The 226848-nt window shown below is 63.6% G+C and carries 194 protein-coding genes and 3 tRNA genes; 101 read left to right on the top strand and 96 right to left on the bottom strand.

All coding sequences use genetic code 11. From position 1 onward, the window contains the following. The first annotated feature begins 302 nt into the window (after positions 1 to 302). The 5 genes from GYK42_RS19145 (at position 303) to GYK42_RS19125 (ending at position 4819) form a co-directional block, all read left to right on the top strand. Positions 303 to 1553, top strand: coding sequence for an Hsp70 family protein (locus GYK42_RS19145; protein WP_166448794.1), 1251 nt, complete (start codon positions 303 to 305; stop codon positions 1551 to 1553). Between the two features lie 39 nt (positions 1554 to 1592). Beyond that, positions 1593 to 2222, top strand: a complete 630-nt coding sequence (locus GYK42_RS19140) for a 3'-5' exonuclease (protein WP_170846245.1) — start codon at positions 1593 to 1595, stop codon at positions 2220 to 2222. A gap of 177 nt (positions 2223 to 2399) precedes the next feature. Next, positions 2400 to 3788, top strand: coding sequence for a tetratricopeptide repeat protein (locus GYK42_RS29585; RefSeq protein ID WP_166448793.1), 1389 nt, complete (start codon positions 2400 to 2402; stop codon positions 3786 to 3788). 114 nt (positions 3789 to 3902) lie between these two features. After that, positions 3903 to 4379, top strand: a complete 477-nt coding sequence (locus GYK42_RS19130) for a DUF4262 domain-containing protein (RefSeq protein ID WP_166448792.1) — start codon at positions 3903 to 3905, stop codon at positions 4377 to 4379. Positions 4380 to 4402: 23 nt separating this feature from the next. After that, entirely contained in the window at positions 4403 to 4819 is a 417-nt protein-coding gene (locus tag GYK42_RS19125; RefSeq protein WP_166448791.1) for a DUF6386 family protein, read from the top strand. Positions 4820 to 4844: 25 nt separating this feature from the next. Here GYK42_RS19125 and GYK42_RS19120 read toward each other — a convergent pair whose 3' ends face one another. Next, the gene (locus GYK42_RS19120; protein WP_166448809.1) at positions 4845 to 6632 is read right to left on the bottom strand and encodes a GGDEF domain-containing protein; all 1788 of its coding nucleotides are present in this window, start codon (positions 6630 to 6632) and stop codon (positions 4845 to 4847) included. 412 nt (positions 6633 to 7044) lie between these two features. Here GYK42_RS19120 and GYK42_RS19115 point away from each other — a divergent pair, with 412 nt between their 5' ends. Then, the gene (locus tag GYK42_RS19115) at positions 7045 to 9240 is read left to right on the top strand and encodes a prolyl oligopeptidase family serine peptidase (RefSeq protein WP_205711460.1); all 2196 of its coding nucleotides are present in this window, start codon (positions 7045 to 7047) and stop codon (positions 9238 to 9240) included. A gap of 93 nt (positions 9241 to 9333) precedes the next feature. Here GYK42_RS19115 and GYK42_RS19110 read toward each other — a convergent pair whose 3' ends face one another. The 6 genes from GYK42_RS19110 to GYK42_RS19085 all read right to left on the bottom strand — a co-directional run bounded on the left by GYK42_RS19110 (position 9334) and on the right by GYK42_RS19085 (position 15114). Next, positions 9334 to 10233: an STM4011 family radical SAM protein gene (locus GYK42_RS19110; RefSeq protein ID WP_346768118.1), complete on the bottom strand. Its 900-nt coding sequence runs from the start codon at positions 10231 to 10233 to the stop codon at positions 9334 to 9336. Then, on the bottom strand, positions 10227 to 11606 hold the full coding sequence (locus GYK42_RS19105) for an STM4012 family radical SAM protein (protein ID WP_166448790.1): 1380 nt from the start codon (positions 11604 to 11606) through the stop codon (positions 10227 to 10229). Before GYK42_RS19105 ends, GYK42_RS19110 begins: the two co-directional genes overlap by 7 nt. Next, positions 11603 to 12445: an STM4013/SEN3800 family hydrolase gene (locus GYK42_RS19100; protein WP_046685110.1), complete on the bottom strand. Its 843-nt coding sequence runs from the start codon at positions 12443 to 12445 to the stop codon at positions 11603 to 11605. Before GYK42_RS19100 ends, GYK42_RS19105 begins: the two co-directional genes overlap by 4 nt. Then, entirely contained in the window at positions 12438 to 13514 is a 1077-nt protein-coding gene (locus GYK42_RS19095) for an STM4014 family protein (RefSeq protein ID WP_166448789.1), read from the bottom strand. The genes GYK42_RS19100 and GYK42_RS19095 overlap by 8 nt, the downstream gene beginning before the upstream one ends. 6 nt (positions 13515 to 13520) lie before the next feature. Next, the gene (locus tag GYK42_RS19090) at positions 13521 to 14447 is read right to left on the bottom strand and encodes an STM4015 family protein (protein ID WP_166448788.1); all 927 of its coding nucleotides are present in this window, start codon (positions 14445 to 14447) and stop codon (positions 13521 to 13523) included. 91 nt (positions 14448 to 14538) lie between these two features. Continuing rightward, positions 14539 to 15114, bottom strand: a complete 576-nt coding sequence (locus GYK42_RS19085; RefSeq protein ID WP_034751403.1) for a helix-turn-helix domain-containing protein — start codon at positions 15112 to 15114, stop codon at positions 14539 to 14541. Positions 15115 to 15332: 218 nt separating this feature from the next. Here GYK42_RS19085 and kbl point away from each other — a divergent pair, with 218 nt between their 5' ends. Genes kbl through GYK42_RS19070 form a run of 3 tightly spaced genes read left to right on the top strand, consistent with a single transcriptional unit; the run spans position 15333 to position 18989 of the window. Next, the gene (gene kbl / locus GYK42_RS19080; protein ID WP_166448787.1) at positions 15333 to 16556 is read left to right on the top strand and encodes a glycine C-acetyltransferase; all 1224 of its coding nucleotides are present in this window, start codon (positions 15333 to 15335) and stop codon (positions 16554 to 16556) included. A 20-nt stretch (positions 16557 to 16576) separates the two neighbouring features. Then, positions 16577 to 17542 carry an NAD-dependent epimerase/dehydratase family protein gene (locus GYK42_RS19075; RefSeq protein WP_166448786.1) on the top strand — a complete coding sequence of 322 codons (966 nt, stop codon included), beginning with the start codon at positions 16577 to 16579 and terminating at the stop codon, positions 17540 to 17542. Between the two features lie 46 nt (positions 17543 to 17588). Next, positions 17589 to 18989, top strand: coding sequence for an L-serine ammonia-lyase (locus GYK42_RS19070; protein WP_166448785.1), 1401 nt, complete (start codon positions 17589 to 17591; stop codon positions 18987 to 18989). Between the two features lie 219 nt (positions 18990 to 19208). On the opposite strand, the gene GYK42_RS19065 is transcribed toward GYK42_RS19070, so the two are convergent. Then, entirely contained in the window at positions 19209 to 19949 is a 741-nt protein-coding gene (locus GYK42_RS19065; RefSeq protein WP_166448784.1) for an AAA family ATPase, read from the bottom strand. Positions 19950 to 20218: 269 nt separating this feature from the next. Between GYK42_RS19065 and thrC the strand changes: the two genes are divergently transcribed. The 3 genes from thrC to moaD are packed head-to-tail and all read left to right on the top strand — an operon-like array spanning position 20219 to position 23191. Beyond that, a complete protein-coding gene (gene thrC, locus GYK42_RS19060; protein WP_166448783.1) occupies positions 20219 to 21700 on the top strand; it encodes a threonine synthase in 1482 nt (493 codons plus the stop codon). Further along, entirely contained in the window at positions 21700 to 22926 is a 1227-nt protein-coding gene (locus GYK42_RS19055) for a molybdopterin molybdotransferase MoeA (RefSeq protein WP_166448782.1), read from the top strand. The genes thrC and GYK42_RS19055 overlap by 1 nt, the downstream gene beginning before the upstream one ends. Positions 22927 to 22936: 10 nt before the next feature. After that, positions 22937 to 23191, top strand: coding sequence for a molybdopterin converting factor subunit 1 (gene moaD, locus GYK42_RS19050; RefSeq protein WP_166448781.1), 255 nt, complete (start codon positions 22937 to 22939; stop codon positions 23189 to 23191). 42 nt (positions 23192 to 23233) lie between these two features. Here the strand turns inward: moaD and GYK42_RS19045 are convergent, their stop codons facing one another. Then, a complete protein-coding gene (locus GYK42_RS19045) occupies positions 23234 to 23467 on the bottom strand; it encodes a hypothetical protein (protein WP_166448780.1) in 234 nt (77 codons plus the stop codon). Between the two features lie 153 nt (positions 23468 to 23620). On the opposite strand from GYK42_RS19045, the gene GYK42_RS19040 reads away from it, so the two are divergent. After that, the gene (locus tag GYK42_RS19040; RefSeq protein WP_166448779.1) at positions 23621 to 24871 is read left to right on the top strand and encodes a TIGR03862 family flavoprotein; all 1251 of its coding nucleotides are present in this window, start codon (positions 23621 to 23623) and stop codon (positions 24869 to 24871) included. On the opposite strand, the gene GYK42_RS19035 is transcribed toward GYK42_RS19040, so the two are convergent. From GYK42_RS19035 to hpnC, 6 genes are all read right to left on the bottom strand, one after another. Continuing rightward, positions 24858 to 25664, bottom strand: coding sequence for a head GIN domain-containing protein (locus GYK42_RS19035; RefSeq protein ID WP_166448778.1), 807 nt, complete (start codon positions 25662 to 25664; stop codon positions 24858 to 24860). The genes GYK42_RS19040 and GYK42_RS19035 overlap by 14 nt on opposite strands. Before the next feature lie 10 nt (positions 25665 to 25674). Next, positions 25675 to 26463, bottom strand: coding sequence for a DUF1700 domain-containing protein (locus GYK42_RS19030; protein WP_240943665.1), 789 nt, complete (start codon positions 26461 to 26463; stop codon positions 25675 to 25677). A 28-nt stretch (positions 26464 to 26491) separates the two neighbouring features. Then, complete coding sequence (locus tag GYK42_RS19025; RefSeq protein WP_166448777.1) at positions 26492 to 26647, bottom strand: hypothetical protein; 156 nt, start codon at positions 26645 to 26647, stop codon at positions 26492 to 26494. Positions 26648 to 26777: 130 nt separating this feature from the next. Next, on the bottom strand, positions 26778 to 28157 hold the full coding sequence (gene hpnE, locus GYK42_RS19020; protein WP_166448776.1) for a hydroxysqualene dehydroxylase HpnE: 1380 nt from the start codon (positions 28155 to 28157) through the stop codon (positions 26778 to 26780). Then, positions 28150 to 28983, bottom strand: coding sequence for a presqualene diphosphate synthase HpnD (gene hpnD / locus GYK42_RS19015; RefSeq protein ID WP_139092815.1), 834 nt, complete (start codon positions 28981 to 28983; stop codon positions 28150 to 28152). The genes hpnE and hpnD overlap by 8 nt, the downstream gene beginning before the upstream one ends. Positions 28984 to 29029: 46 nt before the next feature. Continuing rightward, positions 29030 to 29911, bottom strand: coding sequence for a squalene synthase HpnC (gene hpnC, locus GYK42_RS19010; RefSeq protein ID WP_166448775.1), 882 nt, complete (start codon positions 29909 to 29911; stop codon positions 29030 to 29032). 290 nt (positions 29912 to 30201) lie between these two features. On the opposite strand from hpnC, the gene GYK42_RS19005 reads away from it, so the two are divergent. The 3 genes from GYK42_RS19005 to GYK42_RS18995 all read left to right on the top strand — a co-directional run bounded on the left by GYK42_RS19005 (position 30202) and on the right by GYK42_RS18995 (position 34720). Then, on the top strand, positions 30202 to 31365 hold the full coding sequence (locus GYK42_RS19005; protein WP_166448774.1) for an efflux RND transporter periplasmic adaptor subunit: 1164 nt from the start codon (positions 30202 to 30204) through the stop codon (positions 31363 to 31365). Continuing rightward, positions 31362 to 34460, top strand: a complete 3099-nt coding sequence (locus GYK42_RS19000) for an efflux RND transporter permease subunit (RefSeq protein ID WP_166448773.1) — start codon at positions 31362 to 31364, stop codon at positions 34458 to 34460. The genes GYK42_RS19005 and GYK42_RS19000 overlap by 4 nt, the downstream gene beginning before the upstream one ends. A 177-nt stretch (positions 34461 to 34637) precedes the next feature. Further along, a tRNA-Leu gene (locus GYK42_RS18995) sits at positions 34638 to 34720 on the top strand. A gap of 60 nt (positions 34721 to 34780) precedes the next feature. Here GYK42_RS18995 and GYK42_RS18990 read toward each other — a convergent pair. Together GYK42_RS18990 and GYK42_RS18985 are read right to left on the bottom strand one after the other, a co-directional pair. After that, entirely contained in the window at positions 34781 to 36310 is a 1530-nt protein-coding gene (locus GYK42_RS18990) for a hypothetical protein (protein WP_166448772.1), read from the bottom strand. Between the two features lie 22 nt (positions 36311 to 36332). After that, entirely contained in the window at positions 36333 to 36515 is a 183-nt protein-coding gene (locus GYK42_RS18985) for a hypothetical protein (RefSeq protein ID WP_070218671.1), read from the bottom strand. Positions 36516 to 37115: 600 nt separating this feature from the next. On the opposite strand from GYK42_RS18985, the gene tig reads away from it, so the two are divergent. The 8 genes from tig (at position 37116) to GYK42_RS18945 (ending at position 46424) form a co-directional block, all read left to right on the top strand. Further along, the gene (tig, locus tag GYK42_RS18980; RefSeq protein ID WP_046685568.1) at positions 37116 to 38456 is read left to right on the top strand and encodes a trigger factor; all 1341 of its coding nucleotides are present in this window, start codon (positions 37116 to 37118) and stop codon (positions 38454 to 38456) included. An 85-nt stretch (positions 38457 to 38541) separates the two neighbouring features. Next, on the top strand, positions 38542 to 39159 hold the full coding sequence (gene clpP, locus GYK42_RS18975; protein ID WP_374106865.1) for an ATP-dependent Clp endopeptidase proteolytic subunit ClpP: 618 nt from the start codon (positions 38542 to 38544) through the stop codon (positions 39157 to 39159). 199 nt (positions 39160 to 39358) lie between these two features. Then, entirely contained in the window at positions 39359 to 40627 is a 1269-nt protein-coding gene (gene clpX / locus GYK42_RS18970) for an ATP-dependent Clp protease ATP-binding subunit ClpX (RefSeq protein WP_010398446.1), read from the top strand. Positions 40628 to 40903: 276 nt separating this feature from the next. Continuing rightward, the gene (gene lon, locus GYK42_RS18965) at positions 40904 to 43315 is read left to right on the top strand and encodes an endopeptidase La (protein ID WP_034751007.1); all 2412 of its coding nucleotides are present in this window, start codon (positions 40904 to 40906) and stop codon (positions 43313 to 43315) included. Positions 43316 to 43519: 204 nt separating this feature from the next. Then, complete coding sequence (locus GYK42_RS18960) at positions 43520 to 43792, top strand: HU family DNA-binding protein (protein WP_010398442.1); 273 nt, start codon at positions 43520 to 43522, stop codon at positions 43790 to 43792. Between the two features lie 125 nt (positions 43793 to 43917). Beyond that, positions 43918 to 43994 (top strand) — tRNA-Asp (locus GYK42_RS18955). A gap of 17 nt (positions 43995 to 44011) precedes the next feature. Further along, a tRNA-Asp gene (locus tag GYK42_RS18950) sits at positions 44012 to 44088 on the top strand. A 410-nt stretch (positions 44089 to 44498) separates the two neighbouring features. Further along, positions 44499 to 46424: a SurA N-terminal domain-containing protein gene (locus GYK42_RS18945; RefSeq protein ID WP_166448771.1), complete on the top strand. Its 1926-nt coding sequence runs from the start codon at positions 44499 to 44501 to the stop codon at positions 46422 to 46424. Positions 46425 to 46490: 66 nt separating this feature from the next. On the opposite strand, the gene GYK42_RS18940 is transcribed toward GYK42_RS18945, so the two are convergent. Next, on the bottom strand, positions 46491 to 47180 hold the full coding sequence (locus GYK42_RS18940) for an arylesterase (protein WP_166448770.1): 690 nt from the start codon (positions 47178 to 47180) through the stop codon (positions 46491 to 46493). Between GYK42_RS18940 and GYK42_RS18935 the strand changes: the two genes are divergently transcribed. Continuing rightward, positions 47179 to 47931: an ABC transporter ATP-binding protein gene (locus GYK42_RS18935; protein ID WP_166448769.1), complete on the top strand. Its 753-nt coding sequence runs from the start codon at positions 47179 to 47181 to the stop codon at positions 47929 to 47931. The two genes, GYK42_RS18940 and GYK42_RS18935, sit on opposite strands and share 2 nt — an antisense overlap. Before the next feature lie 120 nt (positions 47932 to 48051). On the opposite strand, the gene GYK42_RS18930 is transcribed toward GYK42_RS18935, so the two are convergent. Beyond that, the gene (locus GYK42_RS18930; RefSeq protein ID WP_166448768.1) at positions 48052 to 49596 is read right to left on the bottom strand and encodes an NAD(P)H-hydrate dehydratase; all 1545 of its coding nucleotides are present in this window, start codon (positions 49594 to 49596) and stop codon (positions 48052 to 48054) included. Positions 49597 to 49729: 133 nt separating this feature from the next. Here GYK42_RS18930 and GYK42_RS18925 point away from each other — a divergent pair, with 133 nt between their 5' ends. Beyond that, entirely contained in the window at positions 49730 to 53302 is a 3573-nt protein-coding gene (locus GYK42_RS18925) for a hydantoinase B/oxoprolinase family protein (RefSeq protein WP_166448767.1), read from the top strand. Here GYK42_RS18925 and GYK42_RS18920 read toward each other — a convergent pair. Continuing rightward, positions 53284 to 54231, bottom strand: coding sequence for an AraC family transcriptional regulator (locus GYK42_RS18920; RefSeq protein WP_166448766.1), 948 nt, complete (start codon positions 54229 to 54231; stop codon positions 53284 to 53286). The genes GYK42_RS18925 and GYK42_RS18920 overlap by 19 nt on opposite strands. Before the next feature lie 176 nt (positions 54232 to 54407). Here GYK42_RS18920 and GYK42_RS18915 point away from each other — a divergent pair, with 176 nt between their 5' ends. From GYK42_RS18915 to GYK42_RS18905, 3 genes are all read left to right on the top strand, one after another. Next, positions 54408 to 55454: an NAD(P)-dependent alcohol dehydrogenase gene (locus tag GYK42_RS18915; RefSeq protein WP_166448765.1), complete on the top strand. Its 1047-nt coding sequence runs from the start codon at positions 54408 to 54410 to the stop codon at positions 55452 to 55454. Between the two features lie 411 nt (positions 55455 to 55865). Next, entirely contained in the window at positions 55866 to 58289 is a 2424-nt protein-coding gene (locus tag GYK42_RS18910) for a membrane-bound PQQ-dependent dehydrogenase, glucose/quinate/shikimate family (protein ID WP_166448764.1), read from the top strand. A gap of 11 nt (positions 58290 to 58300) precedes the next feature. After that, positions 58301 to 58942 (top strand): TetR/AcrR family transcriptional regulator, encoded by a 642-nt coding sequence (locus GYK42_RS18905; protein ID WP_166448763.1) that lies wholly within the window; start codon positions 58301 to 58303, stop codon positions 58940 to 58942. Between the two features lie 177 nt (positions 58943 to 59119). Here GYK42_RS18905 and GYK42_RS18900 read toward each other — a convergent pair whose 3' ends face one another. After that, entirely contained in the window at positions 59120 to 59548 is a 429-nt protein-coding gene (locus tag GYK42_RS18900) for a DUF4279 domain-containing protein (protein ID WP_166448762.1), read from the bottom strand. A gap of 311 nt (positions 59549 to 59859) precedes the next feature. Here GYK42_RS18900 and GYK42_RS18895 point away from each other — a divergent pair, with 311 nt between their 5' ends. From GYK42_RS18895 to GYK42_RS18885, 3 genes are all read left to right on the top strand, one after another. Then, positions 59860 to 60162, top strand: coding sequence for a hypothetical protein (locus GYK42_RS18895; RefSeq protein ID WP_034748565.1), 303 nt, complete (start codon positions 59860 to 59862; stop codon positions 60160 to 60162). Between the two features lie 213 nt (positions 60163 to 60375). Beyond that, a complete protein-coding gene (locus GYK42_RS18890) occupies positions 60376 to 60870 on the top strand; it encodes a MarR family winged helix-turn-helix transcriptional regulator (protein ID WP_166448761.1) in 495 nt (164 codons plus the stop codon). Between the two features lie 18 nt (positions 60871 to 60888). After that, complete coding sequence (locus GYK42_RS18885) at positions 60889 to 61983, top strand: S41 family peptidase (protein WP_166448760.1); 1095 nt, start codon at positions 60889 to 60891, stop codon at positions 61981 to 61983. Positions 61984 to 62119: 136 nt separating this feature from the next. Here GYK42_RS18885 and GYK42_RS18880 read toward each other — a convergent pair whose 3' ends face one another. Continuing rightward, complete coding sequence (locus GYK42_RS18880) at positions 62120 to 63745, bottom strand: tetratricopeptide repeat-containing response regulator (protein WP_166448759.1); 1626 nt, start codon at positions 63743 to 63745, stop codon at positions 62120 to 62122. Between the two features lie 350 nt (positions 63746 to 64095). Here GYK42_RS18880 and GYK42_RS18875 point away from each other — a divergent pair, with 350 nt between their 5' ends. Both GYK42_RS18875 and purL read left to right on the top strand, forming a co-directional pair. Further along, positions 64096 to 65160, top strand: a complete 1065-nt coding sequence (locus GYK42_RS18875; protein WP_166448758.1) for a GGDEF domain-containing protein — start codon at positions 64096 to 64098, stop codon at positions 65158 to 65160. A 193-nt stretch (positions 65161 to 65353) separates the two neighbouring features. Next, entirely contained in the window at positions 65354 to 69391 is a 4038-nt protein-coding gene (gene purL, locus GYK42_RS18870) for a phosphoribosylformylglycinamidine synthase (RefSeq protein WP_166448757.1), read from the top strand. A 118-nt stretch (positions 69392 to 69509) separates the two neighbouring features. On the opposite strand, the gene GYK42_RS18865 is transcribed toward purL, so the two are convergent. Continuing rightward, the gene (locus tag GYK42_RS18865) at positions 69510 to 71147 is read right to left on the bottom strand and encodes a P-loop ATPase, Sll1717 family (RefSeq protein WP_166448756.1); all 1638 of its coding nucleotides are present in this window, start codon (positions 71145 to 71147) and stop codon (positions 69510 to 69512) included. A gap of 181 nt (positions 71148 to 71328) precedes the next feature. After that, positions 71329 to 71823, bottom strand: coding sequence for a lipid II flippase family protein (locus GYK42_RS18860; protein WP_277346637.1), 495 nt, complete (start codon positions 71821 to 71823; stop codon positions 71329 to 71331). 279 nt (positions 71824 to 72102) lie between these two features. Between GYK42_RS18860 and GYK42_RS18855 the strand changes: the two genes are divergently transcribed. Beyond that, entirely contained in the window at positions 72103 to 72558 is a 456-nt protein-coding gene (locus GYK42_RS18855; protein WP_166448755.1) for a tellurite resistance TerB family protein, read from the top strand. A 30-nt stretch (positions 72559 to 72588) separates the two neighbouring features. Here GYK42_RS18855 and GYK42_RS18850 read toward each other — a convergent pair whose 3' ends face one another. The 5 genes from GYK42_RS18850 to GYK42_RS18830 all read right to left on the bottom strand — a co-directional run bounded on the left by GYK42_RS18850 (position 72589) and on the right by GYK42_RS18830 (position 75580). Next, positions 72589 to 73113, bottom strand: coding sequence for a hypothetical protein (locus GYK42_RS18850; protein ID WP_166448754.1), 525 nt, complete (start codon positions 73111 to 73113; stop codon positions 72589 to 72591). 97 nt (positions 73114 to 73210) lie between these two features. After that, positions 73211 to 73654, bottom strand: coding sequence for a hypothetical protein (locus tag GYK42_RS18845; RefSeq protein WP_166448753.1), 444 nt, complete (start codon positions 73652 to 73654; stop codon positions 73211 to 73213). A gap of 135 nt (positions 73655 to 73789) precedes the next feature. After that, positions 73790 to 74182 carry a hypothetical protein gene (locus GYK42_RS18840; RefSeq protein ID WP_166448752.1) on the bottom strand — a complete coding sequence of 131 codons (393 nt, stop codon included), beginning with the start codon at positions 74180 to 74182 and terminating at the stop codon, positions 73790 to 73792. Between the two features lie 33 nt (positions 74183 to 74215). Then, positions 74216 to 74665: a hypothetical protein gene (locus GYK42_RS18835; protein WP_166448751.1), complete on the bottom strand. Its 450-nt coding sequence runs from the start codon at positions 74663 to 74665 to the stop codon at positions 74216 to 74218. Positions 74666 to 74845: 180 nt separating this feature from the next. Beyond that, on the bottom strand, positions 74846 to 75580 hold the full coding sequence (locus tag GYK42_RS18830; RefSeq protein ID WP_166448750.1) for a helix-turn-helix transcriptional regulator: 735 nt from the start codon (positions 75578 to 75580) through the stop codon (positions 74846 to 74848). A gap of 277 nt (positions 75581 to 75857) precedes the next feature. On the opposite strand from GYK42_RS18830, the gene GYK42_RS18825 reads away from it, so the two are divergent. The 5 genes from GYK42_RS18825 to GYK42_RS18805 are packed head-to-tail and all read left to right on the top strand — an operon-like array spanning position 75858 to position 82369. Next, the gene (locus tag GYK42_RS18825) at positions 75858 to 76541 is read left to right on the top strand and encodes a vWA domain-containing protein (protein ID WP_166448749.1); all 684 of its coding nucleotides are present in this window, start codon (positions 75858 to 75860) and stop codon (positions 76539 to 76541) included. 1 nt (position 76542) lies between these two features. Further along, a complete protein-coding gene (locus GYK42_RS18820) occupies positions 76543 to 77301 on the top strand; it encodes a PP2C family serine/threonine-protein phosphatase (protein ID WP_166448748.1) in 759 nt (252 codons plus the stop codon). Further along, on the top strand, positions 77298 to 79643 hold the full coding sequence (locus tag GYK42_RS18815) for an energy transducer TonB (RefSeq protein ID WP_166448747.1): 2346 nt from the start codon (positions 77298 to 77300) through the stop codon (positions 79641 to 79643). Before GYK42_RS18820 ends, GYK42_RS18815 begins: the two co-directional genes overlap by 4 nt. A gap of 9 nt (positions 79644 to 79652) precedes the next feature. Next, entirely contained in the window at positions 79653 to 81011 is a 1359-nt protein-coding gene (locus GYK42_RS18810; protein WP_166448746.1) for a toxin-antitoxin system YwqK family antitoxin, read from the top strand. After that, a complete protein-coding gene (locus GYK42_RS18805) occupies positions 80996 to 82369 on the top strand; it encodes a toxin-antitoxin system YwqK family antitoxin (RefSeq protein ID WP_166448745.1) in 1374 nt (457 codons plus the stop codon). The genes GYK42_RS18810 and GYK42_RS18805 overlap by 16 nt, the downstream gene beginning before the upstream one ends. Before the next feature lie 84 nt (positions 82370 to 82453). Here the strand turns inward: GYK42_RS18805 and nadB are convergent, their stop codons facing one another. After that, positions 82454 to 84067: an L-aspartate oxidase gene (nadB, locus tag GYK42_RS18800; RefSeq protein WP_166448744.1), complete on the bottom strand. Its 1614-nt coding sequence runs from the start codon at positions 84065 to 84067 to the stop codon at positions 82454 to 82456. Between the two features lie 205 nt (positions 84068 to 84272). Here nadB and GYK42_RS18795 point away from each other — a divergent pair, with 205 nt between their 5' ends. The 6 genes from GYK42_RS18795 to GYK42_RS18770 all read left to right on the top strand — a co-directional run bounded on the left by GYK42_RS18795 (position 84273) and on the right by GYK42_RS18770 (position 91391). Beyond that, on the top strand, positions 84273 to 85661 hold the full coding sequence (locus tag GYK42_RS18795; protein WP_166448743.1) for a TIGR03013 family XrtA/PEP-CTERM system glycosyltransferase: 1389 nt from the start codon (positions 84273 to 84275) through the stop codon (positions 85659 to 85661). Next, positions 85661 to 87709, top strand: a complete 2049-nt coding sequence (gene prsK, locus GYK42_RS18790) for an XrtA/PEP-CTERM system histidine kinase PrsK (protein WP_166448742.1) — start codon at positions 85661 to 85663, stop codon at positions 87707 to 87709. The genes GYK42_RS18795 and prsK overlap by 1 nt, the downstream gene beginning before the upstream one ends. A 12-nt stretch (positions 87710 to 87721) precedes the next feature. After that, the gene (prsR, locus tag GYK42_RS18785) at positions 87722 to 89092 is read left to right on the top strand and encodes a PEP-CTERM-box response regulator transcription factor (RefSeq protein ID WP_166448741.1); all 1371 of its coding nucleotides are present in this window, start codon (positions 87722 to 87724) and stop codon (positions 89090 to 89092) included. Positions 89093 to 89182: 90 nt separating this feature from the next. Further along, positions 89183 to 89626, top strand: coding sequence for a hemerythrin domain-containing protein (locus tag GYK42_RS18780; RefSeq protein WP_166448740.1), 444 nt, complete (start codon positions 89183 to 89185; stop codon positions 89624 to 89626). 36 nt (positions 89627 to 89662) lie between these two features. Then, positions 89663 to 90607, top strand: a complete 945-nt coding sequence (locus tag GYK42_RS18775; RefSeq protein WP_166448739.1) for a hypothetical protein — start codon at positions 89663 to 89665, stop codon at positions 90605 to 90607. Positions 90608 to 90821: 214 nt separating this feature from the next. Beyond that, complete coding sequence (locus tag GYK42_RS18770) at positions 90822 to 91391, top strand: DUF1439 domain-containing protein (RefSeq protein WP_166448738.1); 570 nt, start codon at positions 90822 to 90824, stop codon at positions 91389 to 91391. 7 nt (positions 91392 to 91398) lie between these two features. Here GYK42_RS18770 and GYK42_RS18765 read toward each other — a convergent pair whose 3' ends face one another. After that, positions 91399 to 91629 (bottom strand): DUF7661 family protein, encoded by a 231-nt coding sequence (locus GYK42_RS18765; RefSeq protein WP_166448737.1) that lies wholly within the window; start codon positions 91627 to 91629, stop codon positions 91399 to 91401. Positions 91630 to 91868: 239 nt separating this feature from the next. Here GYK42_RS18765 and GYK42_RS18760 point away from each other — a divergent pair, with 239 nt between their 5' ends. Then, on the top strand, positions 91869 to 93917 hold the full coding sequence (locus GYK42_RS18760) for a M13-type metalloendopeptidase (protein ID WP_166448736.1): 2049 nt from the start codon (positions 91869 to 91871) through the stop codon (positions 93915 to 93917). 45 nt (positions 93918 to 93962) lie between these two features. Here GYK42_RS18760 and fdx read toward each other — a convergent pair whose 3' ends face one another. From fdx to lpxO, 5 genes are all read right to left on the bottom strand, one after another. Beyond that, positions 93963 to 94295 carry an ISC system 2Fe-2S type ferredoxin gene (gene fdx, locus GYK42_RS18755; protein WP_166448735.1) on the bottom strand — a complete coding sequence of 111 codons (333 nt, stop codon included), beginning with the start codon at positions 94293 to 94295 and terminating at the stop codon, positions 93963 to 93965. Positions 94296 to 94356: 61 nt separating this feature from the next. Further along, the gene (locus GYK42_RS18750; RefSeq protein ID WP_166448734.1) at positions 94357 to 94755 is read right to left on the bottom strand and encodes a DUF6331 family protein; all 399 of its coding nucleotides are present in this window, start codon (positions 94753 to 94755) and stop codon (positions 94357 to 94359) included. Between the two features lie 86 nt (positions 94756 to 94841). After that, complete coding sequence (locus GYK42_RS18745) at positions 94842 to 97223, bottom strand: glucose/quinate/shikimate family membrane-bound PQQ-dependent dehydrogenase (RefSeq protein ID WP_346768123.1); 2382 nt, start codon at positions 97221 to 97223, stop codon at positions 94842 to 94844. Between the two features lie 127 nt (positions 97224 to 97350). Further along, positions 97351 to 97770, bottom strand: coding sequence for a MarR family winged helix-turn-helix transcriptional regulator (locus GYK42_RS29320; RefSeq protein ID WP_166448733.1), 420 nt, complete (start codon positions 97768 to 97770; stop codon positions 97351 to 97353). Between the two features lie 168 nt (positions 97771 to 97938). Next, complete coding sequence (gene lpxO / locus GYK42_RS18735; protein ID WP_166448732.1) at positions 97939 to 98838, bottom strand: lipid A hydroxylase LpxO; 900 nt, start codon at positions 98836 to 98838, stop codon at positions 97939 to 97941. A 144-nt stretch (positions 98839 to 98982) separates the two neighbouring features. Here lpxO and GYK42_RS18730 point away from each other — a divergent pair, with 144 nt between their 5' ends. The 3 genes from GYK42_RS18730 (at position 98983) to GYK42_RS18720 (ending at position 101891) form a co-directional block, all read left to right on the top strand. Then, a complete protein-coding gene (locus tag GYK42_RS18730) occupies positions 98983 to 99417 on the top strand; it encodes a hotdog fold thioesterase (RefSeq protein WP_166448731.1) in 435 nt (144 codons plus the stop codon). A 267-nt stretch (positions 99418 to 99684) separates the two neighbouring features. Next, positions 99685 to 101265 carry a methyl-accepting chemotaxis protein gene (locus GYK42_RS18725; protein WP_166448730.1) on the top strand — a complete coding sequence of 527 codons (1581 nt, stop codon included), beginning with the start codon at positions 99685 to 99687 and terminating at the stop codon, positions 101263 to 101265. A gap of 89 nt (positions 101266 to 101354) precedes the next feature. Continuing rightward, complete coding sequence (locus GYK42_RS18720; RefSeq protein WP_046685163.1) at positions 101355 to 101891, top strand: CPBP family intramembrane metalloprotease; 537 nt, start codon at positions 101355 to 101357, stop codon at positions 101889 to 101891. Here GYK42_RS18720 and GYK42_RS18715 read toward each other — a convergent pair. Next, positions 101873 to 103372, bottom strand: a complete 1500-nt coding sequence (locus GYK42_RS18715) for an MFS transporter (protein WP_166448729.1) — start codon at positions 103370 to 103372, stop codon at positions 101873 to 101875. The genes GYK42_RS18720 and GYK42_RS18715 overlap by 19 nt on opposite strands. Positions 103373 to 103481: 109 nt before the next feature. On the opposite strand from GYK42_RS18715, the gene GYK42_RS18710 reads away from it, so the two are divergent. Together GYK42_RS18710 and GYK42_RS18705 are read left to right on the top strand one after the other, a co-directional pair. Continuing rightward, complete coding sequence (locus GYK42_RS18710) at positions 103482 to 104369, top strand: LysR family transcriptional regulator (protein ID WP_166448728.1); 888 nt, start codon at positions 103482 to 103484, stop codon at positions 104367 to 104369. A gap of 2 nt (positions 104370 to 104371) precedes the next feature. After that, positions 104372 to 105016: a DUF6000 family protein gene (locus GYK42_RS18705; RefSeq protein ID WP_166448727.1), complete on the top strand. Its 645-nt coding sequence runs from the start codon at positions 104372 to 104374 to the stop codon at positions 105014 to 105016. A 43-nt stretch (positions 105017 to 105059) separates the two neighbouring features. On the opposite strand, the gene GYK42_RS18700 is transcribed toward GYK42_RS18705, so the two are convergent. After that, the gene (locus GYK42_RS18700; protein ID WP_205711456.1) at positions 105060 to 106202 is read right to left on the bottom strand and encodes a serine hydrolase domain-containing protein; all 1143 of its coding nucleotides are present in this window, start codon (positions 106200 to 106202) and stop codon (positions 105060 to 105062) included. A gap of 319 nt (positions 106203 to 106521) precedes the next feature. Between GYK42_RS18700 and GYK42_RS18695 the strand changes: the two genes are divergently transcribed. From GYK42_RS18695 to GYK42_RS18660, 8 genes are all read left to right on the top strand, one after another. Further along, positions 106522 to 109542: a calcium-binding protein gene (locus GYK42_RS18695; protein ID WP_166448726.1), complete on the top strand. Its 3021-nt coding sequence runs from the start codon at positions 106522 to 106524 to the stop codon at positions 109540 to 109542. A 90-nt stretch (positions 109543 to 109632) separates the two neighbouring features. Next, a complete protein-coding gene (locus tag GYK42_RS18690) occupies positions 109633 to 111819 on the top strand; it encodes a type I secretion system permease/ATPase (protein WP_166448725.1) in 2187 nt (728 codons plus the stop codon). Further along, the gene (locus GYK42_RS18685) at positions 111816 to 113159 is read left to right on the top strand and encodes an HlyD family type I secretion periplasmic adaptor subunit (RefSeq protein WP_166448724.1); all 1344 of its coding nucleotides are present in this window, start codon (positions 111816 to 111818) and stop codon (positions 113157 to 113159) included. The genes GYK42_RS18690 and GYK42_RS18685 overlap by 4 nt, the downstream gene beginning before the upstream one ends. Continuing rightward, entirely contained in the window at positions 113149 to 114513 is a 1365-nt protein-coding gene (locus tag GYK42_RS18680; protein ID WP_240943663.1) for a TolC family protein, read from the top strand. Before GYK42_RS18685 ends, GYK42_RS18680 begins: the two co-directional genes overlap by 11 nt. A gap of 92 nt (positions 114514 to 114605) precedes the next feature. Beyond that, a complete protein-coding gene (locus GYK42_RS18675; RefSeq protein ID WP_166448723.1) occupies positions 114606 to 115103 on the top strand; it encodes a VOC family protein in 498 nt (165 codons plus the stop codon). 92 nt (positions 115104 to 115195) lie between these two features. Then, positions 115196 to 116425 carry a formate-dependent phosphoribosylglycinamide formyltransferase gene (gene purT, locus GYK42_RS18670; RefSeq protein WP_166448722.1) on the top strand — a complete coding sequence of 410 codons (1230 nt, stop codon included), beginning with the start codon at positions 115196 to 115198 and terminating at the stop codon, positions 116423 to 116425. After that, positions 116425 to 116862 (top strand): DUF6678 family protein, encoded by a 438-nt coding sequence (locus GYK42_RS18665; protein ID WP_166448721.1) that lies wholly within the window; start codon positions 116425 to 116427, stop codon positions 116860 to 116862. The genes purT and GYK42_RS18665 overlap by 1 nt, the downstream gene beginning before the upstream one ends. A 17-nt stretch (positions 116863 to 116879) precedes the next feature. Further along, on the top strand, positions 116880 to 117617 hold the full coding sequence (locus tag GYK42_RS18660; protein ID WP_166448720.1) for a hypothetical protein: 738 nt from the start codon (positions 116880 to 116882) through the stop codon (positions 117615 to 117617). On the opposite strand, the gene GYK42_RS18655 is transcribed toward GYK42_RS18660, so the two are convergent. Genes GYK42_RS18655 through GYK42_RS18630 form a run of 6 tightly spaced genes read right to left on the bottom strand, consistent with a single transcriptional unit; the run spans position 117604 to position 122311 of the window. Further along, complete coding sequence (locus tag GYK42_RS18655; protein WP_205711455.1) at positions 117604 to 118305, bottom strand: ABC transporter permease; 702 nt, start codon at positions 118303 to 118305, stop codon at positions 117604 to 117606. The genes GYK42_RS18660 and GYK42_RS18655 overlap by 14 nt on opposite strands. Continuing rightward, entirely contained in the window at positions 118302 to 119576 is a 1275-nt protein-coding gene (locus GYK42_RS18650) for a glycosyltransferase (RefSeq protein ID WP_240943662.1), read from the bottom strand. Before GYK42_RS18650 ends, GYK42_RS18655 begins: the two co-directional genes overlap by 4 nt. Next, on the bottom strand, positions 119564 to 120472 hold the full coding sequence (locus GYK42_RS18645; protein WP_166448719.1) for a hydrolase 1, exosortase A system-associated: 909 nt from the start codon (positions 120470 to 120472) through the stop codon (positions 119564 to 119566). Before GYK42_RS18645 ends, GYK42_RS18650 begins: the two co-directional genes overlap by 13 nt. Further along, the gene (locus GYK42_RS18640) at positions 120469 to 121326 is read right to left on the bottom strand and encodes a hydrolase 2, exosortase A system-associated (RefSeq protein ID WP_166448718.1); all 858 of its coding nucleotides are present in this window, start codon (positions 121324 to 121326) and stop codon (positions 120469 to 120471) included. The genes GYK42_RS18645 and GYK42_RS18640 overlap by 4 nt, the downstream gene beginning before the upstream one ends. Continuing rightward, positions 121323 to 121568: an acyl carrier protein gene (locus GYK42_RS18635; protein WP_166448717.1), complete on the bottom strand. Its 246-nt coding sequence runs from the start codon at positions 121566 to 121568 to the stop codon at positions 121323 to 121325. Before GYK42_RS18635 ends, GYK42_RS18640 begins: the two co-directional genes overlap by 4 nt. Beyond that, complete coding sequence (locus GYK42_RS18630; RefSeq protein ID WP_166448716.1) at positions 121547 to 122311, bottom strand: GNAT family N-acetyltransferase; 765 nt, start codon at positions 122309 to 122311, stop codon at positions 121547 to 121549. Before GYK42_RS18630 ends, GYK42_RS18635 begins: the two co-directional genes overlap by 22 nt. A gap of 208 nt (positions 122312 to 122519) precedes the next feature. On the opposite strand from GYK42_RS18630, the gene GYK42_RS18625 reads away from it, so the two are divergent. From GYK42_RS18625 to GYK42_RS18615, 3 genes are read left to right on the top strand one after another with little or no spacing between them, the layout of a single operon-like run. Continuing rightward, a complete protein-coding gene (locus GYK42_RS18625) occupies positions 122520 to 124118 on the top strand; it encodes an acyl-CoA ligase (AMP-forming), exosortase A system-associated (RefSeq protein WP_166448715.1) in 1599 nt (532 codons plus the stop codon). After that, entirely contained in the window at positions 124115 to 125374 is a 1260-nt protein-coding gene (locus GYK42_RS18620; RefSeq protein ID WP_166448714.1) for a pyridoxal-dependent decarboxylase, exosortase A system-associated, read from the top strand. The genes GYK42_RS18625 and GYK42_RS18620 overlap by 4 nt, the downstream gene beginning before the upstream one ends. Continuing rightward, a complete protein-coding gene (locus GYK42_RS18615; protein WP_166448713.1) occupies positions 125371 to 127311 on the top strand; it encodes an asparagine synthetase B family protein in 1941 nt (646 codons plus the stop codon). The genes GYK42_RS18620 and GYK42_RS18615 overlap by 4 nt, the downstream gene beginning before the upstream one ends. Here the strand turns inward: GYK42_RS18615 and GYK42_RS18610 are convergent. Both GYK42_RS18610 and GYK42_RS18605 read right to left on the bottom strand, forming a co-directional pair. Then, the gene (locus tag GYK42_RS18610) at positions 127220 to 128155 is read right to left on the bottom strand and encodes a polysaccharide deacetylase family protein (protein ID WP_166448712.1); all 936 of its coding nucleotides are present in this window, start codon (positions 128153 to 128155) and stop codon (positions 127220 to 127222) included. The genes GYK42_RS18615 and GYK42_RS18610 overlap by 92 nt on opposite strands. After that, on the bottom strand, positions 128152 to 129444 hold the full coding sequence (locus GYK42_RS18605) for a putative O-glycosylation ligase, exosortase A system-associated (protein ID WP_166448711.1): 1293 nt from the start codon (positions 129442 to 129444) through the stop codon (positions 128152 to 128154). The genes GYK42_RS18610 and GYK42_RS18605 overlap by 4 nt, the downstream gene beginning before the upstream one ends. Before the next feature lie 134 nt (positions 129445 to 129578). On the opposite strand from GYK42_RS18605, the gene GYK42_RS18600 reads away from it, so the two are divergent. The 7 genes from GYK42_RS18600 to GYK42_RS18570 all read left to right on the top strand — a co-directional run bounded on the left by GYK42_RS18600 (position 129579) and on the right by GYK42_RS18570 (position 139310). Continuing rightward, positions 129579 to 131663 (top strand): glycosyltransferase, encoded by a 2085-nt coding sequence (locus tag GYK42_RS18600; protein WP_240943661.1) that lies wholly within the window; start codon positions 129579 to 129581, stop codon positions 131661 to 131663. Between the two features lie 15 nt (positions 131664 to 131678). Continuing rightward, complete coding sequence (locus tag GYK42_RS18595; protein ID WP_166448710.1) at positions 131679 to 133160, top strand: oligosaccharide flippase family protein; 1482 nt, start codon at positions 131679 to 131681, stop codon at positions 133158 to 133160. A 2-nt stretch (positions 133161 to 133162) separates the two neighbouring features. After that, positions 133163 to 134236, top strand: a complete 1074-nt coding sequence (locus tag GYK42_RS18590) for a glycosyltransferase family 4 protein (RefSeq protein WP_240943660.1) — start codon at positions 133163 to 133165, stop codon at positions 134234 to 134236. Continuing rightward, positions 134226 to 135788, top strand: a complete 1563-nt coding sequence (locus GYK42_RS18585) for an MBOAT family O-acyltransferase (RefSeq protein ID WP_166448709.1) — start codon at positions 134226 to 134228, stop codon at positions 135786 to 135788. The genes GYK42_RS18590 and GYK42_RS18585 overlap by 11 nt, the downstream gene beginning before the upstream one ends. Positions 135789 to 135790: 2 nt before the next feature. Continuing rightward, positions 135791 to 136981 carry a hypothetical protein gene (locus GYK42_RS18580; RefSeq protein WP_166448708.1) on the top strand — a complete coding sequence of 397 codons (1191 nt, stop codon included), beginning with the start codon at positions 135791 to 135793 and terminating at the stop codon, positions 136979 to 136981. Between the two features lie 44 nt (positions 136982 to 137025). Continuing rightward, a complete protein-coding gene (locus tag GYK42_RS18575; protein ID WP_166448707.1) occupies positions 137026 to 138219 on the top strand; it encodes a hypothetical protein in 1194 nt (397 codons plus the stop codon). 86 nt (positions 138220 to 138305) lie between these two features. Beyond that, a complete protein-coding gene (locus GYK42_RS18570) occupies positions 138306 to 139310 on the top strand; it encodes a 2-hydroxyacid dehydrogenase (RefSeq protein WP_166448706.1) in 1005 nt (334 codons plus the stop codon). Here the strand turns inward: GYK42_RS18570 and GYK42_RS18565 are convergent. Further along, positions 139299 to 139661 carry a TfoX/Sxy family protein gene (locus GYK42_RS18565; RefSeq protein ID WP_166448705.1) on the bottom strand — a complete coding sequence of 121 codons (363 nt, stop codon included), beginning with the start codon at positions 139659 to 139661 and terminating at the stop codon, positions 139299 to 139301. The genes GYK42_RS18570 and GYK42_RS18565 overlap by 12 nt on opposite strands. Before the next feature lie 97 nt (positions 139662 to 139758). Between GYK42_RS18565 and GYK42_RS18560 the strand changes: the two genes are divergently transcribed. The 7 genes from GYK42_RS18560 to GYK42_RS18530 all read left to right on the top strand — a co-directional run bounded on the left by GYK42_RS18560 (position 139759) and on the right by GYK42_RS18530 (position 145111). Beyond that, on the top strand, positions 139759 to 139992 hold the full coding sequence (locus GYK42_RS18560; RefSeq protein ID WP_099408574.1) for a hypothetical protein: 234 nt from the start codon (positions 139759 to 139761) through the stop codon (positions 139990 to 139992). After that, on the top strand, positions 139989 to 140456 hold the full coding sequence (locus GYK42_RS18555; RefSeq protein WP_166448704.1) for a MepB family protein: 468 nt from the start codon (positions 139989 to 139991) through the stop codon (positions 140454 to 140456). Before GYK42_RS18560 ends, GYK42_RS18555 begins: the two co-directional genes overlap by 4 nt. Before the next feature lie 369 nt (positions 140457 to 140825). Beyond that, positions 140826 to 141236, top strand: a complete 411-nt coding sequence (locus tag GYK42_RS18550; protein ID WP_166448703.1) for a hypothetical protein — start codon at positions 140826 to 140828, stop codon at positions 141234 to 141236. An 86-nt stretch (positions 141237 to 141322) separates the two neighbouring features. Then, complete coding sequence (locus GYK42_RS18545; RefSeq protein WP_166448702.1) at positions 141323 to 141484, top strand: hypothetical protein; 162 nt, start codon at positions 141323 to 141325, stop codon at positions 141482 to 141484. 730 nt (positions 141485 to 142214) lie between these two features. Then, a complete protein-coding gene (locus GYK42_RS18540) occupies positions 142215 to 142709 on the top strand; it encodes a demethoxyubiquinone hydroxylase family protein (RefSeq protein WP_166448701.1) in 495 nt (164 codons plus the stop codon). A gap of 211 nt (positions 142710 to 142920) precedes the next feature. Beyond that, positions 142921 to 143964 (top strand): S41 family peptidase, encoded by a 1044-nt coding sequence (locus GYK42_RS18535; RefSeq protein WP_166448700.1) that lies wholly within the window; start codon positions 142921 to 142923, stop codon positions 143962 to 143964. A 721-nt stretch (positions 143965 to 144685) separates the two neighbouring features. Continuing rightward, entirely contained in the window at positions 144686 to 145111 is a 426-nt protein-coding gene (locus GYK42_RS18530) for an SUKH-3 domain-containing protein (RefSeq protein WP_166448699.1), read from the top strand. A 142-nt stretch (positions 145112 to 145253) separates the two neighbouring features. Here GYK42_RS18530 and GYK42_RS18525 read toward each other — a convergent pair whose 3' ends face one another. From GYK42_RS18525 to GYK42_RS18470, 12 genes are read right to left on the bottom strand one after another with little or no spacing between them, the layout of a single operon-like run. Then, a complete protein-coding gene (locus GYK42_RS18525; RefSeq protein ID WP_166448698.1) occupies positions 145254 to 147689 on the bottom strand; it encodes a glycosyltransferase in 2436 nt (811 codons plus the stop codon). Further along, positions 147686 to 148909 carry a TIGR04063 family PEP-CTERM/XrtA system glycosyltransferase gene (locus tag GYK42_RS18520; RefSeq protein WP_166448697.1) on the bottom strand — a complete coding sequence of 408 codons (1224 nt, stop codon included), beginning with the start codon at positions 148907 to 148909 and terminating at the stop codon, positions 147686 to 147688. The genes GYK42_RS18525 and GYK42_RS18520 overlap by 4 nt, the downstream gene beginning before the upstream one ends. A 4-nt stretch (positions 148910 to 148913) precedes the next feature. Next, positions 148914 to 150866 (bottom strand): XrtA/PEP-CTERM system amidotransferase, encoded by a 1953-nt coding sequence (locus GYK42_RS18515; protein ID WP_166448696.1) that lies wholly within the window; start codon positions 150864 to 150866, stop codon positions 148914 to 148916. Positions 150867 to 150876: 10 nt separating this feature from the next. After that, a complete protein-coding gene (locus GYK42_RS18510; RefSeq protein ID WP_205711453.1) occupies positions 150877 to 152091 on the bottom strand; it encodes a TIGR03088 family PEP-CTERM/XrtA system glycosyltransferase in 1215 nt (404 codons plus the stop codon). Next, positions 152081 to 153664: an exosortase A gene (xrtA, locus tag GYK42_RS18505; RefSeq protein WP_166448695.1), complete on the bottom strand. Its 1584-nt coding sequence runs from the start codon at positions 153662 to 153664 to the stop codon at positions 152081 to 152083. The genes GYK42_RS18510 and xrtA overlap by 11 nt, the downstream gene beginning before the upstream one ends. Next, positions 153661 to 154950, bottom strand: coding sequence for a TIGR03087 family PEP-CTERM/XrtA system glycosyltransferase (locus GYK42_RS18500; protein ID WP_166448694.1), 1290 nt, complete (start codon positions 154948 to 154950; stop codon positions 153661 to 153663). The genes xrtA and GYK42_RS18500 overlap by 4 nt, the downstream gene beginning before the upstream one ends. A gap of 15 nt (positions 154951 to 154965) precedes the next feature. Next, positions 154966 to 156057 carry a FemAB family XrtA/PEP-CTERM system-associated protein gene (locus tag GYK42_RS18495; protein ID WP_166448799.1) on the bottom strand — a complete coding sequence of 364 codons (1092 nt, stop codon included), beginning with the start codon at positions 156055 to 156057 and terminating at the stop codon, positions 154966 to 154968. Next, complete coding sequence (locus GYK42_RS18490; protein WP_166448693.1) at positions 156057 to 156908, bottom strand: XrtA system polysaccharide deacetylase; 852 nt, start codon at positions 156906 to 156908, stop codon at positions 156057 to 156059. The genes GYK42_RS18495 and GYK42_RS18490 overlap by 1 nt, the downstream gene beginning before the upstream one ends. Continuing rightward, positions 156905 to 158065 carry a non-hydrolyzing UDP-N-acetylglucosamine 2-epimerase gene (gene wecB / locus GYK42_RS18485; protein ID WP_166448692.1) on the bottom strand — a complete coding sequence of 387 codons (1161 nt, stop codon included), beginning with the start codon at positions 158063 to 158065 and terminating at the stop codon, positions 156905 to 156907. The genes GYK42_RS18490 and wecB overlap by 4 nt, the downstream gene beginning before the upstream one ends. 10 nt (positions 158066 to 158075) lie before the next feature. Continuing rightward, complete coding sequence (locus tag GYK42_RS18480; RefSeq protein WP_166448691.1) at positions 158076 to 159599, bottom strand: TIGR03016 family PEP-CTERM system-associated outer membrane protein; 1524 nt, start codon at positions 159597 to 159599, stop codon at positions 158076 to 158078. Beyond that, the gene (locus GYK42_RS18475) at positions 159583 to 160416 is read right to left on the bottom strand and encodes an XrtA-associated tyrosine autokinase (protein ID WP_240943659.1); all 834 of its coding nucleotides are present in this window, start codon (positions 160414 to 160416) and stop codon (positions 159583 to 159585) included. Before GYK42_RS18475 ends, GYK42_RS18480 begins: the two co-directional genes overlap by 17 nt. A gap of 18 nt (positions 160417 to 160434) precedes the next feature. Then, positions 160435 to 161964, bottom strand: a complete 1530-nt coding sequence (locus GYK42_RS18470) for an XrtA system polysaccharide chain length determinant (protein WP_166448690.1) — start codon at positions 161962 to 161964, stop codon at positions 160435 to 160437. A 254-nt stretch (positions 161965 to 162218) separates the two neighbouring features. On the opposite strand from GYK42_RS18470, the gene GYK42_RS18465 reads away from it, so the two are divergent. Together GYK42_RS18465 and GYK42_RS18460 are read left to right on the top strand one after the other, a co-directional pair. Continuing rightward, positions 162219 to 162842, top strand: coding sequence for an XrtA/PEP-CTERM system exopolysaccharide export protein (locus GYK42_RS18465; RefSeq protein ID WP_099408419.1), 624 nt, complete (start codon positions 162219 to 162221; stop codon positions 162840 to 162842). Positions 162843 to 163042: 200 nt separating this feature from the next. Further along, the gene (locus tag GYK42_RS18460) at positions 163043 to 163789 is read left to right on the top strand and encodes an N-acyl amino acid synthase FeeM domain-containing protein (protein ID WP_166448689.1); all 747 of its coding nucleotides are present in this window, start codon (positions 163043 to 163045) and stop codon (positions 163787 to 163789) included. A 4-nt stretch (positions 163790 to 163793) separates the two neighbouring features. On the opposite strand, the gene GYK42_RS18455 is transcribed toward GYK42_RS18460, so the two are convergent. From GYK42_RS18455 to prsT, 3 genes are read right to left on the bottom strand one after another with little or no spacing between them, the layout of a single operon-like run. Beyond that, on the bottom strand, positions 163794 to 164570 hold the full coding sequence (locus tag GYK42_RS18455; protein ID WP_166448688.1) for a S1 family peptidase: 777 nt from the start codon (positions 164568 to 164570) through the stop codon (positions 163794 to 163796). Then, a complete protein-coding gene (locus GYK42_RS18450) occupies positions 164567 to 167029 on the bottom strand; it encodes a hypothetical protein (RefSeq protein WP_166448687.1) in 2463 nt (820 codons plus the stop codon). The genes GYK42_RS18455 and GYK42_RS18450 overlap by 4 nt, the downstream gene beginning before the upstream one ends. Positions 167030 to 167032: 3 nt before the next feature. Next, entirely contained in the window at positions 167033 to 169816 is a 2784-nt protein-coding gene (gene prsT / locus GYK42_RS18445) for an XrtA/PEP-CTERM system TPR-repeat protein PrsT (RefSeq protein ID WP_166448686.1), read from the bottom strand. 253 nt (positions 169817 to 170069) lie between these two features. On the opposite strand from prsT, the gene GYK42_RS18440 reads away from it, so the two are divergent. Together GYK42_RS18440 and GYK42_RS18435 are read left to right on the top strand one after the other, a co-directional pair. Next, on the top strand, positions 170070 to 171362 hold the full coding sequence (locus GYK42_RS18440; RefSeq protein ID WP_240943658.1) for a nucleotide sugar dehydrogenase: 1293 nt from the start codon (positions 170070 to 170072) through the stop codon (positions 171360 to 171362). Continuing rightward, complete coding sequence (locus GYK42_RS18435; RefSeq protein WP_166448684.1) at positions 171362 to 172582, top strand: SDR family oxidoreductase; 1221 nt, start codon at positions 171362 to 171364, stop codon at positions 172580 to 172582. Before GYK42_RS18440 ends, GYK42_RS18435 begins: the two co-directional genes overlap by 1 nt. Before the next feature lie 70 nt (positions 172583 to 172652). On the opposite strand, the gene GYK42_RS18430 is transcribed toward GYK42_RS18435, so the two are convergent. Genes GYK42_RS18430 through GYK42_RS18420 form a run of 3 tightly spaced genes read right to left on the bottom strand, consistent with a single transcriptional unit; the run spans position 172653 to position 177345 of the window. Then, positions 172653 to 174161, bottom strand: a complete 1509-nt coding sequence (locus GYK42_RS18430; RefSeq protein WP_166448683.1) for a SpoVR family protein — start codon at positions 174159 to 174161, stop codon at positions 172653 to 172655. Beyond that, positions 174158 to 175375 (bottom strand): DUF444 family protein, encoded by a 1218-nt coding sequence (locus GYK42_RS18425; protein WP_166448682.1) that lies wholly within the window; start codon positions 175373 to 175375, stop codon positions 174158 to 174160. Before GYK42_RS18425 ends, GYK42_RS18430 begins: the two co-directional genes overlap by 4 nt. 2 nt (positions 175376 to 175377) lie before the next feature. After that, the gene (locus tag GYK42_RS18420; protein WP_166448681.1) at positions 175378 to 177345 is read right to left on the bottom strand and encodes a serine protein kinase; all 1968 of its coding nucleotides are present in this window, start codon (positions 177343 to 177345) and stop codon (positions 175378 to 175380) included. Between the two features lie 256 nt (positions 177346 to 177601). Here GYK42_RS18420 and GYK42_RS18415 point away from each other — a divergent pair, with 256 nt between their 5' ends. Together GYK42_RS18415 and GYK42_RS18410 are read left to right on the top strand one after the other, a co-directional pair. Further along, positions 177602 to 178780, top strand: a complete 1179-nt coding sequence (locus GYK42_RS18415) for a hypothetical protein (protein ID WP_166448680.1) — start codon at positions 177602 to 177604, stop codon at positions 178778 to 178780. 149 nt (positions 178781 to 178929) lie between these two features. Beyond that, positions 178930 to 179262 (top strand): hypothetical protein, encoded by a 333-nt coding sequence (locus tag GYK42_RS18410; RefSeq protein WP_139143634.1) that lies wholly within the window; start codon positions 178930 to 178932, stop codon positions 179260 to 179262. Between the two features lie 82 nt (positions 179263 to 179344). Here GYK42_RS18410 and GYK42_RS18405 read toward each other — a convergent pair whose 3' ends face one another. From GYK42_RS18405 to GYK42_RS18375, 7 genes are all read right to left on the bottom strand, one after another. Next, on the bottom strand, positions 179345 to 180781 hold the full coding sequence (locus tag GYK42_RS18405; RefSeq protein ID WP_166448679.1) for a catalase: 1437 nt from the start codon (positions 180779 to 180781) through the stop codon (positions 179345 to 179347). A gap of 276 nt (positions 180782 to 181057) precedes the next feature. After that, positions 181058 to 181750 (bottom strand): tetratricopeptide repeat protein, encoded by a 693-nt coding sequence (locus GYK42_RS18400; protein ID WP_166448678.1) that lies wholly within the window; start codon positions 181748 to 181750, stop codon positions 181058 to 181060. Between the two features lie 56 nt (positions 181751 to 181806). Beyond that, on the bottom strand, positions 181807 to 183903 hold the full coding sequence (locus GYK42_RS18395; protein WP_166448677.1) for a bifunctional 2',3'-cyclic-nucleotide 2'-phosphodiesterase/3'-nucleotidase: 2097 nt from the start codon (positions 183901 to 183903) through the stop codon (positions 181807 to 181809). An 89-nt stretch (positions 183904 to 183992) separates the two neighbouring features. Beyond that, positions 183993 to 184442, bottom strand: a complete 450-nt coding sequence (locus GYK42_RS18390) for a TlpA family protein disulfide reductase (RefSeq protein WP_166448676.1) — start codon at positions 184440 to 184442, stop codon at positions 183993 to 183995. After that, positions 184439 to 184906, bottom strand: a complete 468-nt coding sequence (locus GYK42_RS18385; protein WP_166448675.1) for a DUF3299 domain-containing protein — start codon at positions 184904 to 184906, stop codon at positions 184439 to 184441. Before GYK42_RS18385 ends, GYK42_RS18390 begins: the two co-directional genes overlap by 4 nt. Positions 184907 to 184918: 12 nt before the next feature. After that, a complete protein-coding gene (locus GYK42_RS18380; protein WP_166448674.1) occupies positions 184919 to 186097 on the bottom strand; it encodes an ABC transporter permease in 1179 nt (392 codons plus the stop codon). Continuing rightward, positions 186094 to 186750: an ABC transporter ATP-binding protein gene (locus GYK42_RS18375; RefSeq protein WP_166448673.1), complete on the bottom strand. Its 657-nt coding sequence runs from the start codon at positions 186748 to 186750 to the stop codon at positions 186094 to 186096. The genes GYK42_RS18380 and GYK42_RS18375 overlap by 4 nt, the downstream gene beginning before the upstream one ends. A 147-nt stretch (positions 186751 to 186897) precedes the next feature. On the opposite strand from GYK42_RS18375, the gene zigA reads away from it, so the two are divergent. From zigA to GYK42_RS18355, 4 genes are read left to right on the top strand one after another with little or no spacing between them, the layout of a single operon-like run. Next, on the top strand, positions 186898 to 188124 hold the full coding sequence (zigA, locus tag GYK42_RS18370; RefSeq protein WP_166448672.1) for a zinc metallochaperone GTPase ZigA: 1227 nt from the start codon (positions 186898 to 186900) through the stop codon (positions 188122 to 188124). Between the two features lie 18 nt (positions 188125 to 188142). Further along, on the top strand, positions 188143 to 189171 hold the full coding sequence (locus GYK42_RS18365) for a CobW family GTP-binding protein (RefSeq protein ID WP_166448671.1): 1029 nt from the start codon (positions 188143 to 188145) through the stop codon (positions 189169 to 189171). Next, a complete protein-coding gene (locus tag GYK42_RS18360) occupies positions 189168 to 189956 on the top strand; it encodes a hypothetical protein (protein ID WP_166448670.1) in 789 nt (262 codons plus the stop codon). Before GYK42_RS18365 ends, GYK42_RS18360 begins: the two co-directional genes overlap by 4 nt. A 43-nt stretch (positions 189957 to 189999) precedes the next feature. Further along, positions 190000 to 190518, top strand: a complete 519-nt coding sequence (locus tag GYK42_RS18355; RefSeq protein ID WP_166448669.1) for a GNAT family N-acetyltransferase — start codon at positions 190000 to 190002, stop codon at positions 190516 to 190518. Positions 190519 to 190531: 13 nt separating this feature from the next. Here GYK42_RS18355 and GYK42_RS18350 read toward each other — a convergent pair whose 3' ends face one another. The 9 genes from GYK42_RS18350 to GYK42_RS18310 all read right to left on the bottom strand — a co-directional run bounded on the left by GYK42_RS18350 (position 190532) and on the right by GYK42_RS18310 (position 201281). Beyond that, the gene (locus GYK42_RS18350) at positions 190532 to 190957 is read right to left on the bottom strand and encodes a Fur family transcriptional regulator (protein ID WP_070218730.1); all 426 of its coding nucleotides are present in this window, start codon (positions 190955 to 190957) and stop codon (positions 190532 to 190534) included. 101 nt (positions 190958 to 191058) lie between these two features. Beyond that, positions 191059 to 192417, bottom strand: coding sequence for an alpha/beta hydrolase (locus GYK42_RS18345; protein ID WP_166448668.1), 1359 nt, complete (start codon positions 192415 to 192417; stop codon positions 191059 to 191061). A 108-nt stretch (positions 192418 to 192525) separates the two neighbouring features. Beyond that, positions 192526 to 193404 (bottom strand): peptidase, encoded by an 879-nt coding sequence (locus GYK42_RS18340; protein ID WP_166448667.1) that lies wholly within the window; start codon positions 193402 to 193404, stop codon positions 192526 to 192528. A gap of 91 nt (positions 193405 to 193495) precedes the next feature. After that, positions 193496 to 194305: a transglutaminase family protein gene (locus tag GYK42_RS18335; protein ID WP_166448666.1), complete on the bottom strand. Its 810-nt coding sequence runs from the start codon at positions 194303 to 194305 to the stop codon at positions 193496 to 193498. Then, complete coding sequence (locus tag GYK42_RS18330) at positions 194305 to 195249, bottom strand: alpha-E domain-containing protein (RefSeq protein ID WP_166448665.1); 945 nt, start codon at positions 195247 to 195249, stop codon at positions 194305 to 194307. The genes GYK42_RS18335 and GYK42_RS18330 overlap by 1 nt, the downstream gene beginning before the upstream one ends. After that, positions 195243 to 196712, bottom strand: a complete 1470-nt coding sequence (locus tag GYK42_RS18325) for a circularly permuted type 2 ATP-grasp protein (protein ID WP_166448664.1) — start codon at positions 196710 to 196712, stop codon at positions 195243 to 195245. Before GYK42_RS18325 ends, GYK42_RS18330 begins: the two co-directional genes overlap by 7 nt. A 175-nt stretch (positions 196713 to 196887) precedes the next feature. Then, positions 196888 to 198015 carry a sensor histidine kinase gene (locus GYK42_RS18320; protein ID WP_166448663.1) on the bottom strand — a complete coding sequence of 376 codons (1128 nt, stop codon included), beginning with the start codon at positions 198013 to 198015 and terminating at the stop codon, positions 196888 to 196890. An 83-nt stretch (positions 198016 to 198098) separates the two neighbouring features. Next, a complete protein-coding gene (locus GYK42_RS18315) occupies positions 198099 to 198974 on the bottom strand; it encodes a hypothetical protein (protein ID WP_166448662.1) in 876 nt (291 codons plus the stop codon). A gap of 99 nt (positions 198975 to 199073) precedes the next feature. Continuing rightward, positions 199074 to 201281, bottom strand: coding sequence for a TonB-dependent receptor (locus GYK42_RS18310; protein WP_166448661.1), 2208 nt, complete (start codon positions 201279 to 201281; stop codon positions 199074 to 199076). 232 nt (positions 201282 to 201513) lie between these two features. Between GYK42_RS18310 and GYK42_RS18305 the strand changes: the two genes are divergently transcribed. The 3 genes from GYK42_RS18305 (at position 201514) to GYK42_RS18295 (ending at position 204489) form a co-directional block, all read left to right on the top strand. Next, positions 201514 to 202185: a hypothetical protein gene (locus GYK42_RS18305; protein WP_166448660.1), complete on the top strand. Its 672-nt coding sequence runs from the start codon at positions 201514 to 201516 to the stop codon at positions 202183 to 202185. 114 nt (positions 202186 to 202299) lie between these two features. Next, on the top strand, positions 202300 to 203253 hold the full coding sequence (locus GYK42_RS18300) for a 2-hydroxyacid dehydrogenase (protein WP_166448659.1): 954 nt from the start codon (positions 202300 to 202302) through the stop codon (positions 203251 to 203253). Positions 203254 to 203298: 45 nt separating this feature from the next. Then, on the top strand, positions 203299 to 204489 hold the full coding sequence (locus GYK42_RS18295) for a low temperature requirement protein A (protein ID WP_166448658.1): 1191 nt from the start codon (positions 203299 to 203301) through the stop codon (positions 204487 to 204489). 13 nt (positions 204490 to 204502) lie between these two features. On the opposite strand, the gene GYK42_RS18290 is transcribed toward GYK42_RS18295, so the two are convergent. Next, a complete protein-coding gene (locus GYK42_RS18290) occupies positions 204503 to 205033 on the bottom strand; it encodes a GNAT family N-acetyltransferase (RefSeq protein WP_166448657.1) in 531 nt (176 codons plus the stop codon). A 103-nt stretch (positions 205034 to 205136) separates the two neighbouring features. On the opposite strand from GYK42_RS18290, the gene GYK42_RS18285 reads away from it, so the two are divergent. Continuing rightward, on the top strand, positions 205137 to 205703 hold the full coding sequence (locus GYK42_RS18285) for a helix-turn-helix domain-containing protein (RefSeq protein ID WP_166448656.1): 567 nt from the start codon (positions 205137 to 205139) through the stop codon (positions 205701 to 205703). A gap of 21 nt (positions 205704 to 205724) precedes the next feature. Here GYK42_RS18285 and GYK42_RS18280 read toward each other — a convergent pair whose 3' ends face one another. Beyond that, positions 205725 to 206618: a LysR family transcriptional regulator gene (locus tag GYK42_RS18280; protein WP_240943657.1), complete on the bottom strand. Its 894-nt coding sequence runs from the start codon at positions 206616 to 206618 to the stop codon at positions 205725 to 205727. A gap of 63 nt (positions 206619 to 206681) precedes the next feature. Between GYK42_RS18280 and GYK42_RS18275 the strand changes: the two genes are divergently transcribed. From GYK42_RS18275 to GYK42_RS18265, 3 genes are all read left to right on the top strand, one after another. Beyond that, the gene (locus tag GYK42_RS18275; RefSeq protein WP_166448655.1) at positions 206682 to 208178 is read left to right on the top strand and encodes an MFS transporter; all 1497 of its coding nucleotides are present in this window, start codon (positions 206682 to 206684) and stop codon (positions 208176 to 208178) included. Positions 208179 to 208270: 92 nt separating this feature from the next. Further along, on the top strand, positions 208271 to 209839 hold the full coding sequence (locus GYK42_RS18270; RefSeq protein WP_166448654.1) for an EAL domain-containing protein: 1569 nt from the start codon (positions 208271 to 208273) through the stop codon (positions 209837 to 209839). Beyond that, complete coding sequence (locus GYK42_RS18265; RefSeq protein WP_166448653.1) at positions 209836 to 210189, top strand: hypothetical protein; 354 nt, start codon at positions 209836 to 209838, stop codon at positions 210187 to 210189. Before GYK42_RS18270 ends, GYK42_RS18265 begins: the two co-directional genes overlap by 4 nt. A 3-nt stretch (positions 210190 to 210192) precedes the next feature. Here the strand turns inward: GYK42_RS18265 and GYK42_RS18260 are convergent, their stop codons facing one another. Both GYK42_RS18260 and GYK42_RS18255 read right to left on the bottom strand, forming a co-directional pair. Continuing rightward, complete coding sequence (locus tag GYK42_RS18260) at positions 210193 to 211545, bottom strand: serine hydrolase (protein WP_166448652.1); 1353 nt, start codon at positions 211543 to 211545, stop codon at positions 210193 to 210195. Between the two features lie 133 nt (positions 211546 to 211678). Further along, entirely contained in the window at positions 211679 to 212590 is a 912-nt protein-coding gene (locus tag GYK42_RS18255; RefSeq protein WP_166448651.1) for a VirK/YbjX family protein, read from the bottom strand. Positions 212591 to 212781: 191 nt separating this feature from the next. Between GYK42_RS18255 and GYK42_RS18250 the strand changes: the two genes are divergently transcribed. Genes GYK42_RS18250 through GYK42_RS18240 form a run of 3 tightly spaced genes read left to right on the top strand, consistent with a single transcriptional unit; the run spans position 212782 to position 214401 of the window. After that, entirely contained in the window at positions 212782 to 213390 is a 609-nt protein-coding gene (locus GYK42_RS18250) for a hypothetical protein (RefSeq protein ID WP_166448650.1), read from the top strand. A 28-nt stretch (positions 213391 to 213418) separates the two neighbouring features. Continuing rightward, positions 213419 to 213853 (top strand): DUF1801 domain-containing protein, encoded by a 435-nt coding sequence (locus GYK42_RS18245; protein WP_166448649.1) that lies wholly within the window; start codon positions 213419 to 213421, stop codon positions 213851 to 213853. Then, on the top strand, positions 213850 to 214401 hold the full coding sequence (locus GYK42_RS18240) for a hypothetical protein (RefSeq protein ID WP_166448648.1): 552 nt from the start codon (positions 213850 to 213852) through the stop codon (positions 214399 to 214401). Before GYK42_RS18245 ends, GYK42_RS18240 begins: the two co-directional genes overlap by 4 nt. A gap of 10 nt (positions 214402 to 214411) precedes the next feature. Here the strand turns inward: GYK42_RS18240 and GYK42_RS18235 are convergent, their stop codons facing one another. Together GYK42_RS18235 and GYK42_RS18230 are read right to left on the bottom strand one after the other, a co-directional pair. Then, positions 214412 to 214555 (bottom strand): hypothetical protein, encoded by a 144-nt coding sequence (locus tag GYK42_RS18235; protein ID WP_166448647.1) that lies wholly within the window; start codon positions 214553 to 214555, stop codon positions 214412 to 214414. Between the two features lie 124 nt (positions 214556 to 214679). Then, entirely contained in the window at positions 214680 to 215696 is a 1017-nt protein-coding gene (locus GYK42_RS18230) for a DNA-binding protein (protein WP_166448646.1), read from the bottom strand. Positions 215697 to 215919: 223 nt separating this feature from the next. Here GYK42_RS18230 and GYK42_RS18225 point away from each other — a divergent pair, with 223 nt between their 5' ends. After that, positions 215920 to 216939: a tyrosine-type recombinase/integrase gene (locus GYK42_RS18225; protein WP_166448645.1), complete on the top strand. Its 1020-nt coding sequence runs from the start codon at positions 215920 to 215922 to the stop codon at positions 216937 to 216939. A gap of 254 nt (positions 216940 to 217193) precedes the next feature. Here GYK42_RS18225 and GYK42_RS18220 read toward each other — a convergent pair whose 3' ends face one another. Next, entirely contained in the window at positions 217194 to 218420 is a 1227-nt protein-coding gene (locus GYK42_RS18220) for an FAD-dependent monooxygenase (protein ID WP_166448644.1), read from the bottom strand. A 137-nt stretch (positions 218421 to 218557) separates the two neighbouring features. Between GYK42_RS18220 and GYK42_RS18215 the strand changes: the two genes are divergently transcribed. Continuing rightward, complete coding sequence (locus tag GYK42_RS18215) at positions 218558 to 219499, top strand: LysR family transcriptional regulator (RefSeq protein ID WP_166448643.1); 942 nt, start codon at positions 218558 to 218560, stop codon at positions 219497 to 219499. Between the two features lie 282 nt (positions 219500 to 219781). On the opposite strand, the gene GYK42_RS18210 is transcribed toward GYK42_RS18215, so the two are convergent. Both GYK42_RS18210 and GYK42_RS18205 read right to left on the bottom strand, forming a co-directional pair. After that, a complete protein-coding gene (locus GYK42_RS18210) occupies positions 219782 to 220873 on the bottom strand; it encodes an agmatine deiminase family protein (RefSeq protein WP_166448642.1) in 1092 nt (363 codons plus the stop codon). Positions 220874 to 220885: 12 nt separating this feature from the next. Beyond that, positions 220886 to 222061: an agmatine deiminase family protein gene (locus GYK42_RS18205; protein WP_240943656.1), complete on the bottom strand. Its 1176-nt coding sequence runs from the start codon at positions 222059 to 222061 to the stop codon at positions 220886 to 220888. Between the two features lie 130 nt (positions 222062 to 222191). Here GYK42_RS18205 and GYK42_RS18200 point away from each other — a divergent pair, with 130 nt between their 5' ends. Beyond that, on the top strand, positions 222192 to 223115 hold the full coding sequence (locus tag GYK42_RS18200) for a LysR family transcriptional regulator (RefSeq protein ID WP_166448641.1): 924 nt from the start codon (positions 222192 to 222194) through the stop codon (positions 223113 to 223115). A 134-nt stretch (positions 223116 to 223249) separates the two neighbouring features. Here GYK42_RS18200 and GYK42_RS18195 read toward each other — a convergent pair whose 3' ends face one another. The 6 genes from GYK42_RS18195 to GYK42_RS18170 all read right to left on the bottom strand — a co-directional run bounded on the left by GYK42_RS18195 (position 223250) and on the right by GYK42_RS18170 (position 225864). Then, a complete protein-coding gene (locus tag GYK42_RS18195) occupies positions 223250 to 223663 on the bottom strand; it encodes a GFA family protein (protein WP_166448640.1) in 414 nt (137 codons plus the stop codon). Between the two features lie 192 nt (positions 223664 to 223855). Further along, on the bottom strand, positions 223856 to 224254 hold the full coding sequence (locus GYK42_RS18190; protein WP_166448639.1) for a hypothetical protein: 399 nt from the start codon (positions 224252 to 224254) through the stop codon (positions 223856 to 223858). Between the two features lie 125 nt (positions 224255 to 224379). After that, positions 224380 to 224622 carry a hypothetical protein gene (locus tag GYK42_RS18185; protein ID WP_166448638.1) on the bottom strand — a complete coding sequence of 81 codons (243 nt, stop codon included), beginning with the start codon at positions 224620 to 224622 and terminating at the stop codon, positions 224380 to 224382. A 44-nt stretch (positions 224623 to 224666) separates the two neighbouring features. Continuing rightward, positions 224667 to 225221 (bottom strand): hypothetical protein, encoded by a 555-nt coding sequence (locus GYK42_RS18180; protein ID WP_166448637.1) that lies wholly within the window; start codon positions 225219 to 225221, stop codon positions 224667 to 224669. A gap of 3 nt (positions 225222 to 225224) precedes the next feature. Beyond that, a complete protein-coding gene (locus GYK42_RS18175) occupies positions 225225 to 225551 on the bottom strand; it encodes a DUF6984 family protein (RefSeq protein ID WP_166448636.1) in 327 nt (108 codons plus the stop codon). Positions 225552 to 225600: 49 nt separating this feature from the next. Then, a complete protein-coding gene (locus GYK42_RS18170; protein ID WP_166448635.1) occupies positions 225601 to 225864 on the bottom strand; it encodes a hypothetical protein in 264 nt (87 codons plus the stop codon). Positions 225865 to 226050: 186 nt separating this feature from the next. Here GYK42_RS18170 and GYK42_RS18165 point away from each other — a divergent pair, with 186 nt between their 5' ends. Further along, positions 226051 to 226677, top strand: coding sequence for a tyrosine-type recombinase/integrase (locus tag GYK42_RS18165; protein ID WP_166448634.1), 627 nt, complete (start codon positions 226051 to 226053; stop codon positions 226675 to 226677). Positions 226678 to 226848: the final 171 nt, after the last annotated feature.

Here is a 226848-nt window from a genome sequence, read left to right as displayed (position 1 = left end):
GCCGTGCAAGCTGCAACCGGCGCCGGCCTGGCTATCGGCCGAACCGCCGCCGCAGCCGGCCAGGGAAACGAGGAAAGCCGCCAGCAAGGCAGCGGACAGGGGGCGCAGGGGAGCATGGGGCACGATGGGTCTCCGGGAGCTGGCCGAGTTGCTCGGCATTAATTTCCTAAGAGTATCTTTTGCGTGCGGCCGGCACTTGATGCAAAGCAAGCTTGTTATGTTGACCGGGCTGAACGGGTTTTGCTGGTGCAAAGCCCTGCCTTCTGATATCATAGCGCCCCTTTATTCAGGGAAGGGTCGACATGGCCAATGCTTGCGGCGTCGATTTCGGCACGTCAAATTCCACGGTAGGCTGGGCGCGTCCCGGGCAGAGCACCATGCTCGGCCTGGAAGATGGCAAGACGACCTTACCGTCCGTCGTCTTCTTCAATGCGGAAGACGAGGAAGTCAGTTTTGGCCGCGCGGCGCTGGCCGGCTATCTGGCCGGTTACGAGGGGCGCTTGATGCGCTCGCTTAAAAGCTTGCTGGGCACGAGCCTCATCGATGGCCAGACGGAAGTCGGTGGCCGCGCGCTGCCGTTCCGTATGTTGCTGGCACAATTCATTGGTGAAGTGAAACGTCGCGCCGAGCAGTCCGCCGGCCGCGAATTCTCGTCCGCCGTGTTCGGCCGTCCCGTCTTCTTTATCGACGACAACGCGCAAGCGGACCAGCTGGCGCAGGACACCCTGGCCGAAGTGGCGCGCTCCGTCGGCTTCAAGGATGTCGCCTTCCAGTTCGAGCCGATTGCCGCCGCCTTCGATTACGAGTCGCAGATAGCCAAGGAAGAGCTGGTGCTGATCGCCGACATCGGCGGCGGTACGTCCGACTTTTCGCTGGTGCGCTTGTCGCCGGAGCGGGCGAAAAAGGCCGAGCGCCGTGATGACATCCTCGCCACGGGCGGCGTGCACATCGGTGGCACGGACTTCGATAAATACCTGAGCCTGTCTTCCGTCATGCCTTTGCTCGGCTATGGCAGCCGCCTGCATAACAATAGCGAAGTGCCGTCCAGCTATTATTTCAACCTGGCGACGTGGCACACGATCAACCTGGCGTACACGAAGAAAATCTGGGTGCAACTGGCCGACGTGTGCCGCGATGCGCGCGAGCAAGACAAGATGGGGCGCCTGCAAAAACTGATCGACGAGCGCGCCGGCCACTGGCTGGCCATGAAAGTGGAAGAGGGCAAGATCGCCCTGTCCGACGCGGCCGAAGTGCAGCTGGAACTGGACCGATTGTCGCCCGCGCAAAGCCTGTTGCTCAAACGTACGCAGTTCGACGAAGCCATCGGCCACCTGTGCGGTTCCGTGGAAGAAACCGTGCTGCGTTTGCTGCGCGACGCTGGTGTGGCGCCGGAAGCCGTCGACACCGTCTTCTTTACGGGTGGTTCGAGCGGCGTGCGCCTGCTGCGCGAAAAGATCGCCGCCCTGGTGCCGGCCGCGCGCAAGGTCGAAGGTGACTTGTTCGGCAGCATTGGCGCAGGTCTCGCGCTGGACGCCGTACGTAAATTTGGTTGATAATCGTCACCCATTGCCGCACCCACGAAAGAGCGCCCCATGAATGTGTTTGACAAACCGATCGTCATGATCGACTTCGAGACGACCGGATTGTCGCCCGACATGGGCGACCGCATCACGGAAGTGGCGGCGCTGCGCATCGAGGGCGGGCGGATCACGGACCGTTACGTGACCCTGATCAACTGCAATGCGCGCATTCCCTCGTTCATCACGGGCTTGACGGGCATTACGCAGGCGATGGTGGACAAGGCGCCGCCCGTGGCCGAGGTGGTGCCACAATTGCTGGATTTTATTGGCAGCGATGCCTTGTCGGCCCACAATGCCAGTTTCGATGAAAAATTCCTGCGCGCGGAAAGCGCCAGGCTGAACCTGACACCGGCGCACCAGTCGCTCGTATGTTCATTAAAACTGTCGCGCCGCGTGTTTCCCGGCATGGCCAGCTACAAGCTGGGCTTGCTGTCGAGCCAGCTGGGCATCGCCTTCAAGAGCGCCGCCCACAGGGCCGAATCCGATGCGGAAGTGGCGGCGCAAGTGCTGATCCATATCGGCCGCCATTTGCGCAGCAGCTACGGCATCGCCGACGTCGACGCGGACTTGCTCGTATCGCTGAACAAGCTGGCCGCCGCCAAGGTGCCGCAATTCCTGCAAAAGCATCCATCGCGCCGCTGAGTGCCGATTCCTCTCTAAGCGGGCTCATCAAAACGATATGATTTTGTTATTTCGTTTGAGCCCGCTCAAGTCCTTCCCCCGCATCGAATTTAAAATTTAAGCAACACACGATTTCGCCGCCCTGGGCCGCCGTTTTGCGCGTGTCGCCGGCAAGCGCGATGTGGATGGGGGGCGCACATGGACAAGCACCATACTGCCAGAGATAGCCACCAGGCGTATATCTGGTTCCGCACGGCTGCCGAGCAGGGCAATGCCTACGCCCAGTTCAACCTGGGATTGATGTACAAAAAGGGCGAAGGCGTGGCGCAGGACGATGCGCGCGCCTTTGTCTGGCTGCGCCTGGCCGCGCTGCAAGGGCTGGCGTTCGCGCAGAACCACCTGGGCGCCCTGTATTACCATGGCCGTGGCGTGGCGCAGAGCGACGCCGACTCTGTGCTATGGTTTCGCCGCGCGGCCGCCCAAGGCGATGCGTCGGCCCAGCAAAACCTGGGGCAGATGTACCGCAAGGGACGCGGTGTGCTGCAGAGCGACGAGCTGGCCCTGGCGTGGTTTTACCGCGCGTCCGAACAGGGCGTGGCCAGCGCGCAATCCTTGCTCGGCGAAGCGTATGCCCAGGGACTGGGCGCGAAAAAGAACGATGCGCTGGCCCTGGCCTGGTTCCGCAAGGCAGCCTTGCAGGGCGATGCGCAAGCGCAGCTGAACCTGGGTCTCGTCTACAAGCGTGGCCAGGGCGTGGTGCAGAGCGATGCGCAGGCACTGGCCTGGTTCCGCCAAGCCGCCGCCCAGGGCTTGGCCGTGGCGCAGCGGCAACTCGGCGTGGCCTATGCGGAAGGCTCGGGCGTGGCGCCCGACCAGCTGCGCGCCTATGCCTGGCTGCAACGGGCGGCCGAACAGGATGACGCCGACGCCCAGTTCAACCTGGGCCTGATGCTGGCGCGCGGCCAGGGCGTCGACAAGGACGAGGCGCGCGCCGTCGCATGGTACCGGCGCGCCGCCCTGCAAGGCCATTGCATGGCGCAATACAATCTGGGTGGCATGTTTGCGGGCGGGCGCGGCGTCACCCGCGACTTGCGTCAGGCGCTCGACTGGTATGCGAGGGCGGCGGCCCAGGGTGCGTCGAATGCGCAGTTCAACCTGGGCGTGATGTATGCCAATGGCCAGGGCGTGGAGCGCGACGAAGTGTGCGCCGTGCGCTGGTACCGCACGGCTGCCGACCAAGGCGACGCCAGCGCGCAAAATAACCTGGGCGTCATGTATGCGAACGGCCATGGCGTGCCGCAAGACGATGGTCTGGCCGTGCAATGGTATGCGCGCGCGGCCGGCCAGGGCCATGCTCTGGCCCAGTACAACCTGGGCGGCATGTACAACAGCGGGCGCGGCGTGGAGAGGGACCCCGTCTGCGGCTATATGTGGCTGGCACTGGCGGCCGAGGGGGGCGACAGCGGGGCGGCCAGGGCCAGGGAGGCGGTTGCCACCAGGCTGGAGCCGGCACAGCTGCAAGAAGCGCAGCAGCGCATGCGGCAGTGGCGCCAGGTGCGCTTTCCGCCGCTACCGCAACGCGACTGAGGCGCGGGCGCAGTGTGCGCGTGGCGGCGCGACGCATGCGATAATTGCTTGCGAGCATGTCGCGCATCCTGTCGTGCATGCGGCGCGTTTTCTGGGCACAGTGAAAGGTTGAGCATGGTAAGGCAGGCAGGCGAGGATGCATCCGAACAAAAGGTGATCGACGACATCGCCACGCATGGCTGGCATTGCGTGCATATTTCCGCCGACGACGTGGGTCCCGGCTATTCGTTTACGATAGGCGCCAGCCACAGTTTCGGCCAGCCAGAGTTTCTCATCCTGGGCTTGCCGAGCGCGACGGCCCACCAGATACTCGACGTGGCGCTCGATGCCGTGCGCAGCGGCGCCATTGCGGATTTCACGGCCACCACGGGCGCCTTGCTGAAAGACCATCAGTGCGCCTTCGTGCGCGTGCCGCCAGAACAGTACCGCGATTACGTCGGCTATGCCCGCTGGTATTACCAGGGCGATGACTTTACCTTGTACCAGATCGTCTGGCCGTCGCGCGATGGCCATTTTCCATGGCAGGCGCAAGCGAGCGCGCAATATGTGGAGAGCCAGCCCCTGCTGGGACCGGTGCCGCTGGCCGCATGATGCCAAGCACGTGCGTCAAAATTGTGACCGGGACGGCTACCTTGTGCGTGTTCGACCCGGCCCTCTTGCGCCACAAGCTGGAAGATGACTGCGACTGGTGGAGCATCCCCAGCGCGGAACTGGCGGCCGTGAACGCAGGGCAGGTGGCGTTTTTCAACGTGGGTGATGACGGCGCGTATGAACTCGCCTTGCACGCCGAACTTGCCGAGCCGCAGGTAGTCGTGCATCTTGCCGTCGTCTCGGGTCGCGTCTTCATCGGCGCCGGAGAAGACGTCACGGGCGGCGGTCTGGAACCGGACACGGCCTATGGCGGCCTGTTCGTGGATGTCCCCGTTGGCAGCTACCGCGTGCAGGCGCGCCGCGATGGCACGCACATCAGCCTGGCATTCGTGCCCGATGCGCGCAGCGGCAATGCGTTTGTCGATCTCGTGCGTATTTGACCGCGCGTAGGCGAATTGCCCCAGGCTAGGCATCCATGCGCGCCACAGCCGCGCCTTGTCGCCGGTCCAGGAACAGGCTGTTGCCGTGGATTTTCTTTGCCTGCTTCTTCGCTTCGGCCGCCTGCGTGGCGATCTGATGGTGCGTGTAGTACTGGTGCGCCTCGACCTTGATGACGCCCAGCGACAGGCTGATCAAGGAATAAAACACTTTCTTGCCTTGTCGGTCTTCGCTGATGTAGCCGCCCCGTTCGCAGTCGCCCGTGCTGTAGTAGGCGAGGATGGCGGCCGCGAAGTTGTCCAGCATGGCCTGGCAACGCGTTTCCCAGTCTTCGCTCTGGAACAGGATCATGAAATCGTCGCCGCCGATGTGGCCGATGAAGTCGCGGTTCGGGTCGCAATGGCTGCTGAGGATTTCTCCCGTCAGCTGGATCACGTCGTCGCCCTTGCGGTAGCCGTACACATCGTTGAAGGGCTTGAAGTGGTCGAGGTCGCAGTAGCAGACCCAGAAGCGGCTGCCGCTGTGCAATAAACGGTCGATATGCTCGTTGATGGGCACGTTGCCGGGCAGTTGCGTCAGCGGGTTGGCGTAGCGGGCCGCATTGATCTGCATCTGCGTGATTTCGCGCATCAGGTCGTGGCCCGTACCCATGCCCAGGTAGCGGCCGTGTTCGGTAATGATGAAACCGTTGAACAGGTGGTGGGCGTCGGACTGCACCATGGTGTAGCTGAGTTCCTGCAAGCTTGTCTCGTGGTCCGCGATCAGGGGCGTGGCATCCATGAACAGGCTGCATGATTTCTTGCCATACAGTTCGCGCTGGTAGGGGCGGGCGAAGTGGTCGATCATTTCGAAGCGGCTGATCAGGCCCAGCGGCACGCCGTCGTCGACGACGGGAATGATCATCAGCTTCGGCTCCTTCAGGAAGATGTCGTACACCTCGTTATTGTTGAGCTGCGGCGACACGGCCGCCACCTTGTGCAGCAGCTTGCGGATACTGGCGCCATTCTTTTCCAGACTGCTGCGCTGCGGATACACGGCCACGCCATTGCGTCCCAGCGCCTGCACCACCTCAGCCGGCAGGGCCCGCGCCGGCACCGCATTGGGCCGCCCCAGGTGGTAGCCCTGGCCGAACGCCACGCCCAGGTCGCGCAAGACCAGCAATTCCGTCTGTGCCTCGATGCCTTCGGCGATCACCAGGGTGCCCGATTTCTCCGCGATTTCCTGGATCGAGCGCACGAACTGCAGTTTCACGGGATCGTTGTTGATGCCCTGGATGAAATGCATGTCGATCTTCACGTATTCCGGGCGCAGTTCCGACCACAGGCGCAGGCTGGAAAAGCCTTCACCCAGGTCGTCGATGGCGATCTGGAAACCCATGTTGCGATAGTGCAGCACGGCCTCGCGCATCAGCTCGTAGTCATACGTGGGCTGGTTTTCCGTCAGCTCGATGATGACACGGTCCGGATTGATGCCGATGTGCTCGATATATTCGAGGGTTTCGCCATGGCGGGCATTGCGCAGCAGCAGGCATTCGGGGCTGACGTTGAGAAACAGTTTTCCTGGTAGCTGCAGTTCGGCGAAGCGTTCGAGCACCACTTGCCGGCACAGGTGTTCCACTTCCAGGGTCAGGTCGTGCGCGCGCGCCACCTTGAACAGATTCATCGGCGCGTGCAGAGGGCTGTCGGACGGCCCCCGTATCAAGCCTTCGTAGCCGATGATGTCGCCGCTGTGCATGTGGATGATGGGCTGGAACAGTGCGCTGAGCTTGCGGCCCGCCAGTATGTCGTGCAAAGCATCCGTTCCTTCGATGGTCATGGGAAGCGATGGCGGTTTCAGGTAAGCCACGTTCGATGGCGTCGCGCCGGGCGGCATGGCGGTGGCGGAAGGGAGGGCGAGAGTGTGCATAGGAGGTTGTGGCGGCACGGCCTCTGGACGGGCCATGAACATGTTGCCGATAGTAAAGAAGATTTATGACAACTTGATGAAACGACTTTGCTTTTGATAATGTTTCTTGCATGAACGTCAGTTTGCCGTTTTCGCCGAAAGCGAGATTTATCATGGCAATTCATGTTAATTTGCCAAACAAAAGACGGCAAATCCACCGGATAACTGTGCTTTAAAAGTGGCAATCCGCGCTATGATTTCTCTTGGCGAAAGTCAACATGGGCAGCCGCGGCGTGTGTGTGCGGCCTGCTTTCCTCGACATCCAACAATGAGACAACAACCCATGCAATTACGTAGTGCAACCCTCATATTCAGCTTGATGGCCGCTTTCGGTGGCAATGCCCTGGCGCAAACCGCCGCGACGCCATCGTGCCCGGCCGGCGACGGCGCTGCCGTGACGTATCCGGTCAGCAAAAAAGTCGACCAGCAAGACAGCTATTTCGGCACCACCATCGCCGATCCGTACCGCTGGCTGGAAGACGCCAACAGCGCGGAAACGGGCGACTGGGTCACGGCGCAAAACAAGCTGACGCAGTCGTACCTGGGCACCATCCCCGAGCGCGCCGCGATCAAGCAGCGCCTGACCAAGCTGTGGAACTATGAGCGTTTCTCTACGCCAACGAAGCAGGGCGGCCGTTACTTCTACAGCCGCAATGACGGCTTGCAGAACCAGGCTGTGCTGTACACGGTGAAAAAACTGACGGACGAACCGCGCCTGCTGCTGGACCCGAACACCCTGTCGACCGATGGCACGGTGGCGCTGGCTGGCACCTCGATCAGCCCGAACGGCAAGTATCTGGCGTATGCCACGTCCGCCTCCGGTTCCGACTGGAACGAGTGGAAAGTGCGCGACATCGAATCGGGCAAGGATTTGACGGACCACATCAAGTGGGCCAAGTTCTCCGGTGCTTCGTGGACCAAGGACAACACCGGTTTCTTCTACAGCCGCTATGACGCGCCGAACGAAGCCACCAAGCTGGCCGATATCAATTACTTTCAGAAATTGTACTTCCACAAGATCGGCACGCCGCAAAGCGACGACGTGCTCGTCTTCGACCGTCCCGACCAGAAGGAATGGGCGTTTGGCGGCAGCACCGTCAGCGACGACGGCAATTACCTGATCATCACGGCCACGCAAGGCACGGAACGCAAGAACCGCATCTTTTACAAGGACTTGCGCCAGAAGAATGCCAAGGTCGTGGGCTTGCTGGAAGAGTTCGACGCTTCGTACTCGTTCATCGACAATGATGGCCCCGTGTTCTTCTTCAAGACCGACAACAAGGCGCCGAAATCGCGCGTGATCGCCATCGATACGCGCAAATCTGCACCTGCCGACTGGAAGGAAATCGTGCCGGAAGCGGCGGAAACCCTCGTCGCCGTCAACCTGATCAACAACCAGCTGGTGCTCGACTACTTGAAAGATGCGCAAACGCAAATCAAGATCGTCGGCCTGAACGGCAAGCTGGTGCGCGAGGTGGCCTTGCCGGGCATCGGTTCGGCCGGCGGCTTTGCGGGCAAGCGTGGCGATACGGAAACGTTCTATTCGTTTACCAGCTTCACGACGCCAGCGACCATCTACCGCTACGACATGAAATCGGGCAAGAGCACGGTGTACCGCCAGCCGAAGGTCGATTTCGACCCGAACGCCTTTGAAACGCGCCAGCAATTCTTCACCAGCCGCGACGGCACCAAGGTACCGATGTTCATCGTCTCGAAAAAAGGCATGAAGCTCGACGGTTCCAATCCGACCTACCTGTACGGCTATGGCGGCTTCAATATTTCGCTCACGCCGAGCTTCTCCGTGGCCAATCTTGCCTGGGTGGAAATGGGCGGCGTCTACGTGATGGCCAACCTGCGCGGCGGCGGAGAATACGGCGAAGCCTGGCACCAGGCTGGTACCAAGCTGAACAAGCAAAACGTGTTCGACGATTTCATCGGCGCGGCGCAGTGGCTGGTGGACAACAAGGTCACCTCGCCATCGAAACTGGCGATCGGCGGCGGCAGCAATGGCGGCCTGCTGGTGGGCGCGGCCATGACGCAGCGTCCGGATCTGTTCGCGGCGGCCATCCCGCAAGTGGGCGTGCTCGACATGTTGCGCTTCCACAAGTTCACCGTGGGCTGGGGCTGGGTGCCTGACTATGGTTCGTCTGACGACGCCGAGCAGTTCAAGGCGCTGGTGAAGTACTCGCCGCTGCACAACCTGAAGGCGGGCGGTTGCTATCCGGCCACCATGATCACGACGGCCGACCACGACGACCGCGTCGTGCCAGCCCACAGCTTCAAGTTCGCTGCGGCTGCCCAGGCAGCGCAAGGCGGCGCGGCGCCCGTGCTGATCCGCATCGACAGCAAGGCGGGCCATGGCGCCGGCAAGCCGACCACCAAGCAGATCGAAGAAGTGGCCGATCGCTGGGGCTTCCTCAGCCGTTCGTTGAAGATGACGCCAGTAGTGGCGGAGCCAGCCAAGGTGGCAGCGCAGTAAAACACGGTAGGTCGGATTAGCGCGGCATCGCCGTGCGTAATCCGACACCACCCGTCATGCCAACAATGTGTCGGATTACGCGGCGTGCCGCCGCTAATCCGACCTACGCTGGCGTGCGTGCACGATCCTCGCCAATACTCCCTCCCCAAACACCGTTTGAAACGGCAAATCCTTACGCTGTGCATAGCCGATATAGCAATCGCACTTGAAGCGCGGGCAGCGGCGCTCCTGCAGCATGTCTTCCAGTGTATCCACGTACAGATTCCCTAGTCGCTCCGGCACGAAATGGCAGCGTGTGAGTTCGCCATCGCCATCGACGGACAGCGACGCTTCGCCCGCCAGGCACGGTTTGCCGCGCGAGGGAGACGGGCGGCGGTTCTGTGCGAACCACGGGTCGATGGCGTCGAGCCAGGCCAGGTCTTGTTCGCTGTAGTAGCCGGGACCGCGCCGGTCGTAGGCATTGAGCCACAGGTAGACGTGGGCTGGCAGGGCGGCGCGCAGGGCGCGGATGGCGTCCAGGTGCTCGTTCATGGCGACGACGCCGACGGAATAGCGCACCCCCATGGCGTCCAGACGCGCGCAGCGTTCGAGAAAACGGGCCAGTGTCGTCTGGTCCGGGTGGTAGGTGCACCACAGTCCGATTTTTTCCAGTCCGTCCAATCCCTGCAGCCAGTTCAGGGGGCCGGACAGATTCGTCTGCAGCGCCACCTGGCGCACGTGGGGCAGAGCAGCCAGCGTCTGCATGGCCGCGCGGTAGTGGCGCCGCACCAGCGCTTCGCCCCAGGGCGTGAACAGAACGCTGATGTCTCGCTTTTGTGCCGCTACCCAGCTGGTAAAACGTGCCACTTCGCGCGCATCGCGGGCCAGGGTGGTTCGGCTGTCGCGCTTCTTGGCGAACGGGCAGTAGCCGCAGGCGTAATTGCAGCTCGCCAAGGTGCCCCGGTACAGCAGGGACAAGGTGCCGGGCTCCGTTGTCAGCGCAGTTGTCAGCACGCCTGGCCGCCTTCGGCCATCAGCGCGCGCACCGTATCGGATGCCAGCCACGGGCCGATGGTGTCGGCGTAGCTGTAGCCGCGGTCATTCAGGCGCAGCAGCGGGCCGTTTTCTTCCACCAGTTCCAAGGCGTGCAGCTCGGCCAGCTGCGGCAGATCAAGCTCGCAGCGGCTGCCGAAGCGCGCCGTGTAGGCGTCGCGGTCCAGGCCCGGTTCGGTCAGCAGCGACTGGATCACGTAGCGGCGGCGCTGTTCTTCCCCATCCAGCACATGGCCGTGTTCCGCCTGCCCGAAGCGTTCCTCGTCCAGCGCCAGATACTGTTCGATGATGCCGATGGTCTGCGTGCGCGCCACCGCGTACTCGCTCGAATAATGGAGGTTGGCCGTGTAGGATCGGGCGCCCGCGCCCAGGCCCACCATGCCATCGTTCTGGCAGCAGTACGAGGGACCGTTTTGTTCCGGCGCATGGGGGGCGCGGAACATGCGCATCGAGACCTGTTCATAGCCCTGGGCGCGCAAATGGTCGCGCGCGGCCGCGTACAGGGCCAGACGGCTGTCGCCGTCGCGGGCCAGCATGATGGGGTTGAGCGTTTCGGCGCCCTGGCGGCGCGCCACTTTGCCAAGACCTGTCTGTTCGCGCACGTAGAGCGGATACAGATAGATTTCCTCGGGCCGGAAGGCCAATGCGCTGTCGATGGACGCGAGCAGGCTGGCCACGGTTTGCCCGGCGATGCCGTAGATCAGGTCCAGGTTCAGGGTGGGGAAACTGGCCGCGCGTATCAGGCCGATGGCGTGATGCACGGTGGCGTTTTGCTGGGGACGGGCCAGCGCGCGCATCTCGCCGGCGGCAAAGCTCTGGATGCCCAGGCTGACCCGGTCGATGCCGTGCGCGCGGCACACGGCAAGCCGCTCGGCCGTGATGGTTTCGGGCGAGGCTTCGATGCCGGCCGGCGTCGCTTGCAGGTCGATGCCGAGGATGTCGCGCGCGCCGCACAGCAGGGTGTCCAGCTGCGCGGGAGACAGATAGGTGGGCGTGCCGCCACCGAGCGCGAAGCGGGCAAAGCGCCGTTCGCCGAGCGCCCCATTGAGGGCGCGCATCTGCACCAGCACTTGCTGCACGTAACGCTCGACCATGTCGGCGCTGGGGCGCGCCATGGCGAACAGGTTGCAAAAGCCGCAGCGCATCTCGCAAAACGGGATGTGGATGTAGGCGAAGAGGGCGGAGCGGTCCTGCCGCGCCCACAGGGGCGCCAGCTGCGCCGCCTGCGGCAAGGCGCGGTAGGCCGCCTTGTGCGGATACGAGTACGAATACGCCTGGTAGGGCGTGTGGCGCATGCGTTGCGCCAGGGTGCCCGGCTGTTCGGATGGGTTCATGATGGGGACTCCTGGGAAATGGTATCTGGCGTGAGGAAGAAGTGCGCATACGGCACCTGCCACACGCTGTCGTGGGCGACCCGGTGGCCACGGTAGCCGTCTTCGCCATAGGCGCTGCCGTGATCCGAGCAGACGATGGCAAACGTGGGCGCGCGTGCGGCGCAGGCGGCAAACAGGGGCGCCAGTGCGCCATCCACATAGCGCAGGGCCGCCGCATGGCTGTCCAGGTTGTCGGCGCGGCAGCCGGGCAGGTAGGCGCGGTTCGGCGTGTGCAGGGCGGCCACGTTGATGAATAAAAAGGTGCGCTGGTCGTTTTGCGCCAGCAGCCGGGTCGCCAGCGCTACCTGCTTTTGCGTGGAATGGCGGCTGGCCACGCCCATGCCAGCGCTCCAGTGGCTTTCCTGGAACAGCGACGGCAGCACGGTGCCCAGCGCCGTCTGTTTATTGAAGAAGCCCACGCCGCCGATGCAGATGGTGCGGTAGCCGCGCGCGGCCAGCGCGGCGGGAAGGTCCGCTTCCTCGAAGGCAAACGTGTGCGGCGAGGTGGTTTCGCTGCCCGCAAAAGCGCTGGCGAACAGGCGCGGATGGCGGCCCGGCGCGGCCGGCGTGGGCAAAAAGCCGGCGAAGAACGCCTGATGCGCGGCATACGTGAACGTGGCGGGCGAGTGGCGCTTGTCCCAGCCGCCTGGTGGCAGAAAACGTCCCAGCACGGGCAGTTCGCCCGCTTCATACAAGGCTTGCGCCACGTCATAGCGCAGGGTGTCGAGCGTGATGAAGACGATGTCGTGGCTGCCCACGACGGCGTGCATGTCGGGGATGGCTGGTGGGTCTTTAAACATGGGTCAGTTGCGCTGCGTAGGTGTCCGCGCCTTGCCACAGCAGGCCTGGCAGCAGGTCGCCGAAGGCGTTTGCTTCCAGTACGTGCCCCTGGCCTTGGCGCACGACGAGGTCGTAGCCCGTCACGTGGCTGTTCGGGAAGGCGCGCGCGGCCTGGGTGGCGGTCGCTTCCAGCGCCGCCAGGTCGGCTGCGTTCAAGAGGCCGGCCGCGTCGCCACGCCGGTTGTCGAGGTGGAGATTGGTCATCATCTGGTCGCCGATGCGCGCCACCCGGTGCGCGGGCTGGCCGGCCACGGTCACGACTCGCAGGTCGTAGTGGCTGTCGCCGCAGCGCGGCTTGTTCAGCCATGCTTCCGCATACAGCTGTTGCGCGGCCAGCGCGTCGACGAGGGCGGCGATGTCGTGTTGCGTCTCGTAGCGGGCCATCCGCTTGACGTTGAACAGACGCGCCACGCCATCGCCATGCTGCAAGGCCGCCGAGGTGGTGGCTTGCTGGCGCCCGGCCTTGTTTCTGCGGTAGGCGACGACGCCGGACGCGGACGAGCCGTAGCGCGGTTTCAGATACACGCGGTCGAGATCATGCTCGTGCAGCAGCGACTGCAGATGCTCGTAGCTGTGCACGCGGTCGAGCAGGGTGGGAATGGCGATGCCGTGCGCGGCCAGGTGGCGCTGGCAGGCCAGCTTGTCCGTCATGAGACAGATTTCGGCTGGAGCATTGAAGACGCGTATTTGCGGCATGGCCGCCAGTTGCCTCGCCAGGCCTTGCATGGCATTGGAAAAACCGGCAAACCACGCATCCATGGCCAGCAGCTCTCCATGCGCTGGCGCATCGACCGGCGGACGGTCCAGCAACCGGCAGCCGGCCTGCAGCAACAGTCGGTGGGCGGCGGGATCGTCGCCGGGTGGCTCGATCTTCAACAGGCCGGGCTGGCGCAAGGCGTCTTCCAGCCGCGCCGGCTGCGCCAGCCAGTCGCGCCACTCGAGTACTTGCGCGGGCGGCAGGCGCAGGTGCGTGCGCGCCGCCTGCATCAGGCGCACGCGCTTGCTGTCGCTGGTAGCCAGCAAAAGCATCAGGTTTTATTCGCCGACGGCGACATAACGATAGCTTTCGCCATCGTCTTCATCGGCTTCCTGCGGGTCGTCCAGCACCACGTCGAAGGGCAGCGCCTTCAGTTTGGCCTGGTTTTCTTCCGAGATGTAATGGTGCGACAGGTCCAGGCGTTTCAGTTTGCCCAGCTGCGTATGATTGAGCACGGCCACGGCGCCCAGGTCGCCGATGGTGCCCAGCGACAGGTCGAGGGTGTCGAGCTGCGCCACCAGCGGTTCTTCCGCCAGCCAGACGGCCAGATCGTCGGCGATTTCCGCGTCGCGCAAGCCCAGGTAGCGCAAGGTCGGCACGCTCAGCTGCGCCAGCACCTTGCGGTACAAGTCGACGTCGCCCGAAAAGCCATAGTCGTCCGTGCCCAGCCACAGTTCCAGGTGTTCCAGCTGGGGCATGCTCGATTGCGCCAGCGCTTCGGCGATCTTTTGATCGAGGCCGCCCGCTTCGATGGTGAAGCGGCGCAGGTGCTGGTGGGCGAACGGCTCGATGACGAGCTCATTACCGCCGCGGATGCGCAATTCTTCCAGTAGCGGGAAGGCGTCCAGCAGCGGCTTGTAGCTGCCTTGCACGATCCACGAGATTTCGCATTCCTCGTACGTCATGTCGCCGATGAACAGGGCGCGCAAGTTCGGCAACTGCGGCGCGTAAGCGATCAGCGCGGCCATCACTTCGTCGGCGCCCGATTCGTACGGGTCGCCCCACATGCCGATGATCAGCGCTTCCAGTGCGTTCTTGTCGGCTTTGGCGAGGAAGCCGGCGATCAGCTCGTCCATCTTGCGCTTGTCGTCGTACTCGAGCGACAGGCGGTAGACGATATCCTGCCCGGATTGCAGCGCAATATCAGGATCGTACTCGACGACCTTTTTTTTGTGGAAGAGGGTGGTGCTTTCGGAAATCGTCATTGCTAAGGCTCCATGAAAGACAGTGAAAATCTTGTCTAATCCAAAATCTTAGCATGGGCGAAAGAGCCTATTGCACACTGCTGAAAAGCAACTATCTATGGATCACTACCAATAATGCCTTGCCTTCCGTCTTGCCCAGGTTGCGTATCGTATGCGGCTGGTCCGCCGGATAGCGCGCAGTGCCGCCATTCTTGACCTTTTTCTTCGCCGTCCCCACTTCCAGCTCCAAGTTGCCGTGGATGACCGTCAAATGCTCGGTCGTGCCAGGGTCGTGCGGCTGCGACGCCAGTTCGCCGCCTGGCGCCAGGGTCACTTCATACCATTCGTATTTGCCCGCCAGTTCCATCGGCCCCAGGATGCGCAGCACATAGCCCGCATGGTCGCCGGGCAGGGTAGGGGTTTCGTGGGCGTCCGTGATGCGGATGGTTTCCACGGCTTTTTCCGCGCTCGACAGCAATTCGCCGATCTGCACGCCCAGGGCGTTGGCCAGGCGCCACGTGATGGCGATGGTGGGATTGGCTTTTTCGCGCTCGATTTGCGACAGCATGGACTTCGAGACGCCGGCGATGCGCGACAAATCCTCCAGTGTCAGGCCGCGCGCCAGGCGCAGCCGTTGCAGGGTGGCGCCCACTTCGGGCGGAGAATTGGTCGAAACGCTGGTTTTCATCGGCAGGTGGCTTGCAAAGTTCAAAAGGCTTGGGTAATATCCACTATATTGAATTTCAGTTCGAAATAGTGGATTTTGAGGAAAAACACGGAAACGTGTAGACTTCAAACAGCGCTTCACGGTACAGCATTGTGCGCGCACCGGTCAAGCGGCCGCTTTTCCCTATGGCGGCTGAGGTCACACGGATACCACAAACGCAGGGACACACAAGGATCATCATGAGCGAGCAAGCGAAGAACACCTTTTTCAGCGGTCTGCAACAGAATCTCGATCAACTGCGCCAGCAGGGCTTGTACAAGCCCGAGCGCGTGATCGCCTCGCGCCAGGGCGCCGAAGTGGTGTGCGACGATGGCCGTACCCTGATCAATATGTGTGCGAACAACTACCTGGGCCTGTCCGGCGACCTGCAGACGCAGGAAGCATCCATTGCCGCTACGCAAAAGTACGGCTACGGCCTGTCGTCCGTGCGTTTTATCTGTGGCACGCAAACCGTGCACAAGGAACTGGAACAGGCGATTTCCGCTTTTCTGGGCACCGAAGACACGATCCTGTACGCGGCGGCATTCGACGCCAACGGCGGCGTGTTCGAGCCCCTGTTCGATGAAAACGACGCCATCATCTCCGATGCGCTGAACCACGCTTCCATCATCGACGGCATCCGCCTGTGCAAGGCTGGCCGCTATCGCTACGCCCACAACGACATGGCCGACCTGGAAGTGCAGCTGAAAGCGGCGATTGCCGCCGGCAAGCGCCACAAGGTCATCGTCACGGACGGCGTGTTCTCGATGGACGGCACGATTGCGCAACTGGACAAGATCTGCGACCTGGCCGACCAATACGGCGCGCTGGTGATGATCGACGAATGCCACGCGTCCGGCTTCATGGGCGCGACGGGCCGCGGCACGCACGAACACCACAATGTGATGGGCCGCATCGACATCATCACGGGCACCCTGGGCAAGGCCCTGGGCGGCGCCATGGGCGGCTTTACGTCCGCGCGCAAGGAAGTCATCGACACCCTGCGCCAGAAATCGCGTCCTTATCTGTTCTCGAACACCCTGGCGCCATCGATTGCCGGCGCCTCGTTGTCGGTGCTCGAGCGTCTGGCCAAGTCGACGGAACTGCGTGACCGCCTGCATGCCAACACGGCCTTCTTCCGCAGCGAGATCGAGCGTATCGGCTTCACCATCAAGCCGGGCACGCATCCGGTCGTGCCTGTGATGCTGTTCGACGCTCCCGTGGCGCAGAAATTCGCCGCCCGCCTGTACGAACTGGGCGTGCTGGTGACGGGCTTCTTCTACCCGGTCGTGCCGATGGGCCAGGCCAGGGTCCGCGTGCAGCTGTCGGCCGCCCACACGCGCGAACAGCTGGTGCAAGTGCTGGCCGCCTTCGAGCAGGCTGGCAAGGAACTCGGTTTGCTGACCACTACCACTACCAATTAACAAGAATTCAGGAAAATAGCATGGAACGCATCTTAGTCATTGGCGCAAACGGCCAAATCGGTAGTGAGTTGGTGGGCGCGCTGGCGCAGCAGCACGGCGCGGACAACGTTATCGCCAGCGACATCGGCACGAATAATCTGTACCAGGCCAAGCGCTACGCGCAGCTCAATGTACTGGACAAGGACGGCCTGGCGAGCATCATCGCCGACGAGAACATCACCCAGGTGTACCAGCTGGCGGCCATGTTGTCGGCCACGGGCGAAGCGGCGCCGTTGAAGGCGTGGAGCCTGAACATGGATGGCTTGCTCAATATCCTGGAACTGGCGCGCGAGCGCGGCGAAGCGGGCAAACCCTTGCGCATCTTCTGGCCATCGTCGATCGCCGCCTTCGGCCCGAACACGCCGCAAGTGAACACGCCGCAAATGACGGTGATGGACCCGACGTCGATGTACGGCATCAGCAAGCTGGCCGGCGAGCGCCTGTGCGAATACTACTTCAACAAGTATGGCGTGGACGTGCGCAGCATCCGCTACCCGGGCATCATCAGCTACAAATCGCCTCCGGGCGGCGGCACCACCGATTACGCCATCGCCATCTTCCACGCGGCCTTGCGCGGCGAACGCTATGACTGTTTCCTCGATGCGGGCACCACTCTGCCGATGATCTACATGCCCGACGCTATCCGCGCCACCATCGAACTGATGGACGCGCCAGCGGCACAGATCAAGATCCGTTCCTCGTACAACGTGGCCGGCGTGTCGTTCAACCCCGAGCAGCTGGCGAAAGCCATCGTGCGCATGGTGCCGGACTTCAAGATCAGCTACAAGCCGGACAGCCGCCAGGCTATCGCCGACAGCTGGCCGCAAAGCCTGGACGACAGCAAGGCCAGCGCGGACTGGGGCTGGAAGGCGCAGATCGGCGTCGAGCAGATGGTCACGGACATGCTGGCCAATGTCGACGTGGGCCATGCCGCCAAGGCAGCCTGAGTTTTACAGCAGTACTAAAAAAACATACTAAATAAAGAGACACTACATGGACATGAGCGTATTTGACCTGTTTAAAATCGGCATCGGGCCGTCGAGTTCCCACACGGTGGGGCCGATGGTGGCGGCGCGGCGTTTTCTGGTCGAATACGGTCCGCTGGACCAGGTAGTGGGCGTCGAGGCGGCCCTGTATGGCTCGCTGGCGCTGACGGGCGTGGGCCACGCGACGGACAAGGCCGTCATTCTTGGCCTGATGGGAGAAACGCCGCAAGACGTGGCGCCCGATGAAGTCGACAGCAAGCTGGCCGCCATCGAGGCGGCCGGCGAGATCGCCTTGCTGGGCACGCACGTCGTGCCGTTCACGGCCGCTACGGGGCTGGTCTGGCACAAGAGCGAATCCCTGCCCGAACACCCGAACGGCATGCGCTTTACCTTGAAACTGGCGGACGGCAGCCGTGTCGACAAGGTGTATTACTCGATCGGCGGCGGCTTTATCCGCGAGGCTGGCGAGGCGCAAGCGGAAGCGGCCGTGGAGTCGGCCGCTGCTGCCCGCGTCGTCTTCCCCTTTGACACCATGGAGCAGCTGCTGGCGCATGGCGTGGAAAGCGGCCTGTCGATCCCGGAAATGCTGCGCGCGAACGAATGCGTCAAGCGCAGCGACGAGGAATTGAACGCGGGCCTGGACCGTATCTGGCACGTCATGCGCGACTGCATCGCGCACGGCCTGGAAACGACGGGCAACCTGCCGGGCGGCTTGAACGTGAAGCGCCGCGCGGCGAAATTGTGGCGATTGGCGCAGGAGGCGAAGGCGTCCGACAACCGTGCCAACGACTTGCCGCACGACGCCGTGCACCTGGTCAGCCTGTACGCGATGGCCGTCAATGAGGAAAACGCGGCCGGCGGCAGGGTCGTGACGGCCCCGACCAACGGCGCCGCCGGCATCATCCCGGCCGTGCTGCGCTACTACGCACAGGATTGCCGCCCCAGCGACCCGGTAGGCGGCGTGCGCCGCTTCATGCTGACGGCAGCGGCCATCGGCATGCTATGCAAGCGCAATGCGTCGATTTCGGGAGCCGAAGTCGGTTGCCAGGGCGAAGTGGGCGTCGCCTGCGCCATGGCGGCGGCCGGGCTGGTGGCGGCCTTGGGCGGCACGAATGAACAGATCGAAAACGCGGCCGAAATCGGCATCGAACACCACCTGGGCATGACCTGCGACCCGATTGGCGGCCTGGTGCAGATCCCGTGCATCGAGCGTAACGGCATGGGCGCCGTGAAAGCCATCACGGCCGCCTCGCTGGCGTTGAAGGGCGACGGCACGCACTTCGTCAGCCTCGACGAAGTCATCGAAACCATGCGCCAGACGGGCGCGGACATGCAGGACAAGTACAAGGAAACGTCCTTGGGCGGCCTGGCCATCCACGTCATCACGGTGAACCACGCCGCCTGTTGAGGGTGACGCGATAAACCTACTGCGCAGCCCACTTTCGCGTCGGCGTTGCTCGCCGTACCTTCGTACGGCTGTGCTACTCAACGCGACATTGGGCTTGCTCGCTACGGTTTCTCGCGCCGCCGCGACGTTCCGTGCGACTCATTAAAATCGTGTCGTCGGCGTAGGTCGGCTTAGCCCGCAGGGCGTAAGCCGACATCACCAAAGCAGCAAACCACCAGCTCACTCCTCCTCAAACAACTGCTCCAGCCTGCGCGGATAGTTATTCAAAAAATCGCGCGTGACCGCATAGTGTTCCGTGTCTTCATACGCCACCTCATGGATGCCGCCGCCTGTAAACATCAGGATTTTCGCGTTCGGGTAGGCGAGCAGAATCGGCGAGTGGGTGGCGATGATCAGCTGCGAGTCGTCCTGCACCAGCTGGTGGATCACGGACAATGCCGCCATCTGGCGGCTCGGTGACAGGGCCGCCTCGGGTTCGTCCAGCAGATACAAGCCTTTTCCCCGCAGCTTGTTGATCAATGTCGCCATGAACGCTTCGCCGTGCGATTGCGCATGCAGCGACTTGCCGCCATAGCTGGCCAGGTATTCGGGCATCTCGTCCATATAGGTGGCTACATTGAAAAAGCTTTCGGCGCGCAGGAAATAGCTGTCTTCCGGTTTCTTGTAGCTCTTGCTCAGGCGCAAGTGCGCGTGCAAGCCCGATTCCTCGTCCGACGGCAGGGCGATGCGCACGTTGCGCGTGCCGCCATCCTTGCCGAAGCCCAGCGCCACGGCCAGCGCTTCGAGCATGGTCGACTTGCCGCTGCCGTTCTCGCCCACGAAAAACGTCACGTCGCGGTGGAAGTCCATGTGCACGAAGTCGCGGATGGCGGGGATGGTGAACGGATAGTGGTCCAGGTCGACGACGGCGTCGGAGCGCAGCGCGGCGCTTTGCAGATACGGTTTTTTACTCAGCGACATGGCCGGTTCTCGACTCCAATAATGGTCATAGCAAGGGATACTCAGCACAGTGTGGCGCAAATCGGCGGCGCGCGCCAGTGTGTACGCCAGCCATGTTCGCCTGGCTTGATCTGATGCATTATGGCTGGTTTGATAACACTCAGGCTATCCAATTGTCACATTCAGACCTGGCTGGCGCCACGCGATTCGCCTTGGACGGCGGCTGGCACTATAATATCCGCTGCCATTCATGATCAACCGCACTCAGCTCAACTGGACTCTTCAAATTTATGCATTACGTGTCTACCCGCGCTGATAAAGCGCCATCGAATCTGCAGCAATTCTCCGACATCCTCCTGGGAGGCCTGGCCCCCGATGGCGGACTGTATCTCCCTGAACACTACCCGCAAGTCACTGGTGCCGAGCTCAACGCCTGGCGCACATTGTCGTATGCCGACCTGGCATTCGAAATCCTGAAGAAGTTCGCCACCGATATCCCGGCCGCGGACCTGAAGGCACTGACGGCGAAAACCTATACCAAGGCAGTCTACAAGAACGCCCGCGCCGGCGAAAACGCGGCCGACATCACGCCGCTGCGCGTGCTGGAAGAAAACATCGTCAAGGGCGGATCGACCACCCTGATGCTGCAGGCGCTGTCGAACGGCCCGACCCTGGCCTTCAAGGACATGGCCATGCAGTTGCTGGGCAACCTGTTCGAATACACCTTGGCCAAGCACGACGCGGAACTCAATATCTTCGGCGCCACGTCGGGCGACACGGGCAGCGCGGCCGAATACGCGATGCGCGGCAAGAAGGGCATCCGCGTCTTCATGCTGTCGCCGCACAAGAAAATGAGCGCCTTCCAGACGGCGCAGATGTTCAGCCTGCAAGACCCGAACATCTGCAACATCGCCGTCGAAGGCGTGTTCGACGACTGCCAGGATATGGTGAAAGCCGTATCGAACGACTTGCCGTTCAAGGCAAAACAGAAGATCGGCACCGTCAACTCCATCAACTGGGCGCGTGTCGTGGCGCAAGTCGTCTATTACTTCCGCGGCTACCTGGCGGCCACCACCAGTAACGAGCAAAAAGTGTCGTTTACGGTGCCATCGGGCAACTTCGGCAATATCTGCGCCGGCCATATCGCCCGCATGATGGGCTTGCCGATCTCGAAACTGGTGGCGGCGACAAATGAAAACGACGTGCTCGACGAATTTTTCCGCACGGGCGTCTACCGCGTGCGCAAGTCCGCCGAGACGTACCACACCAGCAGCCCGTCGATGGATATCTCGAAAGCATCGAACTTCGAGCGCTTCGTCTACGACCTCGTGGGCCGCGACAGCGACCGCGTGCGCGCCTTGTTCACGAAAGTGGAAACCCATGGCGGCTTCGACTTGTCGGGCAAGCCTGGCAGCGATGGCGATGAATTCAAACTGGTGGCCAAGTATGGCTTCAAGTCGGGCAAGTCGACGCATCAGGACCGCCTCGACACCATCCGCGACGTGGCCGACGACTATGGCATCACCATCGACACGCACACGGCCGACGGCATCAAGGTGGCGCGCGAGCACCTGGAACCCAATGTGCCGATGATCGTGCTGGAAACGGCGCTGGCGGCCAAGTTCAACGAAACCATACTCGAAGCGCTGGGCGTGGACGCGGAACGGCCAAAGGGCTTCGAGAACATCGAAGACTTGCCGCAAAAGTTTGTTGTGATGGATGCGGACGTGGAAAAAATGAAGGCGTACATCGCCGCAAATACGGGCTTGTGATGAACGATCCGACCGCAGAACGCAAAGCCATGCTGTCGGTGGCCGAGGCGCAAGCCTTCATGCTGGGCGCGGCGCGCCCGGTGACCGAGGTGGAACTGGTCGACACCATGCGCGCCAACGGCCGCGTGCTGGCGGCCGCGCAAACTTCGACACTGAACGTGCCCGAGCGCGACAACACGCAGATGGATGGTTACGCCGTGCGCGCCGGTGACTGCGCCAGTGGCGCGGCCAGCTTGCCTGTGTCGCAGCGCATCGCGGCCGGCCACGTGGGCCAGCCCTTGCAGCCGGGGACGGCGGCGCGCATCTTCACGGGCGCCCTGATCCCGGACGGCGCCGACTGCGTCGTCATGCAGGAACAGTGCACCTTGCTTGATGGCGTGGTGACGGTCAATCACGTGCCGAAAGCCGGGGAATGGGTGCGCCGCCAGGGCGAGGATATCCGAGCCGGCGGCGAAATCCTCGGCGCGGGCCGGCGTCTGCGCAGCCAGGAAATGGGCCTGGCCGCCTCGGTGGGCCTGGCGCAAGTCCCCGTGCTGCGCAAGCTGCGCGTGGCCGTGTTTTTTACTGGCGACGAGCTGGCCATGCCCGGCGAGCCGCTAGCGCCGGGCGCCGTCTACAATTCGAACCGTTTTACCTTGCGCGGCTTGCTGGAAAACCTGGGCTGCGAGATCACGGACCTGGGCATCGTGCCCGACAGCCTGGAAGCGACGCGCGCCGTTCTGCGCCAGGCAGCCCAGGGCAATGACCTGATCATCACTTCGGGCGGCGTGTCCGTCGGCGAGGAAGACCATATCAAGCCGGCCGTGGAAGCGGAGGGACGCTTGAACATGTGGCAGATCGCCGTCAAGCCGGGCAAACCGCTGGCGTTTGGCGAAGTGCGGGATGCGTTCTTTGTCGGCTTGCCCGGCAATCCCGTCTCCAGCTTTGTCACGTTTTTGCTGTTCGTGCGCCCGTTCATTTTGCGCCTGCAAGGCGTGGCGGGGAACCTGGCGCCGCGCAGCTACAAGCTGCCGGCCGCCTTCGAGCGCCTGAAGGCGGACAAGCGCAACGAGTTCTTGCGCGCCAAGGTCAATGAGGACGGCGAGCTGGAACTGTTCGCCAACCAGAGTTCGGGCGTGCTGACGTCCACCGTGTGGGGCGACGGCTTGATCGATTGCCCGCCGGGGCTGTCGATTGCGTGCGGCGACATGCTGCGTTTTATCCCGTTTAACGAATTGCTGTACTGAGGAAGTATCGATGAAGATCAATCTGCGATTTTTTGCCAGCGTGCGCGAGCTGGTGGGCACCGGCCATGAAGTGCTGGAAGTAGTCGGGCCGCTGACGGTGGGCGCAGTGAGAGCGCTGCTGATTGCCCGCGGCGGCAACTGGGAATACGCGCTGGCGCAGGGCCGCGCGCTGCGCATGGCGCACAATCAGGTGATGTGCGATGCCGATACCGTGATCGGCGAAGGCGACGAGGTGGCGTTCTTCCCGCCCGTGACGGGCGGTTAAGAATGCCGCCTCAAGAAAATGGCCGCTGATGCGGCCATTTTTTTATCGCGACTTGGCTTTTGGCTTGTCCCCGCTGCACGTGGCACAGGCGACGGCTTTCCGGTAGCGCCAGTATTTCGAGCCGATGAAGATGGCCGACGCCACCAGCGACCACGCCAGCGCGCTGAGGATATCGGCCTGGCTGGCGCTGCCCTTGCTGTACTCGACCACCGTCAGGATGATGAATAAAATCGAGCTGGCCAGCAGATAGCGGGAAATCCAGAATCCTGCGCCCATGTGTTTCTCCTCTTGTCGTCGCGTTGTTTCGTGATTCAAAGTGCTGATCGTTGCAGCATCTCAGCGCAGTATGCATCATTTTTCGGCATTATTGCCATCTCCTGGCCCTATCTCGACTAAAATGCCGGGGTTTTCACCGTCTTCCAGCTTGCCATGACCAACTCCAGCTCCCCTCCGTTCCACATCGCCGTCATCGGCGGCGGCCCTGCCGGCCTGATGGCCGCCCAGGAGGCGGCAGGCCAGGGCGCGACGGTGGAACTGTTCGACGCCATGCCATCCGTCGGCCGCAAATTCCTGCTGGCGGGGCGCGGCGGCATGAATATCACCCATGCGGAAGACTACTGTTCCTTCATCTCGCGCTACGGCCGGCCGGCACGCTGGATCAAGCCGGCGTTGGACCAGTTCGGTCCGCAAAAAGTGCGCGACTGGGTGCACGGCCTGGGCGTGGATACCTTCGTCGGTTCCTCGAACCGCGTCTTCCCCACGGACATGAAGGCGGCCCCTTTGCTGCGCGCTTGGCTGCACCGCTTGCGCGAAGCGGGCGTGCAATTTCACATGCGCCACCGCTGGACGGGCTGGCGCGACGGCCAGCTGGTATTCGCCACGCCGGACGGCGAACGCCTGCGCGCCTTCGACGCCGTGATCCTGGCCCTGGGCGGCGGCAGCTGGGCGCGGCTGGGTTCGGACGGCGCCTGGGTGCCGCTGCTACAAGCGCAGGGCGTGGCCGTGGAACCTTTGGTACCGGCCAATTGCGGCTTCGACGTCGACTGGAGCGAGCATTTCAGCAGCCGCCATGCGGGCGAGCCGCTGACGACGGTGGCCATTTCGGCGCGCAACATCCATGACTGCATGATCAAGCGCCAGGGCCAGTTCGTCATCACGGCGGGCGGCGTGGAAGGCAGCCTGATTTATGCGCTGTCGGCCGCGCTGCGCGAGCAGATCGCCGCCGAGGGCAGCACCACCATCTGGCTCGACCTGGCGCCCGACTACACGCATGAACGCGTGTTCGAAGAAGTGACGCGCCCGCGCGGTTCCCGCTCCATGTCCAGCCATTTGAATAGCCGGTTGGGCATCAAGGGCGTGAAATCGGGCTTGCTGCGCGAATGCCTGAGTGCGGCCGACTTTGCCGACGAAGCCAGGCTGGCGGACGCCATCAAGCTGTTGCCCGTCACACTCGTACGCCCGCGTCCCATCGATGAAGCCATCAGCAGCGCCGGCGGCGTGGACTTCGACGGTGTTGACGGCAGCATGCTGCGCGCCATGCCGGGCGTGTTCGTGGCGGGGGAAATGCTGGACTGGGAAGCGCCGACGGGCGGCTATCTGCTGACGGCCTGCCTGGCCCAAGGCAAGGCTGCCGGCGAGCAGGCGGTCAGCTGGCTGGAAGAGAAGGTCAATGCCAGATGATATCGCCTGAACCGCTCTTTTGCGCATCGCGCTGGCGCGGGTTGCCGTGGACGTGAATGTCGCCGCTGCCGCGCAAGGTGAGGTTGGCGGCGTCGCGCACGAAGACCGTGCTCTGGCCGGAGCCTTGCAGGCTGACGCTGGCCTTGTCGGCAGCCAGGTGCTCGGCATCGATGTCGCCTGATCCGCTCAGGTCGGCACGGAGGAATTTCGTGTTGCCGCTGGCGGCGATGCGCCCGGAGCCCACCATTTCCAGCACCACGCTGTCGCTGTTGCCTGCGTTGATATCGAGGTCGCCGCTGCCGTTGACTGTCGCTTGTACCTGCTTGTAGCGTCCCGTGAAGCTGACGTCGCCCGAACCCGTCAATTCCAGGATAAAACTGTCGCCGGAAAATCCCGTGATCTTGCTGTCGCCATTGCCGTGCACTTCCACGCGCACGAGGGCTGGTAGCACCAGTTCCACCTGCAGCGGCTGGCGATGGTGGAACAGCATGCCTTTCGGGCCGATATGCAGGGTCGTGCCATCGGCCGTCGTATCGACGTTCGACAGCAAGCGCTGCTCGCCGCTCACTTTCAGCGATGGCGTGGCGCCGCGGCGCAGCACCAGGTCGATGGGGCCGGCCAGGTCGATGCTGTTGATATTGACGGCAATCGGGCGCGTTTCGCTGCGCACGGCGCGGCCGGCAGCGCTGCTGGGATTGCTGATCCCCTTGGCGCGCAGCGCCGCATACGACATGGCGATCAGGACCATGGCCAGCAAGAGCATGGACAGGCCAACTTTGAGCAAGCGTTTCATGGCAGCCTTTCTAGTGACCTTTGAGCAGGGAGACATTCATGGCGACATAGCGTTTGATACCGATCAAGGTATAGCGCGTGACGACCAGACTGAGCAGGAAGATGGCGATGCCGCCGAGTAGCATGCCCACGCCGAAGACGGTTTGCGTGGTGCGCGCGTCGCGGTCCATGTCGGTGGAGATGCGGATGCCGCCGCCGGCCAGCGCTTCGGCCCGCTCCATCACGCGCGATGTGGCGCCCGGCGCCTGGGGCTCGGACTCCGCTTTGACGGGGCCGGGCAGGTGGTCCACTTCGATGCCTTTGTCGCCGATGGTGATGCGCGTTTCGCGCCGTTCGCCGCCTTCGCCGCCGTCATCGTCATGGATGAAGACGTGGCGCAGCGGGCCATCGAGCACCAGTTCGTTGGCGCCGGACAAGCCGCTGGCCGTGATGGCGATGCCGGCCAGGTAAAAGCTCAGGCCGACGGCATACAGTGCGGCCAGCAGGGCCGCGTAGACGGCGGCGGGCACGACCATGAACAAGTTGAAGATGGTCAAGCCGACGAGCGAGACGAGCAGGCGCAGCAGGTTGACGGGCGTTTTCTTTTGCTCGAACGCCTGGCGGTGGGTGCTGCTGCGCAAGGTGAGGGCGATCTTTTTCGGGTCGCCCAGGTCGTCGGCGATTTCGTGCTCGCTGCGGCCGGCCGCCGCGCCTTCGATGAAGGTCTGTTCGTAATAATCGAGGGTCTTGGCCACCAGGTCCGGTGGCAAGCCTTCCAGCGCGCGCCGCAGTGCGTCGAGATAATCTTGCTTGTTCATCATATTCTTCCTGTCAGTCCGCTTTGCCGCTTCAGCCCATGGCCGGCAGCAGCATGCTTGCCTGGCTCAGCAGCAATGGCGCATGGGGCGCCTGCTGTCCGTTGATGACAATCAAGGTGGCCAGCGCCACACAAGCGAGCAGCGCCACGGCTTTCAAGCTATTTTTCAAGTGCAAGGTGGTGTGCATGGTATTCCCCGTGGCATGGCCGTTGTCGATGATCAGACTGTACCCAAGCGCACGCGGGCGCACCAGTGCGGTGCGACAGAATGCAATTTCGCGGGGGCGAGCGACACCAGGGGAGGATGCACCGTCAAGCCTACTTTGCCGTCTTGCCCGTGATGACGGCTTTGGCCGCCGCCACGCCGCTGCGCACGGCCGCCTCGATGGTGGCCGGATAATCTTGTGTGCGGTCATCATTCGTCGTGTAGTCGCCGGCCAGCAGCAAGCCCGGCACGCCGCTGGCGTTGCCAGGGCGGGCCAGGTCCGGCGTGCAGGCAAAGGTGGCGCGCTTTTCCGTGATCAGTTGGGTCCAGGCAGGTTGCGCCAGTTCCGGGCGTTGCAGCACCTGCGCCAGTTGCGCCGCGATGGCTTGCGCAAGCGGGCCATGGCCTTGCTCGGCGGCATTGCCCGAGGCGCTGATGACGACGGCCAGCAAGCCCGCCTGCTTGCTGTCGAGCTGGCCCCGGTCAAAGACGAACTGGCCCCAGTGCTGTTGCCCCGGCGTATCGACGAGGGCGTAGAACGGCAAGTCCAGGCGCACCGCGGCGTCGTATTGCAGGTAGCAGGTGCTGATGGCTTCCGGCGTGAAGGCTTGCATGCAGTCAATAGCATCTTTGAGGCGTGCATCGTGCAAGCCTTGCAGCAGGCTGGCCGCCTGCACGGACGAGGTGGCGATGATGACGCCGTCGTAAGTGCCGGACTCATCGACGCTGTCATCGAGCCGCCAGCGGCCATCGGCCAGCGCCTGCAATGCATCGACCTTGGCGCCCGGGCGCACTGTACCGCCATGCCGTTCCACATAGCGGGCGGCCGCGTCCGGCAACAAGGTACTCAAATCCGCCTTCGGTATCAGCATGTCGGACGCGCGGCGGCGGGATGCGCCCAGGCTGTCGCGCAGCACGTTGATGAAGACGCGGGCCGAGGCCCGCTCGGGCGGAGTATTCAATGCGGCCAGGCACAGCGGATGCCACATCAGCCGGTTCAGGCGATCGGTCTGGTCGAAGCGCTGCAGCAGTTCGCTGACCGTGCAATCGTTATACAGCTGCCAGCCCATCCAGCGCATGGCGGTGGAAAAACGCATCAGGGCCAGCTTGTCGGCTCGCAATAATCCCTTGGCGCGCAGCAATGCCCACGCCAGGTGCAGCGGCGCGGGCAGGCGCGGCGCGATGAAATTCATGCCGCCCGAGTCCGCCGGATAGCGCATCTGCAGGGGCACGGTGAGGATCAGTTCGCCAGGGTCTTGCCCCGCGAGCTTAATCAGGCGCAAGGTTTCCGTGTACGCGCCCAACAGGATGTGCTGGCCATTGTCGAGCGTTGTATTTTCTCTCTCGACGCGGCGTGCGCGGCCGCCCAGGGTGCGCGCCGCCTCGAACACGGTCACCGAGTGGCCGGCGCGCGTCAGCTCCATGGCCGCCGCGCAGCCAGCCCAGCCGGCGCCGATGACGGCGTAGCGTTGCTTCACGGCCTGATCAGCCACGAACCCAGGTTTTCCAGGCCAGCCACAGTTTGCGGATCGGCGTGAGCGAAATGCGCTGTTTCAGCACGTGGTAGCCGTCGCGCTCGACTTCATTGAGCAGGGTCCGGTAGATGGCGGCCATGATCAGGCCCGGGCGCTGGGCGCGGCGGTCTTCCGCCGGCAGCAGGGCGAATGCTTCGTCATACGCCTTCTGCGCACGTGCTACCTGGAAACGCATGAGGTTTTCAAAGTTTTCGCTGTGGCGCGCGTTCAGCAGGTCGGCCGCCGTCACATTGAATTGCTGCAATTCGCTGATCGGCAAGTAGATGCGCCCCTTGCGCGCATCTTCGCCCACGTCGCGGATGATGTTGGTCAGCTGGAAGGCGTGGCCCAGTTTTTCCGCGTACAGCAGGGTTTCCGGGCGGGTCGCGCCGAAGATGCTGGCCGACAAGATACCGACGACGCTGGCCACGTGCCAGCAGTAACGGCTCATGGCCTGGTAATCGAGGTAGCGGGTCTGGTTCAAGTCCATTTCCATGCCGTCGATGATGGCCTGCAGATGCTTTTCTTCCAGTTTATAAATGTCCAGGTGCGGCTGCAGCGCCCGCATCACGGGATGCGTGGGGTTGCCCTCGTACATGGCCTTGACTTCCTTGCGCCACCAGACCAGCTTGGTGCGTGCCACGGCTTCGTCCGTGCATTCATCGACCGTATCGTCGACTTCGCGGCAGAAGGCGTACAGGGCCGTGATGGCCTTGCGGCGCTCGGCCGGCAGGAACAGGAAGCTGTAGTAGAAGCTGGAGCCGCTCTGGGCGGCCTTTTGTTGGCAGTATTCGTCGGGAGACATAGTCAAAAGAGCAAGGGTTGCAGATCGAAGCCGCTATTCTATCGTCTTACAGAGTGGGCGACGGGGGAAAAGCCGTTTTTACTTGTGTCTCTTGATGCAGGCTTTTGCGCGACATGCGCAGGGCGCGCCAGAAAATGATCAGCCAGTCGCGTTTCTCCAGGTTGGGACGGCGTCGGAACACGTCGTAATTGACGGCTTCGATGCACTCGAGAATGCGCAAGCCCCCTTGCACCACCAGGCGCAGTTCCCAGCCGATGCGCCCGCGCAAGCGCAGGGCCAGCGGCGCGCCGGACAGCATCAGGGCGCGGGCGCGGGCCACTTCGAAGCGCATCAGGGCACTCCACTTTCCGTGCGCCTCGGGCCGCTCGAAGGCGGCGGCGGAGACGGCAAAGCGGCTCAGGTCTTCCATCGGCAGGTAGATGCGCTCTTTTTGCTGGTCGATGGCGACGTCTTGCAAGAAATTAATTAGTTGCAAAGCTGAACATATCGCATCGGAATCGCGTACATTCTGTTCATCGGCCGCACCATACAGGTGCAGCATCAGCAGTCCCACGGGGTTGGCCGAGCGGGCGCAGTAATCGAGCAGATCCTCGTAGCTGGCGTAGCGCGTCGTTTCCACATCCTGCTTGAAGGCGGACAACAAATCGTGGAATGGCTTCAGCGGCAGCTGATGTTTGGCGATGACGCCAGCCAGGCGTTCGAACATGGCGGCGTTCTCGCCGGCATGGCCTTCCTGGCGGGCGATGCGGCCCAGCGCCTCTTCGTAGGCGTGCAGGGCGACCAGGCGCGCGGCCGGCGTGGCGTCGCCTTCATCGGCCAGGTCGTCGGCGCTGCGGGCGAAGGCATAGATGGCTTCGACGGCGGGCACCAGGCGGCGCGGCAGTAAAAATGATGCAACAGGAAAATTTTCGTAATGGTCTACAGGCATGAACACACTTCTCTAGTCTTGCGTTTGTCCGGCACCGCTCAAACGGTGGAATGGGGCCGGGCGTTGTACGTCTCAAGATTAATGACGCAAAAGTCACTAAAAACTTTTACGCACGATTATAATTAATAACCAGAAAGTCATTAGCGGTAAATCACTCGCCGCCATGACCAAGCTGATATTGTCACAAATTTAAGGATATCGCGTGCGAAAAAGTTTGGCTTAACCCAAAGGGCAAGCAAAAAGTTTCTCCGCATAAAAATATTGCAGTCCGCATAGTAAAGGAAAATACCTTGTTTGCCCTGAAAACCCTGCGCCGCGAGACCGGCGCATCCGCAATTCCTGCCTTGCGGCTGATTGCCGCCGCGGCCCTTGCGACTACCCTGGCGGCCTGTTCCAAGCCTGCCGTCAAAGTGGAAGACGTGCGTCCCGTGCGTGCCATCGTGTTGTCTAGTAGTAATGTTGACGTGAGTGCCGAGCTGTCGGGCGAAGTCGTGCCACGCGTCGTGTCGCAGCTGGGTTTCCGCGTGGGCGGCAAGATCGTCGCGCGCAAGGTCGACGTGGGCGCCAGCGTCAAGAAGGGGCAAGTGCTGATGCAACTCGATCCTGTCGACTTGCAGTTGTCGCAGGCGCAGGCCAAGGCCTCGCTGGTGAGCGCGGAAACGAACCGCGACCTGGCGCGCGCGGAATTGAAGCGCTACCAGGACTTGCGCGAGAAAAATTTCGTCAGTCAGGCCGTGCTCGATGGCAAGGATGCCACCTACAAGGCGGCGCAGGCCAACGTGGAAGCGGCGCAAGCCCTGTACCGGGGCCAGGCGAACCAGTCCGGCTACGCCAGCCTGCTGGCCGATGCGGACGGCGTCGTCACGCGCATCGATGCGGAAGTAGGGCAGGTGGTGGCGCCTGGCGCGCCCGTCGTGGTGGTGGCCAAGAGCGGCGAGAAGGAAGTCGTGATCGGCATTCCTGAAGACAAGGTGGAAACCTTGCGCAGTGTCAAGGATGTGGTCGTGCGTCTTTGGGCCGACCCGAAGCAGGCGCTGCCGGGCAAGATCCGCGAAGTGTCGCCCGTGGCCGATGCGGCCACGCGCACCTATACTGCCAAGGTCAGCATCCCTGACGCGCCGCAAGTGCGCCTGGGCATGACGGCCGTGGTGCAGTTCGCTTCGCAGACGGCCACGCCGCAGATCAAGGTGCCGCTGACGGCCCTGTTCAATGAAAAGTCGCAAAGCTCCGTCTGGGTAGTGGAAAACGGCGCCGTGAAGCTCGTGCCGGTGATGGTGGGCGGCGTGGCGGGCAATGAATTGCTGCTGACCTCGGGCGTCAAGGCAGGGCAGACGGTGGTCACGGCCGGCGTCAACCTGCTCAAGCCTGGCCAGAAAGTAACCATCCTCGGCGCCGAACTGGCCAGCAAGCCCGATGCCGCCGCTGCCGCCGTCAGCGTGGGGGCGGCCAAATGAAGGGCGGCTTCAATCTGTCGCGCTGGGCCCTCGAACACATTCCGCTGACGCGCTACCTGATGGCCGTGCTGCTGATCGGCGGCATGCTCAGCTATGCCAACCTGGGCCAGGATGAAGATCCCCCGTTCACTTTCCGCGCCATGGTCTTGCAGGCCTACTGGCCCGGCGCCACGGCCCTGCAGATGGCCGAGCAGGTGACGGACAAGCTGGAAAAGAAATTGCAGGAAACGCCGTACATCGACGAGATCACCAGCTATTCGAAGCCGGGCGAAACCCTGATCCTGCTGCAGCTGCGCGAATCGGCGCCGCCCAAGGAAACGGCGGCCGCCTGGTATCAGGTGCGCAAGAAGATCGGAGACATCAAGGGCACCTTGCCGTCCGGCGTCGTGGGACCGTTCTTCAACGACGAGTTCGGCGACACCTACGGTTCCATCTTCGCCCTGTCCGCCGACGGTTTTACATACGCGGAAATGAAGGATTATGCGGACAAGGTGCGCCAGGAATTGCTGGCCGTGGAGCAGGTATCGAAGGTGGAACTGTTCGGCGTGCAGGATGAAAAGATCAATATCATCTTTTCGCACAAGAAATTTGCCCAGCTGGGCATTCCATTCGACGCCATCGTGCAGCAATTGTCCGAGCAAAACAGCATCAACGCCACGGGCGTGCTGGTGACGCCAACCGATAATCTGCAAGTGCGGGTGACGGGCGCCATGGTGACCGTGAAGGACCTGGAAAACCTGGAACTGCGCGCCAACGGCACCACCTTCCGCCTCGGTGACTTTGCCACCGTGAAACGCGAATTCATCGATCCGCCGAAGGACAAGATGCGTTTCAACGGCAAGGAAGTGATCGGCCTGGGCGTGTCGATGGAAAAGGGCGGCAATATCATCGACATGGGCAAGGCCTTGCAGGCCACCGTCACGCGCATGAAGCGCGAATTGCCGGTCGGCATAGAATTGCAACGCGTGTCGAACCAGCCGGAAGCCGTTTCCGCTTCCGTGGGCGAGTTCGTGCATACCCTGATCGAAGCCATTCTGATCGTGCTGGCCGTCAGCTTCGTCGCGCTGGGCTTGCATACGAAGCCGCTGCGCATCGACGTGCGCCCGGGCCTGGTGGTGGCGCTGACCATTCCATTGGTGCTGGCCGTCACCTTCCTGTTCATGCGCCTGCTCGACATCGACTTGCACAAGATTTCCCTGGGCGCCCTGATCATCGCGCTGGGCTTGCTCGTCGACGACGCCATCATTGCCGTCGAGATGATGGTGCGCAAGATGGAAGAGGGCATGTCCCGTTTCGACGCGGCCACGTTCGCCTACACCTCGACGGCCATGCCCATGCTGACGGGCACCCTGATCACGGTGGCGGGCTTTTTACCGATCGGCCTGGCCAAGTCGGCTGCAGGCGAATACACGTTCTCCTTGTTCTCCGTGAATGCGCTGGCCCTGATCATTTCGTGGGTGGTGGCCGTGGTGTTTACGCCATACATCGGCTACATCTTGCTGAAAGTGAAACCGCACGCGCATAACGACCATGAATTGTTCGACACGCCGAACTTCCGCCGCTTCCGCCGCGCCGTCACCTGGTGCGTGGAATGGCGCAAGACGACCATTGCCGCCACCCTGGCCATCTTTGCGCTGGGGATTTACGGCTTTAACTTTATCGAAAAGCAATTCTTCCCCGATTCCAGCCGTCCGGAACTGATGGTGGAACTGTGGTCGCCCGAAGGCACGACGTTTGCCGCGAATGAAAAGCAGGTCAAGAAATTCGAAGCGTTTGTGAACAAGCTCGATGGCGTGGAAAGCGTCACCAGCTACGTCGGTACGGGCAGCCCCCGTTTCTACTTGCCGCTGGACCAGATCTTCCCGCAGACCAATGTGTCGCAAGTGGTGATCCTGCCGAAGAGTCTGGCTGAACGTGAACGCTTGCGCCAGCAAATCGTCGACGTCTTCAAGAAGGATTTTCCGGAAGTGCGGGGCCGGGTCAAACTGTTGCCGAATGGACCGCCGGTGCCGTATCCCGTGCAATTTCGCGTGATGGGACCGGAAGTGGCCGGTGTGCGGGCCATTGCCGACCAGGTCAAGGACATCATGCGCGCCAATCCGAACACCCTGGGCGTCAACGACAACTGGAATGAATCGGTGAAAGTGCTGCGCTTGGACTTGGACCAGGACAAGATGCGCGCGCTGGGCGTCACGTCGAAAACGGTGATGCAGGCGGCCAATACGATTTTGTCGGGCACGGTCATCGGCCAGTTCCGCGAAGATAACAAGCTGATCGACATCCAGGTGCGCCAGCCTCTGGAGGAGCGGGCGACGATTTCCGTGTTGAATGACACGAATATCCCGACGGCAACGGGCAAGTCCGTCCCCATTTCGCAGCTGGCCCGCGCGCATTTCGTGTGGGAACCAGGCGTGGTGTGGCGCGACAAGCGCGAATGGGCCATCACCGTGCAGTCGGACGTGATCGACGGCATCCAGGGCGCCACCGTGTCGACGCAGTTGGCGCCGCAGCTCGCCGCCTTGCGCGCCAAGTTGCCGGCCGGCTATCGCATCGTCGTGAAAGGCGTGGCAGCCGACAGCGGCAAGGCGGAAGCGTCGATCTCGGCGAACTTGCCGCTGGCCATTTTCATCATCTTCACCTTGCTGATGCTGCAGCTGCACAGTTTCTCGCGTTCCCTGCTGGTTTTCCTGACGGGGCCGCTGGGCGTGGCGGGTGCCGCGTTTGCCTTGCTGGCGCTGGGCCGGCCACTTGGTTTCGTGGCCAACCTGGGCATCATCGCGCTGTTCGGCATGATCATCCGCAACTCGGTGATCCTTGTCGACCAGATCGAGCAAGACATCAATGACGGTTCAACGCCATGGGACGCCATCATCGACTCGGCCGTGCGCCGCTGCCGTCCCATCGTGCTGACGGCCGCCGCCGCGGCGCTGGCCATGATCCCGCTGTCGCGCTCTGTGTTCTGGGGACCGATGGCGGTCGCCATCATGGGGGGATTGATCCTGGCGACGGCCTTGACCCTGCTGTTCCTGCCGGCTCTGTATGCGGCCTGGTTCCGGGTCAAGAAGCCGGAGCATGTGACCGCAAAAGAGGGCTAGAAATCGGCATCAAGGTGTCGGCATAAAAAAGGCGGCATTCCTCTGGGAAATCCAGTAGAATGCCGCCTTTGCTTTACCGCAAGCTTGTCCTGCAAGTCCAAGGTAGCCAGATCGCTCCCGAGTTGTTAAAATCAGGGGCGTCAGCAAAGTGGTATGTACAAGCTGCGTGCAAAAGATGCGGATGTGGTGGAATTGGTAGACACGCTGGTCTTAGAAGCCAGTGCTTCGGCTTGGGAGTTCGAGTCTCCCCATCCGCACCAATCCGGGTTGTTCCAGCCCGGAAGTGCAGCACCATCAAAATTTTCCCTGAACTAATTTCATCAGCCCAGTGCGCCGAGTGCGCCCAGTTGCCGGCTCGACTGTTGCACCATCTGCGCAATCAGTGCCTGTGCCTGCGGGTAGCCGCTTCTTTCCATTAATTTATCATCTTCAGTCAGCGGCCAAAGTGTCTGCAAGACGCGCTGCCGTGCCTGCGGCCAGTTGTACTCCTGCGCATGGGTTGACTGCTGCGCTTCCTTATCCAGCAGGTACAGCGCCTCGCGCGTCATCGCCACCTCTTGCTGCGCCTGGGTGGCCAGCGTGTCGCTGCGGGGCGGCGGCTGCCGCGCGAGGAAAGTGTCGAGCTTGCGGCTCTGGCGTTCGTACAGGTCGAGCAGCAGGTGCAGGGTGGCGCCGCTGGGCCGCCGTTGCGTGTCGAGCGCGTCGAGCACGTCCAGCAGCCAGTGCGTCATCTGTCGCCCGGCCAATCCCAGTTCCGGCCAGGTGGTGCTGTGCAATTGTTCGCCCAGGTAGCGGGCGCGGTCGATGGCGCGCCGGCTGCCGCTCATGTGCTGGCCGATGGGGCCGTACTGTGGCGCCAGCGCCGCTTCCTGGCGCTCGGCCAGCAGGCACAGCAATGCCAGGTGGACATACACATGAAAGGCGGCCAGGGTGCGGTGGGCATCCCAATAGTGATTGCCATCGTCATCGGGCGCATTCCACAGCGAACAGACCTTGGCGCCGTCGTCGCGCGCATAGTCGGGCGCCAGCAGGCTGTGTCCGTGGCGGAAGTCGTACAGTTTCTGGTGCAGCGACTCGTGCAGCAAGTGCTCGGCCAGCCACCAGGGGTTGCCAATCAATTCCTGATTCAGGAACACGCTCCCATTGACGCGAAATTGCGAGCTGGACGCCTTGCCGCGCCACGTGCCCAGCTTGGGAAACAGGGCGATCAATTGCACATGAGAAAGCGTGCTGGCCGTCAGGCGGGGCAGCAGGGTTTCCAGCAAGCCGAGCCCGCGGCGCAGAAGAATCCGTTCCTGTGGTGTAGGGGTGGCCAGCGGCGCGCCGTAGTTATCATCCATCACGGCAAGGAAAGCGCGCGCATACGGCGTGCCTCCCTGCCAGGCGTGCCATATGCAGGTGTCACATTCGGTGTCCGCTTCTTCCATGATGCGCCCCTCGTGCAAGCGTGCCATGGGCGGCAGATGGGTCACCAGCGGGCCGCCGGGCAGGCCCGCGTCCAAGTGCTCGCTGGCCGCCTGGAATAGCGCCGCGCATTGCTGCAGGGGCAGTCCGTACTCGTCACCCAAGTGCAGCTGGCGCATGGCGTGCTGGACGGCGCAGCGCAGCACCGTGTCGCCCAGCAACTGGCGTTGGCGAGCGGGCGGCGCCGTATCGAGCGCGCCAGCCAACCGTTCGGCCTCGGGCAGGGTGCCGCCCAGCTTGTGCAGGCGCCGCCGGTAGGCGACGGCCAGCTGGTCGCGGATGTAGCCGCTGTCGCCAAAAGCACGGTGGGTCACCAGCGCCGTTTCCACGGCGGTCAGCACGTCCGCATCCGGTGGCGTGGCGCGAAAGGTTGGCACAGGTTGCACGGGTTGCACGGGCGGGACCGGGTCAGGCGACGGTGGGGTGGTCGTGGTCGTGGTGGCCGTCTCCCTTCATGCGCAACTCCATTTCATCGACTTCCGTCTGGATTTTTTGCAGATCGTCGTCCGTGACGCCGTCGAGCAGGCGGCTGAGGACCATTTGCAGCTTGGCTTTGGCATTGCTGGAGTTGCTGGATGTGCTATCGCTCATGATGTTTTCTCCTTTAAATTCACTTGGAGAGGGGGCGCGCGGCTTAGGTTTGCCTGAAAAATGGCCAAATTGAGGTAAATCAAAGGTTTTTTGGCGGAAATCTTCGCCAGGAGCGCATTTCTTTGTTTCGGACGGGGCGCCAGTTCGCATATACTAATGAACGAAGCAGGCTGGAAAGCCTGTTTCTGGCGAAATAAAGAATGCCGGGGCAAGAGTAAAGACAGGGCCATCCAGGCTGTAGCGATTCGTTCGCTGCCGCTGGTATCCTCTGTGGCCGGGCTGCAAAGCCAGCCACTTTCCCGAAGTCCTTTGTTATAATGCCACGCTTTACCGAATGATGGCCGGCCCTGCATTTACTGAGAAGCAGGGTTGGACGCTCGGAGCCCTGTCGCAGTACTGGAAGCGGCGGATTGTTTGGTGCCTGGTGCGGGTTTTTCCCTCCGCCGGGTAGACCAGGTCCATCGTCCTGTTTTCAGTGCTTTTACAGATGAATATGCGAGCGAGTGAAGCTGGACCCATGTCTTGCCGCCAGTGATGGCGCAGGGGGTCGGGTCTTCTTTTCTCGCACCAACAGTGTTTATTTTTTGGACGATTTTTTACATGGCAACTGCAGTCGAAACCTTGGGCAAACTCGAACGTCGTATCACGATCTCCTTCCCGCTGACGGACGTCCGCACGGAAGTTGAGAAGCGCCTGAAAGTGCAAGCCCGTACGGCTAAGGCACCGGGCTTCCGTCCGGGCAAAGTGCCGTTGAAAATGGTCGCAGCACAATACGGCTACCAAATTGAATCCGAAGTGCTGAATGACAAAGTCGGCCGCGCGTTCAACGACGCCGCCAACGAAAACAACCTGCGCGTGGCCGGTTTCCCGAACATCGTGCCGAAAGAAGAAGCAGCCGAAGGCCAACTGGCTTTCGACGCCACGTTCGAGGTGTATCCGGAAGTCGCCATCGGCGACCTGACGGCCGTTGAAATCGAAACCGTGCAAGCCGACGTGTCGGAAGCCGAAATCGACAAGACCATCGACATCCTGCGCAAGCAGCGCGTGCACTTCCACACCAAGGGCGAAGCTGGCGAACACGGCGACGGCGGCGAGGCTATCGCTGCGAACGGCGACCGCGTGACCGTCGACTTCGTCGGCTCGATCGACGGCGTTGAATTCCCAGGCGGCAAAGCTGAAGGCTACGCTTTCGTGCTGGGCGAAGGCCGCATGCTGCCAGAATTCGAGGCAGCGACCCTGGGCCTGAAAGTGGGCGAGTCCAAGACTTTCCCATTGTCGTTCCCAGAGGACTACCATGGTAAAGACGTTGCCGGCAAAACCGCATCGTTCACCATCACCTTGCAAAAGCTGGAATGGGCGCACCTGCCGGAAGTCGATGCTGAATTCGCCAAGTCGCTGGGTGTTGCCGACGGCGACCTGGCCAAAATGCGCGAAGACATCAAAGTCAACCTGCAACGCGAAGTTGCTGGCCGCGTGAAAGCACGCAACAAGGAAGCCGTCATGGACGCGCTGATCAAAGTTGCTGAGCTGGAAGTGCCAAAAACGCTGATCGCTCAAGATTCCGAACGCCTGGCCGAAATGACCCGTCAAGACATGGCGCAGCGCGGCATGAACGTCAAGGACGTGCCTTTCCCAGCAGAACTGTTCGCAGAAAAAGCCGAGCGTCGCGTACGCCTGGGCCTGATCCTGTCGCAACTGGTGGGCGACAACAACCTGCAGGCAACGCCTGAGCAAGTCAAGGCGCAAATCGAAGATTTCGCCCAAAGCTACGAAGATCCGCGCGAAGTGCTGAAGTACTACTACAGCGACCGTCGTCGTCTGGGTGAGATCGAAGCCCTTGTATTGGAAGAAAACGTCGTCACTTACGTGTTGGGCCTGTCGAAAGTCACGACGAAAGCAGTTGCTTTCGACGAACTGATGGGAAGCAACGCACAAGCGTAAACCAGTTGGTATTGGGATGCTTGCTCTTGCCGAAAGGCGAGGGCGGTATCCCCTAACTGCTTCACAAGGAAATGAAATGACAGGTATGAACCGTAATCCGGCGCTGGACACAGAGATGCTCGGCCTGGTGCCGATGGTGGTGGAACAAAGCGGTCGCGGCGAGCGCTCGTATGATATTTACTCGCGCCTGCTGAAGGAACGCTTGATTTTCATGGTCGGCCCGGTCAATGACCAGATGGCCAACCTGGTTGTCGCCCAGCTGCTGTTCCTGGAAAGCGAAAATCCGGAAAAGGAAATCTCGCTCTACATCAACTCGCCAGGTGGTTCGGTCTCGGCCGGCATGGCCATCTACGACACCATGCAGTTCATCAAGCCGGACGTCTCCACCCTGTGCACGGGCATGGCTGCTTCGATGGGCGCTTTCCTGCTGGCCGCTGGCGCCAAGGGCAAGCGTTTCTCGCTGCCGAACTCGCGCATCATGATTCACCAGCCGTCCGGTGGTTCGCAAGGCATGGCATCCGACATCGAGATCCAGGCGAAGGAAATCCTTTACCTGCGCACCCGCTTGAACGGCATCATGGCCGAGCGCACGGGCCAGTCGATCGAACAGATCGCCAAGGACACCGATCGCGACCGTTTCATGTCCGCCGACGAGGCCGTTGAGTATGGTTTGATCGACAAAGTGTTGACCAGCCGCGCTTGATGAGCCCCTACCGGTATTGCTAAGCAAGTAAGTAAACGCCCGGGCGATCAAACGTTCGGGCGTTTCGCTTTTATTTCGGGTAGCATGGAGCTTGTGCACGTTGTTGACTTGCGCCATGGGTAGCTGCCTTTCCGGCAACTACCGCACTCCGGCTTGCGATTTTGCAATATTGTTAATGCAGTTCCAACCAAAATGCCTTATGTCAGACAAAAAATCCTCTAGCGGCGAAAAATTACTGTATTGCTCGTTCTGCGGCAAAAGCCAGCACGAGGTGAAGAAACTCATCGCCGGCCCGTCCGTGTTCATTTGCGACGAGTGCATCGACCTGTGCAACGACATCATCCGTGATGAAACGTCGAGCATCGAGACGGTGACCGGTACCAAATCCGACCTGCCGACGCCGCAAGAAATTGCCGCCTTGCTCGATCAGTACGTGATCGGCCAGCAGACTGCCAAGCGCATCCTGTCGGTGGCGGTGTACAACCATTACAAGCGCCTCAAACACCTAGGCAAGAAAGACGACATCGAACTGGCCAAGAGCAACATCTTGCTGGTCGGTCCTACCGGCTCGGGCAAGACCCTGCTGGCACAGACCCTGGCGCGCATGCTCAACGTGCCGTTCGTGATCGCCGACGCCACCACCCTGACCGAAGCCGGTTATGTAGGCGAGGACGTGGAAAACATCATCCAGAAGCTGCTGCAAAGCTGCAACTATGACGTCGAGAAAGCCCAGCGCGGCATCGTCTACATCGATGAAATCGACAAGATTTCGCGCAAGTCCGACAATCCGTCCATCACGCGCGACGTGTCGGGCGAGGGCGTGCAGCAAGCCTTGCTCAAACTCATCGAGGGCACGATGGCTTCCGTGCCGCCACAAGGCGGCCGCAAGCATCCGAACCAGGATTTCGTGCAGATCGACACGACCAACATCATGTTCATCTGCGGCGGCGCCTTTGACGGCCTGTCGAAAGTGATCGCCAACCGTTCCGAAAAGAGCGGCATCGGCTTCTCGGCCACGGTGCGCAGCAAGTCGCAAAGCTCGGCCAGCGAACTGATGTTGCAAGCGGAGCCGGAAGATCTGGTCAAGTTCGGCCTGATCCCGGAACTGGTCGGCCGTCTGCCCGTCATCGCCACCCTGGCGGAATTGACGGAAGAGGCGCTGATCCAGATCCTCGTCGAGCCGAAGAATGCACTGATCAAGCAGTATTCGAAGTTGCTCGAGATGGAAGGCGCGGAACTGGAGATTCGTCCGGCCGCCCTGCATGCGATCGCCAAGAAGGCGCTGGCGCGCAAGACCGGCGCCCGTGGCCTGCGTTCCATCCTGGAACATGCTTTGCTGGACGTCATGTACGAACTGCCGAGCGAACAAAATGTGGTGAAGGTCGTCATCGACGAAAATACCATCACCAGTGGCGCCAAACCTTTGTTGATTTATCAAGAGACTGCCAAGGCCTCCGGAGAAAATTGATTACTGCTGAGACAAATGCATAAAAAGGGTTTTGATTCCTTAATGCATGGCAGTACAATTTAAATCAATGAGTGCAGGCTTCAATCGGAAAGCCACTCGCGGCGCTTAGCTGCGCGTGGCTTTTTTACTGTGAAAACTGCACTTATTACCGTCATGCGGGTGTGTTTTGCGAAATAGACAGAAAAATGTTTGTTTCACAGAATTATTTATTCTCGCCGGTCTTGTGTTTTGGCAGCGAGCGCCAACATCGTAAACACGCTTTCTATAAGGTACGCCATGACAACTTCCAAATTAACTGAGCAAACTCAACTGCCGTTATTGCCGTTGCGGGATGTCGTCGTTTTCCCGCATATGGTGATACCGCTGTTCGTTGGCCGTCCAAAGTCGATCAAGGCGCTGGAAGCTGCGATGGAGCAGGGCAAGAGCATCATGCTTGCCGCTCAAAAAGCAGCCGCGAAGGACGAGCCATCGCCTTCGGACATCTATGAAATTGGCTGCGTTGCCAATATTCTGCAAATGCTGAAGCTGCCCGATGGCACCGTCAAGGTGCTGGTCGAAGGCGCGCAGCGTGCCCGTATCAACCACATCAGCGATGCGCCGACGCACTTCATCGCCGACCTGACGCCGCTCGAGTCCGAGCCGGGCGACGAGTCGGAAGTCGAAGCCATGCGCCGCGCGATCGTGCAGCAGTTCGACCAGTACGTCAAACTGAACAAAAAGATCCCACCGGAAATCCTCGCTTCGTTGTCCGGTATCGACGATGCCGGCCGTCTGGCCGACACGGTGGCCGCGCATCTGCCCCTGAAACTGGAGCAAAAACAAGTCATCCTGGAAATTTTCAGCGTGGCCAAGCGCCTCGAGCACCTGCTGGGCCAGCTCGAAGGCGAGCTCGACATCCTGCAGGTGGAAAAGCGCATCCGCGGCCGCGTCAAGCGCCAGATGGAAAAGTCGCAGCGCGAGTACTACCTGAACGAGCAAGTCAAGGCGATCCAGAAAGAACTGGGCGAGGGCGAAGATGGCGCCGACCTCGACGAGCTGGAGAAAAAAGTCGCTTCGGCCAAAATGCCGAAGGAAGCGCTCGACAAGGCCACCAACGAGCTGAAAAAGCTCAAGCTGATGTCGCCGATGTCGGCCGAAGCCACCGTTGTGCGCAACTACATCGACACCCTCGTCAACTTGCCTTGGAAAAAGAAATCCAAGGTCAATAACGACTTGTCGAATGCGGAAAAAGTGCTCGAGGGCGACCACTACGGCCTCGACAAGGTCAAGGAACGCATCCTGGAATATCTCGCGGTGCAACAGCGCGTCGACAAGCTCAAAGCGCCTATCCTGTGCTTCGTCGGTCCTCCTGGCGTGGGCAAGACCTCGCTGGGCCAGTCCATCGCCCGCGCGACGAACCGCAAGTTCGTGCGCATGGCCCTGGGCGGCGTGCGCGACGAAGCCGAGATCCGCGGCCACCGCCGCACCTACATCGGCTCGATGCCGGGCAAGATCTTGCAATCGCTGTCGAAAGTCGGCGTGCGCAATCCTTTGTTCCTGCTCGATGAAGTCGACAAGATGGGTGCCGATTTCCGCGGCGATCCTTCGTCGGCCCTGCTGGAAGTGTTGGACCCGGAACAGAACCACACGTTCTCCGACCATTACATTGAAGTCGATTTCGACCTCTCCGACGTGATGTTCGTGGCCACGTCGAACTCGTACAACATTCCGCCAGCCTTGCTTGACCGCATGGAAGTGATCCGTCTGTCCGGTTACACGGAAGATGAAAAGACCAGCATCGCGCAGCGCTACCTGCTGCCGAAGCAGATCAAGAACAATGGCTTGAAGGAAGAGGAAATCTCGGTGGCCGAGTCGGCCTTGCGCGACATCATCCGCTATTACACGCGGGAAGCCGGTGTGCGTTCGCTCGAGCGTGAAGTGTCGAAGATCTGCCGCAAGGTGGTCAAGATGCTGCTGCTGAAGAAATCCGACAAGAAAGTCATCGTCAATTCGAAGAACCTGGATAAATTCCTCGGCGTGCGCCGCTACGATTTTGGCGTCGCGGAGAAAGAAAACCAGGTGGGCCAGGTGGTCGGTCTGGCATGGACGGAAGTGGGCGGCGATCTGCTGACCATCGAAGCCGTGTCGATGCCGGGCAAGGGCGGCATCATCCGCACGGGTACCCTGGGCGACGTCATGAAAGAGTCGATCGAGGCAGCACGCACGGTGGTGCGCAGCCGGGCACAGCGCCTGGGCATCAAGGCGGACGTGTTCGAGAAGAGCGACATCCACATCCACGTGCCGGAAGGCGCGACACCGAAGGATGGTCCTTCGGCTGGCGCGGCCATGACGGTGGCGATGGTCTCGGTCTTCACGGGCATTCCTGTGCGCGCCGACGTGGCGATGACGGGCGAGATCACCTTGCGTGGCGAAGTGTTGCCGATCGGCGGCCTGAAAGAAAAGCTGCTGGCGGCCCATCGCGGCGGCATCAAGACGGTCTTGATTCCAGAGCAAAACGTGAAAGACCTGGCCGACATTCCGGACAACGTCAAGAACAAGCTGGAGATTGTGCCGGTGCGCTGGATCGACAAAGTGCTGGAAATCGCCCTCGAACGCATGCCTGAAGCGTTGGCGGACGTCGCTGCGGTGGAGGCTGTCACGGCCGCCGCGGCCAAGCCTGACGCGGCCGGCGAGGTAGTAAAACACTAACGTTTTACCTCTGTTTTCCCCAAACAAGCGCTTTTAGAGCGCTTGTTTTATATTGAAACGTGAATTGCGCCCCCAAAGCGCTTGACACATATACAGTGTGGCTTGTTTAATACGCCTGCACATTTTTTTCGCCGGACAGCTGTGGTGCCAAAAGTGCCGCAACGATACGGTAAACGTTTTATACCTTTGTAATTGGGGATGCTAGTGAACAAGACTGAATTGATCGACCACATTGCTGAAAAAGCTGACATTTCCAAAGCCGCCGCTGCGCGCGCACTCGACGCTGTTATCGGCGGCGTGACGGAAACTTTGAAAAACAACGACAGCGTAACGCTGGTTGGTTTTGGCACTTTCTCGGTCAGCGAACGCGCTGAACGTACCGGCCGCAATCCGCGTACCAAAGAAGCGATCACGATCGAAGCAGCAAAAGTTCCAAAATTTAAAGCTGGTAAAGCTTTGAAGGATGCTGTAAACTAACGGACTTCGGTGAGGTGACAATCACCGGAAACATTTGGCGGCGCCTTCGGGTGCCGCGATTTCAAGGTTGAAGTTCTGCGAATCGCAGCCTTGGATGCAAATGCAAGCAGTACTGTGTATTTTTCGGAGTGGTAGTTCAGTTGGTTAGAATGCCGGCCTGTCACGTCGGAGGTCGCGGGTTCGAGTCCCGTCCGCTCCGCCAAAAAAATACGCTCTTAAGGAGTGGTAGTTCAGTTGGTTAGAATACCGGCCTGTCACGTCGGGGGTCGCGGGTTCGAGTCCCGTCCGCTCCGCCAGAATATAGAAGCCCGCGCTGCTGAATAAGTAGCGCGGGTTTTTCTTTTCCAGCGCCAGATTATCTCGGTGCGCCGTCTTTTAAAATCCCGTCCTGCCGTTTTGAATAAAACGCACCTCGATTTATATCCGCTTTAAGTTGCGCCCGGTTTAATGCCTGGGCTGGCGCCTTGCCGTTCAGGCGGCGCCAGGGCAGGGCGCGCGCCCTGATTTACCCTTGCTATAGCGCTATGGGCATTGTAGAATCAGGAGATAATGGCTTGGGCGTCAGAATCCTGCTTTAGTTCCAGCGCCAAGTTGTTGAATCTAAAGGGGAAGTGGACATCTGTCCCGTCCATTCCGCCGAAGAAATCAAGGCGAACGCATGTTCGCCTTTTTTTATAGTGATCCACTCATCCCGAATTGGCTGACCATGTTTGAATTTATTCGTACCCATCGACGCTTGATGCAGTTTCTCCTGATGCTGGTCATCGTCCCGTCTTTTGCACTGGTCGGTATCAGCGGCTACCAAAGCTTCGGCGATGGCGCGAACACCATCGCCAAGGTCGGCGACCAGGTCGTTACGCAGCAGCAATATGAAGAAGCGCAACGCCAGCAGATCGACCGCTACCGCCAGATGATGGGCGAGCAGTTCGACCAGAAAATGTTTGATACGCCGGAAGCCCGCAAGAGCATCCTCGACAACCTGATCGCCGAGCGCGCCGTGGCCGCCGAAGTGGGCCGTAGCCACCTGGTCATCAGCGATGCCGTGCTGCAAAAGGAAGTGCTGGAAATCCCAGGCTTGACCTTGCCGGACGGTAAATTCGACCTGGAACGCTACAAGGCCATGCTGGCCGCCCAAGGCATGTCCCCACAGCAATACGATGCACGCCGCCGCAGCGACCTGGCCCTGCAGCAACTGGCCGGCGCCGTCCAAGGCACGGCCTTCGCCCCGAACACCGTGTCCAAGCGCCTGTCCGACATCACCTCGGAAGAGCGCGAAGTGCAGGAACTGCTGTTGCCGATCGCCCAGTACGTGCCGGAAGTCAAAGTGACGGAGGCCATGATCAAGGCCTTCTATGACAAGAACAGCAAGTTCTTCGAAATCCCGGAACAAGCCAAGATCGAATACGTCGTGCTCGACGACAGTGCTGCGGGCGAGCAAGTCGACGTCAGCGACGCCGACGTGACCGCCTACTACGCGAAGAACCAGAAAGCCTACACGACGCCGGAAGCGCGTCAGGCCAGCCACATCCTGGTCGCCGTCAAGAAAGATGCATCGGCTGCCGACAAGGCCGCCGCCAAGGCCAAGGCCGAAGCGATCCTGGCGGAAGTACGCAAGACGCCTGCCAGCTTCGCCGCCGTGGCCAAGGCCAAGTCGGAAGACCCGGCTTCCGCGGAGCAGGGCGGCGACCTGGGCGTGATCGGCAAGGATGGTTTGCCGGCACCGCTGCTGAGCGCTGTCGCGAAACTCAAGCAAGGCGAAATCAGCGATGTCGTCGCTTCCGATTTCGGCTACCACATCCTGACCGTCACCTCGCTCAAGCCACAGCACGTGCGTGCGCTCGATGAAGTACGCGGCGAAATCACGGCCGACCTGCGTAAGCAATTTGCTGCCAAGAAATACTCGGAAATGGCGGAAACGTTCACCAACACGGTCTACGAGCAATCGGACAGCCTGAAGCCGGTGGCCGACAAGCTGAAGCTGAAAGTGGAAACCGCCGCCAACCTGTCGCGCACGCCGTCGCCGGCACTGGGCAAGGCGCCGTTCAACAACGCCAAGTTCCTCACTGCCATCTTCTCGAACAACTCGCTGAAAGACAAGCGCAACACGGAAGCCGTGACCGTTGCACCGAACGTGCTGATCGCCGGCCGCGTGGTGGAATTCAAGCCCGCTTCGAAGCGTCCGCTGGCCGAAGTCGAAGCGATGATCCGTCAACGCGTGACCATGGAAGAAGCGGAGAAGCTGGCCAAGAAAGCGGGCGAGACCAAGCTGGCCGCCTTGAAAGCCTCGGGCGACGCCACCGGTTTCGGCGCAGCGCAATGGGTGTCGCGCAACAAGCTGGACGGCATCAACCGCGCCGCCATCGCGCAAGTCATGAAAGCGGACACGAGCAAGCTGCCAGCCTATGTGGGCGTGGACTTGCCAGCCCTGGGCTACGGCATCTACCGCATCGCCAAGGTGCAGCAGCCGGCGCAAGTGGATGCGGCGCGCCGCCAGCAAGAGAAAGACCAGATCAGCGGCATCCTGGCACAACAGGAAATGTTCGACTACGTCGAATACCTGAAAGCCAAGGCCAAGGTGAAGATCGTCAAACCGGTCACCGCACCGGTAGCAGCAGCGCCGGAAGCTCCGTAATCAGTTTTAGCCCATAAAAATAGCCGCTTTTGAGCGGCTATTTTTTTGTCTGTGGAATGTGCTGCTTTACTTCGCGTTCAGCAAAGGCGCCAGTTGCGGCCAGATATTTTTCAAAATCGTCGGATGCGCTTGCGCATTCGGGTGCATGCGGTCGGCCTGGAACAGCTGCGGCTGGTCGGCGATACCCTCGAACATGAAGGGCACCAGCGGCGCCTTCCATTCCTTGGCCAGCTTGCCGTACACGCCATAAAACTGCTCGCCGTAAGCGCGGCCATAGTTGGGCGGCATGCGCATGCCCACCAGCACCACCTGCGCGCCCGATTTTTTTGCCGCTTCGCCCATGGCGCGCAGGTTCGCTTCGGCTGCCGCCACGGGCAAGCCGCGCAAGCCGTCGTTCGCGCCCAGTTCGATCAGCACGACGTCGGGCTGGTGCTTGGCCAGCAGCGTGGGCAGGCGGGCGCGGCCGCCGCTGGTGGTCTCGCCGCTGATGCTGGCGTTGACGATGCGCGTGTCGTTCTTTTGCGCTTGCAGCCGCTGTTCCAGCAGCGCCACCCAGCCAGTACCGCGTGCCAGCCCATACTCGGCCGAGAGACTGTCGCCGAGCACCAGCAGCGTTTTTGGTGCAGAATAGGCGTTCGTCATGCCTGACGCCAGGAGCAGGGCTGCCGCAGGAAGCAAGGACAGGGTGCGCCGCCGCAGGCGGTTGCCGCCCTTGACACTTATTTGTTCACGAAATTTTTTAAGATAGATCAGCATGCCCGAATTCCCTAAAGCGACTTCCACCAGTTTTCTCCCATCAGAAGCAGCAGCCCCGCGGGCTGCGGCACCCAACAGCCAAAATGCCCGGCCGGCCATCGAAGTGGTCCAGCTGGCCAAGCGCGTACCCGATGCCGATGGTGAGCTGACCATCCTGCATCAAGTTGATTTTACCGTGCAAACGGCGGAGACGCTGGCCATCGTCGGCGCCTCCGGTTCCGGCAAGTCCACCTTGCTCGGTTTGCTGGCCGGCCTGGACACGCCCAGCGACGGCAAGGTCATGCTCGACGGTACCGATATCTTCGCCCTTGACGAAGACGGCCGCGCCGGTTTTCGCAAGGAAAAGCTCGGTTTCGTGTTCCAGTCGTTCCAGTTGCTGGCCCACCTGACGGCGCTGGAAAACGTCATGCTGCCGCTGGAATTGCGTGGCGACCCCGATGCGAAGGAAAAGGCGCAGGCCATGCTGGGCAGGGTCAACTTGGGTAGCCGCCTGAAACACTATCCGAAATACCTGTCCGGCGGCGAGCAGCAGCGCGTGGCGCTGGCGCGCGCATTTGTGACGGAACCTCCGCTGCTGTTTGCCGACGAACCGACGGGCAGCCTGGACGCCGCCACGGGCGAAGCCGTGATCCAGCTGATGTTCGAGCTGAACCGTGAACGGGGTTCGACCCTGGTGCTCGTCACGCACGACAGTTCAATCGCGGCCCGTTGCGGCCGCACCATTACGATAGCGGCGGGCAGGCTGGTGTGATCGCTGCACGTGTTTGTCGGATTACGCGCTTGCGTGCTAATCCGACCTACCCGACGTCCGATATTCTCAAGCCGTAGGTTGGATTAGCGCAGCGTAATCCAACACCACCGTACCGCATACCTATGCCGACAAGGCATTGATTAACCTGCGTATCGCCGGGATCAATTCCCCCGCCGTCAAGCCGATGGGACCGCTGCCTGCCGCCACCAGCGCATCGGCCGCCGCGCCGTGCAGCCAGACGGCGCCAATCGCCGCTTCCCATTCCGGCCAGCCCTGCGCCAGCAGGCTGCCGCACAGGCCGGACAGCACGTCGCCCGTGCCGGCCGTCGCCAGCGCGGGGCCGCCCGTGTTGTTGACGACGGCGCCGCCATCGGGCGCGGCGATCACCGTGCCCGACCCTTTCAATACGACGATCACGCCCAGTTGCGCCGCCAGCTGGCGCGCCGCGCCCAGGCGGTCGGCCTGCACCTCGGCTACCGTCATGTCGAGCAGCCGCGCCGCTTCCAGCGGATGCGGCGTCAAAATCGTCGCCCCCGCGCCCGTGCGCACGGCCAGCGCCGACTGCAGCTCCGGCTCGGCCGCCATCAGGTTCAGCGCGTCGGCGTCGAGCAGCAGCGGGCTGTCGCTCTCGAATGTGCGCTGCAGCAGTTCCACCGTATCGGCGTCGTCGCCCAGGCCCGGCCCCGCCACCAGCGCGGCAAAGTGCAGGCCCGAGAAATCCATGTCCTGGGCGCGGCGGCACATCAGCTCCGGCTGGCCGCTGTCAAACGCCGGCGGTGCATCGGGAAACGCGATATACACTCTTCCCGCACCCGCATGCAGGGCCGTGCGGGCCGCCAGGATGGGCGCGCCCGCCATGCCTTGCGCGCCCCCGATGATGGCCACGTTGCCGTAGCTGCCTTTGTGCGTATTTTGCCGGCGCGGCTGCAACTGGCGCGCGAACAGGTGCAGGCCGCCCAGCTGGGCCCTGGCTTCGGGCAGCAGGGACGGATCGACGGCCAGCGCCGCCACTTCCACTTCGCCCGCATAGTCGCGGCCGTTCGCCGTGTGCAGACCCGGCTTGTCGCCGATGAAGGTGAGCGTATGCGTGGCGCGGATGGCGATGCCGTCGATGGCGCCCGTGTCCGCGTGCAGGCCGCTGGGCACGTCGAGCGCCAGCACGGGACAATCGAGCTTGTTGACCAGCTGCGCCATGTCGCGGCATTCGCCGTCCAGGGGGCGCGACGCGCCGATGCCGAACAGGCCATCGATGACCAGGTGCCATGGCGCGGCGCCCACGGCGGCCGAGGCCATGGACGTTGCCGCATCCATGCAGCGCGCGGCGCTGTTGCGCGCGCGGCTCAGGGCCTGTTCGCGTTCGGGCGACGTGGCTTGCGCCTCGGGCGCCAGCCAGACGAGTACCTCGGTGCCGCTGCCGGCCAGGTGCGCGGCGGCTTCCAGCGCGTCGCCGCCGTTGTCGCCGGGGCCGGCCAGCACCAGGACGCGCCGGTGGCCAGCGTCTTCGCCATCGTCTTGGGCATGCAGCAGCTTCAGGGCGGCGCTGGCGGCGGCCTGGCCCGCGCGCTGCATCAGCAGCCCTTGCGGCAGGTCGCGCATGGCCGCCTGTTCGATGGCGCGCAGTTCGGCGATGGAATACAAGGGGGCGGCAGAGTCGATCAGGTTCATGGAGCGTGTTCCGTTAGTCAGCATATCTTCAACATAAGGCCGAAGCGGGCGAAAGGCAAGCCGCGCACGCCTGCGGTGTGCCGTAAATTGTGCGGCTACAATAGCCATCTCACATAAGTGCGGAGGCAAGGCGATGGACTGGCAATTCTGGATCGACCGGGGCGGCACCTTTACGGACATCGTGGCGCGCCGTCCTGACGGCAGCCTGGCCACGCATAAACTGCTATCGGAGAACCCGGGCCAGTACCGCGACGCGGCGCTGGCCGGCATGCGCCAGCTGATGGACCTTGCGCCCGGCGCGCCGCTGCCCGTCGAACTGGTGGGCGCCATCAAGATGGGCACGACGGTGGCCACCAATGCGCTGCTCGAACGCAAGGGCGAGCCCACCGTGCTGGCCATTACGCGCGGTTTTCGCGACGCCTTGCGCATCGCCTACCAGAACCGCCCGCAGCTGTTCGCGCGCCAGATCATCCTGCCGGAACTGCTGTACGGCGACGTGATCGAGGTCGATGAACGTGTGGGCGCGCATGGCGAGGTGGTGACGCCGCTCGACGAGACGGCCGCGCGTGCCGCGCTGGAACAGGCTTATGCGCGCGGCGTGCGCGCCATCGCGGTCGTGCTGATGCACGGCTACCGCTACCACGCGCACGAGGCGCGGGTGGCGCAGCTGGCGCGCGAGGCCGGCTTTACGCAGGTGTCCGTGTCGCACGAGGTCAGCCCCATGATGAAACTGGTGGCGCGCGGCGACACCACCGTCGTCGACGCCTACCTGTCGCCGATTTTGCGCCGCTACGTCGACCAGCTGGCGATGGAGCTGCCCGGCGTGCACCTGCAATTCATGCAGTCGAACGGCGGCTTGACGGATGCGCGCGCCTTCCAGGGCAAGGACAGCATTTTGTCCGGCCCCGCCGGCGGCATCGTCGGCATGGTGCGCGCCAGCGCGCTGGCCGGTTTCGACAAGGTCATCGGCTTCGACATGGGCGGCACCTCCACCGACGTATCGCATTACGCGGGCGAGTTCGAGCGCGTGTTCGAGACGCAGATCGCCGGCGTGCGCATGCGTGCGCCCATGATGAGTATCCAAACGGTGGCGGCGGGCGGCGGCTCCATCCTGCATTTCGACGGCGCCCGCTACAAGGTGGGACCGGACAGCGCGGGCGCCAATCCCGGCCCTGCCAGCTACCGCCGCGGCGGCCCGCTGGCCGTCACCGACTGCAACGTCATGCTGGGCAAGCTGCAGCCCGTCTTCTTCCCCCGCGTCTTCGGCCCCGACGCCAATGAAGCGCTGGATGCGGCCACGGTGCGCGCCCAGTTCGAAGCGCTGGCGCGTACGGTGAATTCGACGCCGGAGCAGGTGGCCGAAGGCTACGTCGCCATCGCCGTGGGCAATATGGCCAACGCCATCAAGCAGATTTCCGTGCAGCGCGGCCACGACGTCACCGAATATACGCTTACCAGCTTTGGCGGCGCGGGCGGCCAGCACGCCTGCCTGGTGGCCGACGCGCTGGGCATGCGCACGGTCTTCATTCACAGCCTGGCGGGCGTGATGTCGGCCTACGGCATGGGCCTGGCCGACCAGAGCGCCATGCGGGAACAGGCCATCGAGGCGGCCTTGGGCGTGGACTTGGCGCGCTATTTCGAGACATTGGGCGCGCAGGCGCTCGACGACTTGCTGCGCCAGGGCGTGGAAGGGGAGCGCATCGCGCTCGTGCAACGCGTGCACTTGCGCTACGAAGGCACGGATACGGCCCTCGTCGTGCTGTTCGACACAGCTGCCGGCATGCAGGCGCAATTCGAAGCGGCCTACAAAAAACGCTTTTCCTTTTTGATGCCGGCGCGCGCCCTGATCGTCGAAGCCCTTTCCGTGGAAGCCATCGGCGCCTCCGATGCGCCGGAACCGGCCGCGCCCGCATATGCGCCCCGTGAAGGCGCTCTGGCGCCCGTGCAGACGGTGGCCATGTACTGCGCCGGCGCCTGGCGCGACAGCGGCCTGTATGGGGCGGACAGCCTGCGTCCCGGTGACGCCATCGACGGCCCGGCCATCGTCAGCGACGCCAATGCGACCACCGTCATCGAACCTGGCTGGCGCGCCGAAGTGACGGCGCACGGCCATTTGATCTTGCGCAGAGGCGTCGCTGTGCCCGAACGGCGCGCCATCGGGACCAATGCCGACCCCGTGATGCTGGAAATTTTCAATAACCTGTTCATGTCGATCGCCGAGCAGATGGGCCTGCGCCTGCAGAACACGGCCCATTCCGTCAACATCAAGGAGCGACTCGATTTCAGCTGCGCCATCTTCGACGCCCAAGGCCATTTGATCGCCAATGCGCCGCACATGCCCGTGCACCTCGGTTCCATGGGCGAGAGCATCCGCATCGTCATGACGCGCAATGCGGGCGCCATGCGGCCCGGCGACGTCTTCATGCTGAACGACCCGTACCAGGGCGGCACGCATCTGCCCGACGTGACGGTGATCTCGCCCGTCTTCGATGAAAACGGCGGGGCCATCCTGTTCTATGTCGGTTCGCGCGGCCACCATGCCGATATCGGCGGCACCACGCCCGGCTCCATGCCGCCCGATTCCACGCGCATCGAGGAAGAGGGCGTGTTGATCGACAATTTCAAGCTGGTCGACGGCGCCACCGGTTTGCTGCGCGAAGCGGAAACCCTGGCCCTGCTGGCGGGGGGCAGCTGGCCTGCCCGCAATCCCCGGCAAAACCTGGCCGACCTGCGCGCCCAGGTGGCGGCCAACCAGAAGGGGGCCGAGGAACTGCATAACATGGTCGCGCATTTCGGTTTGCCTGTCGTGCAAGCTTACATGGGCCACGTGCAGGACAACGCCGAGGAAGCCGTGCGCAGGGTCATCACCACCCTGAAGGATGGCAGCTATGCGCTGGACCTGGACAACGGCGCGCGCATCCAGGTGGCGATCAAGGTGGACGTGACGCGGCGCAGCGCCGTCATCGACTTCACGGGCACGTCCGCCCAGCTGCCGAACAATTTCAATGCGCCGTCGGCCGTCTGCATGGCGGCCGTGCTGTACGTGTTCCGTACCCTGGTCGATGACGAGATTCCTCTCAATGCGGGCTGCCTGAAGCCTTTGACCGTGATCATCCCGACCGGCTCCATGCTCAATCCGCAGTACCCGGCCTCCGTCGTCTCGGGCAACGTGGAAACCTCGACCTGCATCACCAACGCCCTGTACGGCGCGCTGGGCGCCATGGCCGCCTCGCAAGGCACGATGAACAATTTCACGTTCGGCAGCGAGAAATACCAGTATTACGAGACGATATCGGGCGGCTCGGGCGCCGGTCCCGGTTTCGACGGCACGGACGTGGTGCAGACGAACATGACCAATTCGCGCCTGACAGACCCGGAAATCCTCGAGTGGCGCTTTCCCGTGCGGCTGGACAGCTACAGCATCCGCGCAGGTTCGGGCGGGGCGGGGCGCTGGCACGGCGGCAATGGCGGCGTGCGCCGGGTGCGCTTTTTGGAACCGATGACGGCGGCGATCCTGTCGAACAACCGCATCCATCCGCCTTTCGGCATGGATGGGGGCGCGGCGGGCGCGCTGGGGCGAAATTACGTCGAGCGCGCGGACGGCACGCTGGAGCAGCTGGCGCATATCGGCAAGACCGCCATGCAGACTGGCGACGTGTTCGTCATCGAGACGCCGGGCGGCGGCGCTTACGGCAAGACGGAATAGGCCGCGCCGGTACTTGCTCCGCTCAGCTGCGCGCGCACCTGGCCCACGTCGCGCATGGGTGCGCGGCCGAACTGGCGGCTGTATTCGCGGCTGAACTGCGATTCGCTGGCGTAGCCGACCCGGTAGCCGGCCGTGCCCGCGTCGATCTGCTCGACCAGCATCAATCGCCGCGCTTCCTGCAGGCGCAGCAGCTTCTGGTACTGCATCGGCGTCATGGCCGTAATCGCCTTGAAGTGGTGGTGCAGCGACGACATGCTCATGTTCGCCATGCCGGCCAGGTGCTCGATGCGCAGCGGCTCGCAATAATTGTGCTTGATCCAGTCGATGGCTTGCCCCACCTGGTGCGACTGGCTGCTGGCCAGCGCCATGTGGCGCAGGCGCGCGCCGACGGGGCCATTGAGCAGGCGGTAAGTCAGCTCGCGGCGGATCAATGGCGCCAAGGTGGCGATTTCCCCCGGTTTGTCGAGCAGGCGCACGAGGCGCAGCATGGCGTCGAGCAGCTCGGCCGACACGTCGCTGACGGAAATGCCGCGCGTGGCGGGCAGGAGTTTCTGCTGCGCGGTGCCGCTTCCGTCGCTTTCGCTGTCGAGCAGCGCGGCCACGTCGGCGATGTCGATGCCCAGCACCACGCACAGGTGCGGCTTGTCCACGCTCGCTTCCACCACGCGCACCTGCACCGGCAGGTCGACGGACGTCAGCAGATACTGCATGCGGCTGTAATGGAAGGTTTCGCTGCCCAGGGTGACGTCCTTCGCGCCTTGCGCGATGATGGCCACGCTGGGACGCGCCGCATGGAACAGCGATTCCGTGACGGACGACTGGCGGTGAAACGTCAGGTTGCCGATGGCCGTCGTGAAGTCGCCCGTGCGCGGCGCGTGGCGGATGATCAGGGCGGCGATTTCATCTTGCGGAGTAAGTGGCGTGGGCATGGAGGTCAGTATGCGTGAGGCGAGGGAGGGCAGGGGCTGATCTTACGCAGATTTGGAGGATCGTGCAAAGGTCTTGCAGGATCGCGGTAACGGCAGCCGGGCATCTCGGGCACACTTGGGCAATCGCCTGCACAGCACGCGCCTCTCTCGTTCGTCACACTACCCAAGGAGTTTTCATGACCACCATCGCCAAAGGCTACGCCGCACTGGGCCCGACTTCCGCACTGCAACCGTTCACGTTCGAGCGCCGCGCCCCGCGCGAAGACGACGTGGCCATCTCGATCAAATACTGCGGCGTGTGCCATTCCGACATCCACCAGGCGCGCGACGAATGGGGCGGCGCCGCCTTCCCCATGGTGCCCGGCCATGAAATCGCCGGCGTCGTCACGGCCGTCGGCGCCAATGTGAGCAAGTTCAAGGTGGGCGACCACGTGGGCGTGGGCTGTTTCGTCGATTCGTGCACCACCTGCAAGACGCGCAACGTGGACCTGGAACAGTACATGCCAGGCCTGATCCAGACCTATAACGGTCTGGAAGCGGACGGCAAGACGGCCACGCAGGGCGGCTACTCGGACAGTATCGTCGTCAAGGAAGGCTATGTGCTGTCGATTCCCGACAACCTGCCGCTGGACGCGGCCGCGCCGCTGCTGTGCGCCGGCATCACGCTGTATTCGCCGCTGAACCACTGGAAGGCCGGCCCTGGCAAGCAGGTCGCCATCCTGGGCATGGGCGGTCTGGGCCATATGGGCGTCAAGATCGCCCACGCCATGGGCGCCGAAGTGACGGTGCTGAGCCAGACCCTGTCGAAGCGCGAAGACGGCCTGCGCCTGGGCGCCAACCACTACTACGCCACCAACGACGCGGAAACGTTCAGCAAGCTGGCGGGCACGTTCGATCTGATCATTTGCACCGTGGGTGCGGCCATCGACTGGAACCAGTACATCAACCTGCTGAAAGTCGATGGCAACATGGTCATCGTCGGCATCCCGGACGGCGCCGTGCCGCCCGTGAACGCCTTTGGCCTGGTGGGCGCGCGCCGCAGCCTGTCCGGCTCCATGATCGGGTCGATCAAGGAAACCCAGGAAATGCTGGATTTCTGCGGCAAGCACAATATCGTGTCCGACATCGAGATCATCCGCATCCAGGATATCAATGAGGCGTTTGAGCGCGTGGTCAAAAGCGATGTGCGCTATCGCTTCGTGATCGACATGGCATCTTTGTAACGCTCGAGAAAAAGCCCAGGGCGTTGTTACCGCGTCTCGCCGTACTATTCGTACTGTCTTCGACGCGGCGCCTAGCCCTGGGCATTTTTCGGGCGTTCCAACCGGTATGCTTTAAAGCAAAACCGGCTGTTATCTGGTTGACCTGTGTTTGTTGGATTACGCGCTTTGCGCTAATCCAACCTACGCATATCCAGCAGTCCGGTAGGTCGGATTAGCTCGCAGAGCGTAATCCGACAATCCCCGGAACAACCCTATCTCCGCCAAAAATCAAGCTCCCGCGTCAATTTTTCTTTCCTTGCGTCAAAAATCGGCATAAAATGAAACCGTACAGTACAGTTTCACTACGTAGATTTAAAAAACCAGCCATCCCCGGCGTGCTTGCCTGGGCAGGGGAGGCGTCATGGATAAAAAATGGACACTTCAGTAAATAAAGGCGCGCCGGCGATCCCGGCGGTCTTCAGGGGCAAGCGGCTTGCCTTGACGGTTTTTGGCATTTTCCTCGGCTTTTCCGGCCTGGCCCTGGCGGCGGGCGGCATCGAACTCATCACCCTTGGCGGTTCCTGGTATTACCTGCCGGCCGGCCTGGGCCTCATCCTCGCCGGCGTGCTGTATTTGCGCCGCAAACCGCTGGCCAGTGCCGTCGTCGCCGCGCTGGTCGTCGTCACCCTGATCTGGGCCGTGTGGGAAATCGGCTTTGCCTTCTGGCCCATGGTGCCGCGCCTGGCGCCGTTCATTGTCATCGGCCTGGTGGCTGCCTTGCTGCATCCGTGGCTGGCCGGGCGTGCTCACAGTGGCCAGTCGCGCGGTTTCACGGCGCTGTTCGCCGTCGTGCTGGCGGCCGGTTTCGCCTCGATGTTCAAGCCGCATGGCGTGACGGAGGCGAATGCGCAGCCGCAGCAGGATGCCGTGGCGGCCATCAATGGCGGCAGCGCCAACTGGGCGCATTACGGCTATGGACCGTCGGGCACGCGCTTCGCGCCGTACACGCAGATCGACAAGGCCAACGTCGACCAGCTGCAGGTAGCGTGGACCTACCGCTCGGGCGAGCTGGCCGAAGGGGCATCCGAATCGCAAAACACGCCGCTGCAGATCGGCGACACCATTTATACTTGCACGCCGACGAGCAAGGTCATCGCGCTCGACGCGGACACGGGCAAGGAACGCTGGACCTTCGATCCGAAGCCTGCGAATACCAAGACGTGGAACCGTTGCCGCGGCGTCGGCTACTACGAGCCGGCCAAGGTGAAAAAACCGTTCCAGTTCGAGGGCATGCAGGCGGCCAGCGTGCCGGTGGCGGGCTGCGCGAAGCGCATCGTGCAGGTGACCATGGATGCGCGCCTGATCGAGATCGACGCGCAGACGGGCAAGCAGTGCGAGGGCTTCGGCGACAAGGGTTCGGTCGACCTGACGGTCGGCCTGGGCAAGGTGAAGATGAACGTGCCGTACTACGCCTACACGTCCGCGCCCACCGTGGCGCGCAACCTGATCATCCTCGGCGGCTGGGTCTTCGATGGCCGCTCGACCGATGAACCGTCGGGCGTCGTGCGCGCCTACAGCGCCGACACGGGGGAACTGGTGTGGGCCTGGGACCTCGGTAATCCGGCCATCACGAAGCTGCCGCCGGAAGGGCAGAGCTACACGCGCAGCACGCCGAACATGTGGTCGGCGCCCGCGTTCGATGATGCGCTGGGCCTGGTCTACCTGCCGACGGGGAACGAGCAGCCCGACTTCTGGGGCGGCAAGCGTCCGCCGCTGACAGAGAAGTATTCTTCGGCCATCGTCGCCCTCGACATGGCCACGGGCCGCGAGCGCTGGACGTATCAAACTGTTCACCACGATATCTGGGATTACGACGTGGCCGCGCAGCCCGCCCTGTACGACGTCCCGGACGGCAAGGGTGGAAAAATACCCGCGCTGGTGCAGCTGACCAAGCGAGGCCAGATCTTCATGCTGGACCGCCGTACGGGCAAGCCGATTGCGGAGGTGGAGGAAAAGCCCGTGCCGCAGGAGCATGCGGCCGGCGACTGGGTATCCAAAACGCAGCCATATTCGACTGGCATGCCGGCCCTCGGTGCGGAAACGCTCACGGAACGCGACATGTGGGGCGCCACCTTCTTCGACCAGCTGGCTTGCCGCATCAGCTTCCGCAAGCTCAATTATCAGGGCGAATTCACGGCGCCAAGTACCAGGGAAACCTTGATCTACCCGGGCTACTACGGTGGCTTCAACTGGGGCGGGGCGGCTGTCGATGAAAGCAATGGCTATATGTTCGTCAACGATATCCGCATGCCGCAGGTGGTCAGGCTGGTGCCGCGCGAGACGGTGGACGTGGCCAAGCTGACGTCCGGCCATGGCGTGGGCAGCACCTATCCGATGGATGGCACGCCTTTCGTCATCGACCACAAGGCCTTCAACTCGCCGCTGGGCATACCGTGCCAAAGCCCGCCGTGGGGCGTGTTTGCCGCGATCGACCTCAAGACGAAGAAAAAAGTGTGGGAGCGTCCGGCCGGTACGGTGCAGGATGCCGTCGTCAACGGTGTCAAGGCGAGGCTGCCCATCCCGCTGGGCATGCCGACCCTGGGCGGCGGCATGAGCACGGCGTCCGGCCTCGTGTTTTATGCGGGCACGCAGGATTACTATTTGCGCGCCATGGACATCGCCACCGGTCATGAAGTGTGGAAGGCGCGCATGCCGGTCGGTTCGCAAGGCACGCCGATGACCTATGTGTCGCCCAAGTCGGGCCGCCAGTACGTCGTGGTCGTCGCGGGCGGCGCGCGCCAGAGTCCGGACCGTGGGGATTACGTGATAGCATACGCGCTTCCCAAGACACAGTAAGAGTTTGCTTCATGCCCCAGTTGCGCACCGTTCCCGCTTCCCCGAGTACCCGAAGCGAGGAGCGGCGGCGCAAGCTGCTGGTGGCGGCATCCAGGCTCTTTCTTGACTCCGGCTACGACGGCGTCAGCATGGACGCCATCGTGGCCGAGGCGGGCGGTTCGAAAGCCACCGCCTACCGCTACTTCGGCAGCAAGCAGGAATTGCTGGTGGCCGTGGTCGAATACCTGTGCGCCGACTTCATCATCGCGCTGCGCCAGCTCGATACGTCGCAAGCGGGCCTGGAACAGGGCTTGCAACTGATCCTCGATGAACTGGTGGCCGTCGTCACCAGCCCTCGCCACGTGGATTTCTACCGCCTCGTCGTCACGGGCGCCGCCGCCGTGCCGGCCGTAGGCCAGACCTGGTACGAGCACGGCCCGCAAGTGTGGCACGCATTGATCTTGCGCCTGCTGGAGCAGCAGCGCACCCGTGGCCGCATCGCGCCCGGCACCTCGTTTTCCAACCTGCCGCAAATCCTGTTCGACGCCGTCTTTTCGCACCTGACCACGCGCACCGTCATGCTGGGGCAGGGCGGCGATGCGGCCACCTTCAGGCCCCTTATCGCGGAGCTGATCGAACTGGTGGTGGCGCGGGTGGAGCGTAGAGCGGATTAGGTCTGGCAGGGCCGTAATTCGACAGCATTGTTGACGCCACCATGTCGGATCGCTCTTGCGCATCCCGGCTGCCCTGCTAATTTGACCTACGCGGCTGGACTGTTGTCGTGTACGCCTGCTTACGCCCCAAAGCAGCCGTTTACAGATTGACTTCTCAAGTTCAAAGTCGCTGTTCAGCTAAACGTCGCCATCGTTATCGTCGTCAGGACCGTAGATGTCCAGATCGAACTCGATTCCGCGTGAACCAAGAGCAAGCATGGTTTCCGGACTGATCGAGAGGCCGTCGTTCGTACTCTGCATGAACGCGCCACAAAACATATCCACATCATAGGAAGACGTCAGGGCCTGCCAGACCATAAGATCATCAGTCATTTTGGCCATCAACCATTTGATCTGACCATCAAGGTCTTCCGGCTCCGTGCGCTTAGCCGTAAGGAGCCAACTCCCGCAGGTAATTGTTCGCTCCCTTCCAGATGGATACTTGATCACTTCTCCTTTTACTCTTGCTTGGGTTGGCTCGCATTTCAACATGAGCGAGATTTCCGCCGGCTGGAGTTCGTCACCGAAAATTCTTAGGCTTGCTGCTGATCGACGGATTAGTCCCATACTTAGTGTGATCGTTCGTTATCCCGAGTTAAAAGGTCGGTTTCGGTTAATGCTTCAGAGTCCGCTCATGGCCTGCTGCTGCCATTAACAATTCAGCATCCGCAAGATGCAACACTCTACCCTAAATCGTCCCCCCCCAAGGCTAGGGCTCACTATAAATAGAAGCCAAGCGGCCAGCGCAGGCTTCTGCTTTGGGCAGACGCCATGTCGGGCCGATCATGAGTTGTATGCGATTGACTCGCCCCCCTGGTCGCATTGCCCCAAGGGCGAATGTTATAGTGGCGAAAATTTATTGAAAGAAAGAAACTGCCATGAAAAACGACGCAACCACTCGCCCGCAAGCAAACCAGGCACCTGTCAGGCTCAGCAAAGGGGACTTTGTCACCGTACTGCGCAAGCTGCTGCAAGAAGAAGCAAAGGCTGGCAAGTCCAGCGTGGACGTGCGCGCCGCGAACCTGCACACCGAGGTTGGCGTTTATCCGGCGCGCGGCCACTCGATGCCGACTTGTTGCACGGTGATGTATGAAGAAATGCAGCCGGGTGACGAGATACTGCTGACGCCACCCGGCGGCAAGGGAGCTACGTTGCTGGTGCGGTATAAACTCCCGCGCTGATGCAGGCGCCGCAGTGGCGGCGAACCCATTGCCAAGAAAATCACGTCCTCTGATACGTCAATGCGCCGCGCGCAATCACGCACCCATCGTCGGTAACTTATAGCGCGCAGAGGCTCGCGCTTCGCTGAGGCTGCCTTGCTTGGATGGCGGCCCGGTTCAAGAGCCTATAAATATTTATATAAGCTCTTATATAAAAAGTGCTAGCATGGTTGCATGAAACCTGGATTAGGCACGCAATTACGACATCTCATCGAACTGCTTGACGGCGCGGTCGAGCAGGCCTACGTGGAAGCGGGGCTCGATTACCGGCCGCGCTACACGCCGGTGATGCGGGTGCTGGCCGAGCAGCCGAGCGCGACCATCGGAGAGCTGGCGGCCGTCGCCGGCCTCACTCAGCCCGCCGCGACCCAGACAGTGGCCTTGATGGTGAAGAAGGGCCTGCTGACGGTGGCCGCCGGCGGCGAAGACGGCAGGCAGCGCGTGGTGCTTCTCAGCGCCGGTGGCGCAGCGCTGCTGCCGCGCCTGCGGGTGTGCTGGCAGGCGACCAAATCCGCGGCCGACAGCCTTGATGCGGAACTGGCGTTTCCCTTGTCCGACTGCCTCGCACAGGCGATCGCCGTACTCGAGACGCGCTCCTTCGGCGCGCGCATCCGCGATGGCAGGCTGCGCCTCGATGCCGGCTCTGACGCAGGCACAAACGCTTCGTAGTCCAACTTGGAGGAATGTATGTCAGGTAAAAAGAAGTTTGTCGCAGGCGTCGTATTGGGCACGCTGTTGTCGTTGCACGCCTTCGCGGCGGAGGACACCGCCTTGAACGCGGCCGATCGCACGGCGATCGTGCAGACACTGGCAGTGAAAATGAACGCGAATTACATCGAACCAGCGGTGGCCGAACGGGTCGGCAGTGCGATCGCCAGGAAGAATGCCGAAGGCGGCTATGCGACCGCCGCCAGCGTGAAGGCCTTCAGTGCGGCACTGGCGAAGGACTTGCGGGAACTGAGCGGTGACTTGCATTTCGGCGCCGCGTTTTACGAAGGTCTTCGTGAGCGCAGCGGTACCGATGAACTGCCCAGCCGCGCCAAGATTGAGGAATGGCGCGACCAGACCGCGCGGCGCGGCTATGACATCGAGAAGATCGAACGCCTTCCCGGCAACGTTGGCTATATCGAGCTGCGCGGCTTCGGCGGCCCGGAATTCGTCGCCGCGGCGTACACGGCGGCGATGTCGCTCATGGCGGGGACGGATGCGCTGATCCTCGACCTGCGCCGCAACGGCGGCGGCAGCCCGGCCAGCGTGGCTTACCTGATGAGTCATTTCTTCCCGTTCGGCGACGAGCGTCACCTGATCGACATGTACGATCGCCCGACCAATACGACGCGTCAGTTCTGGACCGTGAAGACGGTCGCACAGCGTTACGACAAGCCCGTGTACGTGCTGACCTCGGCCCGCACGTTTTCCGGCGGCGAGGATTTCTCCTATGGCATCCAGGCGCAGAAACGGGGAACGGTGGTCGGAGAAACCACCGGCGGCGGTTCCAATCCCGTGAGCTGGTACAACGTGGGGCAGGACATCATAGTCGCGATCCCGACCGCGCGCACGACCAATGTCGTCACCAAAACCAACTGGGAGCACGTCGGCGTGAAACCGGACATCGCCGTGCCGGCGGCGCAGGCGCTGCAGACGGCGCATGTCGCCATCCTGCGCAACCTGGTGTCATCGGCCAAGGAGGGTGACGAGCGCAAGGAGCTGCAGCGCGTGCTGGCGATGGCGGAGAAAGGGGAGTCCGAGAAGCCGGTCTATACGCTCAGGGGCGGGCGTTAATCGAGCCGTGCGCATGCGGGGGGGCGCTTGCCTCCGCGCCGGAAATGATCGGAAATGGGCTGTGCGTTTTTGACGCCAACGCACGCCGCGACGCCTCTGAAAACCGTAGCCGCAGGCTTGCAGTGCGTCCCTCACATCATGTCGCAATACCATACTTGTGCTGCGTAGCCGCATACTGCTGCTTGAGCGACTCCAGCTTCGGATGCTTGGGATCGATCTTGCGGATCACTTGCATCTGGTGCTGCGCCTGTTCAGCGAGCGGGGCTTCCCAGCCCAGCATGTTGAGCTGGCGCAGGATGGCGTCGACGGAGGCGAACAGCACGGGCAGGTTGCCCGGCGTCTTGCGCAGGGCCTGGCGCAGCACGAAGACGGCGCCCTTGAGCTCTCCGCTTTCCGACTTGCTGGCCGCATCCTGCATCAGTTCCTGCACCTGGTTCGTGATCTGCTGGCCCATGCCTTGCGCCAGGTCATGGCGGCCCGCTTTTTCAAACACGTCGACGGCCGCTTCCATCGTCACGTCGCTGTCGGCTTCGTTGACGAGTTTCATCATGACGTCGGACGCCGCCTGTTCCAGGTTGTTCTTCAGGCAGCTCTGCACCAGGCCCACTTTCAGCTGCGTCGACAGGCCCCGCGCCGTGTCCAGCGCGGCGGCGGCCAGTTGCAGTTCGGTGGCGGCGGCGATGTCGTTGCCCGACAATTCATGCAGCATGGCGGCCGAGATGGCGCGGCACGCTTCCACGTTGGCGCCGCCCCGCAAGGAACGCTCCATGTCGCGCAGCACGCCGCTCGCCTGCGGCGCGTCGCCCTTTTTCACCAGCGTTTTTACCAGGTTGACGTGGTCTTCCGGGTCGCGGAATTCGGAGTACTTGGCTTTCGTCACGACCTGCTTGTAGGCCCGTTCGGCCGCGCCGATGTCGCCCGTGTCGAAGGCGATGCCGCCCAGGTGGCGCAGGCGACGCACCATGTGCGGCGAGATGGCCACGGCGTCCTCAAGGATTTTCTTGGCTTGCAGCTGCTGGCCCATGGCTTCATGGTTTTGCGCCAGCAAGTCGTAGGCGGCCATGAAGCGGGGATAGGTCTCCACCAGTTCCAGCAGCGCGTCCTGCGCCTCTTCGTGGCGCTGCTGTTCGAACAGGGTGCGCGCCAGTCCCAGGTGCGCCCAGGCCATGGGCCGCGTGGCCAGCATGTCGGCGTAGAGCTGTTCCGCTTCCTTCCATTCGTCCAGGCTGATGTGCAGTTCGGCGCGCAGGCGGGCGAAATCGGCCGTCAGGCGAGGGTGCTGCAGTTCGGCCGCGCGGCAGCTTTTCACGGCTTCGCGCAGGTCGCCCTTGTCGATCAGCTGATACGTGGGCAGGAAAACGGCGCGCCGATCGATGGCGCGCGCGATGCGTCCGCTCAGCACGTCGACGGTGAACGGTTTTAATATGTAGTCGGACGGAGTCAGCTCGGCTGCGCTGATCACCTTGCTGTGGATGGCCTCCGAGGTCAGCATGATGAAGATCGTCCACAGGCCGATCAGCTTATGGTGGCGCAAGTCTTCCAGTAATTGCTGGCCATCCTGACCGTCCGTGCCGCTGCCAAGGTCGTATTCGCACAGGATGATGTCGAACGGTTTCTTCGTCAGCAAGCGGATGGCCGTGCCGGCATTGACGGCATATTCCACCTTGGTGATGGCGGCCTGGTTCAGCATATTGTGCAGATTGCCCCGCATGCTGGGGTTCGGGTCGACGATCAGGACAGATAAGTCGCTAGTTTCTGGCATGGTTCAGCTCTCGTTCATCTGTTCGGTCATTTGCGGGAACTCTTCTTATATATGTCTCTGCCTGGCAGTATTACTTTTTATCAGCATACTGCAAAGCTGCCCGGCACTGCCAGCAAAATGCGTGCAAACGGGCGCGGGGCAGGGTGCATGGCGCATCCGGTGGCGCGCAGCGTTGTATTTCATGGCGCCGTTGTGCTGTGCGCCAGTGTCGGCGCCGCAAATTCCAACACATAGTTGACTAGCATGATAGTATCCTAATTACAACTAATGTTGGATGCCGCACAATCTTGCGGCCAGGCATGCGCAAGGCTGTACCGGGCGCTTTTCTTCTTTCTGGTGTCGATACCCGTATGCGTGTTCCTGATCTTTCTTCCCTGCGGCGTGTTGCCGTTCCCCTCGCATTTGGCGGCAACAGCGAACAGCAGCATACCTATTTTGCGGAATTGCACCGGGTCGGCATGGTCACGCAAGTGCTGGGCATCATCGCCTTCAGCCTGACGTGGCTGCTGATGCCGCCCACCTACCATCCGAACCTCACGCATGCCGTGCTGGCGCTGCTGGGCATGCTGATCAGCCTCATCGTGCGCTACCGCTGCACCACCTTGCCCGTGCTGACCGTTACGGGCGCCTGCGCCGTGCTGGCGCTGACCTTCGGCTTGCGCACCATGGCTGACGCCGTGCAGCACGCCAGCTTCTGGGTCTTGCCGGTCGGCGTCTTCATGACCCTGGCCATCGCCTCCATCTTCAATGGCGGCCTCAGCTACCTGGCCGTGGTGGCCGGCGTGTGGTGGAACGTGGGCCACGGCCTGTATCCCGTCAACGCGGGCTTGCCCGACCAACCCTGGGCGCCCTTGATGATCGCCGTCAGCGTGCTGTTCGGGCTGGCGCTCAATGTCAGCTTCAGTTTATTGCGCTTGCGCAACTATCACTCCAAGGTGGAATTGACGCGGCTGGCCTTCCAGGACAGCCTGACTGGCCTGAACAACCGCCGCATGTTCACGCAGCGCGCCCAGCAGATGCATGGCGCAAGCCATGGCGGCATGCTGCATGTCCTGATGATCGACATCGACAATTTCAAGATCATCAACGACCAGCAGGGCCACGATGCGGGCGACGCGGTGCTCGTGCGCACGGCCGCCGTCATTGCGGACAAGGCGCGGGGCCATTTGTGCGGCCGCCTGGGCGGCGAGGAATTCGGCATCGTCTACGCGGGCGACCGAGACGATGCGCGCGCCTTTGCCGGCGCCCTTGTCGAGGCCGTCAGCGAGGCTTTCCTGGCCGCCCAGTTCGTGTCGATCAGCGTGGGCGTGGCCGAGCTGGACCGGAGCAAGGAGCTGGGCCACAGCTACCGGCTGGCCGACGAGGCGCTGTACCTGGCCAAGCGGCAAGGCAAGAACCGCTATGTGATCGCCTGATGACCGGCTGAGGGTGTTGTTGCCGTGTCAAAAACTGCCGCTGTGCGGGGCAAAACGGTGGCAAAGGGCCAAGTTCCGGTCATAAGGCAGGGGTAAAACGGGTATAATGCGCGCAAAGGAAATTTGCCGTACGAAAGATATTGTCATACCTACCTTTAACCCGCAGCCACGCTGCATCAACCACCTTCCAATCATGTTGATACTGCCGGGTTCCAATGCCCTGTCCCATTTCCGTAGCCACCGTCTGTTAAGCCAACTGCAAGCCGTCTCGCCTGCGATCGTTGCCGTACAAGCACGCTATGTCCATTTCATCGATGCCAGCGCGCCTCTCACCGACGACGACAGCACGCGCCTTGGCGCCTTGCTGACGTACGGCGAGCCGGCCCAGGCTGACAATACGGAAGGCGCTGCCGAAGAATTCTTCGTCATCCCCCGTTTCGGCACGATTTCGCCGTGGGCCTCGAAAGCCACCGACATCGCGCACAACTGCGGCATGGCGCACATCAAGCGCGTCGAACGCGGCATCGCTTTCCGCATCAACCTGAAATCGGGCATCCTGGGCAGCGCCATTGGCGCCGGCAAATTGACGGACGAGCAGGTACAAGCCGTGGCCGACCTGCTGCACGACCGCATGACGGAATCCGTGCTGCGCAGCGCCGACGACGCCAAGGACCTGTTCCGCACGCTGGAAGCACGCCCGCTCGAATCGATCGACTTGCTGGGGCAGGGCAAGCGCGCGCTGGAAACGGCGAACACGGAACTGGGCCTGGCGATGTCGGAAGACGAAATCGACTACCTGGACGCCGCCTTCACCAAGGCCGGCCGCAATCCGACGGACGTGGAACTGATGATGTTCGCGCAGGCGAACAGCGAGCATTGCCGCCACAAGATCTTCAACGCCGACTGGACCATTGACGGCGTGGCGCAGCCGAAATCGCTGTTCGGCATGATCAAGAACACGCACGAACTGCAGCCGAAAGGCACCGTTGTCGCCTACAGCGACAACTCGTCCATCATGGAAGGCGCGACGGTCTCGCGCTTCTACCCGCGCGGCGACAAGCACGAATACGCGGCATCGACCGAATTGACGCACACCCTGATGAAGGTGGAAACGCATAACCACCCGACGGCGATTTCTCCGTTCCCCGGCGCCTCCACGGGCGCGGGCGGCGAGATCCGCGACGAAGGCGCGACGGGCCGCGGCGCCAAGCCAAAAGCCGGCCTGACAGGCTTCACGGTATCGAATTTGTCATTGCCAGACGCCGTGCGCAGCTGGGAAACGGCCGCTTCCGTGACGGCGCCATTGGCTGGCCGCACGGATGCGGATCAATACGGCAAGCCGGAGCGCATCGCTTCGCCGCTGCGGATCATGATCGAAGGGCCGCTGGGCGGCGCCGCGTTCTCGAACGAATTCGGCCGTCCCGTATTGGGCGGCTACTTCCGCACGTATGAGCAGAACGTCGGTGCGGATAAAGATGCCGTGTTCGGCTACCACAAGCCGATCATGATCGCTGGCGGCATCGGCAATATCTCGGCGCAGCACACGCACAAGAACGACATCCCCGTCGGCAGCCTGCTGGTGCAGCTGGGCGGCCCCGGCATGCGCATCGGCATGGGCGGCAGCGCCGCTTCGTCGATGACCACCGGCAGCAACACGGCCGACCTGGACTTTGACTCCGTCCAGCGCGGCAATCCGGAAATGGAACGCCGCGCCCAGGAAGTCATCAACGCCTGCTGGCAAATGGGTGCGGACAATCCGATCATCTCCATCCACGACGTGGGTGCGGGCGGCTTGTCGAACGCTTTCCCGGAAATCACCAACGACGCCAAGCGCGGCGCGATTTTCGACCTGCGCAAAGTGCCGCTGGAAGAGTCGGGCATGGCACCGAAGGAAATCTGGAGCAATGAGTCGCAGGAACGCTACGTTCTGGCCATCGCGCCGGAAAGCCTGCCACTGTTCAAAGCCATGTGCGAACGCGAACGCTGCTTGTTCGCCGCCGTGGGCGTGGCCACCGAAGAACGCCAGCTCAAACTGATCGATCCGGAACTGGGCAACGAGCCGGTCGACATGCCGATGGACGTCTTGCTGGGCAAGCCGCCAAAAATGCAGCGCGACGTGGTCCACGTGGCCAACGATTTCCCGGCCATCGATCTGACGGGCATGGACCTGGCGGACGTGGCGCAAAAAGTGCTGCTGCTGCCCACCGTGGCCGACAAATCCTTCCTGATCACCATCGGCGACCGCAGCGTAGGCGGCATGACCGTGCGCGACCAGATGGTGGGACCATGGCAAGTGCCGGTGGCCGATTGCGCCGTCACCACCATGAGCTTTGAAGGTTATCTGGGCGAAGCGATGGCCATGGGCGAACGCACGCCGCTGGCCGTCATCGACGCGGCGGCTTCCGGCCGCATGGCCGTGGGCGAAGCCGTCACCAACATCGCCGCCGCAGCGATTGCCGACATTTCCGATATCAAGCTGTCCGCCAACTGGATGGCCGCCTGCGGCCAGCCTGGCCAGGACGCGGCCCTGTACGACACCGTCAAGGCTGTCGGCATGGACCTGTGCCCGGCGCTGGGCATCAGCATCCCCGTCGGCAAGGATTCGCTGTCGATGCGCACGACGTGGAAAGACGAGAACACGGGCGCGGCGAAATCCGTCACGTCGCCAGTGTCGCTGATCGTTTCCTCGTTCGCGCCAGTGACGGACGTGCGCAAGTCGCTCACGCCGCAGCTGAAAAGGGACCAGGGCGACACGTCATTGATCTTGATCGACCTGGGGCGCGGCAAGAACCGCCTCGGTGCATCCGCCCTGGCGCAAGTTATGGGCCAGCTGGGCAACGCGACGCCGGACGTGGACAGCGCGGAAGACTTGAAAGGCTTCTTCGCCGCCATCCAGAAATTGAACAGCGACGACAAGCTGCTGGCCTACCATGACCGTTCGGACGGCGGCCTGTACGCCACCCTGACGGAAATGGCCTTCGCCGGCCACACGGGCATGTCCGTCAACCTGGACATGCTGACCATGGAAGGCGAGCATTCCAGCGACTGGGGCGATGCCAAGAACTGGGCCGGCCAGGTAGCGGAACGCCGCAACGAACTAACGTTGCGCGCCTTGTTCAGCGAAGAACTGGGTGCCGTCATCCAGGTGCGCGCGGAAGAAAAATCGTTGGTGATGGACGTGCTGCGCACCTTCAATCTGGGCGCCTGCAGCCATATCATCGGCAAATTGAACGACCGCGACGTGATCGAATTCACGCGCGACGCCAAGCTGATTTACACCCAGCCGCGCGCCGAGCTGCACCGCCTGTGGAGCGAAACGAGCTGGCGCATCGCCCGCCTGCGCGACAATCCCGCTTGCGCCGACGCCGAATACGACCGCCTGCTGGACCTGCAAGATCCGGGCATGACGCCGATCGTCACCTTCGACCAGAACGACAACATCGCCGCGCCCTTCATCGCCACCGGCGTGCGTCCGCGTGTCGCCATCCTGCGCGAGCAGGGCGTCAACTCGCACATCGAGACGGCCTACGTGATGCACCAGGCAGGCTTCACGGCTGTCGACGTGCACATGAGCGACCTGATTGCTGGCCGCGTCAAGCTGGACGACTTCCAGGGCGTCATCGCCGTGGGCGGTTTCTCGTACGGCGACGTGCTGGGCGCGGGCGAAGGCTGGGCGAAAACCATCCTGTTCAACGCCAGCCTGGCGGAACAGTTCGCGCGCTTCTTCAACCGCACGGACAGCTTCGGCCTGGGCATCTGCAACGGCTGCCAGATGATGAGCAATTTGAAATCCATCATCCCCGGCGCCCACGCCTGGCCCAAGTTCACGCGCAACAAGTCGGAGAAATTCGAAGGCCGCTTTGCCATGGTCGAAGTGATGGATTCCCCATCGATCTTCTTCAACGGCATGGCCGGCACCCAGGCCGGCATCGCCATCGCGCACGGCGAAGGCTACGCCGACTTCTCGCAAACGGGCGACATCACCCAGGTCACCAAAGCCATGCGCTTCGTCGACAACAAGGGCGCAGCCACCGAAGCCTACCCGTACAACCCGAACGGCTCGCCGGAAGGCATCACCTCCGTCACCACGCCAGACGGCCGCTTCACCGTGCTGATGCCGCACGCGGAGCGCGTGTTCCGGTCAGTCCAACAGTCGTATCACCCTGAAGCATGGGGCGAGGACTCGCCGTGGATGCGCATGTTCAGGAATGCGCGGAAGTTTGTGGGGTAATTAGTTCTCTTGCAGGGCAGCGCTGGAGTTCAAGGCGCTGCTGCTGGGGTAGGTATGAGAAAGCCGCTGTCGGGAGATAGCGGCTTTTTTTGTATTATTTTAGCGCACGACGAGTGTCCTAATTCTCAGTGTATTTAATACCTAGAGTCCTCCAGAATGTCGGGTGTACACTAGCAACCGAATTTGGTTTTATTGATCCACTACTAGGTCCATCATTGGAGTGAAAAGACCATAATGTTGTGCTTGTCGAATCTGGTTTTATTCCAATGATTCCTACGATGTAGAATACATTAAATAGTGTTTGAATGACAAAGTGAAGTGTTCCTTTTTCATTCATGAAAAAATCCACAGCTGCAGCTATGACTATATCATTACTTTCCAGATCGCTTGAAAATTCATTGTACAGTAGTTCTTCCATCGTATCTTTTGATACGGTGCTTAATTTAAAGGAAATCGGTCGATTAAATAATATCTTCGTATAGGTCGTTAAGTGTGGGTATGTTGCTCCCCACTCTTCTTGTAGAGAGTTTAGCCTTCTTTTCGAGTATTCATTTTCCGCATCTGAAACGCATCTCGCTGAAACCAAATTTCTATCTTCGGCATGCTCTAAACAATTATTTACAAAAAGTATAGCATCCCTTGGGCGGTAAAATGTTCGTTGAGTTAGGTATTCTAAAAAATCAATCTTGCCCATTTTCAATGGGAATAATTCTGTTAGTTTTACTGCTCTTGAGGTATATCTTTGGCGAACCAACTTTCCGATTCTTTTGTCTAAAAGTTCTTCAATTTGAGTTTTTGACCATTTTAATTTTAAATAAAGAGATTCATATTTCTCTTCTTGGAATCCGGAGTCTCTTGTGGCAGATATAACTCTCCCTAGTAAGTCAACTCTTATTGCGATGATTACTTTTACATATTTTATTTTCTGAAAGGCCCGAACAGTTTCGATAAGTGCTCTAATGAGTTTGTAGCGTAATGACTCTTCAACCCAATGCTCATCAAGGCCATCAATTGTGATAAAGTATTTTCGTTGAGGGTCGTTAAAGATATCTTCAGAAAGAACTCGTATGACATCAGATAATTCCTTAATTTGAATCTGATTCACAACTTTCTTGCCTCTTTGTATCACTTCCTGCTTCTGTTCTTCTGTGAGTTTTCGGCCGCCAGAGAGATCGAATTTAAACCCTTGAAGTTCACTTCCTAACGATGATTTAAGGTCGCTTTCTATTTTTGTTGTTAATTCCTTTACTCTATATTCGGTTTCATCCCAAAACTTCTCTCCCCACTCCCTTAAGTAATTTATCGCTTTTTCCTTGGATTTATCCCGCTTTATAAGGCCGAATAGGGTTGGCAAAAACCCTTTTTTTTGATCATCATCTTTTAAGTCGAATTTGTATTTTAGCAATTCAACGGCGAGTACATGCTTCCATAGTAGTTGATAAAATAAGTCTAGGTTGACGCCAGCTGCTTCAAAGAAATTTAATATATCAGAATTTGCTATGTAAGAAAGTGATAAATTTTGAGGGGGGAGTTCTATTACATTTTCCTCCACCTCGCGTAATCTTCTGATTAATGCACTTTTCCCTGCTCCAGTGCGCCCAACTATTATTCTTTTTGAATTATTTATATCTTGAAGCGCATTGAGATCTCCGGTTTCGATGAAGCAATCGGAAATGTAATTGTCATCTGATTCTGCATCCGCTGTTCCTACAGTATCATTTCTTTTGAATCGAAATTCAATTCCAGAGCTCGTCATTAAAATGCCTCCTTAGAGATACTGGTTTTTTACAACCTTCCAGCCGCCCCCACAATCACCACCGCCGATGGCACCAGAAAAAACTGCGCAATCAGCGTCCCCGCCAATCTGCTCCCCACCAATCACATCACCGCCCGCCGGAACTGCGATTCTTCGATCTTGCCCTCGATGACGTCATCCGTCATGCCCGACACCACGTGCCGATGAAGACGGCCATCATGATGGTGGCGCCGCCGTTGATGATCGATGAAAGCGTGCTGGAGGTGACGCGCACGCTCGGGTCGAGCACGCCTGCGTACAGGGCCGCGAAGACTCCGACCGTCCACAGAGCCGTGGCGATGACGTTCATTGCTGTCATGGAGATGGAGCCTCCCGATTGTTGGCGCAGGCTCGTGACGTTGGCGGGCTTGGGCAGGTTGGCGGAGGTCTTGAGGTAGGACAGGCCGCCCTTGAACACGGCGTGCAGCAGCTTGGGCGCCGACCGGTGGACCTGGAAGTGCTCGACGGCGCGGCAGAAGGCGCGCTGGATGGGTTTCAAGTGGCGCGACAGCAGCATCAGAATGCTGAATGGGGCCAGCCGCCGCGGCGGATACCGGCGATGCGCATGGGATGCGAGGGTGCCGATCATGTGGATGATTAACGTCAATGCGCAAATCAACAGCAATTGCTTGTCCATCACAACCTTGCAGTGAAGAAAATGTAATTCCATGCTGCCATGAAATTATTAATTTTTCAACTGCAAATTATGTAACTTTGCGCCTTGCTCAATTGGCTTCGGTTTGTCGTTGTTTTTGAGGGAAACGCAGGCGATGGGCACGGGCGGCGGCCCACTTGCTTGTCCGATTTTGCTTTTCCTTTGCATATCTCTTGCTTGTATTTCAAGCTTGCACCCTCAACTACCGAGCATGGCGGCGTGTCTTGCCGCACTGATGAACGACCAACCCGGAGGTACACCATGAGTTTCGATTCCTTTCTGTCCAAGCTGAAGTCCAAGGCAAGTGAACTGAAAACCGAGGCACTGAAGTACAAGAACAAGGATTTCCTGAATGCCGCGATGGCGGGGTCGGCCCTGATCGCCATGGCCGACGGCAGTGTCAGCGCGGAAGAGAAGCAGAAGATGGTGAAGTTTATTGAAAGCAATGACGCGCTGTCGGTGTTTACCACCAGCGATGTTATCAAGGCTTTCCAGGAATATGTCGGCCAGCTGGAATTCGACAAGGATATCGGCGAAGCCAAGGCGTATCAGGCGCTGGGCAAGATGAAGTCGAATGTGGAGGCGTCGCGCCTGCTGGTGCGCATGATTATCGCCGTCGCCTCGTCGGACGGCAATTTCGACGCCAACGAGCAGCGCGTGGCCAGCAAGATCGCGCGCGAGCTGGGTTTGAATCCCGGCGAGTTCGAGTTGCAGTAAAGCCGGGCCAGCCGGCCCCGGCTGGCTAGCTTAACTTTTGTCCCACCACGGCGGCGTTCCCGACGACCAGGGGCACGCCATTTCCACTTCGCTGATCCTGTAGCGGATCTCGATCACCTGGCCGGGGCTGAAGGGGCCGCGTTTCCAGTCGCCGGAATCAAAGACGTAGCCTTTGCCCTTGATGCAAAGACTGGTCGGATTGTTGCCTATGGGGCCGGTCGAATGCAGGGTGACGCGCACTTCGCCGTTGGCGTCCAGCGGGGCGTCGCCGCCCATGAACAGTGGATCCGAGCCGACGTCGCAGACAGTGGTGCTGCCTATCTTGCTGCAGCGTTTGATATACGTTTGCTGGCGCGCATTGGCCAGGTAATCGTCATGCCGCATCGGCTTGCCATCGTCATAGGTAAAGCGCAGGGTGACTTGCGTCGGGGCGCTGGGAGGATGACGCTCGGTGCTGGTGCAGGCGGCGCTGATCAGGGCCAGCAAGGGCCAGGCCAGCAGGCGCAGGCCGCGCCGCAGCACGGTGAATATCAGGTTACTGGCAGGTTTCTGCATTGCGCTCCATGGGCCGTTGCCATTCGTTTAAGGAATTGGCGGCGATCATAGCACGCAATGTTTCCTGTTCACGCACGCTGGCAAAATGTACGCCACCTCAGCGCGACGCCAGGCCCATGGTTTGCACTTGCGAGGGCACGCTGGCGCCGTCCGACAGGTTCTGCGACGGCACCACCATCACCAGTTCGCCATCCACGCTGCCGTCATCGTGGTGGTCGATGCGCACCTTCAACTGGCGGTCCAGCGCGACGAAGGCGTTGCGGTCGGTGGCGATGATGCGGTGCTCTTCCTGCTTGCCGATACGCGCATACTTGGCAGCGCCAGCGAGGCGCAGTTCCAGGGTGTCGCCATTCGACAGCTCATAGGTGCCGACGAATTTCTTGAAATCCTGGCGCATCATGTAGCGCGGGTGTTCGGGCACATCGATGCGCAGCGCGTTGCCGGGCACGGTGACAGTGTGCTCCGGCGGCAGGGTTTGCGCGGTGGCTGCCGTGCTGGCGGCGGCGAGGCACAGGAGCGTGCCCAGGATGATGGTTTTCATGGCGTTGTCCTTGTCGGTTGATGGCCCCTGGCGCATGCCGCGCGCGGGCATGGGGCAGCAACCAGTCTAGGCGCGGGTATGGCGTGGCACATCGTTCATTCGGTGGAGATCGGTACGGATAGTTTGCGTGGCGGGCTAGCGCGCCGCGTGATTCATTTCTTGCAGAACCTCCTGGCACAGCACGCCATAAGCCACGCCCGTACCGCGCCTGTGTTCGGCACGCAGATAGGCTGCGCTGATGTCGTGCCACTGCACGCTGCCGGGCAAAGGACGCAAGTCGTCGTCCAGATCCATCTCGGAATGGATGAAGTGCCCCTCGGCGCTCAGCAGCCTGCCGTACACGGCGGGCATGCCAGGAAAGGCCAGCCGCAGGTCAAGCATCAGGGCCGCGCCCAGCGCCACGCCATGGCTGGCCGCGCAATCGCGCAGGGCGTCGGGCAAGGGCCGCGCGCGCCACCAGGCCGCCGTCTGTTTGATGGCGGCCAGGGTCAGCGCGTTTTGCTGTTGCACAGAATATTGCTTGCTCATGGCTGTCACCCATGCGGAAGGCGGCTTGCCGCATCAACGCGATGCCAGGCCCATGCTTTGCACATGGGCGGGCACGATGTCGCCGCTGGCCAGTTTTTCAGCCGGCACCCGCATCAGCACTTCGCCGCCCACGCTGCCATCGTCGCGCAAGTCGATGCGCATGGCCAGCTGCCGGTCCAGCGCCACGAAGCTGTTGCTGCCGCTGGCGACGATGCGGTGTTCTTCCTGGTCATCGATGCGCGCATACATCATGGCGCCAACGCTGCCAATATTGCGCAGGTGGAGTACCTGGCCGTTCGACAGCTCATAGCCGCCGCGGAACGGAGAAAAATCTTGCGCACTCATGAAGTGCCGTTGGGCCGGCAGTTCGATCGTCTGCAGGCGTCCGCCTGGAATGACGACGGTCTGGCTGTCGGGGAGCGATTGCGCATTTGCCAGCAGGGCGCAGGCGCCCAGGGTGCCGGCGAGGATCCACGTTTTCATTTTTCTACCCATCCTTGTAGTTGATGCCGGCCGCTGCCGGCGCGGCGATTGTCGATGCCAGGGAAATCGCGCCGGGTGGCCCGTGTGCGCCGTGGTGACCTTGGCAAGGCGCGGGCGCCCGGTCCTGCCAGTGTAGGCAGGCAAGATGCCGCGCACATCATCCGATCGGATGACATGGCCTCATGCATCCAACACGGTCAGGTGCGCCGTGGCGCCGTGGATCAGCGCGATCAGCTCGCCCTGGCGGCGCGTGTCGGTCTTCAAATAGGTGTGGTGCAGATGCGTCTTGACGGTATTGACGCTGATGCCGCCGCGCGCGGCGATTTCCTCGATAGTCGCCCCTTGCGCCAGTGCCTTGCCCACTTGCGCTTCGGCTTGCGTCAAGTCGAACAGCTGCCGCAAGGCAGTGACAGACGTGCTCGCTTGGGTGGGATCGCGCGCGATCAGCAGCGCGCATGGGGGCTGGCAATCGGCAAGCAGGGTGACTGTCAGGGCCAGGGGGCCTTGCTGTTTGCGCGCCAGGCGCAGCGACTGGCATTGCGCTGCGCCGCCCCTGCTGGCGACGAGCATGCGCACGGCGCGCGCCAGGTCGGGCGGCGCGGCGTGCGCCAGGTGCGCCGCATGCAAGGCATAGCCGGCGGGCGTGGCGAAACGTAGTCCGAGGTTGGCGTCGAGCACCAGCACGACGGCGCCCATGGCGTCGAGCGCCGCCAGCGCGCAGTGGCTGGCCAGTTGCGCTTCGCGCAGGCGCTGCTGCAGGCACAGGGCGCGTTGCAGATGCGGCAAGAGTTCCTGCCATTGCTGACCGCTCAGGTCAGCGCTGTCGAGCTGTGGCCAGTCGCCCGTGCCGCAGGCCGAGTCGTACATGGCGGCGATCAGTTTCCCCACATCCGCCGTTACTGTACCTGTGTCCATGTTTGCCCCCATTTCCTGACTACATCAGTGTGCCGCAGGCGCGCAGGTGCGGAACTGGGTAAGGGCGGTGTTGCGCAGCGATTCGCCTCACCTTTGTGAGGAAGGTCTGTTCGCTGCCTTCTGTCCTGGGCAACTATCAAGATAGTACAAAGATATCGGTGCTGCAATGGTTCGCGCCTGTCCTTCTGGATAGTGTTCTGCAGGAAACTCGCGCGAGTAAATCACGGCCATGATGTAAGATTCGCACTATGTCCGATTTTACATTTACCGAATGCCCATGAGTTCAATAATGATTCCCGACGTCGCCCTGGTCGACAATACCGAACAACGTACACCGCTGGTGCTCGTGCTGGACTGCTCCGGCAGCATGGATGGCGCCCCTGTCTCCTTGCTCAACGAAGGCCTGGCCTTGCTGGAACAGGAACTCAAGTCCGATGTCATCGCCGCCAAGCGCGTGCGCATCCTGGTGATTCAATACGGCGCCCACGATGAAGCCGTGGTGGCCAGCAACTGGTGCGACGCCATGGATTTCACGGCGCCCCGTCTGGAAGCGAACGGCACCACGCCGACCGGCGCGGCCGTCGAGCTGGCCCTGGCCGAGATCGAGCAGGAAAAGCAGCGCTTCCGCGCGGCGGGCGTGGCGTATACGCGGCCATGGCTGTTCTTGATGTCGGACGGCGAGCCGACGGACCGCTGGCAGCATGGCGCCGAGCAGGCGCGCGCGGCCGAGCAGGCGAATAAAGTGGCGATCTTCCCCATCGCCGTGGGCGACAACGCGAATATCGATACCCTGGGCGAATTTTCCAGCCGGGGCGAGCGGGGCGTGAAGCAACTGAAAGGCTTGCAGTTCCGCGAACTGTTCCTGTGGCTGAGCGCCAGCATGCAAGTGGTGTCGCAATCGCGTCCCGGCGCGCAGGCGCAGCTGGCCTCGACGGACGGCTGGTCTGTCGTCAGTACCTGAGATGGCGGCATCGCATCACAGCTGGCGCGTCTTCGGCGCCTCCGTCACGGGCAAGGCGCATCTGGATAAAGACATCCCTTGCCAGGATGCGCACGCGCACGCCGTCGTGAACGACGTGCTGGTGGCCATCGTCTGCGATGGCGCCGGTTCTGCCAGGCTCAGCGAGCAGGGCGCGCAATTTGTTGCCGCGCAAACCGTGCAGGCGCTGGCCGGGCGGCTGGAGCAGGGCGCCACCGTGCAGGATCTGCATGACGGCGCGCTGGCGGGCACCCTGGCGCAGATCCGCGCCGCGCTCGACGACATCGCCCGCGCCGCCAACGCCACCCTCGATGACTACGCTGCCACCGTCGTCGGCGTGGTCATGGGGCAAGATACCGGCTTCTTCTTCCACCTGGGCGATGGCCTGGGCGTGGCGCAGCTGATTGACGGTGGCGAACTGATCTCGCTGCCCGCGAACGGCGAATACGCCAATGAAACATATTTCATCAGCGGCGAGCGCTGGCGCGAGCAGCTGCGCCTGCTGGCGATTCCGCAAGCCGTGCGCGGCGTGGTGCTGATGTCGGACGGCTGCATGCCCTTTGCCATGAGCAAGAACAATGGGGCGCTGTACGCGCCGTTCATGGATGCCGTGCAAGGCTATCTGCGCACCGTCGACAGCATCGAGCTGGGCAACGCAGCGCTGGCGTCCACCCTGGCCGACCCGCGCACGCACCAGATCACGGGCGACGACAAGACCTTGCTGCTGGCCTTGCGCGCATGAGCCGGAAGCAGGGTGTGACACCGGGCCTGAGTCCGGGCGGCAAGATATGGCTGGATAAAGTCCGCAGCCTGGTACTGGGCAAACTCGTCAAGAGCGGCGGCGCGGGCAGCGTGTACCTGCTGCCCGGCGCGCCCGCGCAGGTGGCCAAGCTGTACCACCCGCACCTGGACCGGGCCGCCAACCGGCGCAAGCTCGAAGCGATGCTGGAACTGTCGCCCGAGCTGCCCGATCAATTGGAAAACGGCAAGCGCTACGTGCAGATCGCCTGGCCGCAATCGGCCGTGTTCGACGGCCAGGGCGGCTTTGCCGGTTTCGTCATGCCCTTGCTGGACATGGCGCAAACGGCCGAGCTGGAACAGATCATGCAGGAGCGGCAAGCGCGCGCTGCGGGCCTGCCCACGGGACTCGGGCCCAAGCTGACGCTTGCCGCCAACCTGGCCGCCGTCCTCGACGCGCTGCACCAGCAGCAGCATTACGTGGTCGACTTAAAACCCGTAAACCTGCGCTTTTACCGCGATTCGCTGTACATCGCCATGCTCGACTGCGACGGTTTCAGCATCCAGGGCCATGCGGAGCGTTTTCCTGCCGAGCAATTCACGGCCGACTATCTGGCGCCGGAATTCCAGCGCAAAGGCATGCCGGCCGGCACGGAAATGGCGCAAGACCGCTTTGCCCTGGCCGTCGTCATCTTCCAGTTGCTCAACTTTGGCATCCACCCGTACAGCGGGCGGCCGAATAGTGCGCAAGTGGCGACCGATATTCCCGGGCGCATCCGCGATGGCTGCTATGCGTATGGCCTCAAACGTCACAAGCAGCTGGCGCCCAACGTCACCAGCGGCCACGCACTGATGCCGCCGGAACTGCGCGCCATGTTCGACCGTGCGTTTTCGCCGTCGCCGAAACCGCAGCGGCCCTCGGCGGCCGACTGGGCGCAGTTGCTGCGCGGCTATGCGCAGCGCAGCGGCGGCAAACTGGTTGTTTGTAGCACCAATCCCGAACACCAGCATTTTGCTGGCCTGGGTTGTGCCGCCTGCGCGCGCGACAAGGTGATCGGCGCTGCCGCGCAAGCCTCGGTGCAGGCGCAGCAGATGCAGCTGCAACAACCATCGTTGCCGCAGCAGCGCAGCGTACGCCGCACCGCGCCGGGCCAGGCGCCGGTACGCTTGCCGGCAACTGCCGGTGCGCAAGCCAATGCGGTCGGCATCTCAGGCAAGGGCTGGGCCGTGGTGGTGCTGCTGATCGTGCTGTTCCTGTTCGGCTTCACGGCCTGGATCTCGTCGCCCGGCGAAGTGGAAAACAAGGCCGCGCTGCGGGCGCAGGCCGAACAGGTGGCTGGCCGCGAACGCTTGTCGTGGCGTCCCCGCAAGAACGCCGGCTACCAGCCGTCGGACGCGCGCAAGGCCGTGCGCAGCCTGTCGCAAGCGATCAGCAAGGGCGACGATGGCGCCGTCTCGCGCGGCTTGCAGCTGCTGTACCGGGCCGGCGAGGGAAAGTCGCCCGCCTATGAGGCCGACAAGGTACGCGCCCAGCTGCGCACCACCCTGATGGAAGGCATGGGCGCCATGCCCGGCTATTCTCCCGCCCTGGCCGATACCTATCTCGATCAGTTGCAAGCCGATCCGCGCGACCATTTGGCGGCCGCTGCCATGGGACGCATGCACCTGAGCCTGAATGAACCGCAGACGGCGCGCCAGTATTTCGAGCAGGCGGTCTGGGCGCGGCCTACCGATGGCGTGGCCTGGCTTGGCATGGCAGCGACGGCGCTGCTGCGCGGTGGCGATGAGCAGGATGCCGTCAACCTGGTGGCGCTGGCGCAGCTGACGGCTTACCGCTACGCGGTGCAGAACGCCATGCCGACAGAACCGGGCGAGCCGGCCGACAATGGCGTCGAACGCACCGCGAAGCGCATGGATCGCGCGGCCAAGGTGTTGCGCCTGGCGCAGCCGGGCGCCTACCAGAAACGCTGGGACAAGGCGCTGGCTGACGGCGCGTTGCTGACAACCCGGCTCAAGTCCTTGCCGCCGTTACCGGACCAGCACGCCAGCGTGCGGCGCGACACGATGATGACTGCCAGCTACGGCGTGCTCGATGAAAAGAATGCAACGGGTGAATACCGCTTGACCCTGAGCATCGCCGCAGACGGCAGCCTGTCGCAAGTGGTGGCAGAGCTGCCGCAGGAGCCGATGCTCAACAAGGCGGTATTGGATAGCGTCAAGGGCTGGACCTTCGAGCCTGCCGTAAAGCACGGACAGCTGCAGGACGCCAAGATTGATGTGATGGTGCGCTACCGCGATGGCAGGGTCAGCTTCGTGCCGGACCCTGCGGCGCGCGCCGAAAATTAAAGGAAAAACATGAAAAACAGATTCATAGGCGCGCTGCTGGGCGCCACCATGCTGTGGCCGGCACTGGGACAGGCCGAGATCGTGCAGCGCCAGGTGATCACGGCTATCGCGGCCGAGCCCGATAGCGAGGGCGCCGATGGGTTCACTGTCGCGGGCACGACGGCATGCGGCGGCAAGCGGCTGCGCATGGATGAGCGCTCCGTCAATCTGGACGAAGCCGCGTACGCAGCGCTGAAAGTCGAGCTGGCCCGGCGCATCCGCGACAAAGCGCCCTTGCTCATTACCATCGATAAATGCCCGGTCGATACGCAGGGCGGTGCCGGCGTGCCCATCGTGCGCAAGATCGCCGCCTGCCCAGCGGACTCTTGCGCCGATGGCCGCGCGCGGCTGTACTTGCACGAACGCTTCTACCCCATCGAGCAGGACAAGGCGGCTAACGTGCTGTTGTTGCCCTTGCCGAAAGGCAAGCTGCCCGGCACCTGGCAAGTGAAAATCCATAGCGTCGCCGGTAATAAACTGCGCCTGTCCGGCCAGGTCAACCGCGCCGATTACACGCAGGGCGAGCTGGTGGGTGGCTATGTCACGTATTACCCGAATGGCAAGATCGAGAAACAGGTGGCACAAGATGGGCAGGGGCGCCAGGACGGCATGACCAGCGAGTATTTTGCGGATGGCACCCTGGAAAAGCGCGGCAACTGGCGACACGGCTTGCCTGAAGGCGAACACCAGTTGTATCACGCCACGGGCAAGCTGCGTGAAACGAGCACCTATCGCGATGGCAAGCAGCTAGACGGCCCCAAGCAGATCTCGGCTGAAAATGGCAAGCCGAGCACGAGTTATGTACTGCGCGGCGGCAAGATCGAAGGCGAGATGCTCACGTATTTCCCTGATGGAAGCATTTCCAGCCGTTCCGCAATGAAGGAGGGCAAATACAACGGTTTGACGACAAACTATTACCCTGATGGTGCCGTGCGCGCCACCATGACCTTGCGCAACGATCAGCCCACGGGCGTGGCCCAGGAGTTCTATCCGGACGGCAAAGTGCAAAGCCGCCAGCAATATGACGACGCTGGCGCGCTGCTCAGCCTGCAGCGCTACAGCCCCCAGGGCGTGCTGGTGCTGGAAAGACGCTGGGATGCGAAATTGCGCGAGCAGGGCACGTCGCGCTCGTGGTACGAAAGCGGCAAACCCGAGCAGGCCATCGAGTACGTGAACGACCGGCGCGATGGCTGGAGCCGCAGTTGGCACGAAGATGGCAGTGTGAAGAGCGAGTGCCAGTATGTGGCTGGCAAGGCCCAGGGCGAGTGCGGTGATGCGCCAGCATCGCCGGAGATCGAGCGCAAGGAGCAAGCATGGCGCGCGCTGTGAAACACTTGCTTGGCGCCATGCTGTTGTTGCCGGCGCTGGCCCACGCCGAGATTGAGCAGCGGCAAGTAGTCGCCGCGATCAAGGCGACGCCCGACGGCGATGTGCTGACCCTTGCCAGCGACAGCGGCTGCGACGGGCGGCACGTGCGCATGGATGCCGTGTCCGTCGGCCTGGACGCGCAGCAGTACGCCGCCATGAAGCAGCAATTGGCCAAGCTGATACGCGACAGGACGCCCTTGTTGATGCGTATCAGATCTTGTCCGGCGCCAGGCAAGGTGGGAGGCGAAGCGGGAGCGCTCGCCATGCCCGATGTCGGCAAGCTGGGCGACTGCGAGCCGCAAGCCTGTGCCGATGGCAAGGCACGCCTGTACCTGAACCATAATTTGTCGGGTGGCGAGGTCAAGGAACATGCGCGCTATGCGCTGGTCGTCCCGCTGCCGCCTGGCAAGACGCCCGGGACCTGGCAGGTTGACGTCTTCCACGTGCGCGAAGGCGAGCCGAAGCGCCTGTCTGGCCAGGTCGATGCGCCCGATTACCTGCACGGCAAGCTGGTGGGAAACTACGCCATGTATTACCCGCATGGTCAGCTGGAAATGCAGGTGGAGCAGGACGGGCGCGGCGTCAAGGAGGGGGTGTTAAGCCGATACTACCCGGATGGCCAGCTGTCCATGCGCGGTACGTGGCGCAATGGGGCGCAGGAAGGCGAACAGAAAACCTATCACCAGAGTGGCAAGCTGATCGAGTCGGTGACGTACCGGAATGGCGCAAGCGCCGATCGCCAGGTGGACACCTTCGATGAAAACGGCACGCTGCGCACGCGCATGACGCAAGTGAAGGGCCAGACGGACGGTGAGCTGCTGACGTTCTATCCGGACGGCACTGTGGAAAGCCGCAGCCAGTATGTGAACGGCATCCAGACGGGGCCCAGCACCAGCTATTTCCCGGATGGAAAGGTGCATCGCACGGGCAACTATGTCGACGACAAGCCTGTGGGCGAGAGCGTCGAATATTACCCGGACGGCAAGGTGGCCAGCAAGCGCACGCACAGCGGCCAGTACGTGCTGCGCAGCGAACAGCGCTTCAGTCGCACCGGCGTCTTGCTCGTGTACAAATCATGGAACGAGGGCGGACGCGAGGAGGGCGCATTGCGTTCCTGGTATGCCGATGGCAAGCCGAGGCAGCTGATTGAATATGTCGATGGCGAACGCCAGGGCTGGACGCGGCACTGGCACGCGGATGGCAGTGTGGAAAGCGAATGCCGCTATGTGGCGGATGTGGTGCAGGGGGAGTGTAGTGGGGACTCGGCCAGGTTTTCTTATACGGAAGACGGCATCGAGTTTGAGATGCCGGAACATTAACCTAAAGCAAGAACCGGGGTCGTACCCTCAGGGTACGACCCCGGCACTTTGCCTGTGGGTTTTACTGATGCTACCGGAGCAACATTACCGATGCGGCGGCGTCAGCACGCTGGCGATGGCTTTCGGCAAGGTTTCCGGATAGTCTCTGCTGAAGTGCAAGCCGCGGCTTTCGCGGCGGGACAGGGCGCTGTTGACGATCATCGAGGCCACGTCGACAAGATTGCGCAGTTCCAGTAAGTCGTGCGTGATGCGGAAGTTGCGGTAGTATTCGTCGATCTCTTCCTTCAGCAGGGCGATGCGGTGCTGAGCTCGCTCCAGACGCTTGGTGGTGCGCACGATGCCCACGTAATTCCACATGAAGCGGCGCAGCTCGTCCCAGTTGTGGGAAATCACCACTTCTTCATCCGCATCCGTGACCCGGCTTTCATCCCAGTCGGGCAGATACGGCGTGCCCAGCTTTTCCTTGCTTTCGATATCCTGCGCGCAGGCGCGGCCGATGACGATGCATTCGAGCAAAGAGTTCGACGCCAGGCGGTTCGCGCCATGCAGGCCCGTGCAAGCCGTCTCGCCGACCGCATACAGGCCCGGCAAGTCGGCGCGGCCGGCCAGGTCCGTCACGACGCCGCCGCACGTGTAGTGGGCGGCGGGCACGATGGGGATCGGCTGTTTGGTGATGTCGATGCCCAGTTCCAGACAGCGCGCGTAAATCGTCGGGAAATGTTCGATGAGGAAGTCGGCCGGCTTGTGGCTGATGTCCAGGTGCACGTAATCGAGGCCCCGTTTCTTGATTTCGAAGTCGATGGCGCGTGCCACCACGTCGCGCGGCGCCAGTTCGGCCCGCTCATCGTGCGCCAGCATGAAGCGCTGGCCGGCCGCCGCGCCCGCTTCGGGCGGCAATTTCAACAAGCCGCCTTCTCCACGGATGGCTTCGGTGATCAGGAACGATTTCGCATACGGGTGATACAGGCAAGTCGGGTGGAACTGGATGAATTCCATGTTCGACACGCGGCAGCCGGCGCGCCAGGCCATGGCGATGCCGTCGCCGCTGGCCGTGTCCGGGTTGGTGGTATATAAATATACCTTGCCGGCGCCGCCCGTGGCCAGCACGGTGTGCTCGGCGGCAAACGTCAGTACTTTACCCGTTTGCTCATCCTGCACGTACAAGCCGTGGCAATGCGGTTGCGCGTTGCGCTGGGTCGGCTTCATGCCCAGCTTGTCGGAGGTGATCAGGTCGATGGCGCAATGGTGTTCGAACAGGCTGATGTTCGGGTGAGCGCGTACCTTTTCTTCCAGGGTCACTTGCACGGCGTGGCCGGTGGCGTCGGCCGCGTGGATGATGCGGCGCTGGCTGTGTCCGCCTTCGCGGGTCAGGTGGAAGCCCAGCTCGGCCGTGGCGTCGCGCGTAAACGGCACGCCTTGTTCGATCAGCCATTCGATGGCTTCGCGGCCGTGCTCGACGATGTAGCGCGTGGCGCTCTCGTCGCACAGGCCGCCGCCGGCGATCAGGGTGTCTTCGATGTGCTGCTGGTGGCTGTCGCCCGAGTCCAGCACGGCCGCGATGCCGCCCTGCGCCCAGTTGCTGGCGCCATCGAGCAGCGCGCGTTTGGAAATGATCGCGACGGTGCGCGTCTCAGCTAAATGCAGTGCAACCGATAAACCCGCCAGGCCACTGCCGACAATCGCTACATCAAATTTCATGACATTTATCTTTTTTTAGGGGAAGCATACTATATGCCATTTCCCCTCATTCGGTAATGTATTGAGATAAATTCTGCCGGCGAAAGATAGCCGGGGCCGTAGCTTGTGGCGCATCAATGTCTTCTTGGAACAGTTCGCCATGATGGCAAGACCAGCAGCAGGCCGCCTTGCGCGTGGCCTGATGCTTTTTGCCGCAGGGGGAACCATGATCCGCATCTTCAGCCATTACGTCTCGAAAACAGCGTTTATCTTGCTGTTGCTGGAAATCCTGATCCTGCTGCTGTCGGCCACCTTGACGTCCTTGCTGTGGCTAGCCGATGGCAGCCGCCTGGTACGGGCGAGCGAGGTCTACCTGTCGTCCTCGATCTTTGCACTGGTCATCGTTTTGAGCATGAGCGCGCTGGGCATGTACCAGCATCGCTCGCGCGAAGACATCCGCAACACTTTATTACGCATCCTGCCCTCGTTCGCGCTGGGTTTTGCCGTGCTCAGCGTCTTGATCCGGTTTATTCCTACCTTGCATTTCGGACGCGGCAGCGTGCTGATCTTCGGCCTGGGCGCCATCGGCGTGCTGCTGGCGCGCCTGGTGGTATTCAAATCCTCGCAATCGGCGCTGATGAAAGGCCGGCTGATCCTGGTAGGCGGCGGGGTGCTGGCGCGCGAATGCATGGATTTAGCGGCCAGCAAGATCGGATTCCACCAGTTTACGGTTGTCGGCTGCATCGATGTGGCGGGCGAGCAATGCTGCGTGCCGGCCTCGGCCTTGCTGCCGGCCGGACCGTCCCTGCTGGCCACGGCCCAGCGCCATGCCGCGCATGAGATCGTCGTGTCCGTGAGCGACCGGCGCAATGGCGCATTTCCTGCCAAACAACTGTTGGAATGCGCGCTGGGCGGCGTGAAGGTGATCGACGCGGCCACGTTTTTCGAGCGCGAAGCGTGTCAGATCCGCATCGATTCATTGCAACCGAGCTATCTGATCTATGGCGGCGGCTTCGACCAGAGTTTTTTCCGTGCCGCGTCGAAGCGTTTGTTCGACCTGGCGGCCAGCGCAGTCATCTGCCTGGCGGCGCTGCCCGTGATGCTGGTGACGGCACTGTGCATCCGCCTGGAAGACGGCGGCCCCGTGTTTTATCAGCAAGAAAGGGTGGGGCGCGACGGCCAGCCTTTCAAGGTGCTGAAATTTCGCAGCATGCGCTGCGACGCCGAGCGCGACGGCACGCCCATCTGGGCGCTGGCCAACGATACGCGCATCACGCGCGTGGGCAATCTGATCCGCAAGCTGCGCATCGACGAGCTGCCGCAGATGCTCAATGTGTTTCGCGGCGAGATGAGTTTCGTGGGACCGCGCCCCGAGCGCGCCTATTTTGTCGAGCAATTGAAGGAACAAGTGCCGTACTACAACACTCGTCACAGCATCAAGCCTGGCATCACGGGACTGGCGCAGGTGCGCTATCAGTATGGCGCCTCCGTCGACGATGCCGTCAAGAAGCTGCAATACGATTTGTATTATGTGAAAAACAATAGCCTGTTCCTCGACTTGCTGATTCTGCTCGACACGGTGCAGGTGGTGCTGTTTGGCAAGGGCAGCCGGTGATGCGGGACCAGTCGGACTGGCTGGCGGCGCCCGACGCGGCGGCCCTGAGCCATGGTCTGGCATCGCTGGCCTTCTTCGTGCTGGCGCTGCTTTTGATCAGCAACTGGCGCGCGCGGCAGAATGTGCGCGCCTTGCTGGTGGCGTGCCTGGCGACGGGCGGCTGGGCCACGGGCACGGTGGTGCTGGTGCTGCTGGGGCAGCGCATCGCGCTTGCCGGCGACGCGCTTGAATTGCTGCGCACCCTGGCCTGGCTGGTGTTTTTGCTGCTGCTGATCGAACCGTCGCGGCCCCGCTTGCGTCTCGTGCTGGTGGGCATCGTCCTTACGGCGCTGGCGCCGTGGCTGCTCTCCATGGCTTCCTCCTGGCTGGCGCTGCCTTTGCCGGCGCGCATCATCGCCAGTGTCTGCCGGCTGCTGCTGGCCGTGCTGGGTATGTTGCTGGTGGAACAGTGGTACCGCAACACGCCGCCCTTGAAACGCTGGGGCATCAAGTTTGCGTGCCTGGGCGTGGGCGGCCTGTTCGCCTACGATTTCTATCTGTACAGCGACGCCTTGCTGTTTCGCGCCGTCAATGACGACATCTGGGCCGCGCGCGGCATCGTCGACGCCCTGTGCGCACCGTTGCTGGCCGTCTCGGCGGCGCGCAATCCGGGCTGGGCGCTGGGCTTGTCCGTCTCGCGCCAGATGCTGTACCGCTCGGCCGCCTTGCTGGGCTCGGCCATCTACCTGCTGGCGATGGCGGCCAGCGCCTATTATTTGCGTTACTTCGGCGGTACCTGGGGTTCCCTGATGCAGATGGCTTACCTGGGCGGCGCGGCTTTGCTGCTGGCGGGCGTGCTGTTTTCCGGCAGCCTGCGCGCCAAGCTCAAGGTGACTATCAATAAACATTTTTACAATGCCATCTTCGATTACCGCGAGGAATGGCTCAGATTTACGCGCGCACTGTCGGAAGACGGGCCCGCGCTGGGCGAGCGCACGATACAGGCCATGGCGCAGCTGGTGGAAAGCCGCGCCGGCGCGCTGTGGATCTTGCGCGAACAGGGCCAGTTTGCCCCGGCCGCCAGCTGGAACTGGCCGCCGAGCACGTGGAGCGAGCCGGCGCTTGGTCCCCTGTGCCAGTTCTTGGAAGCAAGGCTATGGGTGATCGACGTGCCGGACTGCCAGCACAACCCGCGCGCGTATGGCGGCTTGCGCTTGCCGCCGGCGCTGCTGGCGCTGCCCGGCGTGTGGCTGCTGGTGCCCTTGATGCTGCATGGCCAGCTGTTCGCCTTTGTCGCGCTGGCGCGGCCCCGCACGCACATCAGTTTGAATTGGGAAATCCGCGACGTGCTGAAAATTGCCGGCAGCCAGGCCGCCAGCTACCTGGCCCACCGCGAATCGCTCGATACCCTGACGGTGGCGCGCCAGTTCGATTCGTTCAACCGCATGTCCACCTTCATCGTGCACGACCTCAAAAACCTCGTGTTTCAATTGTCCCTGTTACTGAGCAATGCGGAAAAGCACCGCGCCAATCCCGCTTTCCAGGAAGACATGCTGGGCACCCTCGACCATTCCGTGCAGAAAATGAAGACCTTGCTGCAGAAACTGGCGCGCGGCGAAGCGCCGGAAGCGCCCGCGCCGCTGCTGCTCGACGGCTTGCTGCGCCAGGCCGTGGCCGCCAAGGCGAGCCTGGCGCCGGCGCCCCGGCTGGAAATCGTCGATGGCGAGCTGACGGTGCTGGCCAACCGCGCGCGGCTGGAACGTGTGCTGGGCCACTTGATCCAGAACGCGATCGAGGCGACGGCCAGCGATGGCAAGGTGGCCGTGCGGCTGCGGCGTGAACAGCACACGGCCGTCGTCGAGCTCGATGATACGGGGCAGGGCATGAGCGAACAATTCATCCGCGAACGCCTGTTCAAGCCGTTCGACACGACCAAGACGGCGGGCATGGGCATCGGCGTATTCGAAAGCCGCGAATACCTGCGCGAAGTGGGCGGCAGCCTGGAAGTGCGCAGCGAGCCGCAGGTGGGCACGACGTTTCGCGTGGTCCTGCCGCTGCATGCGGCATAGCAAAGGAGTGCCATGGGCAAACAAAAACTGCTGGTCATCGAAGACGATCCAGGCCTGCAAAAGCAGTTGCACTGGAGTTTCGACGGCTACGAAGTCTTGCTGGCGGGCGAGCGCGAGGCGGCGCTGGCGCTCGTGCGGCGCCACCAGCCTGCCGTGGTGACGATGGACCTGGGCTTGCCGCCCGATCCGGACGGCGCCACGGAAGGCCTGGCCACCCTGCGGCAAATCCTCGCGCTGGCGCCGGACACGAAAGTCATCATCCTGTCGGGCAACCAGGAACGGGCGCATGCCTTGAAAGCCATCGCGCTTGGCGCCTACGATTTTCACCAGAAGCCGTTCGAGGCCGACATGCTGGCCCTGGTCATCGCCCGCGCGTTCTATCTGCACGCGATGCAGCAGGAAAACCGCCGCATGCTGCAGACGCAGGCGGACTCGCCGCTGGCCGGCATCGTCAGCCGCGATCCGGGCATGCTGAAATTGTGCCGTAGCGTGGAAAAAGTGGCGCCCTCATCGGCCAGCGTGATGCTGCTGGGCGACTCGGGCAGCGGCAAGGAACTGATTGCGCGGGGCCTGCATGCGCTGTCGAGCCGCCATGCGCAACGCTTTGTCGCCATCAATTGCGCGGCCATTCCTGAAAACCTGCTGGAAAGCGAGCTGTTCGGCTATGAGCGGGGGGCGTTTACGGGCGCCGCACGGCAAACCCTGGGCAAGATCGAACTGGCCCACGGCGGCACTTTCTTTCTCGATGAAATCGGCGACATGCCGATGGCGCTGCAGGCGAAGCTGCTGCGCTTCCTGCAGGAGCGGATCATCGAGCGCGTCGGCGGGCGCGCCGAGATCGCCGTCGACGTACGCATCGTCTGCGCCACCCACCAGGATTTAAAGGTGCTGGCGCAACAGGGACGTTTCCGCGAAGACCTGTTTTACCGCCTCAGCGAAATCGTGCTGCGCATTCCGCCGCTGCGCGAGCGGGCCGGCGATGCGGCCTTGCTGGCCCACCATTTCAAGAACAAGTTCTGCGCCAGCGAAGGGCGCAGCAATCTCCATTTCAGCACCGGCGCGCTGCAGTTGATCGAAAGCTATGGCTGGCCCGGCAATGTGCGCGAAGTGGAAAATTGCATCAAGCGGGCCGTCATCATGAGCGACGGGCCGCAGATCGCCGCCGATGACCTGGGCCTGCCCGCCAGCGCCCAGGCGGCGCCCCAGGATGAACCGCTGAACCTGCGCCAGGCCCGCGACGGGGCCGAATACAAGGTGATGGTGCGCGCGCTGGCGCGGGCCGACGGCAATATCGCCAAGGCGGCCGAGCTGCTTGGCGTGAGCCGGCCCACCTTGTACGACCTGATGGGGCATCACGGCATCAAGTCGCAGGTTAATAGCTGAGTGTATTAAAAATCAAGATTGTGTAAGGCGTCGCACATACGCTGGCGCCGCCATGGCGCATCCTTGCCTCATCCACAACAAGGAGGCGCCATGAACGCGATCACATTATTGATGCAGGACCACAAGGCCGTCAAAGCCCTGTTTGCCCAATATGAAGGCTTGAGCGACCGCTCATTTGCCAGCAAGAAAAAACTGGCCGACCAGATCTGCCAGGAACTCACCGTGCACACGCAGCTGGAAGAAGAAATCTTCTACCCGGCCGTGCGCCGTCCCATCCACGACGGCGACCTGATGGATGAGGCTCTCGTCGAGCACGCGAGCGCCAAGGAGCTCATCGCGCAAATTGCCGCGATGGACCCGGCCGACGACCTGTACGACGCCAAGGTCAAGGTGCTGTCCGAGCAGATCGAGCACCACGTCAAGGAAGAGGAGGGCGACATGTTTCCCAAAGTGCGCGAGACGGCCGTCGACCTCGACGCGCTGGGCCAGGAAATGGCCGCGCGCAAGGAGCAGCTGACGGGCGTGGCCGCCTGAACGGCTTAAAAAAATCAACAACCAAGGGAGTATTCCATGCAAGCTACACAATTGTCCGCGTCGGACCTGAACAACCCGGGCGTCTCCTGGGGCGCCGTGCTGGCGGGCGCTGCGGCGGCGGCCGCCTTGTCCTTCATCCTGCTGATCCTCGGCGTGGGCCTGGGCCTGTCGTCCGTGTCGCCGTGGTCGTTCAACGCGACGGCCATCGGCGTGTCGACCATTGCCTGGCTGGCCTTCATGCAACTGGCCGCCTCCGGCATCGGCGGCTACATGGCGGGCCGGCTGCGCGTGAAATGGAGTTCCATCCACACGGATGAGGTGCATTTCCGCGATACGGCGCACGGCTTGCTGGCCTGGGCCGTGGCCACCCTGATCACCGTGGCCGTGCTGGCCGGCGGTACGCGCGCCGTGCTCAGCGGCGCCATCGACGCGGGCAGCGGCGTGGCGGCTGCCGTTGCACCCGCAGCGGCAGCGGGCGCAGGTGCTGCTGGCGCTGCCGGCGCCAATGCAGGCGAGGGCGGCGGCGCCAATCCGCTCGACTATTTCTCGGACATGCTGCTGCGCGCCGCACCGGCTGCACCTGCCGCCACCACCGGCGCCCTGGCAGCGCCCTCGGCCAATGCCAGCACGGCCGAACAGCGCGTGGAAATCGGCAAGATTTTCGCAACAAGCCTGTCCACGGGCAGCCTGGCCGCCGACGACCGCGCCTACCTGGGCCAGGTCGTGGCCAGCCGCACGGGCTTGACGCAGGCCGAAGCGGAAGCACGTGTCGACGCCGTCTACGGCCGTGCCGCCAAGGCCGCCGCCGATGCCAAGGCGCGTGCCCAGCAAGCGGCCGACACGGCCCGCAAGGCTGGCGCCCACACGGCATTGTGGATGTTCGTCGCCTTGCTGCTGGGCGCTTTCGTTGCCAGCCTGGCGGCAACGTTTGGCGGCCGCCAACGCGACCATGAGCGCGTGCTGCGCCACGTCACCATCTGAACCCCTATATCTATATATAAATCAAGGAGTCTGCCATGCGTTCCATCCTCTTGCTGCTGCTGGGCATTCCATTGCCCATCGTCATACTGATCGCCCTGTTCGTACGCTGACCAGGCCAACACAAGAACCGGCGTCCGCTGTAAGGCGGGCGCCGGTTTTTGCGTGAAAGCGGGCGCATGTGTAAGATGGCGCCATCTTCCCACCGAGACTATCCATGACCTTGACTGCCCTGCGTCCCTTGCTGAAAACCGCCGCCATCGCCGCCTTTGCCTGCACGGTGCTGGCCTCGTGTTCCACCCTGATCGGCCCGCGCGACGTGAATGTGTCGCTGAGCAAGATGCAGCAAGGCCTGGAGCGCCGCTTTCCCATCGACAAGCGCGTGCTGTCCGTGCTGGACGTCAAGCTGACCCACCCGCAACTGTCCTTGCAACCCGAGCGCGAAAGAGTCGCCCTCAGCGTGGACGCCAGCGTCTTGCCGCCGTTCATACGCCAGAGCTGGCGCGGCAGCCTGGCCATGTCGGGCCGTTTGGTGCTGGACGCCCAGCGCAACGCCGTCTACCTGAGCGAAGCGAGCGTGGACAAGGTGACCATCGACGGCATGGATGAAGCCCAGCAGCGCCAGTTTGCCAAGGTGGCCAGCCTGGTGGCCGACCAGCTCATGCATGAAACGCCGATCTACACGTTCAAGCCCGACGAACTGCGCTATGCGGGCGTGCAATTCGTGCCGACGCAGCTCAGGACCACCAGCAATGGATTGACGGTGACGTTCGAGCCGGTGAAGTAGGCTGGGCTTAGAATACCGGCGAGCCGATTTGCGTTGCCGTGTTGTTGCGCGGCGTCGCTTCTTCGTGGAACAGGTCAGCCAGGTATTCGCACAGCGCATCTGCTTGAATATCGTCTGGAATAATGAAATCGGCGGGCCGGCGCTTGCCTTCCGCGCCGAGATAGTATGCGCGCCATGCCCCCGGCTTCCCCCGGACGGCAATCAGCGTGCCGAAAATATTGAATCTGCATTCCTGCATCAACCTTCTCCCGTCAAAGTGCCAGGCAAAGCGATATGCTCGCGGCGAGTATGGCTATTGCTAAATGGTAACATTTGCGGATCATCGGCGGTCTTGAGGCGTGCTGCAGCACCTGTCGGATCACTGAACTTGTTTAACGGACATTGTTTCCCCGCAAGCAGGCGGACTATAATCCTGCCTCCCATGCCTGGACACAGCATGTTCCCCAACATGAAGTTAAAACAATTAAAGGAATCTTCGTGAAACGCTCACTCATCAGCGCAGCTTGCTGCGCCTTGCTCGCCTTATCCTCGCCCTCGCTGTACGCCCAGCAAGGCGCTACCGCCGCCGCGCCCGTCTCCGGCATCGACCTGAAAACCCTGGACCCGGCCGTCAGCCCGAAGGATGACTTCTACGGCTACGTCAACGGCGTGTGGACCCGCAATACGGAAATCCCGGCCGACAAATCCGTCTGGGGCACGTATATCGAATTGCGCGAAATCGCCCAGGGCCAGTTGCGCGGCCTGATCGACGCCACCGTGAAAAACCCCGGCAAGCCGGGCAGCGAAGCGCACAAGATCGCCGACCTGTACACGAGCTTCATGAACGAGAAGGCGCGCAATGCGGCCGGCTTCAAGCCCCTGCACGCCGAGCTGGCGCGCGTCGCTGCCGTCAAGGACAAGAAAGACTTGCCGGCGCTGCTGGCCTATCTGCAAGGCAATGGCGTGGCGACGCCGTTTTCCGCCTATGTGGCGCCCGATGCGCAAGACCCCGAGCAGTACACGGTCAACATCAGCCAGTCCGGCCTGGGCTTGCCTGACCGCGATTACTACCTGAAGGACGACGACGCCAAGCTGCAAGCCGTGCGCGCCAAATACCTCAAGCATATCGAGACCATGCTGGCCATGAGCGGCGACCAGGCCGCTGCCGAACACGCGGCGCAGATCCTCGACATCGAAACGCGCCTGGCGGCGGTGCAGTGGACGCGCGTGCAGATGCGCGACCCCGTGAAATCGTACAACCGCGTCGATTTCGACAAATTCGCGGCACTGGCGCCGGCCTTCGACTGGAACGCCTACTTTACGGCCGCCGGCCTGGCGCCCAAGGCCTCGTCGGCCGTGGTGCGCCAGCCCAGCTTCATGACAGGCTTTTCCGAGACCGTGGCCGCCGTGCCGCTGGCATCGTGGAAGAGCTACCTGAACTGGCGCATCATCGAAAGCTACGCTTCCTACCTGGACAGCGCGACCGTCAAGGAACGTTTCGCCTTCGACGGCACGGTGCTGCGCGGCGTGCCGCAAAGCGAACCGCAGTGGCAGCTGGCGCTGCGCTTCACGGATAACGCCATCAGCGACGCCGTCGGCAAGCGCTACGTGCAAATGTATCTGCCGCCGGAAACCCGGCCCCGCGTGATGGCCATGTTCGACAATTTCGTCGCTTCGTTCAAGGATGGCATCGAACAGCTCGACTGGATGGGTCCGGAAACCAAGAAGGAAGCCCAGCTCAAGCTGGCAGCCTTGAAGCCGAAGATCGCCTACCCGGATACCTGGCGCGACTACAGCAGCATGAAGACGCAGCCGAATGACCTGATCGCCAACGTGCGCGCCTCGCGCGTGTGGAGCCGCCAGCAGAACCTGGCCAAGCTGGGCAAACCGGTGGACCGCGACGAATGGTCGATGACGCCGCAAACCGTCAACGCCAGCTACAGCCCGGCCCTGAACGCCATCACGATCCCGGCCGCCATCCTGCAGCCGCCATTCTTCAACGTGAAGGCGGAAGACGCCGTCAATTACGGCTTGCTGGGCATCACCTTCGGCCATGAAATCAGCCATGCCTTCGACGATTCCGGCAGCCAATATGACGCCAAGGGCCGTCTGCGCAACTGGTGGACGGCGCAAGACCGCACGGCCTTCAAGGCGCTGGCCGCCGGCCTCGTCAAGCAATACGGCGCCTACAGCCCCGTGCCGGGCTACCACATCAATGGCGAGCTGACCCTGGGTGAAAACATCGGCGACAATTCCGGCCTGTCGATCACCTACAAGGCCTATCAGCGTTCGCTGGGTGGCAAGCCGTCGCCCGTCATCGATGGCTTGACGGGCGAACAGCGCCTGTACATCGGCTTTGCGCAGAAATGGCGCGCGAAACTGCGTCCCGAAGCGGCCATCGCCCAGATCAAGAGCGACCCGCATTCGCCTGGCGAATTCCGCGCCAAGGGCACGGTGAAAAACCAGCCCGGCTTCTACGAAGCGTTCGGCATCAAGCCGGGCGACCCGATGTATCTGCCGCCCGAGCAGCGCGTGATCATGTGGTAAATCATGTGGTAAACCCGTAGGGCAGTCGCACAACCGCGCCGGGGACTATTCCTTGGCGTGGTTGAGCGTGTACCTGGGCAGCTCCACCGTCAGGTCTTCCTGCGCCAGGCGCGCCTGGCAGGACAGGCGCGAGTGGGGCTGCAAGCCCCAGGCCTGGTCGAGCATGTCTTCTTCATTGTCGCCCAGTTCGTTGAGTGTATCGAAACCCTGCGCCACGATCACGTGGCAGGTGGAACAGGCGCCCACCTGGCCGCAGGCGTGTTCGATGTCTATTTTGTTAAGCAACAAGGCGTCGCAAATGCTCATGTTTTCCGGCGCGTCGATGACGGCGCCGTCGGGGGCCAGCTCCGGATGGGGCAGGACGGTAATCTTTGGCATGCGGGATTCTCCTCGGTTATCCTTCAATGCCGTCACTGTGGACCTTCCCGCCTTGGCAAGGTCAAGCCCCTGCGGCATCCTGCGCGACGATGCACTCGTCCAGATGATCGAGCAATTGCAGGAACACGCGTTTATCCGCGTAGTGATTCATCGTGTTACTCAGCAATACATCGCTGGCGGCGGCCGCCACGGCTTCCTTGGCCTGCGCGCAGGCGGCATGCAGTTGCGCGCGATCGAGTTCCAGCAGCGCCGTAGCTATGGCTTCCCGTGTGAAATCATAGGCATCCATGCCGCAACAGTCGGCGACACAATGGGTTTCCAGCAGGCAGATCAGCGGCCATAGTTCTCCCAGCAGGGCGTCGATGTCTACGGCCTGGTTATAGCGGCCGTCAAGATCGATGAATTCGATCCAGGCGTCGTCGCCGATCTGGATATCGTATTGGCGGTCGCGTTCAGTCATTTTCAACATTCTCCTGGTCAGTGGTATCGCATTATAAAAAAAACCGCCCGAAGGCGGTTTTCTTGTGCGGGAGATGGCGCTGCCGTTTACTTCTTGTCGGGCAGGGCGTAAGCGAGCACGTAGTCGCCGCGGTCCGGCGACTGGCGCGCGCCGCCGGCACTGACGACGATGTATTGCTTGCCCGTTTTCGGCGAGACATACGTCATCGGGCCGGACTGGCTGCCCACGGGCAGGCGCTGTTTCCAGATTTCCTTGCCGGTGGCGCTGTCGAAGGCGCGCAGGTAGAAATCCTGCGTGCCGGCGAAGAACAGCAAGCCTGATTGCGTCGACATCGACGCGCCCAGGGTCGGCATGCCGATGGGAATCGGCATTTTCATGCGGATGCCCATCGGACCCGTATCCTGCACCGTGCCGACCGGTACCTGCCACACGAGCTTGCGCGTCTTCAGGTCGATGGCCGACATGGTGCCGAAAGGCGGTTTCTGGCAGGGAATGCCCGCTTTCGACAGGAAGCGTTCGCGCATGGCGCCGAACGGCGTGCCTTCCTGCGGCACGACTCCCATCTCGATGCCGCTGGCACCCTTTGAAATGGCGGCGCGCGGGATCATGTAGTTGGCCAGGCCCAGACGCATGTCGTTGACGAACATGTAATTGGTGCTGGGGTCGACGGAAACGCTGCCCCAGTTCATGCCGCCCAGCGAGCCAGGGAACTGCAGAGAACGGTCGAGGCCTGGCGGCGTGTAGACGCCTTCGTGGCGCATGCCCTTGAATTCGATGCGGCACAGCAGCTGGTCAAACACGGTGCCGCCCCACATGTCGGACTCGTGCAAGGTGGCGTTGCCGATCGACGGCATGCCGACGGAGAACGGCTGCGTGGGCGAATAGCGCTCGCCGGGTACCTTGCCTTGCGGGACAGCGCGTTCTTCGACTTGCGCGATGGGCTGGCCCGTGACGCGGTTGAGGAGGAAGATTTCGCCTTGTTTCGTCACCTGCGCCAGCGCGGGCAGGGTGCCGCCTTTGCCGTCGGGAATGTCGTACAGCAGCGGCTGGGCCGGCAAGTCGAAGTCCCACAGGTCGTGGTGGGTGGTCTGGAAGGTCCAGCGTACTTGCCCCGTTTTCGCGTTGACGGCAACGATGGACGAGCTGTATTTGTCGTCCATGGCCGTGCGCGTGCCGCCGAAGAAGTCGGGCGTGGCATTGCCGGTCGGCAGGTAGATGGTTTCCAGCTGGGCATCATACGACATGGCCGACCAGACGTTCGGCGTGCCGCGCGTGTAGGTCTGGTCTTCCGGCGGCAGCTTCGTGATGGCTGGGTTGCCCGGATCCCAGGCCCACACCAGTTCGCCGCTGCGCACGTTGAATGCGCGCACCACGCCCGGCGGCTCGCCGATGGAGAAATTGTCGGCCACGCGGCCGCCGACGACGACCAGGTCGCCCGCGATCAGCGGCGTCGACGTTTGCTGGTAGTAGCCGGGCTTGACTTCGCCCATGCCCACCTTTAAGTCCACGATGCCACGCTCGCCAAAATCGGCGCAAGGCTGGCCCGTGGCTGCGTCGAGCGCGATCAGGCGCGCATCGATGGTCGGCAGCAGGATGCGTTTGCGGCAGGCGGCCGGGGCGGCGTTGCTGGCGGCGGTGGCAGGCAGCGATTGCGCGGCCGGTTCTTCATGGTAGCCCAGGCCACGGCAGCGCTGCCAGTTCGGCGCGGAACCTTTAGGATCGTACTTCCACCGTTCGGCGCCCGTGTCGGCGTCCAGCGCCACGACCTTGCCGTAGGCCGTGCAGACGTACAGGGTGTCGCCCACCTGCAGCGGCGTGTTCTGGTCTTCCGCGCCGGAACCGGTGCTTTGGGGAACGTCGCCCGTGTGCGCCGTCCAGGCCAGCTGCAGCTGGCTGACGTTGCCCTTGTCGATCTGGTCCAGCGCGGCAAAGCGGTTGCCGGCCGTGGTGTTACCCCAGTGCAGCCAGTTCTTCTGCTGCGCGCCAGGCGCGACGGGTGTCACGCCCGCCACGACATCGGCTTCGATGACGGACTTGGGCAGGAAGAAGTTGGCGCCCGTGATGGCCAGGCAGACGGCGATCAGGCCCGCCAGCACGAAGGCGGCTTTGCCGGCCGGCACACCGGCGGCGCGGCGCAAGCCCGGATAGGCGAGGGCGACGAACAGGGCCAGCACGCCGAAGACGAACAGGCGCGACACGAGGGGCCAGAAGTTCCAGCCCGCGTCGATGGGTGCCCAGATCAGGGCAACGATGAAGGCGGCACCGAACAGCAGGGCGCCGGCCGGCTTGCTGCGCCAGACGAGCACGCCAGAGGCGAATGTGGCGATGCCCATCGGCAGGTAAAACCAGCTGCCGCCCAGGTACACGAGGCAGGCTCCGCCGATGGCGAGGAAGAGGCCGGACAAGACGAGCAGCAGGGCCGGAAGATAGCGCAGCGGCGACGCCGTTTGACTCTGTGCTGTGGATATGGATGAACTGGAAGGGTTCACAGGAATTCCTTTTATTGTAGACCGGGCGGCCAGGCGCCGTCCGGTAATGCGGAATGACCAAGACCTGGTTTCCCCGTTGGACGAGGGGTAAACGCAGGCCGGGTGCTCAGTCCGGGTTTGGCGTGGTGGTCTTGCTGTCGAGATTGGCGATGATGCGGCTGAGCATGTCCAGCAAGGCGAGTTCTTCGTCGGCACTGAAACCGGCGAGGGCTTCGCGGTTGCCGGCATGAATCGCTTCCTTGATCAGGGGCGACTGCTGTAACGCGGCCTGGGTAAGGCCGAACAGGCTGCTGCGTCCATCGCTGGGGTCGGGTTGGCGGCTGACCAGACCGTCACGCTCCATGCGCGCCAGGGTGGCCGCCATGGTCGGCTGCTCGACGGCAGCGGCGACGGTCAGTGCTTTCTGCGTCAACTGCGCGCCATTCGCCAGTTCGTAAAACACGGGCAACTGGCCCGGCGCCATGCCCACCAGCTTGAGCTTGCGCTCGATGACCCTGGCGAACAGGCGCGCAGCCCGGCTGGTCATGTGGCCTGCGGACTGCTCTTTCTGGAAGTCGATCACGAATGTCCCCGGTGAAAACAATATAGCATGCTATCATAATTTCGATAAATATAGTAGGCTATGTATTTTTCCAGTCATCCAGAAATGCAAAAACCGCCCGAAGGCGGTTTTTTTACGCGGCAAGGCCTACGTTTAAATGAAATAGATCAGTGCGATGATAGCCACGACCAGCGCCACGCGGGTGACCTGGTAGGCCGTCTTGTTCCACGCCTTGAAGCGGCGGCGGTACTGGCCCATGGTCCAGGAAATCTGGAACAGTTTGCTTACGCCGCCCACCTGGTCGCCCAGTTCGTTGGGCGAGGCGGCGGCCGTCATCAAGGTGCGGCCGAGCCAGCGGTTCAAGCCTTGCGTCCAGCGGTAGCGCATCGGGCGTTCGATGTCGCAGAACAGGATGATGCGGTCGCTGTCGGCATCGTTGCGGGCCCAGTGGATATACGTTTCATCGAACATCACGGCCTGGCCGTCGCGCCAGCTGTGGCGCTCGCCATCGACGTCGATGAAGCAGCGGTCGTCGTTCGGCGTTTGCAAGCCCAGGTGGTAGCGCAGGGAGCCGGCGAACGGATCGCGGTGCGGGTTGAGCTTGCCGCCTTGCGGCAGTTCCGCGAACATGGCGGCCTTGATCGACGGAATCGATTGCAGCAGCGCATAGGTTTGTGGGCACATCTGCTGCGCCGACGGGTGGTTCGCGTCATACCATTTCAGGTAGAAACGCTTCCAGCCATACTTGAAGAAGGAGTTGAAGCCCACGTCATTGTTCTTTTCAGCGGCCTTGATCTTTTTCATTTCCTGCATGCGCAGCGCTTCATCGCGGATGATTTGCCAGTTCTGCTGCAGCGGCGCCAATTCCGGAAACTGCTCGACGGAAAGATAGGGCGTGGCCGGCACCTTGGAAAAGGTGTGCATGAACAGGTTCAGCGGCGCCATGAACGAGGAGTGATCGAAAATCTGGCGGCGGAACGGCAGGCGCACCTTGCCCCGAAAATGAATATGTAAAACAGAAAACACAAAAATGCCCAGCAAGGCCCACTTCATACACAACCTCGTTTTTTAAGAATGGGGCAATTATAACCAGTTAATGCCATCGCCACCCCGTGCCTCGGTGAAGGAAAGATGAAGCGGCGCACATGGGCGAGCTGCCCTACAATGGCCTTTTCTACACACTTCTCCGAGGTAACAATGGAAATCTGGCACGCACCGCTCGACCTGGCCATCCTCAACGCCGCCAGCGAGGGCACGGCCATGCGCCACCTGGGTATTGAATTTACGGCCTTCGGCCCCGACTGGATCGAGGCGACCATGCCCGTCGACCACCGCACCATGCAGCCATTCAAGCTGCTGCATGGCGGCGCCTCGGTCCTGCTGGCCGAAACCCTGGGCAGCATGGCCGCGAATGCCTGCCTCGATTCCAGCCGGCAAGTGAGCGTGGGCCAGGAAATCAACGCCAACCACTTGCGCGGCGTGCGCGGCGGCCACGTGACGGGACGCGCCACGCCGATCCACCGGGGCCGCAGCAGCCAGGTCTGGGAAATCCGCATTACGGACGACGACGGCAAACTGTGCTGCATCTCGCGCATCACGATGGCCGTCATCGATGCGCCGGGCGCGGGCTGATACATCCCCGCTTGACTTGCATCAAGGCATTAAAAGCGAGCGCGTGAAATCATAAAAAACGCTGTTCGCATATAATTCAGTGTGCTGTTGTATGGCGTAGAGGAAAGTCCCGCGCGCCTGCATTGCCCGAAATTAGAAGCTGACTGCCCAAAAAATGCCAGTTAGAGACCCATCCCGCGCCATGCGGGAAAGGCATCACGACGGCGAGCAGATCGCTGGTTCTAGCGGAACCAGCAACAATCAACTTTATACAGGGCAATAACAACAATGATGTCATTCAATCGTTTGACGATAGGCGCGCGCCTGAGCGCAGGCTTCGGGCTGCTGGTGCTACTCATGCTGGTGCTGGCCGCCTTCGCGCTGCTGCGCATCGGCGCCATCTCCGGCGCCATGGACGCGCAAGACAAAGTCCAGCTGGAAAAACTTGAGCCGCTGTACGTGGCGCGCGAAGCGCTCGACCAGACTGGCCTGGCCGCCCGCAACGCCTATATCTTCCATGACCAGGCCGCCGCCGAGAAAGAGCTGGCCATCCTAGACAGCCAGAAGGCGCTGTACCTGGACGCGCTAGCCCGGCTGGCGCCGCAGTTCGTTGGCGATGCGCAGTTCGAGAAAGTCAGCACGGGCTTGACCGCCATGGCGCAGGAATTGCAGCGTCCGCGGCAGTTTCGCGCCGCGGGGCAGATGGAACAGTACGGCACCTTTCTCGTCGAGGAATGCAGCCCTTTGCGGCGCCAGATCGTGTCCGACATCGATACCGTGCTGAAAAGCGTGCAGCGCGAATCGGAGCAGGCCAGCGTAGCCGCGCGCGCCATCTACGGCCAGTCGCTGCGCTGGATCGGCGTGCTGGCCGCGCTCAGCGTGCTTATTTGCATTGCGGTCGCCACCGTCATCACGCGCGGCCTGCTGCGCCAGCTGGGCGGCGAACCGGCGTATGCGGCCGCGATTGCGGAGCGCATCGCGCTGGGGGAGCTGGCCATCGACGTGCACACGCGCCACGGCGACGACAGCAGCCTGCTGTTTGCGATCAAGACCATGCGCGACAACCTGGCCGCCATCGTCGGCAAGGTGCGCCACGGAACGGAAAGCATCGCCACGGCATCGACCGAGATCGCCACGGGCAACCGCGATTTGTCGCAGCGCACGGAGCAGCAGGCCGGCTCGCTGGAAGAAGTGGCGTCATCGATGGAAGAACTGATTTCCACCGTGCGCCAGAATGCGGACAACGCCCAGCAGGCGAACCACCTGGCGCGTGTAGCGTCGCAGGTGTCGGAGCAGGGCGGCAAGGCGGTGGCCGAAGTGGTGCATACCATGGGCCTGATCAATGCCTCGTCGAACAAGATCGTCGACATCATCGGCGTGATCGACAGCATCGCCTTCCAGACGAATATCCTCGCCTTGAACGCGGCCGTGGAAGCGGCGCGGGCCGGTGAACAGGGGCGCGGCTTCGCCGTCGTCGCCACCGAGGTGCGCAGCCTGGCGCAGCGCTCCAGCGCCGCCGCGCGCGAAATCAAGGCCCTGATCGACGATTCCGTCAGCAAGGTGGGCACGGGCACGGTGCTCGTCGAGCAGGCGGGCGCCACCATGCATGACGTGGTGGCCGGCATCGGCAGGGTGACGGGCATCATGGCCGAGATCAGTCACGCCACGCAGGAGCAGGGCGCCGGCATCGAACAAGTCAACCGCGCCATCGTCGACATGGACCGGGTGACCCAGCAAAACGCGGCCCTGGTCGAGCAGGCGGCGGCCGCCGCGCACGAACTGCAGCAGCAGGCGGCGCAGCTGGAACAGGAAGTGGGCATCTTCAAGCTGGCCCCGCCGGCCAACGGACCGCTGCGCCTGGCGGCTTGAGTCGACTGGCGCTTTAGCGCGCCAACAGCCGTGCGCCAATAGTCATATTCCGCGCTACAATGAGCGCTGGATCACCGCCAGGACGACTCATGCAAGTGCGCAGCAGCCATGATCTATCCAGCCCGGACGACGACAAACCGGCGCCGCCCGTGCTGCAGCTGGCCCTTGCCGGTCTCGGCTGGGGCTTGCTCACCTGCATGCTGTGCTTTGCCATCCTGTTCCTCACCAAATGGCTGCTGCCGCCCGAATACTGGGGCGCGCACACGGGCCTGTCCAAGTTCAAGCGCGAAATGTCGCTGCCCCTGCTGGTGTTCTGGGTCGTCATCTATTCCCCCATCCTGGAAACCTTCCTCGGCCAGCTGCTGCCGCTGGAAATCCTCCGGCGCCTGGGCGCCAGCCGGCAGCTGAGCGTTTTTATCGGCGCCATCCTGTGGGCCATCGTGCATTTCATCAGCGGCGGCTTGCTGCACGCCATCGTCGCGCTGGGGTCGGGCGCCATGTTCAGCTTTGTCTACCTGCGCTACCGCGGCCCCAGCGTGGCCGTTGCCTACGCGACAACGGCGTTTGCGCGCGCCTGCAACAATATCGCCATCCTCATTGCGGTGTTCTACGGCCTCGACACCTGAGTCGCACCATTCCGAAGCAAATACGGCACGAGCGCCGCCAGCGCCACGGCCAGCGCCGCCAGACCGACCAGCAACTGGCGGAAGGCGGCGTCATAGCTGGCGCGCAGCAGCGCTTCCTGGCCGCCCAGCAGCTGTGTCGCCTGCCCGATATCGCCGAGTGCGGCGCGGCTGGCGGCGGCCAGCACCGGTAAATCGGCCGGCAGTTGCCGCGCCAGGCCTGCGCCGATCAGGCTGGCCAACAAGGAGCCCGCCAGGGCCAGCGCCACCCCGTCGGCGCTGACGCGCACGGTATTGAAGATGCCCGTCGCCATGCCGGCCCGCGCCGTTTCCACCACGCTCAGGGCCATGCCATCCATCAAGCCCCACGGCAAGCCGATGCCCACGCCGATCATCAGCAGGGGGCCGGCCAGCGCCGCGGTGCCGCCATGGCCCAGCACTTGCGCCAGCCAGGCCAGGCCTGCCGCGGCCAGCAGCAGCCCCGCCGCACACAGGGCATCGACGCCGATCCGGCGCGACAGCAGCGCCGCCAGCATGGGCACGAGCAGCAGCGGCGCGGCCAGGGCGATCATTAAACGGCCCGCCGCCAGCGCGGACATGTTGTCGATGCCGATGAAGCGCCCCGGCAGCATGACGATGAGCACGATGAACAGGAAGGCGGGCGAGGCGGCCAGCACCTGCACGGCGACAAAGCGGCGCTGGCGGAACAGCGACAAATCCAGCATGGGCCGTGCCGTCCTGCGCTCGATCGCGACAAAGGCGAGGAACAGCAGCACGGATGCCGCAACGGACAGTAGCACGGCGCCGTTGCGCCAGCCGTGTTCGGGCGCCAGCAGCATGCCCAGGGTCAGCAGGCCCAGCGCGGCGCTGAAGCTGATGGCGCCAGGCCAGTCCAGCCGGCCCTGGCCGCGCGCCGGATCGGCCGGCACGCTGACCCATACCAGCAGCATGCCAATGGCGCCCAGCACGGCCGTGGCATAAAAGATGGCGGGCCAGCGGGCCAGCGCCAGCATGGTGCCGGCCGCCAGCGGACCGAAGGCCAGGCCCAGGCCGAACGTCGTGCCCAGCACGCTCATCACGCGGCTGCGCGCCGCGCCGTGGAACAATGGCGCCAGCGAGGACATGGCGGCGGCGAACGCGGCCGCGCCGCCCAGGCCCTGCACGAAGCGCAGGGCGGCGATCCATGCCACCGATGGCGCGTGGGCGATGGACAGGGTCGCCACGCAGAACAGCGCCAGCCCCGCCAGCCAGACGCGGCGCCGTCCCAGCACGTCCGTCAGGCTGCCGGCCACCATCATGGCACTGCCATAGCTGAGGATATACGCATTGATGACCCAGTTCAGTGCGGCGGCGCTGCCGTGCAATTCGGCGCCGAGGGCGGGCAGGGCCACGGCCGGGCCCGTGAAGCACAGGGGAATGAGCAAGCCCGTCAGGCAAGCGGCCAGCACTTGCAGCGGGAGTGAAAGACGTGAGGAAGAGGACATGGGTGTCGGATATAAAAGAAAGAGGGGCGAGTATGGCGCGCCCATCATTGAAGAAAAATGGGCTAAACTGATCAACATATCGGACATGAATGTCTTTAATGGAGTTCGCATGGATAGCTTGGGTGGCATCGCCATGTTCGTGCAGGTGGCTGACAGCGGCAGTTTTTCGGCCACGGGCCGGCTGCTGGGCCTGTCATCGTCGGCCGTGGGCAAGAGCGTGGCCCGCATGGAAGCGCGGCTCGGCGCGCGCCTGTTCCAGCGCAGCACGCGGCACCTGGCGCTGACGGCGGAAGGGGAAAAATTCCTGCAGCGCTGCAAGCGCATCCTGGCGGAAGTGGAAGCGGCCGAGCGTGAGCTGGGCGAATCGGGTGGCGCGCCCAGCGGCCGCCTGCGCATCAGCCTGCCACGCTACAGCGGCCTGTTCGAAGCGACCATCGGCGCGTTCATGCAAGCCTATCCCGCCATCGAACTCGACCTCGATTTTTCCGACGCCATGGTCAACATCGTCAGCGACGGCTTTGACGCGGCCGTGCGCACGGGCGAGCTGGCCGATTCAAGCTTGATGCGGCGCAAACTGTGCACCTTCCGCCGCCTGCTGGTGGCGTCGCCCGCCTACTTGGCGCGCCACGGCCAGCCCGCCGATGGGGCCGAACTGATGCGGCACGCGCGCCTCGATTACCGCTTTCCCGCCACGGGCCGTTTGGAACAGTGGCCGCTGATGGACGAGGCTGCCCAGCCGGCGCCCGGCATGGTGTGCAACAGCGTGGAAATGCGCATCTACCTGGCCGTGCAGGGGCAGGGCATCGCCTACCTGCCTGCATTTGCCGTGCAGCGCGAGCTGGCGGCTGGGCATCTGGTCTCGCTGCTGGACGAGCATACGCAGGCGCGCACGGCATTCTGGCTGCTGTGGCCAGCCAGCCGCCACCTGCCGCCGCGCTTGCGCGTATTCATCGATTTCCTCGTGGAGCAGTTGCAGGATCAAACTTTTGGAGCTTGACCATGACGCAGGACGCTTCCCTGACATTTATTCAGTTGCATGTGGCTGGCGCCACCGTGCGCCACGACCACCCGTTTGCCGTGCCCACGGTAACATGGCAGGAACCGCTGACGGCGGCCTTGCGCGATGAATGGGTGCGTCCCCTGTACATGGGCTTGCACCAGCCCCAGGCGCAGGCGTGCGTGGCCCGGCTGGTGCTGGCCGACGCCACCGTCATCGCCCGCCTGCTGGGGCAATTCGACTGGCGCAGCCGCACGGCGGGCGCCTACCTGGCCGCATTGACCGGGCAGTCCGCGTTCACGGACCAGTTGGGCGGCCTGCTGCTGGCCAGCGAGGTCTGCTACGCGGGCAGCGCGTATTGTTTGGCGCTGGCCGCTTTCGACACGCCAGCCAGCCGCGACTACCTGCACCGCTATCTTGAATATTACTTGTGCCAGCCGAAGCTGCACTTTGATCAGGAGCAAGCGATGGCGGCCATTGCCTATCTCGATGGCCAGCATGGCAGGAATGAGGCGGCGCGCCACGCGCCAGCCTGGGCCGGTTTCGCCGCCAGTCGGCCGGGCCTGGCGCTGGACGACGCGCTCGCACGATTTTCCTCACGCATGGCCGCCTTGCGCGCCTTGCAGGGCGCGGCGCCCGGCAAATAAGCACCATCTCCCAAACTCTGGCGCTATTTGCATGGTTGACGGCCTATTTCGCGCTTTCCATGGATTCCACTGTGTCGAAAATATGCGCCAGCGCGCTTTCCATGGCGCCGGCGGTCGCGTTGCCGCTCTGGTTGGTGATGATGAAGACCCCAAGCTGAAATTGAGGAACGACGTAAGCGTAGCTTTGCGCACGCGGCACGCCGCCATGGTGTACATAATGCGTGCCCAACTGGCGATTGCTGCCGATGTTCCAGAAATAGCCAATGCTGAAGTCATCCTGAAAGCGCACCAGCGGCTTGTGCGATTCGGCGACCGCGGGATGGGCGCTCAATTGCAGCCGCAGGTACTTCGCCATATCGGGCATGGTCGACTTCAGGTTGCCGGCCGCCCCCCAGGGCAGTTGCGGCATCGGTGTCGTGATGACGGGATTGTCGCTGTGGTAGCCGGGAGCCAGCCGGCTGGCATCCCCGGCTGCGATTCTCAGCCGGGTATCGTGCATGCCGGCTTCGCGCGCGAGGAATTGCGTGAGCAGGACTTCATACGGCATGGCGTAGATTGTTTCCAACGTGTGCGCAATGAGTTCGGTACCGGCGCTGGAATAGGCGTAGTCCTTGCCTAGCGGACCCTTGATGTTGACTTTATGCAAGTCCTGCCAGAATTGCTGTTGTCCGTAGTTGGCGTAGGCCGCATTGAGCTTTGCCGGCGTGGCGTGTGCCGTGAAATCCTGCAATATGGTGTTCACCTGCAATGGTAGCATGCCCGGCATGGTGCTGGTGTGCGTGATCAAATGGCGCAAGCGCACTGGCTGCCCCTGCGACTGCAGGTTCGGGTAGGCGTCCGCCAGGTAGGTTTGTATGGGATCGTCGAGCGCCGCCTTTCCATCAAGCACGGCGTTCGCCAGTAGCAGGCCGGCAAAAGTTTTGCTGACTGAGCCGATTTCATACAGGGTTGTATCGTTCGGCGGATTGGCTTTGCCGGTCTCCAGCTCGCCTTGATGCAGAATGAATTCCTTGCCGCGATAAACGACGGCAATCGAGGTCGCGTGCAGTAACTTCGACTGCAGCAGCGTGGTTGCGGTCTGGCGCATTGCCGCAGGAATGTCGTGCGCAGGTGCCGTGGCTGCAGGCTTGCAAGCTGCCAGCAGCAGTGTCATTACAGTGATGCTTGCGGCGAGTTTGGTCATCATGCGCACCATCCAGGGGGGAGGGGCATTCTCGCACAATGGTTCAACGGTGACAGAAAAAACTTGGCAAAAATCTCCTCTTCTTTCTTCCATACAGTGTGACATTTGCATGACAAATAACAGTGCCTGTCCCGATTGCGCGTCATTAAGGCGTGCATGCGAGACGGCGCTCAAACGCGCGCCGTCCATGCGCCGAAAGTGCCGGACCGTTGAAGGTGCACCTTGGACTGCAGGTGGAGGCGGCCGGGACTTTTGCCTTGCATGCCGGCTTGCGCCGGCATATTCGATCTTGGTTTTAAGTTTAAGGACAGGAAACTGCAACATGACTGAAAACAATGCATCTGGCTCCAGCGTCTCCGCCATCGACGCTTACCTGAACAGTTCCGCCGCCGCCCAGCGCTTCGTGGGCACGCCGAACGCCGATGTGCTCACCGGCACCACGGGCGCCGACGTGCTCGAAGGCCTGGCCGGCGACGATACCTATCATGTCAATCACGGCGGCGACGTGATCGTCGAGCTGGCCAACGGCGGCACCGATACCGTCTACACCAGCGTCGATTACACCTTGTCCGACAACGTCGAGAACGTGCACCTGACCGCTGCCGGCCTGACGGTGACGGGCGGCGCGAATACCAATAATGTGTTCTTCGTCGACATGGCCGGCGGCAACCGGCTCGATGGCGGCGGCGCGGGCAACACGGTCACCTATATCGGTTCCGGCACCGGCGTGACGGCGGTGGCATTGGCAGGCCCGAACGCCCCTCAAACGGCGCCTCCCGGCAGCGACGTGCTGCTCAATATCGCCAACATCGTCGGCAGCAAATTCGACGATGTTCTGACGGGTAATGACCTGAAGAACGTCCTTGTCGGCAGCTACGGCAACGATATCTTGCGTGGCGGCAAGGGCGATGACACGCTGTCCGGCATGCAGGGCGACGACACGTATATTTTTGCCCGTGGCGACGGCGCCGACCTCATCGTCGAGACGGAAGAGGCGGGCAGCCGCAACGTCGTGTCCTTCCTCGCCGGCGTCAGCGCCGACCAGCTGTGGTTCCGCCAGGTCGGCGCCACCCTGGAAGTGAGCACCATCGGCACGGCCGACAAGATCACCATCAATGGCTGGTTTTCCGGCACGGTGCCGCGCATCCAGGAATTCCGCACGGCCGATGGCCGCGTATTGCTGGGCAGCGACGTGCAAAAACTGGTGCAGGCGATGGCGGGCCTGTCGCTGCCGCCGCTTGGCCAGCTGACCCTGCCAGCGGCGACCGCCGCCGCCCTGGCGCCAGTGCTGGCGCAGAACTGGCGCACGGAAGGACCGTCTCAGCCAGGCAATGGCGTCTTCACCGGCACGGCGAATCCGGACATCATCCAGGGCACGGCGGGCGCCGACGTGATGGCGGGCCTGGCTGGCGACGACACGTATTACGTCAACCACAGCGGCGACGTGGTGATCGAGCAGGCAGGCGGCGGACGCGACACCGTGTATGCCACGGTCGATTACACCCTGGCCGCCAACGTCGAAGAGATGCATGTGGCCGCCGCCGGCCTGACGGTGACGGGCAACGGCAATGACAACGTGTTCCACGTCGATGTCGGCGGCGGCAACGTGCTGCGCGGCACCGGCACCAACAGCACGGCCACCTATGCGGGTTCCAAGGCGGGCGCGACGGCCAGCATCGTCTCCATCAACGAATCCCACGCGGCCCGCCCGGGCAGCGACGTGCTGGTGAATATTTCCGGCGTCACGGGCAGCGGCTATGACGACGTGCTGTCCGGTAACGAACTGGCCAACACCATGATGGGCGGCCTCGGCAACGACACCTTGCAAGGCGGCAAGGGCGACGATGTGCTGACGGGCGGCCTGGGCGACGATACCTATATCTTTGCCCGTGGCGACGGCGCCGACGTCATCGCCGAGCTGTCCGCCGATGCCAATTACGACACCATCGCCTTCCTGGCCGGCGTCAACATCGACCAGCTGTGGTTCCGCAAGGTGGGCGCCGACCTGGAGGTGAGCACCATCGGAACCACGGACAAGATCACCATCCGCGCCTGGAATGCGGCCGTGCCGAACATCGAGGAATTCCGCACGGCCGCCGGCCACGTCATGCGCGGCGCCGACGTGCAGCTGCTGGTGCAGGCGATGGCGAACCTGACGCCGCCGCCGCTGGGCCAACTGACCCTGCCGGCCGGCACGGCCGCCGTCCTGGCGCCCGCGCTGGCCCAGGCCTGGCACTTCAACGGCCCCACGCAGCCTACCGGCCAAACCTTTACCGGCACGGCGGGCGCCGACATCCTCACCGGCACGGCTGGCGCCGACCTGATGGAAGGGCTGGGCGGCAATGACACGTATTACGTCAACCACGGCGGCGACTTCATCGCCGAATCGGGCAATGGCGGCAGCGATACCGTGTACACCAGCGTCAACTACACGGTGGCCGACAATGTCGAGATCGTGCACTTGGCCGCCGCCGGCCTGACGGTGACGGGCAGCGCCTACACCGGCAACGCCTTTCATGTCACCACGCCGGGCGGCAATGTGCTCGACGGCGGTGGACCAGGCAACCTGCTCACTTACGCCAATGCCACTTCTGGCGTGACGGCGGCCTTCGCCCCCATTGGCAGTGCGCTGGTGGCGCGCGCCGGCGTCGACGTGCTGGCCAACTTCAACGCGGTCATCGGCAGCAAGTTCGATGATGTGCTCACCGGCAATGAGCTCAGGAACATCCTCGCCGGCGGCCTGGGCAACGATATCTTGCAAGGGGGTAAGGGCGATGATGCGCTGTCCGGTGCGCTGGGCAACGATACCTATCTCTTTGCCCGCGGCGACGGCGCCGACACCATTTCCGAGGCGGACGAGGCGGGCAGCCGCGATATCGTCTCTTTCCTGGCCGGCGTCAGCGCCGAGCAGCTGTGGTTCCGCCAGGCGGGCACGGCGCTGGAAGTGAGCACCATCGGCACCGGCGACAAGGTCACCGTCACGGGCTGGTATGAGAGCGCGGGGCGGCGCATCGAGGAATTCCGCATGGCCGATGGCCGCGTCTTGCTGGGCAGCGATGTACAAAAGCTCGTGCAGGCGATGGCGGGCCTGACGCCGCCACCGGCCGGCCAGCTGACCTTGCCTGCAGGCACGGCCGCCATCCTGGCGCCGGTGCTGGCGCAGAACTGGCGCGCTGCGCAACAAGCGCTTGCCGTCAGCCAGGGCGGCTTCGGCGGCTGGCAGGCCGATTCCGCGCAGCTGGTGCAAGCGCTGGCCGGCTTTGCCGTGCCGGCGGCCGCGTCGGCGCCATGGTCAGGCCAAGGCAATCCGTCGATGCAGCTCCAGCTGGCGGCGGCGCATTAAACCGTTGAGTAACTAGATCCACCCTCACGCAGCCGGACCGGGGCGACCAGCGCCGGCCTGGCTGCGCCATTGAATCTCTGATATTGCCCGATGACAGTCCTCTCCCACCTCAACGATCCGCCGTCCTTGGAAAAAACCGCGCCCGACACGGGCTTGCTGTCGCTGCTGCTGATGGCCAGCCTGCATGGCATCGCCGCCGACGGCGCCCAGCTCAAGCATGCTTTCGGCCAGGCCGTGTTCACGCGGCAAACCGTGCTGCTGGCCGCCCGGCAACTTGGCTTGACGGCCAAGCTGGTGCGCCAGGCGCCCGAACGGCTGGCGCTGGCGCCGCTGCCCGCCATCGCCCTCGATACGGACGGCCGCTTCTTTATCCTAGGCAAGGTCGAGACGGACGCTGACGGCGTGAGCAAGGTGCTCGTCCAGCATCCGGGCCAGCCGCCGCAGATCCTCGGCCGTGACGCGTTCCTCGCCGCCTGGTCGGGCGAACTGATCTTTTTTACCAGCAAGGCCAGCTATGCGGGCGAGACGGCCCGTTTCGACTTCAGCTGGTTCATCCCCGCCATCGTCAAATACCGCAGGCTGCTGGGCGAAGTATTGCTCATTTCCTTCGTGCTGCAGCTGATCGGCCTGGCCACGCCCCTGTTTTTCCAGGTGGTGATGGACAAGGTGCTGGTCAACCACGCGATGAAAACCCTGCACGTGGTGGCCATCGGCCTGGTGTGCGCCATCGTCTTCGAGGCCGTGCTTGGCCTCATCCGCACCCATGTTTTCGCGCGCACCAGCAGCAAGATCGACGTGGAGTTGGGCGCGCGCCTGTTCCGCCACTTGCTGGCCTTGCCGATCGCCTATTTCCAGGCGCGCCGCGTGGGCGATTCCGTGGCCCGCATCCATGAACTGGAAAACATCCGGTCTTTTCTCACCGGCAACGCCATGACCCTGGTGCTGGACCTGCTGTTTTCCTTCATCTTCATTGCCGCCATGCTGTGGTACAGCGCGGCGCTCAGCGTCGTCGTGCTGGCCTCGATTCCCGTCTATGCAGCCCTGTCGATGCTGCTCACGCCCGTGCTGCGGGGCCGCTTGAACGACAAATTCAACCGCAGCGCGGAAAACCAGTCTTTCCTGGTCGAAACCATCAGCGGCGTCGATACGCTCAAGGCCATGGCCGTCGAACCGCGCTGGCAGCAGCAGTGGGAAAAGCAGCTGGCCGGCTATGTGTCGGCCGGCTTGTCGGCAAACAACATCGGCATGCTGGCCAGCGGCGGCGTTACGCTCGTGAGCAAGCTGGTGACGGCGGCCATCATGTGGTGGGGCGCCACCCTGGTCATCGACGGCAAGATGACGGTGGGCGAACTGGTCGCCTTCAACATGCTGGCGGGGCAGGTGGCCTCGCCCATCCTGCGCCTGGCGCAGCTGTGGAACGATTTCCAGCAAGTGGGCATCTCGATGAGCCGGCTCGGCGACATCCTCAACGCGCGCGTGGAAGCGGGCAGTCAGAAGGCACGCCTGCCGCGCATCGCCGGCGCCATCGAGTTCCAGCAAGTGGGTTTCCGTTACCGGCCCGATGCGGCCGAGGTGCTGCGCAATGTGTCGATTGCCATCGCGCCCGGCGAAGTGATCGGCATCGTCGGGCGTTCCGGTTCCGGCAAGAGCACCCTGACGCGGCTGGCGCAGCGCCTCTACATTCCCGAGCGGGGCAAGGTACTGATCGACGGCCAGGATATCGCCGTCATCGACACGGCCTCGCTGCGGCGCCAGATCGGCGTGGTGCTGCAGGAAAATATCCTGTTCAACCGCTCCGTGCGCGACAACATCGCCCTGAGCGACCCGGCGCTGTCCATCGATGCCGTCATCGCCGTGGCGAAACTGGCGGGCGCCCACGATTTCATCTGCGAGCTGCCCGAAGGCTACGACACCATGGTGGGCGAGCACGGCACGGGCCTGTCCGGCGGCCAGCGCCAGCGCATCGCCATCGCCCGCGCCCTGATCGGCAATCCGCGCATCCTGATTTTCGACGAGGCGACGAGCGCGCTCGATTATGAATCGGAAAAAATCATCCAGGATAATATGCGCGGCATTTGCGCGGGGCGTACCGTACTGATCATCGCCCACCGCCTGTCGGCCGTGCGCGAAGCGCACCGCATTGTTGTCATGGAGCGGGGGCAGGTGGCCGAACTGGGCACGCATGACGCGCTGCTGGCGAACCCGGGCGGCATCTACGCCCATCTGTACAGCCTGCAGCAGGGCACGAGCGGGAGCGCAACAGGGGACGCAACATGAGCGCCGGCCACCGTCTGGCCGCGTATGGCGAGCTGTTGCAACGTTACGCCCAGGTGCTGCGGCACAGCTGGCGTAACCGCGCGGCCTTGAGCGGCCCCGTACTCAGCGAAGACGAGGCGGCTTTCCTGCCAGCCGCGCTGGCGCTGCAGGAGCGGCCCGTGTCGCCCTCGCTGCGCCTGACGGCCCGGGTGCTGATGCTGCTGGCCGGCTGTGTCGTGCTGTGGGCGGTCTTCGGCCAGGTCGACATCATCGTCAATGCGGCCGGCAAGATCATTCCGTCCGGTAACACCAAGACCATCGCCTCCGTCGACGTGGCGGCCGTCAGTGCCTTGCACGTGCGCGAGGGGCAGGCAGTGAAGGCGGGCCAGCTTCTCGTGGAACTCGACAGCCGCGGCCCGGACGCCGAGCGCGACAAGGCGGCCGGCGACGCCGTGGCGGCCGCGCTGCAAATGGCCCGCTCGCGCGCGCTGATCGCCGCCATCGACAGCTTGACGCTGCCCAAGCTGGCGGCGCCCGACGGTGCGTCTGTCGCCCAGCGCGAGGAAGCGCAGGGCCATCTCGATGGCCAGTACGCGAATTTCCGCGCCAGGCTCGCGCATCTCGATGGCGAGATCGCCCGCTATGCCCAGGCGCTGCCGCTGGCGGCCCAGCGGGCCGGCGATTACCGGGCGCTGCTGGCCACGCGCGACGTGGCCGAACATGCGTGGCTGGAAAAGGAACAGGCGCGCATCGACCTGGCCGGCCAGCTGGCGTCGGCCCGCAGCGAGCGTGCGGCCCTGGTGGCGCAGACGCGCAAGGACGCCTACGATGCGCTGACGGAAGGGGCAAGGGTGGCGGCGGCCAGCGGCCAGGATGCGCGCCGCGCCGGCGCCCGCGGCAGCCTGCTGCGCCTGACGGCGCCCGTCGACGGCACGGTGCAGCAGCTGACGCTGCACACGGTGGGCGGCGTCGTGCCGGCCGCGCAGGCGCTGATGCAGATCGTGCCGCGCCAGGGCAAGCTGGAAATCGACGCCGTGCTGGAAAACCGCGACGTCGGCTTCGTGCAGCCGGGCCAGGCGGTGGCCATCAAGGTCGACGCCTTCGATTACACCAAGTATGGCACCGTGCCGGCCGTCGTCAGCAGCGTCTCGCGCGACGCCGTCGAGGATGAAAAGAAGGGCCTTGTGTATGCCGTGAAAATCACGCTGCGGCAGCCGTCCATCGTCATCGATGGCAGATTGGTGCCGCTGTCGGCCGGCATGGCCGTGCGCGCGGAAATCCGCACGGGGACGCGCAGGGTGATCGAATACGTGCTCTCGCCGCTGGTGCGGCACCAGAAGGAGGCGCTGCATGAACGCTAGAGGCCGCGCCATGGCCACCATCGCCATCGCAGCCAGCTTGCTGCTGGCCAGTGTTGTGGCGCAGGCGGGCGAGCTTGAGGCCGCGCCATGCCCGTCCGCGTACGAGGCGAGCGTGCCATTGACCCTGCCGGCGGCCGTCGACCTGGCCCTGTGCCGCAACGCGCAGGTACACGGCGCCTGGGCCGGCATACGGTTGCAGGCGGCCGGGGTGGGCGAGGCCAGGGCCGCCTTTTTGCCGACCCTGAATGCGGGCCTGAGCCGGGTGCACGACCGCACGGCCTATCCGGGCGCGAGCACGCCGTCCGGCAGCCTGGCCAGCAATACGGGTTCGCTGAATCTGTCCTGGCGCCTGTTCGATTTCGGCGGGCGCGCGGCGGGCCGGCGTTCGGCGCAAGCGATGCTGGACTCGGCCCTGGCCAACCGCGACGCCGTGCTGCAAAAGACCCTGGCGGCCACCGTCAGCGCGTATTTCGACGCGCAGACGGCGCGCGCCAGCGTGCGGATGCGCGAGGAATACCAGGCGCTGGCCAATGAAACGGTGCAGGCCACGCAGCGCCGCGCGCAGCGGGGCCTCGGCTCGCACAGCGACACCCTGCAGGCGACGAGCGCGCTGGCCAAGGCGGCCCTGGGCGCCAGCCGCGCCGATGGCGAATTCCGGAAGGCCCGCGCCGTGCTCGTCTATACGCTGGGTTTGCCGGCTGAGGCGGGTGTGGTGCTGGATGACGATGCGGATGCCCCGGTGGCTGGCCTGCGTGAAGATTTGCACACTTGGCTGGCGCTGGCCCAGGCGCGGCACCCGGCCATTGTGGCCGCGCAGGCGCAACTGGCGGCCGCACGCGAACGGGTGGCCGTGACCGAGTCGGAAGGCCGCCCCAGCATCGACCTGACGGCCAATATCTACCAGAACGGCCGCCCCAACCAGGGCTTGTCCGCCGCGTCCACGCGCGAAACCCTGGTGGGCATCTCATTGAACATTCCCCTGTTCGACGGTTTTGCGCGCCACTACAAGGTGCGCGGCGCGCTGGCGCAGGCCGGGCAAAGGGAAGCGGAAGCCGAAGAAGTGCAGCAGCAGACCCTGATGGAGCTGGTGAAAACGCATGCGGAAGCAAGCACGGCGCTGGCCAACCTGGCCGCGTCGCAAGCGTGGCTGGACGCGGCACGCGATGCCCTGGCCAGCGTGCAGCGCAAGTTCGGTCTGGGCGCGGCCGATATCCTGGAAATGCTGAACACGCAGTCGGCGCTGCTCGAGGCGCAGCAGGAGCGTATCCGTTGCCAGGCGGAATGGCGTTCGGCCCGGCTGCGGCTGCTGGCCAGCGCTGGCGTGCTGGGGCGGGAGGCTATTACTGAACGGTAGCCGGCTCAAAACAGGCGCAATCCGCGCGCCATGCCGACGCAATAGTGATTATATTAGCGAAGCTAATCCACACACCGGCCAAGGGAGACATCATGCACAGCATACAAAAGATTACCCCGTGTTTATGGTTCAACGGCCACGCCGAGGCGGCGGCCCTGTTTTATACGGGGATTTTCCCCAATTCGAAGATCGGCCAGATCCTGCGCTATGGCGAGGAAGGCAAGGAAATCCACGGCCAGGAGCCGGGCAGCGTGCTGACGGTGGCGTTCGAGCTGGACGGCCAGACGTTTACGGGCTTGAACGGCGGTCCCTTGTTCCAGTTTTCCGAGGCGATCTCGTTCCAGGTCAATTGCGAAACCCAGGACGAAGTCGACCACTACTGGAACCAGCTGTCCGAAGGCGGGCCGCCGGAAGCGCAGCAATGCGGCTGGCTCAAGGACCAGTTCGGGGTATCGTGGCAAATTGTGCCCACCCTCATGGTCAAGCTGCTGGGCGACCCCGATCCCGTCAAGGCTCAGCGCGTGATGAAAGCCATGATGGGCATGAAAAAAATCGACATCGAGCAGATCAAGCGGGCGTATGCGGGCTAGCCTGGCCCGTCAGGCAGCGGTGCGCCCTGTCCAAGATGGCCGGCATTTGCTATAGTTCCGGCCATCTTTCCATTGCCAGATTGACCCTGCCCATGACTATCAGCACCAGCAACACCATCGCGCCCCGCACCTTCGGCACGCCCCTGTCTTCCACCGCCATCAAGGTCATGCTGCTGGGCTCGGGTGAACTGGGCAAGGAAGTGATCATGTCGCTGCAGCGCCTGGGCGTGGAAGTGATCGCCGTCGACCGCTATCCGAACGCGCCGGGTCACCCGGTGGCGCACCGCTCGCACGTGATCGACATGAGCGACGGCGTGGCCCTGGCGGCCCTGATCGACCTGGAAAAACCCGATTTGATCGTGCCCGAAATCGAAGCCATCGCCACCGACACCCTGGCGGCGTTGGAAGCTGCCGGGCAAATCACGTGCATCCCGAACGCGCGCGCGGCCGTGCTGACGATGAACCGCGAAGGCATCCGCACCCTGGCCGCCGAAACCCTGGGCGTGGCCACGTCGCCATACCGCTTCGCCAGCAGCCTGCAGGAGTTGCAGCTTGCCTGCCAGGAAATCGGTTTTCCGTGCGTGGTGAAACCCGTGATGTCGTCGTCGGGCAAGGGCCAGTCCAAGCTCGATAGCGCGCAAGACGTGGACGCGGCATGGGCGTATGCGGCCAGCGGCAGCCGTGTCGATACGGGCCGCGTCATCGTCGAGGGTTTCATCGACTTCGACTACGAAATCACCCTGCTGACGGTGCGTGCCGTCGGCGCCTCGGGACAGATCGAGACGCAGTTTTGCGAGCCGATCGGACACTTGCAGGTGCATGGCGACTACGTGGAATCGTGGCAGCCGGCCCGCATGGCGCCGCTGGCCCTGGAACGCTCGCGCGAGATCGCGCGCAAGGTGACGGACAACCTCGGCGGCCTGGGCCTGTTCGGCGTGGAGCTGTTCGTCAAGGACGACATGGTGTGGTTCTCGGAAGTGAGCCCCCGTCCGCACGACACGGGCATGGTCACCATGGCCAGCCAGGTGCAGAGCGAATTCGAGCTGCACGCGAAAGCCATCCTCGGCCTGCCCGTCAACGTGGCGCTGCGTTCGCCCGGCGCCTCGGCCGTCATCTACGGCCAGCTGGAAGCGAAAGGCATCGCCTTCGAAGGCGTGGCCGAGGCCTTGATGGTGCCGGGCGCGGACTTGCGCCTGTTCGGCAAGCCGGAGTCGTTCGCCCGCCGCCGCATGGGCGTGGCGCTGGCCACAGCCGAAGATATCGATACGGCCCGCCAGCGCGCCGTGCTGGCCGCGTCGAAAGTGAAACCGGTGGCCCGCTGATGGCAGAGGCCAGCCTGCCGCTGGCCGACGCCGGCGGCGACGATATCAAGCGCAAGCTGCGCGGCCACATCGCGCGGCGCAACCTGGCCGGCGCCGCCAACGACTGCAAGTGGAACGAACTGCTGGCCTTCATGCGCGGGCGGACCGACTGGGCGCCATCGTACCGCTACGGTTCCGTGTCCGGCTACGTGTCGCGCTGGGACACGGAGTGGGATTACCACCCGCCGTTCCCGTTCCTGGGCGTGGAATGGTTCGACATCAGCCTGTACTCGGAAGAACACGTGGCCATGCTGCTGCCGAAAAAAATCATCGACCACGGCGTGTGGATCGTGCCCGAACTCCAACGCATCGGTTTCGATTTCGAGGTGCGGGACCGGGTGGCGCGCATCTGGGGTTATCTGCCCCGTAATTATCACGACTTTCCTCCTGCTGATTAATATTCAAGAGTACCCCCATGACTGAAAATACTTTCCCGCCAGTGCCGCAGCCGGACGACGCCGTCGTCGGCAAGGAAGCGGGCGCGCAGATGCTGGCTACGGCCTGCGCCGCGCGCGACGCATTTTATGCCACCTTGGGCGCCATCGACGCCGACGTGCTGGCGCCGCTGCTCAATCCCGCCTTCGTGAATGGCCCGCGCTGGCCATCGCTGCGCCAGGCCTGGCGCGTGATCCGCCGCGCCGATTCACTGATCCTTGCCAGCGATGGCCTGAGCGACCCGTTCGAAGATGACGACGACGTGTTTGTCCCGCGCGGCCACCTGCTGGAAGTGTGCATCGAAGCGCCGCTGTCCGCCTTCGACGGCAAGGACGTAGCGCAGTCCTGGCTGTTCGACCTGATCTACGAGGTCAGCCAGAACGTGGCCGACCACGGCTCCATTGATTTGCTGGTGCAGCGCCACGGCAGCGTGTCGATGGTGCTGGACTTGCAGCAGGCGCCAGAGGGACTGGAAGACGAAAACGGACAGGTGGGGGTGCTGCTGGCTCAGGGGGCAAGCAGCATTCCCCCATCGTTCGACACGTCATATGGCGAAGTGATGCTGCTGACTGTCACGGTGCTGCAGCCGGCCGAACTGGCGTACATCAGCGAGGCTGACGACAAGGCGCAGTCGCGGCGCGACCTGACCGCCGCGCTGGCCGCTTCGCCGACGGGGCATCTGAGCATGGCGCGGCGGCCGGCCGTCATTCCCCGCTAGGCTCTTCGACCGGTGGTACGGCCGCTTCTTCCGTTTTCGGTGCCTCCTTCGCTGCCACGACGGCGGGCGCTGGCGGCGGTTCTTTCCACTTGCCCGCCGCCTTCAGCTTGTTTTTCAGGCCCGGCAGGGGAAAGCCCAGCGCATAGGCTTTTTGCGCGTGCGCGCTGGCCTTCTCGTACTCCTTCTTTTTGACATACATCAGGCCCAGGTTGTACTGGATGGTGGCCTGTTCGGGTGCCAGGCGGCTGGCCGCGTCCAGCTGTTCCAGCGCGGCCGCGTCCTTGGCCGTGGCCAGCAGGTAGCTGGCGTACACCATGCGCGCCGTCACGTCGTGCGGCGCAAAGGCGATCGCGCGTTCAAAGTAGCAGTTCACCGTGTAGCGGGCGCCCACCGGCTGCGCGCTTTTCAGGCGCAGGCCGAGCTTTGCCATCGAGGCCAGCGCCCGGTGGTGATTCGGGAAGTGTTCGAGCGTGTAGCCGATATCGGCGCCCAGGCTGCCCGTCATGCCTTGCGTGAGCGTTTCCACGGCGCGCGAAAAATGGAATTTCTCGACCACGGACAGACCGTCTCGGTCTTCCGCGCTCGTGTAGTCGCCGCCCGGCGTATGCTTGACGTAGGGCGGGCAGACGGCGGCGCCAGCGCTGGCGCAGCAGGCGGCGAGGGCGCAGGCAAACAAGGGATGCTTCATGGGAGACTCCTGTGGCTGACCTGGTCGAGCAAATCGGCCAGGGCGTTGCAGCGGGCTTGCCGCGATTGCAGGGCGATGGCGGTGGCACTGGCCAGCGGTGCGCGGCCCTGGCGCGCCAGTTCCAGGAAGCGCAGCAGCGCGCGCGCGCAGTCGCCGCTCGACGCCAGCTGGCCGATGGTGTCGATGCCGCAGTGGCGCAGCTTGGCCGCGCTGTCGCCGGCCAGGTCGGTCAGCGCCAGGATGGGGCGGCGGCAACGCAGGTATTCATACAGCTTGGCGGGAATCTGCGCGTTGCAGTTAGCCGCCTGCAGCAGCAGCAAGCCGTCGGCGGCCAGCATTTCCTGCAGCGCCGCGCCGTGCGGCTGCAACGGTTCCAGGCTCACCAGGTCCCCGATGCCGTATTTCACCAGCAGGCCCGCCAGCCACGCATCGTGGCCCGTGGCGCGCAGCACCAGCTGGAAATTGCGCGCATGCAGCACGCCGTCGTGGCGCAGCCGGGCCAGGGCCTCGAACAGCGCTTGCGGGTCGCGCTCGGACGGGTAGATCACGCCGCTGTGCAGCAGCAAAAAGCGGCTGCGGTGGCCGTGCGGCCCCTGCTGCAGCGCGCTGCCCGCGTCATCATCATGGCCATTTTCGATCAGGTGGAAGTGCTCGCGCGTCACCTGCGCCAGGCGCCGCCGGTGCGCATCGACAGCGCCCGGCGTGGTGCAGACGATGGCCGCGCTGCGCGCCGCGATGCGCTGTTCGATCCACGCATGCATGCGGTGCAGGCGCGGTTCGGGCGGATACGGCGCCAGCGGGTCGCTGTCATCGAGCATGGGGTCGCGCTGGTCGGCGATCCACGGCAGGCCGCTGAGTTTTTGCAAGGTCATCGCGATCAGGTGCGCCGTGGCGATCGGGTACGTCGACCAGATGGCGTCGGGGCGGTATTCGCGGATCATGCGCAGGCCGGCCGGCACGGCGCTGAGCCACCAAGAACTCCAGCGGTCGGGCAGGGCCAGGCAGCGCGGATAGCGCCCGGCGATGGCCAAATGGCGCGCCGCGTCCAGCGCCAGGGTGCGCCGCACGGTGGCTTGCGCGCTGATGTGGGCCAGTTGCGAGTCGCCCTGCTGCGCGTACGCGCCAGCACTGGGGCTGAGCACCAGCGGCTGCCAGCCGCAGTCCGGCAAATGGCGCGCAAAACCCAGGGTGCGCAGGATGCCGCTGCCGCCAGCAAGCGGCGGAAAATGGTAGGCTACCATCAGTACCCGTTTGGGCGTCAGTCCCGGCATGATAGCAGCCAATGCGCGCATAGTTGTTCGACTTCGCCGCGCCAGACGGCGCTGGCAAAGGTGTGGTTGGCGCCAGCGACCTGCGCCTGCGTCCATTGCGCGCGCGCGGCCAGGCTGCGCCACGCCGCATCGCCATCGAGCAGGGCCTGCCACTCGCGCGCACCGAGGTCGTCGCCACTGAGAATGAGCAGCACCCGGCCCTGGAACTGCGTCAGCGCCTGCAGCAGGGCTGGCGCCGGCGCATCGTCTTCCTGCCCGGGCATCTGCCGCGTGGCCGCCGCCATCTTCCGCAGCGAGGCCAGGCTGGCGGCCAGCTGCAGTCCGCCGCCGGCCAGCTTGCGCCAGAACGCGCCTTGCAGCAGGCGCGGCAAATAATAGTGGCGCAAGGTGGCGCGCGCCAGGCCGGCGCTGCTGCGCACCCAGGGGTTGAGCAGCACCAGGGTTTTGACGCGCGCGTCGCGCGGCGCATGGCAGGCGGCCGCCGTGGCGCCGTCGCACAAGCCCCACAGCGCCACTTCGCGCAAGGACGGCACGGCATCGAAGAATTGCGCCAGCGCCCCGGCGATGTCGGGACCGGCGGCGCGGTAGTCCCGCGCGCTGCCCTCGCTGTCGCCCATGCCGCGCAGGTCGAAACGCAGCACGGGCCAGCCTTGCGCGGCCAGGGCGCGGGCCAGCAGGACAAACTGGCGGTGGCTGCCGACCCGGTACTGCGGCCCGCCCGTGACGATCAAGACGCCGCGCGGGCCGGGCGCGGCGGGCAGACTGAGGATGCCGACCATGCGCGCCTGCGCCTCCTCCTCACCGAGACCGGGAACGGCTGCCGCGCTGCGAAAGCGCAGCGCCAGCTCGCGCACGCTGTGCTCTGCGAGGTGCTGCTGGCTGCTGTCGCGCTTCATGGCGGCTTCCTTTCCTCGTCGAGCCAGTCGCGGCACAGCACCCGCGTGGCGTGCAGCAGTTGCGGGCACGCCAGCAGCTCCCCGCTGTGCCAGAAGGACCCGTCGCCGAAGCCGGCCACGTGCACGGCGGCGCCCTGTTCGCGCCATTCGCGCGCCAGCGGCGGCAAGGGCGCGGCTGCCTGTTCCGGCGCCCGGTAATCGAGCCAGTAGACCGGCACCGCCGGGAGCAGGGCGCAAGCGCTGACACCATCGATGGCGTGCGCCAGTTCTGGCGCCAGCAGGTAGCCCGCCACTTCCACAGGCTCGCCATTCGCCAGTGCGGCGCGCGCATGTCCGGGCGCTTCCCGCGCGCCGCCGGCCAGCATGCCCGACGCCAGGCGCAGGCGCAGGAAGCGGTCGATGACGCGCCGTCCATCGAGTTCCGCTTGCCACAGCAGCAGACGGGCCAGCGGCAGCGGCGCGCGGCTGGCGAAATCGAGGGCCAGCAGGGCGCCCAGGCGCAAGCCCCAGACGGTCAATGGGCCGTCGACGCGCTGCGCCAGCCACGCGCATGCCAGGTGCAGGTCGTTGTGCCAGATGTCCCAGCGCGCTTCGCCAAAGTCGCCGCTGCTGTCGCCGCAGCCGAACAGATCGATCTGCAGCACGCTGTAGCCGGCGGCGGCAAAGGCGCGCGCCTGCGCGGCGGCCACGTGGCGGCTCTTATTGAGTTCTTCCGCAAATGGATGCACGTAGACGATGCCGCCGCGTGCTGTGCGGCCCGGCGGCGGCAGGTGCAGCAGGCAGTAGCGCTGGCCGCCGCTGGCGGGCAGGAAGAAGGGCAGCAGCGGCAGGGCGTCGATGGCGGCGCTGTTCATGGTCGCAGCTTTGCAAACACGAAATCGTGCAGGGTGCCGACGGTGGCGAAGTGGCGCGCGTGGATGTCGTCGTCGGCGACGATGATGCCGAAATGGTCTTCCAGCGCGGCGATCACGCCGATCACGGCCATCGAATCGAGTTCCGGTACGCTGCCCAGCAGCGGCGTGTGGTCTTCCAGCGCGCGCCCGTTCAAGCCCAGGGTGGTGTCGAGGATGCGTTTTACTGCTTCAAGATGCGGCATGTCAGCTCCAGGGAAGGGTAGTGCGGCAGGGACGAGGTATCGAAGGCCAGGCAGGGGATGTCGTCGGGGCGGCGTGACAGGTGGATATACGGCGGCAGGCTGGCGGCCATCCATTGCCAGCGCCCGCAGCGGATAAAGGTGGCCATACCCAGCGCGTGCGTGCCCAGGCGCGCATGGGCGCCCAGCGAGGCGCGGTTGAAGCGCGAGATGCGGCTGCACGACCAGCGCACGCCCTGCGCGTACAGCACGGCGTTGGCTTCTTCCCACAGGCGCGCGAAGACCAGGCCGCCGCGCTGGTCGGGATGCACCCACACGTCCAGGTCCCACGACGATTGCTGCGACGCCAGCGCATAGCGGGCACGCACCTCGTCTTCCTGGCAGCCGTGGCGCAGCAGCCAGATCCAGCCAACCATGCCGGACTTGTCTCGCGCCACCAGGCATTGCGCGCCTTGCCGATAGCGTTCGCGCAGCGCGCCGGGGCGGCGTGCGGGGCCGGGCGGCAAGTCCGCTTCCGCCAGGCAAGGCGTGACGGCGATCGATCGGCCGCGTCCGCGGCACAGCGAGCCGGGCGCCACTGCCTGCGCCACGAATTGATAGCGGTACAGCGCGCAGCGCCCGCCCGGCACGCTTTCCAGCAGGCGCGCCACGGCCAGCCACGCGCTGTCGCGCCAGCCCAGCTGGCGCAGGCTGGCGGCAAGTCCTTGCAAGCGGGAAAAATGGAGGAAATGGGCGAGGCTGGCCATGGCGATCAACGATGGGGCGGCTATGCAGCCAACGCTGTCCATTAGAGCGCAGCGGCCAGTGATCGATGTTGCGCGGCCTCAAGCATTGCGCAAGATAGGCCGCCACCGGTCGGGAGAGGTGCTTACTTGATAAAAATCAACACTGCCGCCCCCGTTTGTCCCAATCATAGGGGAATGCATGGCAATCATGACAACCCGGGATGAGACGATGGCGACACTGATACACGATCTGATCTTCGAAACGGCGCAGCGCATGCCCCACGCGCCGGCCCTGTCGTGGCAGGGCGAGCAATTGAGCTATGGCGCGCTGGCGCAGTCCGTGCGCGATGGCGCAAGCACCTTGCTGACCCTGGGCTTGCAGCGCGGTGCGCGCGTGGCCGTGTACCTGGAAAAGCGCCCGGAAAACGTCAGCGCCATGTTTGGCGCGGCGGCGGCCGGCGGCGTGTTCGTGCCCGTCAACCCGCTGCTCAAGCCGGATCAGGTGGCGTATATCCTGGCCGACTGCAACGTGGCCATCCTCGTCACCTCGCGCGAACGCCTGGCGCAGCTGAGTCCCGCGCTGGCCGCCTGCCCGGACTTGCAAACGGTGCTGCTGACGGGCGAAGGGGCGGCGGAATCGATGCTGGGCAAGCTGCGCGTGCTGCCGTGGCACGCGGTAGCCGCCGCCAGCGCGCCCCCGCTCATGCCGCACGCGGCGATCGACATGGACATGGCCGCCATTCTTTATACCTCGGGCAGCACGGGGCGGCCGAAAGGCGTGGTGCTGTCGCACCGCAATATGCTGGCGGGTGCGCTCAGCGTGTCGGGCTATCTGCGCAATACGCCGCAAGACCGCATCCTGTGCGTCTTGCCGCTCAGTTTTGATTACGGCCTGAGCCAGCTGACGACGGCGTTTGCCAGCGGCGCCTGCGCCGTGCTGATGAATTATCTGCTGCTGCGAGATATCGTCGAAGCCGTCGAGCAGGAAGCCATCACGGGCCTGGCTGCCGTGCCGCCCCTGTGGGTGCACCTTTCGCAGCTGAGCTGGCCCCTGTCCACGCCCTTGCGCTACATCACCAATTCGGGCGGCGTGATGCAGCGTTCCACGCTCGACCGGCTGCGCCAGTCGTTGCCGCGCACGCAGGTCTACCTGATGTATGGCTTGACGGAAGCGTTCCGCTCCACCTATCTGGCGCCGGAACAGCTGGAGCGGCGCCCAGATTCCATCGGACAAGCAATTCCCAACGCGGAAGTACTGGTGCTGCGGCCGGACGGTAGCGTCTGCGACGCCGACGAACCGGGCGAACTTGTGCACCGGGGCGCGCTGGTGGCGCTCGGCTACTGGAACGATGCGGCGCGCACGGCCGAGCGCTTCAAGCCGCTGCCGCCGCAGGCCAGCGGCCTGGTGCTGCCGGAACTGGCCGTCTGGTCGGGCGACACCGTGCGCCGCGATGCGGATGGCTTTCTGTATTTCGTGGGTCGCAGCGACGACATGATCAAGACGTCCGGCTACCGGGTCAGCCCGGCCGAGGTCGAGGAAGTCGTGTATGCGAGCGGCCTGGTGGGCGAGGCCGCCGCGCTGGGCTTGCCCCATGCCGTGCTGGGCCAGGCTATCGCGCTGCTGGTCACGCCCGCGCCCGGCGTCGAATTGCTGCGCGACAGCGTGCTGGCCGCCTGCCGCGCCCGCCTGCCCAGTTATATGGTGCCGCTGTGGGTGGAAATCCGCGACGGCGTGCTGCCGCGCAATCCGAACGGCAAGATCGACCGTCCCTTGCTGGCCAGGGAACTGGCGCAGGCGTATGCGGTCCAATCAGGAGACGCGGCATGAAGGACTTGATTCGCTCGAACAGTACGGAATTACCGTTGCACTCGGCCCTGGGCCAGCAGTTCGCCGTGGAAAACGACATGCTGCAGTTCGGCGGCGTGCCCTTGCGCCGGCTGGCCCAGCGGGTGGGCAGCACGCCGTTCTACGTTTATGAACGCGCGCACATCACGCGCCGCGTGGCCGAGTTGCGCGCCGCCTTGCCCGCCGGCGTGCATGTGCATTACGCGATGAAGGCCAATCCCATGCCGGCCGTGGTGCAGTGGCTGGCGGGCCTGGTCGATGGCATTGACGTGGCCTCGGGCGGCGAACTGGCCACCGCGCTCGATACGCCCATGGCGCCGGCGCGCATCAGCTTTGCCGGGCCGGGCAAGAGCGAAGGCGAGCTGGCGCGGGCCGTGGCAGCGGGCGTGCTGATCAACGTGGAGTCGGGGCCGCAGCTGGAAAAGGTGGCGCTGTCCAGCGAACGGCTGGGCCTGGCAGCGCGGGTGGCCGTGCGCGTGAATCCCGATTTCGCCTTGCGCCGCACGGGCATGCGCATGGGCGGCGGTGCGCAGCCGTTTGGCGTCGATGCGGCCCTGGTGCCGGCGCTGCTGGGGCGCATCGGCCAGCTGGGGCTCGATTTCCACGGCTTTCACCTGTATGCGGGCTCGCAAAGCCTGTCGGCCACCGCCCTGGCCGACGCGCAGGCCATGAGCGTGCAGCTGGGCCTGCAGCTGGCCGACAGCGCGCCGTCGCCCTTGCGGACCCTGAATATCGGCGGCGGCTTCGGCGTGCCGTATTTTCCCGGCGACCAGGCGCTGGACCTGGCGCCCGTGGCGGACGGTTTGCAGCGGCAGCTCGACATCCTGGGCCAGGCGGCGCCCGGCGTGCGCCTGAACCTGGAACTGGGCCGCTATCTGGTGGCCGAGGCGGGCGTGTATGTGTGCAAGGTGCTTGAACGTAAGGTGTCGCATGGCCAGGTCTTTCTCGTCACGGACGGCGGCTTGCACCATCACTTGGCCGCTTCCGGCAATTTTGGCCAGCTGATCCGCAAGAATTACCCGGTCGCCATCGGCAACCGCCTTCACGGCGGAATGCGCGAAGTGGCGTCCGTCGTGGGACCTTTGTGCACGCCGCTGGATTTGCTGGCGGACCAGCTGGAGATGGCGCGCGCCGAGGAGGGCGACCTGGTGGTCGTGTTTCAGTCGGGCGCGTATGGCCTGACAGCCAGCCCGACGGCTTTCCTCGGCCATCCGCTGCCGGCCGAGGTGCTCGTATGAGCGGCCTGTGCGGCTGGCTAGCGGCGGGCGGCGCTGCGGGCCCGGCCACCGCCGATGCCGATGGCGCCGCGTCCACCGCGCTGGCCGGCATGGCCGCGCCCCTGTCGCGTTTCGATAGCGCGCCGCAAGCCGCCAGCCTCAGCGAAGTGGGCGGCGTGGCCGTGGCCGCCATCGACGGCAGCCGCCACGTGTATCAGCAGGACGGCTTGCAGGTCGCCATTTGGGGCCGGCCCATGCTCGACGGTTCGACCGACGATGTGGCGTGCCGCCTCGCGTCCCTGTGGCTGAGCCGCAGCGTGGCGGCCTGCGCCAGCCTGTCGGGGCCATTTTCCCTGGCCATAATCGACGCCTTTTCCGGTTCGGCCCTGCTGGCCGTGGACCGTGCCGGCATGCATCCGCTCAGCTATGCCAGCAATGCGCAGGGCCTGTTCTTTGCTTCCTCGCTCGATGCCTTGCTGGCCCATCCTTCCGTGCGGGGCGCGCTCGATCCGCAAGCGCTGTATCACTATTTGTACTTCCACATGGTGCCCGGCCCGGCCACGGCCTATCTTGGCCAGCAGCGCTTGCTGCCCGGCGAATACCTGCATGTACGGGGCGGCAAGCAATGCAAGGGCAGCTACTGGCAACTGGCCTTCCACGAGCCGGCAGCACGCACGCGGGCGACCTTTGCCAGCAACAAGCAGGAATTCCTGCGCCTGCTGCGCGTGGCCGTGGAAAGCAGCCTGGGCGCGGACGGGGCGGACACGGGCGCGTTTCTCAGCGGCGGCACGGACAGTTCCACCCTGGCCGCCATCATGGGGCAGGTGACGGGCCGGCCCGCGCGCACGTATTCCATCGGTTTCGACGCGCCCGGCTACGACGAAATGGCGTATGCGCGCCTGGCCGCCAGCCATGCGGGCAGTATCCACCACGAACGCTACGTGACGCCAGCCGACGTGCTGGCCGCGATTCCCGCCATGGCGGCCATCTTCGACCAGCCTTTCGGCAATGCCTCGGCCATTCCCGCCTACTATTGTGCGCAGATGGCGCGCGAAGATGGCGTGACGCGTTTGCTGGGAGGCGACGGCGGCGATGAATTGTTCGGCGGCAATGAGCGCTATGCATACCAGGCCTTGCTGTCGCGGTACGAGCGCCTGCCCGTCATGTTGCGCCAGGCCATCATCGAGCCGCTGTTGTTCCGTGAACGGACAAGTCTGCCGTGGCGGCTGGGCGACAAGGCGCGCCGCTACATAGAACAGGCGAGCCTGCCGCTGCCGGCCAGGCTCGATGGCTACAACCTGCTGCTGCGCCATGGCTACCGCACGGTACTGGAAGCGGGCTTCATCGACACCGTCGACCCGGGCATGGCGCCCGGCTGCGTGAATGGCGCGTATTGGGAGCGGCAAGGCCAGAGCTTGAGCCAGATCAATGAGCTGCTGGCCCTGGACATGCGCTTTACGCTGGCCGACAACGACCTGTTCAAGGTGCGCAAGGCGTGCGAGCTGGCCGGCGTGGAAGCGGCGTTTCCCTTCCTGCACGATGCGATGGTGGCGTTCGCGTCGCGCCTGGCGCCGCGCGACAAGCTCGACGGCATGCGGCTGCGGCCTTTCTTCAAGCGGGCGCTGGCGGAAATCCTGCCGCCGGCCATCGTGCGCAAGCAAAAGCACGGCTTCGGCTTGCCTTTCGGCCTGTGGCTGCACAGCCACGCGCCGCTGCGCGAGTTTGCGTTCGACAACCTCACGCAGCTGCGCGGGCGCGGCATCGTGCGGCCCGCCTTCATCGACGATTTACAGGGGCGCTTGCTGGCGGAACACCCGGCCTATCACGGCACCATGGTGTGGCTGCTGCTGATGCTGGAACAGTGGCTCAGCCAGCATCCGGGCGCGCTGGGTGCGCTTGCCGGCGGTTTTGCCGCAAACGCCACAGAAACGCCAGGCGTCCTCGATCCCACGGCGTAAAGCGGGGCAGCTGCAGCAAGTCAAGATTCGCGCCGGGGCGCGCCACGCCCCAGTCCGTCGCCACGGCCGCCTGGAAACCCAGCTTTTGCACCATCGCCACGTGCGGCGCGCCATAGTCGCGCCCGGCCTTGCCGTTCGGATACGCAAACAGGGTGACGGGCGCCTGGATCACGCTTTCCAGCTGGCGCTTGCCGTCGGCGATGTCGCGCTGCGCGACGTGGTCCGGCAAGGTGGACAGAATCGGGTGGCTGGCCGTGTGCGCGCCCAGCCCCATGCCGGCAGCCTGTAGTTGGCGCAGCTGCGCCGTGCTCAGCATGGCTGGTGGCCCGGCCGTGGCGCCCGCTTGGCGGCGGATCTGCAGGGCCAACTGCTGGCGCCGGTCGAACGGCAGGTATTTGAGCTGGCCCAGCAAGGCGGCGATGGCCGCTTGCCGCTGCGCCAGGCTGGCGACGGACAGGCAGTCCAGGCCGAGTTCCCGCAAGTCCAGCTGGGGGGCGACCGCCTGGCGCACGGCCTCGATCACCGTGTCGTTCCACATCTGCCCGCCATCGAGGTAGTCCGTGGCGATAAAAAACGTGGCATGCAAGCCGTGGTGCTGCAGCAGGGGCAGGGCCACTTGCGCATTGTCCGCATAGCCGTCGTCGAAGGTGATACAGGCGGCGCGCGGCGGCAGGCTGCCATCCTGCAGGCGTTGCACGGCCTGGGCCAGGGGCAGCGGCGCATAAAACCGCTTTAACAGGCGCAGCTGGCGCTCGAACAGCGCTGCATCGACCTCGCCGGGAAACAGCGGGTCGGGCCGCGCCAGCACGCGGTGGTAGATCAGGATGGACAGGGTGGCCGTCATGGCTGCTCCGCGATGGCGGACGGGGTCTTGACCTTGGCCTGGCGCGATGTCGTGGCCGGCGCTTGCTGCTCGACGACGATGCGCGTGGCGATCAGGGCGGCCATCAGGTAGTACGGCATGTCGAAATACAGCAGGCTGAGGAAGGCCCCGCCCACGGCAAAGCCGATCAGGCTGGCCTGGCTCATGGTGGCCAGGCCATGCGCCCAGCGCAATTCCGGCTGGCCCCGCGTGCGGCGGATGATGACGGCCGCCGTGCGCCAGGTGGCGACGCCCAGCGCCAGATAAATGAGCAGGCCGACGAAGCCGTGTTCGCCCAGTGCCTGGAAATAGATGCTGTGCGCCGCATGCACGTCCATGGGATTCGGTGCATAGCGGGCAAAGACGGATGCATCGGAGACGTCGAAGCCGCCGCCGGGAAAGCGGTCGCGCGCCAGGTTCCAGGCCATGCGCCAGGCATTCAGGCGGCCCATGGCGGACACATCATCCTGGTAGGTATTGATGGTGTCCATGCGTTCGGCCCAGCGCTCGGGCATGAAGGCCAGCAGCAGCGGCGTGACCGCACCGAGCAGCGCGCCCAGGACCAGCTTGCGATCGCTTTTCAGCCACATGAACAGGCCCATGGCGGCAATGGCCAGCAAGCCGCCGCGCGAATACGAGCCCAGCGCGGCCAGGGCCGACAGCAGCATGGCCGCCGTCAGTCCATGGCGCACCCAGCGCTTGTCCGTGCTTTGCTGCAAGTAATACATGAGGGGAATGATAATGATCAGAGCCAGGGCCAACGCGTTGTTATCGCCAATAAACGTTTCTTCCGGCCCCCAGACCCGCTCCGTGCCGCCGCTGCGGATGGTGAAGATGCCGCCTTTTACGCCATAAAAGCCGATCGAGCCCACCAGCACCCAGACCAGGCGCACGATGTCGCGCCGCGTGCGTATCACCATCATGATCACAAAGCTCATCAGCATGATCTTCATGACCTTGTTCCACTGCACCCACGATGATTCCGGCAGCAGGGCAAACGGCGCCGTAACGTTCATCCACGCGACGAACAGCAGCAGCAGCACGCTGACGGGCGTGAGCGGCAGGTTTTTCGGCTCGCGCGTCATCGCAAGGCTGATCAGGGTGGCGATGGCGATGATGAAGGCGAACGGCATGTGGGTGGCAAAGCCCCAGCCCTGCGTGTGCGGGTTCATCACGCTGACCCACACCCACATCAGCCCGCCGATGGCCGGCGACTTCAGGATGAAGGGCAGGGAACCCAGAATGATGATGGTGATCAAGATGTCGCGCATGAAGGAAAGGCTCCTGGTTTTGCCCGGCTTGGCTTGGTATTGATGCCTGTCAACGGCTTGACGGACAGGCTCAGTACACTGGGTCAACAGTTCAGCATATAGTTTTGTCATGGTAAGACCAAGGAGGCATGTCCTTGTTGACCGTTCTCATGGCGACCTACAATGGCGCCGGCACCTTGCCCCAGGTATTGCACGCCTACATGGGCTTGCGACCGCCCGTGGGCGGCTGGCGCCTCGTCATCGCCGACAATGGCAGCACGGACGCCACGGCCCAGGTGATCGCAGCCTTCCGCGGCCGCTTGCCCTTGACTTCCATCTACGTAGCGCGGCGCGGCCGCAGTCCCGCCCTGAACGGCGCCGTCGAACACGCCTTGCGTTCAAGCGGCGATGGCGGCGAGCTGTTCGTCTTTGGCGACGATGACGCCATGCCCGCGCACGACTGGCTGTGCCGCTTGCAGGACTGCGCGCGCGCCCACCCCGGCTACGCCCTGTTCGGCGGCGCCATCGTGCCCGCCTGGCGCGAGCAGCCGGCGGACTGGCTGCTGCGCCTGACCCCGGTCGGTTTGACCTGGGGCATCACCAGCCCCGATTTGCGCGACGCCCCCATCTATCCGGGCCTCGTGTGGGGCGCCAACATGGCGATACGCCGCCGCATCTTCGAGGCGGGCGCCCGTTATGACGAAAGCATCGGCCCGCAGGGTGCGAATTACGCCATGGGCAGCGAAACCCGTCTCAACCTAGAGATGCATGCGGCCGGCAATCCGTCCTGGTTCTGTCCGCTGGCGCGGGTGGCGCACATCATCCGCGCCCCGCAAGTGCAGCGCGCCTGGATACTGCGCCGCGCCATGCTGTTCGGCCGGGGCCAGTGCCGGCTGGCGACCTTTGCGCCCAGCGTGGAATTGCTGGGCGTGCCCCGCTGGATGCTGGGCAGATACGTGCGCGATACGCTCGGCGCCGTGCGGGCCTGGCTGCGGCGCGACCACGCCGACCTGTTCCTGCGCCAGTGGGAGCGGGCCTGGCTGCGCGGTTTCTTCCATGAAGCGTGGCGGGGAAGGCGCAAACGCCTGCCGCGCATCGTCATCAGCAGTTATTCGGGCGAGCTGGGCGGCATGGAGCTGCGCATGGCGCAAGAGGCGAGCATGCTGGCCGCGAACGGCTATGACAGCGTGCTGGCGCTGCGGCGCTTTCCCGGTTTTACTGCCTGGGTGCAAGGCTTGCGTGCGCAGCATCTGCAGGTGCGCGTGTATGAACCGCCCCTGTTTCTCGAACACTGGGCCTGGCGCCGCTGGAATTGGCTGCGCGCCAGGGTCACGGGCGCGTGGCGGCTGCGGCGGCTGCGGCCGGACCTGGTGCACGTGGCATTCTGCTGGACCAGTTACGGCGCTTCCATTCTGTGGCTGGCGCGGCAATGCCGGCTGCCGGCCGTGATCAGCGTGCACAATGCGTTTCCTTTGGAAGCCTTCAGCGCCTGGCAGCGGCCCCGGCTGCAGGAAGCATTCCGCACCGTCAAAGGCGTATATGCCGTATCGCCGTCGGCCATGCGGCATTTCCTCGACCTGTACCGCGACATGCTGAGCCCGGAAACGCGGCTGGCCGTCATTCCCAACGGCGTCGATACGGACACGTTCACCGTCTCGCCCGAACGGAAAATACTGGCGCGCAAGCAGCTGGGGCTGCCGCCGGACGCGCTTGTGCTCGGCTGCGTGGCGCGATTGTCCGCGCAAAAGCGTCCGCAAGCGCTACTGGCCCTGTTCGCCAGGCTGGCCGCGCAATTTCCCAACGTATATTTAGTGCTGGTCGGCACCGGGCCGCTGGAAGCCATGCTGCGACTGCAGGTGCAGCAATCGGGCTTGCAGGACAGAGTCGTGTTTGCCGGTTTTCAGCAGCGCGTCGAGCTGCTGATGCCGGCCTTCGACCTGCATGTACTGCTGAGTAAGAACGAAGGCTTCGGCATCGCCACCATCGAGGCCATGGCCTGCGGCGTGCCGGCCGTGGGGACGGACGTGCCGGGCACGCACGATATCCTGCACGATAGCGCCGGCGGACTATTGCTGCCGCTTGAAGACGAGCACGCCGCCTGTGCTGCCGTGGCGCAGCTGCTGATGGACGCGCCCCGGCGCGCCCGCATGGGGCGGCTGGCGCGCGAGGAAACCGTGCAGCGCTATTCGATGCCGCGGCTGGAACGCCAGCTGCGCGCATTTTACGCCGGCCTGGTGTAGGCGCGGGCGGCCCGCATGAGCGCCACCCGCCATTCGTTTTTCTTTTCGTTTGCCGAAAAATACACGGTGCTGCTGCTGGGCATTATCGCCACCATGGTGCTGTCGCGCCTGCTGACTCCGGCCGAGGTCGGTGTGTATTCGCTGGGGGCCGTGCTGGTGGCCTTGGCGCAAGTGGTGCGAGACTTTGGCGTGGGGCAATACCTGATCCAGGAAAAGCAGCTCGATGCCGTGAAACTGCGGGCCGCGCTGGCCACCAGCCTGCTCGTCGCCTGGCTGCTGGCGGCCCTGGTGCTGCTGGCCAGCGCGCCGCTCGCGCATTTCTATGACGAACCACGGCTGACCCTCGTGCTGCGTCTGCTGTCGGTCAATTTCCTGTTGATTCCGTTCAGCGCCTTGACCTTGCCGATGCTGCGCCGGCAACTGCGCTTTCGCGCCATTTACGGCATCAATGCGGCCAACAGCGTCGTCAACCTGCTGGTGGCCGTGCTGCTGGCGCTGCAGGGATATAGTTATATGAGCATGGTGTGGGCGGCGCTGGCGGGGTCCTGCGCTTCGCTGCTGGTGAGCCTGCTGGTGCGGCCCCGCGAACTGCCGTGGCTGCCGGGACGGCGCGGCATGGGCGATATCGCCCGCTTTGGCGTGTATGCGACGGGGGGCGGCCTCGTCGACGAGGCGGGCGTGGCGGCGCCGGACCTCATCATCGGCAAGCTGATCGGCATTGAAAGCCTGGCCCTGTTCGGCAAGGCGCAAAGCGTGCTCAATATCTTTAACCAGGCCATCACCAGCGCGATTTCTCCCGTCGTGTTTCCCCTGTTCGCGGCGCGCGCGCGGGAAGGGGGCGGCCAAGGCGGGCAGGGCGGAGCGGAGCGCGTGTATTTGCGCACGATCAGCTACATGACGGCGCTGGCGTGGCCGTTTTTTCTCTTTCTCGCCTGCATGGCTTTGCCCTTGGTCAAGGTGTTGTACGGCACGCAATGGATCGGATGTGTGCCCTTGATCCGCATCATGTGCCTGTCCTCGGCCGTGTATAGCATGTTCAGCATGGCCCGCTACCTGTTCGTGGCGACGGGCCAGCTGCATGCGCAGGTGCGGCTCGATGCCTGGGCTGGCGCCATCAAAGTGGCGCTGCTGCTGTCGGCGGCACCGTTCGGCCTGGTAGCGGTGGCCTGGGCCGTGGTGCTGAGCAACGTGCTGCGCAGCTGGCTCAATTACGGCTGCCTGCGGCGCTTGAGCGCACTCGATTGGCGCATCCTGGCGCGGGCCTTGCGCAAGAGCCTGCTGCTCTGCGGCTGTAGCGCCGTCGCGCCCGTCGCTTCGCTGCTGTGGCTGCCTGCCGATACGCCGGCGTTGCTGGCGCTGGCAGGCACGGCGCTGGTCACCTTGCTGTGCTGGCTGGCCGGTCTGTTCCTGTTGAAGCATGAGCTCGCTGGCGAATTTCTGTTATTGCAACGCAAGCTGGCCGGCCGATGGCTGGCCGTCAAATGCACGAAAGGATGACCATGCGTGTCGGTATCTTGTCCTACCCGATGCTGTTCCAGCGCGACGGCGGCTTGCAGATTCAGGTACGCGAAACCATTGCCGCGCTGAACCGGTTGCCCAAGCAGCCGGCGCGGCCCCTGGAGGTGCAGCTGGTGGACGCCAACCATGAGCGGCTGGCCGATTTCGACGTGTTGCACGTGTTTTCGGCGAGCAATGGCACTTACCGCATCATGGAAATGGCCAGTGAGCAAGGCGTGCCCGTGGTGCTGTCGCCCTTGCTGTCGCCTGGCTGGGGCCGTGCCAGCGCCTGGCGCGCGCGGCTGGCCGACCGGCTGGCCGGGCGTTTGACGGAATGGATGGTGCAAACGAGCTATGCGCAAACGCGGCGCGCCTTGCAGCTGGCCGATGTGGTGATCGCCTTGGGCCAGGCCGAGCGCGACGCTATCGTGCAAGGCTTTGGCTTGGGGGGCGACGCCATCCACGTCTTGCCGAACGGGATTAACCCGCATTTCTTCACGGCCAATGGCGACCTGTTCCTGCGCGAGACGGGCATCGCCGGGCCATTCGTGCTGATGGTGGGCAGCATTTCGCCATATAAAAACCAGCTGGGCCTGGCCCAGGCGCTGGCCGGGGCCGGCTTGCCCCTGGTGCTGATCGGCGCCGCGCCGCGCGAACAGCAGGCGTATCTGCAGCATTTGCTGGACTTGCCGCACGTCAGCTGGCTCGGTGCGCTCGACCACGCCGACCCGCTGCTGGCCAGCGCCTACCATGCGGCGGCCGTGGCGGCCTTGCCCAGCCAGGGCGAGGTGTTTCCCTTGAGCGTGCTCGAAGCGCTGGCGGCGGGCACGCCCGTCGTCATGACGGCGCAAAGCGCGCTGGACTTGCCCGATTCCGCGTTTGCGCTGCGCAAGGTGCGCTGGGACGACGGCGCCGCGCAGCGCCAGGCCATCCTCGAACTGCTGGCGCAGCCGCCAGAGTGCGCGCGCGTGCAGGCGCTGGTGGAACGCTTTACGTGGGAACGGGTGGCGGCGCAGATCGTCGATTGTTACTACCAGGCGCAGTCGCTGCCTGCCAGGAGGCAACATGCTGTTTAACTCCTTCTCCTTTCTGTTCGGCTATTTGCCCATCGTGCTGGCCGGCTATTTTTTGCTGGACCGCTGGGCGCCTGCCGCCAACGCATCCGCCAGCTGGCGCCGTCTGGCGCCCGCAACTTGGCTGGCGCTGGCCTCGCTGTTCTTCTATGCCTGGTGGGACGTGCGCTATCTGCCGCTGCTGCTGGCATCGATCTGTGTCAATTACGGCGCGGGGCGGCTGATCGGCGCGCGCGCGGGCGCGGCCCGCAAGCGCGTACTGGTGGCGGCGCTGGCACTGAACCTGGGGCTGCTCGCGTACTACAAATATGCGAATTTCTTCATCGACAGCATCAATGCCGTCGCCGTGGCCACAGGTGCCGACGCTGCCAGCCTGCCGTGGCATGGTCTCGACATCATCCTGCCGATCGGCATCTCGTTCTTTACCTTCACGCAGATCGCCTTTCTCGTCGATTGCTACCGGGGCGAGGTGCGCGAATACCGCTTCATCCATTACGTGTTGTTCGTCAGCTATTTCCCCCATCTGATCGCCGGACCCGTGCTGCATCACCGCGATATGATGCCGCAGTTCGCCGACCCGGCCAATGCCCATCCGCGCGCCGCCAATTTCGCCGTCGGCCTGTCGATTTTCACGATTGGCCTGGCAAAGAAGGTGCTGATCGCCGACAACCTGTCGCCGCTGGCCATCCCCGTCTTCGCGGCCGGCGCCGAACCAACCCTGATCGAAGCGTGGATCGGCGTGCTGGCCTACACCTTCCAGCTGTATTTCGACTTTTCCGGCTATTCGGATATGGCCATCGGCCTGTCGCGCCTGTTCGGCGTGAAATTGCCGCTGAACTTCAATTCGCCGTACAAGGCGGCCAATATCGCCGACTTCTGGCGCCGCTGGCACATGACCTTGTCGCGTTTCCTGCGCGACTATTTATACATTCCCCTGGGTGGCAGCCGGCGCGGCGAAGTCATGCGCTACCGCAACCTGATGCTGACCATGCTGCTGGGCGGCCTGTGGCATGGCGCCGGCTGGACCTTCGTCATCTGGGGCGGCTTGCACGGCCTGTACCTGGTGCTGCAGCAGGCGTGGCAGCGCGCGTTCGGCGCGGTCCGGGCGCGCTGGTGGCCCGGCGTCCTGACCTTTTTTGCCGTCATGCTGGCCTGGATCTTCTTCCGCGCGCCCGACGTGGCCACGGCCTGGGACATCGCGGGCGCGCTGGTGGGCGCGAATGGCGTGAGCCTGCCGCGCGGCCTGGCCAGCCACGCGTCCAGCCTGGCGCAATGGGGCTGGCAGCCCGCGTTCGACGGCATCCGCTGGATCGAACTGGCCGGTCCCGGCTTGCCCGTATTGCTGGCGGCGATGCTGCTGGCTTTCAAGGCGCCGAACACGCAAGAAATATTCTTTCTCTATGAGCCTGCCATTGAAAGAATCTTTCAGCCTGCGCGGCGCTGGGCGTTCAGCTGGCGGCCCACGTCCCGCTGGAGCGTGGGCTTGGCCGCGCTGTTCGTCGCCTGCATCTTCGGCATGAACCGCGTCACCGAATTTCTCTACTTCCAGTTCTGAGCATGGACACCGCCGCCCGCCGCTACGTCATCGGTTTCTTCGCCTGCGTCTTCCTGGTGCTCGGCGCCGTCTCGCTCCTGAACTACCAGGTCGACCCCTACCTGCTGCACCAGTGGGACAGTCCCTTGGTGCAGCGCCCGCGCCAGCTGAACGAAAAGCTCGGCGCCTGGGCCAAGACCTATGCCGTGGCGCGCTACCGGCCGGCCATCATCTACATCGGCAATTCGCGCACGGAGCTGGGCTTGCCGACGGGCGTGCGTGCCCTGTTCGACGGCAAGAGCATCTTCAACAGCGCGGTGTCCGGCGCCTCGATCGGCGACGCCATCCGTCTAGCCGAGCATGCGGCCAGGGTCAGCCGCGTCGAGACCATGGTGTGGGGCATCGACGCGCCCACGTTTTCCCTGGACATGGGAGCGGCGCGCGTGGAGGACAGCCTGACGGGCGCCCGGCACGGCTTTTTCGCCCAGCGCGCCCTCGTCAACCTGAAGCGCGGCCTGACCCTGGACATGACGGAGGACAGCGTGCGCATCCTCACCGGCAATGCCGGCGATGTCTGCCGCTCGAACCTGGCCTTGTATGGGCAGCGCGACGAGACCTGCACCATCAAGGGGATAAGGCATTGGCTGGGAACAGCGGAAGCCATTCCCGTGCGGCTGCAGGAATTTGGCGATGGCCAGGGGCCGACGCCGCCATCGACACCGGCGTTTGATGCCAGCATGGCCAAGCTGTGTAGTAGCGGCGTGCGCCTGCGCATGTACATCAACCCCACGCACGCATTGACCTTGTACGCGCTGTACTGGCGAGGCAAGTGGGATGCCATGCAGGCCTGGCAGCGCGGCCTGGTGCGGATCGTCGAGCGCCACCGCCAGCACGGCTGCGACGTGCGCCTGTATGATTTTTCCGGCTTTAACAGCATCACGACCGAAGCGACCCCGCTCGTCAGCGGCAAGCCCGACATGCATTATTACTGGGAAGTGTCGCATTACCGGGACAATGTGGGCCGCTTGATACTGGCGCGCCTGTTCGGCGGCGGCACGCCGGCGCCCGCCGATTTCGGCGTGGAACTGACGCCAGCCAACGTCGACGCGCACCAGGCGGCCACACGCGCCGCGCGCGAGCGCTATCGCGTCGAACACGCGCGCGAAGCGGCGTATACGCAGCATGTGTTGGACGGACCGCTGATCCGGCGTTGATGCAATGCCCCGCATACGCCATTTCTCTACTCTCAAAGCCGACCATGGATACCAACGCCCGCCGCTATCTCGCCATCTTCTTTGCCTGCGCGCTGGCCGCGCTGGCCCTCGTTTCCGCCGTCAATTACCACGTCGATCCCTACTTGCTGCACCAGTGGGACAGTCCGCTGCTGCAGCGATTGCGGCCGACGACCGAAAAACTCAGCGTGTGGAGCAAGACGTATGCCGTGGCGCGCTACCGGCCAGCCATAGTCTACATCGGCAATTCGCGCACGGAAATGGGCTTGCCGGCGAGCAGCATGCGTACTTTGTTCGATGGCAAGAGCGTGTTCAACAGCGCCGTCTCGGGCGCCTCCATCGGCGAGGCCATCCGCCTGGCCGAGCATGCGGCCAGGGTCAGCCAGGTCGACACCATGGTATGGGGCATCGACGCGCCTTCTTTTTCCCTGGAACTGGGCTCGGCCGGCGTGGAGCCGGGCTTGACGGACGGCGGCCCCGCGTTTTTCGCGCGGCGTGCCTTGCTCAACATCAAGCGCGGCCTGACTGTGGACATGACCCAGGACACTTGGCGCATCCTCAGCGGCACCTATGACGGCGTGTGCCTGTCCAGCCTGGCCTTGCTGGGCCAGCGCGACGAATCCTGCCTCACCAGCCGCAACCGTACCTGGACCGGCACGGCGCGCGCTTTCACGCCGCGTCTGCAGGAATTCGGCGACGGCCTGGGGCCCACGGCACCCGCGCTGCAAGCCTTCGATGTCAGCGTCGGCAAGCTGTGCCATGGCGGCACGCGCTTGCGCCTGTACATCAATCCCACGCACGCGCTTACGCTCGACGCGTTGTATTGGCGCGGCAAGTGGGAGGCCATGGAAGCATGGCAGCGCGACCTGGCACAGATGGCCGGACGCTACCGGCGCCAGGGCTGCGACGTGCGCCTGGTTGATTTTTCCGGCTTCAACAGCATCACCAGCGAGGCTATCCCGCAGGTGACGGGCGCGCGCGAGATGCGCTATTACTGGGAAGCATCGCACTACCGCGACAATGTGGGCCGCTTCATCCTGGCGCGCCTGTTTGGCGGCGAGTTGCCGCCGCCGGCGGACTTCGGCGTCGAGTTGACGGAAAGCGGCATCGCGGCCCATCAGGCGGCCACGCGCGCTGCGCGCGAGCGCTATCATGCGCAGCACCCCGAGGAAACCGCCTACCTGCGCCACGTGCTGACCTTGCCCCGCGAACCCAAATAGGCGGCCAAGGAGCCAGGCGTACGCCGCGTGGCAGGGCGCTTGCGCTATGATGATGTTTTGCCATCCAGCAAGTTCCAGGACACGCCATGAAAATCGCCTTCTTTGCCAGCCAGCCCTACGACCGCCGCTTCTTCGATGAAGCATTGCCGTCCCAGCCCGACGCGGACGGCATCGAACTGGTCTACCACAGCGCCTTGCTGAGCCAAGAAACCGCGATCCTGGCGCAGGGCGCTGACGCCGTCTGCGTCTTCGTCAACGACGTGCTCGACGCGCCAGTGCTGGAAGCCTTGCACGGCTACGGCGTGCGCGCCATCCTGCTGCGCTGCGCCGGCTACAACAATCTCGACCTGGAAGCGGCCCGGCGCCTGGGCCTGTTTGTTGCCCGCGTGCCTGCCTACTCGCCGGAAGCCGTGGCAGAATACACCTTGGCCCTGGTGCAGACGCTGAACCGCCATACGCACCGCGCCTACGCCCGCGTGCGCGAAGGCAATTTCTCGCTCGATGGCTTGTTGGGTGCCACTTTGCACGGCAAGACCGTGGGCATCGTCGGCACGGGCAAGATCGGCCTGGCCACGGCGCGCATTTTCACGGGCTTCGGCTGCACGGTGCTGGGCCACGACCCATATCCGGCGTCCGCGTTTGGAGAGCTGGGCACGATGGTGGAATTGCCGCGGTTGCTGGCCGAGTCCGACATCGTCTCGCTGCATTGCCCCTTGATGGAGAGCACGCGCCACCTGATCAGCGAAGCAACCTTGCCGCTGATGAAGAAGGGCGCCATGCTGGTGAATACCTCGCGCGGCGGCCTGATCGACACGGGCGCCGTCATCGAGGCCCTCAAATCGCGCCAGCTGGGCTCCCTGGCCATCGACGTGTATGAACAGGAAAGCAATCTGTTCTTCCAGGACCGCTCGTCCGACATCATTGACGACGACGTCTTCCAGCGCCTGATGACCTTCCCGAACGTGCTGGTGACAGGGCACCAGGGCTTCTTCACCATCGAGGCGCTGCGCGAAATCGCCGCCATCACCTACCACAACCTGGCATGCTTCCGCCAGGGCAAGGCGTGCGAGAACAGCGTATTAGCTGCTTGATGCCGGTTTTTTGGGCTTGGGCGGCGGCTTGGGTTTCGGCTGCGGCAAGGCATCGGCCGTGCGCCGCGCCAGCTGGGACAACCAGTCGCGCTCATCCCACAGCCCGCCATCGATGAGGAAATACGGCTTGGCTTGCGGGTAGGGCGGCGCTTCCTGCAGCGTGCCCATGGTACTGATCCAGGCGCGGCCCGCGTCCGTCGGCTTGATGAAGAGCTGGTCGTCGGCGACGATGGCGAACATCTTGCCGTCGCAATACAGGCCGTACTCGCCAAACATTTTTTTCGCGCTGATACCGCCCGCGCCCGCCATCTGGTCGAGCAAAAAATCCACCGTGCCTTGCTGTGATGCCATGTTTTCCTCCGTATGAAGGAATAGTGTAGCGCACTGGTCAGGACAGGGTGGTGCGGCTACACTACGGCCATTGATTTTTTTATATGACGTACTCCCCATGACACCCCACCATATTATTCATCGTGGCATCACCATCGCCACCCTGACGGCTGACCAGGCCGTAGAAACCCATTGCGCACCGGGCCATACGGCCATCCGTGAGCAGGCTGACGGGTGGTGGCTGTATTTTGTCGACGAGGACGGCAACGTCGACGGCTACGACAGCCCGTTCGCCAGCCACGCCGAAGCGCTGTGGGCGGCCAAGGCAGCAGCCGAGTTCAGCGCGCAATGAAGGGCAGTCCCTGGGCCTTCCTGGGCTTGCCGCAAGCGCCCGTGCCGGAAGCGGAGAGCGCGGAATACGGCGCTTGCCGCACCAAACTGCGCGGCAAGCGCCTGGTCTTGCGCGTGGCCAAAACCACGCCGACGAAAACCGGCCAGTTCGTCACAGTCTGGAAGCGCCCCCATCCCGACGCCGACATCGCCCCGCTGGATGAAGCGGACCCCGTCGATGTCGTCGTCATCGCCGTCGACGACGATGGCGCGAGGCACGGTTTTTTCATCTTCCCGCGCAGCGTGATGCTCGAACGGGGACTGATGTCGCGCGCCAGCACCGGCGGCAAGCGCGCGCTGCGCGTGTACCCGCCGTGGTGCGCCCCCGAGTCCGCACAGGCGCAGCGCACGCAGCGCTGGCAAACTGCGTGCTTTGTGCCTGCTGGCGATCAGTCTCGGCTGACACGGCTGCTGGACACCGGCTGAGGTTGCCGTTCAAAGGGCAGGTGCACATATTGAAGCGGATTAAAATGCGGGAAGGAAGTTTTTTGATGGAAAAGTTCGCTGACGCTATGGCCGATCTGCGAGATATTCGTTCTTTCCCGGCCCGGCGCAATGGCGCGGCCATGACTCTAGAGGAAAATCATGGCAGGGAAATTTTTGAGCCGAGGAGCGCTAGTCCAGTTTATCAAGAGTCAGGAACGAACTAATGCTATTCAGAAGCGCGATGGTGGTTTTGGTCGAAACTGGTCTGTCGTAGGGCGTGCTAGATTTTCCATCCGACAACCTGCTATGCTGGTCCGAACGGCCGGGTTCGGCCAGCATAGCAGACTTACCCAGTGTGCAGACTGATTTGTGTATTTACTGGTGGCAACAACGGAGCGACAGGCAAGCCACCGCAGCGGGTTTCCGCTTCGCCTCCACGGCATGAAGGCCGAGGTGCTGCGCAAAAAATCGACGATGAAATTGAATCAATGCATTTCCATTTTAATAACATTTGTTGGCAGTTTTATCGCATTTGCCTTCGTTTATTACCTGCTGGACCTTTCTTCAGGATTTCTTGTGCTAGGTCCTAACGGGAATAAGGAACCATTTTTCTTCAGGATAATGGATTTTCTTGATCGCGTTGGCGGCTTTTTTACCGGAGTTCCATTTCACAAAAGAAATGTCGGACGGGCAATCTTATTTTACGCAACAATATTTGCATTGTGGATAACCTTCCTGGATCACAAGAGAATGCAAAACCAAAAAAAGGACCGTAAATAATGGCTTTATTGCACAAATAAACTGAGAGTGTAATACCCCCTTACCCCCGATGGAATTAGGCCATAGCCACCGTCATCGGCGTACCGATGAATATTCTCATCAAGCCGGGCACCGATTCTTACACCAAACTGGACACCCAATGGCATTTGAATCCGGACACCATTTCTCTTAACCGACAGTCACTGGAGGTCGCCGTTGCTGACGACCATGATGTAGATGTTCTTGCCGCCGCCCCGCAAGGCATATGAAATGCTACGTATTTTCCAGATTGGCAACATGTTATCATTAGGCGCTACTGCAGAGTTCGGCCAAATGCGGACAGTCACGTAGCAGCTATGACTCATATGCAAAATGTTGTCCAGTTGCGAAAAAATATCTAAGGAGGTGGATAGAGTGCTTAACCAACGGGGGAAATACTGGTACGGACATAGTCAGGAAGACATTCGCGGAGAAGTTCTGCGCTATAGCAAGCGCAACGGATACTCTGCTCAATATTTTGCAGATGCTATATGCAGTTGTGGCAATCGTGAGTTTCAACTATCGTTGGACGACAACGAAGGCGCCGCTGTTCGTCGTTGCTCAAAATGTGGCATTCAGCACGCAATTGCAGACAGTGGCGATTATCTTGATGATGCGAAACTCGAAGAATGCGGCTGTCCATGCGAGAACGATAATTTGGAAATTACGGTTGGCGTTTCGCTATACGCGAATTCCGAAGACGTTCGGTGGTTGTACTTAGGATGCCGGTGCCCTCAGTGTGGCCTGACAGCTGTCTATGGGGACTGGAAATGTGAGTTTGTAGGTTACGATTTACTACTTCAAAAGGTCTGAGAGAATTCCGATCAGCGTACCTGCTCGGAAGCGGCGGCAGCCGGCCAGAAGCGGTCATTCAATTTATCGCCGTTCCGTATTGATAGAAAGCTCACGATGCTATCCAACGCGAGCAGTGCATGGGACCTAGACGAACTAGCTGCCCGCATGCTGAAAGTCGACCACGCCGGCGAGAACGGCGCGGTTCACATCTATGCAGGACAGATTTTCCTGGCCCGGCTCACGGCGCCGGGTTTAGTCGCTGAGCTTGCCGGCTACAAGGCTGATGAGGAACGACACCGCTCCGTATTCTGGGCCGAACTACAGCGCCGTGGACGGCCTCAATGCAAGAGCTATTGGCTATGCGGGATAGGCGGCTTTGCTCTCGGACTCGTCACGGGCGCCTTTGGCCGCCGAGCCATCGCTGCGACAACTGTCGCGGTCGAGCGCGTTGTGCTCGGTCATCTCCGGCGGCAGATAGATGCGCTGCGTGAAAAGGACGACGAAGCGGCGAGGACTATTGAATCGATCGTCCTTGACGAGCAGCAACATCATGATGACTCGGCTGCCCATGTGACCGATGACTCGTTATGGTCGCGGGTCTTGTCACCCGTCGTCCAAAGCGCCACCGAGGTAGTCATTTGGATCGGCATGCGTGCATAGCCCTAAGCGGCGCTTTGTTGTGCGGCGCAACTGTCCTAGTCGTTATCAGCAGCGTACTGTCGAGTACAATCGGCAGGGATCGGCCAATAGCGGCCGTTCAAGTTTGCGTAAGTGATAGCGCCGGTGTGGCGGTAGCCGTCAGATCAAACTGTCCTCAATGGAGCATAGTTTTCAATTCAAGCGATGTACTAATATATTCGAGGAAAAATCGATGGCACGGTTCCACGCTGCAGCGGCTTCTTTGCTCGCTATTTGTTCTTTACAGGTGGCCGCTCATGCAGAAGCTCTCTCCATCGATGCCACTGTACGCCAGAGTGTCATCGACGTGCTGCTCAAGCAGTTGAATGACTATTACGTGTTTCCAGAAGTGGCGGCAAGAATCGGTACGACTTTGCGTGCCAAGCAAAAGCGCGGCGGCTACGACAGCATCACTGATGCGGAAGTATTTGCCAACTTGCTTACCGCCGACCTCCGTGAGGCTGGTCACGATAAGCACCTGAGTGTGAAGGCCAGTGAAACACCGCGTTCTATCACAAGTTCGCCGGCGCCGGAACAGCGGGAAGAAATGCTCAAGCAGATGGTTGCTCGTGGCTATGGCATCGCGAAGATTGAGATTCTCGCAGGTAACGTAGGCTATCTCGACGTACACGGCTTTGACCGCATTAGTGAGGCTGCGCCGGCGATCACCGCAGCAATGATGCAGCTGGCAGACTGCGACGCTCTCATCGTCGATGTACGCAACAATGGCGGTGGGGACCCGGCTGGCGTCGCCTTTCTGAGTAGCTACCTGTTCGACCAGCGCACCCATCTTAATGATCTGTATTGGCGCGATGGCGACCGCATTGCTGAGTTCTGGACAGATATTAGCGTTCCTGGAAAGCACTACGGTCAACAAAATGCGGTCTACGTGCTGATCGGTCCGCGTACCTTCTCTGCCGGAGAGGAGTTCAGCTACAATCTCCAGCAACTGAAGCGTGCGACGCTGGTGGGTGAGGTGACTGGCGGAGGTGCCAATCCGGGGCGAATGCGAGAACTGAGTCCATACTTCGCCGCATTCATCCCCAATGGGCGCGCCATCAATCCCATTACGAAGACTAACTGGGAAGGCGTTGGCGTCACGCCCGATATCAGCGTGCCAAGTAGCCAAACACTCGTGACGGCACACAAATTGGCGCTTGAAAAATTAGCAGCGGCGAGCACCGATCCGGTGTACGCTGCGCGCTTGCGGGCAAAGTCGAGCGAGTTGACGCCATAGGAGCGGCTGCCGTACTACGTGTAGCTGTAGTAAGCAGCGGTTTATGCATCCGAAGCGTTGCTATGGTGGCGGCCTGAGACAAGTGGTGGATTCTTGGCGCCAAGTACCAATGGCACCGGCCGTACGACCGCGTAAAATCGGCCAGAAGCAGCCGTTCTCCCTATGACTGCAACCGGCCAAGAGCCGACATCCATTCGCAAAAATGTTTTCCCGATGCGGGAGGATTTTCTAGAGGCCCTGCGCATGACGCTTCCAAAAAAACATAGTCGCCCATTGGTAGTTGATGGCGAGCATTTCCGCTACATCATTTCGAACTCACGCACTCGCAGTGAGGGACTGTTCCGCCTAAATCTGACCGTTCAAATTGCCGCCGGGCGGGGCCAGGTGTTAAAAGCGACAGGTTGGTTGACACGGGATTTTTGGGTCGATTTCCCTGTGATAGAATCGCCAGGTAGTTACGTAGCTATACGCCCAGTACACGTCGCTTCTATAGTTAGGAGTGCCCTTGATTCTGGTTGGCGCCCCGGGAATGCAAACACGCCCTTTCTATTTTCGATCAATTCAGATGAGCTAGACCTTTAACAGTAGAGGTCTCGTCCGGGCCTACGCCGGCAGACGTCGAGCTGTAACGGCATTGTCCGCTTTGGGGCGCAAGCGGACGCTGCACCTGGCCATTAGTCGCCCCTCGTCGAATTGTAAATTAGTAAGGAATAATGACAGGATGTTCGCTTTATCAGAAAAGATACGCCCAATTTTTGAACAGGCGGGATGGGTTCCTCATGATCGTTATTGTGGTCCGCAAAAGTCGCCCAGGCAGGTGGCGCTTGCGATTTTGAGCGACTTCGGTGGTTTGAACGTGGGGAGCACTGGTGCCGGTATCGAGATGGCGAAAGGCGATATCAGTTTTTTTAACGGCCTCAAGCCCGAGGCGAATGCTGTACTGCGCCGTTGGCGGAATCAGACTGGGGACGTGGAAGCGGTGGCGAATGCCCATCACGACCACATCATCGTTTTTGTCGGTGTCCATGGCTTTTATGCCTTTACGGATCCCGACGACCAGCTGTACCACCTTGGTCCGGATTTTTCCGTCGCCATGGAAAAATTGCTTCTCGGTGTAAGCTTGGGGAAACCCCTGGCGGGGTATTAGGCGGCAGCGGCCTGCTGCCGCTGGCCTTTCCTGGCGGGTTAGCGATTTTGGACAATTAATGCCGGAACTTAGGCCGGCGGGAATGCATATCGGCTACCTTGCATGCACGCGCCTAGCCGGCCGCAGGCCGCCTTGCCGCTTGCTACTCGACCTTGCTCACCACATAACGGTACTTGCCCGACGCCTCCGCCGCGATCTCGTCGACCTCCTCAATATTGACATCCACTCGCGCGCCCAGCCTGGCCCGGAAGCCGCTGACGATGGCGCTGCGCGTGGCGTCGTCCAGGCGCGGCAGGCAGACGAGCAGCACGCGCGTGCGCAGCAGGGTTTCTTGGATGATCTTGAAACTGCGCACCTGCGGCAGTTCGCGCACGATGTAGACGAGGGCCAGGCCGTGCATGACGGTACCGTCGGCGGCCGTGAGGAAATCCGTGCTGCGCCCTTCGATCTTCTGCAGCAGGGGCAGGCCGCGGCCGCAGGCGCAGGGCTGCGTGCCCAGCGCGCCCACGTCGCCGGTGGCGTAGCGGATGAAGGGGTAGTCCTGCGTGGCCAGGTGGGTCACGACGATGTCGCCGGTGGCCCCTGGGGGCAGCGGCTGGCCTTGGCCATCAACAATTTCCACGATGATGTCTTCGGCCGTGATGTGCATGCCGCCGTCCGGGCATTCGTGGGCGATGAAGCCCGCGTCGCGCCCGCCGTAGCCGTTGGCGACGGGGCAGCCGAAGGCGGCGGCGATCTGCGCGCGCTGCTCGTCGTACAGGCGTTCGGCCGTGACGAACGCCACTTTCACGCCCAGGCCGTCGAGCGGCAGGTCGCGCGCCGCGGCATGGCTGGCGATGCGGCACAGGGCCGACGGGTAGCCGAACAGCATGCGCGGGCGCCAGCGGCGCAATTGCCGCACGTAGCCGTCCAGGCGCGCGGGAGACATGGCGAACGCGGGCAGCAGGGTGGTGCGCAGCAGCGTGTCGCGCAGGCGGCGCAGGCGATCCTGCGCATGCAGCTCGATGGGCGAACCCCACAGCACGGCTTCGCGGTCGCCGATATCGACGCCCCACCAGCGCGTGGCACGCCACTTGGCGGCGATGTCGTGGCTGACCCTGCGCCGTCCCAGGAAAAACTGCAGCGGCTCGCCGCTGGAGCCGCCCGTGGCGAACGGGCGCAAGCCCACGGCGCGAGCGGACTTGAAGCTGTCGCGCGCACTGGCGATGTCAAGCTTGCGCAGCAGCGGCAGGCGCGATAGATCGGTCAGTTGCCGCACCTGTTCAGGGTTGAAACCGCTGCGGGCGAACAGGGCGCGGTAGTAGGGCACGTGCGCGCCCGCGTGGCGCAGCAGCGCGCGCAGGCGCGCCAGCTGCCACTCTTGCAGCTGCTCCGCGCTCCACCACTGCGAGCGCTCCAGCCGGCGCAGCAGGCGCGCGCTGTGGTGGCCCTTGAGCCATTCATGCAGGGGAAACAGCCAGCGGGCGACGCAGCGCGTGTAGACACCGGGGCGCGGCGCGGCGCGGATGCGGCGGTAATGGGCGGCCAGCCTGGGGGCGATACCGGGCCAGCCGAAGGCGGCGGCGTGCGCCAGGCCCGCCTCTGCCAGCGCGTGCGCGCGCGGCGGGTCGCGCAGCAGCGCCAGCATGGCCTGCGCCATGGCGGCCGGATCGCCGGGCGGCACCAGCAAGGCCGTCACGCCGTCCTGCAGCAGCGCGGGGATGCCGCCCACATTGGTGCTGACGACGGGGATGCCGCAAGCCAGCGCTTCGAGCACGGAATTGGGCATGTTGTCGGCCAGGCTGGGGTTGAGGACGATGTCGCTGGCATGGTACAGCGCCGGCATGGCCGCGTTGTCGACGGGGCCGGCGAAGCGCACGGCATCTTTCACGCCCAGCGATCTGGCCAGACGCGCCAGCGTCGCGCGCTGCGGCCCGCCCCCGGCCAGCACCAGGCGCGCCGCGGGAAACGCCTCGCGCACGATGGCGAAGGCGCGCACGGCGCTGGCATTGTCGTACAGCTGTTCCAGATGGCGCGCCACGAGGATGCACGGGCCGGCGTCGCCAGGCGCACGCGGCGCGGCCGGCGCAAAGCGCTGCAAGTCCAGCACGTTCGGCACGATGTGGGCAGTATGACCATATTGCTCGAAGACGCCGGCCAGGTAGGCCGACGGCACGACGATGGCGCTGGCGCGGCGCAGGCTGAACGCCACCAGGCGCGGCGAACGGGCGAAAAAGGCGGCCGCTTCGCCGCCCCGGTAATTGAGCAGGGCAGGTTTACCTTTCAGGCTGGCGATCCACAGCGCGGGGGCGGCCTGCAGATGCCAGGACCAGCCGGAATTGGCCATGATGTGGAACAGGTCGACCGTATTGGCGGCGCGCCACAGGCGCCACAGGTGCGCGGGCAGGCGCAGCGCGGCGCGCAGGTAGCGGATGCGCGCCAGCCACGGCGGCAGCATGGGGCCGTTGACGGCCAGCAGCTGCACTTGCGCGCCGTCCTCGCGTAGCTTGCGCGCCAGTTGCGCCGTTTGATTCGCCATGCCGCCGGCCGGCGGCGGCAGCGGGCCCACCAGCGCGATGCGCAGGCCCGTGAAGATCATGGCACGACTCCGACCACACCCGCCGCCACGCGCGCATACACGGGTGCATAGTGACTAACGCTGGCGCTCCAGCTGCGCTCTGTCTCGACGAACGCACGCGCCTGGCGCCGGAGCAGCGGCCAACTGGCCGGTGCCAGCAGCAGGTTCAATATTGTCTGCGCCAGCGCCCCGGCGTCACCGGCGCGAAACAGCATGCCCGTCGCGCCATGCTCGATCAGTTCGCGGTGGCCGCCCACGTCGGACGCCACCACCAGGCGGCCCTGCGCCATCGCCTCGAGCGGTTTCAATGGCGTCACCAGCTCGGTCAGGCGCATGGGCAGGCGCGGATACACGCAAATGTCGACCAGCTGATAATAGCTTGCCACTTGCGCATGCGGCACTCTGCCCGCGAAGACCACGGCATGGTCTATACCCAGCTGCGCCGCCAGCGCCCGCAGCGCCGCTTCCTGCGGTCCGCCGCCGGCCAGCAGCAGGCGCAACGCGGGCTGCGCCGCCAGCATGCGCGGCATGGCGCACAGCAGCAGGGCCAGACCTTCGTAGGCATAGAAAGAGCCGATGAAGCCGATGACCAGGTGGCCATGCAGGCCCAGTTTGTGCGCCAGCCAGAGGTCGTCGGGCGCGGTGATGTTGAAGGCGCCGGTATCGACGGCGTTCGGGATCACCGTGATTTTATGCGCGGGCACGCCGCGCGCGCATAGTTCGCGCCGCAAGCCGTCGCAGATCGTGGTGACGGCGTCGGCGCGGCGCAGCGCATAGGTTTCCAGCGCGCGCGTGAGACGGTAGCGCAAGCCGCCGGGCCGGCTGCTGCCATGGTCGGCCGCCGCGTCCTCCCAGAAGGCGCGTACTTCGTACACGACGGGGATGCCCAGCGCGCGGCCCACATTGAGAGCCGCGATGGCGTTCAGGGCGGGCGAATGCGCATGCAGGATGTCGGGCCTGGCTTGCCGTGCCAGCTGGCGCAGGCGCACGGCCAGGCCTATGATCACGGCTACCTGCCGCAGCACGGGCAGGCGCGCCCACCAGTGGCTGGCGGGCGCCGTGCGGTAGAAATGCCAGCCGTCGACCAGCTGCTGCGCGCCATCTGCCTGTCCCTGCTTGGCGCTGGTCAATTGCGTCGTGTGCCAGCCCAGCGCGCGCTGCTGCCGCAGGATGGCCAGGGTGCGGAAGGTGTAGCCGCTGTGTAGCGGCAGCGAGTGGTCGAGGATGTGCAGGATGCGCATCGATTCACTCCACCGCCATGGCCGGCGCCAGCACCGGCGCCTTGCGGCCGTCGACGGGCAGCACCTGGCGCAAAAAGGCTTCGAACATCAGCAGCGACCATAGCGGCGCGCTGTAGTCGCGCCGGCCGCTCGCGTGCTGCTCGAGCAACACGCGCACGTAGTCCATGTCGAACAGGCCGCACTGCGCCAGGGTGGGACCGAGCAGCCGCTGCTGCAGGCGCTGGCGCAGCGGGCCGCGCAGCCAGTCGGCCAGCGGGATGGAAAAGCCCATCTTCTGGCGGTACAGCAGGGTATCGGGCAGCAGCGGGCGCAGGGCTTTTTTCAGCAGGTACTTGCCTTCGCCGTGCCGCAGCTTGAATTGCGGCGGCAGGCCAGACATCCACGCCACCAGTTCATGGTCGAGCAGGGGCGAACGCACTTCCAGCGCATGCGCCATGCTGGCCCGATCGACTTTCGTGAGGATGTCGCCGGGCAGATAGGTTTTCAGGTCCAGGTACTGCACCTGCGACAGCGGATCCTGCGCGGGACTGGCCAGCGCGTGGCGGCGCAGCACTTCGACGGCGCGGTAGCCGTGCAGGCTGCGTCGCAGCTCGGGGCTGAACAGGCGCGCGCGCATGGCGTCGCCCAGCAGGCTGACGCCGTGAAAATACGCGTCCGTCGTGTCGCGCGCCAGGCCTTCGAAGGTGGTCTTGGCGCGCAAAAAGCGCGGCGCCCAGTCGGCCTTCGGATACAGCCGCCCCAGGGTGCCGAACAGCGACTGGCGCAAGCCGGCCGGCAGCAGCGGGTCCATCGCCTTGCGCACTTTTTCCTCGCGTGTGTGCAGGCGGTAGCGCCGGTAGCCGGCCAGGCTTTCATCGCCGCCGTCGCCCGACAGGGCCACCGTGACCCGCTGGCGCGCCAGCTGGCACACCCTGTAGGTGGGCATGGCGGAACTGTCGGCGAACGGTTCGTCGTACAGATTGGCCAGCAGGTCGATCAGCTCGAAGTCGTCCTGCTCCACCCGGCGCGCGTGGTGCGACGTGCCGTAGCGGCGCGCCACGAGCTCGGCGTAGCGCGCCTCGTTGTATGCGGGGTCGCCGAACGAGATGGAGCACGTGTTGACGGGCGTGGCGCTGGCCCCGGCCATCAGCGCCACGACGGCGCTCGAATCGACGCCGCCGGACAGGAATGCCCCCAGCGGCACTTCGGCCACCATGCGGATGCGCACGGCCTCGCGCAGGCGCGCCAGCAGTTCGTCGGCCGCCTGGGCCTCGCTGGCGGGCGGGTTCGGCGTGAACGGAATATCCCAATAGGATTGCGGCGCGGGCAGCCGCTGGCCCGCGCGGATGGAGAGGGTATGCCCGGGCGGCAGCTTGCGCGCGTGCTGGAAGATGCTGCGCGGCTCGGGTACGTAGCCGTAGGCGAAATACTCTTCCACGGCCAGCGGGTCGAGCTCACGCGGCATGGCCGGATGCGCGAGCAGGGCTTTGAGTTCGGAGCCGAACAGCAGGGTGCCGTCCTGCGCCGCGCCGTAGTACAGCGGTTTGACGCCCAAGCGGTCGCGCGCCAGGAACAGCACATGGCGCCGGCGGTCCCACAGGGCGAAGGCGAACATGCCGCGCAGGCGCTGCACGCATTGCTCTCCCCATTGTTCCCAGGCGTGGACGATGACTTCCGTGTCGCTGCTGGTGCGGAAGGGGTGGCCGAACTGGCGCAATTCCGCCATCAGGGCGCGATAGTTATAGATTTCGCCATTGAAGACGATGGCGACGCTGCGGTCGGCGTTGAACAGCGGCTGCTGGCCGCTCGCCAGGTCGATCACGGACAGGCGCCGGTGCGCCAGGCCGAGGCCCGGTTCGCGGTGCAATCCCCCTTCGTCCGGCCCACGGTGGCGCAGGCTGTGGTTCATGCGCGCCAGCAACAGCACGTCGATGTCACGCTGGCCTTGCAAATCAAAGATGCCGCTGATGCCGCACATGGAAGGCCTTTCAGGGATAAGTGGACAGGTGGGACGGCTGGCGCGCGCTCGTCAGGCGGTCGTACACGGCCAGGTAGGCACCGGCCATGGCGGGCAGGCTGTGCTCGGCCAGCACCTGGCGCCGCCCGCGCGCGCCGTGACGCGGGCCCAGCTCGGGCATGCTGTAGTAGTCGAGCATGGCGTCGGCCAGCATCTCGGGCGAACCTGGCGGCACCAGCGTGCCGCTCCAGCCCGACTGCACCAGTTCCGCGTTGCCGCCCACCTGCGTGGCGACGACGGGCAGCCCCGTCGCCATCGCTTCGAGGATGGTGTTCGAGCTGCCTTCGGCCAGGGACGGCAGCACGAACAGGTCCATCGCGCGCAGCAGTTGCGCCACGTCGTCGCGCGCGCCTGGCAGCCAGGCCAGATGGGCCACGCCGGCCTGCTGCAGCAGCTCCAGGCACGCCTGACGGCACGGCCCGTCGCCGACGATGATCAGGCGCAGGCGCGCGCGGGCGCCTGGTTGGGCCAGCAGCAACAGGAAGGCCCGCACCAGCGAGGCGTGATCCTTGACGGCCGCCATGCGGCCCACGCTGCCGATGACGAAGGCGCCGTTGCACAGGAAACCGGGCGGGCCCACTGCGGCGGGCGGCCCCAGGCGCGGATGGAATTGCACGCTGTCGACGCCATTGCCGATGTGCGACACCTGCGCGGGCGCCGCGCCGATGGCGTCCACCAGCCAGTGGCCCAGGTCGGCGCTGACGGCGATGAAGTGCTGCACCAGCGGCAGCATCAATTTGCGCAGCAGCCGGTATTTGCGGCGGGTGCCGTGCAAGTCGCTCATGTCGCGCCCGTGTTCGCCATGCACGCGCAGGCGCACGCCGGCCAGCCAGGCCAGCAACTGCGCTTCGAGGCAGCCCAGGTTGCGGGTATGCACGAGTGCCGGCTGCAGTTGTTTCAGCACGCGGTACAGGCGCAGGTAGTGACGCCAGTCCTTGCCTTCGCGCTTGTCCAGGCTGATCACGTCGACGCCAGGGGCAGTCAGGCGCTGGCGGAACGCGGTGGCGTTTTTCATGCAGACGATGGCGTGCCGGTAGCGCTCGGGCGGCAAATGGTTGATCAGGTTGACCAGGCCGTTTTCCAGCCCGCCCACGTCGAGCTGGTGGATCACGTGCACGATCAGGGGGGCGGCGCCGACCGTCGCATCAGCCTGCCGCGTGCCGCCGGTATCGAAGTCAAGGGCCATGCGGCAGCTCCTGCAAGCGTTGTTCGATGACGGGCAAGGCCGCCCGCAGAAAGGCTTGCAGGCGCGCGCGCGGCGGCGGCGCCAGCTCGTCGTAGGCGGCAAAGACAAGGATGTCGGCGCCATCCTGGCGCCTGCCCAGCAGCTTGGCTTGCGCCAGCAGCAGTTTCACCAGCATGGGCCGGGCCGTGACGATGCCGCCCTGGCGGTAGACGCGCCATACCAGCAGGCGTTCGCCCCCTTGCGCCAGCACGCTTTCGCGCACGGCCAGCTCGCCGCTGGCCAGGTTGACGTCTTGCACGCGCTGCGCCAGCGGCATCCAGTGGGGGCCATATGGCATGGCTTGGTGCGTCAGCAGTTCGGCATCGCGCGCCTGGCGCGCATACCAGTGCAATTGCAGGCCCACCGGCGCGCCGTCGCCTTCCCGGCGCGCGTACGTGCCGGCAAATCGCGCGGGCGCGCCCGCATATGGCGCTTGCCACGCGGCTACCGCGTCTTGCAGGCGGTGCCATCCGGCCGGATCGGCCAAGGCCAACACGGTGGGGGACCCTGTTGCCGCTGGGCCGTCGTCGCGGTGGCTGGCCAGGGCCAGTGCCGGCCACACGGCCGCCAGCAGCAGGCAGGCGATGCCGGCGTGCACGACGGCGCGCGGGCTGGCCGCGCTGGTGGCGCTCAGGCGTATGGGCTGAGCGGGCGGCGCGGTGCGTGGCGGCGGCAATTCGCGCCAGCGCGCGGCCAACCAGAACAGCAGCAGCGCCACCAGGCCGAAGAACAGCCAGCCATAGATCAGGTGATCGACGCCCACGGCCAAGCGCATGTCGCTCAGGTGGCCCAGCATCACGATCAGGTAGGCGCGAACGCCATTGGCGAGGATGGGCACGAGCAGGGCGGCGGCCATGACCGCCAGGCGCCGCCGCGTACTGTGACAGTTGACGTGCGCGAACAAGGCGCCCAGGGCCAGCGCGGCGATCAGGTAGCGCAAGCCGCTGCACGCTTCCACCACCGACCAGTTGCCGGTGGGCAGTGAAAAATTGCTGCCATCGCGAAACACGGGCACGCCCGACCATTGCAGCGCGGTGACGGTAAAGGCGGCCGTGAAGTCGATCAGCGGGTCGAGGAACACTTCGCCAAACGGCACGGCGAGAAACAGATAGGCCAGCGGAAAAGCCAGCAGGCGCACGGCCGGCCAGCCGAGGATGGCCAGCACGCAGGCGGGCAGCATGGCCGTGGCCGCATACTGTTCCACCACGGGCACGTTGGCGGCGTCGGCCAGCAGCCATGCGAGGCCCAGCGCGCCCAGCAGCAGCAAGCCCTGCCGTGAAGGCCGGGGCGTCAGCGCGGCCAGGCGGGCGCGCTGGCGCCATGCCAGCCAGCAACTGATGGGTACGATCAGGAAGCCGTGCGCGAAGGTTTGCGAGCGGGCCCACAGTTCCACCATCGACCAGAAAGTGGCGTGGTACAGCAGCATGACGGCGGCCAGGGACAGCAGCAAGGCCGCCAGCGCGGCCTGGCGCCGGTCCTGCGGCAAGACGGCCGCCTCGGGCAAACGGGCCACCGGGTCGAGCTGCAAGCTCATGTGGACGGCTCCCGCACCGGCTGCAAGGGCGTGGCGGCGCCGCTGACCGCCACATCGGCCTCGGCAGGCAGACCCAGCATGGCGCCCAGTCCGCGCAAGTTGCGTTCCCAGTCGTATTCCTGCAGGACCAGCTGGCGCGCCGCCGCGCCGATGGCCGCGCCGCTGCCTTCGGCCGCACCATTCTGGACATTGCGCAGCACGCGCGCCGCATGGTGGATGAATTCGGCGTCGTCGCGCGCCAGCAGCAGTTCCAGGCCCGGCTGGGCGGCGATGCCTTCGAGCGCCTGCGGCGTGGCCAGCACGATCTTGCCCATCGCCATCGCTTCGAGCACCTTGTTTTGCACGCCGCGGGCGATGCGCAGCGGTGCCACGGCCAGCGCTGCGCCAGCCAGGTAGGGCCGGATATCGGGCACCTTGCCCGTCACCACCACGCCAGGCATCCTGGCCAGCGCCGTCACGGCGGGCACGGGCGCGCTGCCGACGATATAGAACTGCAGCTGGGGAAACTGGCGCCGCAGGGCTGGCCAGACGTGGCGCACGAACCATTGCACGGCGTCGACGTTCGGCCAGTAATCCATGGCGCCCGTGAACACCAGCGCCTGCACGCCCGGTGGATACACGCCGGGCTGGGCCGGCACGGGCGTGAAATAAGCAGTGTCGACGCCATTGTTGACGTATCCGGTCTTACGCCTAGCCATCGGGGCGCACTGGCGGAACAGGGCCGCCTCGGCCGGCGAGACGAAGCTGGCGGCCGTGAACTGCTGGGCGATATGGCGCTCGTACTGCAGCAGCAGCTGCGCTTCGCGCCGGTACAGCAGCGACATGGGCCAGGGCTTGCTGTCGCTGTATTGGCGCCACTTGTCGGAATCGACATCGACGAAATCGATCACGCGGTGCAGGCCGCGGCCCTTGCTGCCATCGATGTATTGCGCCATGGGGCCCGAGAAGGCCAGCGCGTGACGCACCTTGTCGCCCGATAACAAGCCGTCGACCCATTGCAGCAGCCGTGCATCGCGGTAGTACTGCACGCTCATGGCTTGCCTCGACAGCAGCGCCTGCAGGGCGCGCCAGCGGGCCGGGCCGCGCCGCAAGTCGATGAAGCGCGTGCTGGCGCACAGGGCGGCCACGGTTTTCGCGTGCTGCCAGTCGTCGTCATCGTCGATGAAGCAGCCCAGGTGCACGCGGAAATGCCGGCTCAGATATTGCAGCATGTGCCACGAGCGTATCTTGTCGCCCTTGTTGGGCGGATACGGCAGACGGTGGACGAGGAAGAGCAGTTCGCGCATGGTGAGTCTCCTTGCTTAACCCAGTTGCCGCACGATGTGCGGCCCCAGCAGGTTGGCCAGCGGCAGCGGCAGGCGGCGCCAGGCGCGGATGAACAGCGCGTATTTCGGATTCAGCGGATTGACTAGTGGCAAAGCCTTGGCGCGCACGAGCTGGTAGGCATAGGGCAGCGGCTGCGGCGTAAAACCCCAGTTCTTCTTGAAATCCCAGGCGCCGGTCCCCAGCTTGCTGCGGCCGAAATCGAACAGGCGGTAGCCGCGCGCGCAGGCGCGGCGCATCGCTTCCCAGTACATGAAGTCGTTGGCGCCCGTGCTGCGCGCCAGGACGTTGCCGCCGCCGTAATAGGGCAGCACTTCCCCGCGGAAATAGAACAGCAGCACGCTCGCTTGCGCCTGCTGGCCGTGATACACGGTGAGGATGTCGCAGGCGTCGCCGAAGACCGCGCGCAGCAGGGCAAAATGGCGGCGCGCGAAGACGGGCGTGCCCAGCCGGTGCACGCTGGCCGCATAGATCGGGTAGAAACGGTCGATGTCATAATCGATGGCGCTGTGCAGGCCGGCCGCCATGGCCTTGCGCACGACAGCGCGCTGCTTGCGGGGAATGGCCAGCAGATTCTGTTCGGCATCGGGGCTTAAAGGCCTGCGGAAGGTGGCGTACAGTGGCTGGTGCAGCCAGGATGCATCCGCGTTTTCTTGCGCATTTTCGTGCACTTCGCGCCAGCGGTATTCCAGATGCCCCACGCCGAGGCGCCGGGCCAGCGCCAGCGCGGCGCTGTCGAGCGCCTGGCGCACGGCCGCGCCGCCGCCGGCGATGCCGCCGTAGACGCAAAACGGCAGCGAGACGAGGGAAGAACCGAACAGGCGGCTGCGCAAATGGGCCAGCGGCAGCACGCCGGCGATGCGTCCTTCCTGTTCCGCGTACAGGAAATAGCTGTCGTGCTGAAAACCTTGCTCCATGATGGTTTGCCAGCCGGCCCGGTGAAAAAAGGTCGCCTCCGGGCACGTGTCGACAAAGGCATCCCAGCGCGCATGCTCGTGCCCCTGCAGGGACCGCACGGCGATGGCGATGCTGGACTGTGCAGGAACGGGAGCAAGGCTGGCCTCGTGCATCATGTGCTTTCCAGAAAAATACGGTCCATGCGGTCCCAGGCAAAGTCGCGGGTCAGGCGCCCCAGCCGTGCTTCCATGCGCCCCAGGTTCAGGTAGTGGCGAAAGCGCGTCCTGGCGCTGAGGCCTGGCGGGCGCGGCTGACCGGGATCGAGTTCCCAAGGATGAAAATAGAATATGCCAGCTTGCCCGTCGCGCGAATTGATGCGTCGCAAAAGCCAGCGCGACAGTGCATACGGCATCAATCTGAAATAACCGCCGCCGCCGGCCGGCAGGTTGCGCCCGCGCAGGCGCACGGTGCTGACGGGCAGTTCCAGCACGCCGCGCGGGCCGCGCGGGCGCCAGCCGAAGCGCGGCGCATCGGGCATGCCGTAATGGTCGTGACGGATCGGGTAGATGCTGGAACTGTAGCGGTAGCCGGCTTCCTGCAGCACGTCGAAGGCCCACAGGTTGGCCGCGCCGATGGAAAAGCTGGGCGCCCGGTAGCCGCGCACGGCCAGCCCCGTTATTTGCTCGAGAATGGCCTTGCTGCGGCGCACATCGTCGGCGAACTGCGCGGCCGACTGCTCGCTGGCGCGCAGGTGCGCATAGCCGTGGCTGGCCACTTCGTGTCCGGCGTCTGCCACGCGGCGCAGCATGGCCGGATAGCGTTCGGCGATCCAGCCCAGGGTAAAAAAGGTGGCGTGGATGCCGCGGCTGTCGAGCAGCAGCAGGATGCGCTCGATGTTCGCCTCGACCCGGCATTCGAGGCGGGACCAGTCGGCGCGCGCGATGTGCGGCGCGAAGGCGGACACCTGGAAATAGTCTTCCACATCGATGGTGAGCGCATTGAGCAAGACCACAGGCGGCGTCATGGTTGTCCCCGGCGCGCCGCCAGCCAGGGCGCGATGACGGCCGCGATGCGCGCGGCCGCGCGCCCATCCCACAGGGGCGGAATGCGGCCACGCTTGCCGCCCGTGTCCAGGATGGTGCCGGCCATCTCCAGGATAGCGGCCGGGTCCGTGCCGGCCAGGGTATTCGTGCCATCGGTCACGGTGACGGGGCGCTCCGTGTTGGCGCGCAGGGTCAGGCAGGGCACGCCCAGCGCCGTGCTTTCTTCCTGGATGCCGCCCGAATCCGTCAGCACCAGGCGCGCCTCCTGCATCAGGCCTAGCATTTCCAGGTAGCCCAGCGGCGGCAGGCGGACGATGGCGTGCCGCGCCAGCAAGGGTTCCAGGCCCGCCAGGCGCAGGCTGGCCAGGGTACGCGGGTGAATGGGAAACAGCAGCGGCAGGCGGGCTGACAGTTGCCCCAGCGCCTGCAGCAGCGCTTCCAGCTGCGCCGGATCATCGACGTTCGAGGGACGGTGCAAGGTCAACAGTCCATACGCGGGCGGGCAGGCGTGGCCGTGCGCGCGCAGGGTGGCGGCGGGCTTGGCTGCGCGCGGCAGCTGCTGCCGCAGGCTGTCGATCATGACGTTGCCCGTGAAATGGATGCGTTCGGGGGCGATGCCTTCGCGCAGCAGGTTGGCGCGCGCGCTTTCTTCGCTGGTGAGCAGCAGATCGGACAATTGATCCGTCAGCACGCGGTTGATTTCCTCGGGCATGCGACGGTCGCCGCTGCGCAGGCCCGCCTCGACATGGATCACGGGCGTGCCGCGCTTGGCCGCCACCAGCGCGCAAGCGAGGGTGGAATTGACGTCGCCCACCACCAGCACGGCATCGGGCGCCAGCGGCGGATGCGCGTCGAGCACGGCGTCAAAGCGGCGCATGATCTCGGCCGTCTGCTGCGCGTGGCTGCCGGAGCCGACGTCGAGGGCGATGTCGGGCGGGCGCAGGTACAGGTCCGTAAACAATTGCCCATTCATGGCCGTGTCGTAATGCTGGCCCGTATGCAGCAAGGTCACGCGGATGGCGGGCGCCTGTCGCGCCAGGGCAGCCAGAATGGGCGCCATCTTCATCAGATTGGGGCGCGCGGCCACCACGCACAGCAGGTGCGCCGGCGCGGCGGTCGCAAGAGACGGGTCGGACATTGCGGGCTCCTTAGAATTGCATGGTGAGCGTGGCGCTGACGCCGTTTTCGCGGTAGTCGCCGCCCCGGTTGCTGGCGTGCCGCGTATGCCGCACGTCGATGCTGGCCGTCATGTTCTGCTGCAGGATACGGGTGTAACCCGCCGTCACGGTGATGTTGTTGTCGCGTCGGGGCACGGTCAGCGAGCGCACGCTGGCGTAGCCGGCATTGACATTCACGCTGGTGCGCGAACTGGCTTGCCAGCTCCAGCCCAGGTTGCCGCCGATCTGGCGCGTGCGGTCTTCGCTGCCGAATTCCACGCCGGGCAGCAAGCCGCTGTCGATGCCGCTGGCCGTCTGCGCCGTGCGGTCGACGGCCGTGATGCCGGCGATCATCGTGCTTTTCGCCGTGGCGCGCGCCATCGTCAGCTTCAGCTGCTTTTGCAGGAAATAGCGGTGGCTGAAGTAATTGATGGCGCCCCGTTCCGGCCCCAGGCTGTTGGCATAGCGCAGGAAGGCATCGATGCGCAGGCGCCGGTCGCGCGCGTTGGGAAAGATGCCGCGCCACAATTGATCAAGCAACTGGCCCGCGTCGCGGTTTCCCAGGCGCGAAAACTGCGTCGGCATGGTGGTGATGTTTTCGCTGTAGTTCAGTTGCCAGTTGGTATGACGCTGCAGGAAATTGGCGTCCAGACTGTAGGTGGTGCCAAAAAAGCGCTTGCCCGTGCTGAAGGCGACGCTGGTGCGCGGCGACGGCGTCCACACGCCGCCCAGCGACCAGAAGCGGCCCTCGGGCGCCTTGCCGCTGGTAGAGATATAACCTTCCTTTTCCATGCCGCCGCTGGCCGTGGCCGACCATTTGCTGCTGAACGGATAGCGCAGGCCCACGCTGCTGCGCTGCATGCGCACGGGCGCCAGCTTGCTGTCCTGGGTGCGGCGTACGTCGTGGCTGGCGTTCCAGGTCCAGCCGTTGCCGCGCGGCTCGCCGCTGAGCAGCAATTCCATTTCATCGCTGTGTACGGACAGCAGGTCGCCGCCGCTATCGACCGTGTTGCGCGTGTAGCGCAGCTCGGCCGTGGCCAGGCCGTGGAAACGGTGGCGCAGGTAGGGGCTGATGCCCGTGGTGCGCACGGTGCTGGTATTGTCCGTGTCGGGCAGGTCGTCGATCAGCTGCGGGCCGAACGGTGAGATGTTGCGCCGGCTTACGCTGGCGTCCGCATCGATGAAGAACCAGTCCTTGACCAGTTCGGCGTCGGCCGAGGCGTGCAGTTCGTGGTTGTCCGTATCGGCGCGCTGTCCCGACAGGTATTTATGCCAGCTGTAGTCGAGGTGCACGCGCAGGCGGGGCCCCGTGCCGATGAGGGCGATGGCGGGCGCGATTTCCGTGATGAAGTCCGATTGCGCCTGGCCGGGCGGCGCGCGCAAGGCGTTGTCCGTATAGCTTTCGCGCAGGCGCAGCGACGGTTTCACCAGCCAGTCGACCGCGCCCGCCGGCGCGGGCAGCAGCAGGGACAGCAGCAGCGGTAGCGGCGCGCGGCGGCTAATCGTAATAGCCATAACCGTAGTAGTCGTTGCCGGGGAACGATTTGGTCTTGTTGTAGATCAAATGAATGTGTTCGCATGACTCGATCTGGCGCAGCGCCTCCTTGACGGCGTGCTGTGTCGTCGTTTCCGCCTCGACCACCATCACCACTTGTCCCATCTGTCCCACCAGCGCGTGTGCTTCGCTGGTGATCAGCAGGGGCGGCGAATCGAAGACGACGATGCGGTCGCCATAGCGGCTGGCGATTTCGGCCAGCAGCCGGCTCATGGCCCGGCTGGCCAGCAATTCCGTCGCGTGCTTGTTGCTGCGCCCGGCGGGCAGGATGCTCAGATTGGCCACATTGGTTTTCAGGATCACGTCGGCCATGGCCAGTTGCGGGTCGAGCAGCACGTCCATCAGCCCCGGTTCCGGCGGCAGGCCCAGTACCTTCAGCACGGACGGGCGCGCCACGTCGGCATCGATCAGCAGCACCGTCATGTCCATTTCCATGGCGATGCTCATGGCCAGGTTGACGGCGCAGTAGGTCTTGCCTTCGCCCGGCATGGCGCTGGTGACGACGATCAGGTTGCCATGACGGATGGCGTCGCTGCCGCTGGCGCGCGCCTGGCGCAGCAGCGGGCGCTTGATGATGCGGAAATCCTCGGCCACCGCGCTGCGCCCGCCATCGTGCGTGAGCATGCCTTGCTCCGCCAGCCGGTCCAGGTTCAGGGCGCGGTAGCGGGGCGACCGGGCCGCGTCCGCGCCATCCGTACCGTTCACCTTGTAAGGCACGCCGGCCTCGGCCACGCCGAGGATCATGGGTTCCTGCTTGCCGCTGTCCTTGCTGCTCATCTTCGCTCCTTGGTGGCTCTAGAATTTCAGCAGCGCAGCCGTCATGACCCCGCCGTACAGGACGAACAGGCTGCCCAGGCAGGCGCCAAAGCCATAGCGGGCGCGGCGGCGGCGTACCTGCTGCAGCGGCGTCCAGTTCATCGATACCGTGCCCAGCACGTTCAAGCCCGTCGCGTCGCGCAGTTCCGAGGGGCTGAGGAAGGTGGGGCGCACCTGGCTGATCAGCAGGGCCGTGGCGACGCCGGCCACCAGGGCCGCGCCCAGCGCCGCACTGAACAGCAGCGGGCGGTTCGGGCCGACGGGCGCATATTGCACCGTGGGCGGGTCGATGATCTTGAAGGCCATCATTTCGGTGGTGGAACTGAGTTCGCCCGACAGCTTGGCCGCTTCGCGCCGGCCGATCAGCTTTTCATAGTTTTCCTTGTTGATGATGTAGTCGCGGTTGAGCTGCGCCAGCTGCGATTCCACCTCGGGTACGGCATTGCTCTGCGCCAGCAGCCGTTCGTTGCGCGCCGTGTATTCCTGCACGCGGGCGCGGATGGCGGCCACCTTGGCGTCCGCGTCCGTCAGCGCCACCTTCAGCTGCTGCAGCATGGGGCTGTAGTTCTTGCCCGGGTCGCCGGACGCCGTTTTCAGCTTGCTTTCCTCGATCTTGCGCTCTTCCAGCTGGGCCACCAGGCGCTTCGAGGCGATGATATCGGGGTGCAATTCCGTAAATTGCATGCGCAGGTTGTCGAGGTTCTTGTTGAGCGAGGCGATGCGTTCGTCGAGTTCGGGATTCGTGATGGACGCCGCATTCGGCTCCATGTCGAGCACGGGCTCGTCGCCCTCGATCTGGCTCTGGATGGCCTTGCGCGCCTGTTCCGCCTCGACCAGTTCCAGCTTGGCATTGTTCAGGCTATCGGACGACAGCTGCAACTGGCTGCCATAATCGATGCCCTGGCGTGGCAGCAGCAGGTTGTTGCGGATCTTGAATTCCTTGACCAGGTTTTCCGCCGCGCTCAGCTTGTCCTCGTAATTCTTGATCTGCTCGTCGATGAATTGCACTGCCTTCTGCGAATCGCCTTTTTTGCCCTGGAAACTGCCTTCGACAAAGATGGTCAGCAGGCTTTGCACGACGTCGCGCACGAGCTTGGGATCGCGTCCGCTGTAGCTGATGGTGTAGATGTCATAGGCATTGGTGCCCGTGATCTTGATGCGGCTCATCAACTCGTCCAGCTGGGCCTCGTGCTCGCGCACGGTCTTCGAGTCCAGGTCGAGGTCGACCATGCGCATGACCCGCTCCACGTTCGGGCGGCTGAGCAGGGTGCGGCTCATGATGGCCACCTGCTGTTCCGTGTTCGGCACGCTGGTCATGCCGGCCATCAGCGGCTTGAGGATGGTTTGCGTATCGACAAACACGCGCGCCGACGTCTGGTAGTCATCGGGCAGGGTGATTACCTTGATGAAGCCGCCGATGGCCACCAGCCACGCTACCAGCACGGCATGCCAGCGGTACTTCCAGATGCCTTTCAAGCCGGAAAGCAGTTGCTGTATCAATTCTTCCATGTCGCTTCCTTCAGATGGCGGTGCTGCACGGTAGATGGGCTGGCGGCGCGGATCACGACGACGTCTTGCAAAAAATAGTTGCTTGTTGAGTAAGCAAAGTATAGGGCGGCTGCGGAGCAAGATTTCCCAAGATGATTGCTTCTTGATACGTCTCAAGGTTCACTTGCCGGGTTTTAATAATCATAGGAAGTTCGCGGCCCAGGCTGGTTCTGCGGGGCTGCCCATGGACGCGCATCGACTCGAAGAGGCTCCGCATGAATCCATTTCGCCGTGTATTTCTCTGCAACACGCTGGTCCTGGCCGGCGCCGCCAGCCTGCTGGGCGCCTGCCGCACCCGCTATCCGCTGGCGCCTTCCGACGACAGCGCCCCCATGCACGATTACCTGATCGGTCCGGGCGACTCCGTCAACATCATCGTCTGGCGCAATCCGGAAGTGTCGCTGACGGTGGCCGTGCGGCCGGACGGCAAGATCACCACGCCGCTGGTCGAGGATCTGGCCGCCAGCGGCAAGACGTCGACCCAGCTGGCGCGCGACATCGAGCAAGCCTTGAGCAAGTTCATCCAGCAGCCCGTGGTGACGGTCATCGTCACCAATTTCTCGGGGCCATATGGCGAGCAGATCCGGGTGATCGGCGAGGCGGCCAAGCCGCAGGCGCTGCCGTACCGGCAGGGCATGTCGCTGATGGACGTACTCATCGCCGTGGGGGGCATCACCGACTTCGCGGCCGGCAACAAAGCCAGCATCATCCGCATGCGCGAAGGCAACCAGCAGCAGCTGGCGGTGCGGCTCGACGATTTATTGAAGGAGGGCGATATTTCCGCCAATGTCATGATGCGGCCAGGCGACGTCTTACTGATCCCGGAGAGCTTCTTTTAATAACGGCCTCGGCAATATCAAAACAGTAATTATATTTACCATTTTGTACTTATAGACAAATTTCATCGTGTTATTTTGCTATCCTAATGTAAATTTCTTCTGTTTTTTTAGCTATTGCTGGGAACTTCTCCCGTTTTTCTCTTGTCACAAGGCATTGGCTTCAGTCCGTCTCGACGGCTGCCGATGAACGTGAGGACAAGATGAGCTTTGAAGATGAACCCATAATTTCCTTCGACACGCCTGGTACTTTCAGCGACCTGGTGGTGGGCGAGGGGCAGATCGACCCGGCCATGGAGCATGAGCTCGACCTGCAGCGCTTTCATATCCGCATGGCCAATTCGCGTGGCCGGCGTGAAGCGGCCAGCTTGCTGATCCGCAAGATGTACGGCTGGCGCGGCTATGCCGTCGATCCCGGCACGACCCATGCGCTCAATAAAATCACACTGTTTGCGGAAACGGCCGGCACCACCGTCGGCACCATGACCTTGTGCCTCGATAATGACGAGACGGGCTTGCCCGCCGATGAAAACTTCCGCGACAAGCTCGACGTCCTGCGCGAGCAGGGGCGGCGCCTGTGCGAACCGTCGCGCCTGGCCATCGACAAGGGAGTGAGCAAGCGCGTGTTTGCGGCGCTGATTCATATCTCTTATATCTATGCCCACAATATTCACGGCTTTACGGATTACGTGATTGAAGTCAACCCGCGCCACGTGGCGTTTTACAAGCGCATGCTGGGTTTCCAGGACTTCGGCGGCGAGCGCGAGTGCACGCGCGTGGGGGCGCCAGCCGTGCTGCTACGGCTGGATCTCGATTACATGGGGGCCCAGATCCGCAAATACGGCGGCCTGATGGAACAGCATGGGGGTGAACGGTCGTTTTACCCCTTTTTTTTTCCGACATGGGATGAGCCCGGTATTACCGACCGGCTGAGGCAGGGGCGCAACTGATTATTCATTTATTTTTCAGCAAGATCGCCTGCATGTAGCCGCCCGGAATCGCGTAAGTGATGCCGCTCGGCGCGCTGATGGCCGCCTCCTTGAGGCCTTTGACGTACACCATGTTGACGATGCCGTAGACGAGACCGGTCTCGGGATCGAACAAGGGGCTGCCGCTGCTGCCTGGATACGCCGTCGCGTCCAGCTGGAACACGGTGTAAGGCGCTTTTTGTAGCTGCGCCAGGCGCCGGACGTCGAGGCGCTGCGCGTTTTCGCTGGGCATGACCACCGGCGTCAGCGATGACACGATGGCGCGGTGGGTCACGTGGTGCAAGCCCAGCAAGGTACCTAGCGGAAACCCCGTAAAGGCCATGGCCTGGCCTTCGCGCACCGTGGCCGCGTCGCCCAGCGCCATGGCAGGCAGGGGCACACCCGCCAGGCGCAGCAAGGCCAGGTCGTGTTCCGTGTCCAGCGCCTGGACCTTGGCGGGGCGAAATTGCGCTGCCTCGCCCTGGCCCGTGAGTATGCCGATGACTTCGTTCGGATTGGCGTCGAGCAGTTTCTGGATCACATGGGCGCAAGTGAGCACGCTCAAGCCATCGCCGGCGACGAAGCCCGTGCCGATGAAATTCATCGGCGGCGTGCGCGTCTTTTGCAGGCTGCCCACGCCGACGATCGATGGTTTGATGCGCGCGATGGTTTGCGCCAGCGGAGCATCGGCGCGGCATGGCGCACTGGCCAGGGCAAGGCAAAACAAGAGGGCGGAAAAGCATGTCAATGGCAGGGCTTTCATGGCGGCGCACTTTCAACGTGAGGAGGTGGCACGGGCTGCAGCAGCGCGCACAGCAGCATCAGATAGCACAGCAGGGCGATGCGCGGCACGTCGAGCAGGCTGTCGAACAGGCCGACGACGAGAAAACCCAGCAGGGCGGCGGCGCCAGCCAGCGCGCCGGAATCGCCGCGCGCGGCCTGGCGCAGCAGGCGCGTGCCAGCCAGAACCAGCAGGGCCAGCATGGACAGGGCGCCGCACCAGCCTGTTTCGATCAGCAAATGCAAGGCCATGCTCTTGATATGCCACGGCAAATGATGGTGGTCGCTGCTGAAAAACCAGTAATTATTGGCTTGCGTAAAGTTCCCGTTGGCGATCAATTCCTCGCCGCCCGGGGTGCGCAAGCTCAGGTTGTCGACCTCGAGCACGGAAGAGGTGGCCGTGCCGCTGGCCGCCAGTTCCAGCTGCACGGGCGGACGCAGCAGCCAGGCTCTCCCGCCCAGCCATGCGCTGTCGAACGGTACTTCGTAGTGTTGCCACCCGCCGGGCTGCATGCCAGGCGGCACAGGCCGCAGGCGCAGCGGCACATTCACGCAGCCCTGGGCATACAGCAGCTGCCGCTGGCACAGGCGCACCTGCAGTACGGGCATGGGGCCGCTTCGTCGCACGTCGAGCGCCAGGGTGTAGCGCGTGTCGGGCTGCACGGGCAGGCGTTGCAGCAGCCGCAGCAGTTCGCCATAGCCGGCGCTGTAGCCGGGGCTGGCCAGGCGCACGTACCGGTTTCCCCCTTCCTCGGCATACGCGATGCTGGCCGGCACCTCGCGCTGGGGATTGTGCCAGTAATAAGTAGCGGGAAAGCTGCCGCTACCCGTGCCGAACAGACGGCTGGCCAAGTCGGACGGCTGCATGGTCAGCGCTTGCCGCCAATGGCGCAAGCGGCCTTGCATGTCGAAGGCCGTGGTGGCGAAACGTTCGGTGGCGTAATAGCTGGCCGACACGGGGATGGCCAGCAGCAGCAGGATGCCGGCCGCGCCCGCGATGCTCAGGCTGGCCCGGTCCAGCCGCCACAGCGGCGGGCGCAAGCGTCCGTTGCACAGCATCAGCATGGCCAGCAGGACGACGAGGCCGGCCGGCAGCAGGGCGGGCGGCCCGGCCCAGTGCCAGCCTATCCAGGCCAGATTGCACGCCAGCATGGTCCACGCCATCATCGCCAGGCCCAGTCTGACAGGCCCTTTGGCGGCACCAGCACCGGGCCACAGCACGGCCGTCAGCAGCACGGCCGCCAGCAGGAACAGGAAGTACGGGCCTTTCAGCCAGCCGGCCGTTTGCTGGCCGGCCGGCTCCGGCCACCAGGCGGCCAGCAAGCCCTGCAGGCACAGAGCACACAGCAGGCTGGCCGGCGCCAGGCGCCACGGCAAGGGCCGCGCGGCCAGCACGAAGCTGGCCGCGAGCAGGACGACGGCGGTGAGCAAGCCCCGGTAGCCGGCCAGGCTGAACATGTATACGAGCAGGACGGTGCCAAGGCCAGCCAGCAGCAGCCGCAGCAGCACACCGGGCACGAGCGGGCGGTCAGGCGAACGCCGCGCCGCGCCGGGCGCCGTGCGCAGGGTCTGCCACAAGGCCAGCAGCATGGCCGCCGCCAGGGCCCCATACAGGCCGCGTGAAAAAGTGGTAAACGCCGCGTGCAGGGCCAGGGCCAGCAGCAGCATGGCCAGCACCGCCTGCCAGCGACTGCTGGCGCGCGCCAGCCACAGTGCGGCAAACGGCAGGCTCAGGGCCAAGTAGCCGTCGAGCGCGGCACCGCCCGTGTGCATGGCGGAAAACGGCGCGGTGATGCGGTAGTCGCTCGACAGGTTCGTCAGGCCGGGAAACACGGCCCGTTCCCACAGCGCGAACAGCGACACCATGGCCAGTCCGGCCAGCATGCCCGGCAGCGCGTAGCGGCGCAGGGCGGAAGCATTCCCGTCGCGCAGCAGCAGCGGCAGCAGCAACATGCTCCAGGCCCAGGCCTTGCCCAGCCGCAGGCTGTTGTAGGGACTCAAATAATTATCCCAGGCATTCAGGTCGAGTGGCGCCAGCGGCAGCACGCCGCGCAGCAGCGCCGCCATCCAGGCCAGGCTGCACAGCAGCAAACAGGCGCGGGCGGCGGGCGGGAGCGTGGCTGCGGCGCTCTGGACGGGGCCGCCCAGGCGCCAGTAGCCGCAGGCCACCGTCAGCAACAGCAGCACGTCGATTTCTTCGAGGAAGAACCAGCCCGTCCACGGTGCCAAGTCAAGAACGGGCAGCAGGGCGGGCACGCAGAACAGCCAGCAGGCGGGGCGCCAGCATAGCAGCAGGAAATACGCGGGCAGCAGCGCTGCAAACAGCAGGCCGGGCCAGCCGTGACCCAGTGGATAGTGGCGCAAGGCCAGTACGCAGGCCGCGCCCGCCAGCAAGGCCAGCGGCCGCGCTGCCAGGCCAGGCATGGCAGCATGCACAGCCATGGCTTACAGCTGGGTCAGCAAGGCTTGCGCCTCGGCCCGCTGTGGAAAATCCTTGTTGGCGGCAAGCAGTTGTTCCAGTTGCTTGCGTGCGCCGCCCTTGTCACCTGATTTCGCCAGGGCCGCGCCCAGGTGGTACTGCACTTCGGGCGAGGTCGGCGCCAGTCCCGCCGCCTGGCGCAGCAGGGCCGTGGCGCGCTTGACGTCGCCTTGCTGCAGCACGATCCAGCCCAGGGTGTCGAGCACGGCGGGATTGTCGGGCGCCAGCTTGAGCGCCTGCTCGGCCGTGGCCTGTGCGCGCGGATCTTTTTCCTGCTGATACGCCCAGGCCAGGTCATTCAGCGCCACCACGTTGCCCGTGTCCTTGGCGACGACATACTGGAAGTGCTCGATGGCGGGGCGGTATTGCTTGGCCGCCAGGTAAGTGCCCGCCAGGTACGTGCGCGTCGGCAAGTCTTCCGGATGCTCCTTAAGCCAGCTGGCCATGCGGGCATCGGCTTCGCGCGTCTGGCCCGAGGCCTGCAAGGCGCGGTACAGCTGCACCTGCAAGGGGCCGATGGGGCTGATGTCGAACGCGTGCTGGTACAGCTTGACGGCTTGCTGCGGCAGCTTTTGCTCCATCAGCACGTCGCCTTCGAGCTTGTAGCCGGCCGCCAGCTTCGGCTGCTGTTCCTGCACTTGCCGCGCCACGGCCAGCGCCTCGCGCTGGCGGTTCAGGTTCAACAGCAGGGCCACTTCGACCACGCGCGCTTCGAGCAGGGCGGGGTCAAGCGCCTGCGCCCGCTTGACGGCTTGCAGCGCGTTATGATGGTCGCCCAGCGCCAGGTGCAGGCTGGCGATGCGCATCTGCAAGGGTGCGGACGTCGTTTGCAGGCTGGCCAGCTTGTTGTAGCTGTCGAGCGCGGCCGGCGCCTGGCCGGCGCTGTACTCGACCTGGGCGCGCAGGGCCAGGGCATCGGCGTCGCCCGGATGGCCCGTCTGCAAGGTGCGCGCCAGTTCCAGCGCCTTGTCGGGCGCCCCCGTCTTCAGGTAAAAATTACTTAATAGCAGGGCCGGCGCGACGGCGTCGGGATTGTCGCGGTGGCCCCGCTCGAGCCAGCGCCGCGCCTCGTCCGTCTTGCCCTGCGATGCGGCCAGCTTGGCCAGCGCCGCGCACAGATCGGCATTTTTTGGCGCCTTCGCCAGCGCCCTCTCGAAGCGCTGTTTCGCCTGCTCCGGCTTTTTCTCGGCCAGATCGATCTGCGCCAGATTGTTCAGGGCGGGCAAGTATACGGGGTCCATGCTCAATGCTTGCTCGAAACTGGCGCGTGCGGCGGGCAGATCGCGCAGGGCCAGGTAGACGCCGCCTTTCAGGTTCAGCAGCAGGGGATTCGTGCCTTTCTGCTGCTGTTCCATCATCTTGACGCTGGCCAGGGCCTTGTCGTTCTGCTTGTTGCGCAGCAAGGTCATCACCAGCATGGTGCCCGCCTGTGGCGTGCTCTTGTCGAGCATGCTGGCGCGTTCCAGTTCATTGATGGCGCGGCTGTTCTCGCCCATGCCCAGGCGGCTGATGCCCAAGGCCGCATGCAGTCTGGCCGTGTCCGGTGCCAGAGTGCTGGCTTTTTCGAAATACGCCGTCGCCTTGTCGTACTGGCGCGCGCGCAAGTGGGCTTCGCCGGCCAGCGACAGCAATTCCACGTCGTCGGGGAAGGCGGCCAGCATCGGGCGCAGCAAGTCGATGGCGGCGTCGGTCTTGCCGCGCATCAGTTCGATCGAGGCCATCATCTTGACGGCGTACAGGTGCTGGGGATACACGGCCAGGAAGCGCCGCAGATAGCTTTCTGCCAGTTGCGGCGAACCGAGCGCCAGTTGCACGGCGCCGGCCAGCAGGATGGACGGCATGTGATCGGGCGCCGCCTTGAGCACCAGCTGCAAGCCCTGCAAGGCCGCCTTGTTCTTGCCCTGGCGAAAATCGAGCAAGGCCTGCGCCTGCAGCAGGCCCAGGCTGTTGGGCGCCGACTTGCGCGCCGTGGCCAGCTGGGCCGTCGCTTCCGTGTAGCGGTTGTCCACGATGTCGAGGTTGGCCAAGTCGATGTGCGCCTGGGTATTGTCCGGTTTGATCTTGAGGATTTGCAAATAGGCTAGCCGCGCCGCGCCGTTCTTGCCTTGCAGGCGCAGCAAGTCGCCCTGCAGGCGCAAGGCGTCGAGGTTGGCGGGCGCGCTTTTCAGGGCTTGCGCCAGCAGTAGTTCGGCCGCCGGTACCTGCTGGTCCAGCGCCGACAGCCGCGCCAGTCCCAGCAAGGCCTCGACCTGGTCGGGATGGGCTTCCAGCAGGCGCGCAAACAGGGCGTGCGCCTCGTCCTGCCGGCCCAGGGCCAGCAAGGCGTCGCCGCGCAGGGCCAGCACGCTGGCGGGCTGCGCCGCGTCGTCGGCGATCTCGGCCAGCACCTTGTCGAACTGGCCCAGCATCAGCCAGGCCTTGCCCAGCAGTGGCATCACTTGCTGCGGCGCCAGGCCCAGCGATTTTGCCTTGCGCAATTCTTTCTCGGCCGACAGCGCTTCACCCGTGTCGATATAGATGCTGCCCAGCAGCAAGCGCGCGGCCGCATTGTCCGGTTCCTTTTGCAGCAGGTTCTTCAACTGGATGATGGCGGCCCGCGCTTCGCCTTTCTGCCGGTACTGCTGCGCGTCGGCCAGCAGGTTTTCGCTGCTCTGCGTGCCGTGGCAAGCCGTCAGCAGGGGCAGCAGCAGGGCACAGCACAGCGCGGCGGCCGGCAGGCCAGGGAAAGGACGGGGCAGGGAAAGGGCCATGGAAATCTCCGGTAGCGGCGTGCGTGGATGATTAGCCGATTCGCGATGGGCGGTGGGCATGGCCTAGCTTAAAAAGATGGCAGCCGGTCTCCTTGATTGCGCTCAACAAGCCGCCGATTGTCCGCGCGCATGCTTGCCGGCGCCCCGGTTTTCTTGTTCTCGCTCAAGAATGGACAAACCGGCAACCGTAGAATTTCCCGGACGGCGATGCGCAGGCCGCAACCATTCGGAGCACATGCATATGGAGAGCAATATGAATAGCAAGGCGGGCGTGGTGGCGGTGGTGGGTCTCGGTTACGTGGGCTTGCAGCTGGCCGTGGCGTTTGGCACACGCCAGCGCACGATCGGCTTTGACTTGTCGGCGCGCAAGGTGGAAAGCTACCGGCGCCACATCGACCCGACGGGCGAAGTCAGCCATGAACAGTTGCTGGCGGCGCAATGGCTAAGCGTCGGCTGCGACCCGGCCGAGCTGCAACTGGCCGATTTCATCGTCGTGGCCGTGCCCACGCCCGTCGACAGCGCGCACAATCCCGACTTTTCGGCCCTGGCCGGCGCCAGCGCGGCCGTCGGCCGCCACATGCGGCGCGGTGCCATCGTCATCTACGAATCGACCGTCTATCCGGGCGCCACCGAAGAGATCTGCATCCCCATCCTCGAACAGCATTCGGGCCTGCGCTGGAAGGAAGACTTTCATGTGGGCTTTTCGCCCGAGCGCATCAACCCCGGCGACAAGGACCATACCTTGCACAGCATCCGCAAGGTGGTCTCGGGCGATGATGCCACGACACTGGACAAGGTGGCCGCCTTGTACGAGGGCGTGGTCGAGGCGGGCGTGCACCGGGCGTCGAGCATCAAGGTGGCCGAAGCGGCCAAGGTCATCGAAAACACGCAGCGCGACCTGAACATCGCGCTGATGAACGAGCTGGCCATCATCTTCGACCGCATCGGCATCGACACCCTGGAAGTGCTGCAGGCGGCCGGCACGAAATGGAATTTTTTACCATTTCGTCCCGGCCTCGTGGGCGGCCACTGCATCGGCGTCGATCCATACTATTTGACGCACAAGGCGGAAATGCTCGGTTACCACCCGCACGTGATCCTGGCCGGGCGCCGCATCAACGACGGCATGGCCAAGTTCGTGGCGGAAAAGACCATCAAGGAAATGGTGCGCGCCGGCTTCAAATTGAAAGGGGCGCACGTCAACGTGCTGGGCCTGACCTTCAAGGAAAACTGCCCGGACCTGCGCAACTCGAAAGTGGTCGACATGATCCATGAACTGCAATCATACGGCGTGCAGGTGCACGTGCACGACCCCGTCGCCGATGGCCGCGAAGCGCTGGAAGAATACGGTTTGACCTTGGAAAGCTGGGAACAGCTGCCGCGGGCCGAGGCCCTCATCAGCGCCGTCTCGCACCAGGCACTGCTGGCCCGCCCGCTGGCCGACTTCCAGGCCAAGGTGCTGGAAAATGGCTGCTTCATCGACATCAAATCGCATTTCGACCCCCGTCCGCTGGAGGATGGCGGCTTGCACGTGTGGCGGCTGTGATGGCGGTCGATGCCTTCGAACGGGCCGCAAACGCGGCGCAAGGCGCCCCCGCTGGCGGCCCGGCTGCAGGCGCGTACGCGCAAGCCTGTGCGCAACTGGTGCAAACGCCGCGCCGCTGGCTGGTGACGGGCGTGGCTGGCTTCATCGGTTCGCACCTGTTGGAAACCCTGCTGCAACTTGGACAGGAAGTGCGCGGCCTCGACAACTTCATGACGGGCCATCGCCACAATCTGGAACAGGTGCGCGCCAGCGTGGGCGAGCAGGCGTGGCGCCGCTTCACCTTCATTGAAGGCGATATCCGCGACCTGCCGGCGTGCGTGCGCGCGTGCGGCGCGCCGGTACAGGCCGCCAGCGGTGGCGATGGCGAGGCGGACGGCGGAACAGATGCGGCCGATGGTGCCAGTGGCGCTGGCGGCAGCTTGGCCGGGCGCGGCCGGGCCGATACGGGCGGCGCTGTCGACTACGTGCTGCACCAGGCGGCGCTCGGTTCCGTCTCGCGTTCGCTGGAAGACCCGCTGCTGTGCCACGCCGTCAATGTCAGCGGCTTCCTGAACATGCTAGCCGCCGCACGCGAGGCGGGCGTGCGGCGCTTCGTGTATGCCGCGTCCAGCGCCACGTATGGCGACCATCCGGCCTTGCCGAAAGTGGAACAGCACATCGGCGCGCCCCTGTCGCCGTATGCTCTGAGCAAATACGTCAACGAACTGTACGCGCAGGTGTACGCGCGCTGCTACGCCATGCAGACGGTGGGCTTGCGCTACTTCAATGTCTTCGGTCCGCGCCAGGACCCGCTGGGGGCCTACGCGGCCGTCATTCCCCGCTGGATCGCCGCCATGCTGGACAATCAGGCCGTGCGCATCCATGGCGACGGCGCCACCAGCCGCGACTTCTGCTTCGTGCACAATGCCGTGCAAGCCAATATCCTCGCCGCCACGCGCACCGACCCGGCCGCCGTCAACCAGGTCTACAACGTGGCCGTCAACGCCAGCACCAGCCTGACCCAATTGCACGCCACCATGCAGCAGATGCTGCTTGCCGTCCGCCCGCAGCACGTGCCGCAGGCACCGCACTACGGCGAGTTTCGCGCCGGGGACGTGCGCCATTCGCAGGCGGACATCGCCAAGGCGGGCCGCCTGCTCGGCTATGTCCCCACGCACAATCTGGCGCAAGGCTTGCTGCAGACCATCGCCTGGTATGTGGCGCAGGCGGGCCGTGCATGAGAAACTGGCCCGCCAGGTCGGAGGCACAAGCTGGCCAGGTACATTCCGATATTCGTCCGATCGGCGGCCTTTAGCGTTGCATGGGCGGCGCTGTCGGCGTTGTTGATGACGCTGTCGGCGCGGGCGGCTCCGGTACACCATCGGTCTTGCTGCGGAGAACCCGGGGCGTGCCGCGGAAATCGGCCGTATGCAGGGTCACGGGGCGGCGCCAGATGCGGGCGATGTACGCCAGCACCTGTTCCGCCCGTTCCAGGTCGAGGCCGCGCCCATCACGCTGGTGATCGTGGCGAAGCACCAGGCTGCCGTCGTCGTTGAGCAGCGTGACGGCGATGCACGGCGCGCCATAGTTGTATTTGGGCGCCAGGATGGCTTCGCGGATGGCCGCCAAGTCGCGGGTGGCCAGGCGCGTTTCGCCATCGCGGTGGCTTTCATGCACGAACAGGCCCAGGCGGTCAGCCAGTTCGCCGTCCAGATAATTGCGTATGAAACTGCAGTCGTCATCGTCACGGCAAATCTGGCGCGCCCGCGCCAGTCCTTCACGCTCGATGATGTGTTCCCACATGCAAAATCCCAAATGATAGGGATTGACGGCCAGCGCCTGCTGGTGCTCGCCCGCGTAAGGGCGCACCACGTCCGAATGGGACTTGATGGCGGACAGGTACAAGGCCGGCGGCAGGAAGTCGGCTTCGCGCAGCAGCCGTGCATGCCAGTACGAGGCCCAGCCTTCGTTCATGATCTGGCAGGCGTACACGGGATAAAAGTAAAACGACTCTTCGCGCACAGCCAGGAAAATGTCGCGTTCCCAGTCCGCCAGTTCCGGCCCATGTTGTGCGATAAACCAGAGTAAATCGTATTCGGGCTGCGGCGGCAGGAGCGGGCGCTGCGCCAGCCTTGCCCGGGCCGCCTCGTGCGCCGCCAGCGCCGCCGCTTCGCCGGGCAGGCGCCGGTAGCGTTGTGCAAAAGGATCTTCCGCGCCGGGTCTGTCTTGCGTGCCGGCCACGCCGGCTGGCGCCGCCGCCGCATACGGCGGCCGGTGCAGTTCGGCGTGCACGTCCACGTGCTGCTCGAGCGACAGTGCCGCGTCGAGCACGGCTTCCACCTGCTCTTGCCCATGGCGTTGCAACGCCAGTTCGAGACGCTGCGCCCGCGCCGCGCTTTGTTCCAGGATGTGCTGGCCCGCCATGGCGCCGAAACGCAGGAACAGGGCATTGCGGCTGGCAAAGTCGGCGTGGCCCAGCACGTGCGCTGTGACGAGGGTGTTTTCCGCCACAGAATTGTGCTCGGCCATGTAGGCATGGCATGGGTCGCCGGGAAACATGACTTCGAACATATGCGAGTTGCCCATCTTTTGATGCACGAGCTGGTGGATGTAGCGCACGCCGAACGACCAGTGGCGCATGCGCACGGGCAAGCCATAGATAGCGATCTCGGCCATGAAGCTGTCCGGCACCAGCTCGAACTCGACGGGGGCAAATTCCAGCCCCAGTGTCCGCGCCAGCGCTTCGATGCGCGCCGCGTAGGCGTCCAGGCCGGCTATGTTTGCCGTGCCGCCATGATGCTGAGCGTCATGCCGCGTCATGCCGCGTCCTCCGTATCGGCCGCTTCGTGCTGGAAAAAAGTGCGGATCGCCGCCCAGATATCGTCATTCCTGCTCAGGATGCTGCTGTGCAGGGGCAAGCCCCGGCGTTCCTGCTCGGCGCACAGGCTGTGCATTTCCGTTTCCAGGCTGCGCGGCACGCCGGGCACGGTTTCCACATAGCCCATGTAGTTGAGCAGGGCGGCCAGTTCACCGAGTGCCAGGCTGGCCGCCGCCCGGTCTTCGCTGAAATTCTCGCCATCGGAGGCATAGAACAGGTAGGCGTTGTAGCGGCCCGGCGCATAGTGTTCCTGCAGTAGTTCGCGACTCAGGCGAAAGGCGGTGGACACCATGGTGCCGCCCATGCCGTTGACTTGGAAGAACTCGGCTTCGGAAAACTCCCAGGCCCGCGTCGTATGGGCAATAAAACGTGTTTCCACGCGCGCATACCTGCGGCGCAAGCCCTGCAAGGCAAAGAAAAAGAAGGATTTGGCCAGTTTGCGCTCGGCCTGCGCCATGCTGGCCGACACGTCCAGCACGAAAAACACGACGGCGTTCGTGCTGGGTCGGGGCTGTGGCAGGACCTGGCGGTAACGCAAGTCCTCATTGGTGAAGGGCACGGGCTGCGTTTGCAGCGCGCGCCGCTTGATCGCTTCCTTGACGGTGCGCCGGCGGTCCAGGCGCGACCGGGCGCCATGACGGTCCAGTCCGCTACGCACGAGCTGTACCTCGTCAATCGGCCCTACGTGGCGGGGCTTCAGGTGCGGCAGCTCGAAGGCGTCCCACAGCCAGTCGAGAATGTCGTCGATGGGAAACTCCAGCAGCAAGCGCACGGCTCCCTCGCCATCGCCGCCTTCGCCTTGCGTTCTAACCCCGCCCGTGGCGGCAGGGTCGGCCGCGCGCAGGATATCGCCGGGCTGGCCGTCTCCCTGGCCCGCGCCCATGCTGTTGCGCGCGGGCGCCAGACGGAAACGCGCATGTTCGAGCAGACGCATGGGTACTTGTACCGTGCGCTGCTGCGGCCCGCCGATCAGGTCAGGCGTGGCGATCAGCTCGGGCAAGTGGGCCTGCACGGCGTCGCGCACTTTCTGGTTGTGGCGCAGCCAGTCGCGCGCGCCGCGCGAGAACAGCCCATACCAAGGCTGGGCCAGGTCGGGCGCGGCTGCTGCCGCAGGACCATCCTGCTTGCCTTTGCCTGGCGAGGTCGTGGCGGACATGGCTATTCCTGTGCCAGCAAGGTGGTCACGTAGTTGAGCGCTTCGCGCGCGCTGTGGGCGTCGTAGCCGTATTCGTCGACCAGGCGCTGTTCGACGGCGGAAATCCTGGCCCGCACGTCGTCATCGGGGCGCTTGGCTGAACCCACCAGACGCAGCACGTCGCGCCGCTGCTCGAACAGATATTGCTGTACTGCATCGTGCAATTGCGCATGGCTGCCCAGGCCAAACGCCTCGCCCCGCTTGAAGGCGCCCATGGCCTTGCGCACCACCTCCTGGCGGAAAGACTGCTTGCCAGAATCGCTGATATGAATTTTTTCTTCCACGGCGCGCAGGAAGCGCTCGTCGGGACGGCGCTCTTCGCTGGTGATGGGATCGCGGACCTGGCGGTTGTCGAGCATGGCTTCGACTTCATCGAGGTATTTATTCAGCAAGTCTTGCGCTTCCTGCTCGAACGACACGAACAGGGCCTTGTGCACGTCCGCCTTGACCCAGCGGTTATAGAAATCCTTGCGCGTGAGCACCAGGTAATCGATCCACTGGCGTTTGCGCCGCGGTTCGATGCGCGCATCGCTTTCAATGCTGTCCTTCAGGGCCAGCAGCACATCCATGGTGGACAGGCTGTTGCGCTGGGCGGAAATGATGGCGTGCGACAGGGCATTGATGACGAAACGGGGCGACACGCCCGACAGGCCTTCGTCGGGCGCCTTGTCGCGCTCGCGCATGCGGTGGAGATCGGCATGCTGCAAGTCGTCGACGTCTTCGTTGGCGTAGATGCGCAGCTTCTTGACCAGCTCGGCTTCCTTGTCGTCACCGTCAGACAGGCGGCTCAAGATGGCAAACACGGCCGCCGCATGCAGCACGTGCGGATCGAGGTGCACGTCGCGGAAGGCGGGCGCGGCTGCCTGGATCAGCTTGCGGTAAATGCGCGCTTCTTCGCGGTAATTAAGCGTATAGGGCACTTGCACGATGACCATGCGGTCGAGCAGCGCCTCGTTTTCGCTTTCTTGCAGGAATTTGCGAAATTCGGCCAGATTCGTGTGCGCGACGATGGTTTCATCGAGGTAAATCAGGGGGAAGCGCGACACCTTGACATTTTTTTCCTGCGTCAGGGTCAGCAGCAGGTAGAGAAATTCCCGCTTGACCTTGAGGATTTCGATCATTTCCAGCATGCCGCGGCTGGCCGCATACACGGCGCCGGACCAGGACCAGGCGCGCGGATCGCCTTCGTCGCCGTACTGCGCCACTTTCGACAGGTCGACGGAGCCCACGAGGTCGGCCAGGTCGGCCGTGGTGGGATCGTGCGGAGCATACGTGCCGATGCCGCAGCGGCCCGCCTCGGACAGGTGGATGCGCTCGACGGGCATGCGCAGGAAGTCGCCCCCGTACTGTTCTTCCAGACGGGCGCGGCAATGGGGACACAGTTCGCCGTGCAGTTCGGCATCATAGCTGGCGCGAAAGTCGGCGCGCATGCTGTGCGGCACCAGATGCAGCGGCGATTCGTGCACGGGACAGCCGGCGATGCCATATAGCGCGCCTTCACTGCTGTGGCTATATTCTTCCAGCCCCCGCTTGAGCAGGATCACCATGGTCGACTTGCCGCCAGATGGCGGGCCCAGCAGCAACAGCATGCGCCGGCCCACTTCGGAGCCGGCGGCGGCCGCCTTGAAGTAGGCGGCGACCCGGTCGATCGCCTCGTCGATGCCGAACAGCTCGTCGTCGAACAGGCGGCAGCGGAAGCGCCCGCCGTCGTCGGTCTGGCCATTCCAGCGCATCATGTCCCACAGATACTGGTGCGCGCTGCGCGTCAGCAGGCCTGCGCGGCCGGGCAGGATTTGCTCGATGAAGTCGGCAAAACTGCCACGCCAGGGACTGATGCGGTGTTTTTCCGCCCAGGCCGCCATGCCTTGCACAAAACCCGCATGCTGGCCTTGCTCGCCCGCAGGCGCGTCGTCATCGGATTGGTGTGGCATACCAGGAATCGTCATTATTTCCCCATCCATACCGTTGCTGCCGTGTGCAGGCCCAGTTCCAGCCTACCCGTCAAGTATACGACGCTGCCTCTGCCCGCACGACTGATCTCGCTCAACCTTGACGAGGGAACCATTTTTATCCTCGCTGCGCCCATTGAGACAGGGCAGCCATGCGTCAGCGCGGTTCAATCCAGATCAATACAGGCCTGCGCGGCACGTCCACACTGGTCTTGCGACGACCCACGAGGAGAACATAATGATAGGTAACGAGAATGGTTTCAGCTCCCCGCCTGGCGGCAGCGGCAGGGGACAAAGCGCGGACGATGAAGAGGCCGTGGGCCAGTTTGCCGCCCCCGGCGAAGACGACAATACGATCGAGAGCGCGTCCGTCTCGGAGGTACCCGACGCCCTGAGCGGCGTCAGCATGGAATTGCTGGAAATCAAGCGCAGCATCGAAGACGGCATGCGCCAGGGTATTTCCCAGGCGGGCGGCGTGCGCGCGGCCGATGCCTTCAGCGACGGCGGCAATATCCAGGGCGTGTCCATCGGCCTGGGCGAGGGCGCCAGCGACAGCTCGTCCGGCGAGCCGGGCTTGCCGGCCCTGACCCTGTACGTGGCCGAACCCACCTCCGTCGACCGCGCCAAGGCCGCCATCGTGGGGGCCATGGGCGTGCGCGCCGTGGCCAGCGACAGGGTGCCCGTCAACATCGTCGTCACGGGCGTGATCGACGCGCAACCGCACCGTTTCCGCTTGCGTCCGGCGCCGGGCGGCGTGTCGGTCGGGCATTTCCGCATTACAGCCGGCACCATCGGCTGCCTGGCCGTGGGCCGCAGCGCGCCGCGCAGCGGCCGCTTGATGATCCTGAGCAATAATCACGTGCTGGCCAATTCCAACGGCGGCGTGTTCAACGATTGCATCGTGCAGCCTGGTCCCATCGACGGGGGACGTTGCCCACAAGACCAGGTGGCCGTGCTCGAGCGTTTCGTGCCCATCAATTTCAGCGGCGGCGTCAATTACGTCGATTGCGCCACCGGCTGGGCCTGGCCTGACCGCGTGCGGCCCGAACTGGTCTACCTGAGCGGCGGCGTGCCCGCCTACTTCCGTATCAGCAATGCGCTGGTGGCACCCGCGTTGGGCATGATGGTCGGCAAGTCCGGTCGCACCACGCAATTGACGCAGGGCCGCATCACGGGCCTGGGCGCCACCATCAACGTCAATTACGGCGGCGGCAGGATCGCGCTGTTCCAGGACCAGATCGCCATCACGGGCGTGAGCGGGGCATTCAGCGCGGGCGGTGATTCCGGCTCGTCCATATGGACCTGGAACCAGCAGCGCAATCCCGTCGGCCTGCTGTTTGCCGGCGGCAATAACATCACGTTTGCCAACCAGATGCGGCGGGTCGTGGCGGCGCTCGACATCAATTTGTACACTTGAGCACGCTGCCAGATACCGCCTTGCATAACGCTGCTTTTTGCACGATGATGATTGTATGGGAGGCCGCAGCCATGCATGGTTGTGCCCGGCGAACGGTGCTGCAGCGCCGGATGGCCGGGTGTATCATGGAATGCCTCAGGAGGGTTGTCATGTCAAACAGTAAATTCGTACCATCGCCATATGCCGTCTTCGAAGACGCTGCCATGCCGTACTTACCGGATGAAATTCCTGGACAGGGCATGGGGCAGTACACTCCGGCCGCGCCCCACGGCCGCCTGGAAGCGGCAAAGCGGCGCAACGAGCGGGCGCTGATGGCCATCGACGGCGTGGAAGGCGTCAGCGTGGGACACACGGCCGTGGGCAAGGACGCGCTCGTCGTGTATTTGCGCGACTCGTCCGTCAAGCGGCGCGTGCCGTCGCAGGTCGAGGGCTATCCGGTGGAAACGAGCATCACTGGCCAGATCGATATCCAGCGCTGGTAGGTAGGCAGGCCTGGCCGCCTGGCCGCTGATCGTTGCGGCGGAAGGCCTGTTGCCAAGCCTTCCGGGTTCCTTTCCGCCTGCTTTATTTGCTCAGGCGGCTGATCGCTTCGGCCACGCCCGTGCCATAGGCGGGGTCGCACAGCGTGCAATTGCCGATGTGGCGTTGCTTGACTTGCTCCGAAGCGCCCGAGATGGCGCGCGCCGTGTTGTCGAACAGTGCCTGCTGCTGTGCCGGCGTCATCAGGCGGAACAGGGCGCGAGGCTGCGAATAGTAGTCCTCGTCGACCCTGTGGTTCCAGTGATCGGCCGCGCCTTCGATGCTCAATGGCGGTTCGCGGAAGTCGGGTTGCTCGGCCCATTCCTGCTCGCTGTTCGGCTCATAGCCCAACGTTCCCCCCTGGTTGCCGTCGACGCGCATCTGGCCGTCGCGGTGGTAGCTGTGGAACGGGCATTTCGGCGCGTTGACAGGGATATGGCTGTGGTTGACGCCGAGGCGGTAGCGCTGCGCGTCGCCATACGAAAACAGGCGGCCCTGCAGCATCTTGTCCGGCGAAAAGCTGATGCCGGGCACCACGTTGGCCGGGTTGAAGGCCGCCTGTTCCACTTCCGCGAAATGATTGTCGGCATTGCGGTTCAGTTCCAGCACGCCCACTTCGATCAGCGGATAGTCGCCGTGCGGCCACACTTTCGACAGGTCGAAGGGGTTGAGGTGATACGTGCCAGCCTCTTTTTCCGGCATGATCTGCACGTACAGGGTCCAGCGGGGGAAATCCTTGTTTTCGATGCTTTCATACAGGTCGCGGTGCGAGCTTTCGCGGTCCTTGCCGACCAGTTCCTCGGCTTGCGCGTCGGTCAGGTTTTGTATCCCTTGCTGGGTTTTCAAGGTGAACTTGACCCAGAATCGCTCGTTTTGCGCATTCAGGAAGCTGAAGGTATGGCTGCCGAAGCCGTGCATGTGGCGGAAACTGCGCGGCAAGCCCCGGTCGCTCATCACCACCGTGACCTGGTGCAGCGCTTCGGGCAGCGAAGTCCAGAAATCCCAGTTGCTATTGGCGCTGCGCAAGCCCGTGCGCGGGTCGCGCTTGATGGCATGGTTCAGATCGGGAAATTTCAATGGGTCGCGCATGAAAAACACGGGCGTGTTGTTGCCGACCAGGTCCCAGTTGCCTTCTTCCGTATAAAACTTCAGGGCGAAGCCGCGGATGTCGCGTTCCGCATCGGCCGCGCCCCGTTCGCCGGCCACCGTGGAAAAGCGCGCGAACATCGGCGTTTGCTTGCCCACTGCGCCAAAAATCTTGGCCCGCGTGTAGCGCGTGATGTCGTGCGTGACGGTAAACGTGCCGTGCGCACCCGATCCCTTGGCATGCATGCGGCGCTCGGGAATCACTTCACGGTCGAAGTGGGCCAGCTTTTCCAGGAACCATACATCTTGCAACAGGGCGGGGCCGCGTGGGCCGGCCGTCTGGATGTTCTGGTTGTCGACGACAGGCGCGCCAAAGGCGGTGGTGAGCTTTTTCATTGGACTCTTTCTTTCTTGGCTAGGCAGAGCAATGGACGCACCGGCGCTACTCAAACTGGCTGGGTTGAATGAAAACTCACCGGGGCTGGTCCAGAGTAAAATTTCTAAAATGCAATTTAGTGTAAACCTTTTCGTGCGGACGGCATACCTTGCCGCCTGCGACAGCACAGGCGGCGTCCCAGCATCATAACTGCTGAGTCAGCTCCGCTCCCGCACGCTTGCAAGTTGCAAGTATATAAAGGCAGGCAGCGCTTGCGCCACTGGCCTTTCGTCCAGTTAGAAGCGGTTCCAGTTGTTATGCCGGTGCTCCGTCGCTTCCTTCATCAGGTGGCCGGCGCGCAGGGCGTCGTCGGCCTGCACCGTCATGGCCAGTTCCTGGATGGCGGGCGGGTATTCGTGGTGGGCGGCTTCTTCCAGCAACTCAAGGCCCTTGGCCAGGTCGCGCGGAACGCCGCGGCCTTCGCGGTAGGCGTTATACAGTAGAAACATGGCGTGCGGATTGCCCTGTTCGCTTGATTTTGCCAGCCAGCGTGCCGCTTCACTCTGGTCTTTCGGTACGCCTTCGCCATTCGCTGCCAGCAAGCCCAGCATCAGGGCCGCCTTCGCATGGCCTTGCTGCGCCGCTTGCCGGTACCACAGCCACGCTTGTCCGGGCGTGGCCGCGCGCAGCATCTGGCCCAGTTCGAACGACGCTTCCGTGTCTCCGGCGCGGGCCGCCTGTTCGAACAGGCTCAAGGCATCGGCGCGGCGCTCGGGACGGGCCTGGTAAATCAGCGCCAGTTCGCGCTCGGCGACGGGCATGTCCTTGCCGGCCCAGCTGCGTACCTTGCGTTCGGCCTGGTGGTCGCCCGCCTGGCGCGCATGCATGGCCACGGCTTCGATTTCCGCCGCCGTGGGTGGTGGTGGCGACTGGCAGGCGGCCAGGACGGTAGCCAGCACGACGGCGGGAAGGGAGAGTGCGTGTTTCATCTGGATGAACTTTCATCAAAACAGGCCGGAACTGCCGCAGTCCCGGCCCATGGACCTTATTTGCTCAGGTCGATGCGGTACTTGGCGAAACCGCTGGCGTCGAGGCCGCCTTCGGCCGCCACGTTGGCGATGCCGCTGCCTTGCGCCAGCGCCAGGTGGCCCGGCGCCGAGCGCAGGATCACGGGGCCGGCCGTGGCCGTCTTGACAAAGCTCCAGCTGCGCGCGCTGCCATTGGCTGCCAGCGTCACCTTGCCGCCCTTGGTGCTGAGCGACGCTAGGTAATTGCTGACCACGGCCTGATTCGCGTCGGGCGACTTGATGATGGTCTTGCTGCCATCGATGCCGGGCACGGCGCCGCCGCCACCGGCGCGGTAATCGTTGGTGGCGACGATGAAATCATCGCCATCGGCGACCGGTGCGCCCTTGTACGTGAGGTTGACGATGCGGCTGCCCGGTTTTTTCGTCACGTCGATCTGGTACGTGAGGGCATTGTTTTCCGCGTAGAACACGTCATAGTTATAGATCGTGCCATACGACGGCACCAGATCCTGTTCGACCGTGGCGCTCGGATCGATCTGCGCGAATTGCTTGGCCGACGTTTCCAGCCACGCCTTCAAGTCCGCGCCCTTGATTTTGACGGCTTGCAAGTTGTTATTGCTATACAAATACAGATCGCCCGGATTGCGCACCTGCAAGCCGATTGGCGCGGCCGGCGTCGCGCCCGCGGCCACGTCCGTGAAGTCCGACGGCCCGTTGCGGCCCGCCTTGAACGGCGCGCTGCACGAGATGACGGGGATGTTCTTGTAGCTGGACAAGGTCGCATCCGTGCTGGTGGCGATGAAGTTCTTCACGTAGTCGAGCTGTGCCTGGTTCACCAGCTGGATGGCGCTGACGTCGCCCACCAGCGCGAAATAGGCCGACATCTCGAAATCCGTGCTGATGCCCAGCGGCTGCTTGGCGTAGGCGATGGTGGCCGCATGCTCGGTGGCTACGAGCGGCGCGATGGCCGGGTCGGCTTTCACGAGGGTCGTGCCGTCCGTGTACTTGAAGCCGCGCGATTCCACCGTCGTCTTGGCCGGCTGTACCACCCATTTTCCAGCCTGGTACACCATCGTCAGCTTGATGATGCCCAAACGGCGGCCCCAGCTTTGTGCCATGACGGTGGGCACGCCGTTCACAAAACCGTTGACGGCGTCGATCTTCGCGCTGGCGGGGAAGGCGGCAAACGAGGCGTCCAGCGCGGCCGCGCCCGTCTCTTTGCCTTTCGGGAAGATCAAGTGCGAGTGGCCGATCATCAGCGCGTCGATGCCCGTGCTGGTCAAGTGATAGCTGCCGTTTTCCATCTTCGGGCTGTAGGCGCTCGTGTCCAGGCCGCCATGGGACAGGGCCACGACGAGGTCGGCGCCCTTGTTGCGCAATTCCGGCACATATTGCTTGGCTGCTTCCTGCACGCCCGTCACGCTGACTTTGCCGGCGAGCACTTTCTGGTCCCATTCGAGGATTTGCGGCGGCACAAAGCTCAGCACGCCTACATTGATCTTCACGGTCAGCTTGCTGCCGTCGGGCGCCGTGGCGGCGAAATCGCGGGGCAGCAGGGCGTAGGGCTGGAAGATGGGCTTGCCGCTGCTCACGCCGACGACATTGCTCAGCACGGAAGGGAAGGCGGGCGCGCCGCAAGTGCCCGTCGGCTTGGCCACGCCGGGGATGCCGAAATCCGTGTTGGTGATCTGGCTCAGGTAGGGCAAGCCATAGTTGAATTCATGGTTGCCCATGCCGCCCGCGTCGTATTTCAGCGCGTTCATGGCCTTGTGCACGGCCAGGGTGCCAGAACAGGGCACGGGTGCGGCCACGGCCTGCAGGTCGGCCAGCAAGGTGCCCTGGATGACGTCGCCATCGTCGAGCAGCACATTGTTCGGATTTTCCGCACGCGCCGCCTGGATCAGGGTCGACGTGCGCTCCAGGCCCAGGCTCGTGTCTTCGGCCAGCGCATAGTAGTTATAGCTCAACACGTTCGAGTGGATATCGGTGGTTTCCAGCAATGCCACGGTGACCGTCGTGCCTTCGGGAATGGCCGGTGCCGTGTTTGAACTGCCGTTGCAAGCAACGAGACCCGCACTTGCCAGCGCCGCCAGCATGACCCTATTTGTTTTCATTACCGCCCTCGCAGAGATTCAAAGGACGCGACTGTAACGCCGCCATGTGACGCGGCGATGACAGTCGTGCAAGGCGCATGGATACAGGCTTACGCGCAGGCCGCCACGGCCTTGGCCAGCCAGTCCGCATCGACGGATCCCAGGCGCCGCGTGCAGATCCGATGTTGAGAAGTTAGAATCACTGTGTACGGCAAGCCCTTGATTTGATTGCCAAAGGTGGGCAGCAAGGCGGGTGATGCCAGGGCTTGTGGATAGCTGGCCCGGTGCTGCCGCAGGAACGCTTGCGCGGCCGCCCGCGTGTCGATGGCGATGCCGATGAAGGGAAGTTTCGGCTGCTTGGCGGCGTGGGCATCCAATATCGGCAGCTCCCGGATGCACGGCAGGCAGTTGCTGGCCCAGAAGTTCAGCACCACTGGCTGGTTCTGGAACTGGCCGAGCTTCAGCCGGCCTTCGCCATCGACGCGCGGCAGGTCGAAGGACAGCGGCGCCGCGTTCGCATGGCAGGCAAACACCAGCAATAGCGCCGGCCAGCGCGTCATTGCGGCACCACGGCCGCGTCCGTCATGCGGTAATACAAGCCCATGGGATCGCTGGCCAGTACTTTCAGCTTGCCCTGCACGATGAACGGCGCATAGCTGAATTTCACGGGCGTGCGGCTCTTGACCTCCACCACGCCTTCCGGGCCGGCCGGCAGGCAAAAGGGGCAGCTGGCCGAGGTGACGGTCAGCAGGAAGTGTTTCTGCTTTTGCCCCGGTTCCAATGGCATCATGAAGCCTTGCACTTTCACGTCCGTATTGTCGAGCGCGCTGATTTCCGGCGTGTATTTCGGCACCATACGGCCCTTTTTTGCCTTGACCGTGGTGGCCTTGCCCAGCAGTTTCCACGAGATCACGCCCGGCAACTCCGTCAGGGGCGCAAAGAAAGAGGGCGGCTCGTCGGAAGGTGCCGCCACAGCGATGCCGGCCAGCAGCAGGCCGGCGCTCAATACGATGATTTTCAACATAGTCATTTCCTTTCAAGGACGCGCCAGGACGGCGGCGATATCGGTGCGGTAGGCGCGCATGGCGGGCAGGGCCGCGGCCAGCAAGCCCACGGCCATGGCGATCACGGGCAGCCAGGCTTCACCAGGCGCCACGCGCCACGCCTGCAGGTTCAGGTCCTGCATCGATTCCAGCAGGGCAATCCCCGCATGCCCCAGCAGCCAGCCGATGGCGGTACCGGCCAGCGACAGCAGCAGGCCCTGCGCCAGCAGCAAACGCAGCAGCTTGGCTGGCGAAGCGCCCAGGGTGCGCAGGATGGCCATGTCCATCCTGCGTTCTTCCAGCGCGCCGTACAGCGCCACGAACAGCGACAGGGCCGCCACCAGCAGCACGCCGGCGGCAATCGCGCGCAGCACATCGATGCCCACGCCCAGCAGATTGAACAGGCGTGCCGCCTCGAAAGCGGGCTGGGCCGCCTGCAAGCTGGGCTGACTGTTGACCCAGCGCGGCAGGCTGATGGCGGCCAGCGGCGACGCGTATTGCACCAGCACGGCCGTCAGTTCGCGTTCGGGCGCGGCCGATGGCTGTTCATCGGGATCCGTTTCATGCACTTGCCACACGGAAGCGACGGGCGTGAGGATCAGGCGGTCGAGCACCGTGCCCGTAGGCTGCAGGATGCCCACCACCTTGTAGGGTGCATGATCGTGCAGTTCGCCGCCCGCCGCCAGGCCATGCGAGCCGGCAAAAGTCGCTCCCACACTCGCGCCTGTCTCGCGGGCGGCGCGGGCGCCGAACACAGCCTGCATGGGCTGGCTGAACAGGAGGCCTTGCGCCAGGTCGGCGCCATAATGATCGAGCAGCGCCGTGGTGCTGCCGACGATGCGAAAACCCTGGAAATTGTCGCCCAAGGCCAGGGGAATGGCGGACTGGACCAGCGGCTGCGCGGCCAGCGCCGCCAGCGCGCTTGCAGGGATGTTGCCGGTCGGAATATCGGCATGATACACGGAAGACAATATCAGCTGCAGCGGCGAGCCCTTCGCGCCTACCACCAGATCGATGCCTTGCGCCTCGCGTTCGGCGTGCTCTTCCAGCTGGTTGGATACGCCAAGAATGAAGGTCATCATGGCGATGCCGATGGCCACCAGCAGCAGATTCAGGCTGGCCGCCAGCGGCTTGTGACGCACGGCGCGCCAGGCCAGGGTGGCCGCGTTCATGCCGTCACCTGAAGACGTGGCAGGCGCAGCACGGTAGCGTCGGGCAAGGCGGCCAGCACGCGCGCGTCGTGGCTGGCGATCACCAGCGTGGCGCCTGACTGCCCGGCCTGCCTCACCAGCAGGTGCACGACGGCCGCGCAGGAGGCGTCATCGAGGTTGGCAGTGGGCTCGTCGGCCAGTATCAGCTGCGGGCGCATGACGACGGCGCGCGCGATGGCGGCCCGTTGCCGCTGGCCGCCGCTCAAGGCATGCGGGTAAGCGTCGAGCTTGCTGGCCAGGCCCAACTGGCCCAGCAGGCTGGCGGCGCGGGCCGGATCGGGCCGCTGGCCGCTGGCGTAGGCCGGCAGCAGGACATTGTCCAGCACGTTCAGGCTGGGCAGCAGCGCCAGTTGTTGAGGCAGCAAGCCTACGGTGCGGCCGCGCCAGCTGTCGCGCTGGCGTGGCGTCAGGCCAGGCAGGGACCGGCCCGCCACTTCAAGGCGGCCCGCCTGGGGCGCCAGGATGCCCGCCAGCAAATGCAACAAGGTCGATTTGCCGGAGCCGGACGGCCCCAGCAGCAGTGCGTGGCGGCCGGCGGGCAAATCAAAGGCGGCGATATCGAGTACGGGGCGCGCGGCGTCATAGCCGTAGGTCAGTGAGGCGAGGTGGAGCATGAATGTTCTTTCCGGTAAGCGAAGGGGGCGACCTCAAAAATCGCCACACAAATGCAAGTGAGCTGCATTATAATTTAAAACGCAATTGACTTGCATTTAAAATCCATACTCCATTGCATCCCCTCATCGACCACCCGAAAGATACCCATGCCCCAGCGCAAACTCCCCGTCACCGTCCTGTCCGGCTTTCTTGGCGCCGGCAAGACCACCTTGCTCAACCACATACTGCGCAACCGCGAAGGCAAGCGCGTGGCCGTTATCGTCAACGACATGAGCGAAGTCAATATCGACGCTTCGCTCGTCAAGGACAGTGCCGAGGCGGCCGGCGCGGCACTGTCGCGCACGGAAGAAAAACTCGTGGAAATGTCGAACGGCTGCATCTGCTGCACCCTGCGCGACGATCTGCTGCTGGAAGTGCGGCGCCTGGCGGCCGAGGACCGCTTCGATTACCTGTTGATCGAATCGACGGGCGTGGGCGAGCCGATGCCCGTGGCCGCCACCTTCGACTTCGAGGACGAGCACGGCGACAGCCTGAATGACGTGGCGCGCATCGACTGCATGGTCACCGTCGTCGACTGCGCCAACCTGCTGGCGGATTTTCATAGCGAAGACAGCCTGGAGCAGCGGGGAGAAACGGCGGGCGAGGGCGACGACCGCCAGCTGGCAAACTTGCTGACGGAACAGATCGAGTTTGCCAATGTCATCGTCCTCAACAAGGTCGACATGGTGGCGGCGGACGAGCGCCTGCGCGTGCTGGCCATTGTAAAAGCCCTCAATCCCGGCGCGCGCATCATCGAAACCAACCACTCCATCGTGCCGCTCGACGCCATCCTGGGCACGAACTTGTTCGACCTCGAGCAGGCGGCCGCCATGCCGGGCTGGGCACAGGAGCTGGCCGGCACCCACACGCCGGAGACGGAAACCTACGGCATCGGCAGCTTCGTCTACCGGGCGAAGGAACCGTTCCACGCGCAGCGCCTGCACGACTATATTTCGCAACCGATACCGGGCGTTGTGCGCAGCAAGGGATATTTCTGGCTGGCCAGCCGCCCCGAATGGGTGGCCAGCCTGTCCGGCGCGGGCAAGCTGATGAATATCGAGCCCGTGGGCCTGTGGTGGGCGTCCGTACCGAAGGAGCGCTGGCCCACGGATGCGGCCTCGCTGGCGGAAGTTAAAGCGGGCTGGAACGAAACGTATGGCGACCGCTACCAGGAACTCGTCTTCATCGGCCAGGACATGGACCAGGCCGCCATTGAGGCGGACTTGAAGAAATGTCAACTCAACACCACGGAAACGCACCAGGGCATGGCCGCCTGGCGCCAGCTGCCGGACCCGTTTCCCCAATGGCAGCGCATGGAAGAACTCGAAGATTAACTTGAACAGGAACACACCATGACAGAACTGATCCCCGTCACCATCATCACGGGTTTTCTCGGCAGCGGGAAAACCACCTTGCTCAAGCGCATATTGCAGGGCGATCACGGCGTGCGCATCGCCGTGATCGAAAACGAATTCGCCGCCGAAAGCATCGACCATGGCTTGCTGGTGCAGGACAGCGGCGAGCAGATCGTGGAAATGAACAATGGCTGCATCTGCTGCAGCGTGCGGGGCGACCTGATCCGCATCCTGGGCGAATTGCACGCCAAACGCGCAGCCGGGACGATCGATTTCGACCACGTCATCATCGAAACGACGGGCCTGGCCGCGCCGGGTCCCGTGGCGCAAACCTTTTTTGCGGAACCCTCCGTCAGCGAGTGCTACATGCTGGACGCCATCCTCACGGTGGTCGACGCGCGCCATGCGCAGCAGCAATTGACGGCGCACAAGGAAGCGCAGGAGCAAGTCGGCTTTGCCGACCGCATCCTGCTGTCGAAGACGGACCTGGTCGGCAAGGATGAACTGGCCGCGCTGCGCCAGCGGCTGGCCGCCATCAATGGCCGCGCCAGCATACAGAAAGTGCGCTTCGGCAATGTGCCGCTGCGCGACATTTTGAACATTCGCGGCTTCAACCTGAACGCCATCGTCGAGCTGGAGCCGGATTTCCTCGGGGAATTGGGCCACCGCCACGGTGACGGCGTGCAATCGTTCGTCTACCACCAGGCCCAGCCCCTCGATCTGCTCCAGGTGGAAAACTTTCTCGATGCCGTGGTGCAACTGTTCGGTACGCAGCTGATGCGCTACAAGGGCATTTTGTACGTTGCCGACCTGCCATGCCGCGCCGTGTTCCAGGGCGTGCACATGCTGATGGGCTCGGAACTGGGCGCACCGTGGCGCGACGATGAGCCGCGCGCCAGCAAGATGATCTTTATCGGTCGCGACTTGCCGCAGGATATGCTGATCCGGGGCCTGGATCGTTGCGTGGCCGGCGCCGCCAGCCCGGCCAGCATGATGGCCGAGGTGATTGCCGGGGAGGCGGCATGAGCGTGGAAGCGGGCTTGCCCGCCCTGGCGCTGATCTTTCTCCTCGGTATGCGGCATGGCCTGGAGCCCGACCACCTGGCCGCCGTCGATGGGCTGACCCTGCGCAGCCAAGCCGCGTCGCCGCGCTGGGCGCCATGGATGGGGGCGCTGTTTGCGCTGGGCCATGGCGTTACCGTGCTGGCCATCGTGGCCTTGGCCGCCGTGGCATCGCAGCAATTTGCACCGTCGGAAACACTGTTCGGCTGGCTGGAATGGCTGCCCATCGCCTTGCTGCTGTTGATCGCTGGCATGAATGCGCGCAGCTTGCTGGCCGGGGCACAACTGGCCGAGGTGCGCGGGCGGCTGTTGCCACGGTCGCTGCGGGGCGCATCCGGGCCGCTCGCCGCCATTCTCGTCGGCATGCTGTTTGCGCTGGTCTTCGACACGGCCCTGCAGGCGGCCGCCTGGGGCTACGCGGCCGTCGCGCTGGGCGGCATGGGGCCGGCTTTGCTGACGGGTACGGTGTTTGCCGTCGGCATGGGCGTGACGGATACCTTCGATGGCTGGGTTACGGCAAAGGTCATGCGCACCGGCAAGCTTGATGTCGTGCGCGCCTTCCGGCGCCGCCTGGGCTGGCCCATCGTCGCCATCTGCGTGGCCATGGCTGCCTACATGGTGGCAGGCAAGTTTGACTCCGCGTGGTCGCTGCCGGAAAGCTGGACGGCGGCGCTGGGCGCGGCCATGGTATTGCTAATGGCGGCCCTGTACGGCTGGACCTTGCTGGGCTTGCGCCGCGTGCGTGCCTGAGCTGGAGGCGTGGGTATAATGGAAAAAACTGCCGGATTCCACCATGCCCGCACCCGATATCGTCATCCGCCTGCTGACGCCAGCAGACACCGCCGCCTTTTGCGCGCTGCGCCTGCGCGCCATCCTTGATTCGCCCAGCTCGTTTTCGGCGTCGCGCGAGGATGAACTGGCGCGCACGGCGGCGGAACATGCACAGCGCATCGCTGACGGCCCCATGCAAAGGGCTTTCGGCGCCTTCGATGGCGAACGTCTCGTCGGTTTTGTCGGCTTGCGGCGCGAGTCCATGCGCCAGCTATCGCACAAGGCTCTGCTATGGGGTGTGTTCGTCGATGTGGCGCAGCGGGGCAGGGGCGTGGCACGGCGGCTCGTGAACGCCTGCATCGAACTGGCCGAGACGGACTCTGCCGTCATGCAGGTGCACTTGAGCGTGAATGCGGAAAACAATGCCGCCCTGCGGCTGTATGAATCCTTGGGATTTATCGCGTATGGCACGGAGCCGCGCTCGATGCGCGTGGGCGACCTGTTTTATGACGAGCATCACCTGGCCTTGCTGCTCAAGTGATGGCAGAGGAGTCTTACTTGCAGCGCGGGCACAGGCCCTTGATCAGGTAATCGACTTCGCCGCCGCTGAAACCTTCCGGCAGAAGCACGGGCGGCGGCAGCTTGACTTCATTGAAGCAGGTGACGTTCGCGCATTTGGTGCACTGGAAGTGCGCGTGCTCGTGCGCCTGGTGGCCGGCGCCGGCGCTGAAGCGCCACACCTGGTCGGCGCCCGCGATGCGGTGCACCAGTTCATTTTCCGTCAGCCATTCCAGCACCCGGTACAGGGTGACGGAATCGATATCGCTGTCCTGCGACAGCGCTTGCTGGATTTCATGGTGGGTCAGCGAACGGCTTTGCGCCATTAAAAAGTCGAGCACCTTCACACGCGTCTTGGTGACGCGGGCGTTGGTGTTGCGGATCAGCGATTCGGCGTGCGGTGTAGAAGATGATGTCAACATGATAAGCCTGCTTGCGGGGATCGGCTGGCGGCGTCATCGCCGTGCCTTTGCCACCCTATGGGCCGTATCTTAGCATGCGTGCCGCTCCGGATGAAACGGCATCACGGTTTGAACGTCCAATAGCGGCCGGCCGCCGTATCGACGGGGTCTAGAAAGCGCTGGTCGGCGCGCGCATTGTTGCGTATCAGATAAAACATGTCGGACAAGGCCGAGCGCTTTTCCGCAAAATACGAGTGCTTCATGAAACTCGTGTCGACCCCGGTGGCGTCGATGGTTTCCACGCCCGCCACGATCAGCATGCCGGCGCCGCTGTCGCCCGCCCGCGCATAGCCGTGCACGGCCTTCGAGGCGGCCAGGGCCAGGTCTTGCGACGAGGCATACAATGTGACGGGGTTGCGCGCGCGGGCCAGTTTCGGCGCGATATCGTGCTTGAAGATGGCGGCATCGATATCGGGCGCGGACAGGATGATTTCCGTGATCTTTTGCGCCAGTTGCGGCTGCGCCGCCAGCAAGTCGGTCACGGCGCGCGCCAGGCCCCGGCTGCCCATGCTGTGGCCCACCAGATACACTTGCGCCGCGTCCGTGCTGGCGAGAAAATCGGCCAGGAAGGCCGTGATGTGGGGCGTGCTCCATTCGATATTGTTTTCATCGATGGTATAGCCGGCCACCTCGCCGCGCGACGGCCAGCTGTAGAACACGGGCGCGCCGTCGAAACCGAGGTCGTAGGCCATCTGTCCCGTGCGCCGCGCCGCATCCTCGAAACTCACGTTGTAGCCATGCACGAAGATAAAGGCGCTCTTGCCGGCCGACGCGCGGATCTGGGTTTTCAGTGCGGCAAAGAAGTTGTCGCGGTCCTGCACGTCGGCCGACAGCACCACCACGTGCTTGGCCGGGTCGTCGCGAAATTCCAGGCGCCACAGCGACGGCGATTCCAGCTGGCCCATGCGGTGGTCGCGCGGGATGCTGATGTCGCAGCTGCCATAGCTGAGCGGGCCATTGCCTCCCATGACATTGCGTTCGCCGCTGAAACGCTGGGCCGGCGGCTTGCCCACGTCGCGCTGGCGGTCCGTGGCGAAATACACTTTGACCACCGCGTAGTTCGACACGTCGGCGCTTTTGTCGGCGGGGGCGGGCGCCGTTTGCGTCGCAGACGCCGCAGGCGCTGCCGGCGGCAAGGCTACGGGCGGACGCAGCGCATCGAGCAAGCCTTGCGCGGCGAACAGGGTTTCCATGTCATCGGGTACTTTCGCCGCGGAGAGGGCAGCCGACAGGGCCAGTTGCAGCTGGGTATTGGCGGCTTCGGCCTCCAGCGCGACGATGGCGGCCAGGATGGCGGCGGCGCTGTCGAACTTGGCAATGGCCAGCTTCAGGCGCTGATAGTGGCTGGCGACGGCTTCCGGCGCGTGGCCGGGCGCGCCATGTTCGATGGCCGCCACGACGGCGGAAGTAATCAAGTCCATGCGCTACCTGCCTCTCTGATCAATATGAATTAAATATCAACTCATATTGCCATAAAAGCACGCGGAAAGCGACTTGTCCAGCACCGCGCGCACGCGGTGCGCGACAGGTCAATGCTGCTTGTCGTCGCTGAACTGCTGCGCCAAGGATTGCAGAGGGGCCACCGTCAGGCCGCCGCGGCTCACGTGCTCGGGGATGGCCACGCGCACGGGCTTGCTGTGCATGTTGGCGGACGACAGCACGTTCGTCGTGGTCTCGGGCGCCGCGTTCCATACGGGATCGACAATGCCTTCGAACACATGTTTCAATTGCTCGCCCCAGGTGTCGCGGATCATGCGGAAATACTGGTTCTTTTCATCGATGGTGACAAAGCGCGTGACGGCCAGGCTGCCCGTCTCGTAGACGAGCAGATCGAGCGGCAAGCCGACGGAAATGTTCGAGCGCAGGGTGGAATCCATGGAGATTAGCGCACACTTGGCCGCTTCGTCCAGGCGCGTATGCGGGTTGATGACCCGGTCGATGATGGGCTTGCCGTATTTGGCTTCGCCGATCTGGAAATATGTGTTTTCATCGTGCGATTCGATGAAATTGCCGGCCGAATACACTTGAAACAGCCGGCAGCGCTCGGCGCCGATCTGCCCGCCCACAATGATGCTGACGTTGAAATCGATGCCGCAGTCGGCCAGCGCCTTCGCTTCGCGCAGGTGCACGGTGCGCACGGCTTCGCCCACGATGCGCGCCGCGTCGTACATGCTGGCCACGTTCCAGATGCTGCGCCCGTCCGCATCCACGTGTTCCGAGACGATCTGGCGGATCGCCTGCGAGATCGACAAATTACCCGCCGTCATCAGGACCAGCATGCGGTCGCCCGGGTTCTCGAACACGCTCATCTTGCGGAAGGTGCCCACCTGGTCCACGCCGGCGTTGGTGCGGGAGTCGGACAGGAAGACCAGGCCTTCGTTCAGGCGCATGCCTATGCAATAAGTCATCGTCGTAAATCAAATCGAAAGGGGAAGCATTCTACACCAGCCGGGGCTTGAGTATCCGCCGCAAGCCCCGGCCAGCCTCATTCCTGCCCATTTACACGGGCACGATCTGCACATCCACGCGCAAGGTTTCCGTACCGCCGCCCTGGCGCACACCCCGCACGGGCGCGGCCGAATCGTAGTCGCGTCCGATGGCCAGGCGGCAATACGCATCCGTCATCAGCCGCGCATGCGTGACGTCGATGCTGACCCAGCCTGCGAAATCCGTGTCTTCCGTCCAGGCGTCGACCCAGGCGTGGCTGGCTGCATGGCCCGTCGTGCCCGGGTCGATGTAGCCGGAGACATAACGGGCCGGGATGCCCCAGGCGTGGCAGCAGGCGAGGAACAGGTGCGCGTGGTCCTGGCACACGCCCCGCCCCAGGGCCAGGGCGTCGCCGGCCGTGGTGGTGACCATGGTGGCGCCGCTTTCATACGCCACCTTGCCGACGATGTGCTCGGCCAGGCGCAGCAGATGGCCCGTGCCGGCCGTGACGCGACGGTCCGGCAGGCTGGCGGCCGTCAGCTCCACAATGGCGGGGTTGGCCTGCGTCAGGGGCGTGGGCATGGTAAACAACAGCGGCGACAGGGTATCGACCAGGTTCAGCCGCCCCTTGTGCGGGTAGATGGTTTCCACCACGCCATGCGCCACCAGGCTCAGCGATTGATGGCTGCCGTTAATCGTCAGCATGTGCGACAGATTGCCGTAGGCATCCGTGTAGGCGTGGCACTGGCCCGGCGTGCTGATTTGCCAGGACAGGGCCCGCTGCTGCGGTTCGATACGCGGCGTCAGGTGCAGCTGCTGGATGGTGTAGGCCAGCGGCGCACTGTAGGCGTAGTGGGTTTCGTGGCGGATGGTGAGCTGCATCAGGCCGCCAGGGGAACGAGGAAGTCGCGGCTGACCCGGTTGCCCAGGTCATAGATGTTTTCCAGAAACTCCGTCAAGGTATGATGCAGGCCCGCCTTCATGATGTCGTCGATATGGCCGAATTTCAGCTCCGCATGCAGCTTGCCGGCGAACCGCTCCGTATCGGCCGACACGTCGTTGCGGATATGCTTCAGATTTTCCACCACGTCATCCATGCAGGCAAGCAATGACCTGGGCATGTCGCCGCGCAGCATCAGCAGTTCCGCCACCCTGGCCGGGGTGATCACGTCGCGGTAGACCTTGCGGTAGATTTCGAAGCCGGAAACGGAGCGCAGCAGGGCCGCCCAGTAGTAAAAGTCGCGCTGCGCGACGTCTTTGGAGGTGTCGCGCGCGCCGTGGAACTTCACGTCGAGGATGCGCGCCGTGTTGTCGGCCCGCTCCAGGAAAGTGCCCAGGCGAATGAAGTAAATCGCTTCGTCCTTGAGCATGGTGCCCAGGGTCACGCCGCGCGACAGGTGCGAGCGGTACTTGACCCATTCAAAGAAGGCGCTGGGGTCCGTTTCCAGCAGATTGCTTTTCAGGCGCTTCTGCATGTCGAGCCAGGTGGCGTTCTGGATTTCCCACACTTCCGTCGTCAGGGTGCCGCGCACGGCGCGAGCGTTTTCGCGCGCGCCCGTCAGGCAGGCCAGGATGGACGAGGGGTTGTTCGGGTCGCGCACCATGAAGTCGAGCACGTCGCGCGTATGGAAGCGGCCATATTTGTGGTCGTACGCGCTTTGCAGCTCGGAAATGCCCAGCGTGGCGCGCCAGCCTTGCTCCGCGTCCTGCTCGGACTGGGGCAGCATGGACGTTTGCATGTTGACGTCAAGCATGCGCGCCGTGTTTTCCGCCCGCTCCGTGTAGCGGGCCATCCAGAACAAATGATCGGCGGTGCGGCTCAGCATGTTTTTTCTCCTGCAAAGGCTGCTTTATCTTCTGATAATGTGGCTTCCAGTACCCAGGTATCCTTGGTGCCGCCCCCCTGCGATGAATTGACCACCAGCGAGCCTTCGCCGAGTGCCACGCGGGTCAGGCCGCCGGGCACCATGGAGATCGTCTTGCCGGATAGCACGAACGGGCGCAGATCGATGTGGCGCGGCGCGATGCCGGCCTCGACGTACGTTGGGCAGGCGGACAGGGCCAAGGTCGGCTGGGCGATGTAGCCGTCCGGATTGGCCAGCAGGCGCTGGCGGAAATCCTCGATCTGCGCCAGGCTCGACGCCGGCCCCACCAGCATGCCGTAGCCGCCCGCGCCATGCACTTCCTTGACCACCAGTTTCGGCAAGTTCGCCAGCACGTAGGACAGGTCGGCCGCCTTGCGGCACTGGTAGGTGGGCACGTTGTTGAGTATCGGTTCCTGCGACAGGTAGAATTTGATCATGTCGGGCACGAAAGGGTAGATCGACTTGTCGTCGGCCACGCCCGTGCCGATGGCGTTCGCCAAGGTGACTCGTCCCGCGCGGTAGACGGACAGCAGGCCCGGCACGCCCAGCGAGGAATCGGAGCGGAAGGCCAGCGGATCGAGGAAATCGTCGTCGACGCGGCGATAAATGACGTCGACGCGCTTGGGCCCGCGCGTGGTGCGCATGTAGACGGAATTGTCGTTGACAAACAAATCCTTGCCCTCGACCAGTTCCACACCCATCTGCTGGGCCAGGAACGCATGCTCGAAGTAGGCGGAGTTGTACATGCCCGGCGTCATGACGACGACCGTGGGGTCATCGACGCCCATCGGTGCGACGGAGCGCAGGTTGTCGAGCAGCATGTCCGGGTAATGGTCGACGGGGGCGATGCGGTTGCGGGCGAACAGTTCCGGGAACAATCGCATCATCATCTTGCGGTCTTCCAGCATATAGGACACGCCGGACGGCACCCGCAGATTGTCTTCCAGCACATAGAATTCGCCCTTGCCCGCACGCACGATGTCGACGCCAGCGATATGCGCGTAAATGTCGGAAGCGACGGCAATGCCCTGCATTTCCGGGCGATACTGGGCATTCTTGTAGATTTGCTCGGCGGGAATGATGCCCGCCTTGATGATGTTTTGCTCATGATAAATATCATGGATGAACATGTTCAAGGCTTGCACGCGCTGCACCAGGCCCGTCTGCATCTGCGTCCATTCGGCGGCGGGGATGATGCGGGGGATGGTGTCGAAGGGAATCAGGCGTTCTGTGCCGGCATCGTCGCCGTAGACGGCAAACGTGATGCCGACGCGGCGAAACGTCAGGTCGGCTTCGGCCCGCTTGCGGGCGATGGTTTCCGGGGATTGCTGCGCCAGCCAGTTATCGAATTCACGATAGTGTTCGCGTACCTTGCTGTCCGTACCCACGTCATCCGCAGTCATTTCATTGAAAAAATTTGCCATGTTGTGATTTCCCTTGAGCCGTGTCTGACTATAGCTCAGCAGGAAGCGTGCCAATGCCGCACACCCAAAAGTGTGTAGAAAATGACCACTTTTGTGGCGTAAAACCGTCATCCGCACCGCTTTGGTGCACTACGGCACTGATTTTGCAGGCAGATGGGGCGCAGGGCAGGTGAGGTCAGGCGTCCGGCGTGACGAAGGGCCGGCAATCGATCGGCAGGTCGATGGTAAACGTGGTGCCCGTTTCCGGCGCACTGTCGACCAGCGCGCTGCCGCCGTGGCTTTCCGCCACGTTCTGCACGAAAGGCAGGCCGATGCCCCAGCCGGCCGCGCTGCCGTCGTGTTCACGGCGCAGGTATTCAAATATGCGCTGCGTCTGGTCCGGTGCGATGCTGCTGCCCGTGTTGTGCACGGTCAATGTCATGCGCTCGTGCAAGCCATCGATATGGATATGAATGGGGCCGTCGTCGCCATACTTGACGGCATTGACGACGAGGTTTTCCAGGGCACGGCGCAGCGAATTTGCGCACCACCAGCCCGTCACGGAGGTGCCGCTGACCACGCATTTGCCCGGATGGCCGATATTGACGCTGTCGGCGACCTGCCGCGCCAGCGGCAGCACGTCGAAGCGCCGCAGGACGAGGGGCAGCTTTTGCCCGCGGTGGTAGCTGAGCGTATCGAGCAATTCCTGGATCATGTCGTCGAGGCGCTTGCCGTGCTCGAGAATTTTCGCCGCCAGCGCCGGCACGTCGGCCTGTTGCGCGCGCCGCTGCAGCAGTTGCGCACTGTTGAGCATGACGGACAGGGGATTGCGCATGTCGTGCGACAGCCCGGCGGCGATGCGGCGCTGGAAACTCTCGTGCATGGCGGTAAATTCCAGGATGGCTTCGCGGATGCCCGTATCGATCGAAGCGTTGATCACCTTCCAATCCTTGCGCCGCAGCGGTACGCCCGCTTCGAGGGCCGCGGCGGCGAAACAGTCGCGGAAAATCTGGTATTCCTGGATTACCTGTTCCGGGCCGTAGCTGGTCATGCGCGCCCGTTCATTGCCGTGCACGGCGGGCGCGTTGGTGTTGCTGGTGGCGTCGTCGCGCGGATAGCCCGGTGTGAGCGCTTCGGCCAGATTGTCGAAGAAGGCGGGCAGGGTGTTGATGAGGATAGGTGTCAGCAGGACGTCGGCGCCGCGCACTTCGGCGCGTACCTGATGCTCCCACTGCGTCAGCACGGCGTCGCGCATGCTGAAGAGGCGCCGCGTGCGCGCGGGCAGGTCGTGCGTGCTCATCTTCTGGTCCGAGGCGTAGGTCATCGCAGCTCCCCATCAACATGTCGGCATGCGCGCCGCGTGGCGCGGGACCTGAAGTATCCTCCAAATCGGTGTACCTGTGGCGCTCAATTTGGCGCGGAAGCACCTTGCATGATGGCGCTCAACTGGCTGAGCGCCGCATCCCATTGTTCGAGGGAAAAGTTTTGCGGATCGTCATGGCCGTTCGCAAAACCCGTATCGAGCACAGCGTGGAAGGCGGGAATCAGCCAGGTGCCCTTGCGCACGCTGGCGGCGATATACAGCAGGGCCAGGCGCTCGTATTGCGCGGGCGTAAAGCCGGGATCCGGCGCCAGACCGTCGTTGCCCTTGCCGCCGCCGGGCACGGAGTTGCGCGGCTGCACCAGTTCCACGTGCAGGAACAGGCCCGTCAGGGACGGCTTGTCCTTTTCCAGCTTGCTGGCATAGCTGGGCGTGCCAAAGTCGCGCACCTGCAGGGAGCCGCCCAGGCGGTTGACATACACATGGCCTTTCGGGCCGCCGCCCAGCGCCGGATTGCGCAAGGTAAAGTCGTTGAAATCCCAGCTGGCATCGTTGATGTGCGCGGGAATGGATTCCGTCAGGAAATTTGGATAGCTGGTGTCGTGGATGACGAAGTAGCGGGCCATGGGCGCGGCGAGCCGGCCCGGGGCGCGCGACAATGGCGCGTCAACGGGGCCGCCCAGGTCCGCTTCGCTGATCGCTTGCTGCGCCAGCCAGGCGCGCAGGCGGGCCGGGACGATGCCAGTGCGCTGGCCGATGTGAGCGGCAAGGAAGGGAGGCAGCGGGGCGCTGTCGCCCAGGCGCGCATACAGTTTCACAGGACGCAACAGGCACGTCGCTTGCGCCCGCGCATCGCCTTTGAAGCCGCTTTTCCAGGCGGCATACGGGCAGGCGGCCTGCTTTTGCGCGGCGGCCGGCAGGGACAGGCAAAGCAGAAGCAGCAGGGCAGGAAGTCGTTTCATGCGGGCATTGTCGCCGAAGCGCGGCGTGCGGCACAGGCGCACACGCGAAAAAAAAGCTGCCCGCAGGCAGCTTTCGTGAGGACACGGGCGGTTGTTGAGTTAAAACGCCACGCCGGCCGATACGACGAAGGTGCGCGGCGCGGCCAGCACCAGGCTGCCCGCGTCGAACGAGGAGACGGCCGAGGCCCAGTAGCTGCGGTCGGCCACGTTGTCGATGCGCGCGCGCAAGGTCACGTCATGTCCCGCCACCTGCGTCAGGTAGCGCGCGCCGATGTCGACGCGGGTCCACGATGGCAGCTGCTTGCTGTTGGCCAGGTCCGCATATTGCGTCGAGGTGTAGACGGTGCGCGCGTTCAGGCTCAGGCCGGGAGCGCCGGGCACATCCCATTCGCCGCCCACGCTGAGCTGTGTTTTTGGCGCGCCGATGGCGTTCTTGCCATTGTTGGCCGGCTTGTCCGTCTTGCGCAGTTCCGTATCGAGCCAGGTCAGGCCGCCCAGCAGGCGCACGCCCGCCATCGGCGTGCCAAAGACGGACAGTTCCAGTCCCTGGTTGCGCTGTTCGCCCGACAGCGTGGCGCGCGAGCCGACCACGGCCGGCAAGGGCTTGGCCGTGGAAAACAGGGCGGCGCTCATGCCCAGCTTGCCGCCGTCGTACTTGATGCCGATTTCCTTCTGCTTCGACTTGTATGGCGCAAAGACTTCGCCGAGGTTGCTGACCGGGCGCTGCGTTGTGCCGTCGAAATAGCTGCCGCTGGCAACGGGGCCCTTGACCAGCGCTTCGATGTAGTTGGCGTACAGCGACACGTTCTTGCCGGCCTTGTAGACGATGCCGGCCACGGGCGTTGTGGCGCTCTTGTCATAGCTGGAATATTGCACGGCCGTGCCATAGGCATACGCCGCGTCGCGAATCTGCTGGCGACGCAGGCCCACGGTCAGCAGCAGCCGGTCGTCGAGGAAGGCCATGGTATCGGCCACGGCGTAGCTGTTGAGGATAGTCTTTTGCGTCAGGCGCGGGTCGCTCATCACGCCGCCCGAGTTCGCGGGCAGGGTGGGCGGCATGGCCACGTCCAGCGGATGGTAGATATTCGCCGGCAAGCCCGCGTAATCGCTGATCGCATACGCGTTTTTCGCCTCATTCCAGTGCCCGGACCAACTGGCCACCAGGGTGTGCCGGACAGCGCCCGTGTTGAGCTTGCCGCGCACGCCCAGTTCGCCCGTGCGGATTTCCTGCTTGCGCGCATTGTCGAAGCGGTACACGCTGGCGTCGCCATTGAGCGCGCTCAACGTCGGCTGGGCCAGGCTGTTCGCTTCCTTCGTCGAGCGGCTGCCGAACGCGGCCCAGGCCACGACATCCTTGGCAAGGTCGACTTCGGCGCGCGCCGTGCCGAACACGTCATGTTCCTTCGAATAGCTCCATGGCTGGGCAAAATTCTTCGACGCATCGGGCGCGCCCGGCAAGGCCGTCAGGCTGCCCGTGTTGATGGAAGGGCGCGGCGCCGTCAAATCGAAATTCTGGTAGCCGGCGTCGGCGGACAGGCGATAGTTGCGGCCGCGATAATCGAGGCCCACGGAGAACATGCCCACGTCGTGGTCTTCGCGCTTGATGCCGGTTTCGCCCTGGCGCTTGGCGGCGTTCACGCGCACGCCGAATTCCTGGTGCTCGCCAAAGCGGCGCGCCACATCGATGGCCGCGTAGGCATGGCCGCCCGATTCCACGCCCACGGTCAATTCCGTCAGCGGCGTGTTGCCGGCGCGCTTGGGCATCAGGTTGATGGCGCCGCCGATGCCGCTGCCGCCAGGCGCCGCGCCGTTCAGGAAGGCGCTGGCGCCGCGGAACACTTCCACTCTTTCCAATAGTTCCGGCGAGACATATTGGCGGGGCAAGACGCCGTACAGGCCGTTATACGCCACGTCGTCCGAATCGAGGGCGAAACCGCGGATCACATACACTTCCTGGAAATTGCCGTAGCCGCGCGACATGCGCACGGCCGGATCGCTCTGCAGCAAGTCGCCCACGCTGCGCGCTTGCTGGTCGGCAATGAATTGCTGCGTATAACTGGTGCTGCCGAATGGCGAGTCCATCATGTCCACGGAACCGAGGATGCCCATGCGCCCGCCGCGCGCTACCTGGCCGCCCGCATACGCCTTCGACAAGCCTTGCGCCGACGCATCGGCCGAGGCGTTCACGACCACCGTCGGCATGGTGGCCGCGTCGGCCGCCGGGGCGGTTTGCGCATGGGCGGCGGTACTGGCCAGCAAGAAAGCGGCCAGGGCGAACGGGGTGGGTACGGGGCGGAAAGTGCGCATGGAGTTATCTGGATATTAATGAGAATGATTATCATTATATTCCAGCGCGGCGCGGCGCGTGGAAAAGTGTGAGAAAGTGATAAAAAAGTCGTCATTCGTACAACACCTGGGAGCCGGGGTACTGGAATCTGGCGCAACAAGGCGCGCCAGGCGATACCTTGTGGGTTTATTAATGTGTACCTGCAGGTTTCGCTAGAATAGGCCATCGCGCCCGGCGCCCACAGGAATCCGCATGCCATTGCAACGCCATCTACAGTCCGCTGCCATGCATCTGCGGCGGGGCTTGAGCCTGAAAGGCGCGGCCGTCGCGCTGATCCTGGCCATGCACGTGCTGGGCCTGTATTTCCTGCTCCTGCCGGCGCGGCAACTCAAGCAATACACGGAAGTGGCTTTCATGACCTTGCTGCCGTCCCGGCCCGTACCGCGCACGCCGCCGATGGCCTTGCCGTTGCCGATGCCAGCTCCCGTGCCGCGCACGCGCAGCAGTGCGCCGCCGGCCACGCCGCCCGCCCTCTACGCGCCGCCGGCCTTGGCGGCCGAAACCATCACTGTCCCCGCCGAAGAATTGCCCGCTGCGCCGTCCACGGCCGACTTGCGCACGCGCGCCCGGCTGGCGGCGGGCGCCGCCGACAAGGCCCTGCGCGGCGAGCTCAAGCAAGACAAACCGTGGCTGGCCGCAGCTGACCTGAAGAGCGACAGCAGCTTCCAGAAGCTGGTCGCCTCGGCCTGGCGCGGCGGCCCCGTCATCCGCGTGGAGGAATACCTGACGGCCGACGGCCGCCCCGTCACGCGCGTCGTCAGCGCCGGCGGCGCCACTTGCTTTGGGCTGGACGCGAACCCGGGCGCGGGCGCCGATCCGTTCAAGACGGGCGGCAAGGTCAAACGCGTACCTTGTCCCGGTTAAATTCCCCTATCGAAAGCATGGTTTAGCCGGCCATTGCGGGGCAGTCGCCCCCGGCCAGGCGTCAAATATGCTAAGTTGCGTCTGCAAATCTTGTCGACACGACCCAGGACGCCCATGCCACCCGAACTCCTCATCCTCGCCCCCAGCCCTTCGGCTGCCGTCAACGCGCAACTGGAGCAGCAATATACCTGCCACCATGCATGGCAAGTGCCGGCGGATGAACGCCACGCCTGGCTGGCCGAGCGGGCGCCGGCCATCCGCGCCGTCGTCACGACGGGCGCGCTGGGCTTGAACGCCGCCGACATGGGCTTGCTACCCGCATTGGAAATCGTCGCCGTCAATGGCGTGGGCCTCGATGGCGTGGCGCTCGACGTGGCGCGCGAGCGCGGCATCGCCGTTACCACGACGCCGAACGTGCTGACGGACGACGTGGCCGACATGGCGCTGGCCTTGCTGCTGGCCAGTGCGCGGCATGTCGTGGCACTCGACCGTTTCGTGCGCGATGGCGGCTGGGAACGCCGCGAGGCCATCGCCCCCGCATCTACCTTGCGCGGCAAGACGGCCGGCATCTTCGGCTTCGGCCAGATCGGGCAAGCCATCGCGCCGCGCCTGGCCGCCTTCGGCATCCATGTGCGCTACTTCCAGCCGCGCGCCATTGCCGGCACCAGCGTGCCGCGCGCGGAATCGCTGCTGGCCCTGGCGCAGGAAAGCGATTATTTGATCGTCTGCGCGCCGGGCACGCCGGCCACGCGCAAGATTGTCGACCGCACCGTGCTCGACGCGCTCGGTCCGCAAGGCACCCTGATCAATATCGCCCGTGGTGCGCTGATCGACGAAGACGCCCTGATCGCCGCCTTGCAGGATGGTCACCTGGGCGCGGCCGGGCTCGACGTGTTTGCGGACGAACCGCGCGTACCGGCTGCCTTGCGCGCCTTGCCCAACGTCGTTCTCACGCCGCACGTGGGCAGCCTGACTGTGGAAACGCGCCATGCGATGGGGCAACTGGTCGTCGATAACCTGGCTGCCCACTTCGCTGGCTTGCCCTTATTGACACCAGTAAGCGTATAAGCCCGGAATGCACCGTTTTAATCAAGCATGAATGAAAGAGTAGCTATGGAATTAAGTAAATCGCTGTTGCGCACGCGCGGCGGGTTGGACAGCGGCAAGGTGGGCATGATCGAGCTGTTCTTCGATCTCGTGTTCGTGTTTGCAGTCACGCAACTGTCGCACGGCTTGCTGGCGCACCTGAGCGCCATGGGCTGGCTGCAGACGGGCTTGCTGTTGATGGCCGTCTGGTGGGTGTGGATATTCACCTCGTGGATCACCAACTGGCTCGACCCCGAGCGCATTCCCGTGCGCATCAGCCTGTTTGCGCTGATGCTGGGCGGGCTGATCATGTCGGCCTCGATACCGGAAGCGTTCGGCACGCGGGGCCTGGGCTTTGCGGGCGCCTACGTCGCCATGCAGGTGGGCCGGCCCCTGTTCGCCTGGTGGGCCGTGCGCCATGAAGCGCTGGCGCGCCGCCGCAATTTCCAGCGCATCGCCCTGTGGGCCGCGTTTTCCGGCATCTTCTGGATCGCCGGCGGCGCCGCCGCACCCGAGCAGCGCATCTTCTGGTGGGTCGCGGCCCTGCTGATCGACCTGGCCGGACCATGGATGCTGTTCGGCATGCCGGGCCTGGGCCGCTCGACGACGGCCGACTGGGACGTCGATGGCAACCACATGGCCGAACGCTGCGGCCTGTTCGTCATCATCGCCCTCGGCGAATCCTTGCTGGTGACGGGCGCCACGTTCGCGGGCCTCGAATGGACGGGCGCCAACTGGCTGGGCTTCCTGTCGGCCCTGGTGGGCAGCATCGCCATGTGGTGGATCTACTTTGACACGGGCGCCGAGGCGGGCCACCACCGCATCGCCCACTCGAAGGACCCGGGCAGCATCGCGCGCAAGGCCTACACGTATATCCACGTGCTGATCGTGGGCGGCGTGATCGTCTCCGCCGTGGCCGATGAACTGGCCCTCGTGCATCCGGACGAGGCGAGCTTCGCCGGCATCAGCGCCTTGCTGGGCGGCCCGATCCTGTACCTGCTGGGGAATGCCTTGTTCAAATGGGTCAGCAGCGAGCGCGCCGCGCCGCCGCTGTCGCATTTACTGGGCATTTTGATCATCCTGGCGCTGATCCCGATGGCGTACGGCCGTTTGTATTCGCCGTTGACCCTGGCCTGCATCACCAGCTGCGTGCTGGTCCTGGTGGCCGTGTGGGAACATATGGCGCTGCGCCGTCCGCCGCCGGAGATCGATCCTTGACGTCTGTGTGAGCTTAGCTGGACGGCGCGATGCCGTCCGGATCGCTGCGCGCATCGAGTTGCAGCTGCAAGAACGCCAGGTCCAGCCAGGCGCCGAACTTGGTGCCCACCTGGCGCATTAAACCCACTTCTTCGAAGCCCAGCTGCTTGTGCAGGGCGATCGAGCCGGCATTGCCCGCCTCGATGCCCGCCACCATCACATGCTTGCCCAGGCCGCGCGCCCGCATAATCAGTTCCCCCATCAAGGCCTTGCCGACGCCGGCGCCGCGGCTGTCGGCGCGTACGTACACGGAATGCTCGACCGTGTGGCGGAAACCCTCGAACGGGCGCCAGTCGCCGAACGAGGCGTAGCCAGCCACCTTTTCCTCTGCATCGATGGCGACGAGCACCGGATAGCCGGCCCGCTCGCGGTCGGCCAGCCAGGCGGCGCGGTTGGCCGCATCGACCGTCCGCTCATTCCAGATGGCCAGGGTATTGCTGACGGCATCGTTGTAGATGGCCGTGATGGCCTCGATATCGCCCGCGTGGGCATCGCGTATGCGCATGTTGATCTCCTTGCTAGTCGTCTACTATAATGGACAAATCATAGAGTGCCGCCCACGCCTTGTCCAATAAAATCCGAATTGAAGCGGGAAAAGAGTCCGATACATGTCCACTAAACCAGACGAATTGAACCAGCGTATCGGGGCCAGGGTGCGCCTCGAGCGGGAAAGCCTGGGCTGGTCGCTGACGGAGCTGGCGGCCCGCTCGGGCGTGTCGCGCGCGATGGTGCACAAGGTGGAGCGCGGCGATTGCAGTCCCACGGCCACCTTGCTGGCGCGGCTGTCAGGCGCCTTCGAGCTGAGCATGTCCGAACTGATCGCCCGCGCCGAGATGCGCGAAGGGCGCCTGCTGCGCAAGATCGACCAGCCCGTGTGGGTCGACCCGCAGAGCGGCTATGTGCGGCGCCACGTGTCGCCCGCGTCGGACATGCCGCTCGACCTCGTGCATATTACCTTGCCGCCGGGCGCCGTGGTGGCCATGCCGGCCGCCGCGTATGTGGCGCGCAAACAGCTGATCTGGGCGCTTAGCGGCAGCCTCGTCTTCATCGAGGGCGAGACCCGCCACGTGCTGGACGAGGGCGACTGCCTGGAGCTGGGGCCGCCGGCAGATTGCGTGTTCCGCAATGAAACGGCCACCGCCTGCACCTATGCCGTGGCCGTATTGAAGAACTGAGGCTCAGCCAGCGTTACAGCGCTACAGCGCTACAGCGCGCAGCTGGGCAATGAAGGCGCGCGCGGCGGGCGCCTGTTCGTGGCGGCGGAAGGCCACGGCGATTTCCGAGCTGATCTGCGGTGCTGCCAGCTCCCGGAAGCACACACCCGGCAATTGCACGCTGGCCATCACGGAATGGGGCACGATGGCGCAGCCCACGCCCAGCGACACCTCCGTCAGCACGGCCACCAGGCTGCCGGGGCGCGACACCACTTGCGCCGCAAAGCCGCCGCGCCGGCTCACTTCCAGCGTGCCCAATTCCTGTTCCGGCACGATGAACGCCTGCTGCGCCAGCGCGGCCGGTGCCGCCACATCGATTCCGGCGAGCGGGCTGTCGGCCTGCACGGCCAGCACGAAGCGGTCGCGCAGCAGGACCACGCAGTCCAGTGCGTCCGGCAAGTGCAGGGGCGGGCGCACGAACGCCAGGTCCACGCGGCCCTGGTCCAGCAAGGCGGGCAGGGCGTCCATCGCGTATTCGCGCGCGCTGATATGGATGCCGGGGTGGCTGGCGCGAAAACGGGCAAACTGGCCTTGCAGCACGCCCGAGTAGGCGGCCGACGCCACATAGCCGATTTCCAGCCGTCCCAGCTCGCCCCGGCCCGCGCGCCGCGCCACGTCCTGCGCCTGCGCCAGTTGCCCCAGCGCGCGCGCAGCCTCGATGACGAACAATTCCCCGGCCGCCGTCAGGGCCACGGCGCGCTTGCTGCGCTGGAACAAGCGCGTGCCCAGCAGCTGTTCCGTTTCCTGCACCTGCTTGGTCAGCGCGGGCGGCGAGATGCCCAGTTCCGCGGCGGCGCGCGCGAAGTGCAGGCTGTGCGCGACGGCGAGCACGCAGCGGAAATGCCGCAATTCCATGTCTTTGTTTGTATTCACCATGGGTAAATTATAAGGCGCTTCTCTTATAACAGGAAATAACACAAGCCTGCTTAAAATACAGGCATGAAAAATACCAACTGGGTTTTATATACGTGCTCGGGCGTGTGCGCGCTGATCATGCTCGACACCAACGTCGTCGCCGTCTCCCTGCCGTCGATCGCCCGCTCGCTCAACGCCAGCTTTGTCGACGTGGAATGGGTGGTCAGCGCCTACATGCTGGCGTTCGCCTCGTTCCTGTTGCCCGCCGGCAGCATCGCCGACCGCCTGGGACGGCGCAAGGTGATGCTGTTCGGCCTGGCCCTGTTTGCCCTGGCGTCCTTGCTGTGCGGCCTGGCGTGGACGCCGTTCGTGCTCAACGTGGCGCGCGCCATCAAGGGCATCGGCGCGGCGCTGCTGCTGACGTCCGCGCTGGCCGTCATCGGTCACACCTTTCACGCGGAAAAGGAGAGGGCGCGCGCCTGGTCCGTGTGGGGCGCGGCCATGGGCGTGGCCATGACGGTGGCGCCCCTGCTGGGCGGCCTGGTCACGAGCGCCATCAACTGGCGCTGGATTTTCTACCTGAACCTGCCCGTCGTCGCCATCCTGATGCTGCTGGTGCGCAGGCATGTGGACGAGTCGAAGGATGCCTCCAACGCCAGTTTCGACCCGCTCGGCGCGGCGCTGTTTTCCGCCGGCCTGTTCTGCATCATCTGGGGCTTGATCGACGCCAGCGTGGCGGGCTGGTCCAGCCGCGCCACCATGCTGCGCTTTGTGGCGGGCGCGGCGCTGCTGCTGGTCTTCGTGCTGGTGGAAAGGCGCCAGCGCGCGCCCATGGTCGATTTATCGCTGTTTGGCCGGCGCGTGTTCGTCGGCGCCGTGCTGGGCATGTTCGGCTACGCCATCGCCGCGCAGGTGATGATGACCTTTTTGCCGCTGTACCTGCAGAACGGTTTCGGCTTTTCCGCCGTGCTGGCCGGCTGCGCCATGCTGCCGTTCGCCGTCGCCATGGTGGTGTTGTCAAGGCTGGCGCCGCGCGCCATGCGGCTGCTGGACGACCGCGGCATCCTCGTGACGGGTTTGCTGATCGTCGCCGCAGGCAACGTCGCCACGGCGCTCGCCGCCGCCAGCCTGCAATACGGCTGGGTGGCGGCCGGCATGGTCGTCACGGGCGCGGGGGCGGGATTGCTCAACGGTACGACCCAGAAGGCCATCCTCGCCTGCATTCCCCGCGAACGCACGGGCATGGGCTCCGGCATCAGCACCACCACGCGCTTTGTCGGCATCGTGCTGGCCGTCGGCGCGCTGGGCGCCGTGCTGTCCATGCGCACGGCCGCTTCGTTCGAGAAACTGGCGTGGCTGCACGGCTTGAAAGCCTCGCCCGAGATGATCGGGCGCATCGTGGCAGGCAACGCGGCCGACGCCTTCGGCCAGCTGCCGCCCGCGCTGCAAGCCGTGGCGCAGGAAGCGGCGCGCCACGCCTTCATCGACGGCTTTGCCAGCGTGCTGTACCTGGCTGGCGGGCTGGCGGCCGTGGTGGCGGCGCTGGTGTTGGTGCTGGCCAGGCCGCTGGAAAAAATGTAACTGTTCAGCAATATTCAAGTAAACGGCCTCTGCTTGTAATATGATGCCATCGAGCAATACATGGCATTCATATAACTACCGCAGGGAATTGTATGCGCAGAAAACGCATTATCATCACGAGCGTGCTGGTCGCAGTCATCGGCGTGGCCGCTCCCCTGAGCCTGGCCTTTTACCTGTCGTCCGTGCGCGCCGAGCAGGGCGAGCAGGAACGCCTGCGCCTGCTCGCCGGCTACGCGCTCGAGCGCGCCCACCGTTCCATCGCCTCGGCCAGCGCCGCCCTGCGCAGCGCCGATGCGCTGGACCTGGCGCCGTGCTCGGAGGCGCATATCCAGCAATTGCGCCGCATCACCATCACCACGCGCAGCATCGACGATATCGGCTACGTGGAAAACGGCTTGCTCAAATGCACGTCCACGGGCATCGAAGAGGCGCGCATCGCCGTCACGCCCGCCGGTTTCACCCTGGCCAACGGCATGGGCATCGATTTCAACCTGCGCCCCGTCGTCAGCGGCGGCAAGCGCATGGTGGGGCTGTCCCACCGCGCCTACAAGGTGCTGATCGATCCCGTGCGCTTTTCCGACGTCATCGTCGACAGCGATATCCAGATGGCCGTGGCCATCGGCAAGGAAGGCGTGCTCGACACCTTGCACCATCCGGACCCGGCGCAGGTGCAACGCCTGCTCGCCGGACTGCCGGCGGCCGTAGACGCCGCGTCCGACGGCAGCATCCATGCGACGCTGTACCGCGACGGCTTGACGGCCGTCATGATCGAGCCGCGCAGCAAGCTGAACGACAGGCTGCGCCGCGAACAGCTGCTGCTCCTGCCGCTGGGCCTGCTGATGGCCGCCTTCATCGTCGGCATCGTCGTGTGGCTGTCGCGCCGCCGGCTGTCGCTGCGCGGCGAGCTGGAAACGGCGGTCGAGCGGCGTGAATTCTTCGTCCACTATCAACCGATCATTGCGCTCGACACGGGCGTGTGCGTGGGCGCCGAGGCGCTGATACGCTGGCGCCGTCCCGACGGCAGCATGATACGGCCCGACCTGTTCATCCCCGTGGCCGAGGAAAGTGATCTCATCTTGCCCATCACGGACCAGGTGATCGCTTGCGTCATCGCCGACATGCGCGCCGCGCTGCTGGCTGACCGCGAACTGCACATCGCCATCAACCTGTGCGCCAGCGACATCGAAACGGGCAGGGTGCTCGACGTGCTCGAACGCGCGCTGGCCGGCACGGGCATCGAGGCGCAGCAGATCTGGCTGGAAGCGACGGAACGGGGCTTCATCAATGTGGAGGCGGCCCGCGCCACCATCGAAAAAGCCAGGGCACGGGGCCACGCCGTGGCCATCGACGACTTCGGCACCGGCTATTCCAGCCTGTCGAGCCTGCAAAACCTGCCGCTCGACGCCTTGAAAATCGACAAGTCCTTCGTCGACACGATAGGCACGGACGCGGCCACCAGCAGCGTCACGCCGCATATCATCGCCATGGCCCGCACCCTGAACATGCTGATCGTGGCCGAAGGCATCGAAACGCAGCAGCAAGCCGACTATTTGCTGGAACGCAAGGTCGAATTCGGCCAGGGCTGGCTGTTCGCCAAAGCGCTGCCTGCCGCGGAATTCCTCGCCTTTTACGCAACCCGCCGCCTGCCATCGCCCACATGAAACAGCCACATTTTCCCTATCCATTGCAGCCGCTGCGCGTACCGGGCGGCTGGCACATCACCGTCAACACTCTGTTCGAGGTGGAGCCCGGCCCCGAGACCATGCAGTGGTTCAGCAGCGCGCTGCTGCTGTGGGGCAGCTGCCGCGACAGCGGTTACTGCTTCAATTCGCATTTTGAACCGGAAGACGATCCCGCCGGCGAATTCGTGCTGGAGATGGGCAAGGTGGCATACGACCGCCACGGCAAGATCGTCCAGGGTAGCGACGCCTTCCTCGGCGAATTTCGCACGCGCAGCAAGGCGGCGTTCGTCGCCCGGGTCGAGCAATTCATGCAGGACCCGGCAGCCTAGGTTTTACTGCTTGCGCGGCAACACCACGTCCTGCCCGCCTTGCGTGAGCACGGCGCCGGCGATCTTGCCCGCGGCATCGCGCGTAAAGGCCAGGTCCGCCTCGATGGCGCGGAAGAAAAATTGATCTTTCGCGCTGGCAAACAAGGGGGCTGAGCCGACGCCCGTGCCTGCCGCTTCCAGGCCATGCTTGCCCAAGGTCACCGTCAACGTGAAATCCTTGGCCAGCAGATACTCGCCCACGTACTCGGCCAGCGCGGCACGCGGCAATTCGATGGCGGCCAGCGGCTTTTTCAGCGGCGGCAAGGGCGTGCCGGGCAGCAAGGCGGACAAGCCCAGCGCGTCGATATCGCGCGCCGCGTTCGTCAACACCACCACGCCCCGCTTGCCATCCGTCGTGAACGCCGCATAGCTGGTGTAGCCGCCCGTCTGGCCGCTGTGCCAGGCGTAGCTTTGACCCTGCCGCTGCTCCAGCAGCCATGCCAGGCCGATTTTCGTCTCGCTGTCGGCACCCAGCGAACGCTGCGGTTTGACGCCCAGCGCATATGGACGCAGCGGCTTGAACATGTAGGCTTGCAGGTAGGCGACCATGTCGCGCGCGCTCGAATACACGCCGCCGGCCGGCGCCACCACGTTCAAGTCCCAGGCCGGTGTCGCTTCGCCCGAAAGCTGGTGGCCGGGTGCCAGGCGCGCCAGCATGCCGTGCGTGGGCTTGTTCGACGTCGAGCGCATGCCCAGCGGCACGGCGATGCGCTTTTGCAGCAGCGCTTCGTAGCTGGTGCCGGCCTGTGCGGCCAGGGCTGTGCCCAGCACGGCGTAGCCGATGTTCGAATAGTCAAATTTCGTGCCCGGCGCGTGGGGCAGCTTGTAGGCGGCGAGAAACTGCCGCTGCTTCGCTTCCGTGTAGTCCGCATACGGATTGGCGGGGTCTTTGGGCGCGAAATTGTCGGGCAGGCGCGGCAGCGAAGAATAGTGCGTGGCCAGGTCGAGCAGACTGATCTGCTTGCCGTCAAAGGCAGGCATGGTGTACCCAGGCAATACTGCCGCCACCGGTTCCTCGAGTGTCACCTTGCCATCGACGACAGCGTCGGCCAGCAGCAAGGCCGTCATGGTCTTGGTGACGGAACCGATCTGGTAGACAGTGTCGGCGCCCGGCTTGCTATTCTTGCCTGCATGCACGCTGCCAAAGCCGTAGACGGCGCTGGTCTTGCCGTCGATCACGGCGATGACGATGCTCGGGTGCATGCCTGTGCGCGTGAGTTCCTCGGCGCGCTGGCGTACAGCGTCGTCCAGGACGGGCGCGGCCAGGGCGGCGCTGCCGATGAGGCAAAGGGGGAGGAGGGTAAAAGTGGGTGTCATGGGAACCTTGTTCACGGTGGGCCGTATACCGCCAGCGCCTGTGGCTGGCATTTATGAGGAAGGATACGGCCGCAACATGAAGGCTGCCTGAGTTTTATGTCATTTTTGCCAGTATGCCAAGGCTGGCGGCTGCTCAATTTTCAGCCACCGGCGCTTCCAACAAACCCGCCAGCTGCGCGCGCATGCCGTTGGTCATAGATTGCAGCAATTCACCGCGCCGGCGCGCATCGGCGCGTTTCTTTGACGCCACGTCAGCCAGGTCCGGTAGCCGATAGGGCGTGCAGGGCAAGTGATAATTGCCGTCACGCATACGCAAGGCGTGCAATTCCTGCCACGCCAGGTCGTAATCGGCGGCGATATGGCGCCGGCGGCGCGCATTCAGGGCGATGCGGTTGTCGTTGCTGATTAAGAACAGGTTGGTACAGGCAAAAAAATCGCCGAAATCGCGCAAGGCCGTCACCATCAGGTTTTTCGGACGGCAGCCGTGCAAGGCCCGCGTGGCTTCCTTGACGGCCAGCTTGCCCGCTTCCGAGCGCAAGCCTTGCAGCGCGCCCAGTTGCAGCGAGACGCCATCGGCGCGCGGCACGAACAAAAAACTGGCCAGGTATAGGGGCTGGCCGTCGCGCGTCAGGCGCAGGCACAGTTCGCCTTCGCGGTAGCTGTCGTGGATGGCCGTCAGCTGTAAATGGTACAGCGCCCCGTCCTTGCCTTCGAGCGCGGCCAGCACCACGGCCCCGCGCGCGGCCCGCTCGACCAGCGATCGCGCACCCGCTTGCCACAGGAAGCGGTAATGTCCTTCCAGCAAGGCCAGGCGATCCGCGCAACCGAGTTGGCGCGACGCGTACGGCCGGTAAATCTTGAAGCGCAGGCAGGGATGCAGCTGCGCCAGCGAGTTCAAGCCCGGCATGCTGCCCAGAAAGGCGTGCCAGCGCGTGCGCTGGCGGGGAAAGAAGAGGGCGCCCAGCGCCGCTTTCAGGCGGTGGCCGCTGGCGGAATGTCGTGGCACGGCGGCGCCGTGGTGCAAGGTCAAAGTGATGTCATTCATGGTTCTGCCGGGAAATGGCAGGCGCTGCACAATGAGAGCCTTGCCAATTTGAATGCTACGCGGGCCAGGTGAATTTCATATTAAGAAGCTATTCCCACGGGTATTTAGAGGATGGAAACTAAACATTTGCCTTTTGGCAATATGGCCGGTTATGCTCACGGCACTGTGACCCGATGAAATGATTGCGCCCCATGAAACTGCGCCATTTGCTTGCCATGCCCATGCTGCTCGCCGCGCAGGCCACACACGCCCAGGACCGCACGGCCGATCCTTTGGCGCCGCTGGCGCAATGCATCAACCGCAGCGAGTTCCAATTCAAGACGCAGGACCGCTTGCCGGCCAGCGCGACCACGCGCGTCGTCAAGATGGCGGCGGGGGAGCGCCGGGTCTCGACGGCCGATGGCTATCGGCTGATGCTGTTCCGCAAGAGCAGCTTGCCCCTCTCGAATCTGAAGATCGAGCGCAGCGCCGAAGGCCAGTTTGCCGCCGATCGCGAGACCATCCTGGCGCAAATGCAGGAGATGTCGGCCAGCAGCAAGCCGCCGCATCAGGTGCCGCTGGAAACGGACGCGCGCCAGGGCGTGGAAGTGCTAGGATTGAATCAGGCCAGCATCGCGCGGGCGCAAGGCATCATCAGCCTGTACACGCTGCTGCACGCTGCCAGCGGTACGGTCGCCACGGCCTACGTGCTGAACCAGCCAGCCGACCCGCGCGACTTTGCCACGGATGCGCAGTACCAGGCGCTGCGTACACAATTGATTGCTTCGCTTGTCAGCTGCCTGGCCGATCCCGCGCAGTAAGGCAAGCGCACAGGGAGGAGGGTGAGCCATGAAAAAAGCCGCTGCAAGCGCGCCGCCCACCGAAAAAGCGGCAAGCACCGAATCGCCCGCCCGCCAGATCGACGCGAAAATCGCCACGCTGGCGGATTGGCGCGGCAAAACCCTGGCCACGGTGCGCGCACTGATCCACCAGGCTGACCCGGACGTGGTCGAAGAAGTCAAATGGCGCGGCGTGCCCGTCTGGTCGCACGCCGGCATGATTTGCACGGGCGAAACCTATCAGCTGGCCGTGAAACTCACCTTCGCCAAGGGCGCCGCCTTGCCCGATCCGGCCCACCTGTTCAATGCCAGCCTGGACGGCAACACACGCCGGGCCATCGATATTCACGAAGGCGAGCATCTCGATGCCGCGGCGTTCAAGGCGTTGATACGCGCCGCCGTGGCCGCAAATACGGCGCCAAAACCAAAACGGACGACGACTTGAGACATTATCTGTATATCTGGCACGACCCGGCCGAGCGCATGCTGGTCGCTTCCGGCATCGAATTCAAGGATTGTATTGGTGCCCTCGGCGAGGCTGGCGGCATCGTGCTGCGCAAGGGCAGCGCCGGGACGGCCAGGAAACCGGCCCCCTGGCAGACCTTGGCGTGGCAGCACCTGCCGGCCCTGGCCCAGGAAAACCTGTACGACTGCGGCAGCCATGCCTGGGCCGATTGGCGGGGCGCACCGCCGACCCCTGGCGATGCAGACGTGGGCGCGATGCTCGACCACCGTGGCGCATTGGCACCGCTGCCTGCCTTGCAGGGTAGCTTCCTCGCCTTTGCCCACGACGACGGCTGGTATCTGAAGTTGTTCTATGCGGAGTGGGACGACACGGCGGCCTTGCTCGCCGGCGCCATCCCGCCAGCCCTGGGAGTGCTCGACATGGTGGCGCTGGAACAGGGTGACGATGGCTACTGGCTGCGGGACGGCGTGGTCCAGGCCGAGCTGAAAACCCACGATATCGACTGCGTGCTGAACCGTCGCCTGTAGTTGCCCCCGGCTACGTCCTGCGCCACTGCGCTTCGCAAGCGCTCAGCACGCCGTCAGGCAGCGCTTCCTGCCCCGGCAGTTCCTGGAACACGGCCGGGTAGCATGGCGCACCGGCGCTTGCCAGCGCCAGCAGCGGCGCGCCGATCGGCGTCAAGGTGAATGCTGCGCGTAGGCTTCGTCATCTGCCGTCATCGGGCAGGCGAAATAATGGGGCAGGGCCTGGAGGCTGGCGATTCTCGTCCTGAGGGCCGTCATGGTCCCAGGCCATGTAGACAGGCTCAAACATCGCGTTTCCCCTTGCCGTGCAGCGCCAGGCGCGCCGCCATGCCGGCATTCTCGCGCAGCAAGCCGTCGCGTTCCTGCGCCAATGCTTCCATTTTCTGCTGCGATAGTTGCCCGCTTTCCGCCAGCATGTCGAGCTGCCGGTCTTGCGCGGCCAGCGCCACCTTGGCGTCGTTCAGCGCCAGCAAGGCTGTGTCCAGCTTGGCCAGCAGGGCGTCGGCCGAGGCAGCCGCCTGCAAATATTGAAATTCAAACTGGTCGCGCTCGGGACGCACGGTGGCCAGCGCATCGCGGTCGGCCGCCGCTTCATCAGCCAGGCGCGTGTGTTCGGCCTGCAACTGCGCCAAACGCATGTCCTGCTGCACCAGGGTCGCCTGCTGGCCTTGCAGACGCTGCTGCAGCTGCGCATTGTCCTGCTCCAGACGGCTGATCCTTTGCTGCGCCTGCGCCCGTTCCTCGTTGCGCTGGGTCGCGGCCGCTTCCTGGTAATGGTCGAACTGCGAGCGCACCTGCGCCAGCTGGCGGTTCAGGGCCGCGATTTCCTCACCGCGGTCGGCCAGGCGCTGCGTCAGGCCCGCGTTATCGCTGTGCAGGGTGGCCAGTGTGACGGCGCGGAAATGGTGCTCTTCCTTCAGGTGCGCCAGCGCATGCTGGGTGGCGCGCAATTCCTGGGTGAGGGCGGCGCGCGCCTCCGTCAATTTCAAGCGTTCGCTTTCCGTCTTCTTCAGCTTGTCCAGCGCCGCGTCCAGTTCGGCGCGGTTCTGCTGTATGCCCGTTTCCAATTGCTGCGCCACGTCGCGCTGCTGCTTTTCATAGACGCCGCGCATCGCTTCCATCAGTTCGGCAGGCAAGCCTGACTCCGTTTTCACGGCGCCCCCACCCTGGAACTCTTCCTTCCAGCGCTTGAGCAGGGGGGCGATGGTGCTCTTGCTGCCCGTGCTGCCCAGCGCTTCGCGCACATTGTCGACCGTGGGATTGCGCCCATCGGCAGCGACGATTTGGGCTGCTTTCATAACATCAGAGTACAGAATGCCAGTGCGGGCCATGAAATCACCTATGAAAGAAATTTAGTAACGTATTACATGATACGTAATATCGGATAATATTACGATATAAATTTTCATCGTTTTTTGAAAAATATAAGTCACGATAAGATAGCTTATCGCGTGTTATGGGGAGGGCTTTGCATGCTATTCTGCGTATCTCCCAGTACAAAACCCCGATTTCGCCGCCGCCATGTCCGATTTGCCTGTCCCGAAACGCCGTATCGCCGTGCCAAAAAGCACTGCCATCGCCCCCGCGCCATTACACGGCGCCCTCGTCGATGCCGAGCTGGCCGCGCGCCATCAGGCCTTTTTAGCCGCCGCCACCTCGGATAACACGCGCCGCACCTATCGCTCCGCCATCCGCCACTTCCAGGCCTGGGGCGGGGCGCTGCCTGCCGACGAGTCCACCGTCATCCGCTACCTGATGGCGTATGCGGACAGCCTGAACGCCCGCACCCTGGCCCTGCGCCTGACGGCCCTGTCGCAATGGCATGTGTATCAGGGCTTTGCCGACCTCGCGTCCACGCCCACCGTGCGCAAGACCCTGGCCGGCATCGCCCGCCTGCACGGCAAGCCAAAGAAGAAGGCCAAGGCGCTGCCATTGGAAGACCTGGAGCTGATCGTCGTCAAACTGGCCGCGCTGGGCACGAACAAGTCCTTGCGCGACAGCGCCTTGCTGCAACTGGGCTTTTTTGGCGGTTTCCGGCGCAGCGAACTGGCGGGATTGACCGTGGAGGACGTGCGCTGGGAGCCGCAGGGCCTGGTGATCACCTTGCCCCGCTCGAAGACGGATCAACTGGGGGAGGGCATCGTCAAGGCGATCCCGTTCGGCGACGGCGTCTGCTGCCCGGCCACGGCCTTGCGCACATGGCTGGCAGCGGCGCACATCCGCACGGGTCCGCTCTTGCGCACCGTCAACCAGTGGGGCCATGTAGGACGAAAGGGACTGCACGCGAGCAGCATCAACACGATCCTGGAAGCTTGCGCCAGGCTGGCGCAACTCGATTACGTGCCGGAACTATCGAGCCACAGCCTGCGCCGCGGCATGGCCACCAGCGCGCACCGGGCCGGCGCCGACTTCCAGTCCATCAAGCGCCAGGGTGGCTGGCGCCACGATGGCACCGTGCATGGCTATATAGAAGAGGCGGGGCGTTTCGAAGAAAATGCGGCGGGGAGTTTGTTGAAGGGGAAGAGGAAGACGGCGGGATGAGGCGAGCGACAACGCCATGCCGGGCACCTTCAGCGCGTCTGCATTCGCCCCAAAGCCGCCGTTCGAGTTTCGATGGCCACGGTCCGCTATGTAACGTTACCGGCTGATGCCCACATGCAAGATGACCGGATGAATGGGAAGAGGCGTTTGCATAAAACCTGAAAAATTGCATCCAGCGCCTGTCAAGCTCAGCCGGCCGCTCGGCTTTCGTCACTGGGGACATGACTTTCTATCCGCGTGGAATCCAGCGCACATCATTCAATGCGGTACAGGCTGTCAAAGCCGCCTACCTCCAGTGACGGGCTGTCTGCGCCACCAAGTATCGGCAGACCCTGGCTCCATCCAGCAGCCAAGACCTGCACGTCACGCACAGGATCGGATGCCTTGGCCCTCTCGTTGCGGATGCGACAGGTTTCGGGATCTGTAGCAAACAACCCACGTGCGAAGACCCGGCCCTGTTCCGCCAGCCTTGTGGTTTTGGGAGCGCGAATTCTCGCAAACGCTTGGAAGATGTCTTCCAAGGCTCCACTTGCACCATCCAAGCACCGGGCCAAATGCCACGCATCCTCAAGCGCCTGGCAGGCTCCTTGCCCCGACGTCGGTAACGGCGCGTGCGCCGCATCTCCCACGAGCAGCACATTTGCCCGGCTCCACGTGTGCAGCGGCTCCAAGTCGTGCACGGCAATCAGTCGGATGGCATCCGCCGGTGTCGCCTGGATGAGACGTGTGACAGGCTCAGGCCATTCCGCGAACAGGTCTTCGATTTCCTTACGCATATCCACTGCGGACGCCGCCACCGGCAATGGCCGTGCCTGCGCCGCCGCCCAGTAGACCAGATCCGGCCGGACCGGCACGCAACCGAAGCGCTTGCCCGTCCCCCAGAAGTCTTGAATCGAAACATCGCTCACCAGCGCATGCGGCCCCTGCGCCACGCCAATCCAATTCACAAAGCCTTGATAGATTGGTGTGTTGTCACCCGCGACAAACTTGCGCGCCACTGATTCCATGCGGCCGTCGGCCCCAATGAGCAGATCCGGGCGGATGCTCGCGCCACTTTCGAAATGGGCCACGGCTCTGCCATGAGTATCAAGCTCAATGGCCACCGCGCGGCGCCCGAACTCCACCGGAATCCCTGCCCGTGCCGCATGATCCAGCAACACCTCCTGCAAGTGCCTGCGCAGCACCGTGTAGGTTGGGTATCCCATCGTCCGGTCCAGCAAACCAATATCGAGGCCCCCCAGTGCATTTCCAGCAGCATCCTGGCGCCGCATTGTCAGCGGTCTACCGCCAATAGCCTCAATGTCTTGCAGCAGTCCCAGTTCTTCCAGCACAAAGCTGGCATTGGGCCAGAGCGTCACGCCAGCCCCCATGGTTGCCGGCCCCGCCCGGCGCTCATATACCCGGGGACTGTACCCCTGCTTGCTCAAGGCAAGCGCCACGCTCAACCCTGCAATGCCGCCGCCAAGTATTCCGATTTCCATGCTAAAGCTCTCCTATTCAATCCGTCCCGACGTGCCGCCGACGGCGATCCATCGGACGAGATGGCATATTAAATTCCAGCACTGTGGAGTACTAGTATGTAAAAATGGTGAGCTTTCATACCTTAATCGGGATAATAATGCGCAATGCCCTCGACCTCAATACAGTCCGTGTCTACGTGGCGGTCGTCGATGAACAAAGCTTTGCCGGCGCGGCACGCCTGCTGACCCTGCCATCTTCTAACGTTAGCCGCCACGTCGCCTCGCTGGAACGCATGCTGGGCGTCCGCCTGCTGGAACGCAGCACCCGCCACCTGCGCATGACGGAAGCTGGCAGGCTACTCTACGAACGCGCAAAACCCTTGCTCGACGCCTTGCTGTCCACCGAGGAAGAGCTTGGCACAGTACAGCGTGAGCTGCGTGGCCCTCTAAGGATGTGCATGCCAGGCGAAGCGCCAAGGCTGCTAGCTCCTATCCTGGCCGAATTCTGTAGCCTCCATCCAGGCATCGAGCTTGAATGCGATACCCGGATGACCGGACTTGAGGTACTTCGAGAGGACGTCGATCTTTCAATCGTCTTCCACCGGGGCCATCAGGAGGACAGTACTTTCATCACCCGCGAACTCGCCACCCTGCCCAGCATCGTGGTTGCCGCCCCCACCTTGTTAGCCAAGACCGGCATGCCACGCCATGTGCGCGAACTGAAATCTCTACCCTGCATCACCACCCTCAGTGCGCTGAAAGGTCAGCCCTGGCAATTTCAGAACGCTGCGGGAGAAATCGTCAAGGTGCCGGTCCGCAGCCGTTACCGCGTCAACAGCGGAGAACTGGCAGTGGCAGGCGCACGGCAAGGCATCGGCTTCGCGATTGTGGCGGCCTATCCCTGCCAGGAAGATCTTGCTACGGGCCGATTGCAGGAGGTACCACTGGACCTGTGTCCCGCGCCGCTGAAATTGCTGGGGGCATATAGCCATCGCCATTCCGTGACCGCGCGTGTGCGGGCGCTGCTGGAATTGATACAAGTGCGGTTGGCTGGATCGGTTAACCCTCCCGTGGCCCCCATAACCTGTGGAACGGTCTAGGATCGAGGTAGTGCACTGGACTCAAAGTGGAGTTCTTCGGAGCAGAAGAAGTCGCTCGGTATGACTTTCTCAATTTCAGCTTTTGGCCGGTTGCCATCGTTGGCAGGTACCGCCCCATAGCGGACATTAATACGCTCTCGTAAGGTAGTCCTGGCCCTCCGTTTTGGCATGGTTTGAAAAAATCTAAACTAGTGGTGATTGATTACTATTTAAAAGCAAATCATGATGATCCTCGTAGCCCGCGAATTCATAGCTACAATGACATTATTTTTATTGCCAAACTCAGAACGGTTGCTGCTGCGTGGTGCAGTGGATGCCACCGCCACCAGCCGCGATGGCGTCGATATTGAGTTGCACGATTTCGCGCCCTGGGAAGTGTTCGCGCAGGATGGCCTTGGTGTTGCGGTCGGTTGCGGCATCGCCAAATTCCGGGCACAGCACGGCGCCGTTGCAGATATAGAAATTGATGTAACCGGCTGCAAAATCCTTGTTTTCATATTGCGGACGGACCTGCCCCGGGCCCGGCAGGACCACGACCTGCAGTGGGCGACCACGGGAATCCGTGGCCTTGCGCAGGATGTCGAGGTGGCGCTGGGTGACGGCGCGCTCGGGCGAGGACGGGTCGCTTTCAAAGCCAGCCGCGACGACACCAGGTGAGCAAAATCGGGCATAGAAATCCGTGTGGCCATCGGTGATGTCCTGGCCAGCGATGCCGGGCAGCCAGATCACTTTCTGGATACCCAAAAGCGTGCGCAGCTCCCGTTCACATTGCGCCTTGCCCACGCCAGGGTTTCGGTTGGAGTTGAGTACGCAGCTTTCCGTGATGATAGCCGTGCCCTGTCCATCGACTTCGATGCCCCCCCCTTCGAGTACCAGGCTGCTTTCCAGCACGGCCACGCTCGCCCACCCGGCAACAAAAGATGCCACAAGCGCATCGTCGTCGTGGTCCTGCTTTTCGCCCCATCCATTGAAATTAAAGTTCACACCGGCCGACGCGCCGTCTGCCTTTTTGACAAAGACGGGGCCTGTGTCGCGCATCCACAAGTCGTCGATGGGCTGCACCAGCAGGCTGACCTTGCTGCCGCACAGGCGCGCCGCCACGTCGTAATCTTCCTCGTTGACCAGCATGTGCACGGGCTCAAAGCTGGCGATGGCTTGCGCGATACGCGCGAGGTTCGCCTGCGCGCCCGTTTTCAGCCGCTTGCCCCATACCTCGTCATTGGCGCCGAAAGCCATCCAGGTCGCCGCGTGGCGCTCGCCTTCATCGGGCATGCGCCAGCCAGCGCTGGCAGCCCATGCTGGCAATGCGGGCCAACCTGCGGCGGCGCCGGCCGCCAGGCCCATGGCGCCCGAGAGGAAATGTCGTCGTTGCATGCTGCTCTCCTTTTATGCAATTTCCTGTTGCGTGGTGCAGTGGATGCCGCCGCCACCGGCCGCGATGGGGTCAATATTGATCTGGACGATGGCGCGGCCCGGATACAGCTGCGCATACTGCGCCTTGGCATTTGCATCGGCTTGCGCATCGCCAAATTCCGGCAAGAAAATGGCGCCGCTGGTGGCATAGTAATTGATATAGCCGGCGGCGAAGGTATTCGGGTTGTTTCCAGGCCGAATTTTCTCGGGACCATCGATGACGACGATTTGCAGGGGCTGGCCATCCGCATCAGTGGCGCCGCGCAAGATCTCCAGGTGGCGCCGCGTCAGCGCGTAGTCGTACGATTCCGGGTCCATCTCGCGGTGCGCTGCCACCACGCCGGCGCGCACAAAACGGGCGTAAAAGTCCGTGTGGGCATCCGTGATGTCCTTGTTCTTGATGCCCGGCAGCCAGATCACCTTGCGGATGCCCAGCAGGCGCAGCAGTTCCGCTTCGCAGTCGACCTTGCTCCAGCCCGGGTTGCGGTTCGTATTCAGAACACAACTTTCCGTGATGATGGCCGTGCCCTTGCCATCGACTTCCAGCGCGCCCCCTTCCAGCACCAGGCGCGTGCTCAGCAGCGGCACCTGGGCCTGGGCGGCGACCACGTCGGCCACCTGGCCATCCTGGCCGAACTGCTGCCTGTTGCCCCAGCCATTGAAGTTGAACTTCACGCCGGCCCGCTCGCCATTCGGCTTGCGCACGAAGATGGGCCCCGTGTCGCGCATCCATAAATCGTCCATCTCGGCGGGAACCAGGTTCACGCGCGCATCGAGCAACTGCCGCGCGCTGGCCAGCTCAGCCGGGCGCACCAGCATGTTGACGGGTTCGTGGGCGGCGATGGCATTGGCGATGCGCACCAGCGCCAACTGCACCTGTGGTACTTGCGCGCGCCCCCAGATGGCGCTCGAGGCGCCATACGCCATCCATGTGGCCTTGTGGGCTTCCGCTTCGTCGGGCATGCGCCAACCGCTGGCGTCCTTCGCGCCAGTATTGTTGCCGCCACTACCGCTGTTCACGGGCGGCATCACCTTGCCGGTTTGCGCCCCGCCTTCGGCGTCACCGCCGCAAGCGGCCATTAGGCCGCCCATGGCCAGCGCGCTGCCGCCCACCATGCAATGGCGCAAGAAATATCGACGTGTATTCATTATCCATCCTTTTATTTATTAACAATATTACCGCGCGCTACAGCCGGGCGCCGGGATGGAGAGCATTGTCTTCGGTCTAAAGCATGAAAACAAATGATATGATTTGCACTAATTGATTAGGTTTTCTCATATGTATGACCATCGTATTCCTTCTCTGAAATTGTTAATGGGCTTCGAGGCGGCGGCGCGCCATGGCAATTTCTCGCGTGCGGCCGACGAGCTGCACGTAACGCAGTCAGCCATCAGCCACCAGGTGCAACTGCTGGAAGAACAGATCAAGCAGCCGCTGTTCCGCCGCGCGGGACGCGGCGTGGAACTGACGGTAGCCGGCGAAGTGCTGCTGCGCAGTGTGCAGCGCTCGATGACCGTTCTCCGCAGCGGCCTGGGGCGCATTGCCACCTACCTCGATCCGGGACTGGTGGTGCTCGTGTGCCCGGCGGTCCTGTTGCACGGCTGGCTGCAGCCCCGCTTGCGTGCGCTCGAAGCGCAGTTACCCGGGCTGTGTCTGCTGCTGTCGGTGGATGAGAGCGCCCGCTTCGTCGATGAAATTGACGTCGATATCGCCATCGGCGACCGACCTATCCTGCAGCCGGACTTGCTGGAAATTCCGCTGCTTCACGATGAATGGATGTTGGTTGCCAACAGCGAACTGGCGGGGCGGCTGTCCGGCGTGCCCCAAGAACAGCATCATCTGCATGCGGACCTAGTTTGCTTGGAAGAAAGTCTGACGGGCGACGCCACGGCACCGTTGTTCCTGGGGCCGCTGGCGCGCTTTCGCAAGCGCGCCATCTATGACGATGCGCGCTTGTTGCTGGATGCAACCCTGGATGGACGCGGCGTTGCCTGCCTGCCGCGCATCCTGGTGGACGCCAGCTTGGCACGTGGCCAATTGCAGGTCCTGCCAGGATACCCGCGCGTGCCTGGCACTACCTGGTGGCTGTCAGGCGTGGCTGCACCTGCGCGTTCGGACATTGTCTTGCAGGTATTTGATTGGCTGCGCGCTCAGGCCTCGGAACTTGAATGCCAAGGGATATTTGCAGTCAGGGCTGAGTAAATCCTCCGTTCGCTCTGGGTGGATATCGGCCGCTGTAGCCATTTTGCCAAAAGCTCGGCCTTTCTAACCAATGCGTCCGTCGCGCTTGCGCAGAGATCAATGGCCGCTTTTGGCCGGCTGCAGCTGTGCGCTAGCTAAAGATGACGCACTTCTTCTGGCGGTGTTTCCCAGTTGTCGTTCTTACCGTCCAAATACGTGATAGGCGCATTCACGAGTTCTTCCGGAGTGACGTCGTCCAAACACGTTAGATTGACCGCATAGAACTCGCCCCAGCGAGGCGAGCGCCCAATTCCAAAGGAGCGTACCCCGCAATGTTTGCAAAAGAGGTGCTGGTCGGTCTTCGTCAAAAATTGATATTTAGTGAGTTCCGCTTCGCCGGACAGCAATCGGAAAGAAGCAGGTTTCACTATCGCGGGCCAGAACCGTACCTTTGAGCAAATAGAGCAATTGCACCGGATGGTTCCTTGGCTTAGGTCGATGTCAGCTTCAAATCGCACCACACCGCAATGACAACTGCCATGATAAGTCTTCACTTGCGCTCCATTCATTTTGGGTCACATCGACTCTATCAGAGAGTTGCATATACGGCAATCAACGCCCAAACGGCCGCTTCTGGCCGGTTTCTGCCGCCGCGTGTACGGCAGCGTTCGACTCAACCAGCGGTGCAAAAAACAACTAATCTTCGTGTAGTAGAGTCGGTTGACTATCTTCCGATAGCATTTAGTTCTCGTTGCAAAGCATTATTCATTCCGCAATGTAATAGCTAAAGGGGGGGCTGCCCAATGAAACGCCACAAGCTTACACGCGAGCAAAACGCCTGGCAGTACGAGAAGTAACTGGATAAACATCGCAATCGGTAAAATTATAATCACAAGAAAACTCGCTACTCCAGCGCCCACGCCCGCTATCGGCCAAAGTGGAGAAAGTCGCACATTACGTACCCATTGAATGCCCATTACGATATGTGCCACCCAAGCGCCAATCCAAATTAATTTCATAACTATAGGAACACCACCCGTCGCGAGACCCACGATCATGAGATACATTCCAGGCAAACAGAAAGCATAGTAGAGGATAACGATGACCAGCCGTTGGAGCACGGTCTTTTTGGAGTTAGGCTTTCTAAATGTAATTTCCAAGTAAGCCTCCGATTGTTGCTAATGTCCATATCTCCGGTTTGGCACTGGCCGATGACCGCTCCTGGCCGGTTGCCGTCGCTGCCGGGTTCCGCCCCAAAGCGGACGTCCGAGAAAACAACTATGGGCTAGCTGCATGGAAGCTTTTCAATCTCCGCCAACACAGCCCCCGATGATCCAAAGCCCTGAGCGCAAGCCATCAGTTCCATCTTTGTAGCAAGTGGCACTTTAGCCAGATGGTAGACACAATGATCCAAAGCCATCTCCCATTCGCCATGTCCATTCAAGCTTTCGCATGCTCGAAAAACTTCGCTAGACAACGCCTCATGCAATTTCGACAGTAACAAGCTAAATTGGGTGGACTCATCCATGCATTTCTCCTTTAAATCGAACGTCCGCAGTTGGCCGGAATCAGTCACCAAAATTTCCAGCTAGGCTTCTTCGCAGGGGCTGTGGCTGGGCGAGCTCTAAGCTGGCGGTGTAATTGCCCCATCAAGCTTTGGTAGACCAGCATGGAGAATACCTGCAAGTTCCCGACCTTCATATCGCCGCCCAAGTAAGGATGCACTCTCCAACCTAAGCATTCGGCCTCGTCTGGCAGTAAGTTACTTCCAGCGGCAATAGGTTGCCAGTCGGCGCAAAACTCTTCGCTCAGCCATTCCTCCGACCTTTTCATACAATTGTATTGCTCGGCATTTTTGGCAATTTGCACGTAATCCCCCTCCAGCGCAGACAGTCGCCAGATTGCTCCATCAGGGGAGCCAAATACCCAGTCGGCCATTACTGTCAGGAAAAGAGGAGTATCCCGCTCGGGGACCAGCCAGGTCCATTCCGACAAAAGTGCCGAGAGGTCATACCGTTCGACTGGAACCATAAAGGCGCGTTCGCTCATTAAGTCTTTCTCACTAAATTCCGGGTAGTACGTCGGTCTGCTTTTGGCCGGTTGCCGTCCTTGGTAGGTTTCAGCCAATACTCAACTATCCGAAGCTCTGATGGCCATAGGCTCCGGCCAGGTTAGCACCGGAGTAAAATCGACCTTCCAAACGTCGACTTCGAACGGCAAACCACTTTCGTCGAGGTTCAGAATCGCCGAAACCAAGACGCCGTCAGTATCTTCAAATTCACATGCAGCAATAGTTGCACCATATCGCCTGGCATTAGCTTCGGAAGCAAATTTCAAAGACCCCATTCCGCCGTCATCCATCGAACTGACCAACAGCTCAGCTGGATTTTCCAAGCGTCCTGAAGCGCGAAACAAGAAATCGATAACCGGCAGTTCATGTGGATAAATTAGTCTCATAGCATCACGTAGAAATATTCAGCGGCCGCTCTTGGCCGATTGGAGACTACTATTCGTTGTCATTCTCAAGTAATAGCAACCGCCGAACTTCCTCATCACTTGGTTGCCAATCAGGACCCCGCACTTCGTAAATCTTGACCAAGCCGAGTAGCGTGAGCGGATCCCCCGCGTAAAAAACGCACGTTTCATTTTCCGCTCGATACTGTCGCTCGCCGGATGTTTCCCGCGTCACGGTATAGCCGATCTTGCGCAAGATGCTCAATGCTGGGGCAAGCGCATTTCCTGCGGCCACAAATCGTACTCGATTCTTCATATTCCACGATTTCACTATTATAAGTACACAAGCTTACCTGCTTGACCGTCCACTGTTTGCCGTATCCCGCCTGTAAGCAACGATACCATGTTGTCCAAATGAAAATCTAGTAAATTTCCACATCACCTTCCTCACGCCGCCGATGCTCTTTAGACGCATAGTAGAGTTCCATTCAGGAGGTCTATCATGGAATATCAAGCACAATTTTTTGGTCAACCTACACCATGGAACAAGGGCAAATTAGTCGGGCAAAAAGCACCGCTACGCGTAAGCGAAATCTGGGCAATTCGCGTCCGCCTGGAAATCTACCGGAGAGTGCGCGACTTGGCGCTCTTCAACTTGGCCATCGATAGCAAATTGCGTGGCTGCGACTTGGTCCAGTTGCGTGTCAATGATGTATGTCAGGGAGGGCATATAGCAGCGAGGGCCATTGTGATGCAGCAGAAAACGAAGCGACCTGTCCAATTCGAACTTACCGCAGGGACCAGGAAGAGCCTTGGGGACTGGATTGCGGCCGCAGCTTTGCGGCACGGCGACTTTCTATTCCCCAGTCGGATTTCCGAATCGCCGCATATTTCGACCAGGCAGTACGCGCGCATAGTTCACCAATGGTTCGACGAAATCGGATTAGACCCGACGGCATACAGCACACACACGATGCGCCGGACGAAGCCAACCCTCATCTACCGTCGCACAAAAAATTTGCGGGCGGTACAGCTATTGCTGGGCCACACGCGCTTGGAAAGTACGGTGCGTTATCTTGGCATTGAGGTTGAGGATGCGCTAGAAATGGCCGAGCAAACCGATGCTTGAGAACAAGGGCGACGCCAGCAGTCGCCCCGAAGCAGACATAGATTTGAATCGCCCCGGGTTTTGTAGAGGCTCCATTCTTTGAGAAAATGGAGCTATGAAAAAGCAACCGAAGTATTCCCCCGAAGTCATCGAGCGCGCTGTGCGCATGGTCAGCGAAGCCGGCAGCCAGTA

The organism is Janthinobacterium lividum (assembly GCF_011601275.1).
Taxonomy (GTDB): Bacteria; Pseudomonadota; Gammaproteobacteria; order Burkholderiales; family Burkholderiaceae_D; genus Janthinobacterium; species Janthinobacterium lividum_E.
The sequence above is the reverse complement of the archived record's forward strand: the minus strand, read 5'-3'. Positions and strand labels throughout refer to the sequence as shown.

What these genes read in the sequence shown, in the direction of transcription:
- GYK42_RS19145 (WP_166448794.1), top strand. Translation starts at nt 303, where the DNA reads ATGGCCAATGCTTGCGGCGTCGATTTCGGCACGTCAAATTCCACGGTA.
- GYK42_RS19140 (WP_170846245.1), top strand. Translation starts at nt 1,593, where the DNA reads ATGAATGTGTTTGACAAACCGATCGTCATGATCGACTTCGAGACGACC.
- GYK42_RS29585 (WP_166448793.1), top strand. Translation starts at nt 2,400, where the DNA reads ATGGACAAGCACCATACTGCCAGAGATAGCCACCAGGCGTATATCTGG.
- GYK42_RS19130 (WP_166448792.1), top strand. Translation starts at nt 3,903, where the DNA reads ATGGTAAGGCAGGCAGGCGAGGATGCATCCGAACAAAAGGTGATCGAC.
- GYK42_RS19120 (WP_166448809.1), bottom strand. Translation starts at nt 6,632, where the DNA reads ATGACCATCGAAGGAACGGATGCTTTGCACGACATACTGGCGGGCCGC.
- GYK42_RS19115 (WP_205711460.1), top strand. Translation starts at nt 7,045, where the DNA reads ATGCAATTACGTAGTGCAACCCTCATATTCAGCTTGATGGCCGCTTTC.
- GYK42_RS19105 (WP_166448790.1), bottom strand. Translation starts at nt 11,606, where the DNA reads ATGAACCCATCCGAACAGCCGGGCACCCTGGCGCAACGCATGCGCCAC.
- GYK42_RS19100 (WP_046685110.1), bottom strand. Translation starts at nt 12,445, where the DNA reads ATGTTTAAAGACCCACCAGCCATCCCCGACATGCACGCCGTCGTGGGC.
- GYK42_RS19095 (WP_166448789.1), bottom strand. Translation starts at nt 13,514, where the DNA reads ATGCTTTTGCTGGCTACCAGCGACAGCAAGCGCGTGCGCCTGATGCAG.
- GYK42_RS19090 (WP_166448788.1), bottom strand. Translation starts at nt 14,447, where the DNA reads ATGACGATTTCCGAAAGCACCACCCTCTTCCACAAAAAAAAGGTCGTC.
- GYK42_RS19085 (WP_034751403.1), bottom strand. Translation starts at nt 15,114, where the DNA reads ATGAAAACCAGCGTTTCGACCAATTCTCCGCCCGAAGTGGGCGCCACC.
- kbl (WP_166448787.1), top strand. Translation starts at nt 15,333, where the DNA reads ATGAGCGAGCAAGCGAAGAACACCTTTTTCAGCGGTCTGCAACAGAAT.
- GYK42_RS19075 (WP_166448786.1), top strand. Translation starts at nt 16,577, where the DNA reads ATGGAACGCATCTTAGTCATTGGCGCAAACGGCCAAATCGGTAGTGAG.
- GYK42_RS19070 (WP_166448785.1), top strand. Translation starts at nt 17,589, where the DNA reads ATGGACATGAGCGTATTTGACCTGTTTAAAATCGGCATCGGGCCGTCG.
- GYK42_RS19065 (WP_166448784.1), bottom strand. Translation starts at nt 19,949, where the DNA reads ATGTCGCTGAGTAAAAAACCGTATCTGCAAAGCGCCGCGCTGCGCTCC.
- thrC (WP_166448783.1), top strand. Translation starts at nt 20,219, where the DNA reads ATGCATTACGTGTCTACCCGCGCTGATAAAGCGCCATCGAATCTGCAG.
- GYK42_RS19055 (WP_166448782.1), top strand. Translation starts at nt 21,700, where the DNA reads ATGAACGATCCGACCGCAGAACGCAAAGCCATGCTGTCGGTGGCCGAG.
- moaD (WP_166448781.1), top strand. Translation starts at nt 22,937, where the DNA reads ATGAAGATCAATCTGCGATTTTTTGCCAGCGTGCGCGAGCTGGTGGGC.
- GYK42_RS19045 (WP_166448780.1), bottom strand. Translation starts at nt 23,467, where the DNA reads ATGGGCGCAGGATTCTGGATTTCCCGCTATCTGCTGGCCAGCTCGATT.
- GYK42_RS19040 (WP_166448779.1), top strand. Translation starts at nt 23,621, where the DNA reads ATGACCAACTCCAGCTCCCCTCCGTTCCACATCGCCGTCATCGGCGGC.
- GYK42_RS19035 (WP_166448778.1), bottom strand. Translation starts at nt 25,664, where the DNA reads ATGAAACGCTTGCTCAAAGTTGGCCTGTCCATGCTCTTGCTGGCCATG.
- GYK42_RS19030 (WP_240943665.1), bottom strand. Translation starts at nt 26,463, where the DNA reads ATGATGAACAAGCAAGATTATCTCGACGCACTGCGGCGCGCGCTGGAA.
- GYK42_RS19025 (WP_166448777.1), bottom strand. Translation starts at nt 26,647, where the DNA reads ATGCACACCACCTTGCACTTGAAAAATAGCTTGAAAGCCGTGGCGCTG.
- hpnD (WP_139092815.1), bottom strand. Translation starts at nt 28,983, where the DNA reads ATGTCTCCCGACGAATACTGCCAACAAAAGGCCGCCCAGAGCGGCTCC.
- hpnC (WP_166448775.1), bottom strand. Translation starts at nt 29,911, where the DNA reads ATGCCTGTAGACCATTACGAAAATTTTCCTGTTGCATCATTTTTACTG.
- GYK42_RS19000 (WP_166448773.1), top strand. Translation starts at nt 31,362, where the DNA reads ATGAAGGGCGGCTTCAATCTGTCGCGCTGGGCCCTCGAACACATTCCG.
- GYK42_RS18985 (WP_070218671.1), bottom strand. Translation starts at nt 36,515, where the DNA reads ATGAGCGATAGCACATCCAGCAACTCCAGCAATGCCAAAGCCAAGCTG.
- tig (WP_046685568.1), top strand. Translation starts at nt 37,116, where the DNA reads ATGGCAACTGCAGTCGAAACCTTGGGCAAACTCGAACGTCGTATCACG.
- clpP (WP_374106865.1), top strand. Translation starts at nt 38,542, where the DNA reads ATGAACCGTAATCCGGCGCTGGACACAGAGATGCTCGGCCTGGTGCCG.
- clpX (WP_010398446.1), top strand. Translation starts at nt 39,359, where the DNA reads ATGTCAGACAAAAAATCCTCTAGCGGCGAAAAATTACTGTATTGCTCG.
- lon (WP_034751007.1), top strand. Translation starts at nt 40,904, where the DNA reads ATGACAACTTCCAAATTAACTGAGCAAACTCAACTGCCGTTATTGCCG.
- GYK42_RS18945 (WP_166448771.1), top strand. Translation starts at nt 44,499, where the DNA reads ATGTTTGAATTTATTCGTACCCATCGACGCTTGATGCAGTTTCTCCTG.
- GYK42_RS18935 (WP_166448769.1), top strand. Translation starts at nt 47,179, where the DNA reads ATGCCCGAATTCCCTAAAGCGACTTCCACCAGTTTTCTCCCATCAGAA.
- GYK42_RS18940 (WP_166448770.1), bottom strand. Translation starts at nt 47,180, where the DNA reads ATGCTGATCTATCTTAAAAAATTTCGTGAACAAATAAGTGTCAAGGGC.
- GYK42_RS18930 (WP_166448768.1), bottom strand. Translation starts at nt 49,596, where the DNA reads ATGAACCTGATCGACTCTGCCGCCCCCTTGTATTCCATCGCCGAACTG.
- GYK42_RS18925 (WP_166448767.1), top strand. Translation starts at nt 49,730, where the DNA reads ATGGACTGGCAATTCTGGATCGACCGGGGCGGCACCTTTACGGACATC.
- GYK42_RS18920 (WP_166448766.1), bottom strand. Translation starts at nt 54,231, where the DNA reads ATGCCCACGCCACTTACTCCGCAAGATGAAATCGCCGCCCTGATCATC.
- GYK42_RS18915 (WP_166448765.1), top strand. Translation starts at nt 54,408, where the DNA reads ATGACCACCATCGCCAAAGGCTACGCCGCACTGGGCCCGACTTCCGCA.
- GYK42_RS18910 (WP_166448764.1), top strand. Translation starts at nt 55,866, where the DNA reads ATGGACACTTCAGTAAATAAAGGCGCGCCGGCGATCCCGGCGGTCTTC.
- GYK42_RS18905 (WP_166448763.1), top strand. Translation starts at nt 58,301, where the DNA reads ATGCCCCAGTTGCGCACCGTTCCCGCTTCCCCGAGTACCCGAAGCGAG.
- GYK42_RS18900 (WP_166448762.1), bottom strand. Translation starts at nt 59,548, where the DNA reads ATGGGACTAATCCGTCGATCAGCAGCAAGCCTAAGAATTTTCGGTGAC.
- GYK42_RS18895 (WP_034748565.1), top strand. Translation starts at nt 59,860, where the DNA reads ATGAAAAACGACGCAACCACTCGCCCGCAAGCAAACCAGGCACCTGTC.
- GYK42_RS18890 (WP_166448761.1), top strand. Translation starts at nt 60,376, where the DNA reads ATGAAACCTGGATTAGGCACGCAATTACGACATCTCATCGAACTGCTT.
- GYK42_RS18885 (WP_166448760.1), top strand. Translation starts at nt 60,889, where the DNA reads ATGTCAGGTAAAAAGAAGTTTGTCGCAGGCGTCGTATTGGGCACGCTG.
- GYK42_RS18880 (WP_166448759.1), bottom strand. Translation starts at nt 63,745, where the DNA reads ATGCCAGAAACTAGCGACTTATCTGTCCTGATCGTCGACCCGAACCCC.
- GYK42_RS18875 (WP_166448758.1), top strand. Translation starts at nt 64,096, where the DNA reads ATGCGTGTTCCTGATCTTTCTTCCCTGCGGCGTGTTGCCGTTCCCCTC.
- purL (WP_166448757.1), top strand. Translation starts at nt 65,354, where the DNA reads ATGTTGATACTGCCGGGTTCCAATGCCCTGTCCCATTTCCGTAGCCAC.
- GYK42_RS18865 (WP_166448756.1), bottom strand. Translation starts at nt 71,147, where the DNA reads ATGACGAGCTCTGGAATTGAATTTCGATTCAAAAGAAATGATACTGTA.
- GYK42_RS18860 (WP_277346637.1), bottom strand. Translation starts at nt 71,823, where the DNA reads ATGGACAAGCAATTGCTGTTGATTTGCGCATTGACGTTAATCATCCAC.
- GYK42_RS18855 (WP_166448755.1), top strand. Translation starts at nt 72,103, where the DNA reads ATGAGTTTCGATTCCTTTCTGTCCAAGCTGAAGTCCAAGGCAAGTGAA.
- GYK42_RS18850 (WP_166448754.1), bottom strand. Translation starts at nt 73,113, where the DNA reads ATGCAGAAACCTGCCAGTAACCTGATATTCACCGTGCTGCGGCGCGGC.
- GYK42_RS18845 (WP_166448753.1), bottom strand. Translation starts at nt 73,654, where the DNA reads ATGAAAACCATCATCCTGGGCACGCTCCTGTGCCTCGCCGCCGCCAGC.
- GYK42_RS18840 (WP_166448752.1), bottom strand. Translation starts at nt 74,182, where the DNA reads ATGAGCAAGCAATATTCTGTGCAACAGCAAAACGCGCTGACCCTGGCC.
- GYK42_RS18835 (WP_166448751.1), bottom strand. Translation starts at nt 74,665, where the DNA reads ATGAAAACGTGGATCCTCGCCGGCACCCTGGGCGCCTGCGCCCTGCTG.
- GYK42_RS18830 (WP_166448750.1), bottom strand. Translation starts at nt 75,580, where the DNA reads ATGGACACAGGTACAGTAACGGCGGATGTGGGGAAACTGATCGCCGCC.
- GYK42_RS18825 (WP_166448749.1), top strand. Translation starts at nt 75,858, where the DNA reads ATGAGTTCAATAATGATTCCCGACGTCGCCCTGGTCGACAATACCGAA.
- GYK42_RS18820 (WP_166448748.1), top strand. Translation starts at nt 76,543, where the DNA reads ATGGCGGCATCGCATCACAGCTGGCGCGTCTTCGGCGCCTCCGTCACG.
- GYK42_RS18815 (WP_166448747.1), top strand. Translation starts at nt 77,298, where the DNA reads ATGAGCCGGAAGCAGGGTGTGACACCGGGCCTGAGTCCGGGCGGCAAG.
- GYK42_RS18810 (WP_166448746.1), top strand. Translation starts at nt 79,653, where the DNA reads ATGAAAAACAGATTCATAGGCGCGCTGCTGGGCGCCACCATGCTGTGG.
- GYK42_RS18805 (WP_166448745.1), top strand. Translation starts at nt 80,996, where the DNA reads ATGGCGCGCGCTGTGAAACACTTGCTTGGCGCCATGCTGTTGTTGCCG.
- nadB (WP_166448744.1), bottom strand. Translation starts at nt 84,067, where the DNA reads ATGAAATTTGATGTAGCGATTGTCGGCAGTGGCCTGGCGGGTTTATCG.
- GYK42_RS18795 (WP_166448743.1), top strand. Translation starts at nt 84,273, where the DNA reads ATGATCCGCATCTTCAGCCATTACGTCTCGAAAACAGCGTTTATCTTG.
- prsK (WP_166448742.1), top strand. Translation starts at nt 85,661, where the DNA reads ATGCGGGACCAGTCGGACTGGCTGGCGGCGCCCGACGCGGCGGCCCTG.
- prsR (WP_166448741.1), top strand. Translation starts at nt 87,722, where the DNA reads ATGGGCAAACAAAAACTGCTGGTCATCGAAGACGATCCAGGCCTGCAA.
- GYK42_RS18780 (WP_166448740.1), top strand. Translation starts at nt 89,183, where the DNA reads ATGAACGCGATCACATTATTGATGCAGGACCACAAGGCCGTCAAAGCC.
- GYK42_RS18775 (WP_166448739.1), top strand. Translation starts at nt 89,663, where the DNA reads ATGCAAGCTACACAATTGTCCGCGTCGGACCTGAACAACCCGGGCGTC.
- GYK42_RS18770 (WP_166448738.1), top strand. Translation starts at nt 90,822, where the DNA reads ATGACCTTGACTGCCCTGCGTCCCTTGCTGAAAACCGCCGCCATCGCC.
- GYK42_RS18765 (WP_166448737.1), bottom strand. Translation starts at nt 91,629, where the DNA reads ATGCAGGAATGCAGATTCAATATTTTCGGCACGCTGATTGCCGTCCGG.
- fdx (WP_166448735.1), bottom strand. Translation starts at nt 94,295, where the DNA reads ATGCCAAAGATTACCGTCCTGCCCCATCCGGAGCTGGCCCCCGACGGC.
- GYK42_RS18750 (WP_166448734.1), bottom strand. Translation starts at nt 94,755, where the DNA reads ATGACTGAACGCGACCGCCAATACGATATCCAGATCGGCGACGACGCC.
- GYK42_RS29320 (WP_166448733.1), bottom strand. Translation starts at nt 97,770, where the DNA reads ATGACCAGCCGGGCTGCGCGCCTGTTCGCCAGGGTCATCGAGCGCAAG.
- lpxO (WP_166448732.1), bottom strand. Translation starts at nt 98,838, where the DNA reads ATGAAGTGGGCCTTGCTGGGCATTTTTGTGTTTTCTGTTTTACATATT.
- GYK42_RS18730 (WP_166448731.1), top strand. Translation starts at nt 98,983, where the DNA reads ATGGAAATCTGGCACGCACCGCTCGACCTGGCCATCCTCAACGCCGCC.
- GYK42_RS18725 (WP_166448730.1), top strand. Translation starts at nt 99,685, where the DNA reads ATGATGTCATTCAATCGTTTGACGATAGGCGCGCGCCTGAGCGCAGGC.
- GYK42_RS18720 (WP_046685163.1), top strand. Translation starts at nt 101,355, where the DNA reads ATGCAAGTGCGCAGCAGCCATGATCTATCCAGCCCGGACGACGACAAA.
- GYK42_RS18715 (WP_166448729.1), bottom strand. Translation starts at nt 103,372, where the DNA reads ATGTCCTCTTCCTCACGTCTTTCACTCCCGCTGCAAGTGCTGGCCGCT.
- GYK42_RS18710 (WP_166448728.1), top strand. Translation starts at nt 103,482, where the DNA reads ATGGATAGCTTGGGTGGCATCGCCATGTTCGTGCAGGTGGCTGACAGC.
- GYK42_RS18705 (WP_166448727.1), top strand. Translation starts at nt 104,372, where the DNA reads ATGACGCAGGACGCTTCCCTGACATTTATTCAGTTGCATGTGGCTGGC.
- GYK42_RS18700 (WP_205711456.1), bottom strand. Translation starts at nt 106,202, where the DNA reads ATGATGACCAAACTCGCCGCAAGCATCACTGTAATGACACTGCTGCTG.
- GYK42_RS18695 (WP_166448726.1), top strand. Translation starts at nt 106,522, where the DNA reads ATGACTGAAAACAATGCATCTGGCTCCAGCGTCTCCGCCATCGACGCT.
- GYK42_RS18690 (WP_166448725.1), top strand. Translation starts at nt 109,633, where the DNA reads ATGACAGTCCTCTCCCACCTCAACGATCCGCCGTCCTTGGAAAAAACC.
- GYK42_RS18685 (WP_166448724.1), top strand. Translation starts at nt 111,816, where the DNA reads ATGAGCGCCGGCCACCGTCTGGCCGCGTATGGCGAGCTGTTGCAACGT.
- GYK42_RS18680 (WP_240943663.1), top strand. Translation starts at nt 113,149, where the DNA reads ATGAACGCTAGAGGCCGCGCCATGGCCACCATCGCCATCGCAGCCAGC.
- GYK42_RS18675 (WP_166448723.1), top strand. Translation starts at nt 114,606, where the DNA reads ATGCACAGCATACAAAAGATTACCCCGTGTTTATGGTTCAACGGCCAC.
- purT (WP_166448722.1), top strand. Translation starts at nt 115,196, where the DNA reads ATGACTATCAGCACCAGCAACACCATCGCGCCCCGCACCTTCGGCACG.
- GYK42_RS18665 (WP_166448721.1), top strand. Translation starts at nt 116,425, where the DNA reads ATGGCAGAGGCCAGCCTGCCGCTGGCCGACGCCGGCGGCGACGATATC.
- GYK42_RS18660 (WP_166448720.1), top strand. Translation starts at nt 116,880, where the DNA reads ATGACTGAAAATACTTTCCCGCCAGTGCCGCAGCCGGACGACGCCGTC.
- GYK42_RS18655 (WP_205711455.1), bottom strand. Translation starts at nt 118,305, where the DNA reads ATGAAGCATCCCTTGTTTGCCTGCGCCCTCGCCGCCTGCTGCGCCAGC.
- GYK42_RS18650 (WP_240943662.1), bottom strand. Translation starts at nt 119,576, where the DNA reads ATGCCGGGACTGACGCCCAAACGGGTACTGATGGTAGCCTACCATTTT.
- GYK42_RS18645 (WP_166448719.1), bottom strand. Translation starts at nt 120,472, where the DNA reads ATGAAGCGCGACAGCAGCCAGCAGCACCTCGCAGAGCACAGCGTGCGC.
- GYK42_RS18640 (WP_166448718.1), bottom strand. Translation starts at nt 121,326, where the DNA reads ATGAACAGCGCCGCCATCGACGCCCTGCCGCTGCTGCCCTTCTTCCTG.
- GYK42_RS18635 (WP_166448717.1), bottom strand. Translation starts at nt 121,568, where the DNA reads ATGCCGCATCTTGAAGCAGTAAAACGCATCCTCGACACCACCCTGGGC.
- GYK42_RS18630 (WP_166448716.1), bottom strand. Translation starts at nt 122,311, where the DNA reads ATGGCCAGCCTCGCCCATTTCCTCCATTTTTCCCGCTTGCAAGGACTT.
- GYK42_RS18625 (WP_166448715.1), top strand. Translation starts at nt 122,520, where the DNA reads ATGGCGACACTGATACACGATCTGATCTTCGAAACGGCGCAGCGCATG.
- GYK42_RS18620 (WP_166448714.1), top strand. Translation starts at nt 124,115, where the DNA reads ATGAAGGACTTGATTCGCTCGAACAGTACGGAATTACCGTTGCACTCG.
- GYK42_RS18615 (WP_166448713.1), top strand. Translation starts at nt 125,371, where the DNA reads ATGAGCGGCCTGTGCGGCTGGCTAGCGGCGGGCGGCGCTGCGGGCCCG.
- GYK42_RS18610 (WP_166448712.1), bottom strand. Translation starts at nt 128,155, where the DNA reads ATGACGGCCACCCTGTCCATCCTGATCTACCACCGCGTGCTGGCGCGG.
- GYK42_RS18605 (WP_166448711.1), bottom strand. Translation starts at nt 129,444, where the DNA reads ATGCGCGACATCTTGATCACCATCATCATTCTGGGTTCCCTGCCCTTC.
- GYK42_RS18595 (WP_166448710.1), top strand. Translation starts at nt 131,679, where the DNA reads ATGAGCGCCACCCGCCATTCGTTTTTCTTTTCGTTTGCCGAAAAATAC.
- GYK42_RS18590 (WP_240943660.1), top strand. Translation starts at nt 133,163, where the DNA reads ATGCGTGTCGGTATCTTGTCCTACCCGATGCTGTTCCAGCGCGACGGC.
- GYK42_RS18585 (WP_166448709.1), top strand. Translation starts at nt 134,226, where the DNA reads ATGCTGTTTAACTCCTTCTCCTTTCTGTTCGGCTATTTGCCCATCGTG.
- GYK42_RS18580 (WP_166448708.1), top strand. Translation starts at nt 135,791, where the DNA reads ATGGACACCGCCGCCCGCCGCTACGTCATCGGTTTCTTCGCCTGCGTC.
- GYK42_RS18575 (WP_166448707.1), top strand. Translation starts at nt 137,026, where the DNA reads ATGGATACCAACGCCCGCCGCTATCTCGCCATCTTCTTTGCCTGCGCG.
- GYK42_RS18570 (WP_166448706.1), top strand. Translation starts at nt 138,306, where the DNA reads ATGAAAATCGCCTTCTTTGCCAGCCAGCCCTACGACCGCCGCTTCTTC.
- GYK42_RS18565 (WP_166448705.1), bottom strand. Translation starts at nt 139,661, where the DNA reads ATGGCATCACAGCAAGGCACGGTGGATTTTTTGCTCGACCAGATGGCG.
- GYK42_RS18560 (WP_099408574.1), top strand. Translation starts at nt 139,759, where the DNA reads ATGACACCCCACCATATTATTCATCGTGGCATCACCATCGCCACCCTG.
- GYK42_RS18555 (WP_166448704.1), top strand. Translation starts at nt 139,989, where the DNA reads ATGAAGGGCAGTCCCTGGGCCTTCCTGGGCTTGCCGCAAGCGCCCGTG.
- GYK42_RS18545 (WP_166448702.1), top strand. Translation starts at nt 141,323, where the DNA reads ATGAATATTCTCATCAAGCCGGGCACCGATTCTTACACCAAACTGGAC.
- GYK42_RS18540 (WP_166448701.1), top strand. Translation starts at nt 142,215, where the DNA reads ATGCTGAAAGTCGACCACGCCGGCGAGAACGGCGCGGTTCACATCTAT.
- GYK42_RS18535 (WP_166448700.1), top strand. Translation starts at nt 142,921, where the DNA reads ATGGCACGGTTCCACGCTGCAGCGGCTTCTTTGCTCGCTATTTGTTCT.
- GYK42_RS18530 (WP_166448699.1), top strand. Translation starts at nt 144,686, where the DNA reads ATGTTCGCTTTATCAGAAAAGATACGCCCAATTTTTGAACAGGCGGGA.
- GYK42_RS18525 (WP_166448698.1), bottom strand. Translation starts at nt 147,689, where the DNA reads ATGATCTTCACGGGCCTGCGCATCGCGCTGGTGGGCCCGCTGCCGCCG.
- GYK42_RS18520 (WP_166448697.1), bottom strand. Translation starts at nt 148,909, where the DNA reads ATGCGCATCCTGCACATCCTCGACCACTCGCTGCCGCTACACAGCGGC.
- GYK42_RS18515 (WP_166448696.1), bottom strand. Translation starts at nt 150,866, where the DNA reads ATGTGCGGCATCAGCGGCATCTTTGATTTGCAAGGCCAGCGTGACATC.
- GYK42_RS18510 (WP_205711453.1), bottom strand. Translation starts at nt 152,091, where the DNA reads ATGGCCCTTGACTTCGATACCGGCGGCACGCGGCAGGCTGATGCGACG.
- xrtA (WP_166448695.1), bottom strand. Translation starts at nt 153,664, where the DNA reads ATGAGCTTGCAGCTCGACCCGGTGGCCCGTTTGCCCGAGGCGGCCGTC.
- GYK42_RS18500 (WP_166448694.1), bottom strand. Translation starts at nt 154,950, where the DNA reads ATGCGCGAACTGCTCTTCCTCGTCCACCGTCTGCCGTATCCGCCCAAC.
- GYK42_RS18495 (WP_166448799.1), bottom strand. Translation starts at nt 156,057, where the DNA reads ATGCACGAGGCCAGCCTTGCTCCCGTTCCTGCACAGTCCAGCATCGCC.
- GYK42_RS18490 (WP_166448693.1), bottom strand. Translation starts at nt 156,908, where the DNA reads ATGACGCCGCCTGTGGTCTTGCTCAATGCGCTCACCATCGATGTGGAA.
- wecB (WP_166448692.1), bottom strand. Translation starts at nt 158,065, where the DNA reads ATGTCCGACCCGTCTCTTGCGACCGCCGCGCCGGCGCACCTGCTGTGC.
- GYK42_RS18480 (WP_166448691.1), bottom strand. Translation starts at nt 159,599, where the DNA reads ATGGCTATTACGATTAGCCGCCGCGCGCCGCTACCGCTGCTGCTGTCC.
- GYK42_RS18475 (WP_240943659.1), bottom strand. Translation starts at nt 160,416, where the DNA reads ATGAGCAGCAAGGACAGCGGCAAGCAGGAACCCATGATCCTCGGCGTG.
- GYK42_RS18470 (WP_166448690.1), bottom strand. Translation starts at nt 161,964, where the DNA reads ATGGAAGAATTGATACAGCAACTGCTTTCCGGCTTGAAAGGCATCTGG.
- GYK42_RS18465 (WP_099408419.1), top strand. Translation starts at nt 162,219, where the DNA reads ATGAATCCATTTCGCCGTGTATTTCTCTGCAACACGCTGGTCCTGGCC.
- GYK42_RS18460 (WP_166448689.1), top strand. Translation starts at nt 163,043, where the DNA reads ATGAGCTTTGAAGATGAACCCATAATTTCCTTCGACACGCCTGGTACT.
- GYK42_RS18455 (WP_166448688.1), bottom strand. Translation starts at nt 164,570, where the DNA reads ATGAAAGCCCTGCCATTGACATGCTTTTCCGCCCTCTTGTTTTGCCTT.
- GYK42_RS18450 (WP_166448687.1), bottom strand. Translation starts at nt 167,029, where the DNA reads ATGGCTGTGCATGCTGCCATGCCTGGCCTGGCAGCGCGGCCGCTGGCC.
- prsT (WP_166448686.1), bottom strand. Translation starts at nt 169,816, where the DNA reads ATGGCCCTTTCCCTGCCCCGTCCTTTCCCTGGCCTGCCGGCCGCCGCG.
- GYK42_RS18440 (WP_240943658.1), top strand. Translation starts at nt 170,070, where the DNA reads ATGAATAGCAAGGCGGGCGTGGTGGCGGTGGTGGGTCTCGGTTACGTG.
- GYK42_RS18435 (WP_166448684.1), top strand. Translation starts at nt 171,362, where the DNA reads ATGGCGGTCGATGCCTTCGAACGGGCCGCAAACGCGGCGCAAGGCGCC.
- GYK42_RS18430 (WP_166448683.1), bottom strand. Translation starts at nt 174,161, where the DNA reads ATGACGCGGCATGACGCTCAGCATCATGGCGGCACGGCAAACATAGCC.
- GYK42_RS18425 (WP_166448682.1), bottom strand. Translation starts at nt 175,375, where the DNA reads ATGTCCGCCACGACCTCGCCAGGCAAAGGCAAGCAGGATGGTCCTGCG.
- GYK42_RS18420 (WP_166448681.1), bottom strand. Translation starts at nt 177,345, where the DNA reads ATGCCACACCAATCCGATGACGACGCGCCTGCGGGCGAGCAAGGCCAG.
- GYK42_RS18415 (WP_166448680.1), top strand. Translation starts at nt 177,602, where the DNA reads ATGATAGGTAACGAGAATGGTTTCAGCTCCCCGCCTGGCGGCAGCGGC.
- GYK42_RS18410 (WP_139143634.1), top strand. Translation starts at nt 178,930, where the DNA reads ATGTCAAACAGTAAATTCGTACCATCGCCATATGCCGTCTTCGAAGAC.
- GYK42_RS18405 (WP_166448679.1), bottom strand. Translation starts at nt 180,781, where the DNA reads ATGAAAAAGCTCACCACCGCCTTTGGCGCGCCTGTCGTCGACAACCAG.
- GYK42_RS18400 (WP_166448678.1), bottom strand. Translation starts at nt 181,750, where the DNA reads ATGAAACACGCACTCTCCCTTCCCGCCGTCGTGCTGGCTACCGTCCTG.
- GYK42_RS18395 (WP_166448677.1), bottom strand. Translation starts at nt 183,903, where the DNA reads ATGAAAACAAATAGGGTCATGCTGGCGGCGCTGGCAAGTGCGGGTCTC.
- GYK42_RS18390 (WP_166448676.1), bottom strand. Translation starts at nt 184,442, where the DNA reads ATGACGCGCTGGCCGGCGCTATTGCTGGTGTTTGCCTGCCATGCGAAC.
- GYK42_RS18385 (WP_166448675.1), bottom strand. Translation starts at nt 184,906, where the DNA reads ATGTTGAAAATCATCGTATTGAGCGCCGGCCTGCTGCTGGCCGGCATC.
- GYK42_RS18380 (WP_166448674.1), bottom strand. Translation starts at nt 186,097, where the DNA reads ATGAACGCGGCCACCCTGGCCTGGCGCGCCGTGCGTCACAAGCCGCTG.
- GYK42_RS18375 (WP_166448673.1), bottom strand. Translation starts at nt 186,750, where the DNA reads ATGCTCCACCTCGCCTCACTGACCTACGGCTATGACGCCGCGCGCCCC.
- zigA (WP_166448672.1), top strand. Translation starts at nt 186,898, where the DNA reads ATGCCCCAGCGCAAACTCCCCGTCACCGTCCTGTCCGGCTTTCTTGGC.
- GYK42_RS18365 (WP_166448671.1), top strand. Translation starts at nt 188,143, where the DNA reads ATGACAGAACTGATCCCCGTCACCATCATCACGGGTTTTCTCGGCAGC.
- GYK42_RS18360 (WP_166448670.1), top strand. Translation starts at nt 189,168, where the DNA reads ATGAGCGTGGAAGCGGGCTTGCCCGCCCTGGCGCTGATCTTTCTCCTC.
- GYK42_RS18355 (WP_166448669.1), top strand. Translation starts at nt 190,000, where the DNA reads ATGCCCGCACCCGATATCGTCATCCGCCTGCTGACGCCAGCAGACACC.
- GYK42_RS18350 (WP_070218730.1), bottom strand. Translation starts at nt 190,957, where the DNA reads ATGTTGACATCATCTTCTACACCGCACGCCGAATCGCTGATCCGCAAC.
- GYK42_RS18345 (WP_166448668.1), bottom strand. Translation starts at nt 192,417, where the DNA reads ATGGACTTGATTACTTCCGCCGTCGTGGCGGCCATCGAACATGGCGCG.
- GYK42_RS18340 (WP_166448667.1), bottom strand. Translation starts at nt 193,404, where the DNA reads ATGACTTATTGCATAGGCATGCGCCTGAACGAAGGCCTGGTCTTCCTG.
- GYK42_RS18335 (WP_166448666.1), bottom strand. Translation starts at nt 194,305, where the DNA reads ATGCAGCTCACCATCCGCCACGAAACCCACTACGCCTACAGTGCGCCG.
- GYK42_RS18330 (WP_166448665.1), bottom strand. Translation starts at nt 195,249, where the DNA reads ATGCTGAGCCGCACCGCCGATCATTTGTTCTGGATGGCCCGCTACACG.
- GYK42_RS18325 (WP_166448664.1), bottom strand. Translation starts at nt 196,712, where the DNA reads ATGGCAAATTTTTTCAATGAAATGACTGCGGATGACGTGGGTACGGAC.
- GYK42_RS18320 (WP_166448663.1), bottom strand. Translation starts at nt 198,015, where the DNA reads ATGACCTACGCCTCGGACCAGAAGATGAGCACGCACGACCTGCCCGCG.
- GYK42_RS18315 (WP_166448662.1), bottom strand. Translation starts at nt 198,974, where the DNA reads ATGAAACGACTTCCTGCCCTGCTGCTTCTGCTTTGCCTGTCCCTGCCG.
- GYK42_RS18310 (WP_166448661.1), bottom strand. Translation starts at nt 201,281, where the DNA reads ATGCGCACTTTCCGCCCCGTACCCACCCCGTTCGCCCTGGCCGCTTTC.
- GYK42_RS18305 (WP_166448660.1), top strand. Translation starts at nt 201,514, where the DNA reads ATGCCATTGCAACGCCATCTACAGTCCGCTGCCATGCATCTGCGGCGG.
- GYK42_RS18300 (WP_166448659.1), top strand. Translation starts at nt 202,300, where the DNA reads ATGCCACCCGAACTCCTCATCCTCGCCCCCAGCCCTTCGGCTGCCGTC.
- GYK42_RS18295 (WP_166448658.1), top strand. Translation starts at nt 203,299, where the DNA reads ATGGAATTAAGTAAATCGCTGTTGCGCACGCGCGGCGGGTTGGACAGC.
- GYK42_RS18290 (WP_166448657.1), bottom strand. Translation starts at nt 205,033, where the DNA reads ATGCGCATACGCGATGCCCACGCGGGCGATATCGAGGCCATCACGGCC.
- GYK42_RS18285 (WP_166448656.1), top strand. Translation starts at nt 205,137, where the DNA reads ATGTCCACTAAACCAGACGAATTGAACCAGCGTATCGGGGCCAGGGTG.
- GYK42_RS18280 (WP_240943657.1), bottom strand. Translation starts at nt 206,618, where the DNA reads ATGGTGAATACAAACAAAGACATGGAATTGCGGCATTTCCGCTGCGTG.
- GYK42_RS18275 (WP_166448655.1), top strand. Translation starts at nt 206,682, where the DNA reads ATGAAAAATACCAACTGGGTTTTATATACGTGCTCGGGCGTGTGCGCG.
- GYK42_RS18270 (WP_166448654.1), top strand. Translation starts at nt 208,271, where the DNA reads ATGCGCAGAAAACGCATTATCATCACGAGCGTGCTGGTCGCAGTCATC.
- GYK42_RS18265 (WP_166448653.1), top strand. Translation starts at nt 209,836, where the DNA reads ATGAAACAGCCACATTTTCCCTATCCATTGCAGCCGCTGCGCGTACCG.
- GYK42_RS18260 (WP_166448652.1), bottom strand. Translation starts at nt 211,545, where the DNA reads ATGACACCCACTTTTACCCTCCTCCCCCTTTGCCTCATCGGCAGCGCC.
- GYK42_RS18255 (WP_166448651.1), bottom strand. Translation starts at nt 212,590, where the DNA reads ATGAATGACATCACTTTGACCTTGCACCACGGCGCCGCCGTGCCACGA.
- GYK42_RS18250 (WP_166448650.1), top strand. Translation starts at nt 212,782, where the DNA reads ATGAAACTGCGCCATTTGCTTGCCATGCCCATGCTGCTCGCCGCGCAG.
- GYK42_RS18245 (WP_166448649.1), top strand. Translation starts at nt 213,419, where the DNA reads ATGAAAAAAGCCGCTGCAAGCGCGCCGCCCACCGAAAAAGCGGCAAGC.
- GYK42_RS18230 (WP_166448646.1), bottom strand. Translation starts at nt 215,696, where the DNA reads ATGAAAGCAGCCCAAATCGTCGCTGCCGATGGGCGCAATCCCACGGTC.
- GYK42_RS18225 (WP_166448645.1), top strand. Translation starts at nt 215,920, where the DNA reads ATGTCCGATTTGCCTGTCCCGAAACGCCGTATCGCCGTGCCAAAAAGC.
- GYK42_RS18220 (WP_166448644.1), bottom strand. Translation starts at nt 218,420, where the DNA reads ATGGAAATCGGAATACTTGGCGGCGGCATTGCAGGGTTGAGCGTGGCG.
- GYK42_RS18215 (WP_166448643.1), top strand. Translation starts at nt 218,558, where the DNA reads ATGCGCAATGCCCTCGACCTCAATACAGTCCGTGTCTACGTGGCGGTC.
- GYK42_RS18210 (WP_166448642.1), bottom strand. Translation starts at nt 220,873, where the DNA reads ATGCAACGACGACATTTCCTCTCGGGCGCCATGGGCCTGGCGGCCGGC.
- GYK42_RS18205 (WP_240943656.1), bottom strand. Translation starts at nt 222,061, where the DNA reads ATGAATACACGTCGATATTTCTTGCGCCATTGCATGGTGGGCGGCAGC.
- GYK42_RS18200 (WP_166448641.1), top strand. Translation starts at nt 222,192, where the DNA reads ATGTATGACCATCGTATTCCTTCTCTGAAATTGTTAATGGGCTTCGAG.
- GYK42_RS18195 (WP_166448640.1), bottom strand. Translation starts at nt 223,663, where the DNA reads ATGAATGGAGCGCAAGTGAAGACTTATCATGGCAGTTGTCATTGCGGT.
- GYK42_RS18185 (WP_166448638.1), bottom strand. Translation starts at nt 224,622, where the DNA reads ATGGATGAGTCCACCCAATTTAGCTTGTTACTGTCGAAATTGCATGAG.
- GYK42_RS18175 (WP_166448636.1), bottom strand. Translation starts at nt 225,551, where the DNA reads ATGAGACTAATTTATCCACATGAACTGCCGGTTATCGATTTCTTGTTT.
- GYK42_RS18170 (WP_166448635.1), bottom strand. Translation starts at nt 225,864, where the DNA reads ATGAAGAATCGAGTACGATTTGTGGCCGCAGGAAATGCGCTTGCCCCA.
- GYK42_RS18165 (WP_166448634.1), top strand. Translation starts at nt 226,051, where the DNA reads ATGGAATATCAAGCACAATTTTTTGGTCAACCTACACCATGGAACAAG.